This window comes from Sphingomonas nostoxanthinifaciens (assembly GCF_019930585.1).
GTDB classification, from domain to species: domain Bacteria; phylum Pseudomonadota; class Alphaproteobacteria; order Sphingomonadales; family Sphingomonadaceae; genus Sphingomonas_I; species Sphingomonas_I nostoxanthinifaciens.
In genome coordinates this window covers 337248-567933 of sequence record NZ_CP082839.1, presented here as the reverse complement: position 1 = coordinate 567933, position 230686 = coordinate 337248, and the positions used below count along the sequence as shown (strand labels likewise).

193 protein-coding genes, 1 tRNA gene, 3 pseudogenes and 1 riboswitch (2 of these 198 only partly in view) are annotated in these 230686 nt (G+C 67.8%); of the genes and pseudogenes, 92 read left to right on the top strand and 105 right to left on the bottom strand.

The genetic code is table 11. The features are described from left to right. Both dnaE and K8P63_RS02580 read right to left on the bottom strand, forming a co-directional pair. A protein-coding gene (gene dnaE / locus K8P63_RS02585; RefSeq protein WP_223798324.1) for a DNA polymerase III subunit alpha crosses the window boundary here: on the bottom strand, positions 1 to 349 show its beginning. Its footprint begins 3146 nt before the window's first position; only the first 349 of its 3495 coding nucleotides appear in the window; its start codon is at positions 347 to 349; its stop codon lies beyond the left edge, outside the window. A 7-nt stretch (positions 350 to 356) separates the two neighbouring features. Continuing rightward, a complete protein-coding gene (locus tag K8P63_RS02580) occupies positions 357 to 1712 on the bottom strand; it encodes a hypothetical protein (RefSeq protein ID WP_223798323.1) in 1356 nt (451 codons plus the stop codon). A 65-nt stretch (positions 1713 to 1777) separates the two neighbouring features. Between K8P63_RS02580 and K8P63_RS02575 the strand changes: the two genes are divergently transcribed. Further along, positions 1778 to 2284, top strand: coding sequence for a hypothetical protein (locus tag K8P63_RS02575; protein WP_223798322.1), 507 nt, complete (start codon positions 1778 to 1780; stop codon positions 2282 to 2284). A gap of 2 nt (positions 2285 to 2286) precedes the next feature. Here K8P63_RS02575 and K8P63_RS02570 read toward each other — a convergent pair whose 3' ends face one another. The 15 genes and pseudogenes from K8P63_RS02570 to K8P63_RS02500 form a co-directional block, all read right to left on the bottom strand. Next, positions 2287 to 2727, bottom strand: coding sequence for a TadE/TadG family type IV pilus assembly protein (locus K8P63_RS02570; protein WP_223798321.1), 441 nt, complete (start codon positions 2725 to 2727; stop codon positions 2287 to 2289). Continuing rightward, a complete protein-coding gene (locus tag K8P63_RS02565) occupies positions 2724 to 3227 on the bottom strand; it encodes a TadE/TadG family type IV pilus assembly protein (RefSeq protein WP_223798320.1) in 504 nt (167 codons plus the stop codon). The genes K8P63_RS02570 and K8P63_RS02565 overlap by 4 nt, the downstream gene beginning before the upstream one ends. Beyond that, positions 3224 to 5095 carry a beta strand repeat-containing protein gene (locus K8P63_RS02560; RefSeq protein ID WP_223798319.1) on the bottom strand — a complete coding sequence of 624 codons (1872 nt, stop codon included), beginning with the start codon at positions 5093 to 5095 and terminating at the stop codon, positions 3224 to 3226. The genes K8P63_RS02565 and K8P63_RS02560 overlap by 4 nt, the downstream gene beginning before the upstream one ends. A gap of 84 nt (positions 5096 to 5179) precedes the next feature. After that, positions 5180 to 5851 carry an ABC transporter ATP-binding protein gene (locus K8P63_RS02555; protein WP_223798318.1) on the bottom strand — a complete coding sequence of 224 codons (672 nt, stop codon included), beginning with the start codon at positions 5849 to 5851 and terminating at the stop codon, positions 5180 to 5182. Then, positions 5844 to 7091: a lipoprotein-releasing ABC transporter permease subunit gene (locus K8P63_RS02550; protein WP_223799698.1), complete on the bottom strand. Its 1248-nt coding sequence runs from the start codon at positions 7089 to 7091 to the stop codon at positions 5844 to 5846. The genes K8P63_RS02555 and K8P63_RS02550 overlap by 8 nt, the downstream gene beginning before the upstream one ends. Before the next feature lie 103 nt (positions 7092 to 7194). After that, positions 7195 to 8511 carry a proline--tRNA ligase gene (proS, locus tag K8P63_RS02545; protein ID WP_223798317.1) on the bottom strand — a complete coding sequence of 439 codons (1317 nt, stop codon included), beginning with the start codon at positions 8509 to 8511 and terminating at the stop codon, positions 7195 to 7197. 108 nt (positions 8512 to 8619) lie between these two features. Continuing rightward, positions 8620 to 8939: pseudogene (locus K8P63_RS02540) on the bottom strand (GIY-YIG nuclease family protein). Between the two features lie 120 nt (positions 8940 to 9059). Continuing rightward, the gene (topA, locus tag K8P63_RS02535; protein ID WP_223798316.1) at positions 9060 to 11633 is read right to left on the bottom strand and encodes a type I DNA topoisomerase; all 2574 of its coding nucleotides are present in this window, start codon (positions 11631 to 11633) and stop codon (positions 9060 to 9062) included. Between the two features lie 71 nt (positions 11634 to 11704). Then, positions 11705 to 12786, bottom strand: a pseudogene (gene dprA, locus K8P63_RS02530) (DNA-processing protein DprA). 5 nt (positions 12787 to 12791) lie between these two features. Further along, positions 12792 to 13397, bottom strand: a complete 606-nt coding sequence (plsY, locus tag K8P63_RS02525; RefSeq protein ID WP_223798315.1) for a glycerol-3-phosphate 1-O-acyltransferase PlsY — start codon at positions 13395 to 13397, stop codon at positions 12792 to 12794. A 129-nt stretch (positions 13398 to 13526) separates the two neighbouring features. Next, positions 13527 to 13709, bottom strand: a complete 183-nt coding sequence (locus tag K8P63_RS02520; RefSeq protein ID WP_223798314.1) for a CsbD family protein — start codon at positions 13707 to 13709, stop codon at positions 13527 to 13529. 276 nt (positions 13710 to 13985) lie between these two features. Continuing rightward, positions 13986 to 14408, bottom strand: coding sequence for an ExbD/TolR family protein (locus K8P63_RS02515; RefSeq protein WP_223798313.1), 423 nt, complete (start codon positions 14406 to 14408; stop codon positions 13986 to 13988). A gap of 6 nt (positions 14409 to 14414) precedes the next feature. Further along, a complete protein-coding gene (locus K8P63_RS02510) occupies positions 14415 to 14900 on the bottom strand; it encodes an ExbD/TolR family protein (RefSeq protein WP_223798312.1) in 486 nt (161 codons plus the stop codon). A gap of 90 nt (positions 14901 to 14990) precedes the next feature. Continuing rightward, positions 14991 to 15761, bottom strand: coding sequence for a MotA/TolQ/ExbB proton channel family protein (locus K8P63_RS02505; RefSeq protein ID WP_223798311.1), 771 nt, complete (start codon positions 15759 to 15761; stop codon positions 14991 to 14993). A 76-nt stretch (positions 15762 to 15837) separates the two neighbouring features. Further along, positions 15838 to 16461, bottom strand: a complete 624-nt coding sequence (locus tag K8P63_RS02500) for an energy transducer TonB (protein WP_317629339.1) — start codon at positions 16459 to 16461, stop codon at positions 15838 to 15840. A 273-nt stretch (positions 16462 to 16734) separates the two neighbouring features. On the opposite strand from K8P63_RS02500, the gene K8P63_RS02495 reads away from it, so the two are divergent. After that, complete coding sequence (locus tag K8P63_RS02495) at positions 16735 to 17565, top strand: hypothetical protein (RefSeq protein ID WP_223798309.1); 831 nt, start codon at positions 16735 to 16737, stop codon at positions 17563 to 17565. 22 nt (positions 17566 to 17587) lie between these two features. Here the strand turns inward: K8P63_RS02495 and K8P63_RS02490 are convergent, their stop codons facing one another. Beyond that, a complete protein-coding gene (locus tag K8P63_RS02490) occupies positions 17588 to 20386 on the bottom strand; it encodes a M16 family metallopeptidase (RefSeq protein WP_223798308.1) in 2799 nt (932 codons plus the stop codon). Positions 20387 to 20459: 73 nt separating this feature from the next. After that, the gene (gene thiS, locus K8P63_RS02485) at positions 20460 to 21479 is read right to left on the bottom strand and encodes a sulfur carrier protein ThiS (protein ID WP_317629338.1); all 1020 of its coding nucleotides are present in this window, start codon (positions 21477 to 21479) and stop codon (positions 20460 to 20462) included. 114 nt (positions 21480 to 21593) lie between these two features. Here thiS and accB point away from each other — a divergent pair, with 114 nt between their 5' ends. Genes accB through arsC form a run of 3 tightly spaced genes read left to right on the top strand, consistent with a single transcriptional unit; the run spans position 21594 to position 23758 of the window. Next, on the top strand, positions 21594 to 22067 hold the full coding sequence (gene accB, locus K8P63_RS02475) for an acetyl-CoA carboxylase biotin carboxyl carrier protein (RefSeq protein WP_223798307.1): 474 nt from the start codon (positions 21594 to 21596) through the stop codon (positions 22065 to 22067). 6 nt (positions 22068 to 22073) lie between these two features. Next, positions 22074 to 23426 (top strand): acetyl-CoA carboxylase biotin carboxylase subunit, encoded by a 1353-nt coding sequence (gene accC / locus K8P63_RS02470; RefSeq protein WP_223798306.1) that lies wholly within the window; start codon positions 22074 to 22076, stop codon positions 23424 to 23426. Next, positions 23423 to 23758: an arsenate reductase (glutaredoxin) gene (gene arsC, locus K8P63_RS02465; RefSeq protein WP_223798305.1), complete on the top strand. Its 336-nt coding sequence runs from the start codon at positions 23423 to 23425 to the stop codon at positions 23756 to 23758. The genes accC and arsC overlap by 4 nt, the downstream gene beginning before the upstream one ends. A gap of 10 nt (positions 23759 to 23768) precedes the next feature. Here the strand turns inward: arsC and K8P63_RS02460 are convergent, their stop codons facing one another. From K8P63_RS02460 to K8P63_RS02435, 6 genes are all read right to left on the bottom strand, one after another. Next, on the bottom strand, positions 23769 to 24146 hold the full coding sequence (locus tag K8P63_RS02460) for a hypothetical protein (protein WP_223798304.1): 378 nt from the start codon (positions 24144 to 24146) through the stop codon (positions 23769 to 23771). An 83-nt stretch (positions 24147 to 24229) separates the two neighbouring features. After that, positions 24230 to 25072 (bottom strand): TorF family putative porin, encoded by an 843-nt coding sequence (locus K8P63_RS02455; RefSeq protein ID WP_223798303.1) that lies wholly within the window; start codon positions 25070 to 25072, stop codon positions 24230 to 24232. Positions 25073 to 25229: 157 nt separating this feature from the next. Continuing rightward, entirely contained in the window at positions 25230 to 26741 is a 1512-nt protein-coding gene (locus tag K8P63_RS02450; RefSeq protein ID WP_223798302.1) for a SulP family inorganic anion transporter, read from the bottom strand. After that, on the bottom strand, positions 26741 to 27433 hold the full coding sequence (locus K8P63_RS02445) for a carbonic anhydrase (RefSeq protein ID WP_223798301.1): 693 nt from the start codon (positions 27431 to 27433) through the stop codon (positions 26741 to 26743). Before K8P63_RS02445 ends, K8P63_RS02450 begins: the two co-directional genes overlap by 1 nt. Before the next feature lie 106 nt (positions 27434 to 27539). Further along, a complete protein-coding gene (locus tag K8P63_RS02440) occupies positions 27540 to 28853 on the bottom strand; it encodes an ATP-binding protein (protein WP_223798300.1) in 1314 nt (437 codons plus the stop codon). After that, positions 28850 to 29560, bottom strand: coding sequence for a response regulator (locus K8P63_RS02435; protein WP_223798299.1), 711 nt, complete (start codon positions 29558 to 29560; stop codon positions 28850 to 28852). The genes K8P63_RS02440 and K8P63_RS02435 overlap by 4 nt, the downstream gene beginning before the upstream one ends. A 190-nt stretch (positions 29561 to 29750) precedes the next feature. Between K8P63_RS02435 and K8P63_RS02430 the strand changes: the two genes are divergently transcribed. Together K8P63_RS02430 and K8P63_RS20710 are read left to right on the top strand one after the other, a co-directional pair. After that, positions 29751 to 30023, top strand: coding sequence for a hypothetical protein (locus K8P63_RS02430; protein WP_223798298.1), 273 nt, complete (start codon positions 29751 to 29753; stop codon positions 30021 to 30023). 87 nt (positions 30024 to 30110) lie between these two features. Beyond that, a complete protein-coding gene (locus tag K8P63_RS20710; protein ID WP_263282672.1) occupies positions 30111 to 30842 on the top strand; it encodes an energy transducer TonB in 732 nt (243 codons plus the stop codon). A 33-nt stretch (positions 30843 to 30875) separates the two neighbouring features. Here K8P63_RS20710 and K8P63_RS02420 read toward each other — a convergent pair whose 3' ends face one another. The 3 genes from K8P63_RS02420 to leuB all read right to left on the bottom strand — a co-directional run bounded on the left by K8P63_RS02420 (position 30876) and on the right by leuB (position 34236). Further along, positions 30876 to 31286 carry a hypothetical protein gene (locus K8P63_RS02420; RefSeq protein ID WP_223798297.1) on the bottom strand — a complete coding sequence of 137 codons (411 nt, stop codon included), beginning with the start codon at positions 31284 to 31286 and terminating at the stop codon, positions 30876 to 30878. 116 nt (positions 31287 to 31402) lie between these two features. Next, positions 31403 to 32926: a catalase gene (locus tag K8P63_RS02415; protein ID WP_223798296.1), complete on the bottom strand. Its 1524-nt coding sequence runs from the start codon at positions 32924 to 32926 to the stop codon at positions 31403 to 31405. 233 nt (positions 32927 to 33159) lie between these two features. Further along, entirely contained in the window at positions 33160 to 34236 is a 1077-nt protein-coding gene (leuB, locus tag K8P63_RS02410) for a 3-isopropylmalate dehydrogenase (protein ID WP_223798295.1), read from the bottom strand. Between the two features lie 350 nt (positions 34237 to 34586). Between leuB and K8P63_RS02405 the strand changes: the two genes are divergently transcribed. The 3 genes from K8P63_RS02405 to K8P63_RS02395 all read left to right on the top strand — a co-directional run bounded on the left by K8P63_RS02405 (position 34587) and on the right by K8P63_RS02395 (position 35751). After that, the gene (locus tag K8P63_RS02405) at positions 34587 to 34820 is read left to right on the top strand and encodes a type II toxin-antitoxin system Phd/YefM family antitoxin (protein ID WP_223798294.1); all 234 of its coding nucleotides are present in this window, start codon (positions 34587 to 34589) and stop codon (positions 34818 to 34820) included. 38 nt (positions 34821 to 34858) lie between these two features. Continuing rightward, on the top strand, positions 34859 to 35203 hold the full coding sequence (locus K8P63_RS02400; protein ID WP_263282671.1) for a type II toxin-antitoxin system VapC family toxin: 345 nt from the start codon (positions 34859 to 34861) through the stop codon (positions 35201 to 35203). Positions 35204 to 35292: 89 nt separating this feature from the next. Beyond that, positions 35293 to 35751: a hypothetical protein gene (locus tag K8P63_RS02395; RefSeq protein ID WP_223798292.1), complete on the top strand. Its 459-nt coding sequence runs from the start codon at positions 35293 to 35295 to the stop codon at positions 35749 to 35751. A gap of 217 nt (positions 35752 to 35968) precedes the next feature. Here K8P63_RS02395 and K8P63_RS02390 read toward each other — a convergent pair whose 3' ends face one another. After that, positions 35969 to 37126, bottom strand: a complete 1158-nt coding sequence (locus K8P63_RS02390) for an aminotransferase class V-fold PLP-dependent enzyme (RefSeq protein WP_223798291.1) — start codon at positions 37124 to 37126, stop codon at positions 35969 to 35971. Between the two features lie 63 nt (positions 37127 to 37189). After that, positions 37190 to 38065: an archaetidylserine decarboxylase gene (asd, locus tag K8P63_RS02385; protein WP_223798290.1), complete on the bottom strand. Its 876-nt coding sequence runs from the start codon at positions 38063 to 38065 to the stop codon at positions 37190 to 37192. Positions 38066 to 38098: 33 nt separating this feature from the next. On the opposite strand from asd, the gene K8P63_RS02380 reads away from it, so the two are divergent. Further along, the gene (locus K8P63_RS02380; protein WP_223798289.1) at positions 38099 to 39751 is read left to right on the top strand and encodes an aminotransferase class III-fold pyridoxal phosphate-dependent enzyme; all 1653 of its coding nucleotides are present in this window, start codon (positions 38099 to 38101) and stop codon (positions 39749 to 39751) included. A 187-nt stretch (positions 39752 to 39938) separates the two neighbouring features. Here K8P63_RS02380 and K8P63_RS02375 read toward each other — a convergent pair whose 3' ends face one another. Both K8P63_RS02375 and K8P63_RS02370 read right to left on the bottom strand, forming a co-directional pair. Next, complete coding sequence (locus K8P63_RS02375) at positions 39939 to 40586, bottom strand: hypothetical protein (RefSeq protein ID WP_223798288.1); 648 nt, start codon at positions 40584 to 40586, stop codon at positions 39939 to 39941. A gap of 2 nt (positions 40587 to 40588) precedes the next feature. After that, positions 40589 to 41236, bottom strand: a complete 648-nt coding sequence (locus K8P63_RS02370; RefSeq protein WP_223798287.1) for a class I SAM-dependent methyltransferase — start codon at positions 41234 to 41236, stop codon at positions 40589 to 40591. A 238-nt stretch (positions 41237 to 41474) separates the two neighbouring features. Between K8P63_RS02370 and K8P63_RS02365 the strand changes: the two genes are divergently transcribed. Genes K8P63_RS02365 through K8P63_RS02355 form a run of 3 tightly spaced genes read left to right on the top strand, consistent with a single transcriptional unit; the run spans position 41475 to position 44892 of the window. Next, complete coding sequence (locus tag K8P63_RS02365; protein ID WP_398288825.1) at positions 41475 to 42362, top strand: UDP-2,3-diacylglucosamine diphosphatase; 888 nt, start codon at positions 41475 to 41477, stop codon at positions 42360 to 42362. Then, entirely contained in the window at positions 42359 to 43411 is a 1053-nt protein-coding gene (locus K8P63_RS02360) for a glycosyltransferase family 4 protein (protein ID WP_223798286.1), read from the top strand. Before K8P63_RS02365 ends, K8P63_RS02360 begins: the two co-directional genes overlap by 4 nt. A gap of 32 nt (positions 43412 to 43443) precedes the next feature. After that, positions 43444 to 44892: a CYTH and CHAD domain-containing protein gene (locus tag K8P63_RS02355; protein ID WP_223798285.1), complete on the top strand. Its 1449-nt coding sequence runs from the start codon at positions 43444 to 43446 to the stop codon at positions 44890 to 44892. A 10-nt stretch (positions 44893 to 44902) separates the two neighbouring features. Here the strand turns inward: K8P63_RS02355 and K8P63_RS02350 are convergent, their stop codons facing one another. Further along, the gene (locus K8P63_RS02350) at positions 44903 to 45559 is read right to left on the bottom strand and encodes an arylesterase (RefSeq protein ID WP_223798284.1); all 657 of its coding nucleotides are present in this window, start codon (positions 45557 to 45559) and stop codon (positions 44903 to 44905) included. Here K8P63_RS02350 and K8P63_RS02345 point away from each other — a divergent pair. Further along, entirely contained in the window at positions 45544 to 46251 is a 708-nt protein-coding gene (locus K8P63_RS02345) for an ABC transporter ATP-binding protein (protein WP_223798283.1), read from the top strand. The genes K8P63_RS02350 and K8P63_RS02345 overlap by 16 nt on opposite strands. Then, a complete protein-coding gene (locus K8P63_RS02340; protein ID WP_223798282.1) occupies positions 46248 to 48749 on the top strand; it encodes an ABC transporter permease in 2502 nt (833 codons plus the stop codon). Before K8P63_RS02345 ends, K8P63_RS02340 begins: the two co-directional genes overlap by 4 nt. 3 nt (positions 48750 to 48752) lie before the next feature. Here the strand turns inward: K8P63_RS02340 and K8P63_RS02335 are convergent, their stop codons facing one another. The 3 genes from K8P63_RS02335 to K8P63_RS02325 form a co-directional block, all read right to left on the bottom strand. Continuing rightward, complete coding sequence (locus tag K8P63_RS02335) at positions 48753 to 50135, bottom strand: efflux transporter outer membrane subunit (protein WP_223798281.1); 1383 nt, start codon at positions 50133 to 50135, stop codon at positions 48753 to 48755. After that, positions 50132 to 53281, bottom strand: a complete 3150-nt coding sequence (locus K8P63_RS02330) for an efflux RND transporter permease subunit (protein ID WP_317629369.1) — start codon at positions 53279 to 53281, stop codon at positions 50132 to 50134. Before K8P63_RS02330 ends, K8P63_RS02335 begins: the two co-directional genes overlap by 4 nt. A gap of 61 nt (positions 53282 to 53342) precedes the next feature. Continuing rightward, positions 53343 to 54476, bottom strand: a complete 1134-nt coding sequence (locus tag K8P63_RS02325; RefSeq protein ID WP_223798279.1) for an efflux RND transporter periplasmic adaptor subunit — start codon at positions 54474 to 54476, stop codon at positions 53343 to 53345. Positions 54477 to 54632: 156 nt separating this feature from the next. Here K8P63_RS02325 and K8P63_RS02320 point away from each other — a divergent pair, with 156 nt between their 5' ends. The 6 genes and pseudogenes from K8P63_RS02320 to K8P63_RS02295 all read left to right on the top strand — a co-directional run bounded on the left by K8P63_RS02320 (position 54633) and on the right by K8P63_RS02295 (position 62092). Then, the gene (locus K8P63_RS02320; protein WP_223798278.1) at positions 54633 to 55361 is read left to right on the top strand and encodes a response regulator transcription factor; all 729 of its coding nucleotides are present in this window, start codon (positions 54633 to 54635) and stop codon (positions 55359 to 55361) included. After that, positions 55358 to 56707, top strand: coding sequence for an ATP-binding protein (locus K8P63_RS02315; protein WP_223798277.1), 1350 nt, complete (start codon positions 55358 to 55360; stop codon positions 56705 to 56707). The genes K8P63_RS02320 and K8P63_RS02315 overlap by 4 nt, the downstream gene beginning before the upstream one ends. Before the next feature lie 753 nt (positions 56708 to 57460). Further along, positions 57461 to 57559, top strand: a pseudogene (locus K8P63_RS20920) (PEPxxWA-CTERM sorting domain-containing protein); the annotation flags it as partial. A gap of 404 nt (positions 57560 to 57963) precedes the next feature. Then, the gene (locus K8P63_RS02305) at positions 57964 to 59517 is read left to right on the top strand and encodes an MFS transporter (protein WP_223798275.1); all 1554 of its coding nucleotides are present in this window, start codon (positions 57964 to 57966) and stop codon (positions 59515 to 59517) included. A gap of 8 nt (positions 59518 to 59525) precedes the next feature. Further along, positions 59526 to 60665, top strand: coding sequence for an HlyD family secretion protein (locus tag K8P63_RS02300; protein WP_223798274.1), 1140 nt, complete (start codon positions 59526 to 59528; stop codon positions 60663 to 60665). Next, positions 60662 to 62092 carry an efflux transporter outer membrane subunit gene (locus tag K8P63_RS02295; protein WP_223798273.1) on the top strand — a complete coding sequence of 477 codons (1431 nt, stop codon included), beginning with the start codon at positions 60662 to 60664 and terminating at the stop codon, positions 62090 to 62092. Before K8P63_RS02300 ends, K8P63_RS02295 begins: the two co-directional genes overlap by 4 nt. On the opposite strand, the gene K8P63_RS02290 is transcribed toward K8P63_RS02295, so the two are convergent. Together K8P63_RS02290 and K8P63_RS02285 are read right to left on the bottom strand one after the other, a co-directional pair. Then, positions 62071 to 63180, bottom strand: coding sequence for a hypothetical protein (locus K8P63_RS02290; RefSeq protein WP_223798272.1), 1110 nt, complete (start codon positions 63178 to 63180; stop codon positions 62071 to 62073). The genes K8P63_RS02295 and K8P63_RS02290 overlap by 22 nt on opposite strands. Continuing rightward, complete coding sequence (locus K8P63_RS02285) at positions 63164 to 64879, bottom strand: AMP-binding protein (protein ID WP_223798271.1); 1716 nt, start codon at positions 64877 to 64879, stop codon at positions 63164 to 63166. The genes K8P63_RS02290 and K8P63_RS02285 overlap by 17 nt, the downstream gene beginning before the upstream one ends. A 339-nt stretch (positions 64880 to 65218) precedes the next feature. On the opposite strand from K8P63_RS02285, the gene K8P63_RS02280 reads away from it, so the two are divergent. From K8P63_RS02280 to K8P63_RS02265, 4 genes are read left to right on the top strand one after another with little or no spacing between them, the layout of a single operon-like run. Further along, positions 65219 to 67114 (top strand): HAD-IIIC family phosphatase, encoded by a 1896-nt coding sequence (locus tag K8P63_RS02280; protein ID WP_223798270.1) that lies wholly within the window; start codon positions 65219 to 65221, stop codon positions 67112 to 67114. A 5-nt stretch (positions 67115 to 67119) separates the two neighbouring features. Further along, positions 67120 to 67362 (top strand): acyl carrier protein, encoded by a 243-nt coding sequence (locus K8P63_RS02275; protein ID WP_223798269.1) that lies wholly within the window; start codon positions 67120 to 67122, stop codon positions 67360 to 67362. Positions 67363 to 67381: 19 nt separating this feature from the next. Beyond that, on the top strand, positions 67382 to 68989 hold the full coding sequence (locus K8P63_RS02270) for an MBOAT family O-acyltransferase (protein ID WP_223798268.1): 1608 nt from the start codon (positions 67382 to 67384) through the stop codon (positions 68987 to 68989). Continuing rightward, the gene (locus K8P63_RS02265; RefSeq protein WP_223798267.1) at positions 68989 to 70014 is read left to right on the top strand and encodes a hypothetical protein; all 1026 of its coding nucleotides are present in this window, start codon (positions 68989 to 68991) and stop codon (positions 70012 to 70014) included. The genes K8P63_RS02270 and K8P63_RS02265 overlap by 1 nt, the downstream gene beginning before the upstream one ends. A 69-nt stretch (positions 70015 to 70083) precedes the next feature. Here K8P63_RS02265 and K8P63_RS02260 read toward each other — a convergent pair whose 3' ends face one another. From K8P63_RS02260 to hrpB, 3 genes are all read right to left on the bottom strand, one after another. Further along, the gene (locus tag K8P63_RS02260) at positions 70084 to 71586 is read right to left on the bottom strand and encodes a DUF6418 domain-containing protein (protein WP_223798266.1); all 1503 of its coding nucleotides are present in this window, start codon (positions 71584 to 71586) and stop codon (positions 70084 to 70086) included. A gap of 189 nt (positions 71587 to 71775) precedes the next feature. Beyond that, entirely contained in the window at positions 71776 to 72072 is a 297-nt protein-coding gene (locus K8P63_RS02255; RefSeq protein ID WP_223798265.1) for an NADH dehydrogenase ubiquinone Fe-S protein 4, read from the bottom strand. 32 nt (positions 72073 to 72104) lie between these two features. Continuing rightward, the gene (gene hrpB, locus K8P63_RS02250; RefSeq protein ID WP_223798264.1) at positions 72105 to 74522 is read right to left on the bottom strand and encodes an ATP-dependent helicase HrpB; all 2418 of its coding nucleotides are present in this window, start codon (positions 74520 to 74522) and stop codon (positions 72105 to 72107) included. Between the two features lie 135 nt (positions 74523 to 74657). Between hrpB and K8P63_RS02245 the strand changes: the two genes are divergently transcribed. Beyond that, positions 74658 to 75266, top strand: a complete 609-nt coding sequence (locus K8P63_RS02245) for a thymidine kinase (protein WP_223798263.1) — start codon at positions 74658 to 74660, stop codon at positions 75264 to 75266. Between the two features lie 118 nt (positions 75267 to 75384). Further along, the gene (locus K8P63_RS02240) at positions 75385 to 77214 is read left to right on the top strand and encodes a DUF885 domain-containing protein (RefSeq protein ID WP_223798262.1); all 1830 of its coding nucleotides are present in this window, start codon (positions 75385 to 75387) and stop codon (positions 77212 to 77214) included. Here the strand turns inward: K8P63_RS02240 and K8P63_RS02235 are convergent. Then, positions 77196 to 77711 (bottom strand): hypothetical protein, encoded by a 516-nt coding sequence (locus tag K8P63_RS02235; RefSeq protein WP_223798261.1) that lies wholly within the window; start codon positions 77709 to 77711, stop codon positions 77196 to 77198. The two genes, K8P63_RS02240 and K8P63_RS02235, sit on opposite strands and share 19 nt — an antisense overlap. A 131-nt stretch (positions 77712 to 77842) precedes the next feature. Between K8P63_RS02235 and K8P63_RS02230 the strand changes: the two genes are divergently transcribed. The 3 genes from K8P63_RS02230 (at position 77843) to metE (ending at position 82302) form a co-directional block, all read left to right on the top strand. After that, positions 77843 to 78523 (top strand): Fe2+-dependent dioxygenase, encoded by a 681-nt coding sequence (locus K8P63_RS02230; protein WP_223798260.1) that lies wholly within the window; start codon positions 77843 to 77845, stop codon positions 78521 to 78523. Beyond that, positions 78508 to 79650, top strand: a complete 1143-nt coding sequence (locus K8P63_RS02225) for an alpha-hydroxy acid oxidase (protein ID WP_223798259.1) — start codon at positions 78508 to 78510, stop codon at positions 79648 to 79650. Before K8P63_RS02230 ends, K8P63_RS02225 begins: the two co-directional genes overlap by 16 nt. 41 nt (positions 79651 to 79691) lie before the next feature. Then, a riboswitch (cobalamin riboswitch) is annotated at positions 79692 to 79910 on the top strand. Between the two features lie 106 nt (positions 79911 to 80016). Then, positions 80017 to 82302, top strand: a complete 2286-nt coding sequence (gene metE, locus K8P63_RS02220) for a 5-methyltetrahydropteroyltriglutamate--homocysteine S-methyltransferase (RefSeq protein ID WP_223798258.1) — start codon at positions 80017 to 80019, stop codon at positions 82300 to 82302. Positions 82303 to 82453: 151 nt separating this feature from the next. On the opposite strand, the gene K8P63_RS02215 is transcribed toward metE, so the two are convergent. The 6 genes from K8P63_RS02215 to K8P63_RS02190 form a co-directional block, all read right to left on the bottom strand. After that, positions 82454 to 85255, bottom strand: a complete 2802-nt coding sequence (locus K8P63_RS02215; RefSeq protein WP_223798257.1) for a M14 family metallopeptidase — start codon at positions 85253 to 85255, stop codon at positions 82454 to 82456. Positions 85256 to 85371: 116 nt separating this feature from the next. Continuing rightward, a complete protein-coding gene (locus K8P63_RS02210; protein WP_223798256.1) occupies positions 85372 to 87777 on the bottom strand; it encodes a TonB-dependent receptor in 2406 nt (801 codons plus the stop codon). Positions 87778 to 88083: 306 nt separating this feature from the next. Then, a complete protein-coding gene (locus K8P63_RS02205; protein WP_223798255.1) occupies positions 88084 to 88812 on the bottom strand; it encodes a cysteate racemase in 729 nt (242 codons plus the stop codon). Next, positions 88812 to 89813 (bottom strand): D-cysteate sulfo-lyase, encoded by a 1002-nt coding sequence (locus K8P63_RS02200; RefSeq protein WP_223798254.1) that lies wholly within the window; start codon positions 89811 to 89813, stop codon positions 88812 to 88814. The genes K8P63_RS02205 and K8P63_RS02200 overlap by 1 nt, the downstream gene beginning before the upstream one ends. Positions 89814 to 89828: 15 nt before the next feature. Beyond that, complete coding sequence (locus tag K8P63_RS02195) at positions 89829 to 91286, bottom strand: amidohydrolase (protein WP_223798253.1); 1458 nt, start codon at positions 91284 to 91286, stop codon at positions 89829 to 89831. Between the two features lie 93 nt (positions 91287 to 91379). Continuing rightward, a complete protein-coding gene (locus K8P63_RS02190; protein WP_223798252.1) occupies positions 91380 to 92297 on the bottom strand; it encodes a LysR family transcriptional regulator in 918 nt (305 codons plus the stop codon). Between the two features lie 234 nt (positions 92298 to 92531). On the opposite strand from K8P63_RS02190, the gene K8P63_RS02185 reads away from it, so the two are divergent. Beyond that, positions 92532 to 93134 carry a GDSL-type esterase/lipase family protein gene (locus K8P63_RS02185; RefSeq protein ID WP_223798251.1) on the top strand — a complete coding sequence of 201 codons (603 nt, stop codon included), beginning with the start codon at positions 92532 to 92534 and terminating at the stop codon, positions 93132 to 93134. Between the two features lie 45 nt (positions 93135 to 93179). On the opposite strand, the gene K8P63_RS02180 is transcribed toward K8P63_RS02185, so the two are convergent. After that, the gene (locus K8P63_RS02180; protein ID WP_223796150.1) at positions 93180 to 93407 is read right to left on the bottom strand and encodes a hypothetical protein; all 228 of its coding nucleotides are present in this window, start codon (positions 93405 to 93407) and stop codon (positions 93180 to 93182) included. 98 nt (positions 93408 to 93505) lie between these two features. On the opposite strand from K8P63_RS02180, the gene K8P63_RS02175 reads away from it, so the two are divergent. Beyond that, positions 93506 to 94272 (top strand): IS5 family transposase gene (locus K8P63_RS02175; RefSeq protein WP_223796151.1). Its coding sequence is split into 2 segments (ribosomal slippage): positions 93506 to 93818 and positions 93818 to 94272, totalling 768 coding nucleotides; the frame shifts between segments, so codons are not numbered across the junction. A 216-nt stretch (positions 94273 to 94488) separates the two neighbouring features. Here the strand turns inward: K8P63_RS02175 and K8P63_RS02170 are convergent. Next, positions 94489 to 94565: transfer RNA gene (locus K8P63_RS02170), tRNA-Met, on the bottom strand. 131 nt (positions 94566 to 94696) lie between these two features. On the opposite strand from K8P63_RS02170, the gene K8P63_RS02165 reads away from it, so the two are divergent. The 3 genes from K8P63_RS02165 (at position 94697) to K8P63_RS02155 (ending at position 98649) form a co-directional block, all read left to right on the top strand. After that, positions 94697 to 95104, top strand: a complete 408-nt coding sequence (locus K8P63_RS02165; RefSeq protein ID WP_223798250.1) for a DUF3775 domain-containing protein — start codon at positions 94697 to 94699, stop codon at positions 95102 to 95104. Between the two features lie 57 nt (positions 95105 to 95161). Beyond that, on the top strand, positions 95162 to 96766 hold the full coding sequence (locus tag K8P63_RS02160; RefSeq protein ID WP_223798249.1) for a M28 family peptidase: 1605 nt from the start codon (positions 95162 to 95164) through the stop codon (positions 96764 to 96766). A 68-nt stretch (positions 96767 to 96834) separates the two neighbouring features. Further along, positions 96835 to 98649, top strand: a complete 1815-nt coding sequence (locus K8P63_RS02155) for a DUF885 domain-containing protein (RefSeq protein ID WP_223798248.1) — start codon at positions 96835 to 96837, stop codon at positions 98647 to 98649. 5 nt (positions 98650 to 98654) lie between these two features. On the opposite strand, the gene K8P63_RS02150 is transcribed toward K8P63_RS02155, so the two are convergent. The 6 genes from K8P63_RS02150 to K8P63_RS02125 form a co-directional block, all read right to left on the bottom strand. After that, entirely contained in the window at positions 98655 to 100070 is a 1416-nt protein-coding gene (locus tag K8P63_RS02150) for an APC family permease (protein WP_223798247.1), read from the bottom strand. An 8-nt stretch (positions 100071 to 100078) separates the two neighbouring features. Beyond that, on the bottom strand, positions 100079 to 101812 hold the full coding sequence (locus K8P63_RS02145; RefSeq protein ID WP_223798246.1) for a hypothetical protein: 1734 nt from the start codon (positions 101810 to 101812) through the stop codon (positions 100079 to 100081). Positions 101813 to 101901: 89 nt separating this feature from the next. Further along, the gene (locus tag K8P63_RS02140; protein ID WP_223798245.1) at positions 101902 to 103263 is read right to left on the bottom strand and encodes an MFS transporter; all 1362 of its coding nucleotides are present in this window, start codon (positions 103261 to 103263) and stop codon (positions 101902 to 101904) included. Between the two features lie 29 nt (positions 103264 to 103292). Beyond that, positions 103293 to 104450 (bottom strand): FMN-dependent L-lactate dehydrogenase LldD, encoded by a 1158-nt coding sequence (gene lldD, locus K8P63_RS02135; RefSeq protein WP_223798244.1) that lies wholly within the window; start codon positions 104448 to 104450, stop codon positions 103293 to 103295. Continuing rightward, complete coding sequence (locus tag K8P63_RS02130; protein WP_317629378.1) at positions 104447 to 105211, bottom strand: SDR family NAD(P)-dependent oxidoreductase; 765 nt, start codon at positions 105209 to 105211, stop codon at positions 104447 to 104449. The genes lldD and K8P63_RS02130 overlap by 4 nt, the downstream gene beginning before the upstream one ends. A gap of 7 nt (positions 105212 to 105218) precedes the next feature. Continuing rightward, entirely contained in the window at positions 105219 to 106007 is a 789-nt protein-coding gene (locus K8P63_RS02125) for an IclR family transcriptional regulator (RefSeq protein ID WP_223798242.1), read from the bottom strand. Positions 106008 to 106101: 94 nt separating this feature from the next. On the opposite strand from K8P63_RS02125, the gene rhmD reads away from it, so the two are divergent. The 7 genes from rhmD to K8P63_RS02090 all read left to right on the top strand — a co-directional run bounded on the left by rhmD (position 106102) and on the right by K8P63_RS02090 (position 112695). After that, on the top strand, positions 106102 to 107289 hold the full coding sequence (gene rhmD, locus K8P63_RS02120; protein WP_223798241.1) for an L-rhamnonate dehydratase: 1188 nt from the start codon (positions 106102 to 106104) through the stop codon (positions 107287 to 107289). Between the two features lie 13 nt (positions 107290 to 107302). Next, positions 107303 to 108160: a fumarylacetoacetate hydrolase family protein gene (locus K8P63_RS02115; RefSeq protein ID WP_223798240.1), complete on the top strand. Its 858-nt coding sequence runs from the start codon at positions 107303 to 107305 to the stop codon at positions 108158 to 108160. Then, the gene (locus K8P63_RS02110) at positions 108157 to 108906 is read left to right on the top strand and encodes an SDR family NAD(P)-dependent oxidoreductase (RefSeq protein ID WP_223798239.1); all 750 of its coding nucleotides are present in this window, start codon (positions 108157 to 108159) and stop codon (positions 108904 to 108906) included. Before K8P63_RS02115 ends, K8P63_RS02110 begins: the two co-directional genes overlap by 4 nt. A gap of 62 nt (positions 108907 to 108968) precedes the next feature. After that, a complete protein-coding gene (locus tag K8P63_RS02105) occupies positions 108969 to 109877 on the top strand; it encodes an amidohydrolase family protein (RefSeq protein ID WP_223798238.1) in 909 nt (302 codons plus the stop codon). Then, positions 109877 to 110191 carry an L-rhamnose mutarotase gene (gene rhaM / locus K8P63_RS02100; protein ID WP_223798237.1) on the top strand — a complete coding sequence of 105 codons (315 nt, stop codon included), beginning with the start codon at positions 109877 to 109879 and terminating at the stop codon, positions 110189 to 110191. The genes K8P63_RS02105 and rhaM overlap by 1 nt, the downstream gene beginning before the upstream one ends. Positions 110192 to 110231: 40 nt before the next feature. Beyond that, positions 110232 to 111290 (top strand): L-rhamnose/proton symporter RhaT, encoded by a 1059-nt coding sequence (gene rhaT, locus K8P63_RS02095; protein WP_223798236.1) that lies wholly within the window; start codon positions 110232 to 110234, stop codon positions 111288 to 111290. Positions 111291 to 111420: 130 nt separating this feature from the next. Beyond that, a complete protein-coding gene (locus K8P63_RS02090) occupies positions 111421 to 112695 on the top strand; it encodes a dicarboxylate/amino acid:cation symporter (RefSeq protein ID WP_223798235.1) in 1275 nt (424 codons plus the stop codon). A gap of 121 nt (positions 112696 to 112816) precedes the next feature. Here K8P63_RS02090 and K8P63_RS02085 read toward each other — a convergent pair whose 3' ends face one another. Then, a complete protein-coding gene (locus K8P63_RS02085; RefSeq protein WP_223798234.1) occupies positions 112817 to 113455 on the bottom strand; it encodes a hypothetical protein in 639 nt (212 codons plus the stop codon). Positions 113456 to 113540: 85 nt separating this feature from the next. Here K8P63_RS02085 and ispH point away from each other — a divergent pair, with 85 nt between their 5' ends. The 6 genes from ispH to ssb all read left to right on the top strand — a co-directional run bounded on the left by ispH (position 113541) and on the right by ssb (position 118763). After that, positions 113541 to 114509, top strand: a complete 969-nt coding sequence (gene ispH, locus K8P63_RS02080) for a 4-hydroxy-3-methylbut-2-enyl diphosphate reductase (protein ID WP_223798233.1) — start codon at positions 113541 to 113543, stop codon at positions 114507 to 114509. Between the two features lie 16 nt (positions 114510 to 114525). Next, positions 114526 to 115494 carry a homoserine kinase gene (gene thrB / locus K8P63_RS02075; RefSeq protein WP_223798232.1) on the top strand — a complete coding sequence of 323 codons (969 nt, stop codon included), beginning with the start codon at positions 114526 to 114528 and terminating at the stop codon, positions 115492 to 115494. Further along, positions 115491 to 115940 (top strand): ribonuclease HI, encoded by a 450-nt coding sequence (rnhA, locus tag K8P63_RS02070; protein ID WP_223798231.1) that lies wholly within the window; start codon positions 115491 to 115493, stop codon positions 115938 to 115940. Before thrB ends, rnhA begins: the two co-directional genes overlap by 4 nt. An 85-nt stretch (positions 115941 to 116025) precedes the next feature. After that, entirely contained in the window at positions 116026 to 116259 is a 234-nt protein-coding gene (locus tag K8P63_RS02065; protein ID WP_223798230.1) for a FeoA family protein, read from the top strand. Continuing rightward, entirely contained in the window at positions 116256 to 118115 is a 1860-nt protein-coding gene (gene feoB, locus K8P63_RS02060) for a ferrous iron transporter B (protein ID WP_223798229.1), read from the top strand. Before K8P63_RS02065 ends, feoB begins: the two co-directional genes overlap by 4 nt. Positions 118116 to 118220: 105 nt before the next feature. Continuing rightward, positions 118221 to 118763, top strand: a complete 543-nt coding sequence (ssb, locus tag K8P63_RS02055; protein WP_223798228.1) for a single-stranded DNA-binding protein — start codon at positions 118221 to 118223, stop codon at positions 118761 to 118763. 61 nt (positions 118764 to 118824) lie between these two features. On the opposite strand, the gene K8P63_RS02050 is transcribed toward ssb, so the two are convergent. From K8P63_RS02050 to K8P63_RS02040, 3 genes are all read right to left on the bottom strand, one after another. Continuing rightward, positions 118825 to 120141 (bottom strand): methyl-accepting chemotaxis protein, encoded by a 1317-nt coding sequence (locus K8P63_RS02050; RefSeq protein WP_223798227.1) that lies wholly within the window; start codon positions 120139 to 120141, stop codon positions 118825 to 118827. A 76-nt stretch (positions 120142 to 120217) separates the two neighbouring features. After that, positions 120218 to 120733: a YceD family protein gene (locus K8P63_RS02045; RefSeq protein WP_223798226.1), complete on the bottom strand. Its 516-nt coding sequence runs from the start codon at positions 120731 to 120733 to the stop codon at positions 120218 to 120220. Continuing rightward, positions 120730 to 121260 carry a ubiquinol-cytochrome C chaperone family protein gene (locus tag K8P63_RS02040; protein WP_223798225.1) on the bottom strand — a complete coding sequence of 177 codons (531 nt, stop codon included), beginning with the start codon at positions 121258 to 121260 and terminating at the stop codon, positions 120730 to 120732. Before K8P63_RS02040 ends, K8P63_RS02045 begins: the two co-directional genes overlap by 4 nt. 105 nt (positions 121261 to 121365) lie before the next feature. Here K8P63_RS02040 and K8P63_RS02035 point away from each other — a divergent pair, with 105 nt between their 5' ends. Then, positions 121366 to 121863 (top strand): outer membrane protein assembly factor BamE, encoded by a 498-nt coding sequence (locus K8P63_RS02035; RefSeq protein WP_223798224.1) that lies wholly within the window; start codon positions 121366 to 121368, stop codon positions 121861 to 121863. An 18-nt stretch (positions 121864 to 121881) separates the two neighbouring features. Here K8P63_RS02035 and rfbA read toward each other — a convergent pair whose 3' ends face one another. The 7 genes from rfbA to K8P63_RS02000 are packed head-to-tail and all read right to left on the bottom strand — an operon-like array spanning position 121882 to position 128629. After that, positions 121882 to 122754, bottom strand: a complete 873-nt coding sequence (gene rfbA / locus K8P63_RS02030; protein WP_223798223.1) for a glucose-1-phosphate thymidylyltransferase RfbA — start codon at positions 122752 to 122754, stop codon at positions 121882 to 121884. Continuing rightward, positions 122751 to 123623 carry a dTDP-4-dehydrorhamnose reductase gene (rfbD, locus tag K8P63_RS02025; protein WP_223798222.1) on the bottom strand — a complete coding sequence of 291 codons (873 nt, stop codon included), beginning with the start codon at positions 123621 to 123623 and terminating at the stop codon, positions 122751 to 122753. Before rfbD ends, rfbA begins: the two co-directional genes overlap by 4 nt. Continuing rightward, entirely contained in the window at positions 123623 to 124678 is a 1056-nt protein-coding gene (rfbB, locus tag K8P63_RS02020; RefSeq protein ID WP_223799929.1) for a dTDP-glucose 4,6-dehydratase, read from the bottom strand. The genes rfbD and rfbB overlap by 1 nt, the downstream gene beginning before the upstream one ends. A gap of 23 nt (positions 124679 to 124701) precedes the next feature. Then, the gene (rfbC, locus tag K8P63_RS02015) at positions 124702 to 125265 is read right to left on the bottom strand and encodes a dTDP-4-dehydrorhamnose 3,5-epimerase (protein ID WP_223798221.1); all 564 of its coding nucleotides are present in this window, start codon (positions 125263 to 125265) and stop codon (positions 124702 to 124704) included. Positions 125266 to 125316: 51 nt separating this feature from the next. Then, a complete protein-coding gene (locus K8P63_RS02010) occupies positions 125317 to 126837 on the bottom strand; it encodes an LTA synthase family protein (protein WP_223798220.1) in 1521 nt (506 codons plus the stop codon). Between the two features lie 8 nt (positions 126838 to 126845). Next, positions 126846 to 127622, bottom strand: a complete 777-nt coding sequence (locus K8P63_RS02005; protein ID WP_223798219.1) for an SDR family NAD(P)-dependent oxidoreductase — start codon at positions 127620 to 127622, stop codon at positions 126846 to 126848. Further along, positions 127622 to 128629: a capsular biosynthesis protein gene (locus K8P63_RS02000; RefSeq protein WP_263282670.1), complete on the bottom strand. Its 1008-nt coding sequence runs from the start codon at positions 128627 to 128629 to the stop codon at positions 127622 to 127624. Before K8P63_RS02000 ends, K8P63_RS02005 begins: the two co-directional genes overlap by 1 nt. On the opposite strand from K8P63_RS02000, the gene K8P63_RS01995 reads away from it, so the two are divergent. The 15 genes from K8P63_RS01995 to K8P63_RS01925 all read left to right on the top strand — a co-directional run bounded on the left by K8P63_RS01995 (position 128600) and on the right by K8P63_RS01925 (position 155677). Further along, positions 128600 to 129148 (top strand): hypothetical protein, encoded by a 549-nt coding sequence (locus tag K8P63_RS01995; RefSeq protein ID WP_223799932.1) that lies wholly within the window; start codon positions 128600 to 128602, stop codon positions 129146 to 129148. The genes K8P63_RS02000 and K8P63_RS01995 overlap by 30 nt on opposite strands. A 100-nt stretch (positions 129149 to 129248) precedes the next feature. Further along, positions 129249 to 136568, top strand: coding sequence for a type I polyketide synthase (locus tag K8P63_RS01990; protein ID WP_223798218.1), 7320 nt, complete (start codon positions 129249 to 129251; stop codon positions 136566 to 136568). A 33-nt stretch (positions 136569 to 136601) separates the two neighbouring features. Continuing rightward, positions 136602 to 137951: an aminotransferase class I/II-fold pyridoxal phosphate-dependent enzyme gene (locus K8P63_RS01985; RefSeq protein WP_223798217.1), complete on the top strand. Its 1350-nt coding sequence runs from the start codon at positions 136602 to 136604 to the stop codon at positions 137949 to 137951. Between the two features lie 118 nt (positions 137952 to 138069). Beyond that, positions 138070 to 139230: a glycosyltransferase family 4 protein gene (locus K8P63_RS01980; protein WP_223798216.1), complete on the top strand. Its 1161-nt coding sequence runs from the start codon at positions 138070 to 138072 to the stop codon at positions 139228 to 139230. After that, entirely contained in the window at positions 139227 to 140039 is an 813-nt protein-coding gene (locus tag K8P63_RS01975) for an ABC transporter permease (RefSeq protein WP_223798215.1), read from the top strand. Before K8P63_RS01980 ends, K8P63_RS01975 begins: the two co-directional genes overlap by 4 nt. Positions 140040 to 140076: 37 nt before the next feature. After that, on the top strand, positions 140077 to 141252 hold the full coding sequence (locus K8P63_RS01970; protein WP_223798214.1) for a lipopolysaccharide biosynthesis protein: 1176 nt from the start codon (positions 140077 to 140079) through the stop codon (positions 141250 to 141252). Between the two features lie 2 nt (positions 141253 to 141254). Further along, positions 141255 to 141860, top strand: coding sequence for a D-glycero-alpha-D-manno-heptose-1,7-bisphosphate 7-phosphatase (locus tag K8P63_RS01965; protein ID WP_223798213.1), 606 nt, complete (start codon positions 141255 to 141257; stop codon positions 141858 to 141860). Next, positions 141850 to 143010 (top strand): AGE family epimerase/isomerase, encoded by a 1161-nt coding sequence (locus K8P63_RS01960; protein ID WP_223798212.1) that lies wholly within the window; start codon positions 141850 to 141852, stop codon positions 143008 to 143010. The genes K8P63_RS01965 and K8P63_RS01960 overlap by 11 nt, the downstream gene beginning before the upstream one ends. Positions 143011 to 143015: 5 nt before the next feature. Continuing rightward, positions 143016 to 144515, top strand: coding sequence for a D-glycero-beta-D-manno-heptose-7-phosphate kinase (gene rfaE1 / locus K8P63_RS01955; RefSeq protein ID WP_223798211.1), 1500 nt, complete (start codon positions 143016 to 143018; stop codon positions 144513 to 144515). A gap of 1 nt (position 144516) precedes the next feature. Further along, positions 144517 to 146568: a glycosyltransferase family 9 protein gene (locus K8P63_RS01950; protein WP_223798210.1), complete on the top strand. Its 2052-nt coding sequence runs from the start codon at positions 144517 to 144519 to the stop codon at positions 146566 to 146568. A 60-nt stretch (positions 146569 to 146628) separates the two neighbouring features. After that, a complete protein-coding gene (locus K8P63_RS01945; protein WP_223798209.1) occupies positions 146629 to 148236 on the top strand; it encodes a hypothetical protein in 1608 nt (535 codons plus the stop codon). Between the two features lie 152 nt (positions 148237 to 148388). Next, positions 148389 to 149342: a GDP-L-fucose synthase family protein gene (locus K8P63_RS01940; RefSeq protein WP_223798208.1), complete on the top strand. Its 954-nt coding sequence runs from the start codon at positions 148389 to 148391 to the stop codon at positions 149340 to 149342. An 18-nt stretch (positions 149343 to 149360) separates the two neighbouring features. Further along, the gene (gene gmd / locus K8P63_RS01935; RefSeq protein WP_223798207.1) at positions 149361 to 150455 is read left to right on the top strand and encodes a GDP-mannose 4,6-dehydratase; all 1095 of its coding nucleotides are present in this window, start codon (positions 149361 to 149363) and stop codon (positions 150453 to 150455) included. A gap of 68 nt (positions 150456 to 150523) precedes the next feature. Continuing rightward, entirely contained in the window at positions 150524 to 151693 is a 1170-nt protein-coding gene (locus tag K8P63_RS01930; RefSeq protein WP_223798206.1) for a DegT/DnrJ/EryC1/StrS family aminotransferase, read from the top strand. 51 nt (positions 151694 to 151744) lie between these two features. Then, a complete protein-coding gene (locus K8P63_RS01925; RefSeq protein ID WP_223798205.1) occupies positions 151745 to 155677 on the top strand; it encodes a rhamnan synthesis F family protein in 3933 nt (1310 codons plus the stop codon). Between the two features lie 7 nt (positions 155678 to 155684). Here K8P63_RS01925 and K8P63_RS01920 read toward each other — a convergent pair whose 3' ends face one another. From K8P63_RS01920 to K8P63_RS01900, 5 genes are all read right to left on the bottom strand, one after another. Further along, entirely contained in the window at positions 155685 to 160379 is a 4695-nt protein-coding gene (locus tag K8P63_RS01920) for a glycosyltransferase (RefSeq protein WP_223798204.1), read from the bottom strand. A gap of 119 nt (positions 160380 to 160498) precedes the next feature. Continuing rightward, positions 160499 to 161002 (bottom strand): glycosyltransferase family 9 protein, encoded by a 504-nt coding sequence (locus K8P63_RS01915; protein WP_223798203.1) that lies wholly within the window; start codon positions 161000 to 161002, stop codon positions 160499 to 160501. Between the two features lie 9 nt (positions 161003 to 161011). Further along, positions 161012 to 162436 carry a glycosyltransferase family 9 protein gene (locus tag K8P63_RS01910; protein ID WP_223798202.1) on the bottom strand — a complete coding sequence of 475 codons (1425 nt, stop codon included), beginning with the start codon at positions 162434 to 162436 and terminating at the stop codon, positions 161012 to 161014. 74 nt (positions 162437 to 162510) lie between these two features. After that, entirely contained in the window at positions 162511 to 163596 is a 1086-nt protein-coding gene (locus tag K8P63_RS01905; RefSeq protein ID WP_223798201.1) for a polysaccharide biosynthesis/export family protein, read from the bottom strand. Positions 163597 to 163804: 208 nt separating this feature from the next. Beyond that, the gene (locus K8P63_RS01900; protein ID WP_223798200.1) at positions 163805 to 164467 is read right to left on the bottom strand and encodes an ABC transporter ATP-binding protein; all 663 of its coding nucleotides are present in this window, start codon (positions 164465 to 164467) and stop codon (positions 163805 to 163807) included. Between the two features lie 173 nt (positions 164468 to 164640). On the opposite strand from K8P63_RS01900, the gene K8P63_RS01895 reads away from it, so the two are divergent. The 3 genes from K8P63_RS01895 to recQ all read left to right on the top strand — a co-directional run bounded on the left by K8P63_RS01895 (position 164641) and on the right by recQ (position 168794). Then, positions 164641 to 165837 (top strand): hypothetical protein, encoded by a 1197-nt coding sequence (locus K8P63_RS01895; protein WP_223798199.1) that lies wholly within the window; start codon positions 164641 to 164643, stop codon positions 165835 to 165837. 131 nt (positions 165838 to 165968) lie between these two features. Then, positions 165969 to 167003 carry an SAM-dependent methyltransferase gene (locus tag K8P63_RS01890; RefSeq protein ID WP_223798198.1) on the top strand — a complete coding sequence of 345 codons (1035 nt, stop codon included), beginning with the start codon at positions 165969 to 165971 and terminating at the stop codon, positions 167001 to 167003. 21 nt (positions 167004 to 167024) lie between these two features. Then, entirely contained in the window at positions 167025 to 168794 is a 1770-nt protein-coding gene (gene recQ, locus K8P63_RS01885) for a DNA helicase RecQ (RefSeq protein WP_223798197.1), read from the top strand. 19 nt (positions 168795 to 168813) lie between these two features. Here the strand turns inward: recQ and K8P63_RS01880 are convergent, their stop codons facing one another. The 3 genes from K8P63_RS01880 to K8P63_RS01870 are packed head-to-tail and all read right to left on the bottom strand — an operon-like array spanning position 168814 to position 170605. After that, positions 168814 to 169245 (bottom strand): hypothetical protein, encoded by a 432-nt coding sequence (locus K8P63_RS01880; protein ID WP_223798196.1) that lies wholly within the window; start codon positions 169243 to 169245, stop codon positions 168814 to 168816. A gap of 9 nt (positions 169246 to 169254) precedes the next feature. Next, the gene (locus K8P63_RS01875) at positions 169255 to 170280 is read right to left on the bottom strand and encodes a YihY/virulence factor BrkB family protein (RefSeq protein ID WP_223798195.1); all 1026 of its coding nucleotides are present in this window, start codon (positions 170278 to 170280) and stop codon (positions 169255 to 169257) included. Positions 170281 to 170338: 58 nt separating this feature from the next. Beyond that, positions 170339 to 170605, bottom strand: coding sequence for a hypothetical protein (locus K8P63_RS01870; protein WP_223798194.1), 267 nt, complete (start codon positions 170603 to 170605; stop codon positions 170339 to 170341). A gap of 134 nt (positions 170606 to 170739) precedes the next feature. Between K8P63_RS01870 and thiL the strand changes: the two genes are divergently transcribed. Together thiL and K8P63_RS01860 are read left to right on the top strand one after the other, a co-directional pair. Further along, on the top strand, positions 170740 to 171666 hold the full coding sequence (gene thiL, locus K8P63_RS01865; RefSeq protein ID WP_223798193.1) for a thiamine-phosphate kinase: 927 nt from the start codon (positions 170740 to 170742) through the stop codon (positions 171664 to 171666). A 94-nt stretch (positions 171667 to 171760) separates the two neighbouring features. Next, complete coding sequence (locus tag K8P63_RS01860) at positions 171761 to 173872, top strand: sodium-translocating pyrophosphatase (RefSeq protein WP_223798192.1); 2112 nt, start codon at positions 171761 to 171763, stop codon at positions 173870 to 173872. A 360-nt stretch (positions 173873 to 174232) separates the two neighbouring features. On the opposite strand, the gene K8P63_RS01855 is transcribed toward K8P63_RS01860, so the two are convergent. Both K8P63_RS01855 and K8P63_RS01850 read right to left on the bottom strand, forming a co-directional pair. Beyond that, entirely contained in the window at positions 174233 to 175486 is a 1254-nt protein-coding gene (locus tag K8P63_RS01855) for a CHASE2 domain-containing protein (protein WP_223798191.1), read from the bottom strand. A 142-nt stretch (positions 175487 to 175628) separates the two neighbouring features. Then, a complete protein-coding gene (locus K8P63_RS01850; RefSeq protein WP_223798190.1) occupies positions 175629 to 176051 on the bottom strand; it encodes a VOC family protein in 423 nt (140 codons plus the stop codon). Positions 176052 to 176129: 78 nt separating this feature from the next. Here K8P63_RS01850 and lnt point away from each other — a divergent pair, with 78 nt between their 5' ends. The 6 genes from lnt to K8P63_RS01820 all read left to right on the top strand — a co-directional run bounded on the left by lnt (position 176130) and on the right by K8P63_RS01820 (position 181990). Continuing rightward, positions 176130 to 177692 carry an apolipoprotein N-acyltransferase gene (gene lnt, locus K8P63_RS01845; RefSeq protein ID WP_223798189.1) on the top strand — a complete coding sequence of 521 codons (1563 nt, stop codon included), beginning with the start codon at positions 176130 to 176132 and terminating at the stop codon, positions 177690 to 177692. A gap of 77 nt (positions 177693 to 177769) precedes the next feature. Continuing rightward, positions 177770 to 178978, top strand: coding sequence for a methionine adenosyltransferase (metK, locus tag K8P63_RS01840; protein ID WP_223799927.1), 1209 nt, complete (start codon positions 177770 to 177772; stop codon positions 178976 to 178978). A gap of 86 nt (positions 178979 to 179064) precedes the next feature. Next, positions 179065 to 180102, top strand: coding sequence for a KpsF/GutQ family sugar-phosphate isomerase (locus K8P63_RS01835; protein WP_223798188.1), 1038 nt, complete (start codon positions 179065 to 179067; stop codon positions 180100 to 180102). After that, positions 180099 to 180905, top strand: a complete 807-nt coding sequence (locus K8P63_RS01830) for a 3-deoxy-manno-octulosonate cytidylyltransferase (RefSeq protein WP_223798187.1) — start codon at positions 180099 to 180101, stop codon at positions 180903 to 180905. Before K8P63_RS01835 ends, K8P63_RS01830 begins: the two co-directional genes overlap by 4 nt. Continuing rightward, the gene (gene kdsA / locus K8P63_RS01825; protein ID WP_223798186.1) at positions 180902 to 181753 is read left to right on the top strand and encodes a 3-deoxy-8-phosphooctulonate synthase; all 852 of its coding nucleotides are present in this window, start codon (positions 180902 to 180904) and stop codon (positions 181751 to 181753) included. Before K8P63_RS01830 ends, kdsA begins: the two co-directional genes overlap by 4 nt. A 48-nt stretch (positions 181754 to 181801) precedes the next feature. Further along, a complete protein-coding gene (locus tag K8P63_RS01820) occupies positions 181802 to 181990 on the top strand; it encodes a hypothetical protein (RefSeq protein WP_223798185.1) in 189 nt (62 codons plus the stop codon). Between the two features lie 119 nt (positions 181991 to 182109). Here the strand turns inward: K8P63_RS01820 and K8P63_RS01815 are convergent, their stop codons facing one another. Together K8P63_RS01815 and K8P63_RS01810 are read right to left on the bottom strand one after the other, a co-directional pair. Continuing rightward, a complete protein-coding gene (locus K8P63_RS01815; RefSeq protein ID WP_223798184.1) occupies positions 182110 to 183006 on the bottom strand; it encodes an LOG family protein in 897 nt (298 codons plus the stop codon). A gap of 47 nt (positions 183007 to 183053) precedes the next feature. Continuing rightward, positions 183054 to 183668 (bottom strand): extensin family protein, encoded by a 615-nt coding sequence (locus K8P63_RS01810; RefSeq protein WP_223798183.1) that lies wholly within the window; start codon positions 183666 to 183668, stop codon positions 183054 to 183056. Positions 183669 to 183756: 88 nt separating this feature from the next. Between K8P63_RS01810 and K8P63_RS01805 the strand changes: the two genes are divergently transcribed. Both K8P63_RS01805 and K8P63_RS01800 read left to right on the top strand, forming a co-directional pair. After that, the gene (locus K8P63_RS01805) at positions 183757 to 184893 is read left to right on the top strand and encodes a glycosyltransferase family 4 protein (RefSeq protein WP_223798182.1); all 1137 of its coding nucleotides are present in this window, start codon (positions 183757 to 183759) and stop codon (positions 184891 to 184893) included. 56 nt (positions 184894 to 184949) lie between these two features. Further along, positions 184950 to 185450: a hypothetical protein gene (locus K8P63_RS01800; RefSeq protein ID WP_223798181.1), complete on the top strand. Its 501-nt coding sequence runs from the start codon at positions 184950 to 184952 to the stop codon at positions 185448 to 185450. Between the two features lie 104 nt (positions 185451 to 185554). On the opposite strand, the gene K8P63_RS01795 is transcribed toward K8P63_RS01800, so the two are convergent. Further along, positions 185555 to 186424 carry a TraB/GumN family protein gene (locus K8P63_RS01795; protein ID WP_223798180.1) on the bottom strand — a complete coding sequence of 290 codons (870 nt, stop codon included), beginning with the start codon at positions 186422 to 186424 and terminating at the stop codon, positions 185555 to 185557. Positions 186425 to 186514: 90 nt separating this feature from the next. On the opposite strand from K8P63_RS01795, the gene K8P63_RS01790 reads away from it, so the two are divergent. From K8P63_RS01790 to pth, 6 genes are all read left to right on the top strand, one after another. Further along, the gene (locus tag K8P63_RS01790) at positions 186515 to 186841 is read left to right on the top strand and encodes a hypothetical protein (protein ID WP_223798179.1); all 327 of its coding nucleotides are present in this window, start codon (positions 186515 to 186517) and stop codon (positions 186839 to 186841) included. A 96-nt stretch (positions 186842 to 186937) separates the two neighbouring features. Continuing rightward, positions 186938 to 187825 carry a glycine--tRNA ligase subunit alpha gene (locus K8P63_RS01785; protein WP_223798178.1) on the top strand — a complete coding sequence of 296 codons (888 nt, stop codon included), beginning with the start codon at positions 186938 to 186940 and terminating at the stop codon, positions 187823 to 187825. Next, positions 187825 to 190263, top strand: coding sequence for a glycine--tRNA ligase subunit beta (gene glyS / locus K8P63_RS01780; RefSeq protein ID WP_223798177.1), 2439 nt, complete (start codon positions 187825 to 187827; stop codon positions 190261 to 190263). Before K8P63_RS01785 ends, glyS begins: the two co-directional genes overlap by 1 nt. Positions 190264 to 190333: 70 nt before the next feature. Continuing rightward, positions 190334 to 193024 carry a pyruvate, phosphate dikinase gene (gene ppdK / locus K8P63_RS01775; RefSeq protein WP_223798176.1) on the top strand — a complete coding sequence of 897 codons (2691 nt, stop codon included), beginning with the start codon at positions 190334 to 190336 and terminating at the stop codon, positions 193022 to 193024. Positions 193025 to 193281: 257 nt separating this feature from the next. Continuing rightward, a complete protein-coding gene (locus K8P63_RS01770) occupies positions 193282 to 193899 on the top strand; it encodes a 50S ribosomal protein L25/general stress protein Ctc (RefSeq protein ID WP_223798175.1) in 618 nt (205 codons plus the stop codon). 114 nt (positions 193900 to 194013) lie between these two features. Further along, positions 194014 to 194580 (top strand): aminoacyl-tRNA hydrolase, encoded by a 567-nt coding sequence (gene pth / locus K8P63_RS01765; RefSeq protein ID WP_223798174.1) that lies wholly within the window; start codon positions 194014 to 194016, stop codon positions 194578 to 194580. 36 nt (positions 194581 to 194616) lie between these two features. On the opposite strand, the gene K8P63_RS01760 is transcribed toward pth, so the two are convergent. Further along, on the bottom strand, positions 194617 to 195195 hold the full coding sequence (locus K8P63_RS01760) for a hypothetical protein (RefSeq protein ID WP_223798173.1): 579 nt from the start codon (positions 195193 to 195195) through the stop codon (positions 194617 to 194619). A gap of 213 nt (positions 195196 to 195408) precedes the next feature. Here K8P63_RS01760 and ychF point away from each other — a divergent pair, with 213 nt between their 5' ends. From ychF to K8P63_RS01745, 3 genes are read left to right on the top strand one after another with little or no spacing between them, the layout of a single operon-like run. Then, positions 195409 to 196506 (top strand): redox-regulated ATPase YchF, encoded by a 1098-nt coding sequence (gene ychF, locus K8P63_RS01755; protein ID WP_223798172.1) that lies wholly within the window; start codon positions 195409 to 195411, stop codon positions 196504 to 196506. A gap of 37 nt (positions 196507 to 196543) precedes the next feature. Beyond that, positions 196544 to 197740 (top strand): alkaline phosphatase family protein, encoded by a 1197-nt coding sequence (locus K8P63_RS01750; RefSeq protein ID WP_223798171.1) that lies wholly within the window; start codon positions 196544 to 196546, stop codon positions 197738 to 197740. Positions 197741 to 197750: 10 nt separating this feature from the next. Then, positions 197751 to 198203, top strand: coding sequence for a MaoC family dehydratase (locus K8P63_RS01745; protein WP_223798170.1), 453 nt, complete (start codon positions 197751 to 197753; stop codon positions 198201 to 198203). 19 nt (positions 198204 to 198222) lie between these two features. On the opposite strand, the gene K8P63_RS01740 is transcribed toward K8P63_RS01745, so the two are convergent. The 4 genes from K8P63_RS01740 to K8P63_RS01725 all read right to left on the bottom strand — a co-directional run bounded on the left by K8P63_RS01740 (position 198223) and on the right by K8P63_RS01725 (position 202043). Further along, complete coding sequence (locus tag K8P63_RS01740) at positions 198223 to 198630, bottom strand: VOC family protein (protein ID WP_223798169.1); 408 nt, start codon at positions 198628 to 198630, stop codon at positions 198223 to 198225. A gap of 49 nt (positions 198631 to 198679) precedes the next feature. Continuing rightward, entirely contained in the window at positions 198680 to 199102 is a 423-nt protein-coding gene (locus K8P63_RS01735; RefSeq protein ID WP_223798168.1) for an endonuclease domain-containing protein, read from the bottom strand. 75 nt (positions 199103 to 199177) lie between these two features. Beyond that, a complete protein-coding gene (locus K8P63_RS01730) occupies positions 199178 to 200761 on the bottom strand; it encodes a peptide chain release factor 3 (RefSeq protein WP_223798167.1) in 1584 nt (527 codons plus the stop codon). 55 nt (positions 200762 to 200816) lie between these two features. Beyond that, entirely contained in the window at positions 200817 to 202043 is a 1227-nt protein-coding gene (locus tag K8P63_RS01725; RefSeq protein WP_223798166.1) for a DUF1624 domain-containing protein, read from the bottom strand. Between the two features lie 130 nt (positions 202044 to 202173). Between K8P63_RS01725 and K8P63_RS01720 the strand changes: the two genes are divergently transcribed. After that, positions 202174 to 203157, top strand: a complete 984-nt coding sequence (locus tag K8P63_RS01720) for a bile acid:sodium symporter family protein (protein WP_223798165.1) — start codon at positions 202174 to 202176, stop codon at positions 203155 to 203157. Positions 203158 to 203189: 32 nt separating this feature from the next. Then, complete coding sequence (gene acs, locus K8P63_RS01715) at positions 203190 to 205121, top strand: acetate--CoA ligase (RefSeq protein ID WP_223798164.1); 1932 nt, start codon at positions 203190 to 203192, stop codon at positions 205119 to 205121. Between the two features lie 17 nt (positions 205122 to 205138). On the opposite strand, the gene K8P63_RS01710 is transcribed toward acs, so the two are convergent. Next, entirely contained in the window at positions 205139 to 205273 is a 135-nt protein-coding gene (locus K8P63_RS01710; protein ID WP_223798163.1) for an aa3-type cytochrome c oxidase subunit IV, read from the bottom strand. Between the two features lie 269 nt (positions 205274 to 205542). Here K8P63_RS01710 and K8P63_RS01705 point away from each other — a divergent pair, with 269 nt between their 5' ends. Then, positions 205543 to 206658, top strand: coding sequence for a site-specific DNA-methyltransferase (locus K8P63_RS01705; RefSeq protein ID WP_398288241.1), 1116 nt, complete (start codon positions 205543 to 205545; stop codon positions 206656 to 206658). A gap of 127 nt (positions 206659 to 206785) precedes the next feature. Then, positions 206786 to 207877 (top strand): dihydropteroate synthase, encoded by a 1092-nt coding sequence (gene folP, locus K8P63_RS01700; protein WP_223798162.1) that lies wholly within the window; start codon positions 206786 to 206788, stop codon positions 207875 to 207877. On the opposite strand, the gene K8P63_RS01695 is transcribed toward folP, so the two are convergent. Further along, entirely contained in the window at positions 207791 to 208492 is a 702-nt protein-coding gene (locus tag K8P63_RS01695; protein WP_223798161.1) for a ribonuclease HII, read from the bottom strand. The two genes, folP and K8P63_RS01695, sit on opposite strands and share 87 nt — an antisense overlap. A gap of 80 nt (positions 208493 to 208572) precedes the next feature. Further along, positions 208573 to 209217: a guanylate kinase gene (gene gmk / locus K8P63_RS01690; RefSeq protein ID WP_223798160.1), complete on the bottom strand. Its 645-nt coding sequence runs from the start codon at positions 209215 to 209217 to the stop codon at positions 208573 to 208575. A gap of 64 nt (positions 209218 to 209281) precedes the next feature. Between gmk and K8P63_RS01685 the strand changes: the two genes are divergently transcribed. After that, positions 209282 to 210589, top strand: a complete 1308-nt coding sequence (locus K8P63_RS01685; RefSeq protein WP_223798159.1) for a metal-dependent hydrolase family protein — start codon at positions 209282 to 209284, stop codon at positions 210587 to 210589. Between the two features lie 127 nt (positions 210590 to 210716). Here the strand turns inward: K8P63_RS01685 and K8P63_RS01680 are convergent, their stop codons facing one another. From K8P63_RS01680 to K8P63_RS01600, 17 genes are all read right to left on the bottom strand, one after another. Next, positions 210717 to 210917, bottom strand: coding sequence for a hypothetical protein (locus K8P63_RS01680; protein ID WP_223798158.1), 201 nt, complete (start codon positions 210915 to 210917; stop codon positions 210717 to 210719). A gap of 85 nt (positions 210918 to 211002) precedes the next feature. Beyond that, on the bottom strand, positions 211003 to 212391 hold the full coding sequence (gene fumC / locus K8P63_RS01675) for a class II fumarate hydratase (RefSeq protein WP_223798157.1): 1389 nt from the start codon (positions 212389 to 212391) through the stop codon (positions 211003 to 211005). A gap of 40 nt (positions 212392 to 212431) precedes the next feature. Continuing rightward, positions 212432 to 213775 carry an SPOR domain-containing protein gene (locus K8P63_RS01670; RefSeq protein WP_223798156.1) on the bottom strand — a complete coding sequence of 448 codons (1344 nt, stop codon included), beginning with the start codon at positions 213773 to 213775 and terminating at the stop codon, positions 212432 to 212434. Between the two features lie 181 nt (positions 213776 to 213956). After that, on the bottom strand, positions 213957 to 215405 hold the full coding sequence (ftsZ, locus tag K8P63_RS01665; RefSeq protein WP_223798155.1) for a cell division protein FtsZ: 1449 nt from the start codon (positions 215403 to 215405) through the stop codon (positions 213957 to 213959). 137 nt (positions 215406 to 215542) lie between these two features. Then, the gene (gene ftsA / locus K8P63_RS01660; RefSeq protein WP_223798154.1) at positions 215543 to 216790 is read right to left on the bottom strand and encodes a cell division protein FtsA; all 1248 of its coding nucleotides are present in this window, start codon (positions 216788 to 216790) and stop codon (positions 215543 to 215545) included. A gap of 11 nt (positions 216791 to 216801) precedes the next feature. Beyond that, the gene (locus K8P63_RS01655; RefSeq protein WP_223798153.1) at positions 216802 to 217767 is read right to left on the bottom strand and encodes a cell division protein FtsQ/DivIB; all 966 of its coding nucleotides are present in this window, start codon (positions 217765 to 217767) and stop codon (positions 216802 to 216804) included. Beyond that, positions 217764 to 218681 carry a D-alanine--D-alanine ligase gene (locus K8P63_RS01650; protein ID WP_223798152.1) on the bottom strand — a complete coding sequence of 306 codons (918 nt, stop codon included), beginning with the start codon at positions 218679 to 218681 and terminating at the stop codon, positions 217764 to 217766. Before K8P63_RS01650 ends, K8P63_RS01655 begins: the two co-directional genes overlap by 4 nt. Further along, positions 218678 to 219574, bottom strand: coding sequence for a UDP-N-acetylmuramate dehydrogenase (murB, locus tag K8P63_RS01645; protein ID WP_398288235.1), 897 nt, complete (start codon positions 219572 to 219574; stop codon positions 218678 to 218680). The genes K8P63_RS01650 and murB overlap by 4 nt, the downstream gene beginning before the upstream one ends. After that, positions 219571 to 220977, bottom strand: coding sequence for a UDP-N-acetylmuramate--L-alanine ligase (gene murC, locus K8P63_RS01640; RefSeq protein ID WP_223798150.1), 1407 nt, complete (start codon positions 220975 to 220977; stop codon positions 219571 to 219573). Before murC ends, murB begins: the two co-directional genes overlap by 4 nt. Next, positions 220974 to 222158, bottom strand: coding sequence for an undecaprenyldiphospho-muramoylpentapeptide beta-N-acetylglucosaminyltransferase (gene murG / locus K8P63_RS01635; protein WP_223798149.1), 1185 nt, complete (start codon positions 222156 to 222158; stop codon positions 220974 to 220976). The genes murC and murG overlap by 4 nt, the downstream gene beginning before the upstream one ends. Then, positions 222155 to 223384 (bottom strand): peptidoglycan glycosyltransferase FtsW, encoded by a 1230-nt coding sequence (locus tag K8P63_RS01630; RefSeq protein ID WP_223799925.1) that lies wholly within the window; start codon positions 223382 to 223384, stop codon positions 222155 to 222157. Before K8P63_RS01630 ends, murG begins: the two co-directional genes overlap by 4 nt. Positions 223385 to 223412: 28 nt before the next feature. Beyond that, a complete protein-coding gene (gene murD, locus K8P63_RS01625) occupies positions 223413 to 224756 on the bottom strand; it encodes a UDP-N-acetylmuramoyl-L-alanine--D-glutamate ligase (protein ID WP_223798148.1) in 1344 nt (447 codons plus the stop codon). Continuing rightward, positions 224753 to 225823, bottom strand: coding sequence for a phospho-N-acetylmuramoyl-pentapeptide-transferase (mraY, locus tag K8P63_RS01620; RefSeq protein WP_223798147.1), 1071 nt, complete (start codon positions 225821 to 225823; stop codon positions 224753 to 224755). Before mraY ends, murD begins: the two co-directional genes overlap by 4 nt. Then, complete coding sequence (locus tag K8P63_RS01615) at positions 225823 to 227196, bottom strand: UDP-N-acetylmuramoyl-tripeptide--D-alanyl-D-alanine ligase (RefSeq protein ID WP_223798146.1); 1374 nt, start codon at positions 227194 to 227196, stop codon at positions 225823 to 225825. The genes mraY and K8P63_RS01615 overlap by 1 nt, the downstream gene beginning before the upstream one ends. Continuing rightward, positions 227193 to 228620, bottom strand: a complete 1428-nt coding sequence (locus K8P63_RS01610) for a UDP-N-acetylmuramoyl-L-alanyl-D-glutamate--2,6-diaminopimelate ligase (protein ID WP_223798145.1) — start codon at positions 228618 to 228620, stop codon at positions 227193 to 227195. The genes K8P63_RS01615 and K8P63_RS01610 overlap by 4 nt, the downstream gene beginning before the upstream one ends. Beyond that, positions 228607 to 230337 (bottom strand): peptidoglycan D,D-transpeptidase FtsI family protein, encoded by a 1731-nt coding sequence (locus K8P63_RS01605; RefSeq protein ID WP_223798144.1) that lies wholly within the window; start codon positions 230335 to 230337, stop codon positions 228607 to 228609. The genes K8P63_RS01610 and K8P63_RS01605 overlap by 14 nt, the downstream gene beginning before the upstream one ends. Next, a protein-coding gene (locus tag K8P63_RS01600; protein WP_223798143.1) for a hypothetical protein crosses the window boundary here: on the bottom strand, positions 230334 to 230686 show its 3' portion. Its footprint extends 295 nt past the window's final position; only the last 353 of its 648 coding nucleotides appear in the window; its start codon lies beyond the right edge, outside the window — the gene reads right to left on this strand; it ends in the stop codon at positions 230334 to 230336. The genes K8P63_RS01605 and K8P63_RS01600 overlap by 4 nt, the downstream gene beginning before the upstream one ends.

The window sequence follows — 230686 nt, the reverse complement described above, 5'->3', positions numbered from 1 at the left end:
CCTCGTGATCCGGCCGGTCGAGATGTGCCGCCGAGACGAGCGCGCAGAGATTGTCGTAGCCGGCCTCGTCCTGCGCCAGCAGCGCCAGCCAGTCGATTACCGGCGGCTTGCCTTCCGCCCCGCCAGGCCGGGCGACCCCCAGCAGCGCACCGATGATCGGCTGCACGCCGGCCTTCTTCGCCGCATCGCTGAACGCCATCGCGCCGTAGAGACCGTTGCGATCGGTGATCGCCGCGGCGGGAAAGCCGAGCGCACGGGCGCGGGCGGCGATCGCCTTGGGGTCGATCGCGCCTTCCAGCATGGTGAAGGCAGAGAAGATGCGAAGTGGGACGAATCCGGCGGGCGCCATCGCCTCACTATGCAGGGCGCCACCGATTCTGTGAAGGCGGCCGCACCGCGATTGCACCCGCCGCGAGCACGGCCGGGAAGAAAAAGAAGGAATTGAGGATCGCGTCGGCCAGCGCGAGCATCACGATCAGCGCCAGCGGCAGCGCTGCCGCATCGCGCGCCCACACGCTCGCCACGCGCAGCCGCAGCATAGCGCCCAACGCCGCGGCGGCGAGCGTCCCGAACAGCAGGCCGAAGCCGATCAGGCCATATTGCCCGATGATCAGCATCGCGAGGCCCCACGGCCGGGTGTTGAACGGCGCGAACCAGCCCCAGTTCGCCGCCCCCCGGAGCGGAGCGGCCTTCATCGCCGGCAGCGTGCGCGTATCCTGCGAGAAGCGCCACAGGAAGGATTGGCGCCCGGCGGCGCGGAAGAAAGCAAGCGTGCGCTGCCCGGCGGAGGTCTGGCGCGCAATCGTCTGCAACGGAACGACGCCGCTCAGATGAACCGCGCCGGCGGCGACGATCAGGATAGCGAGCGCGACCACCGCCGGCTTGATGAAGCGCAGCCGCCAGCAGGCGAGGATCGCGAGCCCGATCAGCAGCAGCAGGATCGCGCCCACCGATTGCGAAGCCAGCGCGATCGCCGCCGCGACCCCGCCCACGATCCGCCACGTCGTCACGTCCGAGCGGTCGCGCCGCGCCGCCGCGGTCCACAACGCCGCGAGCGCGCAGAGCGCGACCCAGATGCCATATTGATTGCCATGCTCGAAGAAACCGAGTGGCCGGAAGCCAAGGTAGCGCGCCACGCCATCGGCCTGGAAGGGGTGATTGCCGTAAATGGCATCGTAGAGGAATGCCCGCTGCCCCCCCTCCATCAGGGCAATCGGCAGGCATGCGACCCCGGCCACCGCCAGCCCGCGCAGCAGCGCGCGGCCGTTGGTGCGGCCGCCGAACCAGATCCGGCCGATCAGCCACGGCAGCCCCCACACGCCCGACACGTAGAGGCTCGCGATCCACGGCGACGGCGACGGTGTTGCGACCGTCAGGCCGTCGACCAGCGGCCACACACACCATGCTGCCATGCCGGCATCGATCGGCGCCGGTCGCCAGCGACGCACCGTGGCGAAATCGCGCACCAAGCCGCCGAGCAGCGTCACGAGCGCGGAGATCCACGCCTTCGTCACCAGCATATCGGATGGCACCGCGACACCCGTGACCCACCAGGTCAGCCGGCCAATCGGCGCGGACGGCGGATAATGGCCGACCGGCAGCAGGAGCCAGCCGCCGAGAAACACCGCGAGCAGCGCGCGACGCACCGGCATCAGCACGAAACAAAGGGCTGCGGCGACGATAAAGATCAGGTACGCCGCAACCATCGCCACCGTGGATGTTCCCCCGCATCGCGCCGCTGGCACGTTCCCCGCAAACCCGGATAGAGGGAGCTCGAATGCAGATCAATGCGACACAGGCGGCCGGCATCGTCGCGTTCGGCGTGGCGGCTTTGCTCGCCTTTGCCGCCGCCCGTGCAACGCGGCGCGACAGCCGCGCCTGGAACGTCATCGCCGCCATCAACCTGCTATTCGCGGCGGAAGTGGTGGCGATGACGCGCCACCGGCTCAGCCTCGCGGCCGCGCACTGGCTGGTCGAGCTCGACGATTATGTCGGCCGACGGGCGCCCCAACTCATGCTGATCATCGGGCTGGCGATCCTCGGCCTGTACGTCGCAGTGCGCGTGCTCGATCGCCTGCGCCGGAGTAGCGTCCCGCTCCGCGGCGCGGCAATGGCGACGATCGCGACTGCGACATTGTTCGCGATCGAGACGGTCTCGCTCCATCAGGTCGACGGCATGCTCTATCATCCGGTCGGACCGGTGCGCGCGATCGGGGTGCTGTGGCTGGCGCTCGGCCTGTCCACCGCATTGCTGGCGCTGGCGGCAACCGGCCGCAAGGGCTGAGATCAGCTCGACGTCGGGAAGCAGGCGGTGGCGACGAGGCTCGCCGGCGCGACCGCCTGCGGCAGCAACATCATCGCACCCTTCTTGAACGGCATCGTGATCGTCGACTTCATCATGCCGGCGACGCCGCCGCACACGCCGGCGGTCGCGGTGGTGACCTGCGTGACCGTTACCATCGTGCGGTCGAGCGCGAGGTTCGACCGCGCCTTGCCGCGCGCCGCCGCCCAGTCGCTCACCGTCGTGCTGCCGGTCAGCGGGCAGGTGGTGGCGTTGACCGCCGCGCAACGCGCCGATGCAGAGGCCAGCTCGTAGAGCGCCTGCTTGGCGAACATCATCCGCCCGCCGTCGAGCAAAAGGAACAGGAACATCAGGAAGGTCGGCGCCACCAGCGCGAACTCCACCGCCGCCCCGCCGCGCGCATCGCCGATCGACCGTCGCGTCACGACAGCCGTACCACCGCCTGCTGCACGATCGTCGTCCCGCCCAGCCATTTGTCCGGCACGATCACCGACGAATGGACGCGCGTCGCGCGGATCACGAGATAATAACCGGGCGAACCGCCGCTGGCGCAGGTCGTGGTCGAAGCGGTGAAGGTCGGCCAGCCGTTGGCGGCGGCCGGCGCGGACACGCAGGCGCTCTGTGTCGCGCCGCTACCGCAGCTCGAGGAGCCATTGCATTCGAACGAGATGGTCGGTGTTCCGCCCGCAACGCTGGCGATGTAGCTGGTGATGCCGCTGGTATCGACCGTCGGCGCGTTGGTCCGCGCGCGGAAGGCGATCATCGCCCCCTGCTCCACAGCATCGCCGAGCCGCAATTTCTGCTGCGCGTACATCGCGAAATCGAGGCCGACCACCAGCACGCCGAAGAGGAACAGCGATGTCAGCGCGAACTCGACCGTCGCGCTGCCCTTGCGCGCGCGCAGCAGGGCCGTGACGCGCCTCATCGGATCAACGCCAGCGTGCCGGAACTCGCACTGGACGACCCGGTCGAAACCCCGCTGCAATTCGAGGCGTTCAGCGTGCCCGATCCGGTCGACGAGACCGACAGCACCATCACCATCAGGCACGCCGAGCCGTTGGTCGAAATGGACGAGCCGCCCGACAGCGACATTGGCGATTTGGGTGCGTAGAACAGCCCCGAATATTTGTCGGCGCTGCCGCCGCCGATCGTGGTGGCCGCGGTGGACTTCGTGGCGACCAGCACGTCGGTGATGCCGTAGCTGCTGGAGCCGGTCGGCGCCGCCAGATCGAGCGAGGTGCCGCCCGACAAGGTGAAGGTGCCGCCCAGCGCGAAGGTGACCGCGTTACCGGTCATCGTGCCACCGGTATTGTTCGTGAAGCCGCCCTTGATGACATAGAGGCCCGAGCCGAGGATCGAACTGCCGTTGAGCGTGAGGTCGCCGTTGATGACGTGGGTCGGCGCGATCGGCAGGACCAGCGTGCTGCCGCCGGCGGTCGTGATCGTGCCGTTGACGCTGAAGGTCGTGGCGGCTGCGGTCGGCGTCGAGCAATCGGACGTGAAGCACAGCTTCGAGCCGCCCTCCACGTCGATGCCGGTGCTGCCGCTATTGCCGATCACGATCGAATTGCCGGCGGCGGTGTTGATGTAGATGAAGCTGCCGCCCGATTCGGTCAGCGCGCCGGTGACGTTGAGATCGCCCGTCCCCATGCGCAACGTGCGCCCGCCAGTGACCGCCAGCGAGCCGAAGCTGTGCGAACCGTTGCCGATGGTGATGGTGCTGCCGCTGTTGAAGCCGAACGTCCCCTCGACCGTGACCGCGCCGTCGCCGATCGTCATGCCGTTGCCGCTCATGTCGATCGATCCGGCCGACAGAGTCACGGGACCGGTGAAGTTGACGGTCACGCCGCCGCTGACGGTGATCGACGAATATTTATAGGTGCCGGCCGGCATCGTGTAGGTGCTGGTGCTGCTGTTCCAGTAAGCCGCGATCTGCGGAGCCGGATTGCTCGACGAGAAGGTGACCGACTGGCCACCATTGACCTTGTTCGTCACGGGCGACACCAAAGCGGTCGTGCAGTTGGTGTTGCTGTCGCTATAATCGCTGTCGCCGGTGCCGGTCAGCTTGTTGACGAGGCACAGCGCGTTCTTGATCGCGGTGTTGCCGGTCAGGATGCCGTCGCTGGCGCCGTTGGCCTTGACCGTCCAGTTCTTCGCGGTGGGCGTCGTGATGATGCCCTGCCCGCCCCACGATGCCGAGGCGTCGTTGATCGCCGATGCGGTGATCTGCTTGGCGGTGACGGTCGCGCTGGTGTTCGACGAAGAGACGCCGCCATTGGTGCTGATCGCGCAACCGCTTGCCAGGATGCTGGCGCCGCCGTCGGACGATACGGTGTTCCCGCTCGATCCCAACGCGGTGATGCAGGCGAGGCTGGCGCTCGGGCTGCCGGTCGACAGCGACGCGGTCGCGCTGTTCGTGACGTTGTAGCTCGCCGTACTGGAAATTGCGGCAGCGAGGCGGATCGGCACCGCCACGGTCAGCGAAACGGTGATCTGCGTGGGGCTGGTGGTCGAATCCGGCGCGATCGTCGCGTTTGACGCGCTGAGGCCGCTCGCGGTGACGACGTCGCTCGCCACCTTCTGCGCGATCGTCAGGCTCGACGAGCTCTTATAGGCGACGGCGGCGGCCAGCGCCGCCATGTCGCTGACGCGCTGATCGCGCACCTTGACGGCATAGCCGTTGGACGCCTCGACCGCGAGGCCGGTCATGCCGAGCAGCGACGTGAGCGATAACGCGCCCAGCACGAGCACGGAGCCTCTCTCGGCGCGCACCAATTTCAGAAACCAGCGCACTGTCAGCACATCCCCGATCGCTCACGGGATTTGCATGAAGGCTGTAAAATGCGGATTAAGCGGAAAGGTTACCCGTCGGTAACCTCAGGCGAGCAGCCCTTCGTACAACCGCACGACGCGATCCATTCGCGCGGCGAGCCGCTCGTTATGCGTCGCGATCAGCGCCGCCGCGCCCTCGCCGCGCACCAGCCGCAGCAATTCGGCCAGCACGCGATCGGCGGTCGCCTCGTCGAGATTACCGGTGGGCTCGTCGGCCAGCACCAGAGCCGGGCGGTTGGCGAGCGCACGCGCCACCGCGACGCGCTGCTGCTCGCCGCCCGACAATTGCGCGGGCCGGTGGTCGCGCCGTTCGGCCAGGCCCAGCGCGTCGAGCAGGGTGCGCGCGCGCTCCCCCGCCGCCGCCGGATCGTGGCCGCGGATCAGCTGCGGCAGCACCACATTCTCTTCCGCCGTGAAGTCCGGCAGCAGATGATGGAATTGATAGACGAAGCCCAGCGCCTCGCGCCGCAACCGGGTGCGGCCGTCGTCGCCGAGCTTGCCGGCTTCCTCGCCGGCGATGCGGATCGATCCGTCGAAGCCGCCCTCGAGCAGCCCCACCGCCTGCAACAGGGTCGACTTGCCCGAGCCCGAGGGACCGAGCAGCCCCACGATCTCGCCCGCGCGCACCGCCAGATCGACGCCGCGCAGCACGTCGATCCGCTTGCCGCCCTGCTCGAACGAGCGGGCGAGGCCGGTGACGACCAGCGGCTCACTCATAGCGCAGCACCTGCACCGGATCGGTGCGCGCCGCGCGCAGCGCGGGATAGAGGGTGAAGAGGAAGGCGAGCACCATCGTCATGATCACGATCGCGGTCACCTCGACCGGGTCGGTCCGCGACGGCAATTCGGTGAGGAACCGCACCGACGGATCCCACAGATTCTGCCCCGTCAGCCGCTGCACCAGATCGACCGCCGGCTGGCGATAGCGCAGCGCGATCCAGGCGAGGGCGAGGCCGCCGAGCGTGCCGAGCACGCCGATCGACATCCCGACCATCAGGAAGATTCGCACCAGCGCGCCGCGCGTCGCGCCCATCGTGCGCAGGATGGCGATGTCGCGCGTCTTGGCGCGTACCAGCATGATGAGCGAGGACAGGATGTTGAACGCGGCGACGACGATGATGATCGACAGGATGATGAACATCGTCACCCGCTCGACCTGCAGCGCCTCGAACAGCGAACTGTTCATCTGCCGCCAGTCGGAAATGACCGCGTCGCCGCGGACCTGCGGAGCGAGCGGCGCGAGGATCGCGCCCACGCGATCGGCATCGACCGTCTTCACCTCGATCATGCCGACCGCATCGCCCAGCAGCAGCAAGGTCTGCGCATCGGCGATCGGCATCACGACGAAGGTGTTGTCATAATCGTAGATGCCGACCTCGAAGGTCGCCGCGACGCGATAGGAGACGATGCGCGGCGCGGTGCCGAACGGCGTCGACGGCCCGGCAGGGTTGATGAGGCTGATCTGGCCGCCGACCTGGACGCCCAGCGCCTCGGCCAGCCGCGCCCCGATCGCGACATTGCCCGAGCCCGGCGTCACCTCGGCGAGCGAGCCGGTGACGATCTTGCGCGCGATCGCCGAGCCGCGCAGATCTGGCAGCGCCATGCCGCGCACGACGACGCCTTCCACCCGGCCTTCGTGACTGCTCATCAGCGGCTGTTCGATCAGCGGGGTGGCGGAGACCACGCCGGGCGTCCTGCGCGCGACCTCGGCGACGCGGCGCCAATCGTCGAGCCGGTTGCCATAGCCCTGAATGACCGCATGGCCGTTGAGCGCGATCGTCTTGTCGAACAATTCGGCGCGGAAGCCGTTCATCACGCTCATCACGATCACGAGCGCGGCGACGCCGAGCGTGACGCCCAGCAGCGAGAAACCGGCGACGACCGCGATGATCCCCTCGCCGCGACCGGGCCAAAGGTAGCGCCGCGCGACGGTGCGTTCGTAGCGGGTCAGCATAATAGCCCCGACCAGCCGTCATCCCAGCGAAGGCTGGGATCTCGTGCGGCGGGAGTCGCGCTTGCTAGCGGGAGATCCCAGCGTGCGCTGGGATGACGAACCCGTTTCACCCCGCGACCTTCGCCACCGCGTCGGCGGCCGACAGTTCGATGCGCTCGCCGTCGGCGCGACGCTTCAGCTCCACCACCCCGTTCGCCAGCCCCTTCGGGCCGACGACGATCTGCCAGGGCAGGCCGATCAGGTCCATCGTCGCGAACTTGGCGCCGCCCCGCTCGTCGCGGTCGTCATACAGCACCTCGACGCCGGCCGCCTGCAGCTTGGCGTAGAGATCGTCCGCCGCCGTCGCGCAGGCAGCATCGTCGGCCCGCATGTTGATGAGGCCGACCTTGTACGGCGCCACCGCCTCGGGCCAGACGATCCCCTTGTCGTCGTGGCTCGCCTCGATGATCGCGCCCATCAGCCGGCTCACGCCGATGCCGTAGCTGCCCATGTGCGGCATCACCTCGGATCCGTCGGCACCCTGAACGCGCAACCCCATCGGATCCGAATATTTGGTGCCGAAGTAGAAGATGTGGCCGACCTCGACCCCGCGCGACTGGCGCAGCGCGTCGCCGGCCTCCGCCTCGCGCGCTTCGTCGCGCTTCTCATCGGTCGCGGCATAATCGGCGGTATAGCCGTCGACGATCGCCTGCAGCCCGGCGACATTCTCGAAATCCACCGCCGAAAGCTCGGCCGGCCGCTCCCAATTCGCATGGTAGAAGACGTCGCTCTCGCCGGTCGGCGCCAGCACGATGAATTCGTGGCTGAGGTCGCCGCCGATCGGGCCGGTATCGGCCTGCATCGGGATGGCGCGCAGCCCCATCCGCGCGAAGGTGTTGAGATAGGCGACGAGCATGCGGTTGTAGCTGTGGCGTGCGCCGGCCTCGTCCATGTCGAAACTGTAGGCGTCCTTCATCAGGAACTCGCGCCCGCGCATCACGCCGAAGCGCGGGCGCACCTCGTCGCGAAACTTCCACTGGATGTGGTACAAAGTGCGCGGCAGATCGCGATAGGAGCGCGCGGCGTCGCGGAAGATGGCGGTGACCATCTCCTCGTTCGTCGGGCCGTACAGCATCTCGCGCTCGTGCCGGTCGGTGATGCGCAGCATCTCTGGCCCGTAGGCGTCGTAACGGCCCGACTGACGCCACAGATCGGCGCTCTGCAATGTCGGCATCAGCAGTTCGACCGCACCCGAGCGATCCTGCTCCTCGCGCACGATCTGCCCGATCTTCTGCAGCACGCGCAGGCCGAGCGGCAGCCAAGCATAGATCCCCGCCGCCGTCTGCCGCACGAGGCCCGCGCGGAGCATGAGCTTGTGGCTGACGATCTGCGCGTCGGCCGGCGATTCCTTCATCACCGGCAGGAAGTAGCGGGACAGGCGCATGGGGCTCCGGATGCTGCGTCGGAAGCGCCGGTGCTTAGGCGGATGACGCGCGAAGGGCAACGTCAGGGTGCATGGGTCATGCCCGTCATCCCGGCGGACGCTGGGATCTCACGAGGCGAGGTGCAGGTCGCGCGACAGATCATGCCAGTCGGGATTGCTCCCCTCGACCAACGCCTCTTTCCAGTCCCGCCGCCATGCCTTGAGCGCCTTCTCGCGCGCGATCGCGTCAAGCATCGTGGCGTGCGGCTCGGCATGCACCAGCAGGGTCAGGTTGTATCGGCGGCAGAAAGACGATCCATCTCCCATCCGGTGCTGAGCCACTCTTGCGGCGAGGTCGGCCGTCACGCCGACATACAACGTGCGTTCGGACGGTTGGTCATGATGTAGGTCCAACCGCCCTGTGCCACTCCCCCCGCCCATTCCGTCATCCCAGCGAAAGCTGGGATCTCGTGAGGATTGTATTGCCCGGTCGCGCTGCGCCTCTGGAGATGCCAGCTTTCGCTGGCATGACGGCGCGATGTCGCCATCAATTCCCTCGCCGCCGCCGGTTACTTCTCGGCCGCTGCACCCTTTGCCGCCGCCCCCTTGGCTGCCACCTTCTTCGCCGGCGCCTTCTTGGCCGCGGCCTTCGCCGGTGCCTTGCGCGCGGGCTTCTTCTTGCCCTTGGGCGGCCCCTTCGCGGCGCGTTCGGCCAGCAGGGTCAGCGCCGCCTCGGCAGCCAGCGTGGCGGGGTCGGTGCCCTTGGGGAGGGTCGCGTTGGTCTCGCCGTCGGTGACATAGGGGCCGAACCGGCCCTCCATCACCTTCACCGGCTTGCCCGTGACCGGGCTGTCCCCCAAAGTCGCGATCGGCTCGCGCGAGGCCCCGCGGGCGCGGGCGCCGCCGTTGGCCGCGTCGGCGAGCTTCGCCACCGCGGCGTTCATGCCGGTCTCGAATACCTCGGCGGTCGAGGCCAGCCGCGCATATTTGCCGTCATGCGCAAGATACGGCCCGTAGCGGCCGATCGAGGCGGTGATCGGCTTGGCGCTTTCGGGGTGGACGCCCACCTCGCGCGGCAGCGACAGCAATTTCAGCGCCATCGGCAGATCGAGCTCGGGCACGTCCTTGGGGATCGAGGCGCGCTTGGCGTCCTTGCCGTCGCCCAGCTGGATATACGGCCCGAACCGTCCCGAGCGGCGCGTCACCAGCTCGCCGGAAACGGGATCGGTGCCCATTTCGGCGGGGCCGGTATCAGCCTCGGCCGCCTCGCCGCCGCCCTGCGCGAAGCGGCGCGTGAACTTGCAGTCGGGATAGTTGGAGCAGGCGACGAACGCGCCATATTTGCCGCCGCGCAGCGCCAGCTTGCCGTTACCGCACGACGGGCAGGCGCGCGGATCGGTGCCGTCGCCCTTGTCGGGAAACAGATAGGGCGCAAGGAACTCGTCGAGCGCCGCGGTCACCTCGGACGGCTTCTGCTCCATCACCTCGGCGGTCTTCGGCTTGAAGTCGCGCCAGAAGGCGTCGAGCACCGCCTGCCACTGGGCGCGGCCGCCGGACACGTCGTCCAGCTCCTCCTCCAGCCCGGCGGTGAAATCGTAGGAGACGTATTTCTCGAAGAAGCGCTCGAGGAAGCTGGTCAGCAACCGGCCGCTTTCCTGCGGGATGAAGCGGTTCTTCTCCAGCACGACATAGTCGCGGTCCTTCAGCGTCTGCAGCGTCGCGGCATAGGTGGAGGGGCGGCCGATGCCGAGCTCCTCCATCTTCTTGACGAGGCTGGCTTCCGAATAACGCGGCGGCGGCTGGGTGAAATGCTGCTCGGCGGTCACCGCCTTCTTGGCGGGGGCGTCGCCCTCGCTCATGCGCGGCAGGCGCTTGGCGTCCTCGTCCTCCGCATCGTCGCGGCCCTCTTCGTAGAGCGCGAGATAGCCGGGGAACAGCACGACCTGCCCGGTCGCGCGCAACCCATGCTGGCCGGTGCCGTCTTCCATCTCGACCGTCGTGCGCTCCAGCCGCGCCGACGCCATCTGGCTGGCGAGCGCGCGCTTCCACACGAGATCGTACAGGCGGGCATGGTCGCCCGAACCGACCTTGTCACGGGTGAACTCGGTCGGACGGATCGCCTCGTGCGCTTCCTGCGCATTCTTGGCCTTAGCTGTATATTGGCGCGGCTTTTCAGGAACGTAGCCGCCGTCGTAGCGATCGACGATCGCGGCGCGCGCGGCGGAGATGGCGCTGCCGTCCATCTGCACGCCGTCGGTCCGCATGTAGGTGATCGCGCCCTGCTCGTAGAGATCCTGCGCCACGCGCATCGTGTGGCTGGCCGAGAAGCCGAGCTTGCGCGCCGCCTCCTGCTGGATGGTCGAGGTGGTGAAGGGCGGCGGCGGATTGCGGGTGAGCGGCTTGGTCTCGACCGAGACGACCGAGAAGCGCCCCGCCTCGACGTCCGTACGCGCCTTTTCGGCATCGCCGCCATTGCCGATCGTGAGGCGATCGATCTTGTTGCCGCGCCACCGCACCAGCCGCGCGAGGAACGGCACGCCGTCCTGCTCCATCGCGGCCGCGACAGACCAATATTCCTGCGCGCGGAACAGCTCGATCTCGCGCTCGCGATCGACCACCAGCCGCAGCGCGACCGACTGGACGCGCCCGGCGGACTTGGCGCCGGGCAATTTGCGCCACAGCACCGGCGAGAGCGTGAAACCGACCAGATAATCGAGCGCGCGGCGCGCCCGATAGGCGTCGATCAGATCCTCGTCGAGCGCGCGCGGATTGGCCATCGCCTCCAGCACCGCCGGCTTGGTGATCGCGTTGAAGGTGACGCGCTCGACGTGCTTCGGCAGCGCCTTCTTCTTCCGCAAGACCTCCTGGACGTGCCACGAAATCGCCTCGCCCTCGCGATCGGGATCGGTCGCGAGAATCAGCGAGTCCGCGGTCTTCGCCTCGTCGGCGATCGCCTTGAGCTGCTTGGCCTTGTCGGCATAAGGCTCCCACTCCATCGCGAAGCCGTCATCCGGATTCACCGACCCGTCCTTGGGCGGCAGATCGCGGACGTGACCGTAGGAAGCGAGCACGCGATGGCCCGGTCCGAGATACTTCTCGATGGTCTTGGCCTTGGCCGGAGATTCGACGACGACGAGCTTCATGGCGTTTATATGGGATCCCTAGCCTATGCGCGCGAGGGTGGCGGCCAGAAGCACCCGCCGTCAAGCCATCGTCAGATACGGGAGATGCGCCCGCCGGCATGACGGGCGAGCCGATCGGCCAGTTCCAGCTCCAGCAGAACGGTCTGGACGACCGCCGGGGGCAGGCCGGACTGGCGGATCAATTCGTCGATCGCGACCGGCGTGGGTGAAAGCAGGTCGAGCACCGCGCGCCGATCGTGATCGCTCGGTGCTTCGATGGGTGCGGCCTGAAACGATTCGCGCGGTGCGGCGACGCGGGTGCTGCCGAAGGGATTGAGGCTGGCGAGGACATCGGCGGCATTCTGCACGAGGATGGCGCCGTCACGGATCAACTGGTTGCAGCCCTGCGCGCGCGGATCGAGCGGCGAGCCCGGCACCGCCATCACCTCGCGCCCCGACTCCGCCGCCAACCGCGCCGTGATGAGCGAGCCCGATTGCGGCGCCGCCTCGATCACGACCGTGCCCTCCGCGAGCCCGGCGATGATGCGATTGCGCGAGGGGAAATGGCGTGCGCGCGGTTCGACGCCCGGCGGTTGCTCGGCGATGAGCAGGCCGCGCTCGGCGATCGCCGCCTGCAGCTCGGCATTTTCCGGCGGGTAGATCGTGTCGATCCCGCCGGCGATCACCGCGATCGTGCCGCCGTCGAACGCGCCGGCATGCGCCGCGGTATCGATGCCGCGGGCGAGCCCGGACACCACCACCTGCTGCTCGAGCGACAGATCGTGCGCCAGCATGCGCGCGAACCGCATCCCCGCTGCAGAGGCGTTGCGGGCACCGACCATCGCCACCGATGCGCGGCCGAGCAGATCCGATCGCCCCTTTACGATCAGCGCGGGCGGCGCGCTCTCGATTTCGGCCAGCAAGGTGGGGTAATCGGGTTGCCCAGAAACAGATAGCGCGCACCCAGCGCGGCGACGCGCGCAACCTCCTGCTCGACCTCGACCGCTGGCGTCACGCGTGGGGGAGCGCCGCCGCCACGTCGCGAAAGCGCCGGCAGCGCATCGAGCGCCTCGGATGCGGTGGGGTAGCGACGCAGGAGTTGGCGATAGGTGACGGGGCCGATCGACGGCGTGCGGATCAGCCGCAGCCGCGCAATGGCCTCAGGATCGCTCAAGCCCGTCAGGCGTCGGCGGAACGGCCGACGCGCGGCTCGGTCCCCTCCAGCAATCGGGCGATATTGGCGCCATGCCGCCACACGAGAACCAGCGCGAACACGAGCAATATGATGACGAGATCGGCGCGGAAGAAGAAGGCCGCCGCCACCGGGGCCGCGATCGCCGCGCTCATGCCACCGATCGACGAATATCGCGTCAGCAAGGTCGCCAGAAGCCAAACCGCCAATGCTACAAGCCCGGCCTGCCAGCAAAGTGCCAGGACGACGCCGAGCAGGGTCGCAACCCCCTTGCCACCCTTGAACCCGAGCCACAGCGGAAAAACGTGCCCGAAGAAGGCGCCGACCGCCGCGAGCGGACCGAAGCCTGGCTCAATTGCCTCGACGATGAGGACGGCGGCAGCACCCTTGCCGCCATCCAGCAGCAACGTGAGCGCGGCAAGCCCCTTCCGACCCGTGCGCAGCACATTGGTCGCGCCGATATTGCCCGAACCGATCGAACGGGGATCGGCCGCGCCGGCGGCACGGGTGACCAGGATACCAAAAGGGATGGACCCGACGAGATAGGCGCCGACGAGGACTAGCGCCGCCACAATCCAGACATGACCCGACACGCCCACCTCCGAGCATAAGCTCTAGGTCATTGCGGACGGCGTGCCAATTGATCTTGATTAGCGGTGAGAACAAACACGAAACACCCCGGCCACCGGCCGGGGTGCATGATCGCTGTCAGGCGGACGGTCTCAGATCTTGTCGCCGAGCGCGCCCTTGACCGCACCCTTGGCGTTCTGGACGTGGCCGGCAGCCTCCTGCGCGACGCCTTCGGCCTGGATGTCGGGACGGTCGAGCGCGTCGCCAGCGACCTGCTTCGTCTTGCCGACCAGTTCGTTCGCGGCACCTTTGATCTTGTCGGTCAGTTCACCCATGGGATCCTCCATGATCGCGCCATGCGATCTGACAATATCAGCGTTCAGCCTCGCCAAGGGTTCCGCGCATAGGCTGATGTTGGCGATGAACCGCTCGCGGGGCGGCGGTGCCGCGAGCGCCAGGGCTCGATCGCAAGGAGCGGCGCTCGCGAGTGCCCATCGGCAGGGGCAACAATCAAAGGATACGAACCTGCAGAGCCTGCTCCCTAAGCGCACAAACAAAAAAAGGGCGAGCCAGCCGGCCCGCCCTTCTTCTGTCACTTGCGACGGTCTCAATCAGAGGCCGGCATAAGCCTCGTTGCCGATGAAGCCCATCTTGGACACGTTGGCACGCTTGGTCACCGCGAGCACCTCGTCGACGACCTCGTAGCGGGCCTGCGGATCCGGCCGCAGATGCAGCTCCGGGATCGGGTTCATCGACTGGGTCTGGTCGAGATACTGGCGCAGGACCGTCAGATTGATCGGCGAACCGTTCCAATAGATGATCCCAGCCGGATCGACCCGCACTTCGTTCTTGACCGGCAAGATCGGCGGCGGCGGAGCGTTGGTGTTCTGCGGCAGATCCAGCTTCACGGCGTGGGTCTGCACCGGGATGGTGATGATGAACATGATGAGCAGCACCAGCATGACGTCGATCAACGGCGTCGTGTTGATGTCCATCATCGGCTCGCCCTCGGCGGAGCCCGAGCTCATTGCCATAAGGTCTTACTCCACGACCGAGTGATAGGTACCGGGTTCCGGCTGCGAGATGAAGCCGACGCGGGCGAAGCCGGCGCGGGCGACGTTGGTCATCGCACCGCCGATGCACCGCCAGGGCGTATCGACGTCGGCGCGGATGTGCACCTCGGGCAGTTCCAGGCCGGGCGCGCTAGGGCCACCCTGCTTGTCAATCTCAAGCCGGAGCTTGGCGACCGAACGGTCGAGCAGTTCCTGCGCGGTAACGCGGGTCTGCCCCCAATAGACTTCGCAACCACCGGCCTTGTCGCCGCGGATCGACAGCACGACGTTCTCGGGCTTGCTGGTCGTCGGCTCGTAGACGACCTTCGGAAGGCGAACCGGGACCGTCTGGATCACGACCGGCACGGTAATCAGGAAGATGATGAGGAGCACCAGCATGACGTCGACGAGCGGCGTCGTGTTGATGTCGGACATCGGGGCGTTTTCTTCGGCGGAACCGACACTCATCGCCATACGAAAGGATTCCTATTTCTGGTCGTGACGGTAACAGCCGCCGCGATGGAGCGGCGGGCGGGGCGTTGCGGCCCCGCCCGCGCCATCAGCTTACGCCTTGGGGTTGATCGCGGCCGAGCCGGTCTTGACCGGGGGAACCGGCGTGGCGGCCTTGGCCGAGACCAGCAGCGGGCGCACCGCACCGTTCGACACCATGTAGCCATGCAGGTCGTTGGCGAAGACGCCGATCTGCTCGGCGACGACCTTGTTGCGGCGAACGAGCCAGTTGTAGCCGAGCACCGCGGGAACGGCCACGATCAGGCCGAGCGCGGTCATGATGAGCGCCTCGCCGACCGGGCCGGCGACGGCGTCGATCGATGCCTGACCGGCAGCGCCGATCTTGATGAGTGCGCGGTAGATGCCGATCACGGTGCCGAACAGGCCGACGAACGGTGCGGTCGAACCGACCGTCGCGAGCACGGCGAGGCCGGTGCCGAGCTTCGAGTTGATCGCCGCGGTCGAGCGCGACAGGCTGCCCAGCAGCCACTCATGCTGGTCGACCGGATCGATCAGCTTGGTGTGCTGCTCCTGCGCCAGCAGGCCGTCGTCGACGATCTGGCGGTAGGCCGAATTCTTCTCGAGCTTGTTCACGCCGTCGCGGATCGTGGGCGTGCCCCAGAAATTGGTGCGCACGCGCTTCGCCTGATTGAGCACCTTCTGCTGCTCGATCAGCTTGGTGAACATGATGTACCACGTCGCGGCCGACATGATGACGAGGATGATGAACACCGACCAGGCGATAACACCGCCCTGGTGGAGCGCGGCCATCAGGCCATAGGGATTGGAGTTGGCTGCGGCAGCGCCGGCGGCTGGGGTCGTCATAGTCGCGCTAGTCCTTCTTCGAAAAGGTTCGTTGGCAATCAGCGCCGGTCCGGTTGCGGACCGGCGCTCATGAGGGTCATTCCTTCGGCACCACCCAGCGCACGTTGCGCTGTGCGGTCGATCGCATCGGCCGGCCCGACTGGTCCATCGCGGGCGAATATTTGCCGCGGCGGGTGATCAGACGGCACGCAGTCTCGTCAAGGTCGGGCGAACCGCTCGATTCGGTGACCTGACAATTCTCGACCTTGCCCTGCTCGTTGATCTGCCAGGAAATCTTGGTCACACCCTCACGATTCTCGCGCAGCGCGGCTGGCGGATAATCGTCGTTGGTGATCCACTGCGCCGGATCGCCCTTGGCACCGGCAGCCTTGGACACCACCGGCGGTGGCGGCGGCGGCGGAGCCGGAGGTGCGGCCGGCGTGATCACCGGAGCCGGCGGAGGCGTCGGAACCGACACGATCGCAGGCGCGGAAATCGCCGGGGTTTGCACGATCGGCGGCGGCGCAACCACTGGCGGCGGCTCGACCTTCTGGTCGGGCGGCGGTGGTGGCGGCTTCTGCTCAGGCGGCGGTGGTTGATCCTGAACGTCGACGACCTTCAGATCCTGCGCAGCTTTCTTGATGACGTTGAAAGCCAGACCGGTGATGAAGGCATAGCCGATTAGCGCGTGGAACAGGACCACGAAGGCAATGCCCGCCATTTTCCGCGGGCTCATTGCGGGTTGATCAGCGTAAGCCATTAAGGAACGTCACTCCCTCCAGACGGTAATAGGCACGCTGAGGAAGGGCACCCCCAGTCAGCCCTTGCTCGTAGCTCGTAGCTCGCGACAGGTTCTTGCGTCCCGATGCACGAAACTGGGTGCATTGTTATCGTGGCCTCGGCGGTTGCGCAAACCCTTTGTCGTCCCATTTTAACGATTACGTATACGATCGCGCGCTTGTCGTTCGGGCCGCGGCCATGGCACACCCTGCCTATGGCTCGTCTTACCCTCGTGCGCCTGCTCGGCGCGGCGCTCGCATATACGACTTTGGTCGCGGCTGCGCCGCCGCCCGTGGTTAATGGCGGCCTGACCGACGACTATGGCTATGTCGAACTCGCCGACATGGCCTTCGCGGCTCCGCTTGCCGTCGCCGCGGACATCGTCAGTGCGGTGCCGCTGAAGCCGGCCGAGGCCGGCGACGTACCACCGGGCAAGACACGCTATTACGTCCATGCCGACGTGCGCGCGCTCGTCAGCGGCCGCGCCGACCTGCCGCCGCAGGTGAGCTATCTGGTCGACCTGCCGACCGACAAGAAGCGTAAGCTGAAAGCGGTCCCGGTGCTGCTGCTCGCCGCGCCGACCGCGCGATCGGGCGAATTGCGGCTCGTCGGCGCGCGCGCGCAGGTGCCGCGCACGCCTGACAACGAGGCGCGGCTGCGCTCGATTCTCACGGCGTCGGTCGCGGCCGATGCACCGCCGCAGGTGACGGGGGTGCAACGCGCCTTCCATGTCGCGGGATCGCTCCCCGGCGAAAGCGAGACGCAGATTTTCCTGCGGACGGCCGATCGTCGCCCGATCTCGCTCAACGTGCTGCGCCGTCCGGGCGAGCGGCCGCGCTGGGCGGTGGCGCTGACCGAGCTGGTCGACGACAGCGCGGCCCCGCCCAAGCCCGACAGCCTGCTCTGGTATCGGCTCGCCTGCGGACTGCCGCAGCGCCTTCCGGAAGGCGCCGTCACCGGCCAGTCGCCCGAGGATGCCGATGCGGCGCGCGCGGATTATCAGGTGGTGCTGACCGGCCTCGGCCCCTGCCGCCACGCCGGATAGTTCGACGAAATCGTCGACCGGTTCAGCGCAGCGTCGCGCTATCGAGGTTGAGCGTCGCGGCGGGAATCACCTCCGGCGTCACGCCAGCCGCCTTCAGGGCCGGCAGAAACTGGCCGGCATCGCCGACGATGATCGTGCTCGCGGCCTTGGGGTCGATCAGGTCGACCGCGACCGCGCGCACCTGCTCCGCCGTCACTGCCGCGACCGACGGCGCATAGCGCGCAATCTCGGATAGCGGCGCGCCTTCCAGCACGAGCCCGGCGGTCAGACCGGCGAGCCCGTCGGTCGTCTCGGTTGCGCGGCCGAATCCGCCGATCAACGTCGCCTTGCGCGCTTCGAGTTCCGCCGTCGGCACCAATTCGCTGCCCATCCGCGCCATCTCGCCGCGCATCAGCGTCACCACCTGCGGCACGGTCGTGTTCTTGGTCTGGGTCGCGACCGTCAGCGGGCCGGCCATGCGCCGCGCCTGGAATGACGAGCTCGCGCCATAGGCCAATCCGCGCTTCACCCTCACCTCCTGGTTCAGGCGCGAGCCGAAGCCGCCGCCGAGCGCCGCGTTGGCGACCGTCATCGCATAATAACGCGGGTCGATTCGCGCGATCGTCGGCCGGGCCAGCCACACCGCTGCCTGCGGCGTGCGGGCGAGATCGACGACGATCGTACGCGGCGCAGGCAGTGCTGCTGCGGCGGGTGCCGCCGGTACTGCCGTGGCGGGCGCGTGCCAGCCGCCGAACAGCGATTCGGCCTCGGCCGCGGCGTGATCGGGCGTGATGTCGCCCACCATCACCAGGGTCACCGCATCCGGCCGCCACCAGGCGCGATAGCCGGCAGCCATGTCGTCGTGCGCGATTCGCTTGAGCGAGAGCGGCGTGCCGTTGGCCGGCTTGCCATAGGGCCCGTCGCCATACAGCGCGCGCGCCGCCACCATCGATGCCAGCGAGCCGGGCGTGGTATATTCGATCGACAGCCCGTCGATCAGCTTGGCGCGCTCGCGCTCGATCTCGGCCTGCGGGAAGGCCGGTGCGGTCGCGACGTCGGCAAAGACGCGCAGCGCGGGCGCCAGCGCCTCGGTGCGGACCGTAAGCTGCAGGAACATGCCGTCGCGGGTCGCGTCGGCGCCGATGCCGCCGCCCAGCGTCTCGATCGTGCGCGCAATGTCGGTGGCGGAGCGCGTGGCGGTGCCCTTGGTAAGCACGTCGGCGGTGAGTTCGGCCAGCCCCGCGCGGGCCTGCGGATCGCTCGACGAGCCACCGCGCGCCACCAGGAATGCGGTGACGATCGGCACGGCGTGGCGCTCGACCACCACCAGCTTCATGCCATTGGCAAGCTTGCGCTCGACCGGCACCGGCAAAGCCGGCGTGACCGGCTGTCCGGGCGCCGGCGGCTGGATGCGATCCGCGGCAGCCGCCTGCACCGGCACCGGCGCGTTCGGCGGCACGATCAAGGGCGCGGTGCGGACGGTCGATGCGACCGCGATCGTCTGGTCGACGACGTCGCCGGTCGCGGGCAGATCCGCGATCACGATCGCGCGGTCGTCCGCCAGCAGGCGACGCGCGGCGCGCTGCACGTCGGCGGGGGTGATTGCCTCGATCGCGGCGATGCGCCGATCGCTGGCGTTCGGATCATTCTCGAGGATCACGTCGCTGGCGAGCGTGCCCGCACGGCCCTCGGCGGTTTCGCGCGCCTTCAAGGCGCCGGTGATGATCTGGTTCTTGACGCGCGTCAGTTCCTCGGCCGCGACCGGCTCGTCGCGCAGCCGGCCGATCTCGCGGCGCAGCGCCGCCTCGGCCTCGGCGACGGTCTTGCCGCCAGTCAGCAGCGCATAGGCCGTGATCATGCCGGTGCCCTTGCGCAGGTCCGCCATCACGCCGGTCTCGCCGGCGATACGGTCGCGATAGACGAGCGATTGGTACAGCCGCGAGCTCTCCCCGCTCGACAGGATGCCGTCGAGGACGTCGATCGCGGCATGATCGGGATCGGTCGCGGGCGGCAGCGGCCAGCTCAGCAGCACCGCCGGCAGCGGCGTGTTGACGGCATGCACGGTGTAGCGACGCGCGGCGGTGCGCGGCGGCTCGGCCGGATCGGCGCGGGGGATCGGCCACGCCGGCTTCGCGATCGGCGCGAAATAATGATCGACCCACGCGTCCAATTGCTTGGGATCGAAATTGCCCGAGACGACCAGGATCGCATTGTCGGGCCGGTAATAATCGGCGTGGAATGCGCGCACGTCCGCCAGCGTCGCCGCGTCGAGATCGGCGATGCTGCCGATGGGGGAACGCGCATAGGAGGCGGTGGTATAGCTCGCCGCCGGCAGATCGAGCCGGAACAGGCTGTCATAGGGCCGCGCCGCATCGCCGCGCAGTTCCTCCTTCACGACGTCGCGCTCGGCGGCGAAGGTCGCCTGGTCGATGACGAGGCTGCCCATCCGCTCGGCCTCGGCCCACAGCAGCCGCTCGAGATGGTTGGCGGGAGCGACCTCGTGATATTCGGTGAAGTCGTCGTCGGTCGACGCGTTGATGTCGCCGCCGACATCCTCGGTCAGGCGCATCATCTGCTCGGGCGCCATGTCGCGCGTCGCCTTGAACATCAGATGCTCGAACAGATGCGCGAAGCCCGAGCGCCCGCGCGGATCGTCGCGGCCACCGACATTGTACCAGACCTGCACGGACACCGTCGTCCCGCCCGCGTCCGGCATCGCGAAGACGCGCAGGCCGTTGGGCAAGGTGCGCTGCACATATTGGAGCGGCGGCACGACCGGTGCCGCAGCGGCGAGCGGCGTCGTGAGAATGAGAGCGGAGGCAAGCAGCAGCGGCTTCAGCATGGACGGCGACGGTCCCCGAATATGCGGGCAGAACGCCCGAGATGGCGCGGCCGGATAGCCGGCCGAAGCTGAACTAGATCAGACCGGCGAGCGGGCTCGACGGATCGGCATAGCGGCGGCGGCCCATGCGCCCCGCTTTATAGGCCAGGCGCCCGGCCTCCACCGACAGGCGCATCGCGCGCGCCATCGCGATCGGATCCTTGGCCTCGGCGATCGCGGTGTTCATCAGCACGCCGTCGCAGCCGAGTTCCATCGCCACCGCCGCGTCCGATGCTGTGCCCACGCCCGCATCGACCAGCACCGGCACGGTCGCGCCTTCGACGATCAGCCGGATCGTCACCTGATTCTGGATGCCGAGTCCCGAGCCGATCGGCGCGCCGAGCGGCATGATCGCGACCGCGCCGGCATTTTCGAGCCGCTTCGCCGCGATCGGATCGTCGACGCAATAGACCATCGGCAGGAAGCCCTCCTTGGCCAGCACCTCGGTCGCGCGCAGCGTCTCGACCATGTCGGGATAGAGCGTGCGCGCCTCGCCCAGCACCTCCAGCTTCACCAGATCCCAGCCGCCCGCCTCGCGCGCCAACCGCAATGTGCGAATCGCATCCTCGGCGGTGAAGCAGCCGGCGGTATTGGGCAGATAGGTGACGCGCTTCGGATCGATGAAGTCGCTCAGCATCGGCGCGTTGCGATCGGTGACGTTGACGCGCCGCACCGCGACGGTGACGATCTCCGCGCCCGACGCTTCCAGCGCGGCGGCGTTCTGGGCGAAATCCTTGTACTTGCCGGTGCCGACGATCAGGCGCGAGCGAAAGCTGCGGCCCGCCACCGTCCAGCGATCCTCGTCCGCCACCGGCGCGGGATGATCGCCGCCGCCGACGAAATGGACGATCTCGAGCTCGTCGCCATCCTCCAGGCACACCTGCGCGATCGTGGAGCGCGGCACGATCTCCAGATTGCGCTCGACCGCCACCTTCTCCGGCACGAGCCCGAGCTGGTTGGCGAGATCGGCGATCGTCGCGCCAGCGGCGATGCGCTGATGCCCGCCGTTGACGATGATGCTGATGGTGCCGTCGCTGTGGATGGGAGTCGCCATGGGGCTCATCTAGGGATTTGCGCGGCACGATGAAACCGACTTCATACGTGATGCGCTGGACGGATCGGCCAAGCTCTGACATTGGCGCGCGTTTGAACAAGAAGGCATCGTTGGATGACCGAAACGAATAATTCAATGCAGGTCGATGCGGCGCTCGTCCGCCAACTCGCCGAACTGCTGGACGATACGAACCTCACCGAGATCGAGGTGCAGGATGGCGAGCGGCGGATTCGCGTCGCGCGGACCGTCACGGTCGCGCCCATGCCCGCGCCGATGGCGCAGGTCGCAACGCCCGCTCCCCTCGCTGCAGCGGCACCGTTGGCGGCACCGCCCGCCGTCGAGGCCGCCCACAATCCGGGCACGATTCGCTCGCCGATGGTCGGCACGGTCTATCTCGCCGCTTCGCCCGGCGCCCCTGCGCTGTCGGAGATTGGCAAGACGGTCGCCGCTGGCGACACGTTGCTGATCGTCGAGGCGATGAAGGTGATGAACCCGATCGTCGCGCCCAAGGCCGGCCGGATCACGCAGATCCTGGTCGACAATGCCCAGCCGGTCGAGTTCGACCAGCCGCTCGTCGTGGTCGAGTAAACCGCATTGCCCGAGATCAAGAAGATCCTGATCGCCAACCGCGGCGAGATCGCGCTTCGCATCCACCGCGCATGCCATGAAATGGGCATCCGCACCGTGGCGGCGCATTCGACCGCCGACGCCGACGCGATGCACGTGCGGCTGGCTGACGAGGCGGTGTGCATCGGGCCGCCCGCGGCGACCGACAGCTACCTCAACATCCCCAATTTGATCTCGGCAGCCGAGATTTCGGGCGCGGATGCGATCCACCCTGGCTACGGCTTCCTGTCCGAAAATGCCCGCTTTGCCGAGATCGTCGAGGCGCACGGGCTGATCTGGATCGGGCCGAAGCCCGAGCACATTCGCACGATGGGCGACAAGATCGAGGCGAAGACGACCGCCGCGAAGCTCGGCCTGCCGCTGGTGCCCGGCTCCGACGGCCCGCTGACCGAGCTGGCCGAGGCCAAGCGCGTCGCCGCCGAGATCGGCTATCCCGTGCTCATCAAGGCCGCGTCGGGCGGCGGCGGGCGCGGCATGAAGGTCGTGCCCGAGGAAGACCAGCTTGAAACGCTGATGGCGCAGGCCGGCAGCGAGGCAGCCGCGGCGTTCGGCGACGCGACCGTCTACATGGAGAAATATCTCGGCGATCCGCGCCATATCGAGTTCCAGGTGTTCGGCGACGGCAACGGCAACGCCATCCACCTCGGCGAGCGCGACTGCTCGCTCCAGCGCCGCCACCAGAAGGTGCTGGAAGAGGCCCCCTCTCCCGTCATCAGCGCCGAGCAGCGCGCCGAGATGGGCGGCATCGTTTCGAAGGCGATGGCCGACATGGGCTATCGCGGTGCAGGCACGATCGAGTTCCTCTACGAGGACGGGCAGTTCTACTTCATCGAGATGAACACCCGGCTGCAGGTCGAGCATCCGGTGACCGAGGCGATCACCGGCCTCGATCTGGTGCGCGAGCAGATCCGCATCGCCGAGGGCCATCCGCTGACGCTGCGGCAGGAGGACGTGGTCTTCCGCGGCCACGCGATCGAGTGCCGCATCAATGCCGAGGATCCGCGCACCTTCGCCCCCTCGCCGGGCACGGTGACGCAATATCACGCGCCGGGCGGCATGAACGTGCGCGTCGATAGCGGGCTGTACGCCGGCTATCGTATCCCCCCTTATTACGACAGCATGATCGCCAAGCTGATCGTCTACGGCAACACGCGTGCGGGTGCGATCCGGCGGCTGCGGCGTGCGTTGGAAGAGTTCGCGATCGTGGGCGTGAAGACGACCATCCCGCTCCATCAGGCGCTGGTCGACGATCCCGAATTCCAGGCCGGCGACTATACGATCAAGTGGCTGGAGCGGTGGTTGGCCGAACAGGAAGCGTGAGGGCGACGATCTACCACAATCCGCGCTGCTCGAAGTCGCGCGAGGCGCTGGCGATGCTGCACGATGCCGGCGCCGACGTGTCGGTGGTGGAGTATCTCAAGACTCCGCCGACGCGCGACGAACTGGCGCGGCTCTACGCACGCGCCGGCATGACGCCGCGCGCCGGCCTGCGCACGGCCGAGCCGGCCGCCAAGGCGCTGAAGGATGCGGACGATGCAGCGATCCTCGACGCCATGGCGGCCGACCCGATCCTGATCGAGCGGCCGCTGGTCGAGACCGACAAGGGCGTCCGCCTCGGCCGGCCGTCCGAGGCGATCCGCGAGATCCTGTAGGTCGACCGGCTCAGCTGCCGCGGGTCTCGCGCTGGACGTCGAGCCCGTGGACGGCGCCCTCGCGCGCATCGAGATTCACCGTCCAATGCACGCTGTGCCGCATGTCGTGGCTGGAGCCGAACGTGTTGTAGGTGCACGTCGCGCCGCGGCAGGTCGCGCCCGCCTTGCGCAGCGTGGCGCGCGCCTCGGCCACCGGCGTGCCCGCGGGGACGCGCGCATCGAGCGCCGCACGCGCCACCTCCATCTGCTCCGCGCCCGAATAATGGTGCTCGAAATCGCGGAACGTCTCGGTCGTGTGCGCGGGATAGGGATTCGCCGCGAGCGGTGCCGCCAGCAGCAGGGCGCTGCCGACGAACACCGACGCGAACGGGAAAGACATACGGGCCATCATCATCTCCTCTTCTTGGATGACGCCAAGATGGGTGGCCGATGATGCGGCTCTCTCTCCCGCCGGTTACAAAAGATGGCGCGTCAAAAACTTGCGCCGATCGAGAAGACCGCGCGTGCACCCGCGATCGACTTGCCGTTGCTGACCTGGCTGAAATTGGGCTGGAGATAGGCAGAACCGCGTTTGGTGATGTCGGTATCGACATAGGCGACCCCGATCGTCACCGGGCCGATCAGCGCATAGTCGACCCCCGCCATCCAGTCCCAATATGAGCCGGTCGGGGTGACGCTGGTGCCGTTGGGGCCGAGGCCGCGATTGCCGTGCGAATAGCCGACATGCGCCTTCACCGTCGCGCGCGTGCCGGGCACGCCCGCGCTGGCATCGCCCCACAGATAGAGATTGTCCTTCTTGTCGCCGGGCGCGTTGGGGATGCCCGCGACCGAATCGGCGCCGGTATAGTACCAGCGGCCGAGCGCCTCCTGCTTGGGCGCGTAGGCGACACCGCCGAGCAGGCTGAGCGGACCGATCGTACCCGACAGCTTCGCATAGGGCTCGGCAAAGTCGGTCTTGTCCGATCCGCCGGGGTACATGTACCAGGTGAGGCCGACATCGAGCGTGCCCCCGCCAAGCTTGAGCTTGTAGCCGCCGACCAGATCGAGCTCCATGTTGGCGCCGCCGAACTGACCCCAGCCGGCGAGGTTCGACGCCCAGAAGCTCGCATAGAGCCCGCTTTCGTGGCTGGCGGTGAGGCCGCCCTGGATCGCGGCCTTGTTGTCGCTCTGCGAGACGCCACGGAAGCGATAGTCGGTGACGAGGCCGGCCGAGCCGGACACGCTGATCGGGCCTTTGGGCATGTCCTGCGCGGCGGCCGGAAGCGCGATCGAGGCTGATATGGCCGCCAGTGCGGCCTTGATCGTCAGGTTCATGGAACCCCCTTGCTTGGAGTGGGCGTTCCTCTGCATCCGAACCGCCGCCGCTCTCACTCGGAGGGATTTGAGCGGGTGGCGGTCGGTCCGGACGCAGCCCGTCATGACGACGGGATCCTGCCGATGGGTGTCTCCACGGTAAGGAAAGGTTGCCGGCTCAGGCGGTGATCCCCTTGAGGTGATCGGTATCGCCGTCGACCCGGATCGGCGTGCCCGCCGCGCGGCGGCGCGCCAGCCAGTCCTTGAGCATCTCGGCGCTAGTATGGTCGATCCCGGTGAGCCGCCCGACGTCCAGTCGCACCGGGCGTCCATGCGGCACCGCGTCGAGCGTACGGGTGAGCTTGGGCAGCGTCACGAAGGTCGCCGTGCCGTGGAGCGCGATCGCGCTTTCCTCCTCCTCGTGGCGCTCGTGCACGCCCAGGCGAAGGCGGCGCAGATGCGGCAGCAGCTCCAGCGAGGACAGGGCGAGCCCGACCAGCACCCCGGTCAGCAGATCTTTCGCCACCACCGTCGTCAGCGTCGCCACCCACACCAGCGCGGGCAGCGCGCCATAATGACGGAACAGGTGGGTGACGTGGTGCAGGCTCACCAGCCGCCAGCCGGTCACGACGAGGATGCCGCCCAGCGCCGCCATCGGGATCTCGCGCAGCAGCCACGGCATCAGCACCACGAAACCGAGGATCCACGCGCCGTGCAGCATCGCCGAGGCGCGCGAGACCGCGCCGGCCTGCACGTTGGCCGACGAGCGCACGATCACGCCGGTCATCGGCAACGCGCCGGCGACGCCGCACAGCATGTTGCCGACGCCCTGCGCGCGCAGTTCCTTGTCATAGTCGGTACGCACGCCGTCGTGCATGCGATCGACCGCCGCCGCCGACAGCAATGTCTCGGCGCTGGCGATGAAGGCGATGGCGAGCGCGCTCGCCCAGATTGCGGGGTCGGCGAAGCGGCCGAGGATGCCGCCGTCCGGCAGGTCGATCGCCGCGAGGATGTTGCTCGGCACCGAGACGTGCGTCACGCCGAGGCCGGTCGCGAACACGGCGAGCGTCGCGGCGGCGACGCCGACGAGCGCGCCGGGCACCAACCGCATCGAAGCGGGACGGAGCTTCTCCCACCCCAGCATCGCGACGATCGTCAGCAGGCCGATCGCGAACGCCGCCTCCGCGCCCGCCATGTTGGTCGGGTCGAGGCCGAGCAGCCGCTCGGGCATGGCCGACAGGTTGGCGAGGCCGCTGGGCAATGGCTTGGCGTCGAACAGCACGTGGAACTGGCCGGCGACGATCAGCACGCCGATGCCCGCCAGCATGCCGTGGACGACCGCCGGCGAGATGGCGCGGAACCAGCCGCCGAGCCGGAAGATACCGGCGACGACCTGGATCAGCCCGGCGATAATAAGGATCGGGCCGAGCGCCGACAGGCCCTTGTCGCGCACCAGCTCGAACACGATCACCGCGAGGCCGGCAGCCGGGCCGCTCACCTGCAGCGGCGAGCCCGAAAGCGCGCCGACGACGAGGCCGCCGATGATGCCCGTCACCAGCCCCTTTTCGGGCGGCATGCCCGAGGCGACGGCGATGCCCATGCAGAGCGGCATCGCGACGAGGAAGACGACGATCGACGCGGTCAGGTCACGCGATCCGCCCCCGCTCAGGCGGGACAGCAAAGCGCCCATCACTCCGCCGCCAGCGCGAAATCGGCGGCGAAGCGCTGGCCGGCGGCGAGCGCCACCGGCAACGGCGCATCCTCGCGCAGCGGCACGAACCGCCCGGTGTCGCCGTCGAGGCCCAGCACCTGGCCGGCATGGATGTCGACGAACCAGCCATGCAGCGCCAGCTCGCCGCGCGCGATCGCGGCGGCGACCGAGGGATGTGTGCGCAGGTGCGCGATCTGCGCGACGACGTTCTCGAGGCTGATCGCGTGGACGCGATCATGATCGGACAGATCGGGGTAGCTCGAATCGACGATCGCGCGCGCGGCGTCGCCATGGCGTATCCACGCGGCGACGTTGGGCATCGCCGACAGCTTGGCCGGATCGCCGGCGAGGCCCTTCATTGCGCCGCAGTCCGAATGGCCACAGACGATGATGTCGCGCACGCCCAGCACCATCACGGCATATTCGACCGTGGCCGAGACGCCGCCGATCGCGTCACCGAACGGCGGGACGATATTGCCCGCATTGCGGCAGACGAACAGGTCGCCGGGGGCGGCCTGCATCACATGCTCGGGCACCACGCGCGAATCGGCGCAGGAGATCATCAGCGCTTTGGGGCTCTGCCCTTCGCGCGCGAGCTTGCCGTAAAGCTCGCTCTGGTTGGGATACGTGTTCTTCTCGAAGCTGAAGACGCGGCCGATCAGCTCGTTCATCGCAAAAACTCCCGGGGACGTGCGCATGGCACCACGCACCGGAATTTAGCGACGCGGTTTTGCTGCGGTGCCGCGCGACTGTGAGGAAGTATTGCGTCGGCGTGCGTCAGTCGCGCGGGAGGCGCAGCTCGGCGCGAACGCCCCCCTCCGGCCGATTCGCGAGGATGAGCGCGCCATTGTTCAGCGCCGCCGCCTTGGTCACGATCGCAAGGCCGAGGCCGAGCCCCTTGGTGTTGCGGGCCCGCGCGAAGTCCAGCCGGCTAAATGGCCGCGTGACGCTTTCGAGCTGATCCTCCGGAATGCCCGGCCCCTCATCCTCGACGCGCAACACGATGCGATCGTCCTCCTCCAGCACGCTGACATGCGCGACATGGCCATAATGGATCGCATTCTCGATCAGATTGCCGAGCGCGCGCTTGATCGACAGCGTGCGCACCACCGCCTCGAGATGATCCGGACCGGCATAGGTCGCGGCGCGCCCATGATCGGTGGCGTCGTCGACCAACGTCGCGGCAAGCACTGCGATATCGCTCAACACCGGCTTCTCCGGATCGTCCTCGCCGCCGAGGAAGGCGAGCAACGACGTCACCATCTCCTCCATCTCGGTCACGTCGATCGCGAAGGCGCGGCGCGTGGCGGAATCGGCGATCCCCTCGGAGCGCAGCTTCATCCGCGCGAGCGGGGTGCGCAGATCGTGGCCCACCGCCGCCAGCGCCTGCGTCCGTTCGGAGATGAGCTGGTGGATGCGCGTCTGCATCGCGTTGAAGGCGTGGATCACCCGGCGCACTTCGCGCGGGCCCGATTCGGGCAGGGTAACGCTCTTGCCATTGCCGATCCGCTGCGCCGCGCGCGCCAGCATCCCCATCGGGCGCAGCGTGTGGCGGAACAGGAATACGCCGACCAGCAGCAATAATGCCGCAGGCAGCAAGGCGATGACGATCCGATGCAGCGTCAGGCCATCGCCGCTGCCCGGCGCGGCCGCACCGAACCGCACCCAGCTTCCGTCCGACAGGCGCATTGCGCCGACGATCCGGGGCACGCGGCCGGCCGCGACCAGCCCCATGCGCAGGTCGCCGGCGGTCAATGTCGGCTCCCACCGCAGCACCTTGCCACGCATGTCCGCGAGTTCGGCGCCGCCGACCATCGGCAGCGCGCCGCCGCCGGTCCAGCCGATCGCATAGCGATTGGTGGTGAGGCGGTGCGCCATCGCCGGGCGCGCGGCCGACGGCTGCCCGTCGAGCAGGGTGCGCGCGATCATCAGGTGCTCGGCCAGCCGGTGCGCCTCATCATCGCGGATCAGCGCGCGGCTCGATCGCTCGTACAGCCACGCGCTGCCGACAAACTCGATTCCGACGATCAGGAGGAAGATCGCGAGCAGGCGGCCGAGCAGACCGATCGACAGCACCCGCCGGACGATCACTTCCGCTCGACCGGCGCGTTCAGCATATAGCCCACACCGCGCACGGTGATGATCGGCGCATCCTTGCCGGCGCTCGACAATTTGCGACGCAGCCGGCTGACCAGCACGTCGATCGAGCGATCCGAACTGTCGCCCAGCCGCGTGCGCGACAATTCGATCAGCCGCTCGCGCGCGATCACGCGCTGGGCGTGATCGAGCAATGTCACCAGCAGATCGAATTCGGCGCCCGTCAGGTCGATGACCCCGCCGCTGGGCGAGGTCAGCTCGCGGCGCGGCAGGCTGACCGTCCAGCCGTCGAACGTGAGGATGCCACGCGCCCGCTCGGTCTGTGCGCGCTCGACCCCGCCACGGCGCAGCACCGCGCGCACCCGCGCCACCAGCTCGCGCGTGCCGAACGGCTTGGCCAGATAATCGTCGGCGCCAAGCTCCAGCCCGATCACGCGATCGGTCTCCGATCCCTTGGCGCTGATGAAGATGATCGGCACCTCGCTGTCTTTGCGCAGCGAGCGGCACAGATCGATGCCGCTTGTGCCCGGAAGCATGATGTCGAGCAGCACCAGATCGGCGGTGCCGGTCTTCAGCGCCTGCCACATTTCGGGTGCCGATCCGCACGGGCGGACGACATAGCCATTCTCCTGCAGCGCGCGCGTCGTCAGCGTGCGCAGCGCCGGATCGTCTTCGACCAGAATGATGACGGGCGCGGTCATGACAGGCCGATCGCGATGGTGACGTAAGGCAAGAACTGCTCCTGAAACGGACGCCCGCAATGGGCGCGAGGCTCATCTAGGGATTGGCAGATACCCGCACCAAGCAGGCGAAACGCTTTCTTACAAAGGGGCGACTGGCGAGCAAGGTCGCGATCCTAGCTGGTATCGCATCAAACTCAGGAGATGTTCCGTGCGCCTTTTCGTCCTGCTCGCCGCCGCGAGCCTCGCCGCCCCGCTCGTCGCGCAGCCGCTCGTCGCGAGCGATGCCACCGGACCGCTTTCGGGCCGCAGCCCGCACAAGGTGATGCGCGTCGCAAGCGCAGCGCCGGCCTGCGGCAAGACCATGCATTCGATCCCGGCGGGCAAGCTGCCCACCTACGGCCTGCACGCCTTCCCGCGTGCCTGCGCCGACGTGGAAGTGGCCCGCGCCGACCTGCCGAAGGGGGCCGAACGCGCCGAGTGACGCGGGCGGCCACCGCCCCGCGCCCTTGAACCTGGCGGCGCGCTTTCTACGTCGCTCCCTCCCAGGAGCTTCGCAGGAATCGCGATCGTGGCTGCTTCCGCCCCCAATCGACTGACGGCCGGCACCGCCGTGGTGGCGGTGCACGTGCTGCTGGCGGCGGCGTTGCTGTTCGGGCTGACGACGCACCGGGCGGTGCCGGTCGAACAGACCACCGCCACGTTCGACGTCACCGCGCCCAGGCCGCCGCCCCCGCTCGCCGTCGAACGGCCGCGCACCCATGCCCACGCCGGCAAGGCGTCGCCGCCCAACCTGAAGGCGATCCCAACCGCGCTCGTCCAGCCGCCGGTCGCGCATATCGTGCCGCCGGTGATCGTGGCCGCGCCGATCGCCGGCCCCGGCGCGGCGGCATCGTCGGGCGCGTCCGACCGCGCCGGGCCGGGCTTTGGTGCTGGCGGCAACGGCAATGGCCGTGGCAGCGGCGACGATGGGAATGGCGACGGCGACGGAGGCGAGCCGCCGCGCCACGTATCCGGCCGCATCAAGAATGCCGATTACCCGCACGATCTGGTCGGTGCGCGCATCGGCGGCACCGTCGGCGTGCGCTATCGGGTGGAGGTCGATGGCCGCGTTAGCGACTGCCTGGTCACGGCGACGAGCGGCAGCGCCGAACTCGACGCGCTCACCTGCCGCCTGATCCAGCAGCGGTTCCGCTTCAGGCCGTCACTGGACGAGGATGGTCGTCCGGTCGCGTCGCAGATCGTCGAGAATCACAGCTGGATCGTCGATCCAGCGACCGACGAGGATCGCGACGCGCGGTGAGCGCCCGCCGATAATGACGGGCGCCCGCTCGCATCACTGGCAGCGATAGCCGTTGCGGCGATTCTGCGCCCGATCGTGGTTCTGATCGAGGTTCTTGCCGAGCAGCGCGCCGCCGCCCGCGCCGAGCAGGGTGCCGAGCGTTCCGCCGCCCAGCACGTTGCCGAGCACGCCACCGCCGACCGCACCGAGCACGAGGCCGGTCGTGCCGTTGCTGCGCTTGCAATAATAGCGGCCGTCGCCGCCGCGATAGACGCGGTCATTCTCGGACAGGCGGCGCGATCCGTAGCGACGATTGTCATAATGCTGCGACGGATCCCATTGGCCGTCGCGATCGCCCTGCCAGCTGCGGTCGTGATTGTAATTTTGCGCGACGGCGGGGGCCGGGAGCGCCAGCGGGGCCGTGGCGATGGTCGCGACGGCGAGTGCGGCAAACATGGTCTTCATGATCGGCTCCATTAGTGGAGCCTCCGTAACGATGCGCCACCCATCTGGTTGCGCCGCTCCCGTAACGATCGATGACGGCCGGCGCGCCCGGGGGGAAGCGCGCCGACCCGCGTCGATCACTCGGCCTGCTGGGGGAGCGCCATGCGATCGACGTCTTTCTGGGTCGCCTGCTTTTCGTGCGCCTTGTCCATATGGGCGAGCGCGTCGCGCACCCCCTGCGCATAGGCCGGATCGATCTGCTCGAAATGGCCGAGCTGGCGATCGATGATGAACTGCGGGATGCCGTGCATCGCGGCGGCGAGGTTGCTGTAGAGGCGGCCCTTTTCCGCATCGGAGAACATTGCCCACAGCGCGCGCGGCTGCTTGAAATCCTCATTGCCCTCGCGATGGTTGTAGCGCTTGGCGACGCCGCTCACCGGCAGCGGCGGCTCGAGATAGGAGGGATCCTCCGCCGGCCCGTCGAAGCTGTTCGGCTCGTAATAGGCCTCCGGATTGCCGTTGTCGGCGAAGAAGCGGAGCAGGCCGTCCTTGTGATAATGGTTCACCGGCGACTTGGGCTGGTTGATCGGCAGCGCCTCGTAATGCGTACCCAACCGATAACGGTGCGCATCGGCATAGGAGAAGATGCGCGCCTGCAGCATCTTGTCGGGCGAGAAGCTGATGCCCTTGACGACGTTCGACGGGCTCATCGCCACCTGCTCGACCTCGGCGAAATAATTCTCCGGATTACGGTTGAGCTCCAGCACGCCGACCTCGATCAGCGGGAAATCGGCATGCGGCCACACCTTGGTCAGGTCGAACGGGTTGAACTCGCTCGCATCGGCCTGCTCGACCGTCATGATCTGCACGTACATCGTCCACTTGGGGAAATTGCCCTCGTGGATCGCGGTGTAGAGCTCTTCCTGATAGCTTTCGCGGCTCTTGCCGATGACCTCGCCGGCCTCCTCGTTCGTGTAGAACTTATGGCCCTGCTGGGTCTTGAAGTGGAACTTCACCCAGTAACGTTCGCCCGCGTCGTTCCAGAACGAGAAGGTGTGGCTGCCATAGCCGTTCATATATTGCGGGCCGACCGGCAGGCCGCGATCCGACATCAGGATCGTCACCTGATGGAGCGATTCGGGCGAGAGCGACCAGAAATCCCACATCGCCGTCGGCGAGCGCAAATTGGTGCGCGGATGGCGCTTCTGCGTGCGGATGAAATCGGGGAATTTGTACGGATCGCGCACGAAGAAGACCGGCGTGTTGTTGCCGACCAGATCCCAATTGCCGTCCTCGGTGTAGAATTTGATCGAGAAGCCGCGCACGTCGCGCTCGGCATCCGCAGCACCCTGCTCGCCGGCGACGGTCGAGAAGCGCAGGAACAATGGCGTTTCCTTGCCGAGCTGGTTGAACAGCTTGGCGTTGGTATATTTGGCCACCTCGGTCGAGGTGATCTTGAGCGTGCCGTGCGCGCCCCAGCCCTTGGCGTGGACGACGCGCTCGGGAATGCGCTCGCGATTCTGGTGGGTCAGCTTCTCGATCAGCTGATAATCCTGCAGCAGCAGCGGCCCGCGCTCGCCGACGGTGAGGCTGTTCTGATTGTCGCCGACCGGTGCACCGGCGGACGTGGTCAGCGTTGGACGATTCTTACCTTGGCTCATGGACGCTGCTCCTCTGGCGTTGCCCCCGTTTAGGGCGACGCCCGGTGATCGAGCCAATTGCTTGTCGCGGTCACAGAAAGCGGAAACAGCGATCAGCGAGGGTTCGTCCCCTACCTCCGCGTCATTCCCGCGCAGGCGGGAATCCATTGCCTCAGCCGATGCAGTTCATCCGCGACCACCCGGCATATGGATCCCCGCCTGCGCGGGGATGACGGGTGAGAGAGGCGACGGCCCTACAGCCGCTCCAGCACCGCATCCGCCATCGCCGCCGTGCCGACGCGCTGCGTGCCGCCGGCCAGATCGGCGGTGCGGTAACCCGCCTCCAGCGTCGCCGCGACTGCCCCCTCGACCCGCTCGGCCAGATCGGGCCGGCCGAGGCTCGAGCGCAATGCCATCGCGAAACTGAGGATCGACGCGCAGGGGTTGGCGATGCCCTGCCCGGCAATGTCGGGCGCGGAGCCGTGGATCGGCTCGTACAGGCCGGGCCGTCCCGCCTCGCCCAGCGCCGCCGAGGGCAACATGCCGAGCGAGCCGGTCAGCATCGCCGCCGCATCGGACAGGATGTCGCCGAACAGATTGTCGGTGACGATCACGTCGAACTGCTTGGGCGCGCGGACGAGCTGCATCGCGCAATTGTCGGCATACATGTGACTGAGTTGGACGTCGGGATAATCGGACGCGCCGAGCTTGGTCACCTCTTCGCGCCACAGCAGGCCCGATTCCATCACGTTCGCCTTCTCGACCGAGCAGAGCCGGCCGGTGCGCGCGCGCGCCAGTTCGAAGCCGACGCGCGCGACGCGTACGATCTCGTCAGTGGTGTAGCTCTGCGTGTTGAACCCGCGCCGCTTGCCGCCGCCGATATCCTCGATGCCGCGCGGGCTGCCGAAATAGACGCCGCCCACCAGCTCGCGCACGAACATGATGTCGAGCCCCTCGATCAGCTCGCGCTTGAGCGTCGAGGCGTCGGCCAGCGCGGGGAAGCACAAAGCCGGGCGCAGATTGGCGAAGACGTTCATCGCGCCGCGCAGCTTGAGCAGGCCCGCTTCGGGGCGCACGTCGAACGCGGTCGCCGCCCATTGCGGCCCGCCGACCGCGCCCATCAGCACCGCATCGGCCGCCTGCGCGCGCGCGATCGTCGCCTCCTCGATCGGCACGCCGGTCGCGTCGATCGCGGCGCCGCCGAACAACGCCGTCTCGGTCGCCAGATCGAGCCCGGCCTCGGCGTTGAGGCGCTCGATGATGCGGACGGTCTGCGCCGTCACTTCCGGGCCGATGCCGTCGCCGGGCAGGAGCAGGAGCGTCTTCGTCATGGGTCTCTTCCTCGAATGCGGTGCCGCCCATCCGGCGCGGGCGCCGCGTCGTCAAGGCCGGAGGTGGCGGCCGCGGCGCGCGGAAGGTGACAAAGGTGACGCTACGTCAGGGGTGGGTGCGGTTCCCTGCGCGGTGCCCCGCGGCCGCGGAGACCGGCGACAGCATGGCCGGGCGCCGCACGATGACGGCCTTTACGGCGCGGCGAAAGATCATGGCGGGCGATGGCGTTGCGGATCATCGACGGCTCCCAGCTGCGCAAAATCGCGATATAGGAACATATAAAGAACATTCAAGGGGAGCATTGACCGCTTGGCTCGCTTAGCTAATATCGTAGCTAAGGAGATTGAGGATGACGATCTTCACCGTGCACGAAGCGAAGACGAACCTTTCGAAACTGATCGCAGAAGCAATCGCCGGGGGCGAGGTCGTCATTGCCCGGGGCGCGGTGCCGGCGGTGCGGCTGGTCCCGGTCAACGCGCCGGGCAAGCGCCGCTTCGGCGCGCTGCGCGACAGGATCGCCATCGACGCCCGTTTCGAAGACCCGCTGCCCGACGACGAACTGTCGGCGTGGGGCGGCGAATGAACCTCCTGTTGGATACGCATGCATTGATCTGGTGGCTGGTGGGCGACGACGCGCTCGGAGAGGAAGCGCGTGCGCTGATCGCGGACGAGGATAATCGCATCTTCGTGAGCGCCGCGTCGGCGATGGAAATCAGCACCAAGCACCGCTTGGGCAAACTCCCCGACGCCGGGTTGCTCGCGACGAACCTGCCGCAGTTTCTGAGCGACCAGGATTTTATCGAGATGCCGATTTCGATCGCCCATGCCGCAACGGCCGGCAATCTCCGGATCGCGCACAAGGATCCGTTCGACCGCTTCCTGATCGCGCAGTCGCTCGTAGAAAATTGCCCGCTGGTCTCGAACGAGGCGTTGTTCGACGCCTTCGGGGTCAACCGGATCTGGTAGCCGAGGTCGCCGTTTGGTGGTTAGCGGACATTCCCCGACAGCACTGATGCGACTATCTGGGCGGCGGTGTTGACGGGGGGAGAGCGAATGTGCGCACTTATTTCAAGCGCCTCGCGCTGGCGTTTGGTGGCATCATTGGCGCGGTCGCCATTGGTATTGCGCTCGAAAATGACGCAGGAATTGCCTTTGACACAAGCTATCGAGTTGGCTGCGCGATTGCTTGCTTGATTTTCATCTTCAAATTGCAACGAGACTACCCCACGGAGCAATGGCCAAAGATCGGCCTTGTCGCCTCGGCATTGATTAATCTCGCTATATTCTTCACGCCAATCGTGTCTCGTTCTGCTTCACGCGGCGAACTCATGATCTTCGCGCTACCCGACGCCATTGTAGTGCTGACGGCCCTGATTGCATCCTATCGGGTCGAAACTGTGCATCAACGAGCGGTGCGTCAACAAATGGTGTTCGGGCTCGTTGTGGCGCTCGGCTTCAGCGCCGTGCTCTTCACTCTTATTTTGATCGGCCCGCAGCCTCAACGGCTGCAATGAGCGAAGGTCGGCTCCTGGGGCGTTAGCAGACACCATTCTCCCAGACTGGATCTGGGATCTGGCTACTCTTGAAACCTAGGGTAACAAGCTGGACCCCGGATCAAGTCCGGGGTGACGGTGGAGTGGGGCACCCGCCTTGAGATGAAATCCGCCACCGCTCCGTCATCCCGGCCTTGAGCCGGAATCCCGCTTTTGCCGGTACGGAAGGTTGCAGGAGCTAGGGCAGCAGCGCGCTTAAATCCTTCAGCGCCGCCAGCAGCGCATCCGCATCCGCGCGATGATTGTAGGCGTGGAAGCCCGCGCGGATGCGGCCGTCGCGGCTCGAGACGACGATGTTGCGATCGGCCAGCGCCGCCACCAAAGCCGGCGCGTCGGTCGACGGGATCGACACCAAAGGCCCGCGCGCATCGTCGTCGCGCGGATTGGTGAAGGCGATCCCGGCCGCGTCCAGCGCATCCATCAGGTAGCGCGTCGTGTCGCGGACCTGCGCCTCGATCGCGTCGACGCCCGCGTCGAGCACCAGCTCGATCCCCGCGCGCGCGGGCGCGAGGCTCGGCACGGGCGGGGTGCCCGCCTCGAACCGGCGTGCGCTCGGGCTGGGATCGTTGGCGTGGATGTCCATCGCGTTGACGTCGGCCTGCGCGAACCAGCCCGAGCTGCGCGGGCGCAGCCGTTCGGCCACCGGCCGCCGCACGTAGAGGAAGCCGACGCCCGCCGTGCCGAGCAGATATTTGAGCATGCCGCCGACGAGGATGTCGACGCCGAGCGCCGGCGCGTCGATCGGCGTCGTGCCGACGATCTGGTAGCTGTCGAGCAGCACCAGCGCGCCCTTGGCGTGCGCCGCATCGACGATCGCGCGGATCGTGGCATCGGGCAGGCGCGCGCCGTGGCGGTAGCAGAGGTGCGACAGCGCCACGATCGCGGTGCGCTCATCGATCAGCGCCGCCACCGCCTCGGCCGAGACCGGCGCGTCGCCATCCTCCGCCACGTGGATCACGCGCGCCGCCGGCTCCTGCGCGTGCCAGATCTGCGCGCCGGTCGGGAAATCGGCGTCGGTGACGAGGATCGTGTCGCGGCCATTGGTGAAGTCCAGCGCGCTGGCGATGGAATTGTAGCCGCCGGTCGCCGATGCCGTGATCGCGATCTCGTCCGGATCGGCGCCGAGCAGCCGCGCGACCGTGGCGCGCAGCGCCTCCAGTTCGCCGACCCAGCCCGGCCAATCGGCGCCCTTCGCCACGCGCCGATCGAGATAGGCGTCGAACCCCGCGCGCACCTCGTTCGCCAGCAGCCCGTAGGAGCCGCTGTTGAGGTAGACCAGATGATCGAGCGACGGGAAATGGGCGCGGAAGGCGGCGACGTCGAACGGCGGAGTCAAGGCAAGCTCCCGGCAGGCGCCGCGGCGGATCGGCGGCACCCCCTCAATGGAAGACAAAGCCCGTCAGGCGCAAGCCGGCTGCCGCCGCATCAACGCCGCGCCCGCGCGGATGCGCTGCCCCTCGATGATCGCATCGTCGAACGCCCAGCCGGGCGGGGCCAGCATGACGATGGTCGAGCCATGCTCGAACCAGCCCATGTCCGCCCCCTTCGCCAGCCGCGCCGCCGGGTTCGCGCTGAAGCTGCCGCGCTCGCGCACCGTCTGCTCGGTATCGAGGAAGGTCAGGCGGATGCTCGCCACCAGCACCGCCGCCACCGCCACCAGCATCAGCGGCGTGCCGTCGTCCAGCCGGGTCAGCACCGCCGCGCGCTCGTTGCGGCAGAACAGTCGCTCGACCCGCTTGAGCGCGATCGGGTTCACGTTCCAGCAGTCGCCGCTGATATAATCGACCCGCTCGACCGACAGATCGTGCGGCGCGTGGAAGTGGTGGTACATGCCCGCCGTCAGCCGCAGCGTGACGTAGCGGCCGCCGAGGAAGGGCGCCGCCGCCGCATCGTCGCCGAGCAGCTCGGCGAGGCGATAGGGAAAGCCTTTCACCTGCAGGATCTCGCAGCCCTCGATGGGGCCGTGTGCGCCGACGATCGCGTCGCACGGGCTCGCCAGCACGTCCGGATCGGGATCGGCGATACGCGCGCCCGGCCGCAGGCTGCGGGTGAAGCAATCGTGCATGCTGCGGAAGCGCGTCGTCGCGGCATCGGACAGGTCGACGTCGGAGAAGAGCCGCCACACCGCGATCGAGCCCTGCGCCACCAATGGCTGCTCGATCTTGCTGAGCCAGCCGACCAGCCGCGTCGCCAGCCGCCGCGGGATGCGGTTGGTGAGGAGGAAATTGAGGTCTTCGTCGAGCGCGAGCCGCCCGACCATGCTACGCAATGTCATAAAGTCGTGTCACAATCCGCCTAGAGGGGCTGAATGTCGCCCATTTTCGCTTTTCTCGCCGCCGGCGCCATCGGGCTCGGCGCGCCGGCCGCCCGTCGTCGCCTGATCCTTTCGCGCTCGAAGCATGGCTCGCTTACCGGTCATGTCCGCTGGGCCAAGCGCATCGCCGGCCAGATACCCGCGATCGATTACGATGCCGACCATTTCTTCCGTGCCGACGGCGCACCCGACGCCATCGCCCGGCAGCGCGAGGCGGCGTTCGAGCGCCTGTCGGCCACCTTCGCCGCGCGTTACCCCAAAAGCCGCGCGCTGACCGCCGAGACGCGCCCCGGCCTGTCCGACCTGCAATTCACCGGCAGCTATCGCGTGCCCTTCCAGTTTAGCCGGCTGGTGCGTGAGCGGCTGGGCGTCGGCGCGTTCATGGAGCGCTCGGACGGGGTGACGCTGACCGATCTCGACGGCAATATCTTCTACGATCTGACCGGATCCTACGGCGTCAACGTGCTCGGCACCGACGCCTATAAGGAGCTGATCGCGCAGGCGGTGGACGATGCCGGCGCGCTCGGCCCGGTGCTGGGGTCGCTCCACCCGCTGGTGGCGGATACCGTGCCGCGGCTGCTCGCACTGTCCGGCATGGACGAGGTGTCGTTCCACATGTCGGGCACCGAGGCGGTGATGCAGGCGGTGCGGCTGGCGCGCTACCATACCGGCCGCACCCATCTCGTCCGCTTCGCCGGCGCCTATCACGGCTGGTGGGGCGACGTGCAGCCGGGCATCGGCAACCCGATCCCGGCCGACAACACCTATACGCTCGCCGACATGTCGGAGCGGACGCTGCGCACGCTGCGCAGCCGGCGCAACATCGCCTGCGTGCTGGTCAACCCGCTGCAGGCTTTGCACCCCAATGGCGGCGCGCCGGCGGATTCCTCGCTGGTCGACGGCGGCCGGCGCGCGGGCGTCGATCGTGCGGCCTATGCGGCGTGGCTGGCACAGCTGGCGGCGGTCTGCGCCGAGCGCGGCATCGTCCTGATCCTCGACGACGTGTTCACCGGCTTCCGCCTCGCCAAGGGCGGCGCCGCCGAATATTTCGGGATCAGGCCCGATCTGGTCACCTACGGCAAGACGCTCGGCGGCGGGCTGCCGGTGGGCGTGCTGTGCGGCAAGGCGGCGCTGATGAAGCGCTTCCGCCCCGATCGGCCCGCCGACATCTGCTTCGCGCGCGGCACGTTCAACGCGCATCCCTACATCATCGCCGCGATGAACGCCCTCCTGCGGCGCATCGAGGAGCCGGCGACCGCGGCGCTGTACGACGGGCTCGACGAGCGCTGGAATGGGCGCGCGGCGTTGCTCAACGCGGCGCTGGGCGAGGCCGGGCTGCCGGTGCGCGTCGCCAACCTCTCGTCGATCTGGACGGTGCTGTACGACGCGCCCTCGCGCTATAACTGGATGCTGCAATATTATCTCCGCGCCGAGGGGCTGGCGCTGAGCTGGGTCGGCTCGGGCCGCATCATCTTCAGCCTGAATTACAGCGACGCCGATTTCGCGGCGGTGGTCGAGCGGTTCGTCGCCGCCGCCACGGCGATGCAGGCGGACGGCTGGTTCTGGCATGCGGATGGCATCACCAACAAGCTCGTCCGCCGCACCATCCTGCGCGAGATGCTGGCGAAGCGGCTCGGCCGCGCCTGATCCGCTAACCCAGCCCATCGAAGAAACCCCGTGCTCCTGCGGAAGCAGGAGCCCAGAGCTGCATGCGTAGCGCTTGGCCCCTATTCTCCTGCGTCCGCAGGAGAACAGGGTATCGACATGCGCGCATCGCCGATGCCGATTTTTCGGACGGAGAAGCGCGCCGCCACCGGCGACGCGCCCGATCCGATCAGCGCGTGGCGATATACTGATCCATCCGCTCGCCCTTCAGCAGGCGCACCGGCGCGTGGCGATACTGTTTGAAGTCGTTGAACGGGTCGGTGATGATCTTGGTCGCCCAGACGAGCCCGGTCGGGATGTCGCGCACGAAGAACAGTTGCACCGTGCGGAACAGCAGGCCGCCAGCGCCCAGCGCCAGCCACATCAGGCCGACATGGCGGATGAAGCCCATCGGACCGGGGATCGGCGCGAACACGCCCCACAGGGTCGGCGAGATCAGCAGCAGCAGCGGCATCAGCGCCCAGATCGACATGAAGACGATCTTGCGGAACAGATTGTAGCCGACCTTGATCTCTTCCTTGTGCGAATGCGTCGCCTGGTTGACCTCGTCATAGCCCTTCGGCTCGAAGAAGAAGTGGCCGGCCTGGCGGCTCGTCATCGCCACGCACCAGCCGAGCAGGCTGGCGATCGCCGGATCGTGGAACAGCAGCACATAGGCGACGATGAAGCTCGACGCGCTCAGGAAGTGCAGGCTCTGGTTGACCAGGCTGTGGTGATAATAACGGTGATCGTCCCAGCGCTGCTCATCCAGCGCCGCACGGAACGTCGCGATCTTGCCCGCGGGGGCCATGTCGCTGTCGGGAAAGGAATGCGCCATCGTTACGAACCCTTGACCTTGCGGAAGCGGAGCAGCTCGAAATGGCCGAGCGGCGGCAGCGGGCGGCGCTCGACCAATTCCATCGAACGGACGCGCGCCGCCCAATTGGCGTAGCGCTCCCACGGAAATTCGGTGCGGAAGCCGAGGCGGCTGGTGATCGGCATCAGCGCCTTCTCGATCCGGCCGCGCACGCCGGTGCCGGCGCCGATGCGCGTGGTGATGATGATCTCGCCGCCCGGCCGCACGATCCGCGCGAACTCGTCGAGTGCGCGCTCCGGGTTCGGCACCGCGGTGATGACATATTGCGCGACCACCACGTCGAAGCTGTCGTCTTCGAAGGCGAGCGCCTCGGCATCCATCACCATGATGCCGTCGACATTGGTCAGCTTCTGCTCGCGCACGCGCTGCATCGCCTTGGCAAGGATGCCCTCGGAAATATCGACACCGGTGAGGCGGCAATTCTTGTCATATTGGGGCAGCGAGATGCCGGTGCCGACGCCGACTTCCAGCACCTTGCCGCCGATGCGGCAGGCGCGCTCGATCGCGACCGAACGGCCGCGCTTGAAGACGGCCCCAAAAACAAGGTCATAAACCGGCGCCCAGCGATCGTAGGCGGCAGCCACAGTTCGGGTCTGCATCGTCGTGGCCATTGAAGGCTCCTGCCAAATTGAGCGCGGACCATGCGACGATTGCGTTGCGATCTCGCGAAATCAAGATCAAAGTTTTATGACAACGGGCAAGACGCGATGCAGCTTTCATCGATCTGCAACCGTTTTGACACGGACGGGCCATCAGCGGATGGTACGCGCGTCCAATCGAAGGGCCCATGGGAGCGATCGCTTGGCTACCGCACCGGAACTCACCCCGCAGGCGCGACTTGTTCCAACCGTGACCGGTTCACCTCCACCGGAAACACCCACCCTGCCCGACTGGCTGCGCGAGCCCGATCCGCGCCCGAACGGCCGCCACCGCCTGCGCTTCCGCACCGTCTTCATCTCCGACACGCATCTCGGCACGCCCGGCTGCAATGCGGAGCTGCTGCTCGACTTCCTCAAGTCGATCGAGTGCGAAACGCTCTATCTGGTCGGCGACATCATCGACGCGTGGCAGCTGCGCAAGGGCTGGTACTGGCCGCCGCGCCACAACGACATCGTCCGCCGCGTGCTCAAGCTGTCCAAGCACGGCACGCGCGTCATCTACGTGCCGGGCAATCATGACGAGCTGCTGCGCGACTATGCCGGCCTCGGCCTGGGCGACGTCGAGATCGTCAACCGCGCGATCCACGAGACCGCCGACGGCCGCCGCCTGCTGGTGCTTCACGGCGACCAGTTCGACGGCGTGGTCCTTTACGCCAAGTGGCTCGCCTTCCTCGGCGACAGTGCCTACGTGCTGCTGCTGAAGAGCAATGCCGGGGTCAATTGGGTGCGCCGGCGCTTCGGCCTGCCTTATTGGAGCCTCGCCGCGCATCTGAAGAAGCGCGTCAAGAACGCCGTGCAGTTCATCTGCCGCTTCGAGGAAGTGGTGGCGCATGCGGCGGTCGAGGCCGGGGTCGACGGCGTCGTCTGCGGCCACATCCATTCCGCCGAGATCCGCCAGTTCGGCGACGTGACCTATTATAATGACGGCGACTGGGTGGAGAGCTGCACCGCTCTGGTCGAGCATGAGGACGGCCGCATGGCGATCATCGACTGGGCCGAGCGCAAGCGGGCGGAAGCCGCGGCGAAGAAGCTCGCGCCGCAGCTGGCGATCGAGGCGGGGGCGCCGGTGCCGGCGTGAAGATCGCGCTCGTCTCGGATGCGTGGGCGCCGCAGGTCAACGGCGTCGTCCGCACGCTCGCGACCACGGTCGCGAAGCTCGCCGAGCGGCGGCATCGGGTCGAGACGATCACGCCCGACGGCTTTCGCACCGTTCCCTGCCCCAGCTATCCCGAGATAAGGCTGGCGCTCGGCTGCGGCGCAGAGGTCGCGCGCCGGCTGGCGGCGTTCGATCCCGATGCGATCCATATCGCCACCGAAGGGCCGCTCGGCTGGGCGGCGCGGCGCTGGTGCATTGCGCACGAACTGCCCTTCACCACCTCGTTCCACACGCGTTTCCCTGATTATGTCGCGATGCGGACCGGGCTGCCGACCGCGTGGTTCTGGCCGGTCGTGCGCCGCTTCCATCGGCCGGCTCACCGCATCATGGTGGCGACCGAGGGATTGGCGGCGGAACTCCGCACGCAGGGCCTTGGCCAGACGACGCGCTGGTCGCGCGGGGTGGACACGGCCTTGTTCGCGCCCGACGCCGCGCCGCACCCGGCGCTGATCGACCTGCCCCGGCCGATCCAGCTTTATGTCGGTCGGCTGGCGGTAGAGAAGAATCTCGACGCCTTCCTCGCGGCCGATACGCCGGGCACCAAGGTGCTGGTCGGCGACGGCCCGGCCGCGGCGGCGCTCGCGCGGGCGTTTCCGCAGGCGAAGTTGCTCGGCGCATTGCAGGGCGAAGCGCTCGCCGGCGCCTATGCGGCCGCCGACGTGTTCGTCTTCCCCAGCCGCACCGACACGTTCGGGCTGGTGATGATCGAAGCGTTGGCGAGCGGCACGCCGGTGGCAGGCTATCCGGTGCACGGCCCGCTCGACATCGTCGGCAGGGACGGGCGCGGCACACGCGGACAGGTGATCGGCGCGCTCGACGATGATCTGGCGGTCGCGATCGGCCGGGCGCTGGACGCTGCACCCTCTGCCTGCGCGGCGGAAGGGCGCAGCTATAGCTGGGATGCGTGCACCGATCAGTTTATCGGTGCATTACAGCCGATCAGCCGCCGGCTGCAGGCGATGGCGGCCTAGCAACCGCGCGACCCCTCGCCGGTTGAGGTGCCATGGACGACCCGTTCGAGATCGAGCTCAAGCTCGAATATGATCCCGCCGACGTGGATGCGCTGCTCGCGGCCGAACCGCTGGCGGCCGCGTCGTCGCTGACGCAGCGGCTCGTCTCGACCTATTACGACACCGCCGACGGCGTCCTGGCCGAGCATGGCTTCACGCTGCGGGTGCGCGAGGTGGGTGGCCGGTTCGTCCAAACGATCAAGGCCGATGGCGCGCCTGCCGCGGGCCTGTTCGCTCGGCCCGAATGGGAAATGGAGGTCGCCGACGCCACGCCGCTGCTCGATCCGGCGCAGAGCCCGATCGCGCCGCTCGTCGCCGACAAGCCGCTGGTGCCGCTGTTCGCGAGCGATATCGCCCGCACGGTCTGGACGATCGAGGCCAGCGACGCCCGCATCGAAGTGGCGCTCGATCGCGGCGAGGTGCGCGCGGGCAAGCGCCGCGATCCGGTGCACGATCTCGAGCTGGAGCTGAAGGACGGTTCGGCCATCGCATTGTTCGATCTTGCCCGCCGGCTGGACGCCGCCGCGCCGCTGCGGCTGGGTATCCTCAGCAAGTCCGAACGCGGACAGCGGCTGTCGGCCGGCAAGCCCAAGCGCGCGGTGAAGGCCGAGCCGATCATACTCGGCGCCGACGCGGACGGTCGCGAAGCCTTCGCCACGATCGCCCGCGCCTGCCTGCGCCAGTTCCGGCTGAACGAGACGCTGGTCATCGCGCACGGCAATGCGGCGGCGGTGCATCAGGCGCGGGTCGGTCTGCGCCGGCTGCGCTCGGCATTCTCGCTGTTCGCGCCGATGCTGGCGGGCGACCTCACCGCCGCGCGGCTGGCGGGCGACCTGCGCTGGCTGGCGGGCGCGCTGGGCGAGGTGCGCGATCTCGACGTGCTGATCGCGGCGCACGGGGAAAGCGCCAGCCCGCAACTGGTCGGGGCGCGCGACGCAGGCATGACGCGGGTCCGCGCCGCCTTGGCGGATCCGCGCAGCCGGCGGCTGATGCTCGACCTCGCCCAATGGCTCGCGGTGGGCGACTGGCGCGTGCGGGCGAGCGACATCGCCGCCATGCCCGTCCGGCAGCTCGCCGCCGACCTGCTCGACCGCACGCGCAAACGCCTGAAGCGACGCGGCCACGATCTGGCCGAACTTGACGACGAGCATCGTCACCGCGCGCGGATCGCCGCCAAGAAATTGCGCTATGCCAGCGAATTCTTCGCCTGCCTGTGGTCGACCGGCAAGGGCAAGCGGCGCCACGCGGCCTTCGCCGAGGTGCTGGAGACGCTGCAGGACCAGCTCGGCGCGCTCAACGATCTGGCAACCGCACCGCACCTGATCGCGCGGCTCGGGCTCGATCCCGCGGCGGTGACGCCGCCGCACGACCGCGCCGACCTGCTGGCGCGCGCGGCGGAGGCGCACGAGCGGCTGATGGATATGAAGCGTTTCTGGCGATAGCGGGCGCGCGCTAGCGCAGCGCCGCCTTCACGCTCGGCACGATGCCGCGCACGACGATCGCCACGCCCTTGGGGTTGGGGTGCAGCCCGTCGCCTTGGATCAGCGCACGCTGGCCCGCGACGCCCGCAAGGAAGAATGGGTAGAGCGGCACGCGATATTTGCGCGCCAGCGTCGGGTAGATCGCCTCGAAGGCGTGGGCATAATCGGGCCCGAGGTTCGGCGCGGTGCGCATGCCGGCGAGCAGCACGGGGATGTGCCGCGCGCGGAACGCGGCGAGGATCATGTCGAGGTTCGCCTGCGCCTGCGCCGGCGGCAGGCCACGCAGCATGTCGTTGGCGCCAAGCTCGACGATCGCCAGATCGGGCACCGCGCCGAGCCCGCGCAGGCCCCACAGCAACCGCGCCCGCGCCTGCGCGGCGGTATCGCCCGCGACGCCGCCATTCGCCACCCGCGCCGCCATGCCGTCGCGATTGAGCGCCGCCTCCAGCTGCGCGGTGAAGCCCTGCGCCGGCGGCAGGCCGTAGCCGGCGGTGAGGCTGTCGCCGAACGCCCAGATCAGCCGCGTCCGCGCGACCGCCTGTACCGGCCATGCGAGCGCCAGCGCGAGCAGAAGGTGGACAAGCCGCCCCTGCCATCCGTATCGCGGCGCGCGTGACGATTGCTCCATATCCGACCGATAGCGCGGTGATCGCGGCGCGCAACGTCCGCCTGTCGCTCGGCCGGCCGCCCGCACGCGTCGATATCCTGCGCGGCATCGACCTGACCGTCGCGCCCGGCGAGACGGTCGCGCTGCTCGGTGCGTCGGGATCGGGCAAATCGTCGCTGATGGCGGTGCTGTCGGGGCTCGAGCGGCCGAGCGACGGCACCGTCCGCGTCGCCGGCATGGATTTCGAGCGGCTCGACGAGGATGCGCTGGCGACGGCGCGACGCGCGCGGATCGGCATCGTGCTGCAAGCCTTCCACCTGCTGCCGACGATGACCGCGCTGGAAAATGTCGCGGTGCCGCTGGAACTGGCCGGTGCGTCCGACGCGTTCGCGCGTGCCGAGGCGGAGCTGGCGGCGGTCGGGCTGGCCAAACGGCTCGGCCATTATCCGGCGCAGCTTTCGGGCGGCGAGCAGCAACGCGTGGCGATCGCCCGCGCCTTGGTCGCGGCACCCCCATTGGTCTTCGCCGACGAGCCGACCGGCAATCTCGACGCCGCGACCGGCGCCGCGATCATGGACCTCCTTTTCGCACGGCAGGCCGCGCATGGCAGCACATTGTTCGTCATCACCCACGATGCGACGCTGGCCGCGCGCTGCGCCCGCGTGGTCGAGCTTGCCGACGGGCTGATCGTCGCGGATCGCCGGACCGCGTGAGCGTCGCCTGGCGTCTGGCGCTGCGCGATCTGCGTCGCGGCGGGCGCGGGCTGCTGCTGCTGGCGCTGTGCCTGTTCCTCGGCACGGGGGGGCTGGCGGGAATCGGCAGCCTTTCGGCCAGCCTGATCGCCGCGCTCGACGCGCAGGGGCGGACGATGCTGGGCGGCGATCTCGATCTGCAGGTGTCGCAGCGGCGTGCCTTGGTCGACGAGACCGCCGCCTTCGCCGCCGCCGGCCGTCTGTCAGAGACGCTGTCGATGCGGGCGATGGCGCAGGCGGCGGATCGGCCCGACGTGCCCCCGGTGCTGATCGAGCTGCGCGGGGTGGACGATCGCTGGCCGCTGGTCGGCCGCTTCCGCCTCGCGCCCGGCGCGCGCGCACCACGGCCGCATGGCCTGCAGGCAGTCGTCGCGCCCGCATTGGCCGAGCGGATGGGGCTGCGCATCGGCGACGCGATCCGGATCGGATCGGCCCGGCTGACGATCGTCGGCCTGATCGCGGACGAGCCTGACCGGCTGGGCGGCAATTTCGCGATCGGGCCGCCGGTGATCGTCGACATGGCGGCGCTCGACGCCACGCGGCTGGTGCAGCCGGGCAGCCTCTATACGAGCCATTACCGCCTGCTGCTCCCCCGCCCCGCCGAAGCGGCAGCGGTGGGCGCGCGGCTGGTCGGGCACTTCCCGTCGGCCGGCTGGAGCGTGCGCACGCCCGAACAGGCCGCCGCCACGCTGCGCCGCGCCATCGCCCAGCTCGGCCAGTTCCTGCTGCTGGTCGGCCTGTCGGCGCTGGCGATCGCCGGGGTGGGCGTCGGCAGCGGCGTCGCGGCCTATCTCGCCGGCAAGACGCGCATCATCGCCACGCTCAAGGTGCTCGGTGCGCGCTCGCCGATGATCGCCCGCATCTTCCTCACCCAGCTCGGCATCGTCGCGGCGGTCGGGATCCTCGCCGGGCTCGCGCTCGGCGCGGTGGTGCCGTGGATCGTCGCGGCGGTGGCGGGCGATGCCCTGCCGATCCCGCCGCGGCTGGCGCTCTATCCGCTGCCGCTGGCGACCGCTGCGGCGCTCGCCTTGCTGATCGCCTTGCTGTTCGCGCTGCCGCCCTTTGCGCGCGCGCGCGCCGTGCCCGCGGCGACGTTGCTGCGCGGCGTGGTCGGGCTGCGCGCTCGGCCCAGCGTTCGGCTGGCGGCGGCGATGGCGTCGATCGTGGCGGCGCTGGTCGCGCTCGCGATCCTGTCCGCGAGCGACCGCAAGTTGGCCGCCGAGTTCGTCGCGGCGACGGCGGGGCTGATCGTTCTGCTCTGGCTGCTCGGCCTCGCCATCCGCCTGCTGCTCGCGCGACTGCCGCGTGCGCGCCGCCCCTTGCTGCGACTGGCGCTGGCCAACCTCCATCGGCCCGGCGCGCAGACCGACCGGCTGGTGGTCGCGCTGGGGCTCGGTTTCTCGCTGTTCGTCGCGCTGGCGGTGATCGACACCAGCCTGTCATCGGAGCTGACCGGCGCGGCGCCGGCGCGCGCGCCGCGCTTCTTCGCGGTCGATCTCCAGCCGGAGGATGCGGCAACCTTCCGCAAGGCGGTGCAGACCGCGGCACCCGGCGCGCGGATCGAGGCGGTGCCCTCGCTGCGCGGCGCGATCCGCGCGCTCAACGGCGTTCCGGTCACGCAGCTTCGCGGACTGGCCGAGCATGCCTGGGCATTGCGCGGTGACCGCACGCTCACCTGGTCGGCGGTCGTGCCGCCGCGCAACACGGTGGTGGCGGGGCGCTGGTGGTCGCCCGATTATCGCGGGCCGCCGCTGGTCTCGATCGAAAGCGGCGTGGCGGACTCGCTCGGGCTCAAGGTCGGCGACGGCATCACCATCTCGGTGCTCGGGGTCGACGTGCCGGCGCGCGTCGCCTCGCTGCGGCGGGTAAACTGGACCGGGCTGGGGCTCAACTTCGCGATCATCTTTTCGCCCGGCTATATCGAGGAGGCACCCCACGCCTTGCTCGCCACGGTGTACGCACCGCCCGCGCGCGACGGCGCGCTCGCGCGCACGGTGGCGGCGGCGCTCCCGTCGGTGACGATGGTGCGCGTCGGCGACCTGCTCGGCAAGGTGAGCGAGTTGCTCGGCCAGATCGCGCTGGCGGTGCGCGTTGCGGCGACGGTGACGGTCGCTGCGGGCATCGCCGTGCTGGTCGGCGCGGTCGCGGCCGCCGCCGGCGCGCGTCGCTACGACGCGGTGATCCTGAAGCTGGTCGGCGCGCGCCGCGCGCAGGTGCTGGGCGTGCAGGCGATCGAATATGCGTTGCTGTCGCTGGTGCTGGCAGGCGTCGCGCTCGCAGTCGGCGCGGGCGCTGGCTGGTATGTCGTGGTGCGCATCTTCGCGCTGCCGTGGGCGCCCGACTGGCGAGTGGTGGCGCTGACACTGGGCGCGACCGTCGTCGTCACGCTCGGCATCGGCGTCGGCGGCAGCATCGGCGTGCTGCGGACCCGCCCGGCCGAGGCGTTGCGCGACGGCTGAGCCTCAGCGGCCCGCGTCCGAGCCGATATATTCGTAGAGCGAGATGCGGTTCTGCAGATCGGTGAGAACGGTCGCCACCTGGCTCTGGCGTGCCGAATATAGCGTGCGCTGCGCCGTCAGCGCGTTGAGATAGGTGTCCGTGCCCACGCGATATTGCGCGTCGGCCAATCGGTAGCTGGTGGCCGACGCCGCGACGAGCCGCGCCTGCGCCGCGCGCTGGCGATCGATCGTGCCGCGCCGCGCGAGCCCGTCGGCCACCTCGCGGAACGCCGTCTGGACGGTGTAGCGATAGGTCGCGAGATAATAATCCCGCTCGGCCTTGGCATAAGCAAGGTTGCCGCGATTGGTGCCGCCGAGGATCGGCAGCGACGCCTGCGGTGCCGCGGTGAAGCTGAGCGCGCCGCCGGTGAACAGCGACGACAAAGCCGTGCTCGCGACGCCCAGCGCCGAGGTCAGCGTGATCGTCGGGAAGAAGGCGGCGCGCGCCGCACCGATGCTGGCATTCGCGCCCTTAAGCTGGTGTTCGGCCTGCAGCACGTCGGGCCGCTGCAGCAGCACCGTCGAGGAGAGGCCCGCAGGCGTGATCGCGATCGCCGGATCCAGCGTGGCGAGCGACTGCGGCAGATCCTCGTCCTGCACCGGGCCGCCGACGAGCAATTCGAGCGCGTTGCGATCCTGCGCGACATAGGTGGTATATTGCGCGGCATCGGACTGGGCCTGCGCCACGATCGTCTCGGCATTGGAGACGTCGCTCGCCGCCGCCAGCCCGGCGTTGAACAAGGTACGGGTCAGCTCCAGCGAACGATTGCCGCTCGCCACCGTATCGCGCGCGATCGTCAGCAGGTCGCGGTCGGACGCGAGCGTGAGATAGGCATTGGCGGTCTCGGCGATCAACGTGATCCGCGCCGAGCGCATGCCCGCCTCGGTCGCCAGATATTGCTCGAACGCCTGCCTGGTCAGGTTCTTGAGGCGACCGAACAGGTCGATCTCGAAGCTGCTGATGCCCGCATTGACATTGTAGCTGCTGGTATCGGTCTGCGACTGGGTGATGCCGCGCGCGAGCGTCGCGCCGGCATCGCCGGTCAGCGTCGGCAATTGCGCCGAGCGCTGCACGCGATATTGCGCGCGCGCCGCGGCAACGTTGGCGACCGTGGCGGCGAGATTCTGGTTCGCCGCCAGCGCGCGCTCGATCACCGCGCGCATATGCGTGTCGGCGATCATCGTCCGCCACGGCAGCCCGGCCGGCTGATCGGTGGCTGCGGGGTAAGCCTCGCCGGTCGGCCATTGCGACGGCGTCGCCGGGTGCGGCTGCTTGTATGCCGGGGCGAGATCGCAGCCCGCGACGAGCGCGAGCAGAGGCAGCGAGAGGAGTGCGCTGCGCATCATGCCGGCTCCGCCTGCGCATTCGAGGGCGCGTCGGGCGTTTCGGGCGCCGCGTCGCGATGGAACAGCTTCGCGACCACCACGAAGAATAAGGGCACGTAGAAGATGGCGAGCATCGTCGCGGTGAGCATGCCGCCGACCACCGCCGTGCCGATCGCGATGCGGCTGGACGCGCCCGCGCCGGTCGCGATCGCCAGCGGGAACACGCCGGCGATGAAGGCGATCGAGGTCATCAGGATCGGTCGCAACCGCAGCTTCGCCGCCTCCAGCGCCGATTCGTAGGCATCCTTGCCGTCGCGATGCACCATCTCGGCGAATTCGACGATCAGGATCGCATTCTTGGCGGCAAGCCCCATCGTGGTGAGCAGGCCGACCTGGAAGTAGATGTCGTTCTCCAGCCCGCGGAACGTCACCGCCAGCACCGCGCCGATCAGGCCGAGCGGGATCACGAGCAGCACCGCGAACGGGATCGACCAGCTCTCATACAATGCCGCCAGGCACAGGAACACGACCAGCATCGACAGGCCGTAGAGGATCGGCGCCTGACCGCTGGAGATATTCTCCTGATACGACATGCCGCTCCAGGCGTAGGTGGTGCCGGGTGCATTCTGCTGCGCGATTGCGACGATGCGCTGCATGGCGGTGCCGGAGCTTACGCCCGGCGCCGAGCCGCCCTGGATTTCGAACGAGGCGCGGCCGTTGAAGCGGGTGAGCGAGGTCGGCCCCTTCTCCCAGCTGGTGGTGGCGAAGGCCGAGAAGGGCACCATCGCCGATGCCGTGCTGCTCGTGTCGGACGTGCTGCTGCCCGTCGTGGTCGTGCTGCTGGTGGTGGCGCTCGAGCGGACGAACCAGGTGTCGAGGTCGCTTGGCAGCATGCGATATGGCGCGTCGGCCTGCATGTAGACGCGCTTCACGCGGCCGCGATCGATGAAATCGTTGATGTAGGTGCTGCCCCACGCCGCGCTGAGCGTCGAGGTCACGTTGCTTTCGGTAAGGCCGAGCACCGCCAGCTTGGCCTCGTCAATGTTGACGCGCAGCTGCGGCGTGTCGGGCAGCGAGTTGAGCCGCACCGCCGCCAGCTGCGGATCCTTGTTGGCCGCCGCGACCACCTTGTCGCGCAGCGCGGCGAACTTGTCGGCCGGCATGCCGCTGGAATTGAGCAATTCGAAGGTGAAGCCGTTCGACTGGCCGAGGCCGCTGATCGGCGGCGGCGTCAGCGCGAACACCTGCGCGTCGCGGATCTTCGAGAAGGCGCCCATCGCGCGCGCGTTGATCGCGTCGACGCCGTTCTTCGATCCCTTGCGATCGTTGAACGGGGCGAGGATCGCGAAGCCGAGCCCGGCATTCTGGCCCGAGCCCGAGAAGCTGAAGCCGTTGATCGCGAACAGGCCGGCGACGTTCTTCTTCTCCGGCCCGAGGTAGAAATCCTCGACCTGCGTGCGGATCGCATCGGTTCGCGACTGCGCGGCACCCGCCGGCAGCGTATATTGCACGATCGCGCTGCCCTGATCCTCGTTCGGCAGGAAGCCGGTGGGCAGCCGTACGAACAGGAAGCCGAGCAGGACGACGATGCCGGCATAGACGAGGAAATGGATCAGGCGATGCGACAGGACGCTGTCGACGCCATGGACGTAGCGATCGGTGGTGCGGTCGAACCAGCGGTTGAACCGCGCGCCGATGCCGTTGCCCTCGGTCTTGCTGTGCGTGTTGGGCTTGAGCAGGGTCGCGCACAAAGCCGGCGTCAGGATCAGCGCGACCAGCACCGACAGCGCCATCGCCGACACGATTGTGATCGAGAATTGGCGGTAGATCACGCCGGTCGAGCCGCCGAAGAAGGCCATCGGCAGCAGCACCGCCGATAGCACCATCGCGATGCCGACCAGCGCCGAGCCGATCTCGCCCATCGATTTGGAGGTCGCCTCCTTGGGCGGCAGCTTCTCCTCCTCCATGATGCGCTCGACATTCTCGACCACGACGATCGCGTCGTCGACGAGCAGGCCGATCGCCAGCACCATGCCGAACAAGGTGAGCGTGTTGATCGAGTAACCGAACAAAGCGAGGATGCCGAACGTGCCCAACAGCACCACCGGCACCGCGATCGCCGGGATCAACGTCGCCCGCCAGCTCTGCAGGAAGACGAACATCACGATCACGACCAGCACGATCGCCTCGATCAGCGTCTTCACCACCTCCTCGACCGACAATTTGATGAAGTCGGTCGTGTCGCGCGGATAGATGATCTTGTAGCCCTGCGGCAGGTTGGTGGTCAGCTCGGCGACGCGCGCCTTCACCGCCTTGGCGGTCTTGAGTGCATCGGCGCCGGGCGCGAGCTGGATCGCGAGGCCGGTCGCCGGATGGCGGTTATACTCGACGGTCGACGTGTAGGTGTCGTCGCCCATCTCGACCCGCGCCACGTCGCCCAGGCGGATCACGGTGCCGTCGGTGCGCGTCTTGACGACGATGTTGCGGAACTGCTCGGGTGTCTGCAGGCGCGACTTGGCGTTGACGATCGCGTTGAGCTGCTGGTCCTTCACCGCCGGCAGCTGGCCGATCTGGCCGGCCGACACGTCGACATTCTGCGCCTGCACCGCGGTCGAGATATCGGCGGGCATCAGCTGCACCGCCGCCATCTTGTACGGATCGAGCCAGATGCGCATCGCATAGCCCGACCCGAACAATTGGGTCTGGCCGACGCCGTTCACGCGCGACAGATCGTCCTGCAGGTTGTTGCCCAGCCAGTCGGCGATATCGGCGTTGGTCGAACGGTCGGTCGAATCGTAGATGCCGACGACGAGCAGGAAGTCGCTGTTCGACTTCTGCACCAGCAGGCCCTGCTGCTGCACCTGGCTCGGCAGGCGCGAATTGGCCTGCGTCACCTTGTTCTGCACCTGCACCTGGGCGATGTCGGGGTCGGTGCCCTTGGCGAAGGTGGCGGTGATCGTCGCGGTGCCCGCCGCGCTGGAGGTCGACGAGAAATAGAGCAGGCCGTCGACGCCGGTCAGCTGCTGCTCGATCACCTGCGTGACGCTCGACTGCAGCGTCTGGGCGTTGGCGCCGGGATAGGTCGCCGACACGGTGACGCTGGGCGGCGCGATGTCGGGATATTGCGCGATCGGCAGCTGGGTGATGCCTAGGATGCCGGCCATCATGATGCCGATCGCGATAACCCACGCGAAGATGGGCCGGTCGATGAAGAACTGGCTCACGGGGTCAGCCCAGATTGCCGGCGGGGACGGGCTTCACCACCGCGCCGGGCTGCGCCTTGTCCGTACCCTCGACCACCAGCCGATCGCCGGGCTTGAGCCCGCTGGTGATCAGCCATTTGTCGCCGATCGCCTGCTTGGTGAAGACGGTGCGCTGGGCGACCTTGTTGTCAGGGCCGACCACCAAGGCCGTGGCATTACCCTTGGGATCGCGGGTGATGCCCTGCTGCGGCGCGAGGATGCCGTTCGGCACGATGCCCTGCGCCGCCTCCACCCGCACGAACATGCCCGGCAGCAAGATGCCCTCGGGATTGGGCATGCGCGCGCGCAGCGTGACGGTGCCGGTGGTCTCGTCGACCGTGACTTCGGCGAACTCGATGCGGCCGGTGTGCGGATAGGCGCTGCCGTCCGACAGCTTCAGCTGAACCGTCGCCGCCGACGGCAGCACGCTGCCCTTGGCGAGCGAGCGGCGCAGCGCGAGCAGCGCGTCGCTCGACTGGACGATATCGACATAGATCGGGTCGAGCTGCTGGATGGTGGCGAGCGCGGTCGTCTGGCTGGCGGTGACGAGCGCGCCGGGCGTGACCGCCGAGCGGCTGATGCGGCCGGTGATCGGCGCGCGCACCAAGGTATAATCGAGATTGACCTTCGCGGCGTAGAGCGACGCGGCATTCTGGTGAATGCTGGCCTTGGCCTCGCGTGCCTGCGCCACCGCATTGTCGATCGCCTGCTTGCTGACCGCGTTGATGTCGGTCAGCGCGCGATAGCGCTCGGCCTGCGCCTGCGCGGCGGCGTAGGTGGCCTGCGAATTCTCCAGCAGACCCGCGGCCTGATCGCGGCTGGCGCGATATTGGCGCGGATCGATCTGGTAGAGCGGCTGGCCGGCATGGACGATCGTCCCTTCGGTGAACAGGCGCTTCAGGATCAGCCCGTCAACCTGCGGGCGGACGTCGGAGGCGAGCGTCGGGTTGGTGCGTCCGGTCAGCTCGGTCGTGGTCTCCACCCGCTCGGCCTTGAGCGTGACGACGCCCACCTCGGCCGGCCCGCGCTGCGGCTGCTGCTTCTTCTGGCCCGAACAGCCAGCCAGCAGGACGATCGCCGCGGCCAGCGGCATGATACGGACGGAAGACGCGATTCGCATGGCCGCCCTTTGCCGCCTCGCCGGGCCGGAGCAACAGGATCAAGCTGTAACCGGCATGTGCTGCACTGCGTCATCGGGTAGCGGCAGGTTGCCCGGTGTATCATTGTGTATCCAACGCTGGCGCGGCGGCGTTTGCACGCCTTAGGCCCACCCGACATGAGCGAGACCGTGGAGGCAGCAGAGACGACCATCCTCGTCGCCGACGACGATGAGGATATTCGCGCATTGATCGCGGAGCAGCTCGCGCGCGAGCGCTATGCCGTGCGTGCGGCCGGATCGATCGCCGAGATCCGCCGCCATCTCGCCGCCGAGCCGATCGATCTGCTGGTGCTCGACCTCAACCTGCCCGACGGCGACGGCCTCGCGCTGTGCCGCGAGCTGCGTGCCGAAGGCCATGTCGGCGCGATCATCATGGTGACGGCGCGCGGCGGCGCGATCGATCGGGTGCTGGGGCTGGAGCTGGGTGCCGACGATTACCTGACCAAGCCGTTCGAGCCGCGCGAGCTGCTCGCCCGCATCCGCAACCTTCTGCGGCGCCAGCGGGCCGAGCCGAGCGGCCGGCCGCGCGGCGCGCGCTTTGCCCGCTTCGCCGACTGGCGGCTCGACCTGCTCCAGCGGCGGCTGGTGGCGCCGGACGGGCGGCTGGTGATCCTGTCGTCGGGCGAGTTCCGCCTGCTCGACCGCTTCGTCGACGCGCCCAACCGCGTGCTGACGCGCGAGACGCTGTCGCCCGAGCGGCGCGCGACGGTGGCGTTCGATCGCACGATCGACCTCCAGATCAGCCGCCTGCGCCAGAAGCTGAGCGATGCCGGCGGCCCAGGCGAGTTGATTCTGACCGTCCGCAACGAGGGCTATGTCTTCGCCGCCGACGTGGGCTTCGAATGAGGCGGATCGCGGCCTTCATCGGGTCGCTCCGCGGGCAGATCATCCTGCTGCTGACGATCGGCATGTCCGCCGCCGCCTTCGTCGCCCTGCTGATCTCGGAAGACGCGCAGGCGCACATGTTCCGGCGGCTGCGGTTCCAGAACGTTGTCGCCAGCGCCACCGACGTGGCACACCGGCTGGATGTCGACCCCGAGCGCAGCATGCGGCTGCTCACGTCCGACGAAATCCTCGGGGCACGCGCGCCCTCGCCCGGCCTGCATGTCCGCGATCCCGAGCCGCTGCTGACGGCGCTGCTGCGCGAGCGGCTGGGGCCGACCGCGGCCGGCCAGGCGGTGAGCGGCGAGCAATGCTTCCCGATCCATCGCTTCAATTGGCGGGTGATGGCGGCGGGCATCGCGCAGATGCCGAAATCGGATTGCTGGCTGGTCGAATATCGCGACCGCACCGGCGTGCAGCGGAACATCGCCATCGGCCTGCCGCGCTTCGTGCTGCCGTCGCGCATGACGCTCGACCCGCTCTATCTCGTGCTCATCATCGGCGCGAGCGCATTGCTGGGGACGCTGACGGCGCAGATCGCCGCGTCGCCGTTGCGGCGCCTGACGCGCGCCGCGCGGACCTTCTCGGTCGCGTCCGATCCCGCCCCGATTCCCGAGGAAGGGCCGGGCGAGGTGCGCACCGCGATCGCGACCTTCAACCTGATGCAGCGCCGGGTGATGGAGGGGCTGAGCGAGCGCACCCAGATCCTCGCCGCGATCAGCCACGATCTGCAGACCCCGCTCACCCGCATCCGGCTGCGGCTCGAACAGGTGCAGGACGAGCCGCTGCGCGAACGGCTCGTCGCCGACCTCGCGGCCATGCACAAACTGGTGCGCGAGGGCCTCGATCTCGCGCGCAGCAGCGAGAGCAAGGAGGAATGGCAGGTGGTCGACATCGACTCGCTGCTCGCCAGCCTCGCCGAGGATGCCGCCGAATTCGGCGCCGACGTGCGCTACGTCGACGGCTGCGGCGCCAGCGTGCGCACCAAGCCCGACGCGCTGATCCGCTGCCTCAACAATCTGGTCGACAATGCGGTGAAATATGGCGGCTCGGCCGAGCTGCGCTGCGTACGATCCGGCTCGGTGCTGGAGATCCGCATCCGCGATCACGGCCCCGGTTTGCCCGAAGAGGCGCTGGAGCGCATGTTCGAGCCGTTCGTCCGGCTGGAAACGAGCCGCTCGCGCGCCACCGGCGGCAGCGGCATCGGCCTGACCACCGCGCGCGCGCAGGCGTCGCTATTCGGCGGGACGATCAGACTCCGCAACGCACCGGGCGGCGGCCTGCTCGCAAGGGTGCGCCTGCCTATCTAGGCCGTGGGCTTATGGCGGCGGTGCTGCCTACGATTGGCCGGGAATGGTGAATTGCGGACAGGCTGCTTTCTGATGCGAGGACAGCAAAATCTGACGGCTTTATCCGTCCCAGTCGAAGTCCAAAGCCGAAAGTGCCAGAGTCCTTCTTTCCTATCATCAGAGGTCAGCCGCGCCGCGCTTCTGCTACGGCAGCTTACAGGACACGCATACGTCGAAAACTCGAAACGGATGCACGTCATTGAAAACATATATCTTTTGACGACCTGTTAATTTTTATTAACTCATGCGCAGTCGATTGCACGCATCGTCCAGTCGATTGGCGAGGATTTAATTATGCGGAAAAGTCGGCTTTTCCTGTCGGCGGGCATTGCGCTCGCTGCAATCACGGTTTCCGTACCGGTTTCGGCCACCACCTATGTCTTCCAGCTCAGCGGATCCCGCGATGCCCAATTCAGCATCGATACCGCGACCACGCCGGATTATCAAAGTTCCAGCTTCATCGGCGATCAGGTGTCGTACAATAATGTCGCCGGCTCGTTTGGGGGTGTAACCGGCGCGGCCACAGTTGGCTTTGGCACGTTCCTCGCCGCGACACTGAACATTTTGGGCTCACCCCAAGGCTTCACGCAGTTTGCGGGCCCCGATCTATTCTCGCTTGTCAACAATGCTCCCGTATTCAACACGGGCACTTTCACGCTCAACAGCATTGTCTCTGGCCAGAGCAGTCTGACGATTTCGGTCGCGCCCGCCGCCTCTGTTCCCGAGCCTGCGACGTGGGCGATGTTTATCGGCGGTTTTGGCCTTGTTGGATCGGCGATGCGTCGCAAGAAGGCTGCCGTCAGCTTCGCCTGACTTCAAATGGACGCGCCGCCGGTCCTGCGATCGGCGGTGCTTCTTTCTGTCATTAAGCGGCGTATACAGCTGGCCCGCACGGCAGCTTAAAAGATCGAACGTGTCGGGTCGGAACGTCCGCAAATGGGCGAAAGCGGCCATCACTATTTCGTCATCCCGGACTCGATCCGGGATCCAGCTTCTTCCCTTATCGGTAAAGGAAAGCGGGACCCCGGATCAGGTCCGGGGTGACGGTGGAATGTGGGTGGCTGCCACCGAGACACGATCCGGTTGGCCGTCTCGTCGCCCCACCGCAGTCCGCACCGAACGGGCCCGATTGAACCGTTACGCCTCCTGCACGTTCGCCCGGCGCGGATCAGCAACATTCAGTCACGCGGCACATCCGATAACGCGGCAGGGGGCAGGTGGACACAAGGCGGCTCGTCGGCCTCGGCGGCATCCTGCTCGCGGCAATGGTCGCGCAGCTCAACGATCAGGTGACCGCGACCGCGCTTGCCGACGTGTCCGGCGGGCTTGGCATCAGCCATGACGACGGCACCTGGCTGCGCACGCTCTACGTGACCGGCGAGGTGATCGGCATGTGCATGGCGCCGTCGCTGGGCGTCGCTTTCTCGATCCGCCATTTCGCACTCTTCGCGATCGGCCTGTCGTGCGCGGCGACGCTGCCGATCCCGCTGTTCGGCGCCGATCCCGCCATCCTGCTGTCGCTGCGCGCATTGCAGGGGCTCGCCGCGGGCTTCACGATCCCGCTGCTGATGACGACCGCGCTGCGCGTGCTCGATCCGCCGATCCGCCTCTACGGCCTCGCCGTCTACGCGCTCACCGCGACCTTCACCCCCAACCTCGCGACGACGCTCGCCGCCCTGTGGACCGACGTGGTCGACGACTGGCGCTTCGTCTTCTTCGAGGCGCTGCCCTTCTGCGCGGTGGCGGCGGTGATGGTGTGGTGGGGGATGATGCAGGATCCGCCGAACTACGATCGCCTGCGGCATTTCGACTGGCCGGGGGCGCTGCTGGTAGCGGCCGGCTTCGGCAGCCTGTCGATCGTGCTGGAGCAGGGCGACCGGCTCGACTGGTATAATTCATCGGTCATCGCGGTGATGACGTTGGTCGCGATCCTCGGCATCGCCGGCTTCCTGATCCGCGAGACGCGCGCCGAGCAGCCGCTGATCCGGCTCGACCTGCTCAAGCGGCGCAACTTCGCCTACGCCGCGCTAACGCTGATCTTCTTCCTCGTCATCGCGCTGTCGGCGAGCCAGGTGCCGCTGACCTTCCTCGAGCAGGTCAAGGGCTACAAACCGCTGCAGGCGCACTGGCTGACGCTGGAGGTGGCGGCGACGCAGCTCGTGCTGCTGCCCGCCACCGCTCTGCTGCTCGACATCGAGTGGGTCGATTCGCGCTGGGTGAGCGCGGTCGGCTTCGCCTGCATCCTCACCGCGTGCATCATGGGCCTGTTCCTCACCCCCGCCTGGACGCGCGACCAATTCTTCCTCCAGCAGATGCTGCAGTCGGTGGGCTTCTCGTTCGTCGTGATGCCGTTGCTGATGATGGCGACCAACGTCGTCGATCCCAAGGAAGGCCCGTACGCATCCGCGCTGGTCAACGGGCCGCGCGCGGTGGCCGAGGCGATCGGCGCGTGGCTGATCGAACTGATCGGGCGCTGGCGCGGCGGGCTCCACCGCACCCGCATCGTCGAGACGATCGGCGCGGACCGGCTCAACCTCATCCAGGCGGCGCCGATCCCCGGCGCGGTCCGCCCCGCGCTGACGCCGCAGGGCGTGCCGAGCGCGCCCGGCGCGCTGGAGGCGCTCAATAGCGGCGTCGATGCGGCGGTGACGACGCTGACGACGATCGACACGTTCCTGGTGCTCGGCTGCCTGGTCATCTTCCTGATGGCGGTGCTGGCCGTGCTGCCAGAGCGTACCTATCCCCCGCGCATCCAGCTCGCGAAGCATTGAGAGACCTGATGGCCGACGAACCAGACGATCAGGACAAGAAGCAGCAGGAGGAGCACGACAAGCGCGAGGCCGAGAAGCACGAGCGCTCGGCGCGCTGGCCGTGGATCCTCGCCGGCGCGATCGTGCTGCTGTTCGTGGTGATCGTGCTGCTGATCGTCTTCCTGCCGCACCGCCGGGTGAAGACCGACGACGCTTACGTGGCCGCGCATTACTCGGCGGTGGCGCCGCGCGTGGCGGGGCAGGTCGCGGCGGTGACGGTCGACGACAATCAGGCGGTGCGCGCCGGCCAGCCGCTGGTGGTGATCGACGATCGCGATTTCCGCGTCGCGCTCGATCAGGCCGAGGCGGCGGTGGCGGCCGATCGCGCGCAGGTCGATCAGGCGGAGGCGCAGGTCTATCGCCAGCCCTCGCTGATCCAGCAATCGTCAGCGCAGGTGTTCGCGGCGCGCGCGCGGCTGGCGCTGAGCGAGGCCAATGCCGCGCGCTACGACCATCTCGCCACCACCGGCGCGGGCACGGTGCAGCAGCACCAGCAGGCCGACGCCCAGCTGCGACAGGATCAGGCGAGCCTGCGCTCGGCCGAGGCCGATCTGTCGGCGCAGCGGCACCAGCTCGACGCGCTCAAGGCCAACCGCACCACCGCGCAGGCGAAGGTGCAGGCCGATCTGGCGCAGGTCGAGCAGGCCAAGCTCAACCTGTCCTACACGCGCATCGTCGCGCCGATCGACGGCACCGTTGATCAGAAGAGCGTGCAGGTCGGCAATTATGTCAGCCCCGGCGCGGCGATGATGATCGTCGTGCCGCTGCACCAGGTCTATATCGAGGCCAATTATCGCGAGCTGGCACTGCGCCACATGCGGCCGGGGCAGCATGCGCGCATCCATGTCGACGCCTATGACGTGTGGCTCGACGGCGTGGTGCAGAGCCTGCCGGCGGCGTCCGGCTCGGCGCTGTCGCCGATCCCGCCGAACAACGCGACCGGAAACTTCACCAAGATCGTCCAGCGCCTGCCGGTAAAGATCGCGGTCGTGCCCAACCAGCCGCTCGCCCGCCTGCTGCGCGTCGGCATGTCGGTCGAGACGATCGTCGATACGCATCTCGACGACGTGGTCGGGGCGCAACGCGCCGGCGACGGCACGATCCGATGAGGCGCTTCGCCTGCGTCGGTGCGCTGGCGCTCGCCGGCTGCACCGTCGGCCCGAATTTCGAGCGGCCCAAGCCCGCCGCGCCCGCTGCCTACGGCACCGAGCCGCAGGACGTCACCAGCCGCACCTATGCCGGCGAGGTCGATACGGCTTGGTGGAAGAGCTTCGGCGATCCCGAGCTCACCGCGCTGGTCGATCGGCTGGGGAAGCAGAATCTCGACCTGCAGAGCGCCGCCGAGCGCATCGGCCAGGCGCGCGCCCAGCGCACGATCGCCGCCTCGCTGGGGCTGCCCCACGCCGGTGGGCGCGCAACTTATACGCACGAGCGCGAGAGCGCGAACGGCACCGCCTCGCTGGTCGAACCCGCCCCCGGTGCGCCGCTGGAGTTCGACCTCTACCAGCCGCAGGTGCAGGCGAGCTGGGAGCTCGATCTGTTCGGCAAGGTGCGCCGCGCGGTGGAGGCGGCCAGCGCGCGCACCCAGGCGGAGATCGAGGCGCGCAATGGCATCGCTCTGTCGGCGGTGGCCGAGCTGGCGCAGGATTATCTGATGCTCCGCCAGTTGCAGGCGCAGGATGCGGTGCTGCGCGACAATCTCGCCGCGGCCCGGCGTCGCGTGGGGCTCACCCGCGACCGTTTCGCCAGCGGCGTCGCCACCACGCTCGACGTCGCACAGGCCGAGGCACAGGCGACCGAGATCGCCCAGTCGCTGCCGTCGCTGCGCAATCAGGAGGCGGCGATGGAGAACGCCGTCGCCTTCCTCCTCGCCGAGCCGCCGCGCGCGCTCGCCGACGAGCTCGGCCGGCCTGCAGCCCAGCCGCCGGTGCCGCCCGCCGTCCCCGTCGGCCTGCCCGGCGAATTGATGCGCCGCCGCCCCGACATCCGCCAGGCCGAGGCCGAATTGCACGCCGCCACCGCCGACACCGGTGTGGCGGTCGCCAACTTCTTCCCCTCGATCAGTCTCGGCGGCAATTTCGGCACCGAGAGCCTGCATACCGGCACCATATTCGACTGGGCGTCGCGAGCGTTCATGCTCGGGCCGACGGTGAATATTCCCTTCTTCCAGGGCGGGCAGCTCAAGGGCACGCTGGCGCTGCGCAAGTCGCAGCAGCGCGCGGCGGCGATCGCCTACCAGCAGGCGGTGCTGCGCGGCTGGCACGATGTCGACAATGCGCTGACCGGCTATGCCGAAGCGCAGCACGAGCGCGACAATGCCGCCGCGACGGTCGCCGCCGAGCGGCGCGCGCTCGCCGCCGCCGAGGATCAATATGCCTCGGGGGTCGCCACGCAGCTCGACGTGATCTCCGCGCAAGGTGCGCTGTTCCAGGCAGAGGACGGCGTGGTGCGCGCGCAGGCGCAGGTCGAGATCCGCCTCGTCACGCTCTACAAGGCATTGGGCGGCGGCTGGAGCTACGCCGCCACGACGCCCTGAGGCATCCCCGTTACGGCCGGCCGGCCTGGCTGAAGCCCATGCCCGGCACGCGATCGATCGCCGGCGCGGCCGGCCAGTGCAGCCACTCGGCGAGCGGCAGCGACGGCCAGCCCACCCCGCCGAGCGCGCGATAGGCCCGACGCGTCGAGACGAGCAGCAGCCACACGCCGACGCTCGCGAACAAGGCGAACAGGAAATGCGGGATCGGCGCGCGCGCCTTCCATGCGGGCACGAAATGCTCGATCAGCGCGAAGCAGAAGCGGTGCAGCAGGAAGACGGTGAAGGCCGCCTGGCTGATGATGCCCGCCACTGATGCCCGCCACCTGCGCGACGATGCGCGGCAGCAGCAGCGTGCGGAACAGCACGAAGATCGCCCCGCTGACGATCAGCCACCAGAAATCCAGCCGATGCACGCCCCAGCCCACCGCCGAGCCGAGCGCCACGCAGCCGATGGCGAGGAGCACGGTCAGCGCGGTGGGCGGTCGCGCCACGACGAGGAAGAAGATCACCCAGCCGAGCGTGAAATTCCACAGATACAGGTGCGGCAGATCGTGGTTGAGATATTCAGTGTTCCACACGAACGGCAGGGCGTAGCGCAACCCCGCGCCCACGAGGAATATGGCCAGCGAGAAAGCCAGCATGTGCGACAGCGCCACCCTGCCCAGCGGCGTCAGGAACAACAGATAGAGCAGCACGAACATCTGCAGCATCACCTCCGGATACCAGAGGGGGAACAGCGAGATGCGATCGCGCGTCCACCAATTGCTGACGAACAGCAATTCCCGCGCATCGAACCGATGCAGCGCGGCGAAGAAGAAGAGTACCAGCAGGAAGCTCGGCACGCCGATGCGCAGGCCCAGCCGGACGAGCGCCGCGCGCACCGATTCCGGCGTCCCGCCCTGCAGCGAGAAGCGGGCGAAGTTGAACCCGGACAACATCATCAGGAAGGTCATGCCGCCGCCGAATGCGCCGAGCGCACTGGGATTGGCGTGATTCCACACGATGCTGCAGATCGCCGCCGCGCGCATGAACGCATCGGTATCGATCCGCGTGAGGCCGCTGCGGGCGAGATCAGAAGGCTTGCGCAACGGGGCTCTCCTGTTCGAGCACGTCGACCGGGGCATTTTCCCATCCCAGCGGCAGGTGGCCCAGATATTGGGTCAGCGCGACCGATGTCTGAACGTAGCTCAGCGAATCGCCGGCGAGGCTGACGAACGTATCGTTGCCGTCGACCGCCGGCAGGTTGAGGATCGTGCCATAGATGTGGCGCACCCCGCGCCATTGCGGCTTGATGATGCCGAGGATCTGGCCGGCCTCGATCGCGATCTGCTTGGCGAAGCGGGCGGAGAGGATGGTGCGGACGGCACCCGGCCGCTCGGCTTCTTCCTTCGCCAGCCGCGCGGCGGCGAGCGCCTCGATCGCGCCGAAATCGATCTTGCCGTTGGCGCGCAGCGGTATCTTGGGCGCGCGCACCACCTGGAACATCGCCTCGGGCAGCTTGAGCCGCGACGCGAGGAAGGCGGCGATCGCGGCATCGTCGCCCGGATCGCGATCCGGCCTGACGACGACGATCCGCGCGTCCGATCCGGTGCACACCACGCCGGGAAAGGTCTCGCGCAGCACCGCCTGCAGTTCGTCGAGATTGACGCGAATGCCATAGGGTTTGACCAGCCGGCTCAGCCGCCCGACGATGCGATACAGGCCGATCTCGTTCCGGCAGGCGAGATCGCCCGTATGGTGCGGCGCGGGCGCCCGCCCGGACGCGAGGTCGTCCGCGCTTTCGGCATAGCCCATCATCACGTTGGGGCCGGAATAGACCAGCTCGCCGGGCCTGCCCGCCTCGCCGATCACGCCGCCGTCGCTATCGATCAAGGTGATCGCGCCGCCCGGCACGGGAATGCCGATGCAATCGGGATAATGTTCGGCCAGCTCTGGCGGCAGATGCGCGATGCGTGGCGCGCATTCGGTCTGCCCGTACATGACGTGGAAATTCCAGCCATGCTGCGCGCCGAGCTGGACGAAATGCCGCACCTTCTGCGGATCGAGCCGCCCGCCCGCCTGCGTCACGTAGCGCAGGCTGGGAATCTCCGCCCAGCTCGGGTCGGCGATGCTGAGCACGTCGAAGCTGTAGGGCACGCCCGCGAAGCTGGTCGCCTCGTTCTGCCTGAACGTGTCGAAGAATGCCGGATCGCTGATCGGCGCGTCGTTGAGCAGGACCGCCGCCCCGGCCATCAGGTGCGAGTTGATGACCGACATGCCGTAGGAATAAGCGAACGGCAGCGAGGTCATCGCGCGATCGTCGGGCATGATCTCCAGATACTGGGCGATCGCGGTCGCGTTCGACGTGATGTTGGCGAACGACAACTTGACCAGCTTGGGCGAACCGGTCGATCCTGACGTCGACAGCAGCAAAGCGAGATCGGGATGCAGTTCGCACGGCAGATCGTGGTGCAGCAACGCAAGCGGCTCGGGCCGCGTCGGGCGCAGCACGGCGCCCGGCCGATAGCGCTCGATCAGGTGGCGGGGAACGTCTCCGTCCTGATCCGCGAACAGATAGACCGGGTGTCCACCAAGCAGGCAGCCCACATAGCTGCAGATCGCGTCGATGCTGTTCGACGCTTCCAGAAAGACCAGCGTCCGTCGGGAACCGATCTGCTCCGCGATCGCGTCCGCCCGGCGCAGCAACTCGCCATAGACGAGCTGCTGCCCATCCGGAGTGATGAGCGCAGGGCGAGCGAAATCCACCGAAAGACGCTGACGAAATACGCCATGCGCCTCAGAATCCATCCTAATTCATCCCTGTAGTCCACGCTCGCCCGCGACGAGCCGGTCTCCCCCCAACGGCTGCTACCGCCAATACCACCCCTGTACAACGGCAGGGTTTCACTCGATTTAACCGGAACGGTTTGACAATTTTGGCGCTGCAGCGACGCCGATTTTACGGAATCGCCGACCGGATTTTGCACCTTCGCCCGACGATTGCCGCGCATTAGCAACCGTTCATCGAACGCTTTTTCTCGCACCTGCACAAACAGGCTGACGGCGACGCGTCCTGTATGTTAACGATCTTCTTGCGTCTGCTCGCCCGGTGCGGCCAGTCGTCCGGCTACAAGGGGCGCGTCTCGCATGTCAGACTTGTATTGGTTGCCGGTCGCGGCCGATTGGGGCGACCGACTTGCCACCGCACGTAATCAAACAGGCGAAGCGGCCTGGGCCGAACTCGTGCAGCTCGCGCGGACGCGCCTGGATTTCACCAAAACGGAGCGACTAGCGCGCGTCGTCACCCGGCTGTTCGGGAATGAGCCCCCGGCCGGCCTCGCCGCGCCGCCGGTGCGACTTGCACTGCTGGGCTCGTCGACCGTCGAGCATCTGATTCCGGCGATCCGAGTCGCCGGATTGCGGCGCAACATGTGGATCGAGGTCTATACCGGCGCCTACGGCCAGTATTTCCACGAGCTGGCCGATCCGGGCTCGGCATTGCACGCCTTCAACCCAAACGTGGTCCTGTTCGCGCAGGATGCGCGGCACCTCGTCAGCGCTGCCGCCGCGACGCGCGACGGCAATGCGGCCGAGCAGGAATTGCGGTCGGTGATCGGCCGACTGGATCAGGCGTGGAGCCTCGCCCGCGGGCTTGGCGCGCACGTGCTCCAGCAGAATGCGATGCCGGTGTTCCCGGCGTTGATCGGCTCGAACGAACATCGCCTCGCCTGGTCGCCGCGCGCGCTGGTCGACACCTTCAACGCGATGCTGCGCGATCAGGCGGATGCCAGCGGTGTCGACATCGTCTCGCTCACCCAGGCGGTGGAGCATCACGGTCTCTCGACCTTCTACGATCCCGCTCTGTGGTATCGCGCCAAGCAGGAGATCCACCCGCTGGTCGCGCCGCTCTATGGCGATCTGGTCGGGCGCGCCGTCGCCGCGCGCTTCGGCCGCTCGTCCAAATGCCTCGTGCTCGATCTCGACAACACCCTGTGGGGCGGCGTGATCGGCGACGACGGGCTGGAGGGCATCGTGCTTGGTCAGGGCAATGCGGTCGGCGAGGCGCACCTCGCGCTGCAGGCCTATGCGCACGATCTGTCCAGCCGCGGCGTGATCCTCGCGGTCTGCTCCAAGAATGACGAGGCCAATGCGCTCGAGGCGTTCGAGAAGCATCCCGAGATGAAGCTGCGGCGCGGCGACATCGCCTGCTTCATCGCCAACTGGCAGGACAAGGCCACCAACCTGCGCGAGATTGCGCGCCAGCTGAATATCGGCATCGATTCGCTCGTCTTCGTCGACGACAATCCGTTCGAGCGCAACATCATCCGGCGCGAGTTGCCGATGGTCGAGGTGCCGGAGCTGCCGGAAGACCCGACCACCTACGTCAACACCGTCGCCGACGCCGGCTATTTCGAGGCGTCGACCGTCACCGCCGACGATGCCCAACGCGCCAGCCAATATCAGGCGAACGCGCAGCGCGACGCCGCCAAGGCGCAGGTGACCGACGTGGCCTCCTACCTCCAGAGCCTGTCGATGGAGATGCTGTGGCGGCCGTTCGATGGCGTAGGCGCCTCGCGCGTCGCCCAGCTCATCAACAAATCCAACCAGTTCAACCTGACCACGCGCCGTTATTCGGACGCCGAGGTGCAGGCGCTGATCGGCGTGGACGATACGATCACGCTGCAGCTGCGCCTGACCGACACGTTCGGCGACAACGGGATGATCTCGGTCATTATCGCCCGCCCCTCCGCCGCCGATCCGGCGATCGCCGAGATCGACACGTGGCTGATGAGCTGCCGCGTACTGGGCCGCGGCGTCGAGCAGGCCGCGCTCAACCTGCTCGCCGAACTGGCGCGCGAGGCGGGCTTCGCCGGGCTGCGCGGCACCTACATCCCCTCGGCCAAGAACAGCATGGTCGCCGAACATTACCGCAAGCTCGGCTTCGCCGAGGACGGTGCCGGCGACGAGGGCACGACCTACTGGATGCTCGATCTCGCGGCCTATCAGCCGCACGCCACCTACATCGCAACGATAAAGGAATAAGCAGCATGGACCGCGCCCAGATCCTGTCCGACCTCACCACCATCATGCGCGAATATTTCGACGACGAGACCCTGGTACTGACCGAGGACACCACCGCCGACGAGGTCGAGGAGTGGGATTCCCTCAGCCATGTCAACATCATGGCGGCGGTCGAGCAGCATTTCGGGATCAAGATCGCGACGGCCGAGGTGGACCACCTCAAGAATGTCGGCGAGCTCGTGAACCTGATCGAGAAGAAGACGGCCTGACGTCGGGGAGGGCGCACCGATGCTCTTCACATCCTGGCCGTTCCTGCTGGTCTTCCTGCCGCTCGCCATTGCGGGCTACGGGGTCACCAGCCTGTGGGGGCGCACGCCCGCCATCCTGTGGCTGATCGCGGCGTCGCTCACCTTCTACGGCTTCTGGGCGCCCTATCTGATCGTCCTGATCTCGATCTCGATCGCGTTCAACTACGGCATATCGGTCGCCATCCGCCGCACGGCGGATCGGCCAGGATTGCAGAAGGGGTTGCTGATCGGCGGCATCACCGTCGATCTGCTGGCGCTGTTCTACTATAAATATGCCTATGCCCTGCTGAGCTTCTTCGCCGGCTACGGCTATCTGTCGGCATTTCAGGGCATGGCGTCGGTCGTGTTGCCGCTCGGCATCTCGTTCTTCACCTTCACCCAGATCGGCTATCTGGTCGACTGCCGCGACGGGGTGACGAAGGACAACAGCCTGTCGGACTATGTGCTGTTCGTCACCTTCTTCCCGCACCTGATCGCGGGACCGATCCTGCACAATGGCGAGATGATGCCGCAGTTCGCCGATCGGTCGAACTACGGCCTGCGCGCGCGCAACATCGCGCCGGCGCTCACCTTGTTCGTGCTCGGCATGCTGAAGAAGTCGCTGCTGGCCGACACATTGTCGCCCAACGTCGCGGCGGGCTTCGCCAGCGCGGCGTCGATGCAGCTCGTCGGCGGCTGGACGACGGCGCTGTCCTACTCACTGCAGCTCTATTTCGATTTTTCGGGCTATTCCGACATGGCGATCGCGCTGGCGATGCTGTTCAACGTCCGCTTCCCGCCCAATTTCAACTCGCCCTACAAGGCGCGCAACATCGTCGATTTCTGGCAGCGCTGGCATATGAGCCTGACGCGCTACCTGACCCAATATCTCTACAACCCGATCGCGATGGCGATGCGCCGCAGCCGCATCGCGCGCGGCCGGCCGATGACGCGCAAGGCGCTGGAGACGCCGGGCGCCTTCGCCGCGCTGGTCGCCTATCCGACGATCCTGACGATGGCGCTGGCGGGCATCTGGCACGGCGCCGGCCTCCAGTTCCTCGTCTTCGGCGTGCTTCACGGCCTGTATCTGACGATCAACCACGGCTGGCGGATGTTCCGGCCCAAGCCGCCCAAGGGCGCGGAGAAGCGCGAGCCGCCGCTGCCCCAGATCGTGCTGTCGATGGCGATCACCTATTTCGCCGTGCTGCTGGGCCAGGTCTTCTTCCGGGCCGCATCGTGCGGGCAGGCGGTGGATCTGCTCGCGGCGATGGTCGGGCTGCACGGGGTCGAGCATAATGGCGCGGCGGTGGAGCATGCCGGCATGGTCAAGCGCGTGCTGGCCCATCTCGGCATCTTCGACCTGTTCACGCCCGCGCGGATCAAGCAGCTCGCGCAGATCGCGGTGAGCTTCGCGATCTGCTGGTTCATGCCCAACACGCAGCAGATCATGGCGGTCGCGGAACCGGTGCTCGGCAACCTGCCGCCGCCGGCGCCGCGGTGGCTCCAATGGGGGCCGACGCCGCGCTGGGCCGTGACGATCGCCTTCGCCGCCCTGCTCGCGTGCCTGTCGCTCGGCGGCACCTCCGAGTTCCTGTACTTCCAATTCTGATGGAGAGCGCCATTCCCTCCGCGAAGCGCTATCTGCTCGTCCTGGCGGCGGTCTTCGTCTGCGCGTTCGGCGCGGTCTGGGCGTTCACGCTCTATGGCCGCGCCGGCTTCCTCGACATGGATTACGGCCAATGGACCGCCAAGGCCGAGATGCTGAAATCGTGCGACGTCGGCGAGGTCGCGATCATCGGCGATTCGCGCGCGGCGGCCGGGTACGCGCCCGCCATGCTGGGAACGGGCATCCGCAATTTGGCGCTGACCGGTGCCACGCCGGTCGAAACCTATTTTCAGGCGAAGCGGATCGCCGCCTGCCCGCGCCCGCCGCGCGTGGTGATCGTGTCATTCTCGCCGCGTCAGTATTTCGAGATGAACTGGTTGTGGCTGCACGCCGTCAGCTACGGCCAGCTCGGCTTCGGCGACCTCCAGCAGATCGCTGCCGACGAGCATGCGCTCCATCGCTCCGATCTGTATCACGGCGCGTTCGGCTCGGAGCCGCCGCCGCCGATGAAGAACTGGATGTATGCCTATCACTTCCCACCCTACGATTTCGCGAGCCTGATCGGCGCGCATCTGGTCGGGCGGCGTCATGAGAATGCGAAGATTGAGGCGGACACGCTTCGCCAGGGCGGCCAGCACGTCAACGGCATTCCGGCCAAGTGCGCGACCGGCTTGGCGTGGGAAGCGACGCAGAAGACGTTCACCGCCAACCCGCTGGTGACGCTCTACCTGCAGCGAATGCTCAAGCTGTTCGCGGATCGGCACATCGCCGTGGTGTTCGGGCCGACGCCGATGAGCGCCGCCAGCATGCGCATCCTCGACCCGGCCTATGCGGCGGGCTATCGCGCCTATCTCATGCAGCAGGCGGCGCCCTACGCCAATGCGCGCTTCGCGCCTGATCTGCTGACCACGCGGCCCGATTGCGCATTCGGCGACGCGCACCACCTCAACCAGGCCGGCGCCGAGGCGTTCAGCCGTGATTATGCGCCGGAGCTTGGGCGGCTGACGGCCGATATCCCGCACGGGTGAAGTCGAGCGACCGGGCCCGATCGCTCGATATTTGGCCGGATCCAGGCCTGCCCCGGCGGCCCGCTTCGTTCAGAAGGCGCGGAGCGCGGGGCGGCGCTGCCCGACCCGTCGCTGCGACAGCCCGACGAGCAGCAGGCTAAGCTCGATCAGCAGGATGACGCTCAGCCAGACCATGCTGAACACGCTGAACAGGACGTAGGGCGTGCCCTGCGCCAAAGTGGTACGCAGCTGCACCGACACATAAGCCGCAAACGTGCCCATCAGGATCGAGCGCGTGCGGATGGCGAGCGCGACATAGGCCGACCCCAGCGCACTCATGAAGCCGACGATCACCATCATGATCGCAAGACCGCCCCACCCGAAGGTATGCAACCCCAGCGGCTCCAGCGCCGCCGTATAGGTCACGCTGCCGGCATTGCGGTGCAGCGAGGTGCGGATCTTGTCCGGCGCATAGCCATTTGAATAAAAAGCCGGGCCGATCGAGGCGCGCAGCGCAAAGATGTCGATGTCCTTGACCGTCAGCGCCTGGATGTTGCGATCGACCATCTCGCCGTCCCAGTTCCAGACCGGGGCGCCGAGGCCATATTGCAGATACCAGAGCTCGCCCTGGCCGACGACGCGCCCGCTCAGCCGCTGCGCGGTCGCGGTCGGATTCTGGCGGCCGAGATCGGAATAGATAAACCACGTCACCGCGAACACGACCATCAATGCGGCCGCGGCCGCGACGGCATAGCGCCCGATCTGCTGGAGTACCGCGCGCGCGTTGAGATAGAGATAGGGCGCGAAAAACGCCGAGAGCGATGCCAGCATCGTGAAGAACTTGTCGCCGAACAGGAAGTACATCACCATCAGCGCGGTGTAAGCCAGCTTCGCGAGCTGCCGGACGGTCGCCTGCGCGGGCAGGCAGAACACCACCATGCCCAGCATGAAGCTGGTCACGAACTTCAGATTGAGGATGTACAGCGTGCCCTTGTCCGCGAAGACGCGGCGGAAATAGAAGCGATCCATGCCGGTGAGCAACGGGAAGCCGCTTCGCGCGCCGCTCGCCAGCAGATCGAGGATCATGATGCCGCTAAACGCCACCAGGCCGAGCGCGATCGGCGTCGCCAGCCGATCGAACAACGGCGTCAGCGGATAGCCGGACTTGCCCTGCGTGTTCCGGTTCAGCAACCGGAACAGCAGCACATAGCTGACCAGCGAGATCGCCGTGTAGACGGCGAACGCCGGGGCACATCCGCTCGGCGCGCCGATCAGGCCCAGTTCCGGAATCTGCGAATCGAAGGGAATCAGCGCGAGCGCGACGAAGGTCGACGCTTTCTCGATCAAAGTGGGGAGGAGCAAAGCCGCGCCGGTGGGTTCCGCCCGCACCAGCAGGATCACCAGCCATGCATAGGTGCCGAGCGACGCCACCGACCACCAGACGCTGGCGAAGATCGTCGAGAGCAGCCACGATCCGAGCAGCCATGCGACGCAAAGCGACAGCTCGACCGCCAGGATCGTGGAGCGCCGGCCCTCGTCGTAACGCCCGCTGCCGTACGAGCGACGCCGCGCAGCGACCGTTCGCCAGGCCATGGAAAGCCGATCCGCCTGCGCCACGCTGCCTCCTTCGCCGGTCGTGTCGTCCCTATCGCGTCTCGATCCGCTTCGCCACCGGCGTGCGCGCAGGCGGCGGCGCAACACGACGGACCGACCCGCAACGCTGCGCCATGCCGTCAGCGCGCATGGCGCGGCACGTTCGGGATCACCCCGAACGGATCGGCGTCAGATCGCCGGACCCTTGAAATTGTCGGCGTAGGTCTGGAGCTTCAGGGTGCGCCCGGCCTGACCCGACGTCACATGATAAGCGAGGCCATGGCGCTCGGCATAGGCCTTCGCCGCCGCGAGTGTGGGGAACGACAAATGGACCTGATCGCGCACGTCGCCCGAGCCGGCCCAGCCGGTCAGCGGATCGGGGCGCTTGGCCTCGGCCGGCTCATATTCGAGCACCCACGCGCTCTCCTTGTAGCGACCGGATTGCATGGCGCTCTTCATGCGCTGGCGGATGCGGGCTTCGACCATGAACCCACCGTCTATCGTCACGCTGCGGTGCGTCAAGAGGATGCGCGCTTGGTGCGCAGCGTCGGCGCGGCGGCGGCCGGATCGTCGGGCCACGGATGGCGCGGATAACGGCCGCGCATCTCCTTGGCGACGGCGGCCCAGCTTCCCGCCCAGAAGCCGGGCAGGTCGCGCGTCGTCTGGATCGAGCGGCCGGCGGGCGAGGTCAGCCGCAGCACCAATGGCGTGTGTCCGATCATCGGATGCGCGGCCAGACCGAACAGGGCCTGCACGCGCAGTTCCACCGCCGGGCCGCCCTCTGCCGCATAGTCGATCGCGTAGGTAGTGCCGAGCGGCGAGGTGAAGTGCGCCGGTGCCTCGGCATCGAGCCGGCGCTTGCCGTCCCAGCCGAGCAGCCCCTCGAGCGCGGCGTGGAGCGCGCCGGGCGGGACGTCGCTCAGCCGGCGCCGGCCCTCGACCAGCGACGGCAGCCATTCGTCGAGCCGCGCGACCAGCGCCTTGTCGGCCAGCGCGTCGATCCCGACGAAGCCGGCGCGCAGCCGCAAGGCACGTGCCGCATCGCCCCACGGTAGCAGATCGAGGCCATGCGCGCGCACCCCCTCGACCAAAGCGGCGGCGAGCGCGGCGCGATCCGGATCGGGCGCCGGGCCGCGCGCCAGCCGGATCGCGCCCAGCCGCCGCTCGCGCGTCGCCGTCGCCGTGCCGGTCGCCGGATCGAAGGCGAGCGTGGTGACGGTCTCGATCCGCTCGGCGAACAGCGAATCGATCTCGTCGGGGGCGATCGGCGCGGCCGAGACGATGCGCGCGCCCGCGGCCGCGCCCTGCGTCTCGGCCACCGCCAGCCATTCGGCGCGGGCGAGCGCGCTGGTGGGATCGAGGCGGAAGCCGCGCCCGCCCGCCGCGATCCAGTCGGCGCCATCCGCCCCGCGCCGCTTCGCCACCCGATCGGGAAAGGCGAGCGCGACGCACGCGCTGAGCGGCCCCTGCCCGCTCCCCGCCTTCGCCGCCTGCGCCCAGCGCCGGGCGAGGCCGCGCGCGCCCTCGGCCCGCTTACCATTGTCCTGCCGCCAGCGGCGTAGCCGTGTCTCCAGATCGGGATCAGGGCCACCCAACCCCTGTTCCGACAGCAGCACCGCCACCTCGGCCGCGCTGCCGCCCATCCCTTGCGCACCCGCCGCGACCAGCATGTGGCCGAGCCGTGGGGCGAGCGGCAGCGTCGCCACCGCCTTGCCGTGCGCGGTCGGGCGGCCGTCCGCGTCGATCAGGCCGAAGCCCTCCAGCCGCCGCTTCGCCTCGGCCACCGCCGGCGCCGAAGGCGGATCGATCCACGCCAGCGCGCCCGGATCGGTGACGCCCCAGATCGCGCAGGCGAGCACCAGCCCGGACAGGTCCGCCTCGGCGATTTCGGGCGGATCGTAGGGCGCGAGCCCGGCGGTCGCCGCCGCCTCCCACAGGCGATAGGCGACGCCCGGCCGCTGCCGGCCGGCACGCCCCGCGCGCTGAGTCGCGGCGGCCTGGCTCACCCGCTCGGTCGCGAGCCGCGTCATGCCGGCGGCGCGATCGTAGCGCGGCCGGCGTGCCAGCCCGCTGTCGACCACCACGGCCACGCCGTCGAGCGTCAGGCTGGTCTCGGCGATGGCGGTGGCAAGCACCAGCTTGCGCCGCCCGGCCGGCTCGGCGCGGATCGCCGCGCGCTGGGCGGCGGGATCGAGCGTGCCGTACAGGCGATGCAGCACCACGTCGGCGGGCAGGCCGCCTTCCACCCGCTCGGCGGTGCGCTCGATCTCGGCGACGCCGGGCAGGAAGGCGAGCACGCCGCCGTCGGTCTCGGCAAGCGCGCGGCGGATCGCGGCGGCCATGTCGTCCTCGATCCGCTGCGCGCTGCGGCCGAGATGGCGCAGCTCGATCGGAAAGCCGCGCCCCTCGCTCTCGATCACCGGCGCGCCGCCCAGCAGGGCCGAGAAGCGCGGCCCCTCCAGCGTCGCCGACATCGCCACCAGCCGAAGGTCGGGCCGCAACGCCGCCTGCACGTCGCGCGCGAGCGCCAGCCCGAAATCGCCGTCGAGGCTGCGTTCGTGCACTTCGTCGAACAGCACGGCCGAGATGCCGACCAGCTCGGGATCGGCCTGCACCATGTTGACGAAGATGCCCTGCGTGACCACCAGCAGCCGCGTCGCCGCCGACTGGCGGCTGTCGAGGCGGGTCGCATAGCCGATGCGGCCACCGATCTTCTCGCCCGCCAGCTCGGCGATCCGCTCGGCGGCGGCGCGCGCTGCGATGCGACGCGGCGACAGCAGCAGCACACGGCCCGTGCACCACGGGCGATCGAGCAGGGCCGGCGCGACCGCGGTGGTCTTGCCCGCGCCCGGCGGCGCCACGAGCACGGCGTTCGACCCCGCATCGAGCGCGGCGAGCAGCGCGGGCAAGACGGCGTGGATCGGCAGCGGGGTCACGCCGACCGCTTACCCTTGCTCCACCTATGACGTCACCCCGGACTTGTTCCGGGGTCCACGCTGCGGCAATCCTCGCCGACGCGGCTCGGCCGCCCGGTGGACCCCGGAACAAGTCCGGGGTGACGAAGGGACGCGATGGCGAAATTCTATTTCTATTATGCCTCGATGAATGCCGGTAAATCGACCGTGCTGCTGCAGGCCGATTTCAACTATCGCGAGCGCGGCATGGCGACGATGCTGTGGACCGCAGCACTCGACGATCGCTACCGGCCCGGCACCATCGCCTCGCGCATCGGGCTCGAAATGCCGGCGCACGTCTTCGACGCCGCGACCGATCTGCGCGGGGCGATCGCGGCGCAGCACGCCGCCACCCCGCTCAACTGCGTGCTGGTCGACGAGGCGCAATTCCTGACGCGCGGCCAGGTGTTCGCGCTCGCCGGCGTGGCCGACGAGCTCGGCATTCCGGTGCTGGCCTATGGCTTGCGCACCGATTTCCAGGCGACATTGTTCGAGGGCAGCATGTGGCTGCTCGCGCTCGCCGACATACTGTCGGAGATCAAGGCGGTGTGCGGTTGCGGGCGCAAGGCGACGATGAACCTCCGCCTCGATGCCGAGGGCCGGGTCGCGCGCGAGGGCGCGCAGACCGAGATCGGCGGCAACGACCGCTATCTGGCGGTATGCCGGCGCCACTTCATGGCGGCGATGCGCGACGGCGCATTGCCCGACGCGATCCGCCCCGCCTAAGACGTGGATTAAACGGTGCTCCTGCGGAAGCAGGAGCCCAGGGCGGCGGACGTGACGCGTGGCTCTGGGCTCCTGCCTGCGCAGGAGCACACCATAGCTGATCCGGGAACCACGACAGATGTTCACCACGCGACGCGAAATGCTGGCCGGTGCCGGCGCCATCGGCCTTGCCGGCGCACTGCCGGCGCAGGCGCCCGCCGTGCCGGGCGATACCACCGCAACCGCGCTGCTGGCGCAGACCGCCGACTGGCTGCTTACCACCTATCCCGAGGTCGCCCTGGGGCTGGGCATCGACAAGGGCGCGCATGCCGCATTGCGCTCGCGCCTGTCGGATCGCACCGCCGCCGCCGATCATGCGCGCGCGGCATCGGCGGCGACCCAGCTGGCCAAGCTCAAGGCAGCGGATCGCGGCGCGCTGTCGCCGTCGGTCGCGCTCGATCTCGACGTCGCGACCACCGCCTTCCAGCTCGCCGTCGACGGCTGGAGCGCGATGCCGGTCGGCGAGGTGGCGGTGCTCAACGCCGACCATAATTTCGCCAACTCGCCCTTCGTCGTCTCGCAGAATAGCGGCGCCTACGTGACCATACCGTCGACGCTGGAGGAGCGGCACGCCGTCGCCACCGCCGAGGATGCCGACGCCTATCTCGCGCGGATCGAGGCGTTCGCCGGCCAGATCGACGGCGACACCGGCCGCGTCGCCGCCGACGCCGCCAAGGGCGCAATCCTGCCCGACTTCCTCAACGACATCACCACCAAGCAGATGGGCGCGATGGCCGCCGGCCCGGTGGCGCATTGGGGCATGATCGAGAGCTTCGCCGCTAAATGCGCCAAGGCCGGCCTGCCCGCCAGCCATGCCGCGCGCGCCGAGAAACTGGCCGCCGAGCGCGCCGTCCCAGCGCTCCGCCGCCAGATCGCGGCGCTGCGCGCGACACGGGCGAAGGCGACCGACGCGCCCGGCGTCTGGGCGTGCAAGGATGGCGACGCTTATTATGCGTGGCTGGTAAAGGCGGCGACCACCACCAATTACAGCCCCGACGAGCTGCACAAACTGGGCGTCGAGCAGCATCGCGCGCTCGATTCGCAGATCGATACGCTGCTGAAGGCGCAGGGGCTGAGCCAGGGCACGGTCGGCGAGCGGCTTACCGCGCTGTCGACGCGCCCCGACCTGTTGTTCAGCAACGACGATGCCGGCCGTGCCAAATTGCTCGCTTACCTCAACGGCGTCATCGCCGACGTGCGCACGCGCCTGCCGCGCGCCTTCGCGACGTTGGTGAAGGGCAATCTCGTCATCAAGCGCGTGCCGCCCGCGATCCAGGACGGCATGCCCAACGGCTATGCCGGGCCGGGCTCGATGGACGGGTCGATCCCCGGCACCTACTATATCAACCTCAAGGATACCCACATCTGGCCGCGTTATTCGCTGCCGACGCTCTGCTATCACGAGGGCATTCCCGGCCATGTCTGGCAGGGCGAATATAGCTTCAAACTGCCACTGATCCGCTCGCTGCTGGCGTTCAACGCCTATTCGGAGGGCTGGGCGCTCTATTCGGAGCAGCTCGGCGACGAGCTCGGCGTCTATGCCGACGATCCGCTCGGCCGGATCGGCTACCTCCAGTCGATCAACTTCCGCGCGATGCGGCTGGTGGTCGATACCGGCGTGCACGCCAAGCGCTGGGGCTTCGACCAGGCGCTCGATACCTTCGCCGCGGGCACCGGCCAGCCGCGCGAGCAGTTGCGCGCCGAGCTCAACCGTTACTGCTCGTGGCCCGGGCAGGCGTGCGGCTACAAGATGGGGCATAACGAGATCAACCGCGTGCGCGATCACGCCAAGGCGAAGCTCGGCAAGCGTTTCGACCTGCGCCGCTTCGACGATGCGATCGTACTCGGCGGCAACATGCCGCTGACCCTGCTGTCGGAGGTGGTCGACCGCTACGTCGCCGGCGCCTGAGCGGCACGCGCGCGATCCAGCGCGGCGACGAAGACGGCGGGATCGTCGAGCTTGTGCGCGACCGCGACGATCTCGCGGCGGCGCACGCGCACGGGCGGCGCGACATCGACCACCACGTTGGGCCACGCCGCGAGCGCGAGGTTCATCACGCCCGGCGCCTTCATCGCCGCCGCATCCCACGCGCCGCGCAGGCCAGCGACGTGGGCGAGCGGGATCGGCACCACCTTCAGCCAGCCGAGGCGCATCGTCAGCACGCCGTCGGCGATCGTCACCGGGCGCGCACGGATCGAGCGCAGCAGGCCGACCAGCACCGCGACCAGCGCCACGTCGAGCAGGCCGAGCGGCAAGGCGATCGGCCAGCCCCACAATGCCATCGCGATCAGGTGCAGCACCGCCGTCTCGACCAAGGCGAGGCCTAGCAGCACGCCCAACGCCGGCGAGATGCTGCGGTGATAGGGAAAGGCGGTGGCAGCCTTCCCGCTTGAACCCTCGTCCACGACACGCCTCCCGTCATCAGCGGATAAACGGCGCGCAACGCGGCGCCGGCGTGACGCACTATGGCAGCATCGCCGCTTTCCGCTATTCGGCGCGCACGGAGCCCCAAGGCTCGCGCGAAGGACGATCGACGATGCTGCTTTCGATTCCCGATCTGCTCACCCCCGACGAGGTGCGCGACGCGCGCGCTCTGCTCGAGGCCGCCGCGTGGGAGGATGGCCGCACCACCGCCGGCCATCGTGCGGTGACCGTGAAGAGCAACCTGCAGCTGCCGCTCGATCATCCCGTCGCGAGGCAACTGGGCGATCTGATCCTCGACCGGCTCGGGCGCAACCCGCTGTTCATCGCCGCGACGCTGCCGCTGCGCGTGCTGCCGCCGCGCTTCAACCGCTACGAGGGTGGCGGCACCTATGGCAGCCATGTCGACAGCGCGATCTTCCCGCTGCCCGGCTCGCAGCAGCGCGTCCGCTCCGACATCTCCTCGACCTTGTTCTTCAGCGATCCCGACAGCTACGAGGGCGGCGAACTGGTAATCGAGGATCTGTTCGGCACCCAGCGCGTCAAGCTGCCCGCCGGGCATATTGTCATCTATCCCGGCAGCAGCCTGCACCACGTGACGCCGGTGACGCGCGGCGTGCGGCTCGCCGCCTTCTTCTGGACGCAGAGCATGGTCCAGCGCGACGACCAGCGCCGCTTGCTGTTCGAGCTCGACAATGCGGTGCGCGACCTGACCGGCGATCATCCCGAGCATGCCGCGCTCGACCGGCTGACCGGCGTCTACCACAATCTGCTGCGGCAATGGTCGACGACGTGACCGCGCCGCTGCCGCCGCATGCGGGCGTGCCCGACGGCGTCGCGACGCTCGCCGATTACGAGACGCGCGCGGCGGCGCATATGGCGGCCGAGGCGTGGCGCTATGTGCAAGAAGGCAGCGGCGAGGAACGCACGCTACACGACAATCGCGCCGCCTTCGCGCGCCTGCGGCTGCTGCCGCGCGTGCTGGCCGACCTGCGCGGGGGAAGCACGGCGACCACCTTGTTCGGGCGGACGCACGCCGCGCCGATCCTGCTCGCGCCGATCGCCTTTCACCGGCTCGCGCATCCGGAGGGCGAACTCGCGACCGCGCGCGCCGCCGCCGCGCTGGAGACGGGGATGGTGCTCAGCACATTGTCGAGCGTGACGCTGGAGGAGGTGGCGACGGCGAGCCGCGCCGCCGCGACCGACCTCGGCCGGCCGCCCGCGTCCTTGTGGTTCCAGCTCTATCTGCAGGACGAGCGCGCGCGCAGCCTCGATCTCGTCCGCCGGGCCGAAACGGCAGGGTATGAAGCGATCATGCTGACGGTCGATTCGGCGGTGAAGCGCGCGAGCCTGACGCTGCCCGCGGGCGTCGATGCCGCCAATCTGCGCGGCCATCCCCGCTTGCGCCAGACGACCAGCGCCGGCGGCGCGATCCTGTTCGGCACGCTGCTGGTCGATGCCGCGCCGCGCTGGGACGATGTCGCGTGGCTGCGCGCGCAGACGCGCCTGCCGATCCTGCTCAAAGGCGTTCTCAACCCCGCCGACGCGGCGATGGCGATCGAACATGGCGCCGACGGGCTGGTCGTCTCCAACCATGGCGGACGCGTACTGGACGACGTGGTCACCGCGCCCGAGATGATGCCGGCGATGGCCGACGCGATCGGCGGGCGCGTGCCGCTTTTGCTCGACGGCGGCGTGCGATCGGGCACCGATATCGCCAAGGCGCTCGCGCTGGGGGCAACGGCGGTGATGATCGGCCGCCCGCAGGTGCATGCGCTCGCCGTGGCCGGCATGGCGGGCGTCGCCCACATCCTGCATCTGCTGCGCGCCGAGCTGGAGCAGGCGATGGTCCAGCTCGGCTGCCGCACCCCCGCCGCCCTCACGCCCGACCGACTGCGCACACGCTTCGCCGAACACATATAAAGAAAGCTTTATATGCGACTTGACGGTCCGGCGGTGGCATGGGACACGCGCATCGTCGAGGTTCTCCGCCGGTTTGCCGACGGAGCTAAGACGGGAAGCCGGTGCGGCCGCCTCACGGTGGCCAAGGCCGGCGCTGCCCCCGCAACTGTAAGCGGTGAGCGGCGGCCGAGACGTGTCACTGGCGGCTTCCAGCCGCCGGGAAGGCCAGGCCGACGCGACGATCCGTGAGCCAGGAGACCTGCCTCCGACGCGATAACGTCCACCGGCGGGGTGTCCGGGCTGGCCGCTTGCATGCCGCGGCCGGCCGTCGTCCGCGCATGCCTGTGTCCGGTCTGCATGCCCGCGCTTCATCGGGGTATGAAGACCATGACCGTCACCGTCGCCACGCTCGGCTTCCCGCGCATCGGGCCGCGCCGCGAACTGAAATTCGCGCTCGAAAAATACTGGTCGGGCCAGACCAGCCTCGCCGACCTGCAGGAAACCGCATCGGGCCTGCGCACCGCCGCCTGGGCGCGGCAGCAGGCCGGCGGCGTCGACTGGCTGCCGTCCAACGATTTCTCGCTCTACGATCATGTGCTCGACACCAGCGTGATGCTGGGTGCGATTCCAGCGCGCTATGCCGCGATCACCGACGCGACCGAGCTGTATTTCGCGATGGCGCGCGGCACGACCGCGGGCGAAGACGGCTGTGGCCACGGCCATGGCAGCCTGACGGCGTGCGAGATGACCAAATGGTTCGACACCAATTATCACTATCTGGTGCCCGAACTGACCGCCGGCCAGAGGCTGACGCCCGGCCGGGCGAAGATCGTCGACGATTATCGCGAGGCCAAGGCGGCGGGCTATGAGACGCGCCCGGTGCTGCTCGGCCCGGTGACGTGGCTGACCTTGGCCAAGGGCCGCGGGATCGATCCGTTCGACCTGCTCGACACCGTGCTCGATCGCTATGCGGCGATCCTCGCCGAGCTGGCGGCGGCGGGCGTCGAATGGGTGCAGATCGACGAGCCGGTGCTGGTGCTCGATCTCGACGAGCGTCAGCGGCGCGCGCTCACCCGCGCTTATGCCAAGCTGGCGCGCCAAAGCGTGAAGATCATGCTCGCGACCTATTTCGGCAGCCTCGGCGACAATCTGTCGTTCGCGGCGAACCTGCCGGTGGCGGGGCTGCACGTCGATCTCGTGCGCGCGCCCGAGCAGCTCCAGCCATTGCTGCAGGCGGCACCCAAGTCGCTGCTGCTGTCGCTCGGCGTGATCGACGGGCGTAACGTCTGGCGCGCCGACCTCGCCGCCTTGCTCGACCGGATCGAGCCGGTCGCGGCGACGCGCGACATCGTGATCGCGCCGTCCTGCTCGCTGCTGCACGTGCCGGTCGATCTGGCGCTGGAGCGCGGGCTCGATCGCGAGGTGACGCAATGGCTCGCCTTCGCCGCGCAGAAGGTGGCCGAGCTTGCCGTGCTCAAGCGCGCGCTCAACGAAGGCCGCGAGAGCGTGCCCGACGCGCTGGAACTGGCGTCGCGCGCCGCCGCCAACCGCCGCACCTCGCCGTTGATCCACGATCCCGCCGTCGCGGCGCGCATCGACGCTGCCACCCCCGCCATGCGCGAGCGCCGCAGCGGCCACGCCGCCCGCACCGCCGCGCAGGCGGGCGTGCTCGGCTTGCCGCCCTTCCCGACCACGACGATCGGCTCGTTCCCGCAGACGGCCGAAGTGCGCAAAGCGCGCGCCGAGCATGGTCGCGGCAATATCGACGACGCGGCCTACGACGCCTTCCTGCGCGAGGAGACCGCGCGCACGATCCGCTGGCAGGAAGAGATCGGGCTCGACATGCTCGTCCACGGCGAGTTCGAGCGCAACGACATGGTGCAATATTTCGGCGAGCGGCTGTCGGGCTTCGCCTTCACCACCGGCGGCTGGGTGCAGAGCTACGGCTCGCGCTGCGTGCGCCCGCCGATCCTCTACGGCGACGTCTCGCGGCCGGCGCCGATGACGGTCGAATGGTGGCGCTATGCGCAGTCGCTGACCGACAAGCCGGTCAAGGGCATGCTGACCGGGCCGGTGACGATCCTCAACTGGAGCTTCGTGCGCGACGACCAGCCGCGCGAGGCGTCGTGCCGCCAGATCGCACTCGCCATCCGCGACGAGGTGCTCGATCTCGAGGCCGCGGGCTGCAAGGCGATCCAGATCGACGAGGCGGCATTGCGCGAGGGGCTGCCGCTCAACCGACGCGACTGGCAGCATTATCTCGACTGGGCGGTCGACTGCTTCCGGCTGACCGCGGCCGGCGTCGCCGACGCGACCCAGATCCACACCCACATGTGCTATTCGGAGTTTAACGACATCCTGCCGTCGATCGGCGCGATGGACACCGACGTGATCTCGATCGAGACCGCGCGCTCGCAGATGGAGCTGCTGGAGGGCTTCGCCCGCTATCGCTACCCCAGCGCGATCGGGCCGGGCGTGTACGACATCCACGCGCCGCGCGTGCCGACCGAGGCCGAAATGGTGGCGCTGGTGCGGCTCGCCCAGCAGCATCTGCGGCCCGAGCAATTGTGGGTGAACCCCGATTGCGGCCTCAAGACGCGCAAGTGGGACGAGGTGAAGCCGGCGATCGCCGCAATGGTGGCGGCGGCGCGCACCTTGCGCGCCACCCCCTGACCCACACCTCCGTGCTCCTGCGGAGGCAGGAGCCCAGGGTTATCGGGCACTACGCCCGCAGCCCTGGGCTCCCGCATTCGCGGGAGCACGAGCCGATCCGTTCGCGCCGAGCGAACGGGGGACTACCCCCGCTCGCCCCGCTCCGCTCCGCTCAGCCCTTCGTCGCGGGCCCGTAGAACAGGCCGTTGAACAGGAATTTGAACGTCGGATAGGGCTGGCCGCGCTGCGTCACCTCCGGCCCGAGCAGGAAGACGTGGCCCTTGCCGAGCGCCGCATCGACGACGCCGACATTGCCGTTGAGCAGTTTCTGCCCCCACGCCCAGCCCGAGACCAGCGGATCGTCATTGTAGAACCAGCTGACCTTGTGCAGCGACGGATCGCTCATCGAGCCAACGAACACCGGGTTGTTGTAATAGAAGACGTTGAGCGTCTCGGGCAGGCCGAAGGCGAGCGGATCGCTCGTGTCGACCTTCGCCGTCAGGATCGAGCCGGGGATATAATATTTGCTCGACGGGATCGTCGCCGGCTTGCCGTTCTTGCCGGTCGTCATCAGCACGTTCGTCACCGGCAGGCCGAGCGCCGGCCCCATTGCGGACGCGTTGCCGATCGTGATGACCGTGCCGCCCGCCTTGGCGAAATCGGCCACCGCCGGATAGGTCTTCTCCTTGGTGATCTTCCCGAGCCACGACCGATATTGCGCCGGGATTTCGGCGGCGTCGGGTTGGCCGCGCCCCGGATAATCCTCGCGGCCCAGCACGTCGCTCTGGAAGATCAGCACGTCATATTTGCGGTTGAGACCGCCGCGATCGAGCTCCTGCGGATAGACGCGGCTGTAGCCGAACTCATACTGGTCGAACAGCCAGCGGGTCCAGCCCGACGCCATCGAGCCGCCATAGATGTCGACCAGGCCGATCCGCACCGGCTTGACCGCGATCACGTCGCCGGCGGGCTTGGCCGCGACGGCATGCGCGTCGATGCCGAGCGTCGCGACCGCCTTCGTCACTGCCGCCTTGGCGGCCGACGAGGCCGGGATCCACAGCGCGCCGGGCGCGAGCGCCTCGCCGTCGACGGTCGTCGCCGCCTTCAGCCAATAGACCTTCTGCCCGGCCTTGAGCAGGCGGTTGGTGAGCGTGAAGCTGTTGTTGGTGGCGTGGCTGACGACATAGCCGGCGCTCCCGCTGCCGAGCATATGCCCGGCTGGCGGCGTCTCGATCACGTCGGGGATGACCGGGAAGGCCTGCGGCGCGCCGTCGAGCAGCCGGTCGAACTTCACGTTCATCTGCAGCGCGAGCGTGTAGCCGGTGATGTCGTAGGGGCGGATCGGCGGACCGCCGGGGTAAGCGAAATCCTGCGGATGGTCCTGCGGCTCGAACATGTCGAGCACGTGCGGGCGGAACGCCTGATCGGTGCGGACGATGTACGAGCCGGCGGCGTAGCTCTTGCCGCCAAAGGTGAAGGCGGCGGTCGCCTGCTGCACCTCGATGCCGTTCTTGATGAGCGAGTTCAGGAACTTGACCGTGGTCGGCATGTCCGGCTGCGCATCGGCCGGGATGATGTAGGCGCGCGGCGCGCGCATCGCCGGATCGTGCAGCACCGTCTGGTACAGCTCGGTCGGCACCGGCCGATCCTCGCGGCCGATCACCGCCGCGCCGCCATTATCCTCCTGTGCAGCGCCCGCGCCGGCCTTGGCGGCGGCGTCGCGCGCCGCGTTGAGGCGCTTCGGCGTGATCACCCAGCTATCCTGGCTGCCCTTCTGGATCTCGTTGCGACCCATGATGTAGCGATTGTAGAGCACCGTCTCGCGATAGCGCGACGCATAGTCGAGCACCGCGCGATCCATCTCCTTGATGTAATCGAGGCTGGTCTGGAAATGCCACGGGCCCGGCGGGATGGGCATCACCTCGTCCTGGCGCGGCAGCTGGTTCTTGAGCACCAGCGGGATCTCGATCGGGGTCGGGTTGCCGATGATCTCGGTCAGGATGCCGATCTGGTTGTGGAAATAGCCGACCGTGCGGATGCCGCCGTTGAACCAGGTCGAGTAAGGCGCGCCCGAGCGCATCACCGAGCCGCCCTTGCCCTGCGCCACGAGGCGCGCGTGCATCATCTCGCCGACCACGTCGGTCTGGTTGATGACGAGCGGTTCGTTGTTGAAATTGTACGGATCGCGGAACGGCGGGATGAACACCACCGCGCCCTCGGGCCCGGTCTGATGCTCGTTATAGAGGATCTGCGGATACCATTCGCGATATCCGGCGCGGTTCATGTTGGTCGTCTCGGGCTGGTTCGAGGCGAAGCTGTCGCGATTATCGTCGTGGCCGACATATTTCTGGTAGAGGACCGGGATCGTCTCGGTCGCGCGCTTCTTCTGGTCCTGCGGCGCCATATACCAGTCGGCGACCAGCTCGAGCCCGTCGGGATTGGCCCAGACGAACAACGTGATGTCGTCGTTGAGCAGCCGCAGCGTCTCGGGATCGTTCTTGGTCAGCATCTCGTAGACCATCTGGAGATGCGTCTGCGCGTTGGTGACCTCGGTCGCGTGCAGGCCGGCGTCGATCCACACCACCGCCTTGCCGTCCTTGGCGAGCGCGTGCGCCTGATCGTCGGTCAGCCCCTTCGCCAGCGCGAGCTGCTGCGAGACCTGGCGATAATGGTCGATATTGCGGATATTTTCGGGTGAGGAGACGATCGCCATCCATTGGTCGCGGCCCTCGGCGGTCTTGCCGATCGAGATGAGCTTCATCCGATCGCTCTCGCCCGCCACCTTCTGCAGCCACTTGGTGGTGTTGGTGTAGTTGGCGAGGAAATAGTCGGCACCGACCTTGCCGCCGACGACGTCGTCGGGCGGCGTGACGCGGGCCTGCGTCGGCGGCGCGGTCTGCGCGATCGCGGGCGCCCCCAGCGGCGCGAGGGTCACCAGTCCGAACATCGTGGTCGCGAGCAGCAAGCTGCGCATCATCCGTCCCTTTCCCAAGGCCGCGGGGGCGGCCACATTCCATGAAGGCAAGCGATACAGCGGAAACACAGACGGAGCGGCATATCCGATACCGCCCCGCCTGCATTCCGGGGGGTTCAGAAGCTGGTGCGCACGTTCATGCCCACCGTGCGCGGCCGCGTCGTGGAATAATAATCCGGCACGCCGGTGACCGCGCTGATGACGTTGATGCCGATCTTGTCAAACAGGTTGCTGCAGTAGAGGAACACGCCGACATTGCCCTTCTGGATGCCGACGCGGGCGTTGAACAGGCTGTAGCTGCCATAGACGCGATAGGCGGCGTCGGTGAGGTGGAGCGTCGACTGCATCCGCCCGGTGTAGGTGTAATCCAGCCGGACGAGGCCGTCGAACTCGCCGAAGAGCGGCCAATCATATTCCGCGCCGGCCGAGGCGGTCATCTTCGGCACGTTGGGCAGCAGATCGCCCTTGCGGCCCGACGCCGACGGCGGGATGCCCGCGCCGGCATCCGTGACGTTCAGGATCTGGTCGGCGGTCAGGTAAGCGTGGTTGTAGTTGAACGTCGCGTTGAACAGCAGACCCTTGAGCGGCGTGACGCTCGCCTCGACCTCGGCACCGTAAACGCGCGCGCCGCCGACATTGGCGAGGAAGGAGAAGTTGCCGGCGGTCGAGCGCACCGAAGTCTGCAGGTTGCTCCAGTCGATGCGATAGCCGTCGACGTTGAAGGTCACCTTGCGATCGAAGAATTGCGTCTTCACGCCGCCTTCATAGTTCCACAGCGTGTCCGGCGAATAGGTGACGTTCGCCGCGGGCACGCCGGGCGTCAGGTTCGCGCCGCCGGGCCGGAAGCCCTGCGAGGCGGTGGCATAGACCATGATGTCCTTGGTGACGTGGAAATCGGCGTTGAATTTCTTCACGAAACCGTCGGCCTTGGCCTTGATCTCGCTGTAGGGGCTCGGCGTCTGGCCGTTGAAATAATTGTAGCCGAGGTTCGCGCCGCCCACGGTCTTGTCATAGTGGTAGTGACGCGCACCCGCCGTCAGCTCGAGGCGGCTGTTGAACAATTTGTAGCTGACCTCGCCGAACTCCGCCGTCTGCGTGACGAGATCGCGGACGAAGCGCGAGCCGAGATCGGTGACGGGCTGGCGCATCTCGCCGGTGCCGGCGATGCCGGGGAAAACCAGCGTGTCGACGCGGTCGCGCCGATCCTCGCGGAAGATGCCGAACGTGTAGATCAGCGGGCCGCGGCTGTTCGAGCTCAGGCGCAGCTCGTTGGTGAAGTTGCGCACGAAGCGCGGCTGGTAAGCGCCGATCGGCTGCAGCGACGCGGCGTAAGAGGCATAGTCGGCCAGCTGCTGCGCCGAGCTGACCCCGCCGACCGCGGTCGTGCAGCGGGCGGCGGCGGAGGTGTTGCCCGGACTCGTCTTCTGCAGAAGCGATCCGGAGAAGGTGTTCTGGTACAGGCCGCAATAAGCATTCGATTTGGCGACGCTGGCGTAATTGTCGGAATTGTCGTTCGTCTGCTGGATGTTCCAGCGATAATAGCTGTTCGCCATCGTCAGCGTGCCGAAGCCGATGTCCAGCTTGCTGTCGAGATTGTACACCTGCAGCTTGTCATAGGCTGGCGAGGCGATCTTCTGAAGCGAGACATAGTCGCCCGCGCTCGGCGTCCACTGCGACGTGCCGCCATAACGCTGCGTCTGCAAAATCGCGGTGGCGTTGATCTGCAGGTTCGTGCTCGGCTTGAATTCCAGCATCGCACGGCCGCCCTGCAGCACGTTGCGATTGAGGTCGGTCTTCCCGATCACCGGATCGTCGGTGTAGCCGGCATCCTGCTGGCGGTAGAGGACGAGGCGGCCCGCCAGCACGCCATCCACCAGCGGGGCGTTGACCATCCCCTTCACGAAATAGCCGAAGCCGCCATGCTGCGTGCCCTCGGCCTGCAATTCGCTCGCGCCCTCGAACTTGGTGAGGTTCGGATCCTTGAAGATCACGCGCAGCGTGCCGCCCATCGAGCCCGAGCCGTAAAGCGTGCCCTGCGGCCCGCGCAGCACCTCGACACGCTGCACGTCGAACAGGTTGAGGTTGGGCGTGGTGCCCGACGGATCCGAGCTGGTGCCCGACGGGCCGGTCAGCGGGGTCTCGCCATAATAGAGGCCGACGGTGCTTTCGCCCGCCGTCTGGATGCCGCGGATCGAGATGCGCTGGCGGCCGGAATCGCTCTGGACCAGGTTCAGGCCCGGCACCTGCGCCACGAACTGTGACAGCTGGGTCGCGCCGAGATTCTGCAGCGACTTGTCGGTGAGCGCGGTGATCGAGATCGGCGTGTTCTGCACGGTGGTCGCGCGCTTGGTCGCGGTGACGACGATCTCGCCATTGTTGATGTCGGACGCGCCCAGCTCGGCCGGGCCGGCACCCGACGTCGACGTGTCGGCCGAAGCGGGCGGGCCGCTCTGCGCAAAGGCCGGAGAAGACAGGGATAATATGGACGCAGACACGAACAGAAGACGAGTGAGATCGCGCATTTCTTTCCCCTTTTGGCCCAGTCCTCCTTGACGCCCGCATCTATTCGTGCGCTTGCGCGCCTTCTTCGCGGATCTTGCGGAAGCTGCGGCCTTGTCAGCTGCGACAGCTCCTCTCCCAGCGGGACTATAGGCATGGCGCATCGCGCGATGCTTCACATTTACGACAGCGAAGCCTTTCCAAGGTTTCGGCAGGCCATAGCTTCAGGTTATGATCTCGCGCATCGCCCAAGACACAGGGCGGCCCCGGCAATCCGCCGACACCGATCGCGTCCGTGCGCCTTTACAAAGTGGTCCGAAGGCCGTCCTTCAGCGCGCCGGGAGCGCCTCGCCCCGCGCATAGGCGACCGTGCGCCGCGCAAGGATATCGGTCGCGTCGAGGAACGGCACCGCGAGGTCGCCGGGTCCAAGTGCCAGCGGCACCTCGGTACAGCCGGCGACGATCAGTTGCGCCCCGTCGGCGATCAGCGCCTCCGCGGAGGCGCGCATGGCGGCGCGCGTCGCATCGCCCGTATCGCCGGCCTTGATGCGCCAGACGGTCTCCATGAAGCGCGCGCGCGCCGCCCCTTCCGGAACGATCGGTGCGATGCCGAGCGGCTCGAGCGCCTGCTCGTAGAGACGCGCGCGCGCGGTGGCATCGACCGCGAGCACGCCCACCCGCTCGATCGCGGGAAAATCGGCGCGGATCGCCTGCGCGGTCTCGGCGATCAGGCTGACGAAGGGCAGTGGGGTCGCCGCGACGATCGCATCGGCAAAGGCATGGGCGGCGTTGCACGGCATCACCAGGAATGCCGCACCGCCGCCGGCGAGCCCCTGCGCCATGGCGGCGAGCGCCGGGCCGGGCGACGGGCCGGTGCCCGCCACCGCCGCATTGCGATCGGGCACGGCCGGGTTGCTGTCGACCAGCAGCCGCACATCCTCCTGCTCGCGGCTGCCCGGCCCGCGCGCCGCCTGTGAGTGGCGCAGCACCTTCGCCATGAAGTCGATCGTCGCCGCCGGGCCCATCCCGCCCAGCACGCCAACGATGCGCGCGTCCATCAGACCGCGCTCAGCACCGGCTGATAGGCGTAGAGCGCGGGCGCGCCGCCGGTGTGGACGAACAGCACCGTCTCGTCGCGCGCAATCTCGCCCGAACGGACGAGGCCGATCAGCCCCGCCGCCGCCTTGCCGGTATAGACCGGATCGAGCAGCACGCCCTCCGTACGTGCGAACAGGCGCACCGCCTCGACCATTTCGGGCGTCGGCAGCGAGTAGCCCGGCCCGACCCACTCGTCGCGGCAGACGATCGCATCGCGCGGCACGGGCACCGACGATCCGACGAACGATGCGGTGGCTTCGGCGAGCGCGTGGACATTGCCTTCCTGCTCCGCGCGCGGACGGCGCACGTTGATGCCGGTGACGGGAATGCCCGCGCTGTTGCCGAGCAGCCCCGTCACCAGCCCGGAATGGGTGCCGGCCGAGCCGCTGGCGACGACGATGCGATCGAGCGAAAGGCCCATGTCGAACGTCTGCTGCAAAATCTCTTCGGCGCACGACACGTAGCCGAGCGCGCCGAGCGGGTTCGAGCCGCCACCGGGAATGACATAGCCCTTGCGCCCCTCGGCGGCGAGGTCGTCCTTCACCCGGTTCATCGCGGCGGCGAGATCGGTGCCGGCATCGACCACGGTGACACTCTCGACGCCGAGCAGATCGAACAGGAAATTGTTGCCCGACGCGGCGGGATCGTAGCTGCCGGGGACGCGCTGTTCGAGCACGAGGCGGCACTTCAGCCCCTCGCGCACCGCCGCCGCCGCGGTCAGCCGGCAATGGTTCGACTGGACCGCCCCCACCGTGACCAATGTATCGGCGCCCTGCGCCAACGCCTCGGCGACGAGGAATTCCAGCTTGCGCGTCTTGTTGCCGCCGGCGGTCAGGCCGAGCTGGTCGTCGCGCTTGATGAACAGGCGCGCGCCGCCGAGTGCCGCCGAAAGATGCGACATCGGCTCGATGGCGGTGGCGTTCGGTGTGTAGCGGCGGCGCGGGAAACGGGCGAGGTTCATGCAATCATTCCTTGGTTATTCGGCGCGGCCGTTCTTGCGATAATCGAGCGCGGGCTTCCGATCGCCGACCATCGCCGCATAGGTGAAGCCCGCGCCGCGGCGATCGTTGAGTTCGGCCTTGGACTTGGCGATCACGTCGGGGCTCTGCAGCAGTTCGGCGGCGGAGAGCGCCAGCGTCTTGGCGGCGAGCACCGCGCCCTTGCTGCCGATGGTCGTGCCGGCGGCGGCGGCATTCTGCCAGCTATGGCCGGGCGACCCCGGCACGAATGTCGCGGTGGTCAGCCCGCCGGTCGGCACCACCCATGACACGTCGGACATGTCGGTCGAAGCGCCCGCAGCATCGGGCGAGGTGCGCACCGCATAAGGCTCGATCGTGCCGACGCTGGCAAGCGGCGGCGAGGCGGCGGGCAGGCTCTTGGCGAGCGTCGTCGCGAACTCGGTCTCGTCCGCCGTCCAGGTAATGCCGCCCAGCGAACGGAGATTATGATCGATCACCTGGCCGAGCGTGTCGTTCGGCAGCATCGCATAGACGCCGCCAATCTGCTCGAACTCCGACGTCGTCTCGGTCGCGAGTGCGGCACCCTGCGCGGCCTTCTTCACCCGATCCATCACCGAGATCACGATCTTGGGATCGTAGCTGCGGACGTAATAGAAGACCTCGGCGAAATCGGGCACGACGTTCGGCGCGCCGCCGCCATTGGTGATGACGTAATGAATGCGCGTCCGATCGGGTACGTGTTCGCGCATGAAGTTGGTCGAAACGTCCATGATCTCAACGGCGTCGAGTGCCGAACGTCCCTTGTCGGGATTGGCTGCCGCATGCGCCGAAATACCGTGGAAGCGGAATTTGCCGTTGGCATTCGCCATCGTGATGCTCTGCGCGGCCGAATTGGCGTTGCCGGGATGCCAGTGCAGTGCGACGTCGACATCCTTGAACAGGCCGTCGCGCACCATATAGACCTTGCCCGATCCGCCCTCCTCCGCCGGCGTGCCGTAGACGCGGAGCTCGCCGGGCGTGCCGGACGCCTTCATCCACGTCTTCACCGCGATCGCCGCGCCGACCGAGGCCGCGCCGAGCAAATTGTGGCCGCAGCCATGGCCGGCATCCTGCCCCGCGATCGGCGCCTTGGTCGGCGCCGCGCGCTGCGCGAGGCCGGGCAGCGCGTCATATTCGGCGGTGATCGCCAGCACCGGGCCGGCACCGTTGCGATAGCGCGCGACGAACGCGGTCGGCTCGCCGGCGATGCCGGTGGTCACTTCGAACCCGGCCTTGCGCAGCCGGTCGGCGAGCAGTGCCGAACTCTTCTGTTCCTGATAGCCGACCTCGGCAAAGCCCCAGATCGCCTTGGCGTCGGCGGCGACCGCTGCGCCATCGACCCCCGCCAGCACCTTCGCCCGTTGCGGCGCGGTCAGCGGTGCCGCCAGCGCCGCACTCGCGCTTAAGCCCGCAATCGCCAGCAATATCGTCCGCATCGCATCGCCCCATCACCGTCGGGCGATGCTAGGCGCGCCCCGCGCAGGCGGACAAGCGGCGCGGCTATTCCATATTGATCGCGCCCCATAGCCTCAGGGCAAGGGTGTCGCCTCCCCGATGCCCGCGATCGGCTCGCTCAGCATCGCCCTCTTGGCATCCAGGAAACCGCGCGCGACGCGCGACAACGGATGCTCGGCGAGATGGAGCGCCTCCAGCTGGAAGGTGACCGCGGGCGCGAGCGGGCGGAAGCACAGATCGGACGAGACGAAACCGCGCGCGGTGAATTCGTCGACGATCGCGATGCCCGCGCCCTCGCGTGCCATCGCCGCGGCGATATAGACCGAGCGCACCACGATCGACCGGCGCAGCTCGGCGGTGAAGGGATAGGCTGCCGGCCCGACCAGATCGGCGATGGCGACGCCGGGTGCGAAGCTGATCACCTCCTTGTCGCGCAGCATATCCAGGTCGACCGTCGCCCCGGCTTCGGGCAGCGCGTCGCGCCGGAACAGCACGCCGACGCTGCCCTGCCCCATCGGCACCGACGCGAGCGCGGGATCGCGGAACAGGTGATGGCCGATGACGATGTCGCACTCGCGCGAACCCAGCGCCTCGCGAAAGCTGTCATGATGGACGGCATGCACCTCGAAGGTGACGCGCGGCGCGATGTGACGGAAGCGCGCGATCGCCGCCGGCGTCACCGACAGCGCGAGCGAGGGCAACACGCCGAGCCGGATGCACCCTTCCACCGAGGTGCGCAGGTTGCGCGCCGTCCGCTGGAAGATGTCGATCCGCTCGTGCAAATCCTCGACGTCGCGGAACAGGAGGTGCGCCTCGTCGGTCGGCACAAGGCGCCCGCGCACCAGTTGGAACAGCGAGAAGCCCAGTCGCGTCTCGGCATGCTTCACGACCTTGCTGACCGACGGCTGCGAGACGTTGAGCAGCCGCGATGCCGCACTGATCGAGCCGGCTTTATAGACGGCGTGAAAGACCTCGATCTGACGCAGGTTCATGCCCATTCCTCCTCGCGCCGGGCTTCCCCTCCCGATTCATGGTCAGCTTATCAGCCGCGCGACGGCTGCCAACGGACATTGCGGACAAGAAATAGTGTGCCCCGCCATGTGCGGCCTTTCGGCAACCATTCGCGCGCCATATGCCGGCGCAACAAACGTGCGCCATGAGGCAAGTACCGCGGATCCTCGGGATGGCTATGGCGCCAATGCCGGCGTAAGGCCGTTGCGCAACGCATGGCTCTGGCAAACCTATTCCCGTGGTCGAGATATCGCGACGACCAACCTCGAACGGTTTTCATCGGCGACTCGATCACCGCATTCTGGAGCGCCGTCGCCCCCCGCTGGTTTCGACCCGGCTGGATCAACAAAGGCGTTTCGGGCGACACCACGGCGCAGATGCTCGCGCGCTTTTCGGCCGATGTTCTGGCCGCGCGACCGCGAGTGGTGCACATCATGGGCGGAACGAACGACCTCTGGCGTGGAATGCCAGGTGCCGGCGCCGCCACGTCGATCGCGAATATCGGGGCGATGATCCAGCTAGCACGGGCGAACCGTATCGCCGTGGTGCTCGCTGCGCCGCCGCCGATCGGTGCCCAGGCCGAGCAGATGTTCGAATATCCTGATTTCTTTCCTGCGTTGCGGGACGGGATCGAGAGGCATGCTCGTGCCTTCGGCGTGATCCATGTAGATTATGCCCGCGCGCTGGCGCGTTCCGGCGCGTTGAAACGCCAATACACCACCGACGGGATTCACCTCACGTCGGCAGGCTATCGCGCGATGCGGGGGCACGCTGAGGCGGCCATACGGAAGGCCGCAGCAGCAACGCAGTCCGCATGAACGGTGCCGTCAATCGACTAGGTCGTGAACCCATAAAAGGGTGATCTACGCGGGGCTTTGAAGTTCGATGTTTACGACCCGTGAGGCATCAAACGTAATATCATCCTGCTGGCCGACCCTGACCACTTCCGTTGCCCAAGCGACATGGACATCACGGACGCGACTGCCGTCATCGAGCGTCACGATCACGCGGGTGCTGCCATAAGAGGTCTCTGGCATTTCACGAACTTTGTCGCTGATATGAGCAGGCAGCGTGCGCGATCGGGTGTCCATCCGCAGATCTTACCTCATGAGCTACACCGGAAAAAGCTAGTGCCGGCGGAGCCGCCGACCCGCTTTCACGCCGAGCCAGATTGTGATTCAGCTTCGGCATGAGCCGATATGATCTGACAGACTTCGAGTGGCGAGTGATCGAGCCGCTGCTGCCCAACAAACCGCGAGGCGTGCCGCGCGTAGATGACCGGCGCGTGCTAAATGGCATCTTCTGGGTGCTGCGATCCGGTGCGCCGTGGCGTGACCTGCCCGAGCGCTACGGCCCTCGCACGACTTGCTACAACCGCTTCGTGCGATGGCGGAAGGCGGGCGTGTGGGATCGAATGATGGACGCCATCACCGCCGCACATGACGGCAACATCCAGATGATCGACAGCACCTCCGTTCGCGCCCACCAGCAGGCCGCGACGGCAAAAAGGGGGATCCAGATCATTGTCTCGGTCGCTCACGGGGCGGCCTCACGACCAAAATCCACGCAGTCGTCGACGCGCAAGGGCTCCCAATCCGGCTCGGCCTGACCGCCGGGCAGGCGCATGACAGCCCCGCCGCGTATCACCTGCTCGACCGTCTCGGTCCGCGAACCATCGTACTCGCGGACAAAGCTTATGATGCCGATGGCATCCGCGGCCTTATCGAGGCCCAAGGCGCAGTGCCCAACATCCCGGCCAAATCCAATCGCAAATGGAAACCATGCTTCAGCAAGCAGCTCTATCGCGAGCGCAATCTGGTCGAGCGCTTCTTCAGCAAACTGAAGCACTTCCGGCGCATCGCCACTCGTTACGACAAGCTCGCCGCAAACTTCCTCGCTATGGTTCAGCTCGCTTCAATGCGACTGTGGCTACGCGCTTATGAGTCTACGGCCTAGTGTGCCTTAACCATCCGCAGGGCGTCTCTCCAAAAAATGGGAGAGAGGTGTCATGCCGCAACGTCTGCTGCTGGTGGAATTTCTGGAGCTGATCGCCTGCCTGGCGCTCGTCGCCCTGGTCGCACGCGAAGTGGTGCGCTTCGTATAATCGACTCGGAGATCGTCGCCGATATTGCCCTGGAGGCTGCGACCTAGACGAGCCAGCGGGCTCATTGATGGTAGCGGAGGAGGGACTTGAACCCCCGACACGCGGATTATGATTCCGCTGCTCTAACCAGCTGAGCTACTCCGCCCCGAGGCGTCGCGGGCCTATAGGTGGCCGCCCGGCCAGGGTCAACCATTCGCTGGGCGCGATGCGGAACCCGGCGGCTTCGGCCACGTTCGCGCTGTCGATACCGAATCGATAATGAAATGGAGGCCCCTGATGGACCTATTGACCCCGCTGGAGACGATCTGTCGCCTGATGGTGCGTGCGCGCGAGCTGGAGGCGCAGGTGCCGTCGATCGAGACCGACGAAGAGGAGGATCCCACCGATTCGGACGACGAGTTCGCCGTTCTGGAGGATGATGCGAACGAGGCGACCGAGCAGGAGATCGTGGCGCTGCTCGACGACCTGGGCGACGATCAGGTGCAGGAGATCCTCGCGCTCGCATGGGTCGGCCGTGGCACCTACGATGCCAGCGAATGGAGCGATGCGCTCGAGGCGGCGGCCGATCCGGATTCGGAGGATCCGGCCGAGCAACTGCTCGATATGCCGACGCTTGCCGGCTATCTGGACGCCGGGCTCGCCGCGTTCGACCTGAGCTGCGAGGGCATCGGCCAGATCGACTGAGCCCGACGGCAACGTTGCGCTGCTTGCCACGTCGCAAGTGACGGGCAAGAAGGGGGGATGTTCGCACTCCCCCTCCTCGCTGCTGCCGCCGCCAGCCTGATCTCGCCCGATCGCATCAAGGCCGACGACAAGGTCCTCTCGTCCGACGCCTTCGCCGGGCGCGGGCCAGGCGAGGTCGGCGAACGGCAGACGACCGCATTCCTGACGCGCCAGTTCGCCGCTGCCGGCCTCAAGCCCGGCGGGGCCAATGGCGGCTGGCTGCAGGACGTGCCGATGGTACGGCTGGACCGCGCGCCCGGCGCGACGATGGCCATCGCGTTCGGCGGCACAACGCACCCGCTGGCGCTGGGCACGCAGGCGACGCTCGGGCTGCACAATGCCGGTCGCACGACGCTCACCGATGCGCCTCTGGTCTTCGCGGGCTTCGGCGTGGTCGATGCCAAGCGCGGCTGGGATGCCTATCGCGGCATCGACATGTCCGGCAAGGTCGCGGTCGTACTCGCCAACGATCCCGATTTCGAGGGCGGGCGCGATCTCGGCTTCGAGGGCCGACGGCTGGTCTATGCCGGCCGGATCGGCGCGAAGTTCGAGGCGGCGGCGAAGGCTGGTGCGATCGCCGTCCTCGTGATCCATGAGGATGCCGCAGCGAGCTACCCCTTCTTCCAGGTCGGCAGCGGCGATGCGGTGCCGTCGGCGGTGCTGGCGCCGCTGCTACCCACCGGGCTCAAGGCGACCGGCTGGCTCGCGGGCGACGTGGCGGCGGCGCTGTTGCAGCAGCAGGGCCTGACGCTCGACGCACTCAAGCAGCGCGCGCGCGATCCCGCGTTCCACGCATTCCCGCTCCCGGGCGCGAGCCTGTCGCTCGACGGCACGCTGATCGCGACACCGTTTATCAGTCACAACGTGATCGCGCGCCTGCCCGGCGCGTCGCGGCCGGACGGTTATGTGATCTACGGCGCGCATTGGGACGCGAACGGCACCAACGGGCCCGATGCGACCGGCGACGCGATCCGCAACGGCGCGATCGACAATGGCGCGGGCACCGCCGAGCTGCTGGAGGTGGCGCGCGCCTTTGCCCACGGCCCGCGCCCGGCGCGGACGGTCGTGTTCGCCGCATGGACCGCCGAGGAGAAGGGGCTGCTCGGCTCCGAATATTATGCCGCCCACCCGCTCTATCCGCTGGAGCGCACCGCGCTGGCGCTCAACCTCGACCCGCATCTGGTGCTGCCCGCCGCGCGCGATCTGGAGCTGATCGGCGGCGGCCGCACGCCGCTGGAGGCGGAGCTGACGCGGGTGGCGGCGGCGAACAAGCTGCGCGTGGTGCCCGAGCCGTTCCCGGAGGCGGGCTGGTATTTCCGCTCGGATCATTATTCGTTCGCCAAGCGCGGCGTGCCGACGGTGGCGTTCCGCGCCGGGCGCGACCTGATCGACGGCGGCCATGCCAAGGGCGACGCGATCGTCGCGCGCTACAATCATGATTGCTACCACCAGCCGTGCGATCAGTTCGATCCGCGCTGGACCTTCGCCGGCACCGCGCAGGAGGCGACGGTCGCCTACCAGCTCGGCCGCGAGGTCGCGGACAGCGCCACGTGGCCCGACTGGAATGCCGACAGCGAATACCAGCCGCTGCGCGCGACGAGCGCAGCCGCGCGGAGCCGCTAAGCGACCTTCCGCTTGATCGTATACGAAGCCGGGCTATGCCGGACGCTCCGAAGCAAGCGGGGCACGGCATGGATCGCAGAACCTTCACCTTCGGCGCGGCGGCACTGGCGGCCGCCGGCACACGCGCAGTCGCCGCCCCTGTAGCGAATGGGCCGGACGGGGCGCTCCAGGCGCTGCTGCTGCGCCAATTCGACGATTATGTCGCGCTGACGCCGGAGTTCGCCGCGGGGATCGACAAGGATGGCCGCTACGCCGCGGCACGCCTCCGGCTCGACGATCGCTCGCAGGCGGGCAAGGATCAGCAGGCGGCGATCGCACGACGCTGGCTCGCCGAGCTGCGCGCGTTCGATCGATCGCGGCTGAGCCCGGCGATGCAGCGCGATTACGATATCGCCGCCTTCACCTACGAAAATTATGCCGATCTGATGGGCCGCTACGGCTTCGTCGACATGAATTTGCGGCCCAACCCCTATGTCGTGAACCAGATGGCCGGCGCTTATTATTGGGAGCCGGAATTCTTCAGCCGCGCGCGCATGCAGAGCCCGGCCGACGTCGATGCCTATCTTGCGCGGCTGACAGCCTTGCCGGCGGCGTTCGATCAGGAGACCGCCCGCATCCGTGGCGATGCCGCGCGCGGCGTGATCCCGCCCGACTTCATCCTCGCGCGCACGATCGTGCAGATCGCGGCGCTGCGCGACACGCCCGCCGCGCAGTCGATCCTGCTGCGCGAGCCGCTCGCGGGGGCCAAGGCCAAGGGCCTCGCGCTCGATCCCGCCCGTGCGATCCAGCTGTGGGACGGGCCGATCCGCGCCGCGCTCGACCGGCAGGTCGCTGCGCTCAAGGCGCTGCAGCCGCGCGCCAAATCCGCGGCGGGCGTGTGGGCGCAGCCCGACGGCGAGGCATGGTATGCCGCCGCGCTGCGTTCCAACACCACCACGCCGATGCCGCCCGAGGAGATGCACCGGCTGGGCCTCGCCATCGTCGACGAGATCACCGTCGAGCTGGAGAAGATGCTGGCGGCGCAGGGCATGACCGGCGGCGCGCTCAAGGATCGCCTCCACGCGCTCGACATGGATCCACGGATGCGCGTGCCCGACGACGATGCCGGCCGCGCGCTGGTGCTCGCCAACGCCCATGCCGATCTCGAAAAGATCTTCCCGCTGCTGCCGCGCGCCTTCCGCAGCCAGCCCGCGCACGACATCGACGTTCGGCGCGTACCGCCCAACATCGAGGCGGGCTCGCCCGGTGCTTTTTATAATGGCGGGGCTGCGGACGGATCGCGGCCGGGCGTCATCTCGATCAACCTGCAGCATCCGCAGGAATGGCCCGCCTGGCGCCTGCCGACCTTGATCCATCACGAGGGCCTGCCCGGACACCATCTGCAGATCTCGATCTTCAAGAGCGTCGCCGCGCGCCAGCCGGCCTATAAGCAGCTTGCCCGCTTCTCGGCTTATTCGGAAGGCTGGGGGCTCTACGGCCAGCGCGTCGCCGACGAGATCGGCGTCTTCGAGGGCGATCCGCTCGGCCGCATCGGCTATCTCCAGTCGATGCTGTGGCGTGCGACCCGGATCGTGGTCGATACGGGCCTACACCACAAACGCTGGGGCCGCCGGCAGGCGGTCGACTGGATGGTCGATCATTCGGGCGAGCAGGTGACCTCGACCGAGCGCGAGATTGATCGCTACTGCGTGCTGCCGGGGCAGGCCTGCGCCTTCATGTATGGTCAGTCGCGCATCTTCGCCGCGCGCGAGCGGGTGCGGCAGCGCCTGGGCGCGAGGTTCGACGTCGGCGCGTACCACGATCTCGTGATCCTCGCCGGCGCGATGCCGATGCCGGTGCTGGAGGCGATGGTCGACGCGTGGGACGGGACGCCGGTCGCCTGAGACGCTCAGCCAGCCGGGCGCGCCAGATGCGAGCGGTGCACCGAATAGCCGAGATAGATCGCCGCCGCCCCCGCCAGCCATAGGGCGAACAGCGCGTAGGTGTCCGCCGGCAGCCCGGCGATCAGGTAGAGGCAGAACAGGGCGCTCGCGATCGGCAGCGCGGGGTAGAGCGGCACGCGATAGCCGCGCGGCAGATCGGGCCGGGTGCGACGCAGGATCATCACGCCGATCGACACCGTCGCGAACGCGATCAGCGTGCCCATGCTGGTGAGGTTCACCAGCACGTCGAGCGGCACCAAAGCCGCCAGCAGCGCGACGGCCGCCGCCACCACCAGCGTGTTCTGGCGCGGCACATGGCTCACCGGATCGATCCGGCGGAAGAAGGCGGGCAGCAGGCCGTCGCGGCTCATCGCGTAGAGGATGCGCGTCTGGCCGTAGAGCACTACCAACGTCACGCTGAAGATCGAGGCGATCGCACCCAGCGACAGCAGCACCGCCGGCCAGGCCGCGCCGGTGAGCGTGTGGAGGATCACCGCCAGCCCCGCCTCCTGCCCCGCAAACGCCGTCCACGGCTGCGCGCCGATGGCGGCAACCGCGACGAGGATGTAGGCGCCGGTGACGATCAACAGCGACAGGATGATCGCGCGCGGCAGCGTGCGGCGCGGATCGTCGACCTCCTCGCCCGCGGTCGAGACGGCGTCGATGCCGATATAGGAGAAGAAGATCGACGAGGCGGCCGAGCCGATCCCGGCCAGCCCCTTCGGCGCGAACGGGTGGAAGTTGGCCGCGCGGAAGTGCGCCAGCGCGATCACCACGAACAACGCCAGCACGGCCAGCTTCGCGACCACCAGCACGGCATTGGCGGTGGTCGATTCGCGCGCACCGCGCAGCAGCAGGATCGTGCACAGCCCGACCAGCACCGCCGCCGGCACGTTGACGATCCCGCCCGCGCCGGGCGGATTGGCGAGCGCGGTGGGCATCTGCCAGCCGACGGTCAGCGCGAACAATTCGTTGAGATACTGGCCCCAGCCGACCGCGATGGCGGATGCCGACACGCCATATTCCAGCAGCAGGCACGCGCCGATCAGGAAGGCCGCCAGCTCGCCCAGCGTCGCATAGGCATAGGAATAGGACGAGCCGGCCGCCGGGACCGCCGAGGCCAATTCGGCATAGCAGAGCGCGGTCAGCGCGGCGGTGATGCCGGCCAGCACGAACGACAGGCTCACCGCCGGCCCCGCCTCGGGCACGGCGGTGGTCAGCGCGACGAAGATGCCGGTGCCGATCGTCGCGCCGACCCCCAGCATCGTCAGCTGGAACAGGCCGATCCGCCGCGATAGCGCCGCGCCTTCGCCACCGCCGCCGACGAACTCGGTCACCGGCTTGCAGCGAAGGAAGGCGGAGAACAGGTTCGGTTGCGCCATCCGCCGGCTCAATAGCGCCAGCTCGTGAGGTCCGCGCCCGGCGGGGCGGTGTCCGCGATGCGCTTCACGATCTTCGGCAGGAACTGGAAGTTATAATGCAGCCGCGTCAGCGCGTTGATCTGGGTCGGGTCGCCGTTCCAGCAATGCTCGGCGCGATTGCCGTAGGCGACCTCGCCGCCATAGGCCGGGCTGCTCAGCCCCTCCAGCACGTCCTGCATGCGGTAGACCGCGTCGGTGAGGAAATAATTGTCGCCGATGCCGACATAGATGTGGAGCTTGCCGGCGAGCTTCGGCCCCAGCGTCTTCCAGTCGCGCTGGATGATGTGGGTCAGGTCCGAATGCTCGCGCCAATAGGCCGCGATCTCGGGCTTGATCGCGCCCGTCACCTTGTCGAACACCGGATCGGGATAACCGTCCTTGCCCATTGGCGACCACACCGCCTGCCAGCCGTCGTAGAGCCCGCCCGAACGGCCTTTGTCGCCCGCCACCAGCTCCTGATAATTGATGTCGCGCTGGGTCGCGATGATCTCGCCGAGATAGGTGCGCATCGCGGGCCGCTCGATCGACTGGGCATTGCCCTTGAGCACATAGGCGTTCTTGTCGCCGTACAGGTCGATCACCGTCAGCGTGTGATAATCGAGCGGGCTGGGGCAGGCGACGAACGCGCCATTATACATGTCAGGATAGAAGACCTGGGTGGCGATCGCCTCCCACCCGCCGGTCGAACCGCCATAGGTGAAGCGCGCCCAGCCCTGCCCGATCCCGCGGGGCCGCTTCTCGATCTCGGGGATCAGCTCGTAATTGATCGCGTCGCCATAGGGGCCGAGATTGGCCGAGTTGATCGCGTAGCTGTCGTCGAAGAAGGGATTGGCGTGGTCGATCTCGATCACGATGAAGCGCGGAAAATCCTTCGCAATCCACTTCTGGTAGAAGGCGTAGGCCTCCTGCTGCTGGATGCGGTTATAGCCCGCGACGTGGAAGCGCTCCGAATAATCGGGCTTCAGATTCGGATCCGGCGGCGTGGTGCGAAACCCCGAAATATCGTCGGGGAAATGGCCGTGGAACACCATCAGCGGATAATGCGCCTGCGGGTGCGCGGCGAAGCCGTCGGGCAGCAGCACGTGCGCGCGCAGATAGACCGGCCGCCCCCAGAAGGCCGAGAGCCGCGCGCTCTTGATGCGCACATGCTTGATATAATCGGTGTCGGGCTTGTCCGCGATCGGCGGCATCACCTGATCCAGCGTCGCGGCGAGCGCCGGCGGACGCTTCGGATCCCAGTGCACGCGCACCGGCCGCGAATAGAGATTGCCCGGCTTGATCTTCCAATTCTGCCCCTCGCCCTTGTCGGGCGCGAGCTTGACGACCGGGCCGTCGGCGCGGTGGAACGTCTCGTAGCGGTTGAGCACCACCTGCATCATGTAATCGCCCGCCGGCAGCGCGCGCAGGTTCGCGACCGGCCAGCCGAACGCCGCCGACCCGATCGACACCGACGCGCCCGCCCGGACGCCGTCGATCGTCTGGCCGAACATGAAGGGCGATTTGAGCGCGCTTTCCAGCGACACCTGCTCGCGCGGTTCGCCGGTCAGCTTGGGCGAGAGCAGCAGGATCAGCCGTCCGTCGACCGGCTGCCCGACGCTCGCCGGAATGGTGACGGTGACGTGCGGCGACGCGGACACGGCGCTCCGGGCCGGAACGGCGGACAGCGCCATCGCGACCGCAACCAATGCTCGTCCTGCCTTCACTGCACGGCCTCCGGTCCAGAAACGCTTGAGCCGGACGGCTGCACGCGACGGCCCCACCTTAGCCGCGGCACCTCGCCCGGCAAGGCGGCTCAGCGATCGAGCGTGAGGAAGGCGGTGATGCCCGAAGCGACCGCGAGGATCGCTGCCACGATCGCGGCGGCGTGGAAGGCGTCGACCAACGCGCCGCCCGTCCGCGACAGCACCGCGCCGCACAAGGCGGTCGCGATCAGCCCGCCGGTGCGCGCGACCGCGCTGTTGAAGCCCGACGCCGTGCCGGTATGGCGATCGTCGACCGACGACAGCACCGCGGTCGTCAGCGGCGCGACCGCACCGGCCATGCCGAGTGCGATCACTGCCATGCCAGGCAGGATGCTCGTCCAATAGCTCGCGGTCGGATCGGCGCGCAGCAGCAGCGCGAAGCCCAGGCCGGTCACGATCGGCCCCACCGTCAGCGGCCAGCGCGCGCCCAGCCGCCCCGACAGCCGCCCCATCGCGCGCGACGCCGTGCCGATGACGATCGGGAAGGGCAACAAGGCGAAGCCGGCCTGCACCGGGCTGTAATGGCCGCCGACGATCAGCAAATAGGGCAGCAGCACGATCAGCCCGCCGAGCGCGCCATAGAGCAGCAAGGTCAGCAACGTGAGGCCGACGAACGGCCGCGAACCGAACAAAGCGAGCGGCATCATCGCCCGATCGCCGCGGTGCCGCTCGACCGCGACGAACAGGCCGCCGAGCACGATTGCCGCACCGAGCCCGCCCCAGATGCCCGGCGACGCCGCATGGCGGCTCGACCAGGCGGTGAGCGCCCATGTGAGCGCGCCGAGCGCGACGGTCGCGAGGATCGCGCCGCCCCAGTCGAGCCGGCCCTCGCCGTCGCGCCGTTCCTCGAGCGCGAACCAGGCGATGAGGATCGCGGCCGCCGCGATCGGCAGGTTGAGGTAGAAGATCGTCCGCCAGCCGACCGCATCGACCAGCCAGCCGCCGAGCGGTGGCCCCACCGCGCTGGCGATCGCGCCGGCCGAGGCCCAGGTGCCGACGGCGCGGCCGCGCGCCTCGCCGGTGAACGAACTGCCGAGGATGCCGAGGCTGTTGGGCATCAGGATCGCCGCGCCGATCCCCTGCAAGGCGCGCGACGCCAGCAACCCGGCCGCGCCCGATGCCAACGCGCACCCTATCGAGGCCAAAGCGAAGATGACGATGCCGCCGATCAGCATCCGCCGCCGCCCGAAGCGGTCGCCCGCCGCGCCGCCGAAAAGCAGCAAGGCGGAGAGCGGCAACAGATAGGCGCTGATGATCCACGGCAATGTCGCCGGATCGGCCTTCAGGTCCGCCCCCATCGCCGGCAAAGCGACGTTCGTCACCGACCCGTCGACGAAGGCGAGGCTGGAAGCCAGCATCGTCGCCGCGATCGTCCACCGGGGGTAGCGGACGGCACCGCGCTCAGGCTGCATGGGTACAGCCTTAGCGCGGACGGGGCAGTTTAGGCCACCGTCGCTGCAACCAGCCGCGAGCGATCGATCGCGCGGATGTCGGTGCAGCCGGTCAGCGCCATCGCGACGCGCATCTCGGCCTCGACCAGCTTGAGCATGTGCGCGACGCCGGCCTGCCCGCCGCCCGCCAGCGCATAGATCCACGCACGGCCGAGCAGCACGCCGTCGGCGCCCAGCGCCAGCATCCGCACCACGTCGAGCCCCGAGCGCACGCCGCCATCGGCGAGGATGGTGAGCTTGCCCGCGACCGCATCGACGATCGGCGGCAGCGCGCGCGCGGTAGACGGCACGCCGTCGAGCTGGCGGCCGCCATGATTCGAGACGACGATGCCGTCCGCGCCGAGCGTCACCGCCGCGCGCGCATCCTCGGCGTCGAGGATGCCCTTGATGACGAGCGGGCCGTCCCACGTCTCGCGGATGAAATCGAGATCGGCCCAGCTGACCGTCGGGTCGAAATTGTTGCGCATCCACGCGAAGAAATCTTCGAGCCCGGTATTCTTGCCCAGCACCGGCGCGACGTTGCCGAGCTGGTGCGGCCGGCCATGGACGCCGACATCCCACGCCCAGCGCGGATGGGTGACGCCCTGCCACATGCGGCGCAGCGCCCCCGCCATCCCCGGCGCGCCGGCGAGGCCCGAATGATAATCGCGATAGCGCGAGCCCGGCACCGGCATGTCGACGGTGAAGACGAGCGTCGAGCAGCCCGCCGCCTTCGCCTTGCCGAGCAGTTCGCGCATGAAGCCGCGATCGCGGATCATGTAGAGCTGGAACCAGAACGGCTCCGACACCGCAGCCGCCACTTCGTCGAGCGGGCAGGCCGAGACGGTCGACAGGCAAAAGGGAATGCCCGCCGCCTCCGCCGCGCGCGCCGCCTGCACCTCGCCCCGCCGCGCATTCATGCCGGCAAGGCCGATCGGCGCGAGCGCCACCGGCAGCGCCTGGCGCCGGCCGAACAATTCGGTCGACACGTCGATGCGCGAGACGTCGGTCAGCACACGCTGGCGCAGCGCGATCTGCTCAAGCTCGGCGACGTTGCGCTTCAGCGTCACCTCGGCATAGGAGCCGCCGTCGATATATTCGAACAGGAAGGGCGGCAGCCGCCGCCGGGCAAGCTCGCGATAGTCGAGCGCGGATGCGGCCTTTCTCATTGCAGGTTCACGAACGCGCCGCCATCGACCAGCAGCGCCGCGCCGGTGACGTAGCGGGCAAGATCGGAGGCGAGGAAGACGATCGGCCCGGCGAGATCTTCGGGCTGGCCCAAGCGTCCGAGCGGGATGCGCGCCTCCATCCGCCGGCGCTTGTCGGCATCCGCCAGATCGTCGCGGTTGATCTCGGTCAGGATCGTGCCGGGCAGCACCGAATTGCAGCGTATGCCGTGCCGGCCGAGCGCGATCGCCGCCGACTGCATCAGCGAATGCACGCCCGCCTTGGTCGGCGTGTAATGCGTCTGGAATTCGCCGCCGACCAGCGCCGAGATCGACGAGACCGCGACGATCGCGCCGCCCCCGCCCTGCGCCACCATCTGGTTGGCCGCGGCCTGCACCATGTAGAAGGCGCCGTGCAAGTTCACGTCCATCGTCCGCTCGAACGTCTCGGCGGGCATGTCGAGGAAGGCATGGAACGGGCAGATGCCGGCATTGCTGACGAAGATGTCGACCTTGCCCAGTTCAGCCACGCCGCGCGCGACGAATGCCGGGGCGGAGGCGCGATCGGCGACGTCGGCCTTGAACGCGAAGCCCTTGCGGCCGGCGGCTTGGATCTCCGCCACCACCGCGTCTGCCGCTGCGTCGTCGCCGACATAGTTGATGCCGACGTCGGCACCCTGCCGCGCCGCCTCGATCGCCGCCGCGCGGCCGATCCCGGTGGATCCGCCGGTGACGAGCATAGTCTTGCCGTGAAGCAGCATGATGGTCCTTCTACTTGCCCTTGTCGGTCCAGCCGAGATCGCGGCTGATCGCCCGCGCGGTCGTCACGACGTCGTGCGACAATGCGTCCATGCGCGCATCGTCCATATATTGCGCGGCGCTGGAGACGCTGATCGCGCCGACGATCTTGCCCGAGGCGTCGCGCAGCGGCGCGGCGACGCAGCGTATCTGGTCCTCATTCTCCTCGAGGTCGAACGCGCGGCCCGCGACGACATAGCCGTCCATCCGTTCGCGCCAGAGATCGGCGGCGATACGGTGCGTGCTGGTCTCCTGTTCGCGCGCCAGCCGATCCAGCCAGTAATCGACCGGGTGATCCAGCATCAGCGCCTTGCCGAGGCCGGTCGAGCTGAGCGGATGGCGATCACCGACGCGACTCGAGATCGTGATGCGCCGGCGGCCCGCAACCTTGTCGAGGTAGAGCGCCTGATCGCCGTCGAGGATGCCGAGATGGACCGTATCCTCGCTCGACGCCGCCAGCCGCTCGAGATGATCGCGCGCGACCTGGATCAGATCGGTCTGCGCGTGCGCGAGGTGACCAAGCGCGAGCAGCTTCGGCCCAAGGCGATAGCCCGCGCGCGGCGTGAAACCGAGATAGCCGCGATCGACCAGCGCGCTCGCCAGCCGGTGCGCGGTGCTCTTGGCGAGGTCGAGGCGTTGGGCAAGCTCGGCGAGCGAAAGCGAGCCTTCGCTCACGGCCTCGATCACGTCGAGACCGCGCATCAGCGTCTGGCTGCCGGCGCCGACGCTGGCCGACGTAGCGTCCGATGGGGGCGTGCTCATCTTGACCTGCTCACTTCCAACTCATAGAACACATTCTCACATATTGGCAATCAGCTCGGCGCCTGCTGGGCGAAGCATAAGAGAGTGAAGGCCGGTGGCGCTACCGTTGATCAAGCAGGTCCGCGCATTCGTGGTGCGCGGCGGAGGCGCCGACTATCACGACCAGGGCGCCGGCCACTGGATCGACGACCATATCTCGACGCCGATGGCGCGCTATCCCGATTATCGGCAGAGCCGGCAGAGCTTCGGCATCAACGTGCTGGGCACGCTGGTGGTGGAAATCGAGGCGGCCGACGGCACGGTCGGCTTCGCGGTGACGACCGGCGGCGAGCCCGCCTGCTTCATCGTCGAGAAGCATCTTGCCCGCTTCCTCGAAGGCCGCGATCCGGCGGATTACGAGAAAATCTGGGACCAGATGTACTTCTCGACCCAATATTACGGGCGCAAGGGGCTGGTGGTGAACGCTATTTCCGGCGTCGACCTCGCTCTGTGGGATCTGCTCGGCAAATTGCGGCAGGAGCCGGTCTACAAATTGCTCGGCGGCAACGTGCGCGACGAGCTGCAATTCTACGCCACCGGCGCGCGGCCCGATCTCGCCAAGGAGATGGGCTTCATCGGTGGCAAGCTGCCGCTCCACCACGGCCCCGCCGAGGGGATCGAGGGGCTGCACAAGAATATCGCCGACCTTGCCGAGATGCGCGCGCGCTGCGGCGACGATTTCTGGCTGATGCTCGATTGCTGGATGAGCCTCGATCTCGATTACGCCACCCGCCTCGCGCACCGCGCGTGGGACGAATGCGGGCTCAAGTGGATCGAGGAGGCGCTCAGCCCCGACGATTATTGGGGTTATGCCGCGCTTCGCAAGAATGCGCCCAAGGGGCTGCTCGTCACCACCGGCGAGCATGAGGCGACCCGCTGGGGCTTCCGCATGCTGATGGACATGGAATGCTGCGACATCATCCAGCCCGACGTGGGCTGGTGCGGCGGCGTGACCGAGCTCATCAAGATCGCCAATTACGCCGACGCCAAGGGGGTGATGATGGTCCCCCACGGTTCCTCGGTCTACAGCTACCACTTCGTCATCACGCGGCATAACTCGCCGTTCGCCGAGTTCCTGATGATGCATCCTGGCCCGAGCGAGGTGGTGCCGATGTTCGCGCCGCAGCTGCTGGGCGAGCCGGTGCCGGTCAACGGCAAGATCCGCGCGAGCGAACTCGACAAGCCCGGCTTCGGCGTCGAGCTCAACCGCGATATTCCGCTCCACCGCCCCTATACGCATTGAGGACAGCAGGTTCATGAAGCTTTGCCGCTACGGCCCCGCGGGCGCCGAGAAGCCCGGCCTGATCGATCAGGCCGGCGTCATCCGTGACCTGTCGGGCATCGTCCCCGACGTCGGCGTCGCCACGATCGACGCGGTACGCGGTGTCGATCCGACGACGCTGCCGGTGGTGGAAGGCAGCCCGCGCTACGGCGTGCCAGTCGCCGGCATCGGCAAGATCGTCGCGATCGGCCTCAATTATCGCGATCATGCGATCGAATCGAACCTGCCGATCCCGACCGAGCCGATGATGTTCATGAAGGCGCTGTCGAGTCTGTCGGGCCCGAACGACGACGTCATGCTGCCCAAGGGATCGACCCATGGCGACTGGGAGGTCGAGCTGGGCGTCGTCATCGGCAAGACCTGCACCTATGTCGACCAGGCCGAGGCGCTCGACCATGTCGCCGGCTACGTGCTGGTCAACGACGTGTCGGAGCGCTTCAACCAGAAGCAGCGCGGCACCCAGTGGAGCAAGGGCAAGGGCCACGACACCTTCTGCCCGGTCGGCCCGTGGCTGGTGACGCCCGACGAGATCGGCGATCCGCAGGATCTGGCCATGAGCCTCGACGTCAACGGCCAGCGGATGCAGACCGGTAACACCAAGACGATGATCTTCGCGGTGGCCGAACTGATTTCCTATGTCAGCGAATATATCACTCTGCTGCCGGGCGACCTGCTCATCACCGGCACGCCGCCGGGCGTGGGCGAGGGCAAGAAGCCCGACGCAGTCTACCTCAAGGCCGGCGACACGATGACGCTGGCGATCGACAAGCTCGGCACGCAGACCCAGCACGTGACGGCGTGGCGCCATCCCCGCACGGGAGCCGCGGCATGAGCGTCTATCCCGGACGGTTCGAGGGTCGGACCGCGATCGTGACCGGCGGCGCCTCCGGCCTCGGCAAGGCGGTGGCGCAGCGCATCGTCGCCGAGGGCGGCACCGTGTCGCTGTGGGATCTGAACGCCGAGGCGCTGGGCGCGGCGAAAGCCGAGGTCGGCGCCGCGCACATCCGCGCGATCGACGTGTCGGATCACGCCGCCGTCGCCGCCGCCGCGCAGGCGAGCCGCGAGGCGCTCGGCGGCATCGACATCCTCGTCGCCTCGGCCGGCATCACCGGCGCCACTGCGCCGGTGTGGGAATATCCGATCGACAGCTGGCAGCGCGTGTTCGACATCAACGTCAACGGCCTGTTCTATTGCTGCCGCGCGATCGTGCCGTTCATGCTGGAAGCGGGCTATGGCCGGATCGTCAACGTCGCGTCGGTCGCAGGCAAGGAGGGCAATCCCAACGCCTCGGCCTATTCGGCGTCGAAGGCGGCGGTGATCGGCCTCACCAAGAGCCTCGGCAAGGAACTCGCCGGCAAGGGCGTGATCGCCAACGCGCTGACCCCGGCCACGTTCGAGAGCCCGATCCTCGCCCAGCTGCCGCAGAGCCAGGTCGATTACATGCGCTCCAAGATCCCGATGGGGCGCCTCGGCGAGGTCGAGGAATCGGCGGCGATGATCTGCTTCATGGCCAGCGAGGAATGCAGCTTCACCACGGCCTCCACCTTCGACACGTCCGGCGGCCGCACCACCTTCTGAGACGATCCGGCCAGCACCCTCCCACCAGAGGAGGGGCGGCCCCGCACACCAAGGAGAGGCAGTTGGACCTCGTTCCGTTCGTCGACGCCCATGTCCACCTGTGGGATCTGTCGCACATCCGCTATCCGTGGCTGACGCCGCCGTTCGACGACAGCGGCCCCAACGGCAGCACCGCGCCGATCGCGGTCGATTATGGCGTCGAAGACTATCTCAAGGACGCCGCGCGCTGGAACGTGCGCGGGATCGTCCACATCGATGCCGGCGCCGAGCCCGAACAGGCGCTCGACGAGACGCGCTGGCTGGAGGCGCAATCGGCGGCGCACGGCATGCCCAACGGTATCGTCGCCTTCGCCCCACTGCAGGATCCGGACGTCGACGCACTGCTGGAGGCGCATGCGGCCTACCCGCACGTTCGCGGCATCCGCCAGATCGTCAACTGGCACGTCAACCCGATGCGCACCTACAATCCCAGCGACGCGACGCTGGACGACGATTGGTGGCGCGGCTTCGGCCGGCTCGGGCGGCATCGCCTGTCGTTCGACCTGCAATGCTATGCACCGCAGATGGCGGGGCTCGCGCCGCTGATCCAGCGCCACCCGGACGTACCGGTGATCATCAACCATCTTGGCATGCCGATCCCGTCCGAGCGCGAGGGCATGGTGCGGTGGCGGTACGGTATCCGCGCGCTTGCCGCCTGCCCGAACGTCCACATCAAGATTTCCGGCCTCGGCTTCATCGATCGGGCGTGGACGCTGGAGACGGTCGCGCCGATCCTGCGCGAGGTGATCGACGTGTTCGGCGTGTCGCGCTGCATGTTCGCGAGCGATTCGCCGACCGACAAGTTGTTCGCGCCGTTCGACCGCTATCTCGAGGCCTACCACGCCTTCGCCGCGCCCTTCTCGAACGACGAGCGGCGCGACCTTTTCGGCCGCAACGCCAACCGCGTCTACCGGCTGGGTCTCGACGTCTGATGGAGAAGATCGCCTTCCGCATGACGCTGAAGCCGGGGCAGCTCGCCGAATATCGGCGGCGCCACGACGAAATCTGGCCCGAGCTGGTGGCGTTGCTCAAGGATGCGGGCATCCGCGATTATTCGATCCATCACGATGCCGAAACCAACGCGCTGTTCGCGACGCTCTGGCGCGACGACGATCACCGCATGGGCGCGCTGCCGGCGCATCCCGTCATGCGCCGCTGGTGGGCGGCGATGGCGCCGCTGATGGAGACCAACCCGGACGGATCGCCGGCCAGCGTCCCGCTCGACACCGTGTTCCACCTCGAATGAACGACGAAGCGGCACCAACGCCGCTCTATGGGAGAGTGTGATGGGTGCGAACCCGCTTCTCGGCGTGCTTTTCCATTGGATCGGCGGCCTCGCCTCGGCCAGCTTCTACGTGCCCTATCGCGGGGTGAAGCGCTGGAACTGGGAAATCTTCTGGCTCACCGGCGGCATCTTCTCGTGGGTGATCGCGCCGTGGTTCTTCGCGTGGATCCGGACCGAGGATCTGTTCGGCGTGATCGCGCAGGTTCCGGGCCATATCGTCGGCCTGTGCATGCTGTTCGGCATCCTCTGGGGCTTCGGCGGGCTCACCTATGGCCTCACCATGCGCTATCTCGGCCTGTCGCTCGGCATGGCGGTGGTGCTGGGGCTGTGCACCGTGTTCGGCACGCTGATTCCGCCGATCGTGCAGGGCAAGCTCTACGACACGTTGCTGGCGACCGAATCCGGCCGCATCATCCTGCTCGGGCTGGTCGTGACGATGGCCGGCATCGTCGTGGTCGCACTGGCCGGCGCGCGCAAGGATGCCGCACTTTCGGACAGCCAGAAGGCGGCGGTCATCGCCGAGTTCGACTTCCGCAAGGGGATCGCGGTCGCGGTCTTCTCCGGCATCATGTCGGCCTGCTTCGCGTTCGGCATCAGCGCGGGCGAGCCGATCAAGGCGCTGTCCGCCGCCGCCGGCACCGGCCCGCTGTGGACCGGCCTGCCGACCTTGTGCCTCGTCATGTTCGGCGGCCTGCTCACCAACGCCGTGTGGTGCCTGTGGCTGATCCTGCGCAATCGCAGCGCCGGCCAGTGGGTCGGCCGCGGCGAGGCGCGCGGCGCGCCCCTGCTGGCCAACCTGCTGCTGTGCGCGCTGGCGGGGACATTGTGGTATTTCCAGTTCTTCTTCTACACGATGGGCGAGAGCCAGATGGGGCGCTTCGGCTTCTCGTCATGGACGCTGCACATGGCGTCGATCATTATCTTCGGCACATTGTGGGGCTTCGCCTTCCGCGAGTGGAAGGATGCCGCGCCGCGCGTGCGGTGGATGGTGTGGGCCGGCGTGGGCCTGCTGGTGCTGGCGACGATCGTGATCGGCTACGGCAACCGCCTCGCCGCCTGAGCGGCTTGCGATCCGCCGCCGAGTCGCATAGCCAATCGGGGTCGCCCGATCCTGCGGGCCGACGTGCACCATGGTCCCGACGAGGTCGTGCCGGCGAGGCCTGCCGCCCGGCGACCCGAGCGGAGGACCGATGCAGCACGACACGACCGCCCCACGCCGCCCGCTCTGGACCCACCTCTACGCGCAGGTGATCGTGGCGATCGTCGCCGGCGTGATCGTCGGCCACGTCTGGCCCGCGTTTGGCGCCAGCCTCAAGCCGCTGGGCGACGGCTTCGTGAAGCTGGTGCGGATGATCATCGCGCCGGTGATCTTCCTGACGATCGTCTCGGGCATCGCCCATCTGCGCGAACTGGGCGCGGTGGCGCGGATCGCCGGCAAGGCGTTCGCCTACTTCCTCACGCTGTCCACCGCCGCGCTCATCATCGGCCTGATCGTGGCGAACGTCGTCCAGCCGGGCGCGGGCATGCATATCGATCCGGCGACGCTCGACGCGTCGAAGGTCGCGACCTACGCCGCCAAGGCGCACGACCAGACGATCACCGGCTTCCTGCTCGCGATCATCCCCGACACGATGCTGAGCGCGCTTGCCGGCGGGGAGATCCTGCAGGTGCTGTTCGTCGCGATCCTGACCGGGATCGCCATCGGCTTCGTCGGCGAGCCGGCGCGGCCGCTGATGGATCTGGTCGGCGCGGCCGAGAAGGTGGTGTTCCGCATCGTCGGCATCCTGATGAAGGCGGCGCCGATCGGCGCGTTCGGCGCGATGGCCTTCACCATCGGCCAATATGGCGTGGGGGTGCTGGTCAACCTCGCCGGGTTGGTCGCCTGCTTCTACCTGACGTCGTTGCTGTTCGTGCTGGTGGTGCTGGGGCTCGTCGCGCGCGCCACCGGCTTCTCAATCCTGCGGCTGATCCGCTATCTCGTGCCCGAACTGCTGCTCGTGCTCGGCACCTCCTCGTCCGAGGCAGCGCTGCCGAGCCTGATCGAGAAGATGGAGCGCGCGGGGTGCGCGACGCCGGTGGTCGGCCTGGTCGTTCCGACCGGCTATTCGTTCAACCTCGACGGCACCAACATCTACATGACGCTCGCCGCGTTGTTCATCGCACAGGCGTGCGGCATCCACCTGTCGTGGGGCGAGCAGGCGCTGCTGCTGGGCGTGGCGATGCTGTCGTCGAAGGGCGCGGCGGGCGTCACCGGTGCGGGTTTCATCACGCTGGCGGCGACTTTGTCGATCGTCCCGTCGCTGCCGGTCGCGGGGATGGCGCTGATCCTCGGCGTCGACCGCTTCATGAGCGAGTGCCGCAGCCTGACCAACTTCATCGGCAATGCGGTGGCGACGATCGTGGTGGCGCGCTGGGAAGGCGCGCTCGACCGCGAGCGGTTGGCGGAGGCCTTGGGCGGCAACTGACATTTCCGTTCGCCCTGAGGAGCCGCTGAGCGAAGTCGAAGCGGCGTCTCGAAGGGCCCTTCGAGACGGGCCTTCGCCTGGGCTCAGTCCCCCCTTAGGGCGAACGGCAATCCCGGCTGAATCAGCGCGTCGCGTTGTAGGCGAGCTGCGATTCGTTGAGCTGGAAGCCGATCAGCAGCTCGAAATTGGCCTGGTTCACCGCCGACTTGATGCGCGGATCGGACAGCGGATCGATCGAGGCGTCCGCATCGGTCGCCTTGCGCTTGCGGTTCAGGCGCTCGGCGGCGACCTGCGGCAAGGTCGCCAGCGACTTCTCGATGTCGGCGCCGGCCTGGGCAGTGGCGGTCGCGCGGAGCTGGCCATCGGCGAAGTGGATCGCGACGCGGCTTTCCTGCTTCGACATCATCCGCGTGCCGGCGCGCACGACCGATGCGAAATAAGGCAGCACCAGCTCGCGATCGCCATGCGGGCTGGAGCGGCGCGCGACGACGTCGAACGTCACCGTTTCGTGCACCACCGTGCCGGTCTGGTCGCACTGGCTGCGCAGGTTGGTGATCGTCGCGATCACGTCGAGCGCGCGCGCGTCGCGGCTCTGCTCGGGCGAGAAGAGCGTGACGTCGCCGGTATAGGCCGGCACCGCGACCGCCGGACAGGTCGAGCGCACCACCTTGAGCCCGCCGGTCGCGTCCAGATCGGTGTCGTGCGCGCAGCCGCCCAACAGCGACAGCATGGCGACCGAGGCAAGCACGATACGGGTCACGAGGGCGGGGATCCTTACGTCCGGGATAAAGACGCCTCATAGGAACCGCCTTCCGCCGGGGCAAGCAATGGCGTAGTGGGATGCGGTGGACCGCGTCTCTCCCCCCCAAGGGTCCAAGCCGCCGCTTGACCTGCTGATCGCCGCGCCACGAGGCTTCTGCGCCGGGGTCGATCGCGCCATCCGCATCGTCGAACTGACGATCAAGAAGCTCGGGCCGCCCGTCTACGTCCGCCACGAGATCGTCCACAACAAGCATGTCGTCGATGCGCTGAAGGCCAAGGGCGCGGTGTTCGTCGAGGAGCTGGACGAGGTGCCCGACGGGCGCCCGGTGGTCTTCTCCGCGCACGGCGTACCCAAGGCGGTGCCGCACAAGGCCGCGACGCGCGGGCTCGACTTCGTCGATGCGACCTGCCCGCTGGTGTCCAAGGTCCATCGCGAGGCCGAACGGCAGGTGGCCGCCGACCGGCATATCCTGTTCATCGGCCATCGCGGCCATCCCGAGGTGATAGGCACGCTCGGCCAGGTGCCCGAGGGCAAGATGACGCTGGTGGAGACGCTGGCGGACGCCGAGGCGATCGCCCCCCCCGATCCCGATCGCCTCGCCTTCCTGACCCAGACGACGTTGTCGGTCGACGACACGAGCGACATCGTCGCGGCATTGCGCCGCCGTTTCCCCACGATCGAGGGGCCGCGCGGCGAGGACATCTGCTACGCCACGTCGAACCGGCAGGCGGCGGTGAAGGAGATCGCGCCCCTGTGCGACGCCATGCTGGTGATCGGCGCGGCCAATTCGTCCAACTCGGTCCGGCTGGCCGAGGTCGCCGAACGCGCCGGCGCGCGCGCGAAGCTGATCCCCTGCGTCGAGGCGCTCGATCTGAACTGGCTCGCCGGGGTGCGCACGCTCGGCATCACTGCCGGCGCCTCCGCGCCCGAGGCGCTGGTGCGCGCGCTCGTCGATCATCTCAAGACGCTCTACGACGTGTGCGAGCGCGAGGTCGCGGGACGGCTGGAGACGATGACCTTCAAGCTGCCGCGCGGCCTGGAAGCCGCCTAAGCGCAGCGGGAGCGTCATGGCCGTCTATACCCACGTCTCCGCCGAGGAATTGGCGGACCTGCTCGGCCGCTACGACGTCGGCACGCTCGTCTCGGCCAAGGGCATCGCCGAGGGTGTGGAGAACAGCAATTATCTGGTCGACACGACCGAAGGCCGCTTCATCCTGACGCTCTACGAGAAGCGCGTCGATGCGGGCGACCTGCCCTTCTTCATGGCCTTGCTCGATCATCTGGCGGCTAAGGGGCTGGCGGTGCCGCCGGCGATCAAGGATCGCGCGGGCCAGGCGATCCAGCAATTGTGCGGACGGGCGGCCTGCCTGATCCGCTTCCTGCCGGGCGTGTCGCTGTCACAGCCGACGCGCGCGCAGGCGACCGCCGCCGGCGACGCGCTGGGGCAATTGCATCGCGCCGTGGCCGATTTCGGCGAATCCCGCGCGAACTCGATGGGACAACCCACCTGGGCGGGCCTGTACGAGCGATGCGGCACCAGCCTCGATACGATAAGCCCCGGCCTCCATGCCGATCTCGGGCTGGCGATCGGCGAACTGGCGGCGACATGGGATCGCGAGGGACTCGACCGGTGCGCCATCCATGCCGACCTGTTCTCCGACAACGTATTGATGATCGGCGACGACGTGACCGGGCTGATCGATTTCTATTTCGCCTGCACCGACATCCGCCTCTATGATCTAGCGGTGATGCACGCCGCCTGGTCGTTCGACGCGACCGGCATGCAGCATGATTCGGCGATCGGGGATGGCCTGATCGCGGGCTATTCGAGATATTTTCCATTGAACGATGACGAACGATCCGCCTTCCGCGACATGGCGGTGGGCGCCTGCATCCGCTTCACCTTGTCGCGGGCGTGGGACTGGCTCAACACGCCGGCCGACGCACTGGTGACGCGCAAGGATCCGCTGGCCTTCTGGCGGCGGCTGAAAATCTACGACCCCGCGCTGGCCGCGCGCTGCGGGACGCTGGCATGAGCGAGCTGCCGCAGGTGGCGATGGCGACCGATGGCGCGTGCAAGGGCAATCCCGGCCCCGGTGGCTGGGGCGTCGTGCTGCGCATGGGGACGGCCGAGAAGGAATTGTCGGGCGGCGAGATTCTCACCACCAACAATCGCATGGAATTGATGGCCGCGATCCGCGGGCTGGAGGCGCTGACCCGCCCCTGCCACGTGACCCTGTCGACCGACAGTCGCTACGTGATGGACGGACTGACCAAGTGGCTGAAGGGCTGGCAGCGCAACGGCTGGAAGACCGCCGCGCGCCAGCCGGTCAAGAATGCCGACCTGTGGCAGGAACTGATCGCCGCCGCCGCCCCGCACCGGATCGCGTGGGAATGGGTCAAGGGCCATGCCGGCCATCCCGAAAACGAACGTGCCGATCGGCTGGCGAGCGACGCGGCGGTGGCGGCAACGCGGCGTTAGCGAAAAGACAAGGCTGGCGGTCGTACACTAGCCATTCACGCCAGATATTGATAATCAGTCGCACCCCATGACAGGATCCGCGCCGGTGCGCCTCGACCAGCTTCCTCCCCGCCATCCTTCCCGCATCGCTGCGATCGACTGGGCGAGCGTGGGCGAGCGCGAGGGCAAGCGCCTGCGCGAGCTCGGCTTCGACCACGGCGTGGCGATCGAGGCGCTGCACCACGGCGCGTTCCAGGGGCCGATCGCGTGCCGCGTCGGCCGCATGACGATCGCGCTGCGGCGACGTCTGGCCGCGTCGGTGACCGTCGAACCCGCATGACCCCCGCACCGATGGTCGCGCTGGTCGGCAACCCCAATGCCGGCAAGAGCGCGCTGTTCAACGCTTTGACCGGCGCGCGGCAGAAGGTCGGCAATTATCCCGGCGTGACGGTCGAGCGTAAATCGGGGCGGCTGGCGCTCGATGACGGCCGGCCGATCGAACTGGTCGACCTGCCCGGCACCTACAGCCTCGATCCCGCGAGCCCCGACGAGGCGGTGACGCGCGACGTGTTGTTCGGCGCCCAGGCGGGCGAGCGGCGGCCATCGGCGCTGGTGGTGGTGCTCGACGCGACCAACCTCGACAATCATCTCCGCTTCGCGCTGCAGCTCGTCGCGCTCGGCCTGCCGACGGTCATCGCGCTCAACATGATCGACATGGCGCGCCGCGACGGGCTCGACATCGATCTGGCCCGCCTGTCGGCCGAGCTCGGCGTGCCGGTCGTGCCGACCGTGGCGGTCCGCAAGACCGGGCTCGACGAATTGCGCGCGGCGCTCGGCCGCGCTGTCGGCGGCGGCGGGCGGCTCGCTCTAGCCGCGCCGCCCGCCGACGACCTGACCGCGCTCCAGCGCCGTGCCCGCCGCATCGCCGACGCCGTCACCACGCAGACGCGCGCGACCAATTTGTGGACCCAGCGGTTCGACCGGGTCGCGCTCCACCCGGTCGCCGGGCCGATCCTGCTCGCCGTGCTGATGTTCGTGATGTTCCAGGCGGTCTTTTCGTGGAGCCAGGCGCCGATCGACGCGCTGGCCGGTCTGCAGGCCTGGCTCGGCAATCAGGCGGTGGCGCATCTGCCCGACGGCTTCCTGCGCTCGCTGCTGGTCGAGGGCGTCATCAACGGCGTCGGCTCGGTGGTCGCCTTCCTGCCGCAGATCCTGATCCTGTTCGCCTTCATCCTCGTGCTCGAGGCCTCGGGCTACATGGTGCGCGCGGCCTTCCTGATGGACCGGCTGATGGCGGGCGTCGGCCTGTCGGGGCGTGCCTTCATCCCGCTCCTCTCCTCCTTCGCCTGCGCCATTCCCGGCATCATGGCGACGCGATCGATCGACGATCCGCGCGATCGGCTGACCACCATCCTGATCGCGCCGATGATGACCTGTTCGGCGCGGCTGCCGGTCTATGCCGTCATAATCGGCGCCTTCATCCCAGCGCGGCAGGTCGTGCCCGGCGTGGGGCTGCAGGGGCTGGTGCTGTTCGGGCTCTACCTCGCCGGGATCGCCGGAGCGATGCTGGTGGCGCTGGTCTTCAGGCGAACGATCGCGCGCGGCGGCGGCGGCGGCTTCATGATGGAATTGCCCAAATATCAGATGCCGGTGTGGCGCGACGTCGCGATCGGCCTGTGGCAGCGCGCGTTCGTATTCCTGCGCCGCGCGGGCACCACGATCATGGCCGTCACGCTGACCTTGTGGCTGCTCACCTCCTATCCGCAGGTGCCGGCGGGCAGCCCGATGAAGCAGAGCGAATATTCGATCGCGGGCCGCATCGCGAGCGGGCTGGAGCCGATCGTGCGGCCGATCGGCTTCAATCACGCGCTCAGCCTCGCGATCATCCCGGCGATGGCGGCGCGCGAGGTGGCGGTCTCGGCGCTGCAGACGGTCTATTCGATCGACGCCGGCGACGACGAGAAGCAGGGCCAGGAGCGGCTGACGGAGCGGCTGCGCGGGGCATGGTCGCTGCCGACCGCGCTCGCTTTCCTCGCCTGGTTCGTGTTCGCGCCGCAATGCCTGTCGACCATCGCGGTGATCCGGCGCGAGACCAACGGCTGGGCATGGCCGGCCTTCACGCTCGCTTATCTGTTCGGGCTGGCGTGGATCGCCGCGGGCATCACCTTCTGGACGGCGACCGCACTGGGGCTTTAGACTTGCCCTTCACCGTCACCCCAGCGAAAGCTGGGGTCTTTCAAGGCTGGGCGAATCTCCCGCGGGAGATTCCAGCTTTCGCTGGAATGACGGAGTAAGAAGAGAATGGCTGGCAGCGTCAACAAGGTGATCCTGGTCGGCAATCTGGGCCGCGATCCCGAATCGCGCAGCTTCCAGAATGGCGGCAAGGTCGTGAACCTGCGCATCGCCACGTCGGAGACGTGGAAGGACCGCGCTTCGGGCGAGCGCAAGGAGAAGACCGAATGGCATTCGGTCGCGATCTTCAACGAAGGCCTCGCCAACACCGCCGAGCGCTATCTGCGCAAGGGCAGCAAGGTGTATATCGAAGGCCAGCTGCAGACGCGGAAGTGGCAGGGCAGCGACGGCCAGGACAAATATTCGACCGAGATCGTGCTGCAGGGTTTCAACGGCACCTTGGTGATGCTCGACGGCCGTGAAGGCGGCGGTGGTGGCGGCGCCGGCGGCGGCTGGAGCGGGGGCGATGACAGCAGCTTCGTCGGTAGCGGCGGCGATCGGGGCGCCGGCGGCGGGCGTGACTTCGGGGGCGGCAATCGCGGCGGTGGCAGCGGCGGTGGCAGCAAGCCGCAGCCGTTCGACAGCGATCTCGACGACGATGTGCCGTTCTGAAGGCATAGCCTGAAGGCGCGCAACTGGTGATCGCCCGACGCGCCGTGGCTCGGCCCGCGCGTCAGGCGTCCTGCAATATCTTCAGGAAATCGGTGATCTGGCCGCCGGTCGCGGCGGCGCGATCGGTCAGTTCGGTCGCGAAGCGCAGCATTTCGGCCGCACCCCGAACCGCATCGGCGGCATTGTGGCGGATCGCCTCCGCCTCTGTCCGCACGCGCCGCGCGCCATCCGAGGCCCGCGCGGAGTAATGCGCGATCAGATCGGTCGCCTCCGCTTCGTCCAGCAGGGCGGCGATGGCGCCGATCGAATTGGCCTCCACCTTCGTCACCATCTCCTCCATGCCGCGCTGGGCGCGCGAGACGCCGCTGGCGGCCGCGCGCACCGCGTCGAGCCGCGCGCCGATCGTGCCGGCGGCCTCGCGCGTCTGGCTCGCGAACGCCTTGATCTCATGCGCGACCACCGCGAAGCCGCGTCCCGCCTCGCCCGCACGCGCCGCCTCGATCGTCGCGTTGAAGGCGAGCATCGACACCTTGCGCGAGATCCGTTCGATCATGCCGGCAAAGTCGGCAATGTCGTTCGCGGCGTCTTCGAGCCCGCGCGTCTCGGCACCGCTCTCGCGTACGACCGTGATCGCGTCGGCGGTCGCACGCTGCGTCGCGCCCATATTCTCGCGCACGTGGCGGTGCGCCTCGGCCAGCGCGGCCGCGCGTTCGGCCACCGCCGCAAGCCCCGCGCCGGTCTCGTCCGCGACGCCGGCCATCGCAGCGGCGCGCGCGCCGGTCCGCTCGGCCCGATCGCCGGTGTCGCCGGCCGTCTGGCCGATCGCCCGCGCGATCTCGGCGAGCGCTCCGGTCAGCGTGTGCGCGTCATGTTCGAGCGTCGCCGCCGCTTGATCGATCCGATCGAGCCGCTGCAGGCGACGCGCGGTCGCGCGCTCCTCGCGCAGTGCGACGAGCCGCAGCAGTTCGTGATTGCCGATCACGCCGCGATACCGCCCCGCGACCGTGACGATCAGCCCTTCGCCCGCATCCTGCCCTGCCCATGCACCGAGCATGAAGTCGAGCGCGGCATCCAGTTCGATTGCGGGGCAAGGGCGCACATGCTGGGCGATATTGCCGCCAAAACCGGGATTGTTGAGCAGCGAATGGCCGAAGGGATTGAACAGCAGCCGGCGGATATCGCGTTCAAACAAAGCTCCGGTCGGCCGGTTGAGGCCATCGAGCACGGCGATCAGGCGCAGATCGGGATGATCCTGAAACAGCGCCACTGCATCGTAGAGGCTGCCATCGGCGGACACGGCCGCATCGCGCAACGCGGCCAGAACTTCGCCCGCCGGGATATCCGCCGCACCCCCCATCTCGATCCGACTACTGTGCATCCGCGCCTCTCCCGCAGGCGGCGGTAGCGGCGGGAGGTGAAGGAGCGCTTAGGTTTCGATGACGATCATGTGACAGTCAAAGACGATCGCGCAGCGCCTTGAGCGCGCCGAACGGCCCGGCATCGCCTTCCTCCAGCACGCCTGCCTCGCGCAGCGTCGCGTCGGCGTCGGGCGCGCGCGGAAACGGATCGAGCGCCAGCGCCAGCGTCTGCGCAACCGCCTCGCCCAGATCGATCGCCGAGCCCTCGTAGCTCATCACGTCGAGATCGTCCGCCGCCAACTCCATCTCCTCGATCGAGGACGGACCGACCGGGGCGAAGCGGATCGTGAACGGCTCCTCGATCGTCGCCGGCACCGGCGCACCGCTCGCCACGCAGGCCTGCGTCACCGCCGCGACGATCGCACCGGTAGCGGTGACCACGTCGTCCGCGCGCACGAGCGACGCCGTCGCCTCCAGCCGCTCGATCGACAGCAGGTCGAACCGCCGGGCAAGCGCCGCCCGCTCCGCCGGCTCGGCGCCGATCGCGACCGCATGCGGTTCGCTGCCGATCGTGTCGATCCGGAACGGGCGGGAGAATTCGGGGTCGGTCACGCGCTCAATACTCCGTCAAGCAGGATGGATGCCGGCGTCGCCTCCAGTGTGGCGCGCATCGAGACGAGACCGTCGCGCACCACCGCCACCGCGCCGGGTGCAGGCGCCGCTCCGCGATAGATATTGCGGCGGATCGCCGTGTCGAGGTCGCCGCCAGCGCCGAAGCCATCGCGAAAGGCGCCGAGCCGGCCGCCCAGCGCCCCCATCATGCGCCCGACATGCTTGCCGACGACGATGTCGCCGATCCCGCGCTCGCGCAGCTGGCCATCCATGTCGTCGACGAACAGTTCGGCGAGATAGGCGGCGGGCGCACGGCCGACATCGCCCTCTTCTTCCAGCCGCAGCAGCACGAGCGCGAGGATCGCGGCGACCATATCGAAGCGCCCGTCGATCGTGTCGGGCACGCCGCCCGCCTTGTACCAGACTGGTCGGCGGGCTGCTGCGACCACGGCATGGTAGAGCGGAGCGAGCGCATCGCGCTCGCGCGCTCCGAACAGGCGCCGCCACAGTCCCGCCACTCGCCGCATCTCCCTCTCGCGCCCGCTTGCCGCGCAGGCGTCGAGGCCATATTGAGGCCGGCGCGTGCGGTTGCAATCCCGGCGCTGTTTTAGTGACGTCGGGAGACTTTGGGCATGGGCGATTCGATCAACGGCGGGCGTGCCGCGCCGCTTGGAATCGCGATGCTGGCGGCGCTTTTGGCGACGGGCTGCACCCGCGTGCGCGATCACAAGGGCTATGTGGTCGATCGGTCGCTCATCAACCAGATCGAGCCGGGCGTCGACAATCAGGATTCGGTGTCGAAGACGCTTGGCCGACCGAGCTTCGCCAGCGAATGGGACAGCGGCACGACCTGGTATTTCCTCGCGCGCGACACGCGCCAGCTCGCTTTCTCGACGCCGGAGCCGGTGTCGCAGATGCTGCTGACGATCCGCTTCAACGGGCAGGACGTCTCGTCGGTGCAGAAGACCGGGCTGGAAACGATCCGCCACGTACCGATCTACGGCAAGCGCACGCCCGTGCTGGGCCGCGAGCGCAGCTTCTTCAGCGAGCTGTTCGGCAATATCGGCGCGGTCGGCTCGGCCGGCCAGACAGCCCCGACCGCCGACAATCCGCGCGGCGGCGGCAACTAGGCGCCACGCGGACGCGCGTCAGGCCGCCTGGTCGGCGATGCGCAGCAGATATCGCCCGTAGCCGGTCTTCGCGAACGCCTCGCCGCGGGCACGCAATTGCTCGCGCGTGATGAAGCCGTTCTCGAACGCGATCTCCTCCAGCGCGGCGACCTGCATGCCCTGGCGATGCTGGACGGTGCGCACGAATTCCGATGCCTCCAGCAGCGAATCATGCGTGCCGGTGTCGAGCCACGCATGGCCACGCGACAGCTGCTCCACGAACAGCTCGCCACGCTCCATGTACATGCGGTTGAGATCGGTGATCTCCAGTTCGCCGCGCGGCGAGGGGCGCACCTGCTTGGCGAACTCGACGACTCGATCGTCGTAGAAATAGAGGCCGGTGACCGCCTGGTTCGATTTCGGCTTGGCGGGCTTTTCCTCGATCGAGATGGCCCGGCCTTCGGCATCGAGCTCGACCACGCCATAGGCTTCGGGATGATCGACCCGATAGGAGAAGACGGTCGCGCAATTCGTCCGCGCCTTGGCCGCCATCAGCCGCGCCGACAGATCGGCGCCGAAGAAGATGTTGTCGCCGAGCACCAAAGCCGCCGGACCGCCGTCGAGGAAGGTCTCGCCGATCAGGAAGGCCTGCGCCAACCCCTCGGGCTTGGGTTGGACGGCATAGGTGATGCGCATGCCGATCAAATGCCCGTCGCCGAACAGCCGGATATAATTGTCGAGATATTCGGGCGCGGAAATGATGAGCACGTCACGGATGCCGGCGAGCATCAGCACCGACATCGGATAATAGATCATCGGCTTGTCGTAGATCGGCAGCAGCTGCTTGTTGACCGCCAGCGTCGCCGGGTGGAGCCGCGAGCCGGTGCCGCCGGCGAGGATGATACCCTTCATGCTTGGTCCTTGAGGAGAGTGTCCACGATCGCATCCACCGCGACATGCCACTCGGGCGCGGTGATGCCGAAATCGCGCGCGAGTTTGGCGGTCGACAGGCGCGAATTCGCCGGACGGCGCGCGGGGGTGGGATAATCGGCGGTGGTGATTCGGGTGACGATCGGGCGCGGACGGCCGTGCGTCGCCGCGCGCGCGACCACCGCCTCGGCGAGATCGGCCCAGTTCGCCTCGCCGGCGTTGACGAAATGATAGGTCCCGCGCGGCGCATCGGGCTGCGCTAGCCGATCGACGATGGCGATGCAGGCGCGGGCAATATCGTCGGCCGAGGTCGGGCAGCCATATTGGTCGCCCACGACGCGCAGTTCGGGACGGCCGGCGGCGAGGCGCAGCATCGTCTTGACGAAATTCGCGCCGTCGGCGCTCACCACCCACGCGGTGCGCAGGATGATATGGTTGGGATTGGCGGTGCGCACCGCCTGCTCGCCACCCTCCTTCGACGCGCCATAGACGCCGAGCGGCGCGACCGGATCATCCTCGACGTAAGGTTCTGCCTTCGACCCATCGAACACATAGTCGGTCGACAGATGGACGAGCGGGATGCCCGCCTTGGCGGTCGCCGCTGCGAAAGCCGCCGGCGCGAGCGCGTTGACCGTCCAGGCGGCGACGACGTCGGCCTCGGCCTTGTCGACGGCGGTATAAGCGGCGCAGTTGATGACCGCCTCCCACTCCTGCGAGGCGACCATCTCGGCGAGCGCCTCGGGATCGGCGAGGTCGAGCAAAGCGCGCTTCGGCGCGACCACGCGATCGGGCGCCAGCCGCTGCAGCGCGCGGCCGACCTGGCCGGTGCCACCGGTGACGAGGATCGCCATCAGCCGGCCAGCCCGACGCGTTGAACCGCGCCCTTCTCCTCGACCAACGGACGCCACCATGCCTCGTTGTCGAGATACCAGCGGATCGTGCGCTCGATCCCGCTGTCGAACGTCTCCTGCGCGGTCCAGCCGAGCGTGCGCTCGATCTTGGACGGATCGATCGCATAGCGATGATCGTGGCCGGGGCGATCCGCCACCTGCCCGATCTGATCCTTGTAGGAGCGGCCGTCGGTGCGCGGGCGGACCTGATCGAGTGTTTCGCAGATGCGCGTCACCACCGTGATGTTGGTGCGCTCGGCGCGGCCGCCGATGATGTAGCTCTCGCCCGGCGTGCCCTTCTCGAACACCGCGGTCAGCGCGCGGGCATGATCCTCGACGAACAGCCAGTCGCGCACGTTGAGGCCCTTGCCGTAGACCGGCAGCGTCTCGCCCGCGAGCGCCTTGATGATCATCAGCGGGATCAGTTTTTCGGGGAAGTGGTACGGCCCGTAATTGTTCGAGCAGTTGGTCACGAGCACCGGCAGGCCGTACGTATCGGCCCAGGCGCGGACGAGATGGTCCGACGACGCCTTCGACGCCGAATAAGGCGAGTGCGGATCGTAGGGCGTCTCCTCGGTGAAGAAGCCGTCATCCGCCAGCGTGCCGAACACCTCGTCGGTAGAGATGTGATGGAAACGGAACGCTGCCTGCGCATCGGCGTCCAGCCCGCGCCAATAGCCGAGCGCCGCCTGCAGCATCGCGAAGGTGCCGACGATGTTCGTCTGGATGAACGCGCCCGGCCCATCGATCGAGCGATCGACGTGGCTCTCTGCCGCGAGATGCGTGACGACGTCGGGTCGGAACGCGGCCATGGCCGCCGCGATCGCCGCCTGATCGCAGATATCGGCCTGCAGGAACGAATAACGCGGGCTGTTCGCGATCGGATGAAGGCTGGCGAGGTTACCCGCATAGGTCAGCTTGTCGACGTTCAGCACGGTGTGCGGCGTCTCGCGCACCAGATGCCGGACGAGCGCGGAGCCGATGAAGCCCGCCCCGCCGGTGACGAGGATGCGCAGCGGAGTGGGGGATGGCGTGTCGGTCATGCGTCGAGCGGCTCCAGCGGGCGTCCGTCATAGGTGAAGGGGGTGGTCGCCTCGTCGAGCATCGGCAGCACCTCGTCCTTCGGCGACAGGATCGGCGTGCGCCGGTCGAGCGGCCACGGCAAGGCCAGATTTGGATCGCTCCAGATCACGCCACCCTCGGCCTGCGGCGCATAGAGGCCCGAGCATTTATACTCGACCTGCGTATCCGGCTGGAGCGTGACGAAGCCGTGGGCGAACCCGATCGGAATGAACAGCTGGTGCCCGTTATCGGCCGACAGCTCGGCCGCGACCCATGTGCCGAAAGTCGGCGAGCCGCGCCGCGCGTCGACAGCCACGTCCCAGATCGCCCCCGCGACGCAGCGGACCAGTTTGTCCTGCCCGAAGGGCGGCGCCTGCCAGTGCAGCCCGCGCAGCACGCCGGCATCGCGCGACATGGAATGATTGTCCTGCACGAACGTCACGCCGATGCCGAGCGTGGCATAACGCTCCGCCGCATAGGTTTCCATGAACCAGCCGCGATCGTCGCCGAAGCGGCGGGGACGGATCAGTTTAACAGGCATCGACACACCCCTAAGGTTCGATCGGGCTTTAGGAAAAAAGCGCGAACACGACTACTGCTTCATGCATCCGAAAAGCGTGAACGCGATCTGCTCGGCCGCGAGATCGCTCCGCACGCCCCCCGCCATGCCCGGCCGCCAGATCGCATAATCGCTGCGCTGATCCGGCGCGCCGGGCACGTGGAACGGGCCGGCGAGGCTCGGCTGATGATCGCCGTAGAAGACCAGCCAGCCGGCCGCGCCGATCGCGTCGCGCAGGATCGGAATCATCGCATCGGTCGCGCGCAGATGGGCGAGCCATCGGCCGACGGCGGTCGGATCGGCAAAGGCCTGCCACTCGAGGGGCAAGGCGACCGGCTCGACCGCGTCGTGCGCGGCGTCCCACGGCCCGTGATTCTGCATGGTGATGATGAAGATCAGCACCCGCGGCCCATGCGCCCGCACCAATTGCGCGGCGCGCTCGGCAACCGCGACGTCGCTGACGTAGGGTCCGACCCGCGGAGCATCGGTAAAGGCGTCGATCGCGATGAACTCGTCGAAGCCCAGCAGCGGCATCACCTTGTCACGCGCGTAGAAATTGGCGGTGTAGGGATGCAGGCAGATCGTACGATAGCCGGCAGCGCGCGCGACCGAGGCGAGCGACGGCAACGGCACCTGCGCGAAATGCTCGTAGGGGTTGTAACGGTCCAGCCCCACCTCGTTCGGCCCGAGCCCGGCAAGCACCGCCAGTTCGGTACGGATCGTGTTCGCGCCCCAGCAGGGCACGTCGAGCCGGCCACGAACGACCGCTTCTTCCTTTAGCCGAGCGAAATGCGGCAGCAGATCGGCAAAGGCCGCGTGCAACCGCGTGGCGTCGATGAACGATTCGCCCTGGACGATCACGATCGGCCCGGCATCGTCGGGCAGGCTCGGCCATGCCCGCGCCTGAGCCGCCTGCTGCCGTGCCGGCCGCTCGTGGCTGGCGAGTGTCGCCTGGATGATGCAGGCGGCGAGCAGGCCGAAGCGGCGCGCATCCTCGGCGGGGTCACGCGTAATCGCCAGACGTTCGTACCGCCGCGCCAATCGACCAAGAAACAGCGGCAGCGCCGGCACGACGAACGATGCCCGCCCGATGACGATCGCGACGATCGCGGCCGCGACCACCGCCGGCACGCCTGCGTGCCACAGCGGCGGCTCGATCATCAGAAACGCCGCTACCACCGCCGCGCAGGCAAAAGTCGCCAGCACCATCGGCACCAGGCCGACGAACGACAGATAGAGCTTGGGATGGCGCACCACCTCGATCAGCTCGGCGCGATCGGCGAACAGCACCGGCTCGCCCAATATCTTGCGCTTCACGCGATCGGCGATGGCGAGGCCGATGCCGAGCGTGACGATACCCAATCCCGCCATGATCGGCCGGGCGGTGACCAACAAGAACAGAGCGAAACCGATCATTTCGGGCAGGAGATCGAGGAACAGCGGCAACAGCCGCCCCGGCCCGCGACGCCCGAGCAGGGGCGCGCCGACCATCAGCCGCAGCGCGATCCAGGTAAGCAGGCACAGGACAAGCCCGGCAGCGACGTGCAGCAGCATCAGGCGGCTTATTTGCCCGGTTCGATATGGAAACGGAAGTTACGCATGATCCGATCGCCGATCGCCGCCGGCATCAGATCCGCCGCCTGCTGGCCGAGCGCGAGCAGGCGCGGGAACACCACGCGTGCCCGCCGCGCATCGACACCGCGTCGAATCACCGCGATCATCCGATCGAGGCTGACCATGAACGGCGTCGGGCCCTTCCAGCGATCGGTCATCGGCGTGTCGAAGAAGCCGGGCACGACCACCGTCACCGCGATCCCATAAGGCGCGAGCAACGCCCGCAGCCCCTCGCCATAGGCACGCACGCCGGCCTTGCTGGCGCTGTAGGCCGGGCTGTAGGCAAGACCGCGCAAGCCCGCGGTCGAAGAGATCACCACCACCTGGCCCGCGCCGCGCGCGATCATGCGCGGCAGCAGCGGCTCGACCGTGTTCATCATGCCGAGCAGGTTGGTGCGGACCTGCATCGTCGCGAGCGCCAGCCCCTCCGGGCCGCCTGCCTGCGGCGTCCCAGCGGACACGCCAGCGGCAGCGAAGACGAGGTCGATCGGCTTGGCCGTATCCTGCTCCAGCAGCCACGCGCCGAATGCGTCCGCCTCCCCGACGTCGAAGCGGCCGGCAACCACTTCCGCGCCGCGCGTGCGGCACTCCTGCGCGACGGCCTCTAGCCGCGCCGCGTCGCGCCCGCATAGCAGCAGGCAGACACCGTTGCCGGCATAAGCGCGCGCGAGCCCGGCGCCGAGACCACTCGACGCGCCGGTGACCAGTATCGTTCGCGGCGGCATCACCCGCTGGCCGGCCGCACCGTCGCGCCCGCGCCGCGCGCACCGGCGGCGCGCCACACGAGCGACAGCGGCGCCTCCGCCGCCTCGAGCCGGACCTTCGCGCTGTCGACCAGCATCGCCAGCCCTTCCTCGCTGAAATAGCCGCCGTGGATCAGGCAACGGTCGATCAGCACGCGACGGAAGGCGTCGAACACCGCCATGTCGGGCGGCGTCGGCGCCTGCCAGAAACGATCGAGACCATCCTGATGCGTGATGCGCGGAATATCGTAGACGGCGTCGCCCAGCACCACGGTCGGCACGCCGTGCCGCAACGACAATGTCCCGGTCGTGCTGTTGACCGTGATCAGGCCCCGCGCTTCACGGACGACCACGTCGATATCGGCGGTCTCGAGGAACATGACCTTGTGCGCGACGCCGAACCGCCCGGCCACGTCGAGCGTCCGCGCCTCCCAATCGGTCAAGCCGTTGTCGAGCGGGTGGCCTTTGACCAGCAGCAACGTGTCGGCCGGTGCATGCTTCGCGAACGAGCCCAGCACCTGCTCGATCGCCGGCTGCATGCCGGAAAAGCCCGAATGGATGCGGATCTGGTAATCGTCGTTCAGCTGCAGCGGGAAGACGAAATAGGGCTTGCCGCTCGCCTGCAGCCGATCGAGCGTCGCCGCCGAACGGCGCCGCTCGGCGCCCTGATGCAATAGCCGCCACGCCCAGCCGGCATATTCGTGCAGGATGTGCCACGGCCGGTGCGTGCGATAGGCGGGAAAGAGCGGCGTGAGCGCGAGGCACGCCAGATTGTAGACCAGATCCTCCTTGGCGCGGCGCGCGAACGAGGATGGCACGCCGGGAAACGCCGGCAGCGGAGGCAATGCTTCGGCCCGCTCGAGATAATGCTGCGGGTTGCGCGACAGCGCCGAATGGCCGTTGACGCCGCCGACTTCGAGCGTGACGAAATCGGGGCGGACATAGCCTTCCTCGAACACGTGGACCTGCAGCCCTTCTTCCCGCGCCATGCGGATGGCGACGGCATGAAGGGGGCGGCAATCGCCGAACAGGACGATGTCGGTGATCGCCCTGCGCGCCAATATTTCATCGAGGAAACGCGGCCAGCGGGACAAGCCCCCGCGATAGTCCACGGCATTGGCGCCTTGCCAATAGACCTTGTCGCCACCGTTGAAGTTGATCCGGTGGACGCCATGGCCATCGCGCCGCAACGCATCGCCAAGCAGGGAGAAAAATGGACCGGCCAATCCCTGAAGGAAGAGGAATTCGCGCCGCAAACCGCGCTTCACGCCATCCTCTCCATCGTCACGATCGGCTGGATCGCCCTCATCTTGGCCCTTTGCACGCTGCTTGCGGCCGACACAACCATCCTGTTCGCGATCATACCAATGGCGACAATCGGTCTGCTGTCATCAAGCGCTCCTCCGCCCGTCCTAAGCAGAAAGACGTCGATAAGCCAGTCGATGTTGCTGCGCCGCAGCACTATCGAGGCGAGCTTCGGCTTGTCCGGGCCTGTCGCTCCGCTATAGCTTCGACGAGGCCCTGATAAGGAAAAGGGCCGGCTGGAGCCCCCGCTTGAACCGTTCGCGTTACGATTTCGACACTGGCCGGCGGGGGAACGCTTCGGCCATGGAAGAACCCATCGCGATCATCGGCGCCTCGTGCAGGCTGCCGGGTGCGCCGGACGTGGACGCCTTCTGGCGACTGCTGATCGAGGGCCGCGACGCGGTTACCGAAATTCCCGACGACCGCTGGAACAAGGCGGCATTGCTCCACCCGGAGCGGGGCCAGCGCGGCAAGGCCTACACCTTTGCGGCGGGCGTGCTGGGCGACGTCTCCGGGTTCGACCCTGCCTTTTTCGGCATCAGCCCACGCGAAGCGACGCAGATGGATCCGCAGCAGCGCCTGCTGCTGGAACTGGCCTATGAGGCGATCGAGGATGCGGCGCTCGACAGCGATCGGCTGCGCGGCGAGCCGGTCGGCGTGTTCATCGGCGGTTCGTCGTGGGATTATCTGAACCTCAACGTCGGCGATCCTTCGACCACCGACGCTTATTCGATGATCGGCGTCACGCTGTCGATCCTGTCGAACCGCATCTCCTATGCGTTCGATCTGCGCGGGCCGAGCTTCACCGTCGACACCGCCTGCTCATCGTCATTGGTCGCGTTGCATCAGGCGTGCGAGGCGATCCGCGGCGGCGAGATCGGCATGGCGATGGTCGGCGGCGTCAGCCTGTTGCTCGCCCCACAGAGCTTCGTCGGCTTCTGCGCCGCCTCGATGCTGAGTCCCAAGGGGCATTGCCATGCCTTCGACGCGCGCGCCGACGGCTACGTCCGTGCCGAGGGCGGCTGCATGGTCATGCTCAAGCCGCTGGGGGCGGCGTTGGCGGCGGGCGATCCGATCCGCGCGGTGATCCGCGGCACCGGCGTCAATTCGGACGGGCGCACCAGCGGCCTGTCGCTGCCGAACAAGGCGGCGCAGGCGGCGCTGCTGACGCACGTCTACGATCGCTTCGCGATCGATCCGGCCGAGCTCGTCTATGTCGAGGCACACGGCACCGGCACGCCCGCGGGCGATCCGATCGAGGCCGGCGCACTCGGTTCGGTGCTGGGCCGCGGCCGCAGCGCGCCGCTGCCGATCGGATCGGTCAAGACCAATGTCGGCCACCTCGAGGCGGCGAGCGGCATGGCCGGCCTCATCAAGGCGATGCTGGTGGCGGAGCGCGGCACGATCCCGCCCTCGCTCCATTGCGAGACGCCCAATCCGAATATTCCCTTCTCCGAGCTGGGCCTCACGCTGGCGCCCGAGGCGATCGTGTTGCCCGACGATGGCCGACGTCGGCTGGTCGGGCTCAACTCGTTCGGCTTCGGCGGCACCAACGCCCATGCCGTGCTGGAGGCGCCGGATCCCACCTCCGCCCCGGTCGCGGAGAACAATGAGACGCTGCCGCCTTTGCTGCTGTCGGCGCGCTCGGCAGGAGCGTTGAAGGCGCTCGCGGCGACGTGGCGCGCGCGGATCGCCGATGCCGATCCGACGACGCTGCCGGCGCTTGTGCGCGGTGTCGCGTGCGGCCGGACGCAGCATAAGAAGCGGCTGGTCGTGCCCGGCGGACCCGCCGCCGCGATGCTCGACGCGCTCGATGCCTTCCTTGCCGACAAAGCGACCGTCGCCGTCGCCACGGGCGATGCGGTGCCGAGCCGGCTCGGCTTCGTCTTTTCGGGCAATGGGAGCCAGTGGGCCGGCATGGCCGCCGACGCGATGGCCGGAAGCCCCGCTTTCCGCGAGGCGCTGGCAGAGGCCGACGCGGCACTCCAGCCCTGGCTGGGTTGGTCGGTGGCAGACGCGCTCGCCGATCCGGATCCCGACGGACTGCGCAATACCGACGTCGCCCAGCCGTTGCTGTTCGCGGTGCAGGTGGCGCTCGTCCTCGCCCTGCGCCAGCATGGCGTGGAGGCCGACGCCTGCATGGGTCACAGCGTCGGCGAGGTCGCCGCTGCATGGGCTTCCGGCGCGCTCGATCTGGACGCGGCGGCGCGGGTGATCGCGGCGCGCAGCTCGGCCCAACAGCAACAGCACGGCGTCGGCGCGATGGGCGTGCTGGGGCTCGATGCCGAGGCTTCGGCCGCCATCCTCGCGACCGCCCCGCTCGCCGGCTGTGGCGTCGAGGTTGCTGCGCATAACAGCGCGCAGGCGACCACCGTCGCCGGATCGACCAAGGGCATGGACGCGCTGGAGGCCGAAGCGAAGGCCAAGGGCTGGCGCTTCACCCGGCTCGACCTCGATTACGCCTTCCACAGCGCGGCGATGGACCCCATCGCCGCCCGGCTGGCGACCGATCTCGACGGCCTGCTGCCCGGCCTGACGACGGTCCCGTTCGTCTCGACGGTCGCTGGTGTGACGGTCGAGGGCCGGACGCTCGACGCAGGATATTGGTGGCGCAACGTGCGCGCACCGGTGCTGTTCGCCGAGGCGGCGCGGGCGATGGTCGCCGAAGGCATCCGCCTGTTCGTGGAGCTTGGGCCGCATCCGGTGGTGCAATCCTATCTGACCGACGCATTGCGCGCCGCCGACAAGGAAGGCCGCGTCTTGCCGAGCCTGTCGCGCCGACCGGCCAAGGGCGATCCGATCGCGGCACTGGCGGCGCGGATCCATGCGGCCGGCGGCGACATCCGTCACGCCGACGCCTTCATGGGGCCTGCCGTGCGGCGCGGCCTGCCCGGCTATCCGTGGCAGCGCGAGCGTTTCTGGGTGCCGCGCACGCCCGAGGCGACCGATCTTGTCACGGTAGGCTTCGATCATCCGCTGCTCGGCCAGCGCCAGGGCGACCAGCCGGTCGAATGGCGGCGGCACATCGCGCTGGAGACGCTGCCGTGGCTCGCCGACCATGTTGTCGGCGGCGCGGCGGTGGTGCCGGCGGCAGCGCTGATCGAGATGGCGCTGGCGGCGGCGCGCGAGCGCCATCCCAAGGCGGCCGCGCTCGACCTGTTGGATGTCGAGATCGGCCGCGCTTTGGTGCTCGAGCCGCATGTGATGCGCGAGGTGCGCTTCCGCGTCGGATCCGGCGCCGGCGACTTCGAACTCGCCTCGCGCCCGCGCCTGACCGAGGAAGCGTGGATCGTCCACATGGCGGGCCGCATCGGCGAGAGCGACGTCGCACCCGCGTCACGCCTCGATCCGGTCGAAGGCGTGATCGAGCGGCGCGTCGATGCGACGACGCTCTATGCGCTCGCGCACGGCATGGGGCTGGATTACGGCCCCGCTTTCCGCGTCGTGACCGCGATCGACGTGCTGGGCGACACGCAGGCGATGGTTCGCCTGGGCCAGGTGACAGCGCTCGGCGACGGGCTGCTGCTGCCGCCCAATCGGGTCGACGGGGCGATGCAGGGGCTGCTCGCGCTCGCCGCGGATCGGCTGGGTGGCGACAATGGCGTCGTGCCGTGGCGGTTCGGCCGCATTCAATTGCTTGCGCCTGCGGGCGCGATCCCGACCGCGGCGCGTCTCGACGTCACGCGCGTCGGGCCGCGCTCGATCCGCGCAGACATCGCGCTGCTCGACGCCGACGGCGCGGTCGTCGCGCGATTCGGCGAATGCTGGTTCGTGCAGGTCACGCTCGGGCGGAGCGCGGACATGGAGGACATGCTCTTCCACCCCGCCATCGTCGCCAGCAACGGCGGGCAAGCGGTTGCCTGGCCCGCATTGCTCGCGCCGACGGCCGAGAGCACTCCGAGCGAGGCGCGGCTGCTGGCCGACGCCTATGCGACCACGGTCGCCGCCGAGACCATCCGTGGCCTTGCCGCGAGCGAGCCCGATTTCCTGCCGCAAGCCTTGATCCGCCAGGGCGCCGTCGCGCCGGGCAGCCGCGTGGTGCTGGATCGGCTGCTGCGCTGGCTCGCTGCCGACGACCTCGCCGAACAGGGCGGGGACGGGGTGTGGTCGCTTCGCGCCGACGATCTGCCGCCGTCCGACGCGATCCTGCGCACGTGGCTGTTCGACAATCCGCGCGCCATTGCCGACACTGCATTGCTCGCGCTTGCCAGCGAGGCCCTGCCGGCGCTGCTCGAGGGCGGGCCCGACGCGGCGCCCGCGCTCCCCGATGCGTTGTGGGATCAGTTCCTGACCGATTCGCCAAGCAGCATCGCTGCGGCCGAGGCGCTGGTCGCGCGCGTTCAGGCGGTCGCCGCCGCGTGGCCCGAAGGCCGGCCGCTGCGCGTGCTGGAGATCGGTGCGCGACGCGGCGCGCTGACGCGGCGCCTGCTGCGCGCCGTGTCGCACCCGGACCTCGCGCTGGTCGCAGCGACGAATTCCGACGAGCATCACGCACTGGCGGCGCTGCTCGGGGGCACGCCCCGCGTGCGGGCGATGGCGTGGCCGGTCGGCGCTGGCGAGGGATCGTTCGACCTGATCGTCGGCATGCATGCGCTGAGCCTCGGCGACTGGGGCCCGAGCGAGATCGGCGCGCTGGCGGCCATGCTCGCGCCCGAAGGCGCGCTGCTGCTGGCGGAGCCCGAGCCAAGCCGGACGTGGCAATTGCTGCGCCCCTTCGCGCCGGCGCTGATCGACGCCGCGCGCCGCGTGACTGCCATCGAAGAGGCCGGCTTTGTCGACGCCGCGCTGCAGCCGCTTGGCGCCGGCCTGTGGCCGACGAGCCTGATCGCCGCACGCGGACCCGATCGGGCGATGCAGCCGGCGTCGATGCCAAGCGGGATCATGCTGTTTGCCGAAGCGGGCGCCGATGCCGAGGCGCTTGCGGCGGTGCTCGGCGATGCGATCGAGGCGCGGCAGGCTTTGGGGTCTTTACCCGAAACCATCGCCATCTGGCGCGCGTCGCCCGAAGCTTCGATGGGGTGCTGTCTGGTCATCATGCCGGGCGAGACGACCCCGCTGCCCCAGATCCTCATGTCGGTCGCCGCTCTGGCGACGCTTCCGGCCACTGATGCCCCCCTGCCGGTTACGATCTGCCTGCGCGGGCGTGCGGCGGGCGATGCCCGCGCGGCGGCGGTGATGGGCGCGTGGCGCGTTCTCGCCAACGAGGCCCCGCATATTGCGTGCCGACTGGTGCGGCTCGATCCCGATCTGTCGGTTGCGCAGGCCGCCGCGCATGCCGCCGCCGAGATCGGCCGTCCCGATGGCGAGGGCGATATCGCGTGGAGCGCGCATGGCCGCCATGTGCCGCGCATCCGCACCGGCCTGCCGCCGGTCGCTAACGATGCCGCTGCGCTGCGCCTGACCGTCCAGCGCCCCGGCCTGCTCGGCTCGCTCGGCTGGGCCGAGGCCGATGTCGCCCTGCCCGGACCGGGTGAGCTTGCGATCAAGGTCGAGGCCGCCGCACTCAATTTCCGCGACGTGATGTGGGCGATGGGCCTGCTACCGGACGAGGCGTTGCTCGACGGTTTCGCCGGGCCGACGCTCGGCCTCGAATGCGCGGGCATCGTCACCGCCGTCGGTGACGGCGTGACCACCTTCGCCCCCGGTGCTCGGGTGATGGCATTCGCGCCCGCCGCGCTTTCGACCCACACCGTCACCGCCGCGCATGCTGTGATGCGGATGCCCGCGGGCATGGACTTCGCCGCCGCCGCGACAGTGCCGGTCGCCTTCCTGACGGTCGCTTACGCGCTCGGCCATCTCGGCCGGATCGAGGCGGGCGAGACCGTGCTGGTGCATGGCGGCGCCGGTGGTGTCGGCCTCGCCGCGATCCAATATGCCAAGCATCGTGGCGCGCGCGTGATCGCCACCGCCGGTTCACCCACCAAGCGCGCGCTGCTGCGGCGCCTGGGTGTCGACGCCGTGCTCGACAGCCGCAGCCTCGCCTTCGCCGACGAGGTGATGCGGCTGACCGACGGCGTCGGCGTCGATGCCGTGCTGAACTCACTTTCGGGCGAGGCAATGCGGCGCAGCCTGGGGCTGGTAAAGCCGTTCGGCCGCTTCCTCGAACTCGGCAAGCGCGACTTCTACGAGAATAGCGCGGTCGGCCTCCGCCCCTTCCGCCACAATGTCAGCTATTTCGGCATCGATGCCGATCAGCTGCCGCTCAAGCGCCCGGCGCTGGCGGCGGCATTGTTCGGCGAGATCAGCGACCTGTTCGCCGCCGGCGCGCTGCGCCCCCTGCCCCATCGGCTGTACGATTATGCCGACGCGGAGGATGCGTTCCGGCTGATGCAGGCCTCCGGCCATATCGGCAAGATCGTGCTGGCGCCGGGCGCGGCATGGCCGATGCCGCTGCGGCAGGCCGCCACCTTCGCCGCCGATCCGGACGGCGCCTATGTGGTTACTGGCGGCCTCGACGGCTTTGGCCGCGAGGCGGCGCGCTGGCTTGCGCGCAGCGGCGCGAGACATCTGGCGCTGCTCAGCCGCCGTGGCCCGGCCGCGCCGGGCGCGGCGGAGACTTTGGCCGCCTTTGCCGCCGACGGCATCGATGCGCGCGCTTATGCGGTCGACGTGGCCGACGAGGCCGCGCTCGACAAGACACTCGCCGCGATCCGCAGCGACCAGGCGCCGATCGCCGGCGTGATCCATGCCGCGGTCGCGATGGACGATGCTTTGCTCGCCCAGCTCGACGCCGATCGCTTCGAGCGCGCGCTCCGTCCGAAACTGGCTGGCGCCGAGGCGCTCGACCGGTTGACGCGGACGGATCCGATCGGCCTGTTCCTGCTCTTCTCGTCGGTCACCACTCCGCTCGGCAATCCCGGCCAAGGCAATTACGTTGCGGCAAACGCCGCGATCGAGGCGGTGGCCGAGCGCCGCCATGCCGAGGGCCTGCCCGCGCTCGCGGTGCAATGGGGGCCGATCGGCGACGCCGGCTATCTCGCGCGCGAGCATCAGGTCAGCGACATGCTCGCCCGCATGCTCGGCGGCGACCACCTCACCGCCGAACGCGCGCTCGACATGCTGCCGGCGCTGATCGATGCCGGCGCGCCGGTGATCGGCCTCGCCGGCGTGCGCTGGGGTGCGCTCGCCGGCCGCTTGCCGTTGCTCGCCTCGCCGCTGTTCGCGGAGATGGAGCAAGGCGGCAGCGATGAGGCCGCCGAGGTCGATCTCAAGGAACTGCTCGCCACCTGCTCGCCCGAAGAGGCGCAGGGACGCGTCACGAGCATGCTGGTCGAGGAGGTCGCGCGGATCATGAAGCTCGCACCCGACCGGGTCGAGCCGCAACGCCCGCTCGCCGAACTGGGCATGGACAGTCTGATGGCGGTCGAGCTGCGGCTGGCGGTCGAGCAGCGCTTCGGTATCTCGATCCCGCTGCTGGCGCTGTCCGAGGGCGCGACGCTCACCGCGATGGGCGGCCGGATCGTGCGCAGCCTCGGCGCGCCGGCCGAAGCCGGCGCGCCCGATGCCGCGCAGGAACTGATGCAGCGCCTCGCCCGGCACGAAGGCGGCATCGCCGGCCCGGCCGACGGCGCGACCGCCCCCGACGAGCCCGGTCTCGCCGCCGCCGCCGCCACTATGCCTTGATCTCGCCACGGCCCTATGCGACCCGCCGATCATATGAGTGATTCCTTTGGCCTTTCCGGCGACGCCAAGGCCCAGCTGCTCGGCCGTCTTTCGACACGCCGCGTGATCGATCCGGTCGAGGCCGTTCCCGAACCGAAGGCGCCGCTCGGCCGCCCGGAGGTGGCCGCCGATCTCGACATGGTGCGCCGCGCGGGTGAGGCGCTCGGTATCACCAACCCCTATTTTCGCGCGCACGAAGGCGTCGCCGGCGCGACCACCGTGATCGACGGCAAGACCTACGACAATTTCGTGTCGTACAATTATCTCGGCCTCAACGGCGATCCGCGCGTGAATGCTGCCGCCAAGGACGCGATCGACCGTTACGGCACGTCGGTATCGGCCAGCCGCATCGTCTCGGGCGAGCGGCCGATCCACCGCGAGCTGGAACGCGCGCTCGCCGACATCTACGATGCCGAGGACGCGCTGACCTTCGTCTCGGGCCATGCCACCAACGTGACGGTGATCGGCCATCTCGTCGGCCGCGGCGACCTGATCGTCCACGATTCGCTCAGCCACAACAGCATCGTCCAGGGCGCGCTGATGAGCGGTGCCCAGCGCATTGCTTTCCCTCACAACGATCTCGACGAGCTCGAGCGGATGCTGGCCACTGCGCGCAGCGGCGCCGACCGCGCGCTGATCGTGGTCGAGGGGCATTACAGCATGGACGGCGACGTGCCGGACCTCGCCCGCCTGATCGCCATCGCCAGGCGCCACCGCGCGCACCTGATGGTCGACGAGGCCCATTCGCTGGGCGTGCTGGGCAAAAACGGCCACGGCATCGCCGAACATTGCGGCGTCGACCCGCGCGAGGTCGACGTGTGGATGGGCACGCTCAGCAAGACCCTGTCGGGCTGCGGCGGCTACATCGCCGGATCGGCCGCGCTGATCGATTACCTGCGCTTCTCCGCCCCCGGCTTCGTCTATTCGGTCGGCCTGCCGCCGCCGGTGGCCGCGGCGGCGCTGGAAAGTCTGCGGATCATGGCGGCGGAGCCAGAGCGGGTGGCGCGGCTGCAGGCGAATGGGGCGCGCTTCTTGGCTGCATGCCGCGCGGCGGGGCTGGATACGGGTCCATCGATCGGTACGGCGATCGTGCCGGTGATGACGGGGAGTTCGATCGTGGCCGCACGCGCGGCAGACGCGTTGTTCCAGGCAGGTGTCAACGTGCAGCCGATCATTTACCCCGCCGTGCCGGAAAATGGCGCGCGGCTGCGGTTCTTCATCTCGTCGAAGCATGAGGTGGGGCAGCTGGCCACGGTTGCGGCCCGTCTGCAGGATGTGATTGCGGGCGTCGCGGCGCATGGTATCGATCTCTCGCAGCTCGCCCACAAGATGGTCGCCCAGTAAACGCCTCGTTGCAGGGGCGTATAGGCTTCATGACTTTGTATTTGACTGACGCAACATGATCGACCACCGGCCCGGCCCGCGGATCATTCTCGATCTCACACGCCTGCTAGCGCGTGTCATGCATTCGACGCCGACAGGCGTCGATCGGGTTGAGATGGCCTATGCGCGCGGGTTGCTCGATGCCGTACCTGATCGGCTGTCCTTCGCGGCGGTCCATCCGATCGGGAACGTTTATGGTCGCTTGCCGGCGGCGGCGGTCCGGCGCTTCTTAGACGGCACGCAGCAGCGGTGGGCGACGCGGGATATCATCGCACGGCTCGATCTCCGCAAAAGTGCGATGCGTGCCCTCTGGGAACTTCGGCCGAAAGTTAGAATGATCGGCAGCGGCGAGGGAAGGGCTGTCTATCTCAAGGCATCACCCAACAATTTGACTGATCCGGCGCTGGTCGCGTCGATTCTCCGGCGCGAGCGCGCCGCGCTTGCGTGTCTCGTCCACGACCTTATCCCACTCAAATATCCGGAATATGCGCGCGCCAACGGGGCGGCTCTACATGCACGGCGGGTCGAGACGATGGTGACGCAAGCGGCCGCTCTGCTCTGCAATTCGCAGGCGACGCTCGACGCCCTCAAGCCTTATGTCGAGCGCGCCGGTCGGCCCATCGCGACCGCCTTTGCCCATCTCGGCATCGATCCGCCAGCGCTGCGCCCTGCGGATCGGCCGGCGGACGATCGACCCTATTTCGTCTGCATCGGAACGATCGAGCCCCGCAAGAACCACCTGCTGCTCTTGCATCTGTGGCGGCGGCTCGCCGAGCGGCACGGTACATCCGCCATTCCGCGGCTGATTGTGATCGGCCGGCGTGGCTGGGAGAATGAGCAGATCGTCGACATGCTCGAACGCTGCCCCTCGCTCGTCGGCTGCGTGGAAGAAAAGGGCGGCTTGGCTGATCGCACCGTGCAGTGGCTGCTGGCCGGCTCGTGCGGTCTGTTGATGCCGTCGTTCGCGGAAGGATATGGCATGCCGGTAACGGAGGCACTGGCGCTCGGCGTGCCGGTGATCTGCAGCGATCTTCCTGCTTTGCGGGAGGCCGGCGGCGACGTACCTGATTTTCTCGATCCGCTCGACGGCCCGGCGTGGGAGCGTGCCGTCTGGGCGTTCAGTCGCCCCGGATCGCAGGCCCGTGCCGCGCAGGATCTGCGCAGGCAGAGCTGGATTCCCTCCTCCTGGGCGGATCATGTCGCAATTTTGTTGGAACTCCTGCATAGGATCGGATCATGAACGCCCGGATCTCTCATAGTGCGTCCGGCAGCCTGCTCCAGGCACTCTCGGTGCAATGCCGTGTCATCGGCGCGCTCATCCTGCGCGAACTGCATACGCGCTACGGGCGTGAGAACGTCGGCTATCTCTGGCTGTTCGCCGAACCGATGCTGCTGGCGACCGTGATCGGCCTCATGCACAAGGGTGCGGGCCACACGGCCTACGGCGCGGACATCAAGCCGCTGCCTTTCGCCGTGATCGGCTACACGACTTACATTCTGTTCCGGGGTATTGTGAACCGCTCCGAAGGTAGTTTCGAAGGCAATGCTAGCCTGCTCTATCATCGGATGGTGACGGTGCTGGACGTTACCATGGCGCGCTGCCTACTGGAATTCGCTGCCTGTTTCTTGACGATGGCGGTGATGATGGGGTTCCTCGTCGCCACCGGCCTCGCAGATCCTCCTGCGCGCCCATTGGTTGTGCTGGCAGCGTGGGGGCTGATGTTCTGGTATTCGACCGGCCAAGCACTGCTGATTACCGCTATTTCATACGAGAATCGCACGGTCGGACGCCTCGTCCATCCTTATTCTTATTTCATGGCAGGCCTGTCCGGCGCCTTCTTCCAGATGGAATGGCTACCGCATCCGTTTCGCGACTGGCTGGGCTGGCTGCCAATCACCAGTATTTTCGAAATGGTCCGTTACGGCCAATTTCAGTCGGCAAAGCTGCAATATTGCTACACCGAATATTTGATAGGTGCATGCTTGTTGCTGACGTGGATCGGCATGGTCGCATTGACTAACATGCGCAACCGGATCCACCTTTCGTAATCCGCAATTCCGAAAAATAGCGATCACAGGATCTACCATGAACGTGCATGGCATTATGCTTCCGGCGTCCGAGCAGAGCGAGCGCCGCCGTGCGAATCCGTGGACGGAAACGTTCGCCTGGCTGCGCCGCCGCCGCATGTTCATGCTTATCGTCGTTCTGCCGACACTGCTGGTGGGCAGTTATTTTTATCTCGTGGCCTCCGACCAATATGAATCGGAGGCCCATTTTCTTGTGCGTTCTACGCATACTGCGGAGGCGCCGGCGGGCATTGGCATGAGCCAGGCGCTTAGCATGGTGACGGGGGCAAGCTCGTCCCAGAGCGAGGCGATGAGCGTGGCCGATTACCTTACCTCACACGACGCGGTCGCCACGCTGCGGCGGGACAATGATCTGGTTGGCCGCTATCATGATCGGGATGCGGACGTTTTCAGCCGCTTGCGCCCGTCCAATCCCACGCCCGAATATCTGCTGCGTTATTTCCAGGGCGTGGTAAAGGTGAACTATAATTCGGAGACGGGCATCACGACGCTGCGGGTGCACAGCTTCCGCCCGCAGGACAGTTTCGCGATCGCCCGCAGGCTTCTCGAACTGGGTGAACTGCGCGTCAACATGCTCAATGAGCGTAGCTATCATGACGCGATCGACATGTCGCGGCGCCAGTTGGCCAAAGCCGAGACCGATCTCGCCGCGGTCCAGGCGCAAACCACGCGCTTCCGCCAGACGCGCGGTGATATCGACCCCAAGGCGTCGGGAGAGGCGCAGATCCAGCTCGTTTCCACTTTGACCGGACAGCTGGCCGCAGCGCGAGCCCAGCTCAATGCGATGGGCGGCATGGTCAATCATGGCAGCCCGCAATATCAGGCGCTGGCCAGCCGCGTGAGCGCGCTGCAGGCTCAGGTGGCTGCGCAGAGCGGGAGGCTGACCAACGGCAATCATGCGATCGCCACCGATATCAGTGGCTACGAAAGCCTGAAGCTGCGGGAGCAATTCCTCGCCAAGCAATATGAATCCGCTGCCACGGCGTTGGATCGCGCGCGTGAAACGGCGCTGCGCCAGCAACTCTATGTCGTGCGGATTGTCGATGCCAACCTGCCGGTCAAGGCGCTCTATCCCGAGCGCGGCCGGATCATGCTCACCATGGTATTGGCCCTACTGCTGACCTATTCAATCGGCTGGCTGATCGTGGCAGGCGTGCGTGAGCACGCGGCCTGACGATGACCCCAGCGCCCGTCGATGCCGCACGGCCAGCACGGCCAGCACGGCCAGCACGGCCAGCCGCCTTTCTCGATCGGGATGGCGTACTCAATATCGACACTGGTTATTTGCACGATCCGGCAGAGTTGCGGCTGACGACCACCGCAATCGAGGCGGTGCGGCTGCTGAACGATGCAGGCTATCGGGTGATCGTGGTCACCAACCAGTCCGGCGTCGCCCGCGGCCTGTATACCGAGCAGGATGTCGCGGCGCTGCACGCACACATGCAAGCCGTGTTTGCGACAGCTGGAGCCCGGATCGACGCTTTCTATTACTGTCCCTATCACCCGGACGGTATCGTCGCGCCGTTTGCGCGCGAGCATGAAGATCGTAAGCCCGGCGCCGGCATGCTGCTCCGCGCGATGCGCGACTGGCCGACGCTCGCGGAGCTCAGCTTTCTAATCGGCGACAAGCCGAGCGACATGGAAGCGGCGCGACGGGCCGGTATCGCCGGCATATCCGTTCCGCCCGATGTGGCCGATCTGGCGTCGGTGGTATGCCGACTCCTTGCCGAAAGAAATGACGCCCGGCCTCGGTGCGAGGAAGCTGCCCGCAATGGCTGCTGACGCGATCCGTGGCATCCACGGTTTTCAGGACTGGATCGTAACGCAGGCGCTTCCATTTTGGGGGGAGAGCGGGTTTGATTCGCAGCGCGGCGCTTTCCATGAGCGGCTGAGCTTTTCCGGTCAGCCGGTGGACGTGCCGCGTCGTGCGATGGTGCAGGCGCGACAAGTCTATGTGTTCGCGCATGCCGCTGAGCGGAACTGGTTTCCGCGAGGAGCAGAAATAGCCAATGACGCGCTGGCTAGCCTCGTTCGTGACTATGCGGACCAATCGGCAGGCGAGACTGCATTCGCTTTTTCGGTCGATACGCGAGGGCAGATTGTGGAGCCGGCGCGCGACGCCTACACCCACGCCTTCATTCTGCTCGCGCTGGCCTGGGTCTATCGGCTGAATGGCGATCGCATGGTGTTGCGTCTGGCCGCCGAGACGACCGCCTTCATCGATCGTGCGCTGACGGACCCGATCCACGGCGGCCTCTTCAGCACGTCTTGGCGGACGGATCCGGCCAAATGTCAGAATCCGGTGATGCATCTGCTTGAGGCCTATCTGTTCTTGGCGGAGGTCGCGCCCGGACAAGGATATGAGGAACGAGCAACATCGCTCGTCGCATTGTTCGAGCGACGATTGTTCGACCCTGTGCACGGCGTGCTGGCCGAGACGTTCCTGGAGGACTGGTCTTCCGACGGCCGCTCCCGCGTTGAGCCGGGCCATCTGTTCGAATGGTCGTGGCTGCTCGACTGGCATGGCCGCGTGACTGGACTGCCGTCATCTCAAGCGGATCGGCTTCGCGCGACCGCGATTTCGACCGGCTTCGCGCCGTCAGGCCTGATATGGGACGAAATCGACGCAGCGGGAAGTGTTTTGCGTCGGACGCATCGGTTGTGGCCGCATTGCGAAGCGCTGAAATCCTTGGCGATCCGCGATGAGAAGGGGGAAAAGACCGGGATGACGCTACATAATATCTGTACTGTCCTGCTCGACAGATTCGTCGGCCGTCCTTTCGCCGCCGGCTGGATCGATTGCGTCGACGAGGCTGGAAGGCCGTTGAGCGGGGACGTGCCCGCCAGCTCGCTCTATCATCTATTCCTGGCAGCTGCCGAGCTCGACCGGACGGCGGCGATGCGGCGCACGCTCGACGGCGCTACGGCCTGAGCGTTATGTCAGCACCGCTCGATCTCGACCGTATCGCCGGACATCGCGTTGCCGTGATCGGCGATATCATGCTCGATTGTTACATTTCGGGCGAGGTCGAGCGATTGTCGCCCGAGGCCCCGGTGCCTGTCATGCGCGTGCGCGATGAGCATTCGGTTCCGGGTGGTGCGGCCAATGTCGCGGCGAACCTGGCGAGCCTGGGCGTTGTAGTGGAACTGGTCGGCATGGTGGGCTCCGATCCTACGGCGGCTGAGATCGAGAAGGCGATCAACGCCCACGGCGCCGTAGCCTGCACCCGGATTGTCGTTCCAGAGCGCCCAACCACGCGCAAGATTCGGGTGATCGGCGCACGCCAGCAAATCGTGCGCATCGATCACGAGGATGCCTCGCCTTTCAGCCCCAACATCGAGGCCGAACTTATCGCCGCCGCGGAGGCGGCGGTCGATCGCGCCGAACTGGTCGTTCTCTCGGACTATGGCAAAGGCGTCTGCTGCGAGAGCGTCCTGCGAGCCGTACTCGATCATGCGCGCGCGCGGGGCAAAACCGTCATCGTGGATCCCAAAAAGCGCGACTTCGGCATCTATCGGGGTGCCACGATCCTGACTCCCAATCGGCGCGAGCTTACCGATGCCACCCAGCTGCCGTGCCAGACCGATGAGGAGGCGCTTGCGGCGGCTCACGCGGCGCAAGGCGCGAGCGAAGCCGCAATCCTGCTGACGCGGTCCGAAAAGGGCATGTCCTTCTATCCGGTCGACGGCGTGCCTATCCACATGGCGACGGTGGCGCAGGACGTTTTCGACGTGTCCGGTGCCGGTGATACCGTGGTTGCGGCGCTGGCTGCCGCGCTGGTCGCGCATATGTCGTTGGCCGACGCGATGCGGATCGCGAACCATGCGGCCGGCATCGTTGTCTCCAAGCTCGGAACCGCGGTCGTGACGCGCGATGAGTTGGAGGCCTCGATGCTGATGAATCAGCTGCACCACGGGCATGACGATCTTGGGTTGCAGGCACTGCCCGCGCTGGTCGCGCAACGCCGCGCTTGGGCGCAGGAAAAACTGACCGTCGGATTCACCAATGGATGTTTCGACCTGCTTCACCCGGGGCATATCAGCCTGCTGCGCCAAGCAGCGGAGAGCTGCGACCGGCTGATTGTGGGGATCAATGCAGATGCGTCTGTGCGCCGGCTCAAGGGAGCCACGCGCCCCGTGCAGGACGAAGCGGCGCGCGCGACTGTGCTAAGCGCGATTCGCGGCGTATCGGGGGTACTCATTTTTGCCGAGGACACACCCCGCCAGGTGATCGAGGCGCTGCAGCCGGATGTGCTGGTCAAGGGCGCCGATTACACGATCGATCGTGTCGTGGGTGCGGATATCGTGCAGGCTCGCGGCGGGCGGGTCATTCTAGCGTCGCTCGCCGAGGGACATTCTACGAGTCGCCTTGTCGCCGTCGCACGCGACGGCGACAAGGTCTTGACCGCCGCTCTGCCGCTGCACAGCGGGGCCTGACATGCCGCTGCTACCGATGCCCCAGATCGAACGCCTGGCGCGTGGTATCGATGCCAAGCTGCGGCCGCGAGCGGCGCTGGCGTCCCGTCTGGCTCGAAGAGCGGATGCGGCGCGCGATGCGCGGCGCCTGACATTGGCCGCGGCCCTCTACAGGGAGGCGCTCGATCTCGCCCCGCGCCGAATCGGCATCCGCATCCAACTAGGTCATATGCTCAAGGAAACGGGGCAGTTCGGGGAAGCTGAGCGCCACTATCTTGAGGCGGTGCGCTGCCAGCCGAACAGCGCCGACCTCGCAATGCAGATGGGTCATTTCTACAAGGTGACGGAAAGGCCCGACGAGGCCGAGAAATCCTATCGCCGCGCGATTGCCCTGCGCCCTGGCTGGGCGGAAGCGCTTGACGAACTTGTTGGGCTCGGCATCGGCGAGGTGGCGTCGGCAGGTACAGTTTATGATCTCGACCGGCTGGCACCGGAGCTTATTCCGCTAACCGAGGCAGTGGAGCCTGATGCGGTTGCGCAGGCAATCCGGGTCAGTCGGCTGGGTGCCCGGCGCGAGCGCAGCCGCTGGGGAACGATGAAGGTGCTCCGCGGGATCGAGGCGATCCGGGGTTTCTGCACGTCGACGAGCCCGATCATCGAGATTGCGGTGATGCTCGACGGCATCGTCATCCACACCATGACGCCCAAGGCCGCCAGCACGGAAGGAGGCATGTCCAAATATGTCTTCAATATCTGGCTTAATTTTGCGCCATTCGAGCATGGTCCGCACCAGCTCGATTTGCGCGCTTATGACAGCATAGGCCGGGTTCGGGGCTGGCGCACCACCGCGCTGATTGCGCCGCCGCAGATAGAAGCGGACCTGCCGGATTCAGATGCGCTCGTCGCGCCTGCCGTCGCTGACCCGCGCCCGATCGAGGAGCAGATCAGGGCGCGTCCAAGCATGGTCCGCAATGCCACGCGCCGGCTGCTGCCGGCTGCGCCGAGCGCCGTGCTCGTCCAGCGGGTCGACCAACTGGGCGACATGGTTTGCTCCATTCCGGCAATCAAGCGCCTCCGCGAGATCGTCGGCGGTGCGAAACTGGTGGGGCTGGTATCGCGCGCCAACGAAGGCCTTGCGCGATCGTCGGGACTGTTCGAGGCGCTCGTTGTGATCGACTTTCCGGAGGATCTGGCGACCGGACGGCGCGTGATGCCGCTAGAAGCCCAGGAGCGGCTGCGCCAAGAACTGGCAGCTTACAATTTCGATATCGCGATCGATCTGTGCGAGGGCGGCGGAAGCCGTCCGCTGCTCGCTTTGTCGGGTGCGCCCTTCACCTTCGGCTTCAAGGGGCGGGAATTTGCGTGGTTGTCGGCAGGCCTCGACTGCAATGCACACGATCCCGCCAACCGGCTCGAGGTCATGTCGCAATCACAGAAGGTCCTCGCGCTGGTCGAAGCGTTCGGCGCTATCTTCCAGAGCAAAGCGAGCCCACATCGCCGTAACGATCTGGATAGGCGGTTACTCGAACATTACGACATCCGCGGCAATCAGCGCTTTGCGGTGCTGCATGCGGGTGCGCGGCTCGTATTCAGCCGGTGGCCGCATTTCGAGGCGCTAGCCAACCAACTGCTCGACCGCACCGACCTGACCCTGTTGCTGCTCGCTGACGAGCCGATGTTCAGCGCGGCCCGGTTCGGCACGCGCGCTGACCGTGTCCGCGTGATCGAAGGAAAACTGCCGTTCGACCATTTCGATGCGATGCTTTCTTTTGCCGATCTGTTCGTCGGCAACGATTCGGGACCCAAGCATATGGCTGCGCTGCGTGGGACGCCAGTTATAAGCCTCCACATGGCCCGGCTCGACTGGCGCGAATGGGGGCAGGAAGGGTTTGGCCGGATCATCAGTAGGCGCGTGCCCTGCGCTGGCTGCGCCATTTCGCGCGACGGCAATGAATGCGGTCGTGACTTCACCTGCATTCGAGACATATCACCGGAGGAGGTGGTGGGTGCCGCGCTGGATCTACTCGCAGAAGCCGCATCTGCAATTCCGCTGACCGGCCGCGTCTCCGCATAGTCCTGACAAATAAGCAAGACCGTGTAGAGCCTGACCGAACTGAGAGAACGGAGCTCCGATTTGCTGCACTTGGAACATTTTGACCTCGGGCAGGCGTTCGATTGGCATTTCCAGCAGGGTGCAATCCGCGGTTGGGGCGCGGCGGAAGATGGCAGCGGGCCGCTGCGCGTATCGATTGGCGTGGGCGACGAGGAGTTGGCGGCGGGCATCGCCGCTCTTCATCGGCCCGATCTGGTCGGCATTTTCGATGATCCCGCGCTGGGGTTCGATATCGCGATCGATTTCGATCTCCATATTCTCCTGCGCGAAGGCATTCGCGAATTGCGGATCCGCGCGGTCGCACCGTCCGGCCAGGAGGCAGGGGTGCAGCTGGTGCCCGTTGCCGAGGCCGTGATTGCGATGTGGCGCAACGCGCGCGAGACCAGCCCCCTGCGCTGCTACGGTCGGGGCTTCGTGATCGACAATCGCGATGAATTCGCCGCCGGCCTACCGCTGATGTCCGACGTGGAGAATGACAGCCGGCTTTGCGGCCTAATTTTCGTGAAGCTAGCGGCGTTCGGCGACTTCCTATGGTGGAAGGAAAATGAGCCCGGCGTACTTGATTGTCTGCGGCCGCTCGAACGGATCGGCCCGCGTGCGGCAGCCGCGGCGGCGGCCGGCAAGCTGCTGATCGTGCTGGATATGTCGAACGAGGGGCAGGCATGTGCCGGCGTCGACTATTTTCTGCATCCCTTCCACGCCGCGCTGGGGCAGCGCGGCATCCCGCTCGATCGCTGCGTGCTCATCACCCAGAATCGAAGGTTCGCGGAGGATTATCAGGCGCGCTGGCCGGATGGGATGCGCGTTCTGACGCATGATTATTATATCCGCCGCTTCGCCGGCCTGCAGAACAAGGCTTCTACGGCGGAGAGCCTGGCAAGGCGCGTGGCCGCCCACCTTGGCCAGCGTGGTCGACTGCGCGAGCGTGCCTATCTGTGCATGAATTTTACGCCGCGCACCCACCGCATCGCCACGCTTTCCCACATTTTCGGTTCCGGTCTGGACCAGCGCGGCTTCCTGTCCTTCGCCGGCTTTGACACGATCAAGATGAAGGTCAGCCAGTCCGGTCTGCCCGAGGACTGGGAACAGACCGAATTACTCGCCACGGGACTAGCGCGCCTGCAGGAGCGCGGTCGCATGACGCTCGATCTGCCACCGGAGGGCGATACGTCGGTGCCGGAATTCAAGCTCGGCGACCAGGTCTTCTACGACGAAAGTTATTTTTCGCTGGTGACCGAGAGCGAGGTGGCGCCCCGAGATCTGGAACGCATCACCGAGAAGGTGATCAAGCCGATGGCGATGTTCCATCCGGTCGTGATCGTCGGCAATTGCAACTCGCTGGATTTGTTGCGCGAGCTGGGTTTCCGTACCTTCTCGCCCTTCGTCGACGAAAGTTATGATGCGATCGAGGATCCTCAGCAGCGTTTCCGCGCCGCGATGGTCGAATTCGAGCGGCTCCTGGCGATGAATGCCGGGCAGATGTGCAACTGGTACGACGCAATGTCGGACATTCTGGTGCACAATTTCTTCACCGCCAACACGCTGCTCGATCGCTGGTATCGCCATGTCGCCGAACCGAACTTGTTCCGCGCCCTCGCCGATGCGGCCGAGGCGCGCGGAGCGGCGTAGCATCTTGCCGGTTCGTTGGTCGCTGTCCTCCGCTTGACCGGCGGCAAGTGTCTATCTACGGCTTGGCATATGATCCTTGGGGACCGACAGCGCGTGTTGGCCGCTTTCCTTCTTGTCCCGTTTATCCGGATCCGCTCGGAGGTCGTCCCCACATGACGGGCACGATTTTCGTTACGGGTAGTGGCGGTATGGTGGGTCGTAACCTGCTTGAACATGCGCACGCCGCGGGATATCGCATCCTGGCCCCGCGCCGGGCGGAGTTGGATCTGCGCGATGCCGAGGCCGTCAGTCGCTATGTCGCTGCGCACCGGCCCGATCTGATCATTCAGATCGCGGGGAAAGTGGGCGGCATCGAGGCCAACCGACGAGAGCCGAGTGCTTTCCTCGTGGAAAATATCCAGATAGGTCTCAACGTGGTCTTGGCTGCACGCGAGCAGGGTGTGCCGCAGCTCTTGAACCTTGCCAGTTCGTGCATGTACCCACGCGATCATCTCGATCCGTTGCAGGAGGACATGGTTCTCACGGGCATGCTGGAGCCCACCAACGAAGGCTATGCGCTCGCTAAGATCGCGACCGCGCGCCTCTGTCGCTACATTCGCACCGAAGAGCCGGCCCTTCGTTACAAGACCATCATCCCGTGCAACATCTACGGTCGCCACGACAGCTTCGATCCGATCCGGTCGCATCTCGTTCCGGCAACACTCCGCAAGGTCTGGGAGGCGCAGCAAGCCGGCTCCCCTGCAGTATCGATCTGGGGTGACGGGACGGCGCGGCGCGAATTCATGTATGCCGAAGACCTTGCCGACTTCGTCTGGGAAGCGGTGGAGCGGTTTGACGATCTTCCCGACGAGATCAACGCGGGACTAGGCGACGATTATTCGGTGAATGACTATTATCATGTCGCCGCACAGATCGTCGGGTGGGACGGCCGCTTCGTCCACGAACTTGATCGGCCCGCCGGCATGGCCCGCAAGCTGGTCGATGTCGGCAGGCAGCGCGCGTTTGGATGGCAGCCGCGTTTTACCCTCGAAGAGGGCATGCGCCGCACCTATGAATATTTTCTCGGGAAGCAGGCGCGATCGGCCGCCGGCGCGGTCGCGGCATAGCAGTACGAGGGCAAGACGTTGGCAAAGAAGGCACTTATTACCGGGGTAACCGGGCAGGATGGCGCATATCTTGCGGAGTTACTGCTCGACAAAGGCTATGAGGTGCATGGCGTAAAACGGCGCTCGTCGAGCTTCAATACGCCGCGTATCGACGAGATCATATCGAGCCAGGAGGCTAATGGCACGCCGTTCTTCCTGCATTATGGCGACCTGACGGATTCGACGAGTCTGATCCGGATCCTGCAGGATGTCCGCCCGGATGAGATCTATAATCTCGGCGCGCAAAGCCACGTCAAGGTGAGCTTCGAGACTGCGGAATATACGGCCAATTCCGACGCGGTGGGTGCCTTGCGGCTGTTGGAGGCGCTCCGCATCCTGGGCTTGGAGCATGCGGTGCGCTTCTACCAGGCATCGACCTCGGAATTGTACGGATCGACGCCGCCACCCCAGAGCGAAACCACGCCCTTCCATCCGCGCAGTCCCTATGCCGTCGCGAAGCTCTATGCATATTGGATCGTCGTCAATTATCGCGAAGCCTATGGCATTCACGGATCGAACGGCATCCTGTTCAACCACGAAAGTCCGTTGCGTGGCGAAACCTTCGTCACGCGCAAGATCACCCGCGCCGTGGCGGCGATCTCGCGGGGGAGGCAGGATCGGCTGCTGCTCGGCAATCTCAATGCGCGCCGCGACTGGGGGCATGCGCGTGACTATGTCGAGGGGATGTGGCGGATGCTGCAGCAGGATGCGCCGGACGATTATGTGCTGGCAACCGGCGAGGTCCACACGATTCGCGAATTCGTCGAGTGTGCCTTCGCGGAAGTCGATGTTGCGGTCGAATGGCGCGGCGAAGGGCTGGGCGAAGAGGGGGTCTGCGCCAAGACGGGGCGTACGCTGGTGAGCGTCGATCAGCGCTATTTCCGGCCGTCAGAAGTCGATTTCCTTCAGGGGGATCCAACCAAGGCGCTCGAAAAACTCGGCTGGCGGGCCAGCGTCACGTTCGACGCGCTGGTGAAGGAGATGGTCGCGGCCGACATCGCCTTGCTCGACACCGGCTTCTCGGTGGTGGGTCCGCGCGGTATCGCCCAACGTATGAGCGAAGCGGCCGATTGAGCCCGCCTGAATCCCCGCCGGCCGGCAAGGCAATGCCGCGTGTGCCGGCTTCATCGGAGTTTCGCCAGATGATCTACCCCCTAGCCGCGTCGACTTGGGACGACGCCGAGCTTGCCGCGATTCGCGAAGTTATAGACGGCGGCGTTTTCACGATGGGACGCCGTGTTGCCGAATTCGAACGTGCCTTCGCTGATTTTGTCGGCAGCCGCTACGCTGTCATGTCCAATTCGGGCTCCTCGGCCAATCTACTGGCCGTAGCTGCGCTCGCCTTCCGAAAGGAGGGGGCGATCGACCGCGGCGACGAGGTGATCGTGCCCGCCGTTTCGTGGTCGACCACCTTCTATCCGCTTGCGCAATACGGGCTGCGCCTGAAGTTCATCGATATCGATCCGCACACGCTCAATTATGATCTGGGCGCGCTGGAGGAGGCGATTACCGATCGGACGCGGGTGATTCAGATCGTCAACCTGCTCGGCAATCCCAACGATTTTGCCGCGATCGAACGGATCGTCGGCGATCGCGACATTGTCCTCATCGAGGACAATTGTGAATCGATGGGGGCGACCTTCGCAGGGCGCCAGGCGGGCACGTTCGGGCTGGCCGGCACGTTCAGTTGCTTTTTCAGCCATCATATCTCGACCATGGAGGGCGGGCTCACCGTCACAGACGATGAGGAGATGTACCAGCTGATGGTCAGTCTGCGCGCGCACGGCTGGACCCGGCATTTGCCAAAGAGCAATCTCGTGACCGAGACACTATCGGATAACCCATTCTACGAGACGTTCAATTTCGTCCTGCCGGGCTATAATCTGCGGCCGCTCGAAATGTCCGGTGCGATCGGGTTGCGGCAGCTGGAAAAGCTGCCCGGCCTCGTCGCGCAGCGGCGCGCCAATGCCGCGCATTTTCAGGCCGCCTTCGCCAATCACCCCTTGGTCAGCATCCAGCAGGAGGTCGGCGAGAGTAGCTGGTTCGGCTTTGCGATGGTTGTTCGGCCAGGGGCGCGATCGTCGCGAGATGATCTTGTCGCCGCGTTGAGCCGCGCGGGCGTGGAGTGCCGGCCGGTCGTTGCCGGCAATTTCACTCGCAACAGCGTTATCCGCCACCTCGATCACGAGATTTTCGGCGCCCTGCCTCATGCCGACCTGATCCATGACAACGGCTTGTTCATCGGTAATCACCATTTCGACGTCCGGGAAAGTCTAGGCCGCGTCCGCGAGATATGCGACCAACTCGCCTGATCGAACCGTTACGGATGGCCGCGCGGATTTGAGATAGCGGAGCGGGTAGGCATGACGAAATCCAGGGGCATCGTCGCCCGTATCGGGCGGCATTGGCGCACGCGCGGCAATCGCGCGCGCGACGTGCAGGATTGGCGGCGTGCAGCCGAAGCGTATCGCTTTTATCTCCGATTTGCCCCCAGCGATGCGGCAATTTGGATCCAATTAGGACACATGCTGAGCGAGGCACGCACTTATCGCGATGCCGATCTCGCTTATGCGCGCGCTAACGCACTGGAGCCCGGCGATGCCGACCTGCTGCTATGCTGGGGACATTCGCGCAAGGAAGCCGGCGATCTCGGTCGGGCGTACGATCTCTACGCGCAAAGTGCTGCGGTCGATGGCAATGCGGATGCGCTTCGTCAAATAGCGTGGCTTCAGCCGCGCCACGATCAAGATATTGCGGACACGCAACTTTTCTTATCGGCGCGCACGCATGCGCGACCGCATCATCGTCCACTTTCCGCGCGTGGCGCAACGGCCGATCACATGCCCACTCCGCCGGCGCAGGGCCGGTACGCCTGGAATGCGCGGGTCGAGACGGTCAAGCGTTTCGAATGGCAGCAGGGCAGTGAGGTCGCAATCCTAGTGACACACAGCGCGTCGGGCGTGATCAAGCCGCACCTCTATGCTTACATGGCGGGTTTGAACGCGCAGGCCATTGCATGCCTGCTCGTTGTTGTGGCGGATCGTCAGGTGGATCTCGATCCTTGCGTCGTCGAGGCCGCCGACGGCATCTACGTCCGTGAAAATGCTGGGTTCGATTTCGCTGCCTGGGCGCATGCGCTCTACCTTCACCCGGAACTCTACGGCGCTTCGATACTGTTTCTGCTCAACGACAGCGTCCTGCCGGCGACCGATCGGTTGGGTGCACTATTCGGACGGGTTCGTGCGAGCGAGGCCGATCTTGTCGGCCTTACCCAGAGTCAGGAACATGGCTGGCATGTGCAGAGCTACTTTCTTGCGCTCCGGCAGAATCTGCTGGCGTCGGAACGGCTTCAGGACTTTTGGGCCGATGTCGGCATCCTGGACGACAAGGATGCGGTCATCCGTGCCTATGAGGTGCGCTTCGCCCGTGCGGTGGAGGAAGCCGGCCTTGCCGTCACCACTCTGTATCCGACTGCCGGCGCGCGCAATCCCACGCTTTATTCTTGGCGGCAGTTGCTGAGGAAGGGCTTCCCTTTCGTGAAGCTATCGCTGCTATCGGGTGCGTTCGGCGAGACCGATACCTCCGGCCTGCATGACGCGTTGGAGGCCGCGTCGTTCGATATGGATCTGGTTGACGCCTTTCTGGCGGCCGATAGCAAAGCGTCGCCCGGTGCTTTGGGCGGATCACTATATGCGCGCCGCCTGCCCCCTACGCGCAAGAAGTTGCCGGGCGCGCGCATCGCCTTTTACGGGCCGTGGAATTTTGATTGTCGTGAGGGCGCGGCAGCACGGGACACGATCGACCTTCTGGCCCGACTGCCGATCCTGCTGAACCGACATGCCGTCGGCGCGCCGTTCAAGGGGTATCGATCGGTCTCTCCCGCGATCGATATCGTCGATTTTCAGGGTATCGCCGACATCGCCATCGTTCAGCTGGATCCGGTAGATTGGACCTCCCTGTCGGACCGACAGCGGGCTGAGATTTCGCTTGCTGGGCGGGTGGTCGGGAGGTGGGAACATTGCCTGGCAGGGCAGGCGATGCCCGAAATCGACGCCGTGCTGTCTGCATCAGGGGCGATCGCAAGCCCGACAGAGCATGAGGCAACGCTTCACCTCGTGCCCCGGCCGATTGAGCCCATGCTACCAGCAACGGTCGATCGCGCGGCCGTCTTGGAGCAGTTGGGGGCGCCGCCGGGAACGCGGATCGTGCTGACGTCCGCGGACGAACCGGGTGATGTAGACCGCATGGATGCGGCAGCGATCGTCCGTGCATTCCGGGTTTCAGATCTTGTTTCGCGTGGCTGGATATTGCTGGTCGAGGCGCCGGCGGCGACGGAACAATCGGCCGTACGCGAGGCCTTATTGGGGGGATCCACGCATGCGCTGGGCGTCCGCATCTTGGAGCGCCGCCTAACCGGAGAGGAGCGGCGGAACGCCTGGTCCGTTGTCGACGTCTACGCGTCCGCGGATACGAGCGGCGGTGGCGATGCCATACTGTTGGAAGCCATGGCGGCGGGGCGCCTCGTGGTCGCGCCGCAACGGAGCGGCCTGCCCGGGCTGCTCGACCAGACAACCGCCGCGCTTGTGCCGCTCACTTCGACCTGTAATGAGGGCAATGTGCGCCACGTCGACGAGATCGCGCTGGCGGCTGTTCTGCAATCCGCCGCTGCCGCGGTGGAGCATGACACCACCGACCGCGGCGTCGCAGCACAGGAGCGGGTGCGTGCCCTGCTGTCGGTCGACGCTGCCGCTCTGCGGCTGGAGACGGCTCTTACGGCAATTCTCGCGACCCAACGTGCGCCTGCACATCAGCCGCCGCTTGATATTGCGCCGGAACGCGTTGGGATCCCGATCGAGCGGGCATCGTTGCCCGACCACATCGTGCCACTATTGCTGCGGCGCGATGGCACTCCGAAGACGCGCAACGGTGCAGCTCAGCCATATGTTGGCGGCGATACCAAGCGCTGGTGTCTTATAGCACCGGGTGGAACCTTGCTCGCTCCCGATTTCGTGCGACTGTTCGATCAATATCGTGCAGCTCGGCCGGACATAGCGATCTTCCATGCCGACGATGTTGCGGCGGATGCGACTGAGCCTAACGATCGGCTACGGCTCAAGCCGCAATTCGATCCGATCTTGTTGGCAGCGCAATATTATGCGGGTTGGCCGCTGCTGGTCCGCGAAGATGTCTTTCTCGGTTTGAACGGTTTGGACTCCGCGATGCGAACGGCTGCTTCGGCCAACCTGCTTTTCCGGGGGGACGCGGCGGGCCATGCGATCGGGCGTATCCCGCATGTGTTGCTTGCTTATCCGGCCGAGCGCGTCATGCCGGACATGCGTCATTATGCGCTGATGGTGGCGCGGCAGCCACGGTTCGCGGGAATGATGGTCGAATCCAAAGGAGGCGGCTTGCGCCTGGCGAGGCGCTGGCAGGCGGGCGCCATGCCTGCGGTCACGATCCTGATTGCGACCTGCCGGGCTAAGGCGGACGCCCGCCATACACATATCGAGCGTCTTCTTGACGCCATCGCGACGGCCGATTGGCCGATGGACCGATTGAATGTGATCGTCGGCGACGATCGTGGTGACGACGCACCCTGGGCTGCCCGTTCGTGGCCGTTCAACCTACGCTATATTGCGACACCACGTGCAAGCGAACAGCCGTTCAATTATGCCGCCAAGATGAACGCACTGACGGCATTTGCCGACACCGAACAGTTGGTGTTCCTGAACGACGACGTGCGCCCGATCCATGACGGATGGTTGAAAGCGCTTCAGGATTTTGCGGTCGATCCCGATGTGGGCGGCGTAGGTGCGCGGCTCCTTTTTCCCGATGGATCGCTGCAGCATGCGGGCATCATACCCCACCGCTCCAGCACGGCGCATGCCTGGATCCGCCGCCGCCGCGCCTTAGGCACCTATCAGGATTGGGCTTGCGTCCATCGCCAATGGTCGATGGTGACCGGGGCGGTCTTCGCGACGCGTCGTTCGATTATGGATCAGGTGGGCGGCTTCGACGAAACCTTTGCACTGGAATTCAACGACACCGATCTTTGCCTGCGGCTGCGTGCCCACGGCTATCGCATCGTCTACACACCCTATTCCGAATTCGAGCATAGCGAGAAGGCGTCGCGTGGCGAGATGCCGCCATTGGGATCGGATCGCGCGCGCTTCCGCAACCGCTGGCGCGACTGGCTGGAGAATGACCCCTGCTGGCACCCGCTGCTACGTCGTGACGTGACAGATCTTACCCCCCTGCCCGAAGCTGGAGCGTGGTATCTGGCCGATAACAAGTAGCGCGCGGTCAGTCGCGTCCGCCGAGCGCTTCCGTCAACCGATCGGCAGTCGTGGAATCGACAGTGCGGACATCGAAGCGGGACCGGACGAGCGCGCGCGCGGCATCGCCGATGGTGCCAAGTGCGGTGCGGTCCCGGATCGCCCCGCGCAGCCGCTCCGGCCATAGGTCGTCGTCGACCAGCAAGCCGGTTGCATCGTCGGAGATGGCTTCGACATACTCGCCTACCCGGGACGCCATCACCGGAACCCCCATCGCACCGCACTCTAGGAATTTGACGTTTGATTTGGCTCGGTTGAACGCGGAATTTACGAGCGGTACCAGCATGAGGTCATGCTGCGCAATAAAGCGCAGCATCGACCGATACGGCATCAATGGATAGCTCGAGACACCCGGGAGGCTTAGCAAGCGCGCGGGAGGTTGTACCGCGCCAAGCAACGACAATTGGGCCTGCGGAAACTCTCGCAGCACGTCGTAAAGAGCGTCTGCGATAAGCCGGAAATCCTCAGCGTGCGAAAAGGTACCTGCTGCGTAGATAAGGCGAATTTCGCGGCTTTTTTCCGGCAGCGGGTCGTCGTGGCGCCTGATGCGGTTGCGATAGAGCGCCGTCGGCATGCCGAATGCGGTCGTCACGTACCGCTCGAGGACGGGCGTCGACACGATCGCCGCATCCATGCGCTCCATCATACGGGCATATTTCGTGGCGATCTCCATCGCTTTTTCGAAATCCCATTCGCCGCCCGCCACCGATCCGATAACATGAACGAATTCCGGAAAGACGAGATCATCAATCTCCATAATGCGCCGGCAGCCCGCGGACTGCGCTGCCTCCATGAAAGTGCCGACATTCTGTTGCTCGTCGAAACAGCGCTGGAAGATGACTGCCTGTGATCGCGCGAAAAGCTGCTGCGCGACTGTGTTCGGGGTCGCGGAGTGAATCAAGGTCGCCGCGAAACCAAGCTCCTCCAGGCTGTGGCCCAAGTGAATGCCGCGGTATCGCGTCGATCCGTTGTCGAGGCCGGCGGCGGTCACGATCGTCACGTGCGGTCCCTGAGCGGCGGACAGCAACAGGGGTGCGAAATATTCGCGTCGGTTGGTCACCGGTAACGCGACCGGTGACGCCCGGAGTAGCTTTTCATGGACAACGAACTCGTGATGCCCGCCAAGCCGCACCTCGAATCTGCCGAGCTTGGCATGCGCTTCGGCATTGTCGGAGTGAACGAGCGCGTCAAACGCGGCGAACAAGAAGTCCCGGCTGACGCGCTCCGGAAAGAATGATGCGAGCGCATCCGCGAAGCGATCGAAGAACTGCTCCGCGCCGAGGTGAATGTGGCGCGCCGCTATCAGCTCCTCATCCGGCGGATACGTAAGATTCTTCAACTTCACCTCGACCTCGCCGTCCGCGTTGAGATGAAAGCCGGTGGCGGAAGGTTCGGCAGACGAGAAGAGCAGCTCGAACAGGGTAGTGTTCTGTTCGATCAGATCGGCATAGCGCTTGGGATCGCCGCCATCGAACAACAAAGACGCATGAGGAATAGTCTTGTCGGTGCGGTCCCGCGAGCCGACATAAACGCCGAACAGCCGGGTCGCGATGCCGCGTTCCTGCAGGAAGCGGTCGAGCCGGGACTGGATATTGAGCAGCCAGCCCACATCGACCACGACGACCCGGTCGTCGCCCACGATCTCTTGCGTCCGCAGATATGTGTCGAGGTACAGGCGATGAGCAGCGTTGGCCTTGGCGATGCTGTCCGAGAGGCCGGACAGCAATTTCATCAGCGGCGTGAGCTCCGCCCAGCCCGGCACATGGTCGACCGACGGGAACAGCCCTTCGACCGCCGCGACGATGCGCTCGTCGCCCCCATCGAGCCCAGCCTTGGCGAGATAATAGCTGATCTTTTTCTGGCTGAGATGCAGACCTTCGATCAAGAAATAGAGGTCGCTGGAGCTTAGCGGGTTCTGCAGCGTGGCGCCGACCACGGTCGCGCGGGAGAGGTGGGCATAGATCGGCATATAGGTGCCGTCGGCGATCTCGCGCGCATAGAGCCGTTCAAAGGCCTTGCGAATGATCCGGCCGTCGCGGGCCATAAAAACGATCTTCGTCGCGCCGAGCCGATCGGCCTGCGCACGCACGTGCATGGCCATCATTGCGGCGAGCGGGCCTGTCAGCTCGAAGCCCAACCGGGTATAGATGTGGCCGGCAAGACCGGGATCTTCCGCCTGCCACAGCCTGCAGGCCTGGGTGCGGAAACTGTTCCACAGCCGGCCGATCTGCGACAACTCACCCAGATGTCGCGACGACAGCGGAAAGGCCTGCGCGCGATTTTCATAGAGTGGCAGGAATCGCGCCGCATGGAGGCCGGCGGCGCGTGCGCGTACGACGTCGCCCTCCCAGTTGTCACCGATATGCAAGATCTGGTCGGCGGGATAGCCGAGCAGTGCGGCGCGCTCGATCAACAGGGGGTAGAGCCGACCCGTATCTTTTTTAAGTCCGCGGGCGGAGGAAAGGAAGAACGAGTCCCATCCGGCAATGCCGCACTTCGTAAGCATCGCGACGATCGTATCGCTGTCTAAATACATGTCGCTGGCGATGAAGACGGGCTTGCCCTGCGCGATTGCATAGGCGAACAGGCGCGCGCCGAGAGGATGCGGCGTACATATATCGCATTCGGTCTGCTTCTCGATCGAAGCATCGCGAAAGAAGGCCATCTCCTCATATATTTCGTCGATCGAGACATCGTCGATCGCGCCGTTGTATCGGCCGAGTGCCGTGCCCGCCGCTCGCATCCGTTCGCTGAATAGATCGAGCACCGCTACCTCGCGGCGGCTGTGGCGATGTTCCGCCACGTCGAACACGCGCTCGGGCTCGCTGACCAGCCGGGTGACAAGCGTATCGAAAATGTCGAACGAGACAATCCCGGCGCGATCGATCTGTTCGCAATAGGCTTCGAACTCGGTAAGCGCGGTGGACTCGGTCAGCGCTGGCAGCAGATCGAGTATCTTAGGCGCGATCACATCGACGACCGCGCGCTCTTTGACCTTCGCACGCGCCCGCGCGCCCAAGCTGTGGCGTCGACCCTGATCGTCGAGCAAAGCTGCCGCCGCTCCAGCCATAGCCGCAACGTCGAGATAGGGGACGACGATCCCGGCATCCTGCTCGACGAAGGTCGGCATTGCGCCCGCATCGGCGAAGCAGATGACAGGCAGGCCGCGATCCGCCGCTTCCAGGCAGACCAACGGGAACGGATCCTCGCGCGAGGGCAACAGGAACAGCGCGCCATGATCGAAGAATTCACTAGGCTTGTTCTGGGCGCCGAGCCATTCGACGTGCTGGCCGAGACCGCGTTTCTTGATCAATTGATCAAGCGCGATATCGCCTGCGCGGCCGATCCACCGCATCTTGAAATCGCGGCGGCCCAACTTAATCAATTCTTCTGCCACGTCACAGAATAGGTCCGCGCCTTTCCTGCTTTCGGCCGTGCCGCAACCATAGATGATCCAGGGTCCCTGCTCGATCGTGAGCGAGGCGGGCGCGTGGTCCGGTACCTCGATGAACGGCGGCAGAACCGTGATCTTGACCTCGCGGTCCTGTGTCCTGCGGCGGATTGCTTCGGCCGCGCCGTCCGCCACCGCGACGAACCGGTCACAGAAACTCGCGAGTAGCCGAAAGGGCTCTTCGAATATCTGGAACACAGCCTCCATCTCGTGGACATGGGCGATGAAATCGGCATTCAGGAACCGCAGCTGGTTGCCGTAGATGCCCGAGACGATCGTGTTCATGTAAACGAGCTGCACGTTCAGCCCGCAAAAGCGGCGCAAATCGTCGCGAAGCTTCTTGCCGTCCGCGTAATCCACCATGTGGAAGCAGGGGGCGATCGCCTCGAACTGTTCGTCCAGTGGGCCATCGGCGCCGATCACGATCGAGAAATCGATATCCGTATTCGCGCGCAGCCAGCGCAGCAGCGACAGCAGCACCATCGGCGCACCCGTTTGCGATCCTTCATGCGTAATGAAGATAATCGAGGGGCTGTTGATCGCGCTCGGCTGATCCCAGGCACGGCGTCGCGGCGCCTCCGCCTCAAGCGCAAGATGCGGTGGGAGCGCGTTGCGCCCCTCCGGGCGGCCGTAGCGAAGCCAGTGAACGAGCGGATTGACGCCTGCCTGCGCCACGTCGGGATAAGTCGCAAGGTAGAAGCCGACGTCGAACGCCTCGCTCGGACTCTTTTGTTCGCGCCAGCCGGTTGTGCAGAAATGGACGATCGCATCGCCCTCGAACGCCGGCCCCTGGGCGCGATAATAGCGTTCGTCGAACAGGTTGCTGGTCGCGATGAGCTCACGCTCGGCCGCAAGCTCGGCCAGCGCATCGGCGCTCATCGGTGCGGATGCCGGGGTCGGTGCCGTGTCTGCGCGCTGGCCGTTGCCGAGGATGGCACGAAGCTTCTCCCCTATCCAGCGCGCGGCACCGCCCGGCGACGGGCGATGAGACCCCAATTCGTCGATTCGTTGGTTCAGCGCGTCGCGTTCCATTTCCCAAGCGGATCGCTCCTGTTCCAATTGGCGCCGTATCGCTTCCGCGGTCGGTTGATCGGGATCGGCTTTATCGACATCGTTTGGGCGGGTGGCGGCGATCGCTGTGGACGCATCCTGGAGATTCTCCTCCGGCTCACCTCCCGAAAAGAAGGCCGAAGCGAAATCTGACGCACTCATCAACGCGATCCACCTTTTCCCCAATGTGGGGCGTCATAGCCGATCAAGCCCGGATGACCAGTGGCTGTGCCCCAATCGAGCAATCGATCCTCATTCTTAATCGGCGCTTTTCGTGCCGTTCATCCGCCGGTTGGCTGCATAAGTTCCAGCGCGAGTTCGGCGATATGCGCCGCATCTATGCCGGCAAGGCATTGCAGGGCGAAGGGGCAGTCCGCGGCGCGATGGCGTCCGCAGGGCGCGCAGGGCACAGTCAGCGTGACGATGCGTACTCGCGGACCGCGAGGGCCCCATTCGAGCCGATGATGCGCGCCGCCAAACAGGCAGATCGTCGGCTTGCCGAGAGATGCGGCAAGATGTGCAATGCCAGAATTGTTGCCGATCACGCAGTCAGCACTGGCGAGAAGCTTCCTTGTTTCTGCCCAAGTGAACTGCCCGCAATGATTATGGACCCGCCCGGCGTCGAACGGTCGCACGATCTCGGCGGCGCGGTTGAATTGGTTTGCACTGCCGATCAGGTGGATTCTCTGACCCACCAGCAGGCGGATCAGTTCGATGAAATGCGCGATCGGCCAATCCCGGATATCCGAGTTGGAAAACGGGGCGATGACGATGCCAGCGGTCATGTGCGAGATCTAGAGCGACCCGCCAACGCCGCGCCGGAGCGCAATCAGTTCGATCAATAGCAGCAAGCATTCCGACTGGTGCAGCGGCTGTCCGTGACAGATCTTCGTCAGCCGGCCGCCATGAAACTGGAAGTCCGGCACATGCCGGCTCCGCCCCGGCCACAGCCGGAATTCGAAGAGCGCACCGGGCTTCCCGTTAGTGAATGGAAAGACCAGCCGGTCGGTCGTGCCGTCGATCGTGAAGGATAAATGCGATACTCCATCCAACGCTACGTCGCATGAAACTTCGCCGCGGATTAGCGGATCGAAGAACAGATGCGGCTCAAACACGTAATCGCCCGCCTCGATCCGCTGATAAGGACCCCATAGCAGCGCGGAATTCACCCGGCGGGACGCGATATCGCGTCCGGAAATGGCGAAGGGGCTGCGGCGGTAGGCCGGATCGGCGCTGAAAGCCGTTGGCGGTAATTCCAAGTAGGTGGCGGTTTCGTCGGCGGCGGGCGAGCGGTCGAGCGGCAGGGCGATGTCCAAGAACGGAATTTGCGCCTTGAGCCCGATGCCTGCGCGGCACGTTGCACGCACACTCTCCAGCAGGGGCCGCGTGTCGGTCTCGACCCGAAGGTCGATCGCCAGGTCGTAGTGGGCCGTAACAAGGCGTTCGAGCAACAGGCGCGCACCCTGAATGTCCGAACCCCGCTCGCTCGCGTCGCGCGGAAAAGCATCGAACGGGATCACCGCGTCGAACAGGCCTTGGTCGCGCGCCGTAGTTGCATTCCACGAGCCTACTAGGATCGAGAGATGTGCGTTAGGAAAATGCGCGCGTAATCGCCGAATCGCCGCATCGGCCATCATGAAATCGCCGAGATGATCGAGCTTCATGACAAGAATGCGTGTCGGTGCGGCAAGCGCTTCGCCCTGTTCGATGCGAAGGTGCGGGAGGCCATGACCCTGAATGGGCGGCGCCGTCGCAACGAGCGGAGCCGATGGCAGCGGCGCCCCATCGATCCGCTGAAGCAAGAGCGCGACATGTTGCTGCGCATCGCCGTCGGCCGCTTCGTTTCGCCCATAATCGTAACCCGCATCGCGGTCGCCGAGCCAGCGGACGCGGTAGCTGTTGGGAATGAGCGCTTCCTCAACCTCTGCCATCAGGCTGCGCGGCGTATAGAGCCGGCGCTGTTGCGGTCGCCCAGGCACGGGCAGCGACAGTCGCCGTTCCGCGAGGAAGGCATGCGGTACCAGGATGATTAGATGGCCGCCGATCCTGAGCACGCCAAACCAGCGCCGGATGGCGCCGCGATAGTCTTCGATGTCCTGCAGCAGGGATTGCGCGATCACGAGCGCCTGCTCTGCACCCGCCGCATCCGCCTCGCTTTCTATCCAGCGCGCGATCTCGTCGCGCAGGAACGGTGCGAGCGGATCGCTGTCATCCGGCATCGTCACCGCTCTCGGGCATCGTCATCACACTCCCTCGGTCGCCAGACCGAACTGGCAGGGTTCGCTTTACCCCATCAATTCGCGATTGCGCGCGCAGTCAAGAATGGTGAGAATAGCTGGTTGATGATACCGACGAGCTTGGCCGGCCGATTGGACGCGGCATTGGCGATGTACAAAACGTCCTTGTCGCGTAGGGCCAAGCGCTGGGCCAAGAAATAGCTTGCCGGACGCAGCATGTTGAGCCGGTATATTACGGGCTGTTCGCCGGCCCCGACTGGCTCGTAGCGAAAAAGAAAGACCGCTGCCGGATCGGCCTGCGTGTCGGTCGGGCCGCCGGCTCGAGCGACCGCTTCCGCCAGCGAGAGATCGCCCGTCTCGAAGGAGACCTGCGAAACCTTGCTGGTGGCGCCGAGCACGATGAAGGTCCGTGGCCGCCGGATGAGCTCAATCCGGTCGCCGGGCGCCAGCACCAAATCGTCCTTTGCGCCGGCGCGGATGCGGCCGAGCCGTTCCTCCACGATGTTGTCGCCGCGCGCGAACCGGACGATCGTGTCCTCGGAGGAATTAGCCGGGCCGCCCGCCAGCGCGATCGCGTCCAAGAGCCGTTGTTGCTGCAGCATGATATCGAGCCGGCCGGGCTTGCGGACATCGCCTCCTACATAGACCACGTCGGTGGCCGATTGCTTGATGCCCACCAGAACCTGCGGATGCTGGGATTTGCCGCGCAGGCCTTGCTCGATCAGATCCTGGATATCCCCGACAGTCCGACCAGCGACTTGCAGCCTCCCCACATAGGGCAGACGGATCGCACCATCGTGATCGACCAGAACCGCCGGAAATTTTTCACCCTTGGCGGATGGGTCGTAGAAATTGCCTTGGTCGCGCCCGCTGCCGAACAGAGACGCGCCGACCTCGTAGATATCGATCGTTAAGACGTCACCCGGTCCGACAAAGTCGGTGCGCCGGTCGCCCGCCAAGCTGGTGAGTGTCGGGCGGGCGGCGTCAAGGACGGCGGTGCGCCGGTCGATCTCGGCGAGCGTCGGCGCATCGACATCCACGATCCGGAATCCGATCGCATTGTCGCGGCGTGCGCCGCTGCGTATCTCGCCGGCGGTCGGGCCGCTAGCCGGCAGCGTGGCGCATCCCGAGAGCGAAAGCATTCCCGCCAGAAGCAGCGCGGCAATAGTTACTTCAGGAAAGCCCAGGAGCCGGACCAGGCCGAAACAATGTGATCGCGACACTATGATGGGAAACGTCCCCACGTCAGGGTGAGGCCGTCGCAGGAGAGAGGTTGCGATGGCCGGAGGATTGCTAACACGCATGAATGGCGGCGTCTTTAGCGATCACTCAGGTAAACATCAATCTGCCTCAAGCTGCGCGCATTTGCAGGCGGTGATGGACTTCGCTCGCCTCGTCGATCGTGTCGAAGAAGACAAGATTTCCGCCATAGACCACCGCGCCGCGCCGACAGAATTGCCGCAGCGTGCCGGGATCGTGACTGATCATGATCAGTGTGGCGTTATCGCGCCGGTGCAGGAGCGCTTCCTCGCAGCGCACCCGGAAGCGCTCGTCGCCTGCACTTGTCACCTCGTCGACCAGATAGCATTGGAAGCTGATCGCAAGGCTGATGCCGAAGGCAAGGCGCGCGTTCATGCCGGCGGAATAGGTGTGAACCGGCTGATAGAGATAAGGGCCCAGTTGGGCGAAATCCTGGACGAAATCGAGAATCTGCTCCTCGTCCTCGCCATAGATACGCGCGATGAACCGGGCATTGTCCGCGCCGGTCAGGCTGGATTGGAAGCAATTCGCATAGCCGATCGGCCAGGATGTCGAGAGGCCGCGCGTGATGCGGCCGGATGTCGGCTGTTCGACCCCCGCAATCAGACGCATCAAGGTTGACTTGCCGGCGCCGTTGGCACCGCAGATTCCAATGCTTTCACCGGGATGGATGGCGAAATTCAAGTTGGTAAAGACCCGCTTCTCAAATTTGCGAATATGGTAGGTCTTCGAAACGTCGTGGAACGCGATCATGTGACAATCCCGGCCTTTTTCCCACAGGATATGCGCCGTGCGACGCGCACCGAGGATAATCTAACGCGCTCTGCAAAGTAAGGAAGGGGCAAAAGCGTTCCGGTGGGGCGGACGGCACGGCTGGCAGCCGCGATCGTAATCGCGTAGGGCGACATCGCAGCAGAGTGAGGATCGTGGCAGAAGCGTCGGTACAAAATGCGGGAGAAACAGCCCCGGAAGTTCCGGTCGACCCGTTCGATTTCTTCCCGCAGACCGCAAGCAGGATAGGCGGACTCGGCGGTGCCGTGCCGAGCCAAGACCCCTATTACGTCTTTCATACCGGCTATTTCGAAGCCGCGCCGGGGCCGTCCCGCTTCATCGTGCAGTTTGATGGACTGCGGGCGCGGCGCGGCACGCTGTGGCTGCGAGTGCACATGCTGCCGATGGAGCCCGGCTCGCGCGCGGTTATGGCCAACAGTGATCGCATCCAGCTTAACCGCCTGATCCAGCATGGCGGCCGTGCAGAGATTCGCTTTGAAGGCTTTCGAGGCATGAGCTTCGCGCTGTACGCCGGCATTCAGGACGACACGGATGCCGAGGCGGCTGGCGTCAGCGTCTGGTTTGATCGTCCCTGTAATTCCAATAAAACTTCCACCATCGTCGCCGACATCCGCAGCACGGTCTTCGGACGGGATGATGTGCGGCCAATCGCGCACATGCTTTCGCCGGAACCGCCGAGCTTTGCCGATCCGGTGACGCAAGTAGCCACGCATGCGCAAATGGATGAGCCGAGCTATCGCGGTGGCGCGCGCACTCTGGGGCTGCAGGGTGACGCTTCCGATTGGCCAGAGCTCTATGTCTGTCAGGTTCTGAGCCGGTACGGGATGGCGCAGGCCGGCGCGGCCGGACTGGGGCTGCAGGCGCAGTTCGGCTCGTTGCCCGCCTATCTGGGAAGGGCCGGCGTTACGGTAACGGCTGCCACGACGGGTGCAGGCGAATCGCCCGCGCCGATCGCGCCCGGCGTTGAATCGCGGTCGGCGCCATTGTTGCCGCTGCCGGCCGATCTCGTGAATTTCGATTTTCTCTGGTCGATTGATGCGCCCGAAGCGCTCGTCGGCCCTGCGGAGATGCTGCCCTTCGTGGAGGGCACGCTCGCCGCGTTGCGCCCGGGCGGCATCGCCGTCCACGTCTGCCGCTATCGCCTGCGCGACAGCAGCGGTTTTCAGCCAGCGGCGATCGGCCGTGTCGAGTTGGAACGCATCCTGTTGGTTTTGATTAGCCGCGGTCACGAGGTAGCGCAGTTCCGTTTCCGCGAGTTGGACGCGATCCGCTCGTCCCACGCGCTGGGGCATGTGGGCTTTGTCGCGCGCAAGGCCTTGTCGGCGCTCTGATGCCGACTGACGCGGTATCCGCGCAGAAGCCTTTGGCCTTGCGGCCCGCGGCGGGAGATGAGAAGCGGGCCCGCCTGTGACCATCCGGGGTACGGACCGGAACCCTCCTCCCAGCCAAGGTCGATATTCCCGTGGACGAACTCATCACCGATCAGGACCGAGAAAAGCTGCTGGCGCTGACGTCTCTGCTCAATGACGCCGATCAGCCCAATACCAATGCGCTTAACGAAATAGTCCGTAACATCAATATCTTGAGCTTGAATGTCAAAGCACTTGGCTATGAGTTGGCACAGCGTATGGCGGTAGCGCTCCCGATACGCACCGACACTACCGCCGGCCCGGTCGGCCTTAATACCTGCCTTTCGACCCAGGCCGACATTGAGAGCGACTGGGTGGCGCACTGGTGCGGACAGCTGCGGGTGCCGGTCGTCTATCATCGCAAGATGTGGGAACTCGCTTATGTCCTGCAGGTTCTCTTCGAACGGGGACTGATCCAAGGTGGCGTGCGCGGGCTCGGTTTTGGTTGCGGTGCCGAACCAGTGCCGAGCTATCTTGCCGCCCGAGGCGCGATGGTTACGGTTACGGACTTGCCGCTAGAGGAGGCTGCCGGCCGCGGTTGGGCCGAGACCGGGCAGCATGCCGCCTCGCTCGATCAGGCCTATCATCCCGCCTTTCTCGATCGGGCTTGCTTCGACCAGCAGGTCGATTTCCGGGCAGTCGACATGACCGCGATCCCCGCCGATCTGACGGGTTATGATTTTTGCTGGTCGCTGTGCGCGCTGGAGCATCTGGGATCGATCGAGGCGGGGCTTACTTTCATTGAGAACAGCCTGAACACACTGCGGCCCGGCGGCATTGCGGTTCATACGACCGAGTTCAACATCGACAATCGCGGACGCACGATCGATAATTGGCCGACGGTGCTGTTCCAAGAAAGGCATTTGCGACTGCTGGCAGATCGTTTGGCAGCCAAGGGCCATTGCATGGCGCCGATTGAGCTGGATCTAGGGCGCGGGGTGCTGGATCGCTTTGTCGATCTTCCGCCCTACAGCCACGATCTGCCGGCCGCTCTCAACCATTGGATCGGCGGGCCGACCCATCTCAAGGTGGCGGTGGACGGCTTCGTTGTTACCTGCGTCGGGATCGTCGTGCAGAAGGCAGTTTGAGTCCCGGAAGCCCATCGCCCAATGCCCTCCCCACGCGAAGCCCTCCACACCACCTTCGGCTATCACGACTTCCGCGGCCGCCAGGCCGACGTGATCGATCGGGTGATGGCGGGGGTCCATACGCTTGCCGTCATGCCCACCGGCGCGGGCAAGTCGCTTACCTACCAGATCCCCGCGCTCTGCCGCCCCGGCACGGGGCTCGTCGTGTCGCCGCTGATCGCGCTGATGCACGATCAGGTGCGTTCGGCTGAGGCGGCGGGCATCTGTGCCGCCGCGCTCACCTCGGCCGATAGCGATCGCGACGCGACGATCCGGCGGCTGCATGCGGGCGAGCTCGACCTGCTCTATGTCGCGCCGGAGCGGGCCAATACCGATGGCTTCCGCCGGCTGATCGACCGCATCCCGCTCGCCTTGATCGCGATCGATGAGGCGCATTGCGTCTCCGAATGGGGGCATGATTTCCGGCCCGATTACCGCCAGCTGCGCAGCCTGCTCGATGCGCATGCCGCGGTGCCGCGGCTGGCGCTCACCGCCACAGCGGATCGACACACCCGCGCCGACATCCTCGCCCAGCTCGGTATTCCTGAGGACGGTCTGATCCTGGCCGGGTTCGACCGGCCCAACATCCGCTACGGCATCGCGCCGCGCGACGGGCTTCCAAGCCAGCTCGCCCAGCTGGCGCGCGACACGCCGGGGCCGGGCATCGTCTACGCGCCCAGCCGCGCCGAGACCGAGAAATTGGCGGCGGCGCTGGCTGTTGCCGTCGGTCGCCCGACCCGCGCTTACCATGCCGGGCTCGATCCGGCGGTGCGGCAGGCCAATGCCCGCGCCTTCGTCGATTCGGAGGATATGGTGATGGTGGCGACGGTCGCCTTCGGCATGGGCATCGACAAGCCCGACGTCCGCTTCGTCGCGCATGCCGGCATCCCGAAGTCGATCGAGGCTTATTATCAGGAGACCGGGCGCGCCGGGCGCGACGGCGATCCGGCGGTGGCGCAGCTTTTCTGGGGCGCGGAGGATTTCGCCCGCGCCCGCCGCCGGATCGAGACCGAGGTCGAGGACAGCCGGCGCGGCGGCGAGCGCGCGCGGCTGAACGCGCTCGCCAATCTGGTCGAGGCTCCCGGCTGCCGCCGCGCCATCCTGCTCCGCCATTTCGGCGAGGAGCCCGCGCCCGCCTGTGGCAATTGCGACAATTGCCTCTCGCCGCCATCGACCACCGACGCGACCGAGCTCGCGCGCAAATTGCTCTCGGCCGCCTTTCGCACCGAGATGCGCTTCGGCATCACCCACCTCACCGACGTGCTCGCGGGGCGCGAGACGGACAAGGTGCTGAGCTCGGGCCATCACCGGCTGTCGGTGTTCGGTATCGCCGACGCGGCCGAGCTCAAGCTGATCAAGCCGGTGGCGCGCGCGCTGATGGCGCGCGACGCGCTGCGCGCCGACGATTTCGGCGGGCTGTCCTTCGGTCCGGCGGCCAAATCGATCCTGAAGGGCGAGGAGCCGGTCGCGGTGCCGCTGCCGGCCGCACGCGAGCGCAAGCGGCGCGATCGCGCGCCGGGCGGCGAGGCGGACGATCCCCTGTTCGAGGCGCTGCGCGCCTGCCGGCGCGAATTGGCGAAGGAGCGCGGGGTGCCGCCTTATGTGATCTTCCACGATGCGACGCTACGCGAGATGGCGGCACTCCGGCCGCAGACGCAGCGCACACTGGGCGAAATCAGCGGCGTGGGCGCGCGCAAGCTGGAGGATTATGGCGCCGCATTCCTGGCGGTGGTGCGGGATTTTGCAGGCTAGGGACGCTGGGTGCCCAAACTCAATCGTGCCAGGGCGTCGTTATCCCTGATCCCGACCATGCCGGCCGAATGCCACCGCTGAACGGGGTTGGAAGCGACCCTCCGCCGATACGCGCCGAATCGGGCGCGTTCAGATCGGTTTGCGCGCGGCGCGGGGCGAGATCGTCGTCCACCTGAGGCGATGTGCGCGGCACGGCGGCGAACGCTTCGGCCTGCCCCCGCTGGCGTGCGGCCTGCGCCTGTGCGCGGGCGACCGCAGCCTGCTGCTGCCGCAACCACGCTTGCGCGGGATCGGTCGCGCCCGACGTTTCACCTCCAGCAAGTCCATTGAGCGGCATCGCCCCAAGCGGGCTCCCGGCCGGCACATTGCGCCCGAGCTGCGCCGAGGCGGCGCTTCCGATCGCGAGCGATGCCACGGCTGCCAAGGCGGCGATAATCCGAATGCACTTCATCGGTCGATCCTATGGCGCCGCATTGCGAGCGATGGCACGCGATTTTTCTTCTGAAGGCTCGGTGCCGGGTTCGCCCGCCACCTCGTCCGCCACGGTCGCGCCGCGGCGGCCCAGCGGCTTGGCCCGGCCGGTGGTGGTATCCTGCGCGGTCTGGCGCTCCGCCTCGGCGTTGATTTCCGCGCCGAGCAGGATGGCATAGGCCGAGACCCACAGCCACATCAGCAGCACCACCACCGCGCCCAGCGATCCATAGGTCGCGTTGTAATTGCCGATGGTCGAGGCGTAAGCGCCAAAGCCTAGCGTCGCGACCAGCCACAGCAGGGTTGCGAGGCCCGAGCCGATCGACAGCCAGCGCCATTTGGCGTCGTGCCGATCGGGCGCGAAGCGGTAGCAGGCGCCGATCGCGATACTGGTCAGCACCGCCGCCACCGCGAAGGTCGCGACATTGATGCCCACCGTAGCGAACACGCCCAGCCCGTCGGCGAGCTTACCCACCAGCGCCAGCGCCGAGGCGGCGAGCAGCCCGACGATCGCCACCATCACCGCGCCGATGATGAGCACGAACGACACGCCGGTCGTCTTCAGAATGTTGCGCCGCTCGTGCTGCTCATAGACCACATTCAGCGCCATGATGATCGCGCCGCTCGCGCGCGTCGCGCCGTAGATCGAGATCAGCAGCGCGATCAGAAGCCCCAGCCCCTTCTTGCCGGAAGCGGTTGTCATCAGGTTGACGAGCTGGTCGAGGATCAGCTTGGCCGCATCCTTCGGCACCAGATCGATGATCATCTGCATGTGGCTCTGGATCGTCGCGGGATCGGCGATCAGGCCATAGGTCATCACCAGCGCGCCGAGCAGCGGCACGAACGAGAGGAAGGCGTAGAAGGCGATGCCCGCCGCGAGCAGGCCGATATTGTCGGTGCCGGTCTTGATCCAGACGCGCCACAAAATCTCGCGCCAGGCGGAAGCCGGCATCCCAAGCGGGCTCTCGGCCTCGCGGCCGTGCGGGTCTACGCCATCGGCGCGCGTTGAAACCATGATCGTCCCCTCGATCCGCGCCCAACGCCCGACGGGCGCCAAAGAGCCGAAAAGATGGTCAAATCATGCGGGACGGCCGCAATACGGAGATGTGGACGGGGACCAGTTCGTGGCGCAGCGCGACGTGCGTCCCGCGGCGGGTGGGTGTCCCTGCGATGGCGCCGCGAACGCGCGCAAACCAACCTCTGCCGCGCGCGCGCCGCTCGGCCAATAAGGTACAGACGCCGGCGTACAGGTTGATCATCGCGGGCAACTCGTCGCGGATGCGCATCTTCAGCCGCTGGCGCGCGACTGCGAAGGCGTCCGCACCGAACTCCTCGATCATCGATTCGGCCAGCTCGAATGCCTTGGCCGGGACGTAGCGATCCAGTTCACAAGCCATAAACCACGACTAGCCGGCAACCGTTAAGGATGATTGAAGTGCTCGCAGCCGGCGGCGTCGCGCCCTAGAGGGGCGATATGTCCCGCGAGAGCGACTTCATCGGCGCTTTGGCCCGCTTCGCCCACGATCCCGCCGCGCGCGGGCTGGCCGACGACGTGGCGGTGCTGCCGATGGGCGACCGCGACCTCGTCCTGACCCACGACATGATCGTCGAGGGCGTCCACTATCTGCCCGACGACCTGCCCGAGGACGTCGCATGGAAGCTGGTGGCGGTGAACCTGTCGGACCTCGCCGCCAAGGGCGCGACGCCGCTGGGGGTGATGCTCGGCTACCCGCTGGCGGCGGATGCGGGGTGGGACGCCGCCTTCGCGCGCGGCCTGCAGGAGGCGTGCACAGCCTTCGCCGTGCCGCTGCTGGGTGGTGATACGGTGGCGGTGCCGGCCGGATCGGCACGCCAGCTCGGCCTGACCGCGATCGGCAGCGTGCGCGCGGGAAGCGCGCCGGCGCGGGGCGGGGCGAAGGCAGGCGACACGCTGTTCGTCACCGGCATGATCGGCGCCGCCGGTTTGGGGCTCGCCATGGCGCAGGAGCGGATCGAGGGCCGGCCGGAATGGCTGGCCGCTTATCGCCGCCCACACCCCCGTCTCGCCGAAGGCCTCGCGCTCGCCCCCCACGTCAACGCGATGATGGACGTCTCCGACGGCCTGCTCATCGACGCCGCGCGCATGGCGCAGGCGAGCGGCCTTGCCGTCACGATCGACCTCGACGCCATCCCCCTTCCCGCCGGCGCGCCCACGGATCGCGCGGCCCGGCTCGCCGCCGCCACGGCGGGCGACGATTACGAACTCCTGTTCGCGGCGCCGACCCGCGTCTCGATGCCGCCCGACGGTCTCGCGGCGATCACGGCCGTTGGTCGCTTCACGGCGGGTACGGGACTGAGGCTGTTCGGTCGCGACGGTCCGGTCGCTCTCCCGCTTAGCCTGGGTTACGAACATGCGCCGTGACGCGCCCGCTTGCGGGCCCCAAAAAGCCCGCTAGTCTTCGCCGCGTCATCCCCGCGCCACGTCGCGACGGGGAGGCGCACAAGGAGAGGACGGCATGCTGCTCGTCGAACTGGCCATCGTCTGTGGCCTCGTGGCCGTGCTTTACGGGATCGTCACCAGCTTTGCGGTGCTGCGCCAGCCGGCGGGCAACCAGCGGATGCAGGATATCGCGAGCGCCATCCAGGAAGGCGCGCGCGCCTATCTGGTGCGGCAATATACCACCATCGGCATCGTCGGCATCGTCGTCGTCGTGCTGGTGGGCTATTTCCTCGGGCTGGTTTCGGCGGTCGGCTTCCTGATCGGCGCGGTCCTGTCCGGCGCGACGGGGTTCGTCGGCATGAACATCTCGGTTAAGGCGAACGTCCGCACCGCGGAGGCGGCGCGCACCTCGCTGCAGGGCGGCCTCACCACCGCCTTCCGCTCGGGCGCGATAACCGGGATGCTCGTCGCCGGACTGGGGCTGCTCGCCATCGCCGGCTTCTTCTATTGGCTGACCGGGCCGGCCGGCCACGCGCCGACCGACCGCATCGTCGTCAACGCGCTGGTGGCGCTGTCGTTCGGCGCGTCGCTCATCTCGATCTTCGCGCGGCTGGGCGGCGGCATCTTTACCAAGGCGGCGGACGTCGGCGCCGATCTGGTCGGCAAGGTCGAGGCGGGCATCCCAGAGGACGATCCGCGCAACCCCGCCGTAATCGCGGACAATGTCGGCGACAATGTCGGCGACTGCGCCGGCATGGCCGCCGACCTGTTCGAGACCTATGTCGTGACGCTTGGCGTGACGATGGTCTCGATCGCGGTGATGATGCCGAACGCGCCCAATGCGCTCCCGCTGATGACGCTGCCGCTGCTGATCGGCGGCGTTTGCATCCTCACCTCGATCGTCGGCACCTTCATGGTGCGGCTGGGCTCGGGATCGATCATGGGCGCGCTCTACAAGGGCTTCTGGACCTCGGCGATCCTCGCCATCCCAGCGATCTACGGCGCCTTCCGCCTCGCTTTGCCGCAGTTCGAGCGCATGCTGTTCACGATGCACGACGGCGCCGCCCCGCGCGACGTCTATCCGATCGACCTGTTCTGGTGCGCGCTGATCGGGCTCGCGGTGACGGGCGCGCTCGTCTGGATCACCGAATATTATACCGGCACCAATTATCGCCCGGTGAAATCGATCGCGCGGGCGAGCGTGACCGGCCACGGCACCAACGTGATCCAGGGGCTGGCGATCAGCCTCGAATCGACCGCGGCGCCGACGATCGTGATCGTGATCGCGGTGATCGCCGCCTATCAGTTCGCCGGCGTGATCGGCATCGCCTTCGGTGCGACCGCGATGCTGGCGCTGGCCGGCATGGTGGTGGCGCTGGATGCTTATGGTCCGGTCACCGACAATGCCGGCGGCATCGCCGAGATGGCCGGGCTGGAGCATGACGTGCGCGAACGGACCGACGCGCTCGACGCGGTCGGCAACACCACCAAGGCGGTCACCAAGGGCTATGCGATCGGGTCGGCCGCGTTGGCGGCGCTCGTCCTGTTCGGCGCCTACACCGCCGATCTGCGCGAGTTCTTCCCGCTCCTCGCGGTCGATTTCTCGTTGTCCAACCCTTACGTCATCGTCGGCCTGCTGCTCGGCGCGCTGCTGCCCTTCTCGTTCGGCGCGTTCGGCATGACCGCGGTCGGCCGCGCCGCCGGCGCGGTGGTGGAGGATGTGCGCGAGCAGTTCCGCTCCAATCCCGGCATCATGGCGGGCACCAGCCGCCCCGATTATGCGCGCACCGTCGACCTCGTCACCAAGGCGGCGATCAAGGAGATGATCGTGCCGAGCCTGCTGCCGGTGCTGGCGCCGGTGGTCGTTTACTTCGTCATCAAGGCGGTCGCGGGCCAGGCGAACGGGTTCGCCAGCCTCGGCGCTCTGCTGCTGGGCGTGATCGTCTCGGGGCTTTTCGTCGCCATCTCGATGACGTCGGGCGGCGGCGCGTGGGACAATGCCAAAAAATATATCGAGGACGGCAACCATGGCGGCAAGGGATCGGACGCACACAAGGCTGCGGTGACCGGCGACACGGTCGGCGATCCCTACAAAGATACAGCGGGCCCGGCGGTCAATCCGATGATCAAGATCACCAACATCGTCGCATTGCTGCTGCTCGCCGCGCTGGCGGCGCACGGCGGTTGATCATAGGTCGCCCCGCCGCCGCCCGACCGGCGGGGCGATCACCGTCGATCACCGCCTTTTCTTCAGTTCCAAGTGCGGGCCCTGCCGCTGCACGCACTTGTCCTTCACCGTGCGCGAGCAGAGCGGAGGACCGTCAATCCCGACTGGCCCCGCCGTGGTCGGCGCCGGCTTGGGTTCCTCGACCCTCGCCGCCTCGACCGATCCCGGCGGCATCAGTGGCACAGGACCACCATTGTTGTTGGGGTTCTGGGCAAGTGCGGGGGCGGCGGCGAGCGACGCCAACGCTACCGCACTTATCAACGATATCCGAGACATCGACATTCCTTTCCTGCTGACGGTTCGTTCGACGACGACGCTACGTTACGCATGCCGATTCAGGAGCCGCTCGAAGATGGCGTGGACGCCCATGCCGACGATCGGCGCGAACAGATCCAGAAAGGTGCCGAACAGCTGCAGGAACAGCCACTGCACGCCGAGCAGCACCAGCATCGACCCTGCCAGCAACAAAGCGGCCAATGCCGCCGACGGCATCAGCGCGAACAGGACCGCCGCCGCCGCGCCCAGCGCGATCTCGATCAGCACCATCGCCCGTTCGGGCATCGCCGGATAGACGCGGTTGCCGATGATCGCCTCGGCGAGATTGAGATGCAGCAGCGCGCCCGCCACCGGCCCGATCGGCGTGTCGTGCAGATCGATCGCGTCGCCCTGGCCGTAGCTGCGCGTGTGCCACACCGCACCGATCACCACGGCATTGCCCTGCAGCAGATCGCGCGCGGCGAGGGGATCGGCGAGGAGCCGGCTCGACGAAATCGAGGCACCCGGCGCACGGATCGCATCGGCGGAGATGAACGAGGCATAGGTATGCCGGCCGATCCGCGCCGGAGCATCGGCGTCGCGGGCGCGCGCGATCGCCAGCGAAAACGAATCGAGCGCGAAGCGGCTGCCGACGATCCGCGCAGGCGGCGGGAGGCGGCGTGCATCATCCATCAGCGCGATGTAACCGCAGGCGATATTGCGTTGCGCTGTGGGCGTAAGCAGGAAGCGCGATGTGCCCGGATTCTCCCACCTGCCCCGATCGAGCATCGCCGTGCAGATGCCGTAGGCGTTCGGCGCGGCGGCGAGCAGGTTGAACGGCCCGTCGATCGGGCCGCCGATCGGTTCCGACAGCACGACGTGGCGCCGTTGCGCGACATCGCCGACCGTCCGCATCAGCGCGTCGGTTTCCCTGCGATAAGCGGGCTCGATCGCATCATAATCGCCTGGCGCGACCGGCGCCGTCGACTGGCCGAGCCGCAGGTCGAAGTCGAGCGCGATCACGCGCGCCTCGGCCGCGTCGGCGGCGGCGATAAGCTTGGCGAGGTAGATGCGATTGGTCGGGGACCGATGCTGCATCGCATCGCTCCAGAACGCATCGTCGTCGATCGCGATCAACTTGACGTTGTGCGCGTAGGCCGGGTTGGTCGGGCTGCGGGTGAGCAGCAGGAAGAGCGCGTTCTTGGCGTCCTTCAGGTTCAGGCGATCTTCGATGATGTCGCGCGCCATGATGGTGGCGGCGAGGATCGCGATGCTGACGAACCAATAGGCCCGTCCCTTGTGGCGCAGCCGTTCGATCATGTGCTCGTCGCCCCCCAGGCGCGATGCCGCCGGCCTCGAAGGCCTCTGCTTATCTTAACCGATTGTCGTTTCGGGCGCGACCCCGCCTCTGCTGGCGGCAGAACGGCCGCCCTGCCGCCGCGGGGCGGCCTGCGGCGGGCGCTCAGGCCTTGGCGAAAAGCTGGCCGATATCCTGAAACGCCTTGAACTCCAGCGCATTGCCGCTGGGATCGCGGAAGAACATCGTCGCCTGCTCGCCCACCTGCCCCTTGAAGCGGATGTGCGGCGCGATGCCGAAGCGCACGCCCGCGGCGGTCAGCCGGTCGGCGAGCGCGTGCCAATCGTCCCAGCCAAGCACGACGCCGAAATGCGGCACCGGTACGTCATGCCCGTCGACCGGGTTGGTGATGCCGGCCGGCTTCGCCGCCGGATCGAGATGCGCGACGATCTGGTGGCCGTAGAGATCGAAATCGACCCATTCGGGCGCGCTGCGCCCCTCCGCGCAGCCGAGCAGTTCGCCGTAGAAGGCGCGCGCGGCGGCGATGTCGTGGACCGGAAAGGCGAGGTGGAACGGCTGAAGCGACATGCCGCCGCATAGCGCGCCGTCGCACGCTTGTCATTGCGGGCTCGCACCATGGCAGCTTCCCCGCTAGGAGCCGCGCCGATGCCGCACCGCGCACTTCACGCTTTGCCGCTCGCCTTCGCGGCCGGCCTCCTTGCTGCCTGCGGCTTCGCGCCGCTGGAGCTGTGGCCGCTGTCGCTTATCTGTCTCGCCGGGCTGATCCTGCTGCTGGAGCGGGCGACCACGCTCGCCCGTGCCGTCGCGCTCGGCTGGTGGTTCGGCTTCGGCAGTTTCTGCCTCGGTCTGAACTGGATCGCGACCGCCTTCACGTATCAGGCGGCGATGCCGGCGTGGCTGGGAATCGTCGCGGTGGTGCTGCTGTCGCTCTATCTCGCGGTCTATCCGGCATTCGCGACCGGCGCGGCATGGGCGCTGACGCGCGTCGTGCCGGGGCGCTGGCCGCTCGTGCTGTTCCTTGCGGCGACGTGGATCGCCAACGAATGGCTGCGCGCGACGGTGTTCACCGGCTTTGCGTGGAATCCGCTGGCGGCGATGTGGGCGCCGCTATGGCCGCTCGCCGGCATCGTCGCGCTCGTCGGCACCTATGGCCTGTCGGGGCTTACCCTACTGCTGGCGGGGGTGCTGCCGATGGCGGTGCGTGGCCTGCGCGACGGTTTCGTACAGGCCGAACTGGGGCAGCGGCGCGGCCGCGCGGTGATCCTCGCGGCGGTCGGCGGCGCGATCGCCTTCGCCTGCGTCTCGCTATTCGTACCGCTGATGGCAGTCGAGCCGAAGGCCGATCCGACCGCGCCTCTGCTCCACGTCGTCCAGCCCAATATCGGCCAGGCCGAGAAATGGAGCCCCGATGCGGAGGCGCGCAACTTCGCGCGGCTCGCATCGCTGTCCGGCACGCCCGGCCTGCGCCCGCGCCTCATCCTGTGGCCGGAGGTCGCGGTGCCGGCCTTCCTCGAGGAGGATCCGGCCGCGCGCGCGCAGATCGCGTCGCTGCTCGGCCCGCACGATCTGATGCTCACCGGGGCGGAGGCGATCCAGTATGATTCTGCCGGCCAGATCGTATCGGCCACCAACAGCCTGTTCGGGCTCGATCCGCAGGGGCGCCTGCTCGGCCGCTACGACAAGTCGCATCTCGTGCCCTATGGCGAATATCTGCCGATGCGACCGATCCTGTCGCGCATCGGCCTGTCGCGGCTCGCGCCGGGCGACATGGATTTCCTCGCCGGCCCCGGCCCGCGCGACCTGACCCTGCCGGGCATCGGCGCGGTCGGCGTGCAGATCTGCTACGAGATCATCTTCTCGGGCCATGTCGTCGACGAGGCGCATCGCCCGCGCTTCCTGTTCAACCCCTCTAACGATGCGTGGTTCGGCCGCTGGGGGCCGCCGCAGCATCTCGCCCAGGCGCGGCTGCGTGCGATCGAGGAAGGGGTGCCCGTCGTGCGCGCGACTCCGACCGGCATTTCGGCGATCGTCGACGCGCATGGCAGGCTGCTGGCCAGCCTGCCGTGGCGCACCCCCGGTGCAATCGAGCAACCATTGCCGCGCACCGCGCCGCCCACCTTATTCTCGCGGTGGGGCAACTTTTTATCGGGCGGCCTTGCCCTCGTCCTGCTGCTGATCGGGTTTGCAAGCCGCCGCCGGGCGGGCTAAGCGGGCACATATAAGGATTGCTTTATGTGCGCTGCCGCAACCCGGCCGCGCCGCCTGTCGAAGGAACCGCCCAGACGATGCGCAGCAACTATCTCTTCACGTCCGAGTCCGTGTCGGAGGGCCATCCCGACAAGGTCGCCGATCAGATTTCGGACGCCATCGTCGATCTGTTCCTGTCGAAGGATCCCGAGGCGCGCATCGCCTGCGAGACGCTGACCACCACCCAGCTGGTCGTGCTGGCGGGCGAGATCCGCTGCAAGGGCGTCTACGAGAACGATCAGTGGGCGCCGGGCGCGCAGGCCGAGATCGAGAAGACCGTCCGCGAGACGGTCAAGCGCATCGGCTACGAGCAGGACGGCTTCCACTGGGAGACCTTCCGCTTCGAGAACAACCTCCACGCCCAGTCCGCGCACATCGCGCAGGGCGTCGACGCCAGCGGCAACAAGGATGAGGGCGCGGGCGATCAGGGCATCATGTTCGGCTATGCCGCCAACGACACGCCCGATCTGATGCCGGCGACCCTGTATTACAGCCACAAGATCCTCGAGGTGATGGCAGCCGATCGCCACGCCGGCACGGCACCGTTCCTCGAGCCCGACGCCAAGAGCCAGGTGACGCTGCGTTACGAGGGCAGCACGCCGGTCGCCGCGACCGCGATCGTCGTCTCGACCCAGCACGGCAAGGGCTACGACCAGGGCGAGAAGGAAGCCGAGCTCCACGCCTACGTGAAAAGCGTGGTGGCCAAGGTCATCCCGGCGGAGTTGCTGAGCGACGAGACCGTCTATCACATCAACCCGACCGGCAGCTTCGAGATTGGCGGGCCTGACGGCGACGCCGGCCTCACTGGCCGCAAGATCATCGTCGACACCTATGGCGGCGCCTCGCCGCACGGTGGCGGCGCGTTCAGCGGCAAGGATCCGACCAAGGTCGATCGCTCGGCCGCCTACATCACCCGCTACCTCGCGAAGAACATCGTCGCCGCAGGCCTCGCTCAGCGCTGCACGATCCAGCTCGCTTATGCGATCGGCGTCGCCAAGCCGCTGTCGCTTTATGTCGATACGCACGGCACGGGCACGGTCGGCGACGACGCGATCGAAGAGGCGATCGGCAAGATCGAGAAGCTGGGCGGCCTCACTCCGCGCGGCATCCGCACCCATCTCGGCCTCAACAAGCCGATCTACCAGAAGACCGCCGCCTACGGCCATTTCGGCCGCACGCCCGAAGGCGACTTCTTCCCGTGGGAGCGCACCGATCTGGTCGACGATCTGAAGGCCGCGCTCGCCTAAAAGGACCAACGCCGTTGCGGCACGTCATGCCGCAACGGCGAAGATAGGCACTCGCCAGCACGCCTGTGCACGGCTAAGCCCCGGCGATGGGACGGAACAGGGTAACCGGCGAACCCGCGCTGCAGGCGCACCTGCCGTCGTCCGCGCCCTTCCCGCTCGACCCCCGCGAATCGATGCTGGATTTCGGCCGACGCGTGATCGTCGCCGAGGCACAGGCGCTGTCGGTGCTTGTGGGCGCGCTCGACGCCGAATTCGAACGCGCGGTGAAATTGCTCCTGTCGCTGCGCGGCCGCGTGGTCGTCACCGGTATGGGCAAATCCGGCCATATTGCGCGCAAGGTTGCGGCGACGCTCGCCTCGACCGGCACGCCCGCTCTGTTCATCCATCCCGCCGAGGCGGCGCATGGCGACCTCGGCATGCTCGTGCCCGGCGACGCGCTGCTGGCGCTCTCCAATTCGGGCGGCACCACCGAACTGCGGCCGATCCTGGCTCATGCGGCGTCGCTCGACATTCCGATCGTCGCGATCAGCGCGGGCGGCACGTCGCCGCTGATGCAGGCGTCCGACATTCGCCTGCTGATGCCGCCGGTCGACGAGGCGTGCCCCGACAATCTCGCCCCCACCACCTCGACCGCGATGATGATGGCGCTGGGCGACGCGCTGGCGCTCGCCACGATGCGCGAGCGCGGAACGTCGCGCGACGGCTTCGAGATGCTGCATCCCGGCGGCGTGATCGGACGGCGGCTGATGCGCGTCACCGCGTTGATGCACGCCGGCGATGGCATGCCCCTGGTGGCGGCGACGCTGTCGATGCGCGACGTGATCCTGGTGATGACCGCGCGCAGCTTCGGGGTGGCGGGCGTGGTCGATGCCGCCGGCTGCCTGCGCGGCATCATCACCGACGGCGATCTGCGCCGCCACGTCGACGATCTGCTCACCGCCACGGCCGGCGACGTGATGACGCGCGATCCGGTCACCATCCCCGGCCGCTGCTTCGCCGAGGATGCGCTCGCGGTGATGAACGATCGCAAGATCACGTCGGTGTTCGTCGTCGACGACGTCCATCCCGAACGGCCGATCGGGCTGATCCACATCCACGATTTCCTGCGCCTCGGGCTGGAATGACTCCGCCAAAAACGGCGATCGTCATCCCGGCGCGCTACGCCTCCAGCCGCTATCCGGGGAAGCCGCTCGCCACGCTGACCGGCGCCACGGGCGAGACCAAGCCGCTGATCCGGCGGAGCTGGGAAGCGGCGCGTCAGGTGCCCGGCGTCGCACACATCGTCGTCGCCACCGACGACGTTCGCATCGCCGATGCCGTCCACGCCTTCGGCGGCGCGGTGGCGATGACCCCGGAAAGCTGCGCCAACGGCACCGAGCGCTGCGCGGCGGCACTACCGGCGCTGGGCGACGTCGAGATCGTCGTCAACTTCCAGGGCGACGCGCTGCTCACCCCGCCCCATTTCGTCGGCGCGCTGATCGAGGCGATGCTGGCGGACGAGTCGATCGCGGTCGCCACGCCTGCCATCGTCGCCGGGCCCGTCACCCATCGCCGGCTGGTCGAGGATCAGGCGCAGGGCCGGGTCGGCGGCACCACCGTGGTGTGCGACGCGCGCGGCAACGGCCTCTATTTCTCCAAGTCGGTCATCCCGCACGTGCCGGCCGACCGCATCGGCGAGGCGGGCCTGCCCGTCCGGCTTCACGTCGGTGTCTACGCCTATCGTCGCTTCGCACTGGAGCGCTATGCGCAGCATCCGGCCAGCGCGCTGGAGGGGCTGGAGGGGCTGGAGCAGCTCCGCTTCCTCGATGCGGGCGTGCCCGTCCGCGTGATCGACGTCGATCCGCACGGCGCCGACATCTGGGAACTCAACAATCCCAGCGACGTCGCCCCGATCGAACGCGCGCTGGCAGCACGAGGCATTGCATGACGCTGACGTTCGAAGGCCATTCGATCGGGCTCGACCATCCGATCTTCCTGATCGCGGGCCCGTGCGTGATCGAGAGCGAGACGATGGCGCTGTCCACCGCCGAACGGCTGCGCACCATCGGCGAGCGGCTGGGGATGCTGATCGTCTACAAAAGCTCGTTCGACAAGGCGAACCGCAGCGCCGGCAACTCGTTTCGCGGCCCCGGTTTGACCGAGGGGTTGCGCATCTTGGCCAAGGTGCGTGAAACGCTCGACATGCCGGTGCTGACCGACGTGCACGAGCCGCATCAGGTGGCGCCGGTCGCCGAGGTGGTCGACATGCTGCAGACCCCCGCCTTCCTCGCGCGCCAGACCGACCTGATCGAGGCGGTCGCGACCTGCGGCAAGCCGGTCAACGTCAAAAAGGGCCAGTTCATGGCGCCCGGTGACATGAAGAACGTCGTCGCCAAGGGCCGCGAGGTCGCCGCTGCCGCCGGACTAGGCGAGCCGCCGCTGATGGTGTGCGATCGCGGCGCGAGCTTCGGCTACGGCAACCTCGTCAGCGACATGCGCGGGCTTGTCATCATGCGAGAGACCGGCTGCCCGGTGCTGTTCGACGCGACCCACTCGGTCCAGCTGCCCGGCGGGCAGGGCACCACCAGCGGCGGCCAGCGCGAATTCATCCCGGTGCTCGCCCGCGCGGCGGTGGCGGTGGGCATTTCGGGGCTGTTCATGGAAACACATCCCGATCCGGCCAACGCCAAGTCCGATGGGCCGAACGCGGTGCCGCTCGACCGTTTCGAGGATCTAGCGCGCGAGCTTATCGAATTGGATCAGTTCGTAAAAACGCGCCCGCGCGTCTCGCTGTAGGCCGCCGGCGGCGCTATAGTAGTGCGGTCAACCGCGAGGAGAGCCCACATGCGCCGCATCTTTCCCCTGATCGCCAGCGTCATCCTGCTGGGTTCGGCCAGCGCGACGCTCGCCGCGCCGTGCAAGGACGCTAAGGGCAAGTTCACCAAATGCCCGCCGGCCAAGGCCGTCCCTTGCAAGGATGCGAAGGGCAAGTTCGTGAAGTGCAGCGCGCCCGGCGCCAAGCCGATCAAGTAAGGCCTTCTCCCCTCCTCTATCCGTCACGCCAGCGAACGCTGGGGTCTTCCGCTTAGGGCGCCCGGCCCGCGGGAGATGCCAGCCTGCGCTGGCATGACGGATTGGGGCGAACGAAGCCCCTATTTCTCGCCGCGGCCCTTGCGGAAGCGGCGCTCACCATTCTGTGCGTACCAGTCCTGCACATAGGCCCAGCCCTCGGCGGCGGTGTCGCAATAGCGGAACAGGTCCATGTCCTGCGGCGCCACCACGCCCTCCTCGACCAGGGCGTCGAAGTCGATCACGCGCGTCCAGAATTCCTTGCCGTAAAGCAGGATCGGCAGCATCGCCATCTTGCCGGTCTGGACCAGCGTCAGCAGCTCGAACATCTCGTCGAACGTGCCGAAGCCGCCGGGGAACACCGCCACGGCGCGCGCGCGCAGCAGGAAGTGCATCTTGCGCAGCGCGAAATAGTGGAAGTTGAAGCTCAGGTGCGGCGTCACGTAGGCGTTCGGCGCCTGCTCGAACGGCAGCACGATGTTGAGCCCGACCGATTCGGCACCGACATCCGTCGCGCCGCGATTGGCCGCCTCCATGATCGCCGGGCCGCCGCCCGAGCAGACCACGAACTGGCGCTTGCCGTCGGCGCCCGCCGGGCTGTTGCTGGCGAGGCGGGCAAGCTCGCGCGCCTCGTCATAATAGACCGCCTTGGCCTTCAGCCGCTCGGCAATGCGGCGCTGGGTGTCGGTCGCCGCCGCCGCGACGATCGCGTCGGCGCTTTCGGGCGAGGGGATGCGCGCCGAGCCGTAGAAGACGAAGGTCGAGCCGATCCCGGCCTCGTCCAGCAACAGCTCGGGCTTGAGCAGCTCAAGCTGGAAGCGCACCGGCCGCAGATCGTCGCGCAGCAGGAAATCGGGATCCTGATAGGCCAGCCGATAGGCCGGGTCGGCCGTCTGCGGCAGCGGCGCGGCGGCCTTGGCGGCGGCGGCGTCGTCCTTGGCGGGGGGGAAGATACGGGCGGGAATCTTGCGGTCGGCCATGCGGTCCTCGGCATGCCCGCGCGACGGGCGGGCGAAGGCGCGCGGCTCTAGCGGCAATAGGGACCGCTGCCCATGTCGAAATGCATGTGATCGTGATGGTACGCATTGGCGTCGGGGCCGAGCACGACGTTGAAGCGGCGGCAGGCGGCGGCGTGCAGATCGTGCAGGAAGGCGCTGGCGGCGCGGTCAGGCCCGTTCCAGCCGTCCTTCACGGTGATGCGTCGCCCGTCGGCCAGATCGAAGGCGGCGATGTCGATCGCGTCGGCGCGGCCATGTTCCGACAGCCGATTGCCGGCGACGCCGTTGACCGGGCGGCAGGCGAAGCTGCCGAAGCTCTCGATCTTGGTGACGTAGCTGCCGAGCCGCGCCCGCGCGGCCTGTTGCACCGCCTGCTGGGTCCACGTCACGAATGGGCGGGCGAGGCCGCATTTCACCGCGCCGAGATTGGCGACCGGGATGCCGATCGCGACCAGCTTCACCGCATGCGTCGCCGAACAGCCATTGGGATAGATACGGTCAGGCAGCGGATCGACCTTGGCGCCCATCGCCGACAGATCGACCAGACACTGGCGATAGGCCCGGGCATCGTCGACGGGGGGCGGCGCGAGCGGCTGCGGGTGGCGCGGGCGCGGGATGCAGCCGGCGAGCAGCAGCAACAGCATCACGCCCCGTAAGCTGCCCGCGCGCAATCCCATCGCCGCCCTTGTCGCAGCTTGGCGAAGCCGCCGAAAGCCGCCATGCCGCCGGTTCATGCAGAAAATCGCCCGCCCGATCGCCATGGAGAGCCGGATGCTGGCCGGCGCGGGCTCAGGCGTCGGCACCTATGCGGCGGCGCTGCGCGACGCGATCGCGACGCTGACCGACGCGCCGCTGATCCTGGCGGACGATGCGCCGCCCGTGCGGTATATGCGCCAACGCCGCTGGGCCCGCGCATTGTGGCCGGGCGCGCGTACAGCGCGGACAGCGGGTGCGGGCCGCATGATCGCGCCCGACATCTTCCGCCTGGCGCAGATCTATGTCGACGTGCACCGCCGGCTGCTGCCGGTGCAGATCCCGGGCCCGCCGGGTATCATGCACTGGACCTACCCGGTGCCGTTGCGCGTGGAGGGCTGGGCCAATCTCTACACCGTCCACGACGTCATCCCGCTGACCCACCCCGATCTGTCGCCGATCCCGGCGGCACGCCACCGCCGCATCCTCGATCTGATCGCGGCCAGCGCCACGCGGCTGGTGACGGTGTCGCAGGCCGCGCGCGACGAGATTGTGCGCGTGCTCGCCTGCCCCGCCGATCGCGTCGTTGATTGCGGCGAGGCGGTGACCGTCACGCCCGCCGACGCGCCGCTGCCGGACGGGCTGGTGTCGGGCGGCTACCTGCTGGTCGTCGGCTCGGTCGAGCCGCGCAAGAACATCGCCCGCCTGTGCGCGGCCTATGCCGCCAGCGGGACCACGCTGCCGCTGGTGATCGTGGGCAAGGACGGGCCGGAGATCGCCAGCCTCGCCGCAGCGCTGGCGACGCCCGGCGTGGTGCGCCTGCCTTATCTGCCACCGGCGACGCTGACCGCGCTGATTGGCCAAGCGCGTGCCCTGCTGATGCCGTCGCTGGCCGAGGGGTTCGGGCTGCCGGTGGTCGAGGCGATGGCGCTCGGCACACCGGTGCTGACGTCGGATCATGGTGCGCTGGCCGAGACCGCCGGCGGGGCCGCGTTGCTCGCCGATCCGCACGACGTGTCCGCGCTCGCCGCGGCGATCCGGCGCATCGCGACCGACGACGCGCTGTGCGCCGATCTTGCCGCGCGCGGGACGGTCAACGCGCACCGTTTCACGCCCGCGCGCTTCGGCGAACGTCTCGACGCGCTCTACCGGGCAGTCGCCAGCGCCCCGGCTTGACCGGAACGGCGCCTGCGAGCAAGCGTTGCTCCCGCGTAACAACGGAGAAAAAAGCGATGCCCACCTTCACCACCAACCAGTGGGCGATCCTGTTCCTCGTCCTCGTGCTTGGGTGGCTGCTGGGGCTGGTATCGCGCTCCGGCGGGGCCAAATGGCGCCGCGCCTACGAAGCCGAGCGCGACGCGCGCATCGAGGAGCAGCGCGACGCCGCCGCCGCGATCGACGCCGCCAATGCCCGCATCGTCGCGCTGGAATCGGCGCGTCCGGCGGTGGTTGCGCCAGTCGTCTCCGCTCCCGTGACCACGGCAAATACGCTCGACCTCACCCGCGACGACCTCGCCCGCATCCAGGGCATCGGCACCGGCGGCGAGCGCCGGCTGAACGCCGAGGGGATCTACCGCTACAGCGACATCACCTCGCTCTCGCCGGCCGACGAAACCGCGCTCGAGGAGCGGATGGGCGCCGATCACGGCTATATCGAGCAGGAGCGCTGGCGCGAGCAGGCGGCGTTGCTCGAGGCCGGCCGGGTCGACGAGCATCGCGCCAAGTTCGGCTGAGCTCAGTCGTCGCCCCCTCCTCCGTCATCCCAGCGAACGCTGGAATCTCCCAAGGGGGCACTCGCCTCACGAGATCCCAGCTTCCGCTGGGATGACGGCAGTGTCTACTGAATCCGCTCGGCCTTGAACCCCTTCGCCGCCAGCATGCGCTGGACCGAGTCCGGCCCGACGAGATGCCCGGCGCCGACCGCGACGAACACCGTGCCCGGCCGCTTCATCCGCTCGGCCAGCGCCACCGCCCACGCCTGATCGCGCTGGCGTATCAGCAGGTCGCGCAGCGCCGGCGTGAATTCGGGATCCTCGGAGAAGCTCTTCTCGATCGCGGCCGGATCGCCCCGCGCCCAGGCGTCGAGCATCGCCTCGAACTCGGCGCGCGCGCGGCCGGGGCTGTCGAGCGTCGCTTCGAGGAAGCCGCGCTGCGCCGCTTCGGGCAGGCGATCGAAGAAGCCGAGCTGCTGCTCGGGCGTTTCCAGCCCCTCGACCGGACGATTGCTCGAGCGGAACATGGTGGTGAGCTGCGGCTCAACCCCCGGCCCGCCGGTCAGGTCGATCTGGCGCATCGCCGCGCCGGTCAGCACGATCGCCGCGGCCCACGTCTTCATCCGGTCGAGCGCATCCTGCGGAAAGCCGCTCGCCTTGGCCAGCGCCGCCAAGGCCGCGCGCTTGGCCGGCGGCACGCGCTCGGCGAGCGGCGGCAGGCCCTTGCCCTGCCCCATGCCCATCAGCAGCGTTGCGACGCGCGAGGGATCGGTATCCAGCACCGTCTCCAGCGTTAGCGACTGGGCGGCGCCGATCGCCCCATCCAGCGTCGCGTCGCGCCATTTATAGCCGGTCGGCAGCACGTGGATCGTGCCGAACAGGTAGATGGTGGTGTCGGCATCCACGACCTTCCACAGCGCCGGATGCGGCTGCGGCGGAGCCGGCGCAGCGGCGGTGAGCAGGAGCAGCGGAGCGAGCAGGCGGGCAATGCGCATGCCGCCGCTTGCCGCCCGATGCGACGAAGCGCAAGCGCCGAGCGTGGCGGTCGTCGCATCGATGCCATACGCTCGGCGTCGATGCGATTCGTGCTCGCTTTGACCCTGCTCGTTGCCGGCCCCGCGCTGGCGGAAAGCGCGCCGCCCACCGCACAGCTGCAGGCGGAGGACAAGGCGATCGTGACCCGCCTCAACCGCGCGGCTGCCAATCGGGCCGGCGCTTCGACCACGTCGTCGCAGTCACAGGACCAATATGCCCGCGCGCTCGCCGATTATCAGGCCGCCCTATCGCGTAACGATCGCGAGCGCAAGGCGGCGGCGGACGCCAACGACGATTATGCCCGGGCACAGGCGGCCTACCGCGCCGAAATGGCGCGTTGGCGCGCAAGCGTGGCGACGAATGCCTACCCGCGCTGAGCCCCGTTCCGGAACGCCATCTCGACCGACCTTGCCTTGACCCCCGCACGGGGGTCCGCCAAACGCGCGGTTCCAGCTCCAATCGAAAGGCCGGTCGTGGCTTCGCCCGCCCCCTTAAGCTTCCAATCGCTCATCCTGACGCTCCATAAATATTGGAGCGATCAGGGCTGCGTCGTGCTCCAGCCCTACGACATGGAGATGGGCGCCGGCACCTTCCACACCGCGACCACGTTGCGCGCGCTCGGCCCCGATCCGTGGAACGCCGCCTTCGTCCAGCCGTGCCGCCGGCCGACCGACGGGCGATATGGCGAGAATCCCAACCGGCTCGGCGCCTATTTCCAATATCAGGTGATCCTGAAGCCCAGCCCGCCGAACCTGCAGGAACTGTACCTCGGCAGCCTCGCCGCGATCGGCATCGACATGCGCACCCACGACATCCGCTTCGTCGAGGACGATTGGGAGAGCCCGACGCTGGGCGCGTGGGGCCTCGGCTGGGAGGTGTGGTGCGACGGGATGGAGGTGAGCCAGTTCACCTATTTCCAGCAGATGGGCGGCTTCGACTGCCGGCCGGTGTCGGGCGAGCTGACCTACGGGCTCGAGCGGCTGGCGATGTACGTCCAGAACAAGGACAGTATCTTCGACCTGGTCTATAACGATCCGGCCGAGGGCCGGCCGGCGATGACCTATGGCGACGTCTTCCTCGAGAATGAGCGCCAGATGAGCGCCTATAATTTCGAGGCGGCGAACACCGACATGCTGTTCAAATCCTTCGCCTTCGCCGCCGACGAGGCGCGTGCGATGATCGATCGCGGGCTGCCGATCCCCGCCTACGAGCAGGCGATCAAGGCGAGCCACATCTTCAACACCCTTCAGGCGCGCGGCGTGATCTCGGTGGCGGAGCGGCAGGCCTATATCGGCCGCGTGCGCGAGCTGGCAAAGGGCGCGTGCGCCGCGTGGATGACGCATAACGGGTGGGACGCCTGATGGCCGATTTCCTGCTCGAACTCCTTTCGGAGGAAATCCCCGCGCGGATGCAGGAGAAGGCCTGCGCCGACCTCGCCCGACTGTTCGAGGGCGAGATCGCCAAGGCCGGCCTCGCGCCCGCGCAGGTCGAGACCTACGCTACGCCGCGCCGCCTCGCCTTGATCGCGCGCGAGCTGCCCGCGGCGACGCAGGCGGTGCGCGAGGAGACGAAAGGCCCGAAGGCGTCGGCGCCGCCGCAGGCGCTGGAGGGCTTCCTGCGCAAGACCGGGCTGGCGCGCGAGCAATTGACCGAGCGCGACGGCGTGCTGTTCGCCGTGGTCGAGAAGCCCGGCCGTGCGACCGCCGACGTGCTGGCCGAAGCGATCCCGGCGATCGTCCGCGCCTTCCCGTGGCCCAAGTCGATGCGCTGGGGCGCGGCCTCCGCCTCGCCGTCGTCGCTGCGCTGGGTGCGCCCGCTCAAGGGCATCGTCGCATTGCTGGACGAAACGGTGGTGCCATTCGAGATCGATGGCATCGCCAGCGGCGCCAGCACCGTCGGCCATCGCTTCCACCATCCGGGCGCGATCACGATCGGATCGGCGGCGGACTATGCCGAGAAACTGCGCGCCTGCCACGTCATCCTCGATCCGGCCGAACGGCGCGGGATCATCGAGGGCGCCGCGCGCGCGCTGGCCGAGGCGCAGGGCCTCCACGTCGTGCCCGATGCCGGGCTGGTGGCGGAGAATGCCGGGCTGACCGAATGGCCGGTGCCGCTGCTCGGCGATTTCGACCCCGCCTTCCTCGACGTGCCGCGCGAGGTGATCCAGCTCACCATGCGCACCAACCAGAAATATTTCGCGCTGGTGGACGGCGCCGGCAAGCTCGCGCCCAACTTCATCTGCACCGCCAATATCGCGGCGGTGGATGGCGGTGCGGCGATCGTCGCCGGCAACCGCAAGGTGCTGGCCGCGCGCCTCTCGGACGCGAAATTCTTCTGGGAGCAGGATCTCAAGGTTCCGCTCGGCCAGCAGGCGGAGAAGCTCGATCGCATCGTCTTCCACGAAAAGCTCGGCACCGTCGCCGACAAGGTCGAGCGCGTCGCCAGGCTCGCGCGGTGGCTGGTCGAGGAAGGCATCGTCGGCCAGACTCCCTCTCCCCATGGGGGAGAGGGTCGGGGTGAGGGGGACGCTCGTGACGAATCGGCGCGCTCCGCCGCTACCCCCGGCACCCTCACCCAACCCTCTCCCTCAAGGGAGAGGGCTTTGCTGGCCGACATGGCCGAACAGGCGGCGCGTCTCGCCAAGGCCGATCTCGTCACCGGCATGGTCGGCGAGTTCCCCGAGCTGCAAGGCGTGATGGGCGGCTATTATGCCGCGGCCGAGGGCCTGCCGCGCGAAGTCTCCGACGCGATCCGCGACCATTACAAGCCGGTCGGCCAGGGCGACGACGTGCCGACCGCGCCGGTGACGGTGGCAGTGAGCTTGGCGGACAAGCTGGATACGCTCTTTGCTTTTTTCTTAGTGGAAATGACGCCTACGGGTTCAAGAGATCCTTACGCACTCCGAAGAGCGGCGCTAGGCGCGTTAAGGCTGATAATACCCGACATACGACTACGCTTATTCGCAATATTGAGCACCTGGGTCGAGATTACTGGAGACAGTCTCTCCAATCTGCTTCGTGCAGAAACGTTGGCAGTGCGCGGCAGCGCGGCAATGATGGAAAGCCTAATAGAAGCCGCACGCGACGCAGCACCGAAAGAGCCGGACTTAGCGCTTCTGATGATCGACCGCGCGGAGGTTCGACGAGACAATCCCGTGCTTGATGCGATGGCCGAGCCATTGCTCAGAGCAAGCCAAGGTTCAAGCAATCTTGCGTTCGAATTGCTCGACTTCTTCGCCGACCGCCTCAAGGTCCAGCAGCGTGAGGCGGGCGTTCGGCACGACCTGATCGACGCGGTGTTCGCGCTGGGGGGCGAGGACGATCTTGTCCGCCTGCTCGCACGCGTGAAGGCGCTGCAGGCGTTCGTCGCAGGCGAGGATGGGGCGAACCTGCTCGCCGGCTACAAGCGCGCGGCGAACATCCTGAAGAAGGAGGGGTGGGAGACGTCCGGTTCCCCGGCGCAGGCCGGAGCGCTGGCGGAAAGCGCTGCGTCCGACCCGGCACCGCTCCGGCCTGCGCCGGACCACGGCGTGCCAGCCTACGATCCCGAACCGGCCGAGGCGGCGCTGCGCGCGGCGCTCGACGCGGCGGAGCCTACCGCCGAAGCCGCGATCGCCGCCGAGGATTTCGAGGGCGCGATGGCCGCGCTCGCCACGCTGCGTGGGCCGATCGACGCCTTCTTCGAATCGGTGACCGTCAACGACGCCGATCCGGCGAAACGAGCAGCGCGGCTTGCTCTGCTCGCCCGCATGCGCGCCGCCGTGCATCGCGTCGCCGACTTCTCGAAGATCGAAGGATAGCGTTATCAGATTCGACGCCCTCTGAAATCTCGGCCATATTGCATCGCAAAATAGCCAGCCGGAGATTTCTATGGCCAGCCTGCCCGTGACCGACCACGACGAGCGTTACGTCTATCGCTTCGGCGGCGGCGTCTCGGATGGCGGCAACGGCGACCGCAATCTGCTGGGCGGCAAGGGCGCGAATCTTGACGGCATGGCCTCGATCGGCCTGCCGGTGCCGCCGGGCTTCACTATCTCCACCGCAATGTGCGCGCGTTATTATGACGAGGGCGGCGCCTTCCCCGATTCGCTGCGCGGCGAGGTCGCGAACGGGCTCGCGCATATCGAGGCGGTGACCGGCAAGCGCTTCGGCGACGCGGCCGATCCTTTGCTGGTGTCGGTGCGCTCGGGCGCGCGCATCTCGATGCCGGGCATGATGGATACGGTGCTCAACCTCGGCCTTAACGACGATACCGTGGCTGGGCTGGCGGCGGTGTCGGGCGACGATCGCTTCGCGTGGGACAGCTATCGCCGCTTCATCCAGATGTATGCCGACGTCGTGCTGGAGCTGGATCATGGCGCGTTCGAGGATGCGCTGGAGATCGCCAAGGAGGACAAGGGCCTGACGCTCGATACCGAGCTGTCGGCCGACGATCTGCGTGCGTTGGTCACGACCTATAAAGGCCTGGTCGAGGAGCAGTGGGGCAAGCCGTTCCCGCTCGACGTGCACGATCAACTGTGGGGCGCGATCGGCGCGGTGTTCGGATCGTGGCAGTCGGATCGCGCCAAGGTCTATCGCCGCCTCAACGACATTCCGGCCGGCTGGGGCACGGCGGTGAACGTGCAGGCGATGGTGTTCGGCAATATGGGCGATACATCGGCCACCGGCGTCGCCTTCACGCGCGATCCGTCGACCGGCGAGCGCGCTTATTATGGCGAGTTCCTCATCAACGCGCAGGGCGAGGACGTCGTCGCCGGCATCCGCACGCCGCAATATCTGACGCTGGCCGCGCGCGAGAAGGCCGGCGCCAGGGCCGCGTCGATGGAAGAGGCGCTGCCCGACACCTATGTCGAGCTGGCCCGCGTGTTCGACCTGCTGGAAACGCATTATCGCGACATGCAGGATATCGAGTTCACGGTGCAGCAGGGCAAGCTCTGGATGCTCCAGACGCGCTCGGGCAAGCGCACCGCCAAGGCGGCGCTGAAGATCGCGGTCGACATGGCGAATGAGGGCCTCATCACGCAGGACGAGGCGGTGGCGCGGGTCGATCCGGCGGCGCTCGACCAGCTGCTCCACCCCACGCTCGATCCCAAGGCGCCGCGCGACGTGATCGCCAAGGGCCTGCCCGCGTCGCCGGGCGCGGCGTCGGGCAAGGTGGTGTTCGACGCCGACACGGCCGAGAAGCAGGCTGCCGCCGGAGTCGCGGTCATCCTCGTCCGCGTCGAGACCAGCCCCGAGGACATTCACGGCATGCATGCCGCCAAGGGCATCCTGACGGCGCGCGGCGGCATGACGAGCCACGCCGCGGTGGTGGCGCGCGGCATGGGCCGGCCGTGCGTCTCGGGGGTCGGCAGCCTCGCCATCAGCGCGAAGGACAAACTGTTCCGCGTCGCCGGCCGCGAGGTGAAGGAAGGCGATATCGTCACCATCGACGGCGCGACCGGCGAGGTGATGCTGGGCGAGGTCGCAACCGTCCAGCCCGAGCTGGCGGGCGATTTCGGGACGCTGATGGCGTGGGCGGACGAGGTGCGCCGGCTGAAGGTGCGCACCAATGCCGAGACTCCGCTCGACTGCCGCACCGCGCGCCGCTTCGGCGCCGAGGGCATCGGCCTGTGCCGCACCGAGCATATGTTCTTCGACGCCGCCCGCATCACGGCGGTGCGCCAGATGATTCTCGCCGAGGACGAAGCCGGCCGTCGCGCCGCGCTCGCCAAATTGCTGCCCGAACAGCGTAGCGACTTCGCCGAGATCTTCGAGATCATGGCCGGCCTGCCGGTCACGATCCGCTTGCTCGATCCGCCGCTGCACGAATTCCTGCCGCACGAGGATGCCGAGTTCAACGAGGTGGCGGCCGCCACCGGCGTCGCGGTCGACCAGCTCAAGCGACGCGCCGCCGAATTGCACGAATTCAACCCGATGCTCGGCCATCGCGGCTGCCGGCTCGGCATCACCTATCCCGAAATCTACGAGATGCAGGCACGCGCCATCTTCGAGGCGGCGGTCGACGTCGCCACGCGCACGGGCGAGGCACCGATCCCGGAAGTGATGGTGCCCTTGGTCGCGACCCGGCGCGAGCTGGAGATCATCAAGGCGCTGATCGACCGCACCGCCGCCGCGGTGTTCGCCGAGAAGGGCCGCACGCTCGATTATCTGGTCGGCACGATGATCGAGCTGCCGCGCGCCGCGCTGAAAGCGGGCGAGATCGCCGAGGTCGGTGCCTTCTTCTCGTTCGGCACCAACGATCTGACCCAGACCGCATTGGGCGTCAGCCGCGACGATGCCGCGCGCTTCCTCGGCACCTATGTCGAGCAGGGCATCTATCCCAAGGATCCGTTCGTCAGCCTCGACGTCGAGGGCGTGGGCGAGCTGATCCAGCTGGCGGCCGAGCGCGGGCGCGCGACGCGGCCGGACATCAAGCTCGGCATCTGCGGCGAGCATGGCGGCGATCCGGCCTCGATCGCCTTCTGCGAGGCGACCGGGCTCGATTACGTCTCCGCCTCGCCCTATCGCGTGCCGATCGCGCGGCTGGCGGCGGCGCAGGCGGCGCTGAAGGCGAAGTAGTTCCCGTTCCCCGGCGCAGGCCGGGGTCCAGGGACTCGTCGGCGGCACAATGCGGGAGATCGCTGGCGAATCCTCCCGCTCTCGTCGATCACCTCACGTGAGTCCCTGGCCCCCGGCTTTCGCCGGGGAACGGGCGCCAACGAAGCCGCCCGGCCACGTTGCATTTCCCCGCCGCCTTCGCTATGCGCGCCAGCTTCCGCCGGGTCATCCCTGGAGGCCGGCGGGTTCATCAACTCAATGCGAACTGGAGACAGACCATGAGCGACACGCTCACTTTGTCGGCCGAGACGCGCGAGCGGGCAGGCAAGGGAGCCTCCCGCGCCATGCGTCGTGAAGGCCGCGTCCCCGCCGTCGTGTACGGCAACAAGCAGGAAGCCCTCTCGATCCACCTCGAGGAGAAGGCGCTGGTGAAGGCGCTTTCGACCGGCCACTTCATGAACTCGGTCGTGATGATCGACGGCGTGGGCGAGCTGGTGCGGACCCTGCCCAAGGACGTCCAGTTCCATCCCGTCACCGATCGTCCGCTCCACGTCGACTTCCTGCGCATCGGCGAGCATTCGACCGTCACCGTCGCGGTGCCGGTGGTGTTCACCGACGAAGAGCAGGCGCCCGGCATCAAGCGCGGCGGCGTGCTCAACATCGTCCGCCACGAGCTCGAGCTGGTGTGCGACGCGGCTGACATTCCCGACCAGATCGAGATCTCGCTTGCGGGCCTCGAGGTCGGCGCGTCGATCCACATCTCGGCGGTGCAGCTGCCGCAGGGTGCAACGTCGGCGATCGACGATCGCGACTTCACCATCGCGACGATCGTCGCCCCGTCCGCGCTCAAGTCGAGCGACGGCGAGGGCGAGACCGAGGCGACCCCGGAAGCCTGATCGCCTTAGCGGATTGCGTCATCCCAGCGTAGGCTGGGATCTCCGACGGGGCGTGCACCGCCTCTGGAGATCCCAGCCTGCGCTGGGATGACGTTTTTGGGGGGAAAGTGCTGCGTGCAGCTCTGGGTCGGCCTCGGCAATCCCGGCGCGCAATATGCGCTCCACCGGCACAATGTCGGCTTCATGGCGGTCGACGCCATCGCCGAGGTGCACGGCTTCGAACCGTGGCGGAAGCAGTTCCAGGGCTGGAGCGCGCTCGGCCGGATCGGGTCCTACCGCATCCTGCTGCTCAAGCCCGCGACCTTCATGAACGACAGCGGCCGCGCCGTCGCCGAGGCGCTGCGCTTCTACAAGCTCGATCTTTCCGCGCTCACCGTCTTCCACGACGAGCTCGATCTCCAGCCGAACAAGGTCAAGCTCAAGGTCGGCGGCGGCGCCGCCGGGCATAACGGGCTGCGCTCGATCGATCAGCATCTCGGGCCGGATTATCGCCGCGTGCGGATCGGCATCGGCCATCCCGGCCATAAGGACCGGGTGACCGGCCACGTGCTCGGCAATTACGCCAAGGCGGAGATGGATCCGCTCGCTGACCTGCTCGGCGCGATCGCGGCGGAGGCGCCTTTGCTCGCTGCCCGCGACGACGTGCGCTTCATGAACGAGGTCGCACTGCGGCTGCAGTAAGCCGGACGACCGCGGTCAGGCGCGATCGGCGCCCGATCAGAAGCGCAGCGCGAACGACGCCTGCGCGACCGGATCGATACGCGACCAGCGCCGGTTGCCGAGCGCCGCGACCGCCTGGTCTATCCCGCGATCGAAGGTCGTACCCGCGTCGAAGCCGATCAATGCATGCGCGGAGATGTTGCGCATCCAGCCGACCGCAACCGCCGGCGCATTGCGCCGCACCGGCGCGCGCAGCGGCAGCAGCCCGGCCATGGCAGGCGAGTAGATCAGGCTGGTCGCGCGCGTCGCGGCAAACGGATTGAAGGTGCCGAACCCACGACGGAACATCTTGCGCACGCCCGCGGAGAGATGAAGCCCCAGATCCTCGTCCGACAGCAGATCCACCATCGAGGCGATGCGGCGCAGCTTCGGCTTGGGCTCGATCGATACCGGCTTCACCTCGGCGCGCAGATCGAGCTGGTCGTAAGGCTGCGGTCCGGACAGGGCGGTGAATGCGAAAGCGCCCCCCTCGCTCGCGCCACCCTGTCCGGCAGGCGCCTGCACCTCCGCGGAGGCTGGCACCACATGCGTCGTCATCGTCGCGACCGCAATGGCCGCGAGTTGCCACACCCGCATCGTCTTCCCCGTCGCTGTGACCGGCGGCCAACCCCTGCCGCGCCCGGTCATTGATAAGACGCTCCGCGCCGTAGCCCCACTCAGCATAGGTTCCGTGACATGCGACGAACCGTTCTTTACCATGGACGAGTTGAGATTTTATCAACGACTGGCGTGGTGGCGATGCAACGCCTAAGTGCGGGACGCCCAAACCAAGCGGCACCAAGGAGCATCATGGGATTTCGTTGCGGCATCGTCGGCCTTCCCAACGTGGGCAAATCGACGCTCTTCAATGCGTTGACCGAAACGGCAGCGGCGCAGGCGGCCAATTATCCGTTCTGCACGATCGAGCCGAACGTCGGCCAGGTCGCCGTGCCCGATCCGCGGCTGGACAAGCTCGCCGCGATCGCCGGATCGGCGAAGAAGATCGAGACGCAGCTCGCCTTCGTCGACATTGCCGGGCTGGTGCGCGGCGCGTCGAAGGGCGAGGGGCTGGGCAACCAGTTCCTCGGCAACATCCGCGAATGCGACGCGATCATCCACGTGCTGCGCTGCTTCGAGGGCGAGGTGACGCATGTCGAGGGCCGGGTCGATCCGATCGCCGATGCCGAGACGGTCGAGACCGAGCTGATGCTGTCCGATCTGGAAAGCCTCGAAAAGCGCGTGCCCAATCTCGCGAAGAAGGCGCAGCAGGGCGACAAGGAGGCCAAGGCCGCCGCCGCCGTACTCGGCCAAGCGCTCGAGCTGCTGCGCGACGGCAAGCCCGCGCGGCTGACCAAGCCCCGCGACGAGGACGAGCAGCGCCTGTTCGAGCAGGCGCAATTGCTCACCGCCAAGCCGGTCCTCTACGTCTGCAACGTCGACGAAGGCTCGGCCGCCGAGGGCAATGCCCTGTCGGCGCGGGTATTCGCGAAGGCGGCGGCGGAAAATGCCGGCGCGGTGGTTGTCTCGGCCGCGATCGAGGCCGAGATCGTCACGCTTGCTCCCGCCGATCGGGCGGAGTTCCTGTCCGATCTCGGCCTGTCCGAGACCGGGCTCGCCCGCGTGATCCGTGCGGGCTACGATCTGCTCCACCTGCTCACCTTCTTCACCTCGGGTCCGAAGGAAGCGCGCGCGTGGACGATCCCGGTGGGATCGAAGGCGCCGCAGGCGGCGGGCGCGATCCATTCGGATTTCGAGCGCGGCTTCATCCGCGCCGAGACGATCGGCTTCGACGATTATGTCGCGTGCAACGGGGAAGCCGGCGCGCGCGAGGCGGGCAAGCTGCGCTCCGAAGGCAAGGAGTATGTGGTTCACGACGGCGACGTGATGCTGTTCCGCTTCAACGTCTGACACGGTTCCGTCATGTCGGGCAGGCAGGGGGCGGATCATGTTGATCCTGCTCCGCTTTCTCCTGCTCGCTCTGCTCGTCCCCGGTGTCGCCGTCGCGGCCGGGCGCGCGCCCGTCACGATCCTCGTCTCGATCGACGGCTTTCGCGCCGATTATCTGGCGCGGGGGCTGACACCGACCTTGTCTGCATTGGCGCGGTCCGGCGCATCGGCGGCGATGCGGCCGTCCTTCCCGTCAAAAACCTATCCCAACCATTATACGTTGGTCACCGGCCTCCGGCCCGACCGCAACGGCATCGTCGGCAACAAGATGGAGGATGCCGCCCGTCCCGGCGAGACCTTCACCATGGAGAAGAGCGAGGACGCCTTCTGGTGGCAGGAGGCCGAGCCGATCTGGACGGCGGCCGAGAAAGCCGGAATCCGCACCGCCACCATGTTCTGGCCCGGCTCCAACGTCGAGAATGGCGGCGTGCGACCGCACGATTGGTGGGCCTATGACAAAGCGATCCCCGAGGCGCAGCGGGTCGATGCGGTGCTCGACTGGCTGCGCCGCCCGGCGGCGACCCGCCCACGCTTCGTCACGCTCTATTTCGACACGGTCGACACCGCCGGCCACCATCACGGGCCGGTCAGCCCCGAGGTGGACGCTGCGCTGCGTGCGGTCGACGGACAGATTGCCCGCCTGCGCCACGGCCTGGCGGAGCTGCACCAGCCCGCAAACCTCGTGATCGTCGCCGATCACGGCATGGCGGCGACGTCGCCCGATCGGGTCGTGCTGCTGAAGACGATCGCCGATCCCGCCGACATGCATGTCGTCGATGCCGGCCCGGTCGCGACGATCGATCCGCTACCGGCGCACGAGGCGGCGCTGGCATCAGCGCTGCTGCGCCCGCTGCCGCACGCCACCTGCTATCGCAAGGCGGACCTGCCGGCGCGCCTGCGTTACGGGCACAATCCGCGCGTCGCGCCGTTCGTCTGCCTCGCCGACATGGGCTGGCTGCTGCTGGAGAAGCTGCCGGCCGACGGCGTCGATCTGGGCAGCCACGGCTATGACAATGCCGCGCCCGAAATGCAGGCGCTGTTCGTCGCCGCCGGCCCCGCCTTCCGCCATGGCGTACGCCTCGCTCCGTTCGACAATGTCGATGTCTACGCGCTGCTGCGCGATCTGCTGCGCCTGCCAGCCAAAGCGGGTATCGACGGCAGCGACGCCGCCTTCGCGCGCGCGCTCGCCCGCTGACGGAGACGCAATGCAGACGTTGTTCGAGGATCTGGAGATCGGTCGGGTCGATCGCTTCGGCCATTATGACGTGACCGAAGCGGAGGTGCTGGACTTCGCCCGCCGCTACGACGCGCAGCCCTTCCATCTCGATGCCGAAGCGGCGGCGGCCAACCCGATCTTCGGCCGGGTCGCGGCGAGCGGCTGGCATACCGCGTCGATGGCGATGGCGATGACGGTCGAGCATTGGCGCGCGATCGGCTTCGCAAGCCTCGGCTCGCCCGGGCTGGACGAACTGAGTTGGCTGAAGCCGGTCTATCCGGGCGACACGCTGCGGATCGAGGCGGAGGTGATGGGCCTGCGCCTCCCCTCCTCGCTCGCCGGCATCGGCTTCGCGAAGGTGCGCACGATCGTCTTCAACCAGGCCGACGAGCCGGTGATGCGGCAGGTGGCGACGATCATGGTGGGGCGGCGGGCGGAATAGGCCGGGCGTTTTCGGCCGCTCAGGCCGGATCGCTGTCCACGGCGACGCCGTCCTGCATCAGCCGCGACGGCCAGCCGATCCGGATCAGCATCCCGTCGGGGCCATTGATGCCCACCTCGTAAAGCCCCCACGCGCGATGGCGAAGAATGCCGCCCGGACGGATGACGAGATCGTCCACCCGCGCGGCGATGGCGTCCACCTCGGGCGTGCGGATGAAGACGCCGAAGGGATTATGCGCCTCGGGCACCCGCCATGGGCCCGAACCGGCCTGCGTCAGGTGAACCTCGCACCCCCAGCCGGCCATGATCGCATAAACGGTGTCCCCGCCCGTACGGGTGAAGCCGAGGCGCTCCCAGAACGGAATGGCTGCCGGCAGGTCGTTGTGCGGCACGATCGCGAACGCACCCGTCGTCGCAGGAATCGGCATCTGGCGGCTCCGCTGGTGATGTGCAGCCGAGCGATCCTAAAGCCGGCTGTCAGAGAGCGTCAATGTGAGCGTCGCCGAGCACGAGCGACCCCTGAACTCCCTTCCCCGAAAGGGAGGGGTTGGGGTGGGTCGAGGCACGCGCCACTGCCGCGAAAATGGTGCTGACCACGCCCTCGAGGTTCTCGCGGACGTCGTTGTTCCAGAAGCGCAACACGGTCCAGCCAAGGCACTGCAGGTGCAAGGAGCGCTCGGCATCCTCAGCAGCGCGAACAGCATGCTGGCCGCCATCCGGTTCGATCGCGATCCGGGCGGAGCGACAGGCGAAATCGACGATATAGCGGTCGATCACCAACTGTCGCGTGAAGCGCGGTCGCCCGCTGCGTAACGCCGACCAGAGCAGGCGTTCCTCGAGCGTGGCTTCATGCCGCAGGCGGCGGGCGTTTGCGGTCAGTTCGGGCGGTATGCGCTGCACCCGCGCCTTCTATCATCGTTGGCGTAAGCAGCCGCCCACCCCCAGCCCCTCCCTTGCAGGGGGGAGCGGCACGTGTTACCGCCGGTCCTTCGTATTGGCGAAGCGGATCGCGGGGGAGCGGCCGGCGACGTAGGAGAGTTCCCACGCATCCTTGGCCATGAACACCGGCGCGCCGTCGCGATCCTCGGCCATCGCGCCGCGGTGATCGGCCATGAAGCCGTCGAGCGTCTTGGCGTCGTCCGCCGTCAGCCAGCGCGCCGTATCCCAGGGCGACGGCTCGAACCCCGCATCGACCTTATATTCGGCCTGCAGGCGCGAGATCAGCACGTCGAGCTGGAGCTGGCCGACCACGCCGACGATCCACGACGAGCCGATCTGCGGGAAGAAGACCTGCATGATCCCCTCCTCGGCCATGTCGTTGAGCGCGTTGCGCAATTGCTTGGTCTTGGTCGGATCGGCCAGGCGCACGCGGCGCAAAATTTCCGGCGCGAAATTGGGAATGCCGGTGAAGCGCAGCGTCTCGCCCTCGGTCAGCGTGTCGCCGACGCGCAGCGTGCCGTGGTTGGGGATGCCGATGATGTCGCCGGGATAGGCCTCCTCCGCCAGCTCGCGGTCGCGCGCCATGAACAGCAAGGGCGAATGGACCGCGATCGTCTTGCCGGTGCCGACCTGCGACAGCTTCATGCCGCGGCGGAAGCGGCCCGCGCACAGCCGCATGAAGGCGATGCGATCGCGATGCTGCGGGTTCATGTTCGCCTGCACCTTGAACACGAAGCCCGACACCTGCGTTTCGTCGGGCTGCACGGTGCGCGGCTCGGCCGGTTGCGGGCGAGGGCTCGGCGCGTGCAAAGCGAGCGCGTCGATCAATTGCTCGACCCCGAAATCCTTGAGCGCCGAGCCGAAATAGACCGGCGTCAGATCGCCTGCGCGATAGGCTTCCTCGTCAAACGCGGCATAGCCCGCCACCGCGAGCTCCGCCTCCTCGCGCAGCAGGTTCACGCCATCGGCCGAGAGCAGCGCGTCGAGATCGGGATCGTCCAGCCCGCCCACCGGGACGCTGTCGCCCTCGAACGCGCCGGTCGCGTCGGCGGCCGGGCGGTGCAGCACGTTGCGCGCGAGATCGTAGATTCCCTCGAACATCCCGCCCATGCCGACCGGCCAGCTCATCGGCGTGACGTCGAGCGCGAGCGCGTCGGCCACCTCGTCCAGCAAGGCGAAGGGCGCGCGGCCCTCGCGATCGACCTTGTTAACGAAGGTGATGATCGGCACGTTGCGCAGGCGGCAGACCTCGAACAATTTGCGCGTCTGCGCCTCGATGCCGCGCGCGGCATCGATCACCATCACCGCCGAATCGACCGCCGTCAGCGTGCGGTAAGTGTCCTCCGAGAAGTCTTCGTGGCCCGGCGTGTCGAGCAGGTTGAAGACGATGCCCTCGCGCTCGAACGTCATCACCGACGAGGTGACCGAGATGCCGCGCTGCTGCTCGATCTTCATCCAGTCGGATCGGGCGCGCCGCGCCTGGCCGCGCGCGCGCACCTCGCCCGCGGCGTGGATCGCGCCGCCGAACAGCAGCAGCTTTTCGGTCAGCGTCGTCTTGCCGGCGTCGGGGTGCGAGATGATCGCGAACGTGCGCCGTTCGGGGATTGCCTGGGATGCCATGATGGCGGCGGCGTCTAGCAGGTGCCGCGCGACCCGTCACGCGGCCCGGCAGTCGCTACAGATAGCCCAGCCACCAGTCGCGCCGCCGCCTTTTCACCCCGGCGAACCAGCGCGCGAGCGGAATCAGCGCCACCACCACCGCCAGCCAGACGAGATAGACGATCCCGAGCGAGAAGCCCCAGCCCGCCGGCGGCGGCATGCCCGAGAAACCGGCGGCGACAACGTCGAACGCGACGCGCGGCATGCCCATCGCCGCCGCGACCACCAGCATGATGCCGTGCGCGATGTAGATGTGGCAGATGTAGGTGAAGAGCGGCGTGCGCCCGAAATCCAGCAGGATGCGCGCGGCCGGCCCGCGCAGCCGCTCCAGCGCGAGGAACAGCAGGATCGAGATGCCGAGCGTCGCGCAGACATAATCGGGCGACGGCGGATATTTGGAGACGTTCATGAACGACATGCCGGTCTGCACCGGCGTGGCGAGATGGACCCACGGCGCCGGATCGCCATAGCCGTCCAGCAGCCGCAGCAGCGCAAACGCGACGAGCAGCCCCAGCGCGATCGGCAGCAGGCGCTGCCGCCGCACGGCCGGAGCCAGCCGATATATCGGCCCCAGCCCGAAGCCGATGCACATCACCGCCAGCCACGGCACGAAGGCGTAGAAGATCAGGATCGGCGCGCCCGGCACCTTGCCCGGCGCGATCGTCGCCATCCGCACCAGCCCGAGCGCGCCCGATACGCCGGCGGTGAGCGGCACCATGAACGAATAGAGAAGCAGGATCGCGATGCCGATCGCCAGCACCGCCGGAGCCGGCGCGCGCGCGATCAGCCCCATGCAGATCATGCTCATGCCGATCGCCCACATCACCTGCAGGAAGAGGAAGGGCGGCCCGAGGTTGAAGCCGAAGCTGATGACGGTGCATTCCAGCAGCACCAGCCACGCGCCGCGCGTCAGCAGGAAGCGCGTCAGCGCGGCCGGCGATTTGCCGTTGGCCTTCTGGAAGAAGATCGAGACGCCCGCCAGGAACACGAAGGTCGGCGCGCACAGATGCGTCACCCAGCGCGTCGCGAACAGGATCGGCGTGGTGCGCAGCGGATCGGTCGGATCGAAGCTGTTGGCCGCGACGTGGAAGAAATCGCGGACATGATCGAGCACCATCACCACGATGACGAGGCCGCGCAGCATGTCGATCGCGTCCAGCCGCGCCGCGCCCGCGCGGGTCAGCCCGGCCGGAACCGGCTCGACCAGCGGATCGCGCACGATATTCGGAATCGCCGTGGCCATGCGCCGTTCCTCCCCCGGTCGCCGGTCATAGTACGCCACCGTAACGAGCGGAAGCGCCTCGTCGTGCTGCGAGCGAAATCGGCCCAGGGCGCCCTTTCCTTCCGGTTCCTGTCCTGCCAAAGCCGCGGCCGTGCTGAAGCGACTGCTCCCCGATCCGTTTCTTCTGTTCCTGATCGGCACGGTCCTGCTGGCGACCTTCCTGCCCGCGCGCGGCGCGTTCGCGACCTTCGTCGGCTGGCTGAGCCTCGTCACCATCCTGATGCTGTTCTTCTTCCACGGCGCGAAGCTGGCGCGCGAGCAGGTGCTGGCGGGGCTGCTCGACTGGCGGCTGCACCTCGTCATCCTCGCCTGTACGTTCGTGATGTTCCCGCTGGTCGGCCTGGTCGGGTCACGCCTGTTCCCCGGGCTGCTGCCGCCCGCGCTCTGGACAGGCCTGCTGTTCGTCTGCGCTTTGCCCTCGACCGTGCAGTCTGCGATCGCGTTCGTGTCGATGGCACGCGGCAACGTGCCGTCGGCGATCGCCTCGGCCTCGGCCAGCCAGATGCTCGGCATCGTCCTGACGCCGATCATCATGGGGCTGATCGCCAACACCCATGGCGGCGCCACCGGCAGCCTGTCGGGCATCGCCGCCATCGCCGCGCAGATCCTGCTGCCCTTCCTCGCCGGACATCTGCTGCGGCCGTGGATCAAGGACTGGGTGACGCGGAACAAGACGCTGGTCGGCCTGACCGACCGATCGACCATTCTCGTCGCGGTCTATGGCGCCTTTTCGGCGGCGGTGCTGGAGGGGCTGTGGCACAAGCTGTCGCCGGGCAACATGGTGCTGCTGCTGGTGGCGGACGCGGTGCTGCTGGCGATCGGGCTGGCCGGCACATGGACTGCCGGCCGACTGGGAGGCTTCAATCGCGCCGACCGCATCGCCATCCTGTTCTGCGGCACCAAGAAGAGCCTGGTGCAGGGCGTGCCGATGGCCAAGATCCTGTTCCCGGGGCCGCAGGGCGGTGTCATCCTGCTGCCGATCATGCTGTTCCACCAGATCCAGCTGATGGCCTGCGCCTTCATCGCGCGCCGCTATGCCGCGATGGCGGATGCCGAAAGCCAAGCCACCAGCTAAGAGTATCAAGCGAGAAGGCCGAGGAGAGGCGCGTGACCGACCTGTATCCCGTAACCCCGGAATGGGCGCACGACGCGCGCATCGACGCGGCGGCCTATGACGATCTCTATGCCCGTTCGCTGGCCGAGCCCGAGCGTTTCTGGCTGGAGCAGGCGCAGCGGCTCGACTGGATGGTGCCGCCGACCAAGGCCGACGAGAGCAGCTTCGCCAAGGACGATTTCGGCGTGCGCTGGTTCGCCGACGGCGTGCTCAACGTCACCGCCAACTGCCTCGACCGCCATCTCGCCAGCTATGGCGACGCCACCGCGATCATCTGGGAGCCCGACGAGCCGTCCGAGCAGCCGCGCCACATCACCTATCTCGAGCTTTACGAGGAGGTCTGCCGTTTCGCCAACGCGCTGAAGGCGCTGGGCGTCGCCAAGGGCGACCGCGTCACCATCTACCTGCCGATGGTCCCGGAGGCAGCGGTGGCGGTGCTCGCCTGCGCGCGCATCGGCGCGATCCATTCGGTCGTGTTCGGCGGCTTCTCGCCCGACGCGCTCGCCGGCCGGATCAAGGATTGCGGCTCGACTGTGGTCATCACCGCCGACGAGGGCCGGCGCGGCGGCAAGCGCGTGCAGCTCAAGGCCAATGTCGATGCCGCCGCCGAGCGCTGCACGATCGAGACCACCGTCGTCGTCAAGGTGACCGGCAGCGCCGTCGCCATGCAGGACGGCCGCGACGTCTGGTATCACGACGCCATGGCGACCGCGCCCACGGAATGCCCGCCCGAACCGATGGCCGCGGAGGATCCGCTGTTCATCCTCTACACGTCGGGCTCGACCGGCCAGCCCAAGGGGGTGATGCACACCTCCGGCGGCTATCTACTGTGGGCCAGCCTGACGCACGCGAGCGTGTTCGATTACCGACCCGGCCAGATCTACTGGTGCGCCGCCGATATCGGCTGGGTGACCGGGCACAGCTACATCGTCTACGGCCCGCTCGCCAACGGTGCGACGACGGTGATGTTCGAGGGCATTCCCAACTGGCCCGACGCCAGCCGCATCTGGCAGGTGGTCGACCGGCACAAGGTGGAGATCCTCTACACCGCGCCCACCGCGTTGCGCGCGCTGATGAAGGAGGGCGACGACTTCGTCCGCCGCACCAGCCGCGCGTCGCTGCGCATCCTCGCTTCGGTCGGCGAGCCGATCAATCCGGAGGCGTGGCGCTGGTATCATGACGTCGTCGGCGATGGCCGCTGCCCGATCATGGACACGTGGTGGCAGACCGAGACCGGAGGCCACATGATCACGCCGCTACCGGGCGCGACCGCGCTCAAGCCCGGCTCGGCGACCAAGCCGTTCTTCGGCGTCGAACCGAAACTGCTCGACGGCGAAGGGCATGAATTGGCCGGCGCCGCCGAGGGCAATCTCGTCATCGCGCGGTCGTGGCCGGGCCTGATGCGCGGCGTGTGGGGCGATCCCGAGCGCTTCTTCCAGACCTATTTCGCGACCTTCCCCAACGTCTACACCACCGGCGACGGCGCGCGGCGCGATGCCGACGATTATTGGTGGATCACCGGGCGGGTGGACGACGTCATCAACGTCTCCGGCCATCGCATGGGCACCGCCGAGGTCGAGAGCGCGCTGGTGCTGCACAAGGATGTCGCCGAAGCGGCGGTGGTCGGCTTCCCGCACGACATCAAGGGACAGGGCATCTACGCCTACGTCACCCTGAATGCCGGCATCGAGCCGAGCGAGCCGCTGCGCAAGGAATTGCGCGACTGGGTACGGATGGAGATCGGCCCCATCGCGACGCCCGACGCGATCCAGTTCGCGCCCGGTTTGCCCAAGACGCGCAGCGGCAAGATCATGCGCCGCATCCTGCGCAAGGTGGCGGAGGGCGACACCTCGACGCTGGGCGACACCAGCACGCTCGCCGACCCGTCAGTGGTCGACGACCTGATCGCCAACCGCGTGGGCTGAGCCGGAGCCTTATCCGCTCAGCGGGAGATGATGAGGACGACGATCGCGGCAATCGCGAAGCAGGCGATCGCGCCATATTTGAACAGGCCGATGAAGCGGGCATAGGTCTGCTCGTGCGCGGGCAGGTCGATCTTGGCGCCGGTTTCGGCCATGCGTGGCATCCCATCCTGTTTGCGCGAGCCTAACGCCGGCGGCGCGCGCCCTCAAGCGGCGATCCGCGCGGGCGCGAGTCTTTCGCGCAACACCGCAATCACTTGGGTCGCCGCATGCGCACCTCCACGACATGCTGCGCCGTCGCCGCCGACGGTCGCGCCGCCCGCACGGCCTGCCCCACAAAGGCGATCCCGTTCAGGGGCTTGACCGCGCGCCCGGTTGGACTCATCCAAGCGCGAGTTATCCACAGGGGGTGGCCGTGGGGGTCGTGCGCGCATTACGAAAAGCTGGCGACGCGCGTCCCGCGCTGGCGCTGCTGCCGCTCGATTCGATCCTGGTGGGCGATTGCGTGGCGCAGATGGCGGCGCTGCCCGACAAGTGCATCGACATGATCTTCGCCGATCCGCCCTACAATCTCCAGCTCGGCGGCGACCTCCACCGGCCCGAAGGCGGCAAGGTCGATGCGGTGATGGACCTGTGGGACCGGTTCGACAGCTTCGAAGCTTATGATCGCTTCACCCGCGCCTGGCTGAAGGAGGCGCGTCGCATCCTGAAGGATGACGGCACATTGTGGGTGATCGGCAGCTACCACAACATCTTCCGCGTCGGCGCGGCGCTGCAGGACGAGGGCTTCTGGATCCTCAACGATATCGTCTGGCGCAAGGCGAACCCGATGCCCAATTTCAAGGGCACGCGCTTCACCAACGCGCACGAGACGCTGATCTGGTGCGCGAAGGGCGAGAAGGCGCGCTACACCTTCAACTATCGCGCGATGAAGGGCCTGAACGACGACGTGCAGATGCGCTCCGACTGGACGCTGCCGATCTGCGGCGGCGCCGAGCGACTGAAGAATGATGACGGGCACAAGACCCACCCGACGCAGAAGCCCGAAAGCCTGCTCTACCGCGTGCTGCTGGCGGCGACGCGGCCGGGCGACATCGTGCTCGATCCCTTCTTCGGCACGGGCACGACCGGCGCGGTGGCGCGGCGGCTGCGGCGGCGCTGGATCGGGATCGAACGCGAGCCGGTCTATATCGCGGCGGCGCGCGAGCGCATCGCCTCGACCCTGCCGCTCGACGAGAGCCTGATGGAGGGCGTGCCCGAGCGCGGTGCCGCGCCGCGTGTCGCCTTCGGCCTGCTGGTCGAGAGCGGCATGGTCGCCCCCGGCACGGTCCTGACCGATGCCAAGCGCCGCTGGCGGGCGGAAGTGAAGGCCGACGGCACGCTCGCCTGCGACGGGCGCGGCGGATCGATCCACAAGCTCGGCGCGCTGCTGCAGGAGGCGCCGTCGTGCAACGGCTGGACCTTCTGGCATTATGACGAGGCAGGCTCGCTGGTGGCGATCGACGCGCTCCGCCAGCGCCATCTGGCGGCGCTGGTCTAGCCCTCCCTGCCCCCTCCCTTCCGTCATCCTTGCGAAAGCTGCGATCTCCCTCGGGACGCGCATCCCCCGCCGCACGCGATGCCAGCTTTCGCTGGCATGACGGGATGAGAGCAGGAATAGCGGCGCGATGACCCGCGCTTTTCTCCGCCCCACCGCCTTCGTCGATGCCCCGTTCGGCCATGACGGGCAGGTGCTGCGCCTTGCCGGGGGGTTGGTGTGGTTCTCGGCGGTCGAACTGATCGTCGTCGCGGATGGCCGTCGCATCCGACAGGAGCTGGTGCCGGTCGAGCGGCTGGACGCCGCGCTGGCGACGCTGGGCGCCGCCGAGGCCGCGGCACGCGCCACGCTCGCATGCCTGACCGCGCCGCGCGCGCCATTGGTGCTGGGCGCGCGCACCGTTCCGCTCGATCAGCCGCAGGCGATGGCGATCCTCAACGTCACCCCCGACAGCTTCTCCGACGGCGGCGCGCATGCCGGCGATCCCGCTGGCGCGGCCGAGGCGGGGATGCGCATGCTGGAGGCGGGCGCCGCGATGCTCGACATTGGCGGCGAATCGACGCGGCCGGGCGCCGCGACCGTATGGGAGGGCGACGAGATTGCGCGCGTCGCGCCGGTGATCGAGCGGCTCGCTCGTGCCGGGGCGGCGATATCGATCGACACGCGCAAGGCGGCGGTGATGGCGGCGGCGCTGGATGCCGGCGCGGGGCTCGTCAACGACGTGTCGGCGCTCACCTACGATCCGCAGGCGCTTGGCCTAGTCGCGGCGCGGCGCTGCCCGGTCGTGCTGATGCATTACCAAGGTGCGCCCGCGACGATGCAGCGCGACCCCCATTATCGCGACGTGCTGATCGAGGTCTACGACTGGCTCGCCGAGCGGATCGCTGCGTGCGAGGCGGCGGGGATCGCGCGGGCGAACATCCTGGTCGATCCCGGCATCGGCTTCGGCAAGACGCTGCGCCACAATCTTGCGTTGTTGAACGGCCTGTCGCTGTTTCACGGGCTGGGCTGCCCGATCGTGCTGGGCGCCAGCCGCAAGCGGACGATCGGTGCCCTCTCCAACGAGGCGCCGGTCGAGCAGAGGCTAAGCGGGTCGATCGCGCTGGCGCTCGCGGGCGCCGCGCAGGGCGTGCAATTACTCCGCGTGCACGACGCGTTCGAGACCGTCCAGGCACTCCGCGTCTGGCGCGGCCTGCGCGACGAGGCGCTCGCCCCCGCCTGACAGGATCGCGAACAGGTCACCGAACGAGCGGCGGTGATGCCGCGTATGGCCATGATCCATGATCGCGCGACGGTGGACCGCGGTGCCGTAGCCCGCATTGCTGTCCCAACGATAATGGACGTGGCGTTCGCCGAGCCGCGTCATCAACCGGTCGCGCAGCACCTTCGCCATGATCGAGGCGGCGGCGATCTGCGGCACGGTCGCGTCGCCCTTCACCACCGCGCTCGCGTCGCCCGTCAAGCCGCGCGGCACGTCGATGCCGTCGATCCGCACCGGCGCGTCGAGCGTCAGCCGCACCACCGCCTGCTGCATCGCCTGCAGCGTGGCGTTGCGGATATTGTAGACGTCGATGTAGCGCGCCGAGCGCGCCGCGAACGACACGCGCGCGCAGGCTGCGATCGCGGGATACAGCGCCTCGCGCTCGGCCCGATCGATCCTTTTGCTGTCGTCCAGCCTGCCGAGCAGCCCCTTGGGCAAGGCGCAGGGATCGAACCACACCGCGCACACCACCACCGGCCCGCACAGCGCGCCGCGGCCGACCTCGTCGCAGCCGATCACGGGCGGGAACAGGGAGGCGCGCTTGCGGGCGAAGGGGCGGGTGACGGGCTTGGCCACCAAATCATCATGCCAGCCGCCCGCCGCGGCGTCACGCCGATGCGCGCGGCTTATCCACAGGGAATTGGAGGATGCGCGCGTCAGCTTTCCGCGGGCGGGGTCACCAGCTTGCGCGCGAAGCCGATCAGCCCGGTCTGGCGCGAGCGACGCAGGCGCTCGGCGTTGAGGACGGTCAGCACCTGCGCGAAGCAGCCCTGTACGTCGTCGTTGACGACGACATAGTCATAGCCGTCCCAGTGGCTGATCTCGGAGGCGGCGCGCGCCATGCGGGCCTCGATCACCGCCTGATCGTCGGTGCCGCGCATCGCCAACCGCCGGCCAAGCTCCTCGACCGAGGGCGGCAGGATGAACACCCGCACCACGTCCGCACCCGATTGCTGGTAGAGCTGCTGCGCGCCCTGCCAGTCGATGTCGAACAACACGTCGCGGCCCGCCGCCAGCATGTCGTTCACCGGCGCCTTGGGCGTCCCGTAGCGATGGTCGAAGACGTGCGCCCACTCCATCAGCTCGCCCGCCTCGACCATCGCCTTGAAGCGCGGCACGTCGACGAAATGATAGTCGCGCCCGTCGACCTCGCCCGGGCGCATCGGCCGGGTGGTGACCGAGACCGACATCGAGATGTCCGAATCATTCTCCAGCAGCAGCCGCGCGATCGTCGACTTGCCGGCCCCCGAGGGCGAGGACAGGACGAACAGGACGCCGCGACGGGCAAGGCCGGAATGCATACGCGCTCTTGGCTTTACCGTGCGCCCGCGTCAACGTGGCGGATCAGCGGGGGAAGGGGACCATATGGGCGCGGGAAAATTCCTGGCGACGGCGGCGTTGCTGGCTTTGAGCGCGGGCGGCGCGATGGCGAGGGACGTGGTGGTGCATGCCGGCCGGCTGATCGACGGCACCGGCGCCGCGCCACGCTCGCAGGTCTCGATCCTGATCCACGACGATCGGGTGACGGCGGTGCAGCCGGGTTTCGTCACGCCGGCTGGCGCCGAGGTGGTCGATCTCAGCCAGGCGACCGTGCTGCCCGGGCTGATCGACGCCCACGTTCACATCCTGCAGACCTTCCATCCCGGCGATCCGATCCGCAACGCGGTCACGCGGACGAGCTACGACGAGCTGATCGACGGGGTGAACGATGCGCGCGCGACATTGCTCGCGGGCTTCACCGCTGCGCGCGACGTCGGCGATGACACCGAAGCGACGGTGGCACTGCGCAAGGGCATCGACGCCGGCGCGATCCCCGGCCCGCGCCTGTGGCTGGCAGGCATGCCGCTCAGCCCCACCGGCGGCCACGGCGACGGCGCCAACGGCCTCGATCCCGAGCTGGAACACCCCGCCTGGACGGAGAATATCGTCGACAGCCCCGAAGCGGCGCGGCGCGCGGTGCGCAAGTGGCGGCGCGAGGGGGCGGACCTCATCAAGATCCTGCCGTCGGGCGGCGTGATGTCGATCGGCGACGATCCCAAGTTGCAGCTGATGGCGGACGACGAGATCAAGGCGGTGGTCGATACCGCCCATGCGCTCGGCATGAAAGTGGCGGCGCACGCGCATGGCAAGCTCGCGATCGACCATGCGATCGTGCTCGGCGTCGATTCGATCGAGCATGGCAGCTTCGCCGACGCCGAAAGCTACAAGCTGTTCAAGGCGCACGGCACCTATCTCGTGCCGACGATGCTGGTCGGCGAAAAAGTCTACGAGCGCGCCAAGACCCACCCCGAGCAGCTCAACCCCTCGACCGTCGAAAAGGCGCTGAGCGTGGTGCCGGTGATGCAGCGCAACCTGCACGATGCGCACGCCGCCGGCGTGAAGATCGCGTTCGGCACCGACGTGTTCGGCATCGCCCAGCATGGCGAGAATGCGAAGGAGTTCGCGCTGATGGTCGCGGCCGGGCTGTCGCCGATGGAGGCGATCATGGCGGCGACGCACAATGCCGCCGACCTGATCGGCGCGAGCGCGGATATCGGCTCGGTCCAGCCGGGGCGCTATGCCGACCTGATCGCGGTCGCCGGCGACCCGCTGAAGGACGTGCGCGCGCTGGAGACGGTCGATTTCGTGATGAAGGGGGGCAAGGTCGTCAAGGCCGGCGGCAAGCCGCTGTAGCGCAGCGCCGGCCTCGCCCTTTCCGTCACCCCGGACATGATCCGGGGTCCAGCTTCTCCCGTGAGCGACGGGCAAATGAAGCGGGATGCCGGATCAAGTCCGGCATGACGGGTGGGGATAATGGGAACTATGCCGCGATCGCGCCGTCCTTGCGGCGATCATACGCCTTCTTGGCGGCGTAGGCCCCACCGAGCGCGAGCCCGATCGGCCCGAGGCGGCGCATCAGGCCGACCGCCATCGCGCCGACGACCGCGCCCTTGAGGCCGCTTTGCTGGCGGCGCTTCTCGACTTCCGCACCGACCAAAGCGCCGATTACCTTACCGATCATCATGCTGCTCCCGTAATGGATTCCACGTCGGAACAGCGCGCGAGCGGGCCGCGCGTTCCTCGACTGGTCGCGTGGGAACGAGGGATCAGCGCCCCAGCATCGCCTCCGGCTGCACCACGCGATCGAACGTCGCCTCGTCAACCAGCTCCAGCGCGAGTCCCGCTTCCTTCAGCGTCAGGCCGTGATGATGTGCGTGCTTGGCGATCTTCGCAGCATTGTCGTAGCCGATCTCGGGTGCGAGCGCGGTGACGAGCATCAGCGAGCGATCGAGCAGGCTCGCGATGCGCTCGCGGTCCGCCTCCAGCCCGTCGACGCAATTGGCGGCGAACGTCTCCATCGCGGTGGCGAGCAGGTCGATCGAGCGCAGCACGCCGGCGCCGATCAGCGGCTTGAACACGTTGAGCTCGAGATGCCCCTGCAGCCCGCCGACGGTGATCGCGACATGGTTGCCGATCACCTGCCCCGCGACCATCGTCAGCATCTCGCACTGGGTCGGGTTGACCTTGCCGGGCATGATCGAGCTGCCCGGCTCGTTCTCGGGCAGCTTGAGCTCGCCAAGGCCGCAGCGCGGGCCCGAGCCGAGCAGGCGGATGTCGTTGCCGATCTTGGTGAGCGACACCGCCAGCGCGTTGAGCGTGCCCGATAGGTGGACGAGCGGATCGTTCGACGCGAGCGCCTCGAAATGGTTCTCGGCCGGGTGGAACGGGTGGCTGGTGATGTCGCGCAACGCCGCGCAGAAATCCTCGGCAAAGCCCTTCGGCGCGTTGAGCCCGGTGCCGACCGCGGTGCCACCCTGCGCCAGCCGATCGGTGCCATGCTCGATCGCCGGCTCGATCCGCCGCTTCGCGCGATAGAGCTGGTTGGCATAGCCCGAAAATTCCTGCCCCAGCGTCAGCGGGGTCGCATCCTGCAGATGGGTGCGGCCGATCTTGACGATGTCGTCCCATGCCCGCGCTTTGTCGGCGAGCGCGCTTTGCAGCCGGTCGAGCGCAGGCAGCAGGCGGCGCGTCACCGCCAGCGACGCGGCGATGTGCAATGCGGTGGGGAAGCTGTCGTTCGAGGACTGGCCGCGATTGACGTCGTCATTGGGGTGGACCGGCGCCTTGCCGCCGCGCGTGCCGGCCAGCGCCTCGTTGGCGTGGCCGGCGATCACCTCGTTGACGTTCATGTTCGATTGCGTGCCACTGCCAGTCTGCCAGATCACCAGCGGGAAGTGGTCGTCCAGCGTGCCGGCCACCACCGCCTGCGCCGCCGCCTCGATCGCATCGGCCTTGGCGGCGTCGAGCCCATGCGCGCGGTTCACTCGCGCCGCTGCCTGCTTCACCAATGCGAGTGCGTGGACGATCTCGATCGGCATTCGCTCGCGCGCGCCGAACGGGAAGTTCTGGATCGAACGCTGCGTCTGCGCGCCCCAATAAGCGTCGGCGGGAACCTCGATCGGGCCGAAGCTGTCGGTTTCGGTGCGGGTGGTCATCAACTGCTCCTCGAGTCCCCTGCCCCCCCGCGCCATAGCCTCAGCCGCCGATATGCTCCACCGCATCGCCGGCGTTGGTCTCGACGCGGAACGTCGCGAAGCCGTCCTTGCGCGCATCGCTCACCCAATCCTGCGCCGCGTCGGACGAGGCGAAGGGGCCGATCAGCAGGCGGTTGGTGTAGCGATAATGCAGCGTCCACGGCGAACGGCCGGCGAGCAGCTTCGGCCACTTGTCCTTGAGCTTGCTCCACGCGCGGCCGAGGTCGCGCTTGTTGGCGCCGCCCGCGACCTGCACCCAGTGGCGCGCGGGATTCTTCTTCTCGGCGAGCTTCTGCGCCGCTTCGGCCTGCGCCTTCTGCCTGGCGCGCGCTTCAGCCTGCCGCTCGGCGCGGGTCGGTTGATGCGGCGGGGGCGCGCTCGGTTGCGGCGCGGGGGCAGGTGTCGGGGCCGGGGCCGACGGTGCCTCCGCCAGGACCGGGGCGGGACTGGTCAGCACGCCGCGGTCGAGCGGGAGCTTCGGCGCCGCGGCGACCGCGCCAGTACGCTGCGGCGGCGGCGCGCCCTCGCCGGGGAAGCGGCCGAGATGGATCGCCGCAGCCTTGTCCGCCGGCTTCAGCGCCGCCAGCCGCGAAAGGTAGGGGGTCAGCGCGTCCACCTGATCCTTCGGCATCACCAGAGCGGCGCCGGTGACGGCGGCGGCGCTGTCGCCGGTCAGCGCGAACACGAAGGCGCGCGCGCGCCACGCCGGCACGTCCTGCTGGCGCAGCAGCGGATCGAGCGTCGTCATGGCCGCCGCCTGTTCGCCGGCGATCGCCTGGCTGAGCGCGAGCCGGCGGATGCTCTCGCGATCGTTCGGGTTAGTCTGGATGGCGAGCTGATAATCCTCCTGCGCGCGCTTCGACGATCCGCGCAGATCGTAGGCGAGGCCGCGATCGGACGCGATCTGCGCCGCCGGCACGCCCGCCGTCACGGCATCGCGGAACAGGCGCAGCGCATTACGGGCGTCGCCCTTCTGCAGCTCGACGCGCGCCAGCCCGGCCTTGACCTGGCCATTGCGCGGATCGAGCGCCTCGGCGCGCGCATAAAAGCCGGTCGCGGCGTTGATGTCGCCCACGCCCAGCGCCGCACCGCCCGCCCCCGCCAAGGCCTCGACATTATCGGGCGTGGCCGCCAGCACCCGCAAATAGCGCGACAATGCCTCGGCGGAGTCACCGCGCGCCGCCGCCGCGCGCGCCAGCGACAGCGCATCGGGCGCCGCCGGCAGCGGCTGCGTCATCGGCTGGTCGACATCGTCCTGCGGCGGAGCCGGCGGCTGTTGGGCGGCGAGCGCGAACGGAGCTGCCAGCAGCAGCGCCACGGAACGGATCAGGATATAAGGTGACACGGGCCGTCCATGGCCGAGCCGGCGCCGCGCGCAAGCGGGTGCCGGACTGCGCGCGCCGAGCCGTGACGAAGCGTCGATGAACGCGCCCGGCCTGCACGGCCCGTCCCGCTCATGCGGGCTGTCACCCCTGCCGCTGGCCGGGGTGACGGAGCGTAGGCGAGAGCCGCGCCGCGCCGCGTTCTTACTGGTTGTTCTGACGATTGAGGAAGCGCGGGATGTCGAGGGGGTCGCGCGCGGCCTCCTCGTCGCCTTCCTCTTCGGCACCCAGCTTCGACGAACCGCGCGCCATGCTCGACATGCGCTCGAACAGCGTGCCCCCATCGCGCGCCGGCTTGCCACCGCGTGCAGCGGGCGCCGCCGCCGGGGCCGGCGTTTCGGCGTCGTCGGTCAGCCAGCGGCGCGGGCCGGTGCGGCGCTCGGCGGCAGGCTCGAATGCGGCGATCTGCTCGTGCTCGGCCGGTGCGGCGGTGACGGGCACGCTCGGCTCGCCCAGCACCAGTTCGTCCTCGTCCGCCGAGCTGTCGACGGCGGACGTCTCGCTCGTCACGGGCGGCAGCGGCGCGGGTGTGGCCGGCGCCGGCGTCTCGCTGCCCGGCACGCGCGCCTCGGTGCGGCTGCGCGGCGGGAAGGTGAACGGCTTGGCGGGCTCAGGCGCGGTGTTCGCCTCCGCCTCGATCCCGGTCGCGACGACCGAGACGCGAATCTTGCCTTCCAGCTCGTTGTTGAAGGCCGAGCCCCAGATGATGTTGGCGTCGGGATCGACCAGATCCTTGATATGGTTGGCCGCCTCGTCCACCTCGAGCAGGCGCATGTCCTCGCCACCGGTGATCGAGACGATCACGCCCTTGGCACCCTTCATGCTGACGCCGTCGAGCAAGGGGTTGGCGATCGCCTTCTCGGCCGCCTCGATCGCGCGATTGTCGCCCGATGCCTCGCCCGTGCCCATCATCGCCTTGCCCATCTCGCTCATCACCGAGCGGACGTCGGCGAAGTCGAGATTGATGAGGCCGGGCATGACCATCAGATCGGTGATGCCGCGCACGCCCTGCTGCAGCACCTGATCCGCCATCTGGAACGCCTCCTTGAAGGTGGTGTTCGGGTTGGCGATCAGGAACAGATTCTGGTTGGGGATGACGATCAGCGTGTCGACATGCTTCTGCAGCTCGGCGATGCCCGCATCGGCCGCCTTCATGCGGCGATTGCCCTCGAAGCTGAACGGCTTGGTCACGACGCCGACCGTCAGGATGCCCTTGTCACGCGCCGCCTTGGCGATGACCGGCGCCGCGCCGGTGCCGGTGCCGCCGCCCATGCCGGCGGCGATGAAGCACATGTGCGCGCCTTCGAGCACCTTCTCGACCTGCTCGAGCGTCTCTTCCGCCGCCGCGCGACCGATTTCGGGCCGCGAGCCGGCGCCGAGGCCCTGCGTGATCTTGATGCCGAGCTGAATGCGGCTTTCGGCCGGCGAGGCGTTGAGCGCCTGCGCATCGGTGTTGGCGACGAGGAAATCGACCCCCTGCACCTCCGACGCGATCATGTTGGCGATGGCGTTGCCGCCCGCACCACCCACGCCGATCACGCTGATCCGCGGCTTAAGCTCGTCGACCTCCGGCCGCATGAATTCGATCGCCATGAAAAACGCCCTTCTATCCAGTGAGGCACTCAACGCGCCGATCAGCTTAAAAGTGAATCTGCCAGACCCGATTCCGCGGGGCGAGCAATTTTTGTCGTTAACGCGCTTTTTCCACAGCCAAAATGCGAAGGGCGGCCCTAATAGCTGGTCTTCACCGCCGAAAGCAGCCGCTGGACGAGCCCTTGCGGCGTGAGCTTGGTCACGAGTTGCGGCGTTATGGTCTGGCGCAGATCGATCGGATCGGACGCGGCGAACAGGACGAGCCCGGCCAACGTCGCGAACCCCATGCCCGAATGCGCCTCCGGCACGCCGATCAAGCCCTTCGGCCGGCCGACGCGCACGGCGCGCCCCAGCACGCTCTGCGCATAATCGGCGATACCCTTCAGCTCGGCACCGCCTCCCGTCAACACCAGCCGGCGCGCGATCGGGCCGGTGAAGCCGAGCGCCTTCAGCGCCTTCTCGATCTCGGCGAACCAATGCTCCAGCCGGGTGCGGATGACGCCGATCAGCTGGGCGCGGCTCACGCGCAGCGGCTCGGCGCCGTCGGCCTCGCCCGAAACCTCGATCATCTCATGATTGTCGCGGGGGGACGTCTGCGCGCTCCCGTGGAAGCATTTCAGCCGCTCGGCCTGCGCGCGGCGCGTGCCGAAGGCCGACGCGATGTCGTCGGTGATTTCGCCCGCGCCGATCGGCAGCGAGGCGAGCCCCACCAGCAGCCCGCCGGCGAACAGCGAGACGTTGGTGACGCCCGCGCCGAGCTCGACCAGGGCCACGCCCAGCTCGCGTTCCTCCTCGGTCAGGCACGCCATCGCGGTGGCGATCGGCGAGGCGACGATCGACTTCACCGCCAGATGCGCCGAGCGCACCGCGAAATCGAGGTTGCGGACCGGCGCCGGATCGGCGGAGACGACGTGGATGTCGACGCCGAGCTTCTCGGCATGCAGCCCGATCGGGTTGCGCACGCCCTTCAGGCCATCGAGCGTGTAGAGCGTCGGCTGGGCGTGCAGCACCATCCGCCCCTCGGGGTCGATCGAGCGGCGCCCCGCCTCCAGCAGATCGTCGACGTCGGGCTGGCCGATACGCTGCCCTTCGAGCGCGACCTCGACCGAGGCTACGTCCGAATAGAGGCCGCCGGCCGAGAAGCTGACCCACACCTCCTCGATATTGGTGCGCGCGATGCGCTCGGCCTGCTCGACCGCCTCGCGCACCGCATGTTCGGTCCGCTCCATGTCGGCGACGAGGCCGTGCTTCACGCCGCGGCTCTCGCGCTGGCCGGTGCCGAGCACCTGCAGCCCGCCCTCGGTCGGCTGTGCGATCAGCGCCGCCACCTTCGACGAGCCGATGTCGACCGCGGTGATGAGCCCTTCATTGCGTGCCTGCGCCATCGCTCTGCCCTTCAGGTGGTGGCCGCGCCGGCGACCGGCGGCGGCGCGACCGACGGATCGGCGGGTGCCGCCGGCGTCGGCTCGGTGATCTTCGTGCCCGGATCGGTGGTGGTGCGGACCACCAGATGCTGCCCGTCGCGCATGTCGAAGTGGACATAGCCCTGGCCGAGCAACCGCTCCTGCGAATCGCGCCGCACGAAATTGGCAAGCGCCGCCTGCGCCGCCTCGACGCCTTCGGGCAGCATCAGCGTCTCGCCCGACTGGAAGCGGAGATCCCACCGCCGGTCGCCGACCCACGTGCCCCCCGCGACGAGCGTCTTGAGCGAGGGCTGGCCGGCGATCAGCGCGCGGAATTCGGCGATATGCTGCTCCACGCCCGGCCCGATCACCAGCGGCAGCTGGACCGGCAACAGGTGCGGATCGACCGCCGCCAGCACATGACCGTCATCGTCGATCAGCGACAGGACCTGGTTACGCTGCAGGATCGCCGCTGGCGCGCGCTCGACGATATCGACGCTCAGCGTGTCGGGCAGGCGGCGCGAGACGCGCGCGTCGGCGATCCAGCCGAGGCCGAGCAGACTTTTGCGCATCGCGCCGAGATCGACCAACGGCATGTCCTGCCCGCGCGCATCCATGACGATGCGATAGACCGCGTCGCGATCAACATGCGAGCGCCCGCTGATCTGGATGTTGCGCACGACGAAGCCCGCCTGGCCGAGCGCATGCGCCACCGCCATGCCCGCCATCTGCGGCAGGCCCATCGCGATCACGCCCGCGATCAGCGCGGCGGCCACCAGCAGCCCCAACGTCCAGTCACGCACGCGGCGCAGCAGATCGTAGGGGATCGGGAAGCGCTCGAGCGCGCGGCCCATCTGTGCGCGCAACGTCGGCCGGCGGCGCCGCGCGGGCTTGGCGATCCGCGTCGCCGGGCGCCGGGTGGCGGTCGCCGCACGGCCGCGGGCGGGCGCGCGGCTCATGCCAGCGCCTCGTCGATGATCGCCTGGACGAGCGCGTCGTAGGACATGCCGATCAGCTTCGCCTGTTCGGGCACGAGGCTCAAGGGGGTCATGCCCGGCTGGGTGTTGACCTCCAGCAGGTACAATCCCGCCTCGCCCTGCTCGTCGTCCCAGCGGAAGTCCGAGCGCGACGTGCCGCGGCAGCCGAGCAGGCGATGCGCCTCCAATGCCATCCGCAGGCAGGCGCGCTCGACCTCGGCCGGGATGTCGGCCGGGCAGACGTGGGTGGTCATGCCGTCGGTATATTTGGCGTCGTAATCGTAGAAGCCGCTCTTGGGCCGGAGCTCGGTCACGCCCAGCGCGCGATCGCCGAGCACGGCGGTGGTGAGCTCGCGCCCCTTGATGAACGGCTCGGCGAGCAGGCGGTCGAAATGGCGCCACGGCCCTTCGACGTCACGACCGATCGGGTAGCCGTGATTGCCGCTGTCGGTGACGATCGCCACGCCGACCGACGAGCCTTCGTTGACCGGCTTCAGCACATAGGGCCGCGCGAGCGGATCGCCGTCGTACAGCGTCGCGCTCTCGATCACCCGGCCGCCGGGCATGCGGATGCCGTGCGGCACCAGCGCCTGCTTGGTCAGCTCCTTGTCGATCGCGATCACCGAGGTGGCGAGCCCCGAATGGGTGTAGCGCAGTCCCATCAGGTCGAGCAGGCCCTGCACCGTGCCGTCCTCGCCCGGCGTGCCGTGGAGCGCGTTGAACACGAGATCGGGCGCCAGTTCGGCCAGCCGCTGCGCGACGTCGCGGCCCATGTCGACGCGGGACACGCGATGGCCCAGTCGCTCGCACGCGTCGGCGACGCCTGCGCCCGAGACGAGGCTGACCTCGCGTTCGGACGACCAGCCGCCCATCAGTACGACGACGTGGAGGCTCATGCCGTCACGCCCACGCGCTGGATCTCCCACTCGAGCGCGATGCCCGAATGCACCTTCACCCGTTCGCGCACCTCCTCGCCCAGCGCCTCGATATCCGCGGACGTCGCTCCACCGAGGTTGAGCAGGAAGTTGGTATGCTTCTCGGACACCTGCGCGTCGCCCTTGCGCAGCCCGCGGCAGCCGGCAGCGTCGATCAGCGCCCACGCCTTGTGGCCGTCGGGATTCTTGAAGGTCGAGCCGCCGGTGCGCGAACGCAGCGGCTGCGACGCCTCGCGCGCAGCGGCGATGCGGTCCATCTCGGCGCCGATCACGCCGGGATCGCCGGGCACCCCCTCGAACAATGCCTCGACCACGATCGCGCCCGCAGGCACGTCCGAATGGCGATAGGTGTAGCCGAGCCGGGCGGCGGGCCACGTCTCGACCGTGCCGTCGCGCAGAACCAAAGTCGCCTCGACCAGGATGTCGCGCGCATCGCGGCCATAGGCGCCGGCGTTCATCCGCACCGCGCCGCCGATCGTACCGGGAATGCCGCGCAGGAATTCCAGCCCGGCGACGCCGACGTCGCGCGCCGCGCTGGCGACGGTGATGCCCATCGCCGCTCCGCCCGCGCGCACGCGCCCGCCGGGCTCGATCGCGACGGTCGCGAACGCCTTGGGCAGGCGCACCACCACCCCCGGCACCCCGCCGTCGCGCACGATCAGGTTGGAGCCGACGCCGACCGGCAGCACCGGCACCGCCGGATCGAGCGCGGCGACGAATGCCGCAAGGTCGGCGGTATCGGCCGGGCGTACCAGCCACTCGGCCGCACCGCCGGCGCGAAACCAGATGAAGTCGGCAAGGCTGCCGTCCGCCTCAGCGGTGCCGCGCAGCGGCGGCAGGGCGATCGCGCTCACCCCTTCGCGTCCCGGATCGCATCGGCGAGGCCCGCCGCCCATTTGGTGATGTCGCCGGCACCGAGGCAGATCACCATGTCGCCGGGGCGGACCACCTGCGCCAGCTCCTGCGCGAGGGCTTCCGGGCCGGATATCTCCTGCGCCGCGCGATGCCCGCGCATCTTGAGCCCGCTCACCAATGCCGCCGCATCGACGCCCTCGATCGGCGCCTCGCCCGCCGGATAGACGGGGGCGACATAGACGATGTCGGCCTCGTTGAATGCGCTCTGGAAGTCGGCCATCAGGTCGCGCAGGCGGGTGAAGCGGTGCGGCTGGACGACCGCGATCACGCGCCCCTGCGCGCCTTCGGTCGCCGCCGACAGCACCGCGCGGATCTCGACCGGATGGTGGCCGTAATCGTCGATGACGATCGCGCCGTCGACCTCGCCGACCTTGGTGAAGCGCCGCTTGACCCCGCCGAACTTGGCGAAGCCGGTGCGGATCACCTCGTCCTTCACGCCCAGCTCCAGCGCCACGCCGATCGCGGCGAGCGCGTTCTGGACGTTGTGGCGGCCGGGCATCGGCAGCTCGACCCCCTCGATCGAGCGCGTGGTGCCGTCGCGATGGCGCACGATCGTCTCGAAGCGGTTGCCACCGGGGATCGGCGTGACGTTGACGCCGCGCACGTCGGCCTGCGCCGAGAAGCCATAGGTGACGACGCGCCGGTCGCGGATCTTGGGAAGGATCGCCTGCACCTCCGGATGGTCGAGGCACATCAGCGCGGCACCATAGAAGGGCACGTTCTCGACGAATTCGACGAACGCCTCCTTCACCCGGTCGAACGAGCCGTAATGATCGAGATGTTCGGGATCGATGTTGGTGACGACCGCGATCGTGCCGTCGAGGCGCAGGAAGCTGCCGTCGCTCTCGTCGGCCTCGACCACCATCCAGTCCGACGCACCCAGCCGCGCATTCGAGCCGTAGCTGTTGATGATGCCGCCATTGATGACGGTCGGGTCGACGCCGCCCGCATCCAGCAGGGCCGCGACCATCGAGGTGGTGGTGGTCTTGCCGTGCGTGCCCGCCACCGCGACGGTCGACTTGAGCCGCATCAGCTCAGCCAGCATCTCGGCGCGGCGGACGACGGGGATGCGGCTTTCGAGCGCCAGCTCGACCTCGGGATTGCCGCGCTTGATCGCGGTCGAGGTGACGACCACCGCCGCATCGCCGAGATTCTCGGCGCGATGGCCGATCGCCACCGGAATGCCGCGCGCACGCAGCCCCTCGACCACATAGCCCTCGGCCACGTCGGAGCCCTGCACCTTGTAGCCGAGATTGTGCATCACCTCGGCAATGCCGGACATGCCGATGCCGCCGATACCGATGAAGTGGATCGTGCCGATGTCGGTCGCGACGCCCCTCATGCCCGCGCGCTCCCGGCGACGAGGCGGGGAGCGGCGGGGCGGCGGCCGCGCTTCTTCTTGCGCACGGGCAGGCCATCCATCACCGGCGTGCGGCCGAAGCCCTCAACCAGATCGGCCAGCGCTTCGGTCGCGCCCGGACGGCCGCAGGCGCGGGCGTGGGCGGCGGCGGCGATCAGCGCCTCGGGCTCGCCCGCCAGTTCGACCACGGCATCGGCCAGCGCCTTGGGGGTGAAGGCGCGCTGCACGATCGTGCGCGCGCCACCCGCCTGCGTCATCTCGCGCGCATTGACGGTCTGGTGGTCGTCCATCGCGCTCGGCAGCGGCACGAGGATGGCAGGGCGGCCGGCGACGGTCAGCTCGGCGATGGTCGAGGCGCCGGCGCGGGCGACGACGAGGTGGGAGGCGGCAAGCACGGCGGGCAGGTCTTCCAGATAGGTGGCGAGCTCGGCCTTGATGCCGAGCGACGTGTAGGTAGCGCGAACGCGCTCGATATCGTCGGGTCGGCATTGCTGCACGACCTCGATCCGGTCGCGCAGCTCGGGCGGGAGCAGGCCGAGCCCCTCGGGCACGACCGTCGAGAGGATGGTGGCGCCCTGGCTGCCGCCGGTGACGAGCAGGCGCAGCGGGCCGTCGAGGCCGGGATCGGGGAAACGCTGGCGGCCGATCGCCTTCACTTCCTCGCGCACCGGATTGCCGACCAGGGCAACCTTGCCCGCAAAGCGGGGCTTGAGCCGCTCGACATCGGGATAAGCGGTGGCGATGGCGTCGACGCGGCGCGCGAGCAGGCGGTTGACGCGGCCGAGCACGGCATTCTGCTCGTGCACCGCGGTTGCGATGCCGCGGTCGAGCGCCGCCAGCAACGCCGGCAGCGCGGGATAGCCGCCGAAGCCGACCACCGCGGTCGGCTGGCAATCGCGATACAGGCGTCGCGCCATCGTGCGCCCGGCGCGGATGCTCTCCCACGCCTTGAACCAGCCGAGCGGGCCGCCCGCCATGCGCCCGGCGGGCATGACATGCACCTCGACATCGCCGAACAGGCCGGGAATGCGCCGCCCGCGCTCGTCGGTGACGAGCGCGACGCGATGGCCGCGCCGCATCAACTCGCCCGCCAGCGCGTGCGCCGGCACCATGTGCCCGCCGGTGCCCCCGGCGGCGAGGATGAACTGACGCGTGATGCTCACTTGGGCGCACCCCAGGTGACGATGTAGGGCGAGCGCGTCAGGAACGGATTGCGCCGGGTGAAGGCGAGCAGCAGACCGAAACCAACCGACAAGGCGATCATCGACGAGCCACCGTAGGAGATGAACGGCAGCGTCATCCCCTTCGACGGCGCGAGGTGGACGTTCACCAGCATGTTGATCAGCGCCTGCAGCCCGAATTGCGTGACGAGGCCCGCGCTGGCGAAGAACAGGAAGCGATCCTCCTCGTGCAGCAGCTTCATGAAGGTGCGCACGACGATGGCAAGATAGATCAGCGCGATCGCGACGCACGCGACCAGCCCGAACTCCTCGCCGATCACCGAGAAGATGTAATCGGTGTGCGGCTCGGGCAGGCCGAACTTGAACGTGCCCGCGCCCGGCCCGGTGCCGATCAGCCCGCCATGGGTGATCGTCTTGTAGGCCGAGACCATCTGATAATCGTCGACCTGCTTCGACGCGTCGCCGATCTTGAGGAAGCCGTTGATGCGCGCGGTCGCGACCGGATAAAACAGGTAAGCGAGCCCGATCGCGCCCACGCCCGCGCCGCCCAGCGCGCCGAGATATTTCAGCGGCACGCCCGACAAGGTCAGCAGCACCAGCCACACCGAGACGAAGATCACCGTCTGGCCGAAATCGGGCTGGTGCATCAGCAGCGCGCCGATCGCGGCGAGCAGCCCGGCGGTGATCGTCACCACCGGCAATTTGTCGTCCTTGGTCTTCAGCGACAGCATCCACGCCACCGCCACCACGAACAGGGGCTTCAGGAATTCGGACGGCTGCACCTGGATCGGGCCGAAATAGATCCAGCGCTGCGCGCCGTTCTTCTCGGCGCCGCCCATCACCGGCACCATCACCAGCATCAGGAAGAAGATCGCCGCCCCCGCCAGCGCGAAGCGCCGCGCCAGCACCTTGGGCAGCATCGACACGCCGATCAGCACCGGCACCGCCAGCATCGTCCAGACAAGCTGGCGCCAGAAATAATAATGCGACGGCATGATGTGGGTCGCGTCCGAATAACGCTGCGCCGCCGCCGGCGCCGCCGCCGCCACCGCGATCAGGCCGATGCCGATCAGCAGGGTGACCAGCACCAGCAGCACATGGTCGATCTCCCAGAACCACGTCGCCAGCGCCGAGCGGTCGCCGCGCCCGAATCGCTCGCCGCGCCTGCGCGCGCGCGCCCGCCGGCGCGCTTCCGCCGGATCGATCATGCCGACCTTGCCTGCCATCGTCGCCATCTTAGAGCGCCCCCACGGCCGCGCGAAAGGCTTCTCCGCGCGCTTCGTAATCGGTGAACTGGTCGAACGAGGCGCAGGCCGGCGACAGCATCACCGTCTCGCCCGGCCGAGCCGTCGCCGCCGCATCGCGCACCGCCTGATCGAGCGTGCCGCTCTCGGTGACGGGCAGGCCCGCCTCGCCGAGGATATGCGCGAACAAGGGCGCCGCCTCGCCGATCACATAGCCCGCGCGGACATGACCGTAGAAAGGCGCGCAATCGTCGAGCTCGTCGGTCTTGCGCAGCCCGCCGAGGATCCAGTGGATCGCGGGGTAGGCGGCGAGTGCGGGTGCCGTCGCGGTGGCGTTGGTCGCCTTCGAATCGTTGACGTAGAGGACGCCGCCCTTCTCGGCGACGCGCTCCATCCGGTGCGGCAGGCCGGGATAGGATGCGAGCCCGGCCTCGATCGCGTCGTCGCCCAGGCCGAGCGCGGTGCAGGTCGCGATGGCGCAGGCGGCGTTCTGGGCATTGTGCGGCCCCTGCAGCGCGGGCCAGCGCGACTGATCGACGATGTCGGCCGATCCGACTTCGACCACGTCACCCCGGCGCAGGCCGGGGTCCAGTTCCGCACCGTCGACTGGATCCCGGCCTGCGCCGGGATGACGGAGTTGGGTGGCAATTGCGCGCGTCTGGTCGTCCTCGGTCGCGATCACCGCGACGTGCCCCGCACCCCGCATGCCGAACAGCCGCGCCTTGCTCGCCGCATAGCCCTCGAACCCGTCATAGCGGTCGAGATGGTCGGGCGTGATGTTGGTCAGCACCGCGACATCACAGTCGAGGCTGAACGTCAGGTCGATCTGGTAGCTCGACAACTCCAGCACATAGACACCGCCTTCGGGAAGCGGATCCTGCGACAGGATCGGCAGGCCGATATTGCCGCCCATCAGGCTCGGCACGCCGGCCGTCTGCAAGATGTGGTGGATCAAAGCGGTCGTGGTCGACTTGCCGTTGGTGCCGGTGATGCCGACCACCTTGTGCGGCGGCAGGCTCGCGCGCGCCTGCGCGAACAGCTCGATGTCGCCGATCACCGGCACGCCGGCGTCGCGCGCCTTGGCGGCGATCGGGTGGCGGTTGAGCGGCACGCCCGGCGACACGACGACGCCGTCATAGCCGACGAGGTCGATATCGAGCGGATCGGCGAGGTCCAGCCCCTCTTGGGCGGCGAGCTTGGCGCGCGCCTCGTCCTTGCCGTCCCACGCCGTGACGCGCGCACCACTCGCCAGCAACGCCTCGACCGTCGCGAGGCCCGAGCGCGCGAGGCCGAGCACGGCGTAGCGCTTGCCCGAAAAGGCCGGCGAGACGATCACCGCAGCTTCAGCGTGGCGAGGCCGGCGAGCGCCAGCACGAAGCTGATGATCCAGAAGCGGATCACCACGGTCGGCTCGCTCCAGCCGAGCTGCTCGAAATGGTGGTGGATCGGCGCCATGCGGAAGATGCGCTTGCCCGTCCTTTTGTAGAAGAACACCTGCAGGATGACGCTCACCGTCTCCAGCACGAACAGGCCGCCGACGATCAGCAGCACGATCTCGTGATGCGCCGTCACCGCGATCGCACCGAGCGCGCCGCCGAGCGCGAGGCTGCCGGTGTCGCCCATGAACACCGCCGCCGGCGGCGCGTTGAACCACAGGAAAGCGAGGCTGGCGCCGATCATCGCCGCGGTCATCACGCCGAGCCCGCCCGCGCCCGGCACGTGCGGAATGCCGAGATAGACGGCGAACTTCGCGTTGCCCGCAAGATAGGTGATGACGAAGAAAGCGAGGCTGGCGATCACCACCGGCATCGTCGCGAGCCCGTCGAGCCCGTCGGTCAGGTTCACCGCATTGCCGAACCCGACGATGATGAAAGCCGCGAACGGCACGTAGAAATAGCCGAGGTCGATCACCGGCCCGTTGTAGAACGGCACGTAGAGGTGCGTGCCGTTGCCCTGCACGATGATGAACGCCGCGACGCCGGCGATCACGAATTCCAGCAGCAGCCGCAATCGGCCCGAAATGCCGGCATGGCTGCGCTTCTTGACCTTGTCGTAATCGTCCATGAAGCCGATCAGGCCGAAGCCGAACGTCACCAGCAGGCACGCCCAAGTGTAGCGGTTGCCGAGGTCCATCCACAGCAACACCGCGATGGCGAGCGTGGTGAGGATCATCAGCCCGCCCATCGTCGGCGTGCCGACCTTGGCGAGGTGCGTCTGCGGCCCATCGGCGCGGATCGGCTGGCCCTTGCCCTGCTTCACCCGCAACCAGCCGATGAAGCGCGGCCCGATGAACAGGCCGATGAACAAAGCGGTCATCGCGGCCGCGCCCGCGCGGAAGGTGATGTAGCGAATCAGGTTCAGGACGTGCGGAAAGCCCAGGGCCTCCGCGATCAGGTACAGCATCAGCCCTCAACTCCGGCCAGCGCGGCGACCACGCTTGCCAGTCCGAACGAATTGGAACCCTTGACGAGGATGACGTCGCCCGGCGCCACCATTGATTTGGCGGCAGCGCTCGCGGCGGCGGCGTCGGGCACATGGACCAGATCGAGCCGGCCCTCAAGCGCCGCGGCGAGCGCCGCCATCTCGTTGCCGACGAGCAGTGCCGCACCCACGCCGGCCGCCATGACCGGCCCGGCCAGCTCGGCATGGTGACGCGCCTCGTCGGGCCCGAGCTCGCGCATGCCGCCGAGGATGGCGATGCGCCGCGCGGCTTTCTCCTGCCCGAGCACCGCGAGCGTCGCGCGCATCGAGGCGGGGTTGGCATTGTAGCTCTCGTCGATCAGCAAGGCCTCGCCGTCGCCCGCGACGACGGTCAGCCGCCTGCCGCGCCCGGCCAGCCCTTCCAGTTCGGCGAGCGCGAGCCCGGCCAGCGCGAGGTCGCCGCCCGCTACCTCGACCGCGGCGAGGATGGCGAGCGCGTTGGAGACCCAATGCTCGCCCGGCGGCGCGAGGGTGAAGCTCAACCGCGCCGCGCGCAGGCGTGCACTGACGAACGTGCCGCGCGCGAGCCGGATCGTCTCGCCGGCATAGATGTCGGCGGCAGGGTCGCGCCCGAAGGTGGTGATCTGGCCCGCATGGGCGCGCGCCGCGGCGATCAGCCGTTCGCGGTGCGGGCTGTCATAGGGGGTGATCGCGGTGCCGGCGGGCTCCAGCCCTTCAAAGATCTCGCTCTTGGCTTCGGCGATCGCCGCCTCGTCGGCGAAGAAGGCGCCGTGCGCGAGCGCGATCGCCGTCACGATCGCGACATGCGGGCGGACGAGCCGGGTGAGCGCGGCGAGTTCGCCGGCATGGTTCATCCCCATCTCGAACACCGCGAAGCGCGTCTCGCGCGGCATGCGCGCAAGGCTGAGCGGCACGCCGACGTGATTGTTGTAGCTCTTGAGGCTGCGATGCACCGCTCCGGGGGCGGAGCGATCGAGCGCCGCGAACAGGGCTTCCTTGACGCTGGTCTTGCCGACCGATCCGGTCACGCCGACGATCGTGGCCGCCGTGCGCGCCCGCGAAGCCGCGCCGAGCACGTCGAGCGCCGCACTCGTATCGGCCACCAGCACGTGCGGGCCGTCGACCGGCTGCGACACGATCGCCCCCGCCGCACCCTGCGCGAACGCCTGCGCGACGAAGCGGTGGCCGTCGGTCGCGTCGCCCTTCAGCGCGACGAACAGGTCGCCGGGGCCGACCTCGCGCGAATCGAACGCGACACCGTTGGCCGCGAAATCGGCCGAGGCGCTGCCGCCGGTCGCGGCCGCAACCTCCTGCGCGGTCCACAGCGGCGTCATCCGGCGCATTCCCGCGCGACCTGGACGTCGTCGAACGGCAGCACGCGATCGCCGACGATCTGCCCCTGCTCGTGCCCCTTGCCGGCGAGCAGGACGATATCGCCCTCGCCCGCCTGCGCGATGGCGGCGGCGATCGCCTCGCGCCGGCCGCCAATCTCGACCGCGCCGGGCGCGCCCATCAGCACCGCGCGGCGGATCGCGGCGGCGTCCTCGCTGCGCGGATTGTCGTCGGTGACGATCACATGATCGGCCAGCCGCGTCGCGACCGCACCCATCAGCGGGCGCTTGCCGGTATCGCGATCCCCGCCCGCGCCGAACAAGGCGATCAGCCGGCCGGTCGTGTGCGGCCGCAACGCCTCGATCGCGGCCTCCAGCCCGTCGGGCGTGTGCGCGTAATCGACATAGATCGGCGCGCCGGTGCGGCTGATCGCGGCGCGCTCCAGCCGCCCGCGCACCGGCTGGACGCGCTGCAGCCGCGCAAACACCTCGGCCACGTCGCCGCCGGTCGCGATGACGAGCCCGGCGGCGACGAGCGCGTTCGCCGCCTGATAGGCGCCGATCAGCGGCAGCGTCACCGTGTGCGTCGTGCCGTCGACCGCGATCGAAAGCGTCTGGCCGAGTTGGGTCGGTTCACGCGCGACCAGCTTCAGGCTCTCGCCGCTCTTGCCCACGGTCATCACCCGCACGCCGCGCTCGCGCGCAATCTCGACCACGCGGGTCGAGGCGTCGTCGTCGGCCCACACCACCGCCGTGCCATCGGCCGCGACCACCTCGGCAAACAGGCGCAATTTGGCCTCGAGATAGGCCTCCATCGTGCCGTGATAATCGAGATGGTCGCGGCTCAGGTTGGTGAAGGCCGCCGCGCGCACCGGCAGCCCCTCGGTCCGGAATTGCGAGAGGCCGTGGCTCGACGCCTCGAACGCGGCATGGGTCACGCCCTCGCGTCGCAGCCCCGCCATGTTCGACAGGAAGGTGGCGATGTCGGGCGTGGTCAGCCCGGTCGACACCGAATCGTCGGCTGTGGTGACGCCGAGCGTGCCGATCGAGGCGGCGCTGTACCCCGCCATCCGCCACAGCTGACGGGTGAGCTCGACCGTCGAGGTCTTACCGTTGGTGCCGGTGACCGCGACCACCGTTTCGGGAAAGGGCGCGAAGAAGCGCGCCGCCATCTGTGCGAAGGCACGGCGCGGCTCGCCATCGGCGATGTGGAGCGCGCCCTCGACGATCGCCTCGGGGCGGGCGACGATCGCGATCGCCCCGGCGGCGATCGCCTGCGCGATATAATCCTCGCCATTGTGCACGGCACCGCGAAACGCGCCGAAGACGGTGCCTGGCGCCACCTTGCGGCTGTCGATCGCGAAGCCGGTCACGCGGGCCTCGCCCGCCGGCAGCGCGATGCCGTCGATCAGCTCATTCAACCTCATTCTTGCCGGGCACCTTCTTCTCGAGGATGAGCGGCATCAGATCGGATTCGTCCACGTCCTTGCCGTCCTCCGGCCTGATCCCGAGGAGCGGACCGATCCGCGCAATGATACGCTTGGCGAGCGGCGCCGTCATCCAGCCGGCGGTCTTGAAGCCGTAGGTGCCCTTACTCGCCTTCGCATCGTCGAGCACCACCAGCACGACGTAGCGCGGGTGATCCATCGGGAATGCGCCGGCGAAGGTCGTGATGTTCGAGTTCTTGACGTAGTGGCCGTTGACGATCTTCTCGGCGGTGCCGGTCTTGCCGCCGACGCGCAGTCCCGGCGCATTGGCGTTGGTGCCGGTGCCCTGCAGAACCACCAGCCGCATCAGCTGGCGCATCTTCGCGCTCGTCTGCTCGGACACGAGCCGATCGGCGGGGACGGGCTTGCCCGGTTCGTGGCGCAGCAGGGTCGCGGGATGCCAGATGCCGCCATTGGCCAAGGCGGCATAGGCCTCCGCCAGGTGCAGCGGGGTCACCGCGATGCCGTGGCCGAAAGCGGTGGTCATCACCGTCGCGCGGCCCCAGTCGCGCGGCAATTGCGGCGTGCCGCGCTCACGCAGCTCGATCTGCGTCGGCGTGAACATGTGCGCCGCGCCGAAGAACGCCTTCACCCGATCGGGCCCGATCTCCTCGGCGATCTGTGCGGTGCCGATGTTGGACGAGAAGGTCATCACCTCGGGCACGGTCAGCGCGCGATGCTTGGGCTCGTCGTCGTGGATCGTGTGGCTGCCGATGTGGAGCGGCGACGAGACATTGTAGGTCTTGGCCCAGTCGGTGATCACGCCATGCTCGATCGCATTGGCGAAGGTGAGCATCTTGAAGGTCGAGCCCAGCTCGTAGGTGGCGAGCGTGACCTTGTTGATCATGTCGTGATTGTTGGGGTCGCGCGCGCTCTTCAGCGGATCGTTGGGGTTGATGTCGGGCAGCGACGCCATGCCGAGCACTTCGCCGGTATCGGCATCCAGCACCACGCCCGCGCCGCCGATCGCCGAGACCTCGCTCATGCGCCGCGCAATCTCGTCCTCCAGCGCCGCCTGGACGCGGGTATCGATCGACAGGTTGACCGACCCGCCCTTGGCGAGATCGGCGTCGAAATAGCGCTCCGCGCCGATGCCGGTGAGCCCATGCGCAGTCATCTGCGAATAGCCGAGGATGTGTCCGCCGAGCATGCCCTGCGGGAACAGGCGGCGCGGCTCGGTCAGCAGCACCATGCCGGGATCGCCCAACGCGTTGACCGCGGCGGCGAGTTCGGGCGGTGCGGGCCGGCGCAGATAGAAGAACGCCTTGCCCGAATAGAGCATGCGCCGATAATCCTGCACGCTGCGCTCGGGCATCAATTGCGCGAGCTTGATCGCCAGCGCCTCGCGGTCGCCCAGCACCTTGCGCGGGTTGATCGCGACGGTCCACAGCTTGATCGTGGTGGCGAGCGGGACGCCGTTGCGATCGTAGATCGCGCCGCGCGCGCCCGCGGCGGGAAGGCCGCTCCGCCCCTGATTGTTGCTGAACAGGCAGATCTGCACCAGTCGTGCCGCGATCACGCCGCTCACCAGCATGAACAGCAGCATGATCACCATCAGCCGCTGCTGTGCGACCCCCATCGGCGTCGCCGGCTCGGCGATATCGCGCAGGTAAATGCGGTCGGCGCGATCGAGCCGCAGCGCGGCAGGCGCGTTCACCGCGCGTCCTTCGCCGAACGGGCCTTTCCGCCGCGCGCTTCGGCAGCGGCCAATGTGCCGATATCGGCGGGCAACAGCGACGAACTCGCCGGCTTGGCCGTCTCGGCATGTTCGACATGGAAGGCGGCGCGCGTCACCACCGGCGCGGCATCGACCGGCTCGAGCGCGCTGGTCTTCGGCCGGATGTAGGTCGCGGTGCGCAGCAGCGGCTGCGGCGCGGGCGCCGCATCGGGCTCGGCCGCAACCGGCACGTCATGATGCGTCGGGGCGGGCGCGGCCGGCGTGTAGGAGACCTGATTGATCGCGCCGTGCGACGCGACGATCGCCGGATCCAGCGCCAGCGCCGGCT

Bases quoted from the DNA above. Each gene is read 5' to 3' on its own strand.
- K8P63_RS01970 (WP_223798214.1), top strand. From the start codon at position 140,077: ATGAACGTGCATGGCATTATGCTTCCGGCGTCCGAGCAGAGCGAGCGC.
- K8P63_RS01820 (WP_223798185.1), top strand. From the start codon at position 181,802: ATGCGCCGCATCTTTCCCCTGATCGCCAGCGTCATCCTGCTGGGTTCG.
- K8P63_RS02355 (WP_223798285.1), top strand. From the start codon at position 43,444: ATGGACGACCCGTTCGAGATCGAGCTCAAGCTCGAATATGATCCCGCC.
- K8P63_RS02420 (WP_223798297.1), bottom strand. From the start codon at position 31,286: ATGAAGACCATGTTTGCCGCACTCGCCGTCGCGACCATCGCCACGGCC.
- lldD (WP_223798244.1), bottom strand. From the start codon at position 104,450: ATGAGAAAGGCCGCATCCGCGCTCGACTATCGCGAGCTTGCCCGGCGG.
- K8P63_RS01910 (WP_223798202.1), bottom strand. From the start codon at position 162,436: ATGCCGGATGACAGCGATCCGCTCGCACCGTTCCTGCGCGACGAGATC.
- ssb (WP_223798228.1), top strand. From the start codon at position 118,221: ATGGCTGGCAGCGTCAACAAGGTGATCCTGGTCGGCAATCTGGGCCGC.
- K8P63_RS01655 (WP_223798153.1), bottom strand. From the start codon at position 217,767: ATGAGCCGCGCGCCCGCCCGCGGCCGTGCGGCGACCGCCACCCGGCGC.
- ftsZ (WP_223798155.1), bottom strand. From the start codon at position 215,405: ATGGCGATCGAATTCATGCGGCCGGAGGTCGACGAGCTTAAGCCGCGG.
- K8P63_RS02225 (WP_223798259.1), top strand. From the start codon at position 78,508: ATGGTCGACGACGTGACCGCGCCGCTGCCGCCGCATGCGGGCGTGCCC.
- K8P63_RS01795 (WP_223798180.1), bottom strand. From the start codon at position 186,424: ATGCGCATTGCCCGCCTGCTCGCTCCGCTGCTCCTGCTCACCGCCGCT.
- K8P63_RS01860 (WP_223798192.1), top strand. From the start codon at position 171,761: ATGCTGCTCGTCGAACTGGCCATCGTCTGTGGCCTCGTGGCCGTGCTT.
- K8P63_RS01930 (WP_223798206.1), top strand. From the start codon at position 150,524: ATGATCTACCCCCTAGCCGCGTCGACTTGGGACGACGCCGAGCTTGCC.
- K8P63_RS01905 (WP_223798201.1), bottom strand. From the start codon at position 163,596: ATGCTTTCGCTCTCGGGATGCGCCACGCTGCCGGCTAGCGGCCCGACC.
- proS (WP_223798317.1), bottom strand. From the start codon at position 8,511: ATGCGCCTGTCCCGCTACTTCCTGCCGGTGATGAAGGAATCGCCGGCC.
- K8P63_RS01990 (WP_223798218.1), top strand. From the start codon at position 129,249: ATGGAAGAACCCATCGCGATCATCGGCGCCTCGTGCAGGCTGCCGGGT.
- K8P63_RS02280 (WP_223798270.1), top strand. From the start codon at position 65,219: ATGTCAGACTTGTATTGGTTGCCGGTCGCGGCCGATTGGGGCGACCGA.
- K8P63_RS02180 (WP_223796150.1), bottom strand. From the start codon at position 93,407: ATGGACACCCGATCGCGCACGCTGCCTGCTCATATCAGCGACAAAGTT.
- K8P63_RS02125 (WP_223798242.1), bottom strand. From the start codon at position 106,007: ATGAGCACGCCCCCATCGGACGCTACGTCGGCCAGCGTCGGCGCCGGC.
- rfaE1 (WP_223798211.1), top strand. From the start codon at position 143,016: ATGTCAGCACCGCTCGATCTCGACCGTATCGCCGGACATCGCGTTGCC.
- ftsA (WP_223798154.1), bottom strand. From the start codon at position 216,790: ATGGCGCAGGCACGCAATGAAGGGCTCATCACCGCGGTCGACATCGGC.
- leuB (WP_223798295.1), bottom strand. From the start codon at position 34,236: ATGACGAAGACGCTCCTGCTCCTGCCCGGCGACGGCATCGGCCCGGAA.
- K8P63_RS02435 (WP_223798299.1), bottom strand. From the start codon at position 29,560: ATGACCGCGCCCGTCATCATTCTGGTCGAAGACGATCCGGCGCTGCGC.
- accB (WP_223798307.1), top strand. From the start codon at position 21,594: ATGACCGAAACGAATAATTCAATGCAGGTCGATGCGGCGCTCGTCCGC.
- K8P63_RS01950 (WP_223798210.1), top strand. From the start codon at position 144,517: ATGCCGCTGCTACCGATGCCCCAGATCGAACGCCTGGCGCGTGGTATC.
- K8P63_RS02040 (WP_223798225.1), bottom strand. From the start codon at position 121,260: ATGCGGCGAGTGGCGGGACTGTGGCGGCGCCTGTTCGGAGCGCGCGAG.
- K8P63_RS01730 (WP_223798167.1), bottom strand. From the start codon at position 200,761: ATGGCATCCCAGGCAATCCCCGAACGGCGCACGTTCGCGATCATCTCG.
- K8P63_RS01680 (WP_223798158.1), bottom strand. From the start codon at position 210,917: ATGATCGGTAAGGTAATCGGCGCTTTGGTCGGTGCGGAAGTCGAGAAG.
- K8P63_RS01610 (WP_223798145.1), bottom strand. From the start codon at position 228,620: ATGAGGTTGAATGAGCTGATCGACGGCATCGCGCTGCCGGCGGGCGAG.
- K8P63_RS02505 (WP_223798311.1), bottom strand. From the start codon at position 15,761: ATGACGACCCCAGCCGCCGGCGCTGCCGCAGCCAACTCCAATCCCTAT.
- K8P63_RS02330 (WP_317629369.1), bottom strand. From the start codon at position 53,281: ATGATGGCCGGCATCCTAGGCATCACCCAGCTGCCGATCGCGCAATAT.
- K8P63_RS02050 (WP_223798227.1), bottom strand. From the start codon at position 120,141: ATGCACAGTAGTCGGATCGAGATGGGGGGTGCGGCGGATATCCCGGCG.
- K8P63_RS01815 (WP_223798184.1), bottom strand. From the start codon at position 183,006: ATGGCCGACCGCAAGATTCCCGCCCGTATCTTCCCCCCCGCCAAGGAC.
- K8P63_RS01925 (WP_223798205.1), top strand. From the start codon at position 151,745: ATGACGAAATCCAGGGGCATCGTCGCCCGTATCGGGCGGCATTGGCGC.
- K8P63_RS02230 (WP_223798260.1), top strand. From the start codon at position 77,843: ATGCTGCTTTCGATTCCCGATCTGCTCACCCCCGACGAGGTGCGCGAC.
- K8P63_RS02200 (WP_223798254.1), bottom strand. From the start codon at position 89,813: ATGAACCTCGCCCGTTTCCCGCGCCGCCGCTACACACCGAACGCCACC.
- K8P63_RS02415 (WP_223798296.1), bottom strand. From the start codon at position 32,926: ATGAGCCAAGGTAAGAATCGTCCAACGCTGACCACGTCCGCCGGTGCA.
- K8P63_RS01915 (WP_223798203.1), bottom strand. From the start codon at position 161,002: ATGACCGCTGGCATCGTCATCGCCCCGTTTTCCAACTCGGATATCCGG.
- K8P63_RS02515 (WP_223798313.1), bottom strand. From the start codon at position 14,408: ATGGCAATGAGCTCGGGCTCCGCCGAGGGCGAGCCGATGATGGACATC.
- thrB (WP_223798232.1), top strand. From the start codon at position 114,526: ATGGCCGTCTATACCCACGTCTCCGCCGAGGAATTGGCGGACCTGCTC.
- K8P63_RS02455 (WP_223798303.1), bottom strand. From the start codon at position 25,072: ATGAACCTGACGATCAAGGCCGCACTGGCGGCCATATCAGCCTCGATC.
- rnhA (WP_223798231.1), top strand. From the start codon at position 115,491: ATGAGCGAGCTGCCGCAGGTGGCGATGGCGACCGATGGCGCGTGCAAG.
- K8P63_RS02450 (WP_223798302.1), bottom strand. From the start codon at position 26,741: ATGGGCGCTTTGCTGTCCCGCCTGAGCGGGGGCGGATCGCGTGACCTG.
- K8P63_RS02575 (WP_223798322.1), top strand. From the start codon at position 1,778: ATGCAGATCAATGCGACACAGGCGGCCGGCATCGTCGCGTTCGGCGTG.
- folP (WP_223798162.1), top strand. From the start codon at position 206,786: ATGACCCGCGCTTTTCTCCGCCCCACCGCCTTCGTCGATGCCCCGTTC.
- K8P63_RS02375 (WP_223798288.1), bottom strand. From the start codon at position 40,586: ATGGCGCATTCCTTTCCCGACAGCGACATGGCCCCCGCGGGCAAGATC.
- K8P63_RS01900 (WP_223798200.1), bottom strand. From the start codon at position 164,467: ATGATCGCGTTCCACGACGTTTCGAAGACCTACCATATTCGCAAATTT.
- K8P63_RS02370 (WP_223798287.1), bottom strand. From the start codon at position 41,236: ATGGCCACGACGATGCAGACCCGAACTGTGGCTGCCGCCTACGATCGC.
- metK (WP_223799927.1), top strand. From the start codon at position 177,770: ATGCGCAGCAACTATCTCTTCACGTCCGAGTCCGTGTCGGAGGGCCAT.
- K8P63_RS02210 (WP_223798256.1), bottom strand. From the start codon at position 87,777: ATGCGCGATCTCACTCGTCTTCTGTTCGTGTCTGCGTCCATATTATCC.
- K8P63_RS02265 (WP_223798267.1), top strand. From the start codon at position 68,989: ATGGAGAGCGCCATTCCCTCCGCGAAGCGCTATCTGCTCGTCCTGGCG.
- K8P63_RS01770 (WP_223798175.1), top strand. From the start codon at position 193,282: ATGAGCGACACGCTCACTTTGTCGGCCGAGACGCGCGAGCGGGCAGGC.
- K8P63_RS02325 (WP_223798279.1), bottom strand. From the start codon at position 54,476: ATGCGAATCGCGTCTTCCGTCCGTATCATGCCGCTGGCCGCGGCGATC.
- recQ (WP_223798197.1), top strand. From the start codon at position 167,025: ATGCCCTCCCCACGCGAAGCCCTCCACACCACCTTCGGCTATCACGAC.
- K8P63_RS01965 (WP_223798213.1), top strand. From the start codon at position 141,255: ATGACCCCAGCGCCCGTCGATGCCGCACGGCCAGCACGGCCAGCACGG.
- K8P63_RS02245 (WP_223798263.1), top strand. From the start codon at position 74,658: ATGGCGAAATTCTATTTCTATTATGCCTCGATGAATGCCGGTAAATCG.
- K8P63_RS02185 (WP_223798251.1), top strand. From the start codon at position 92,532: ATGGCTCTGGCAAACCTATTCCCGTGGTCGAGATATCGCGACGACCAA.
- K8P63_RS02150 (WP_223798247.1), bottom strand. From the start codon at position 100,070: ATGGCGCAACCGAACCTGTTCTCCGCCTTCCTTCGCTGCAAGCCGGTG.
- K8P63_RS02270 (WP_223798268.1), top strand. From the start codon at position 67,382: ATGCTCTTCACATCCTGGCCGTTCCTGCTGGTCTTCCTGCCGCTCGCC.
- K8P63_RS01880 (WP_223798196.1), bottom strand. From the start codon at position 169,245: ATGAAGTGCATTCGGATTATCGCCGCCTTGGCAGCCGTGGCATCGCTC.
- K8P63_RS02295 (WP_223798273.1), top strand. From the start codon at position 60,662: ATGAGGCGCTTCGCCTGCGTCGGTGCGCTGGCGCTCGCCGGCTGCACC.
- K8P63_RS02255 (WP_223798265.1), bottom strand. From the start codon at position 72,072: ATGGTCGAAGCCCGCATCCGCCAGCGCATGAAGAGCGCCATGCAATCC.
- K8P63_RS02335 (WP_223798281.1), bottom strand. From the start codon at position 50,135: ATGATGCGCAGCGCACTCCTCTCGCTGCCTCTGCTCGCGCTCGTCGCG.
- K8P63_RS01615 (WP_223798146.1), bottom strand. From the start codon at position 227,196: ATGACGCCGCTGTGGACCGCGCAGGAGGTTGCGGCCGCGACCGGCGGC.
- K8P63_RS02215 (WP_223798257.1), bottom strand. From the start codon at position 85,255: ATGCGCAGCTTGCTGCTCGCGACCACGATGTTCGGACTGGTGACCCTC.
- topA (WP_223798316.1), bottom strand. From the start codon at position 11,633: ATGAAGCTCGTCGTCGTCGAATCTCCGGCCAAGGCCAAGACCATCGAG.
- K8P63_RS01975 (WP_223798215.1), top strand. From the start codon at position 139,227: ATGAACGCCCGGATCTCTCATAGTGCGTCCGGCAGCCTGCTCCAGGCA.
- K8P63_RS02350 (WP_223798284.1), bottom strand. From the start codon at position 45,559: ATGGAGCAATCGTCACGCGCGCCGCGATACGGATGGCAGGGGCGGCTT.
- K8P63_RS02260 (WP_223798266.1), bottom strand. From the start codon at position 71,586: ATGGCCTGGCGAACGGTCGCTGCGCGGCGTCGCTCGTACGGCAGCGGG.
- mraY (WP_223798147.1), bottom strand. From the start codon at position 225,823: ATGCTGTACCTGATCGCGGAGGCCCTGGGCTTTCCGCACGTCCTGAAC.
- K8P63_RS01630 (WP_223799925.1), bottom strand. From the start codon at position 223,384: ATGATCGATCCGGCGGAAGCGCGCCGGCGGGCGCGCGCGCGCAGGCGC.
- glyS (WP_223798177.1), top strand. From the start codon at position 187,825: ATGGCCGATTTCCTGCTCGAACTCCTTTCGGAGGAAATCCCCGCGCGG.
- K8P63_RS02495 (WP_223798309.1), top strand. From the start codon at position 16,735: ATGGCTCGTCTTACCCTCGTGCGCCTGCTCGGCGCGGCGCTCGCATAT.
- rhaM (WP_223798237.1), top strand. From the start codon at position 109,877: ATGGAGAAGATCGCCTTCCGCATGACGCTGAAGCCGGGGCAGCTCGCC.
- K8P63_RS02010 (WP_223798220.1), bottom strand. From the start codon at position 126,837: ATGCTGCTGCACGTCGCTGCCGGGCTTGTCCTGTGCCTGCTTACCTGG.
- ychF (WP_223798172.1), top strand. From the start codon at position 195,409: ATGGGATTTCGTTGCGGCATCGTCGGCCTTCCCAACGTGGGCAAATCG.
- K8P63_RS02000 (WP_263282670.1), bottom strand. From the start codon at position 128,629: ATGGCGCGGGAAGAAGGGCTGCAGGTCCACGTGTTCGAGGAAGGCTAT.
- K8P63_RS02155 (WP_223798248.1), top strand. From the start codon at position 96,835: ATGGATCGCAGAACCTTCACCTTCGGCGCGGCGGCACTGGCGGCCGCC.
- K8P63_RS02300 (WP_223798274.1), top strand. From the start codon at position 59,526: ATGGCCGACGAACCAGACGATCAGGACAAGAAGCAGCAGGAGGAGCAC.
- K8P63_RS02190 (WP_223798252.1), bottom strand. From the start codon at position 92,297: ATGAACCTGCGTCAGATCGAGGTCTTTCACGCCGTCTATAAAGCCGGC.
- K8P63_RS01855 (WP_223798191.1), bottom strand. From the start codon at position 175,486: ATGATCGAACGGCTGCGCCACAAGGGACGGGCCTATTGGTTCGTCAGC.
- K8P63_RS01960 (WP_223798212.1), top strand. From the start codon at position 141,850: ATGGCTGCTGACGCGATCCGTGGCATCCACGGTTTTCAGGACTGGATC.
- K8P63_RS01725 (WP_223798166.1), bottom strand. From the start codon at position 202,043: ATGGCCACGGCGATTCCGAATATCGTGCGCGATCCGCTGGTCGAGCCG.
- K8P63_RS02035 (WP_223798224.1), top strand. From the start codon at position 121,366: ATGGGCGATTCGATCAACGGCGGGCGTGCCGCGCCGCTTGGAATCGCG.
- K8P63_RS02510 (WP_223798312.1), bottom strand. From the start codon at position 14,900: ATGGCGATGAGTGTCGGTTCCGCCGAAGAAAACGCCCCGATGTCCGAC.
- K8P63_RS01800 (WP_223798181.1), top strand. From the start codon at position 184,950: ATGCCCACCTTCACCACCAACCAGTGGGCGATCCTGTTCCTCGTCCTC.
- K8P63_RS02195 (WP_223798253.1), bottom strand. From the start codon at position 91,286: ATGCGGACGATATTGCTGGCGATTGCGGGCTTAAGCGCGAGTGCGGCG.
- K8P63_RS02140 (WP_223798245.1), bottom strand. From the start codon at position 103,263: ATGCAGCCTGAGCGCGGTGCCGTCCGCTACCCCCGGTGGACGATCGCG.
- K8P63_RS02320 (WP_223798278.1), top strand. From the start codon at position 54,633: ATGAGCGAGACCGTGGAGGCAGCAGAGACGACCATCCTCGTCGCCGAC.
- K8P63_RS01750 (WP_223798171.1), top strand. From the start codon at position 196,544: ATGTTGATCCTGCTCCGCTTTCTCCTGCTCGCTCTGCTCGTCCCCGGT.
- feoB (WP_223798229.1), top strand. From the start codon at position 116,256: ATGACCCCCGCACCGATGGTCGCGCTGGTCGGCAACCCCAATGCCGGC.
- K8P63_RS02240 (WP_223798262.1), top strand. From the start codon at position 75,385: ATGTTCACCACGCGACGCGAAATGCTGGCCGGTGCCGGCGCCATCGGC.
- murC (WP_223798150.1), bottom strand. From the start codon at position 220,977: ATGAGGGGCGTCGCGACCGACATCGGCACGATCCACTTCATCGGTATC.
- K8P63_RS01850 (WP_223798190.1), bottom strand. From the start codon at position 176,051: ATGTCGCTTCAGCCGTTCCACCTCGCCTTTCCGGTCCACGACATCGCC.
- K8P63_RS02555 (WP_223798318.1), bottom strand. From the start codon at position 5,851: ATGAGTGAGCCGCTGGTCGTCACCGGCCTCGCCCGCTCGTTCGAGCAG.
- K8P63_RS01870 (WP_223798194.1), bottom strand. From the start codon at position 170,605: ATGATCGAGGAGTTCGGTGCGGACGCCTTCGCAGTCGCGCGCCAGCGG.
- K8P63_RS01810 (WP_223798183.1), bottom strand. From the start codon at position 183,668: ATGCTGTTGCTGCTGCTCGCCGGCTGCATCCCGCGCCCGCGCCACCCG.
- K8P63_RS01760 (WP_223798173.1), bottom strand. From the start codon at position 195,195: ATGCGGGTGTGGCAACTCGCGGCCATTGCGGTCGCGACGATGACGACG.
- ppdK (WP_223798176.1), top strand. From the start codon at position 190,334: ATGGCCAGCCTGCCCGTGACCGACCACGACGAGCGTTACGTCTATCGC.
- thiS (WP_317629338.1), bottom strand. From the start codon at position 21,479: ATGGCGACTCCCATCCACAGCGACGGCACCATCAGCATCATCGTCAAC.
- K8P63_RS02205 (WP_223798255.1), bottom strand. From the start codon at position 88,812: ATGGACGCGCGCATCGTTGGCGTGCTGGGCGGGATGGGCCCGGCGGCG.
- K8P63_RS01835 (WP_223798188.1), top strand. From the start codon at position 179,065: ATGGGACGGAACAGGGTAACCGGCGAACCCGCGCTGCAGGCGCACCTG.
- fumC (WP_223798157.1), bottom strand. From the start codon at position 212,391: ATGACCACCCGCACCGAAACCGACAGCTTCGGCCCGATCGAGGTTCCC.
- lnt (WP_223798189.1), top strand. From the start codon at position 176,130: ATGCCGCACCGCGCACTTCACGCTTTGCCGCTCGCCTTCGCGGCCGGC.
- rhaT (WP_223798236.1), top strand. From the start codon at position 110,232: ATGGGTGCGAACCCGCTTCTCGGCGTGCTTTTCCATTGGATCGGCGGC.
- K8P63_RS02445 (WP_223798301.1), bottom strand. From the start codon at position 27,433: ATGAACGAGCTGATCGGCCGCGTCTTCAGCTTCGAGAAGAACACGTAT.
- K8P63_RS01650 (WP_223798152.1), bottom strand. From the start codon at position 218,681: ATGAGCCTCCACGTCGTCGTACTGATGGGCGGCTGGTCGTCCGAACGC.
- K8P63_RS02285 (WP_223798271.1), bottom strand. From the start codon at position 64,879: ATGGATTCTGAGGCGCATGGCGTATTTCGTCAGCGTCTTTCGGTGGAT.
- K8P63_RS01940 (WP_223798208.1), top strand. From the start codon at position 148,389: ATGACGGGCACGATTTTCGTTACGGGTAGTGGCGGTATGGTGGGTCGT.
- K8P63_RS02115 (WP_223798240.1), top strand. From the start codon at position 107,303: ATGAAGCTTTGCCGCTACGGCCCCGCGGGCGCCGAGAAGCCCGGCCTG.
- K8P63_RS02565 (WP_223798320.1), bottom strand. From the start codon at position 3,227: ATGAGGCGCGTCACGGCCCTGCTGCGCGCGCGCAAGGGCAGCGCGACG.
- rfbD (WP_223798222.1), bottom strand. From the start codon at position 123,623: ATGGCGATCCTCGTCACCGGTGGCACCGGCCAGGTCGGCCGCGCGCTG.
- K8P63_RS02110 (WP_223798239.1), top strand. From the start codon at position 108,157: ATGAGCGTCTATCCCGGACGGTTCGAGGGTCGGACCGCGATCGTGACC.
- K8P63_RS02005 (WP_223798219.1), bottom strand. From the start codon at position 127,622: ATGCCGCCGCGAACGATACTGGTCACCGGCGCGTCGAGTGGTCTCGGC.
- K8P63_RS02490 (WP_223798308.1), bottom strand. From the start codon at position 20,386: ATGCTGAAGCCGCTGCTGCTTGCCTCCGCTCTCATTCTCACGACGCCG.
- rfbC (WP_223798221.1), bottom strand. From the start codon at position 125,265: ATGCCTGTTAAACTGATCCGTCCCCGCCGCTTCGGCGACGATCGCGGC.
- K8P63_RS01980 (WP_223798216.1), top strand. From the start codon at position 138,070: ATGCATTCGACGCCGACAGGCGTCGATCGGGTTGAGATGGCCTATGCG.
- asd (WP_223798290.1), bottom strand. From the start codon at position 38,065: ATGACATTGCGTAGCATGGTCGGGCGGCTCGCGCTCGACGAAGACCTC.
- K8P63_RS01830 (WP_223798187.1), top strand. From the start codon at position 180,099: ATGACTCCGCCAAAAACGGCGATCGTCATCCCGGCGCGCTACGCCTCC.
- K8P63_RS01685 (WP_223798159.1), top strand. From the start codon at position 209,282: ATGGGCGCGGGAAAATTCCTGGCGACGGCGGCGTTGCTGGCTTTGAGC.
- K8P63_RS02275 (WP_223798269.1), top strand. From the start codon at position 67,120: ATGGACCGCGCCCAGATCCTGTCCGACCTCACCACCATCATGCGCGAA.
- K8P63_RS01745 (WP_223798170.1), top strand. From the start codon at position 197,751: ATGCAGACGTTGTTCGAGGATCTGGAGATCGGTCGGGTCGATCGCTTC.
- K8P63_RS02165 (WP_223798250.1), top strand. From the start codon at position 94,697: ATGGACCTATTGACCCCGCTGGAGACGATCTGTCGCCTGATGGTGCGT.
- K8P63_RS01875 (WP_223798195.1), bottom strand. From the start codon at position 170,280: ATGGTTTCAACGCGCGCCGATGGCGTAGACCCGCACGGCCGCGAGGCC.
- K8P63_RS01710 (WP_223798163.1), bottom strand. From the start codon at position 205,273: ATGGCCGAAACCGGCGCCAAGATCGACCTGCCCGCGCACGAGCAGACC.
- rfbA (WP_223798223.1), bottom strand. From the start codon at position 122,754: ATGAAGGGTATCATCCTCGCCGGCGGCACCGGCTCGCGGCTCCACCCG.
- K8P63_RS02380 (WP_223798289.1), top strand. From the start codon at position 38,099: ATGTCGCCCATTTTCGCTTTTCTCGCCGCCGGCGCCATCGGGCTCGGC.
- K8P63_RS02315 (WP_223798277.1), top strand. From the start codon at position 55,358: ATGAGGCGGATCGCGGCCTTCATCGGGTCGCTCCGCGGGCAGATCATC.
- K8P63_RS01740 (WP_223798169.1), bottom strand. From the start codon at position 198,630: ATGCCGATTCCTGCGACGACGGGTGCGTTCGCGATCGTGCCGCACAAC.
- K8P63_RS02405 (WP_223798294.1), top strand. From the start codon at position 34,587: ATGACGATCTTCACCGTGCACGAAGCGAAGACGAACCTTTCGAAACTG.
- thiL (WP_223798193.1), top strand. From the start codon at position 170,740: ATGTCCCGCGAGAGCGACTTCATCGGCGCTTTGGCCCGCTTCGCCCAC.
- K8P63_RS01920 (WP_223798204.1), bottom strand. From the start codon at position 160,379: ATGAGTGCGTCAGATTTCGCTTCGGCCTTCTTTTCGGGAGGTGAGCCG.
- K8P63_RS02460 (WP_223798304.1), bottom strand. From the start codon at position 24,146: ATGGCCCGTATGTCTTTCCCGTTCGCGTCGGTGTTCGTCGGCAGCGCC.
- K8P63_RS01985 (WP_223798217.1), top strand. From the start codon at position 136,602: ATGAGTGATTCCTTTGGCCTTTCCGGCGACGCCAAGGCCCAGCTGCTC.
- K8P63_RS02520 (WP_223798314.1), bottom strand. From the start codon at position 13,709: ATGGGTGAACTGACCGACAAGATCAAAGGTGCCGCGAACGAACTGGTC.
- K8P63_RS02160 (WP_223798249.1), top strand. From the start codon at position 95,162: ATGTTCGCACTCCCCCTCCTCGCTGCTGCCGCCGCCAGCCTGATCTCG.
- kdsA (WP_223798186.1), top strand. From the start codon at position 180,902: ATGACGCTGACGTTCGAAGGCCATTCGATCGGGCTCGACCATCCGATC.
- K8P63_RS01805 (WP_223798182.1), top strand. From the start codon at position 183,757: ATGCAGAAAATCGCCCGCCCGATCGCCATGGAGAGCCGGATGCTGGCC.
- K8P63_RS02090 (WP_223798235.1), top strand. From the start codon at position 111,421: ATGCAGCACGACACGACCGCCCCACGCCGCCCGCTCTGGACCCACCTC.
- metE (WP_223798258.1), top strand. From the start codon at position 80,017: ATGACCGTCACCGTCGCCACGCTCGGCTTCCCGCGCATCGGGCCGCGC.
- gmk (WP_223798160.1), bottom strand. From the start codon at position 209,217: ATGCATTCCGGCCTTGCCCGTCGCGGCGTCCTGTTCGTCCTGTCCTCG.
- K8P63_RS02500 (WP_317629339.1), bottom strand. From the start codon at position 16,461: ATGGCGGGCATTGCCTTCGTGGTCCTGTTCCACGCGCTAATCGGCTAT.